Origin of the sequence: Streptomyces sp. NBC_01450, assembly GCF_036227505.1 — a bacterium.
Taxonomy (GTDB): Bacteria; Actinomycetota; Actinomycetes; order Streptomycetales; family Streptomycetaceae; genus Streptomyces.
Window position 1 is genome coordinate 1 of sequence record NZ_CP109480.1, and the last position, 229935, is coordinate 229935.

The window sequence follows — 229935 nt, forward strand, 5'->3', positions numbered from 1 at the left end:
GTACCATATCGCTACGCGATATGCAAGCGGCGCGGTTCGCGTCGCGCACCGCGCCCGGGCTTCGCCTGGCCAACTCCCTTCGCTTCGCTTCGGGAGTTGAGGGGGCCGGCCGCTTCGCGTCCGGCGAGCCGCGCTGCGCGCTGTCTGAGGTGACGGTGTGTCATGTCCCGCTACTTAGCTTTCTTGTACGGGAGTTGGGGGGTGCTGCGCACTCTTGGGCGGGTCCGCTGCGCTCCCCCGCCTGACGGTCCTTCCGGCTGCGCCTCCAGAACCTTGGGGCCCGCTGGCGCGGGCCGGGCTGGCTATGAGGGTGGGGGTTTCTCGTCCGGGTCGGGTGTCGGTGCAACGCCTGCTCTAATTTGATGCAGCATGTAGGATTGGGAGAATGAAGGGACACCCTCTGGGTATTGATGCTCGATTCCAGAGAAAACACTGAAAGCGGACTGGAGGCGTAGGTGGATGATGACAGGAATTTTGTGAATCCTCTTGGTGATGTGGAGAGATGGACGCCCGTGCACACGGCCGTGGAAATGAGTGAGTACGAGGTGCTCACCGCGCTCCTGGACGCCGGAGCAGACCCGAACGAGCTGTGCTTCGGTCATACGTTGCTCACTCACTCGATCGACGTCGAGGGAGACGGTCATCTGCAATCGGGGCACCTGTTGAACACTGCTGCCACTGCGATCCTGTTGGCCTACGGCGCTGATCCGCGCCTGCCGGCTGCCGATGGGGAGACCCCCCTGCAGATCGCTGAGCACTACAACCACGAACCAGCGATGCGGCTGCTCCAACGTTTCCTCGCACGCAGTGAGAAGTCTGAGAACTGAACCGCCCGGTAGAAACCTGGAGCTGAAATCTGTGCAGCATCTTTGTGCGGAGCCGTGCCGCCACGCACCCTGCACACGTGACATCGCGGCCTGATGAACCGTCGGGAAATAACTCGTCAGGAAGGCTGTAAATGACTGCGATTCAGCTTCGGGAACACCAGGTAGAGGCACATACACGAATCCGTAGGTGGGTGGGATGGCCGGGCGGAAGATGGGGAAAGAAATGAGCGTGATGGAACTCGTCGACAATGAGATCAGCCTAGTAGACTGGGCAAAGTTGAAGTGTGGCTGCTCCGCGAGTGCCGCCCACCTGCCGGCCAATCTCTATCGATTTTTCAGAGCTCAAACTCGCGAAGAAGCTCTGAACACGGGAATCACTGAACATGTTTTCACTCAGTATTTCCCGCATGAGCCGGCACCCTCTGTCGCTTCTGTACTAATGGCGGGACTGGCAAGCGACATACCATTGGCGGCGCGAGTCGAATCTCTCGACCTACTTCTCGGTCTCGTCGACAATGAGGATGCCGATGTCTCTGACGCATGTGTGGACATCGCCAGGGAAGGACTGTGGGGGCTTTATGCAGAAGTCGTAGCGAATCGCTCGCCCGCTCTGGTCGCATACGCCTACCAGATTCTCCAGGTGATCGATCCTGGCGAGCGACTCCATGCCCTGAAGGCTTCGGGAAAGCTCTCCCTGCCATCTCATCTCAGAGACTGAGGGTTCAAGAAACGTTACCGACCGGACCCCTTTCATCTCGACCTGCTGGGTGAATCCGGTGGGTCAGGGTAGGTAACAAGGCGAAGCCCCTCGTCGTTGGTGTGGTGATCTCATTCAACACGCCGACGATCGAGGGGCTTCGTTGGTTCTCCGTGTCCGTCGAGCGGATCCGCGAGGCCGGCAAGTCCTACTCTCGGGTGACCACGCGGGCCTCCACGGCGTCGTAAGGATTGCCGACCCTAGCCGACACCACGGTCTGGCATCCGGAGTGGGATCCGCGGCCGACGGGCACTCAGGACGCCTTGGAGGTGGCTCGCATCTACTTGACTAAGGTCCCGGTGATGGTGCCGATCTACTCGCATCGGTGTCTGCTGGCGGATCCGAACCGAACGGGCACGCCCGTGCTGTCGATGTACCAGACGGACATCATTTGCTACGGCACCGATCTGGTCGACTACTTCCACCACGAGTTCGGTCGCCCGGTGCCCACACCGGAAGACCACCAGTACGCCGCGATCCCGTTTTGGTCATGGTGTCGGAATTTCGGGGGTCACTCCACTGGTGGCCAGGCCCCGGCGGGGTGAGTGGCCGGTGGGCCTGAATCCGAGCTTCGCCCACGTGCCGAACCGGGTGATGACGTCGCCGATGGTGGGTCGAGGCCGCCGTCCATGACGGTGTGCCAGCGCGGGTGCAGCGGCCGGTAGGCGAAGCCGTCCGGGTCGATGAAGCTGCGCCGGGAGACGGTCATGCGCGACTTCTCGGGACAGGTCGAAGAGCTGTACGGCTAGACCCGGGCTCGTCCGGTGGAGTGCGGTGGGCTCATCCGACCGCTCCAGCCCGCTTAGCCCACCTGGGCCCATGTGCCGGTGCCGATCACGGGTCCGGGTGTCCTCCCGTGCTTCCATCGCGCCAGGAGGCATATGAGATGACTGATGACCGACAGCAGCACGCCGACCCCAGACCGACAGCGTCCCGGCGTTGCGTGCTGGCCACCGCCGCCCTTGCGCCCGTACTGACCGGAGCGATCGGGGCGGTTCCCCCCGCCCGTGCCGCGACCGCCGGACCGGGGGCCGAACCGGTCCACACCCCGGTCCCGCCGGTGATGACCGAACTCGCCGACTGGGCGGACGTGGGCGCGGCCCTCGGCGCACCGGGCGGGATGAAGCGGTTCATGTACCACACGCCCCTGCTGCGCCGGGACCTCCACGTGGTCTCCCGGGGCATCATGATCGACCCCGCGCTCGCCCTGGGCTCCCATGTGTCCTTCGTCCGGTACGCCGACGGCAGCTCGCTCCTGATGGGCGACGCGGTGGTCACCGAGCGCGAACTCCAGCCGTTCAGCGACGCCCTGTACGAGCACGGGATCGGGCAGACCGCGATCCACAAGCACCTGCTGGCCCAGCGGCCCGACGTCTGGTGGTGTCACCTCCACGCCCACAGCACCGACCCGGTGGCCGTCGCCCGCGGTCTGCGCGCCGCCCTGGACCGCACCGCCACCCCGTTCCCGAAGGCCCATGCCGCTTTCGCCGTGCCCCCCGGCGTGCCCCTCGCCGTACGCTTCGACCTGGACACCGCGGCCATCGACGCCGCGCTCGGGACGAAGGGCACCGCCGACAGCGGCGTCTACCAGAGCACGTTCGTCCGCCGGGAGGCCATCACCGACGGCCACCTCCTCCTTCCCCCGGGCCTCGGCTCGACCACCTCGTTCAACTTCCAGCCGCTCGGCCGCGGCCGAGCCGCGGTCAGCGGCGACTTCGCCGTGATCGCCGACGAGGTCCAGGACGTCCTCACCGGGCTCCGGCGCGGCGGTGCCGACCTCGTCGAGCTCCACCACCACAACCTCACCGACCAGCCCCGACTGTTCTTCGTCCACTACTGGGCCGTCGGCGACGCCGTGACCCTGGCGCGGCGCCTGCGCCCCGTCGTGGACGCCACCAATGTCGCGCCGATGAAGGGGACGGGTGCCTGATGAGCATGAGCACCGGCCCCTTGACTGGGGTGGTGGTGCTCTAGCCCTAGTAGCGTGTCGCTGCTTAGGTATGGGCTGTTTGATTGAGAGGCTTGCGTCTGGCAGATTCCTCTCCCGCTCTGCCGGACAGGACTGGTGCGATGGGTTCGCAGAAGAAGAGGCCGGTGGTGCTGACCGCGCAGGACCGCGAGGAGTTGGTCCGGGTGACCACGACGGGGGTTCATCCGGCCTCGGTAATCAGGCGGGCGAGGGTGCTGCTCGCACTCGACACCTCTGCAGGCGGGATCGGCTCGCAGGAGGTGATCGCGGCCCGGCTCGGCGTCTCCGGTGAGACGTTGCGGCTGGTCGCCAAGCGTTTCACCGAAACCGGTGGCGATGTTCACGCCACCATCGCGCGGAAGAAGCGCGACCTCCCGCCGGTGCCCTCACCGGTGACCGGTGAGGTCGAAGCCCGGCTGATCGCGATGGCGTGCTCACAGCCACCCCAGGGCTATACCCGGTGGTCGCTGCGGCTGCTGGAGAAGCACGTCGCACTGGTCGAGGACATCCCCGATCTGGACCATTCCACCATCGGCCGGGTCTTAAAAAAACGGAACTGCGTCCTCACCTGAAGAAGTGCTGGACCATCCCACCACGGGCGAACGCGGAGTTCGCGGCCCGGATGGAAGACGTACTGGCCGTCTATGCCCGGCCCTATGACCCGGCACGTCCGGTCGTGTGCATGGACGAGAAGCCCTACCAGCTCCTCGGCCATGTCCGCGACCCGCTCCCGGCCCGCCCAGGTCACGACGCCTGCCAGGACAGCGAGTACATCCGCTGCGGCACGTGCTCGATCTTCGTATGGGTCGAACCCCTGCGCGGGTGGCGTCGAGTTCAGGCACTGTCCCAGAGGACCCGGATCGACTGGGCCGGCCAGGTCAGGCAGCTGCTGAGCGTGGACTACCCCGATGCCGAGACGGTTGTGCTGGTGATGGACAACCTCAACACCCACGGCATCGCCTCACTGTACGAGGCATTCGAACCAGAAGAGGCCTTCGCCCTGGCTCAGCGCCTCGAGATCCACCACACGCCCAAGCACGGGTCATGGCTCAACATCGCCGAGATCGAACTCTCCGCGCTGACCAGGCAATGTCTCGACCGCCGGATCGGCGACCTCGACACCCTCAACACCGAACTCTCAGCCTGGCAGAACGCCACCAACACCGACCAACGTCAGGTGGACTGGCAGTTCACCACCCACGACGCACGCATCAAACTGCGCCACCTCTATCCCAGGAATTAGCTGCGACAGTCTACTAGTGACGTGCAACAACTCATCTTTGGGGACGTGCGAGACCACTCGGTCCCGGTTCAGCTGCTCCTCGACTACCGGGACTTGGCCGGCCGCTCATACTCCACTTCGATCACTCTGGTGCGCCGGGAAGACCGTGTGGCTGGGCGACGGCGGAGCCGCGCTGACCACCCCTCCACTCGAGTACGCGAAACCGGCGTACGGCCGCCGCGTGAGCTCGCCGTGCTCGCCGCCCCCACAACCCAACCACACCACCCCCGACGCAAGACGACGACTACCCCGTGTCCTCAGCCGCCCTCCACCCCTCGTACGCGGAATTGTGATCGCCACCAGCGGCCGGTTCACCGCCGACGCCGTGAGCTGGGCTGAGCGCCACAACTCTGAGGGCACAGCGCCCCACATCGACCTGTGGCCCGAAAGCCGCCTCGAAACCCTCCTCGCGCAACGCCCCCACATCGCCGCCGCACACGGACTCAAGTAACGGTGGCGGGGCCTGAGACCGGAACTGCCGACCCCCATACAAATACCCCGCCCTCGGCCCGGGAGCAGCGACAATCGGTCCGGCCCACCGCGTACGCAGCCGTCCCGATGCGTCGGGACGTCCGAGGACGAGGAGCTGCGGCGGGCCGTTAGGCAACTGCCCGCTGCCCCAAAACTTCTGACCACTCCCCCTGCCGACTATGTGTACGCGGATGCGAGCCGAAGGGCCGGCGAGGGCTGCTGCGTGTACACCCTGACGCGGAGGATGCTGCTGTCGTGCTCCTGCCGTGGCTCCCTTGCCGTACTGCGTCTTCCGGGGGGTCAGCGTCCCGTCCATGATGTTGTGATGACCTCACCGGGCGGAGTGCCGCTGTTCAAGGTTCGCAATGCCATCGCTGAGGCTCTGTGGAAACACGTGAAGGCCCAGGATCTGGCAGCTGTGTGCGAGTACTTGGGGCTGGCACCGCAGAAGCCGGATGAAGACCCCTACAACAGCAAGAAGTCCTATGTCAGGGCGCGGCTCCAGGACATGGACCTCCCTGCGCTCGTGACCGTAGCCCGGCGCGTGGTCAGCGAGTACAGCAACGAGGACCTGCACCGGGTTCTGGCGCCTTTGGGCCTGCACGGTGTCAGTACGGACATGAAGAACCTCATCTTTGCCGCGGACGGTCCCAAACCACGGATCGTGCTCCCGGACTCCATCGGCAACGCGATCCGTATCGTCGAGAACGAGGAGTTCTGCCTCGTGTACGACCGGCCTCTGGGCGAGCACGGGCTGAGCTGGGCGGACCTGGCCGCCTGGTGGAAGAGCCGACGGCCCGACTCTGCCGGTGACCCGGACGAGGCTCGTCGCGAACTGCGCGGCCGGCTGCGCCGCTCCCTCAGTGGCAACGGCGCCGAGGAGCTGGTCTTCGACACCTACGTCAAACTCGGGTTCGATGTCCCGGCGCTGATCCCGCAGGTGTACCTGCACTATGACCCCTACACCGTCGCCGAGCGGCAGGGCCGGCCTGCCCTCGCCCGCCAGCGGATGGACTTCCTGATGCTCATGAACCACCGGGCCCGAGCCGTGATTGAGGTGGACGGGATCCAGCACTACTCCCGCGACAATCCGCAGAAGAACGCGCCCCCGCTTGCCGATTCCGGTCGGTACGGAGCGATGATGGCGGAGGACCGACGGCTCACCCTTCAGGGGTATGAGGTGTACCGCATCGGCGGGCAGGAACTATCCGACCGCGCATCGGCTGAGAAGATGCTCACCGAGTTCTTCACCGACCTCCTTCGACGCCACGGCCATCGAGGCCCCTGACCGCCTCTGCCAAGTCCCGACAAGGCGGAGAAGGATCGCGACAGCTGGTCGATCTCCCGGGACTCGCTCGGGTCGAAGCGGACCGTCCGGGATGGCGTCTTCTGCCTTCGGGACGGGCCGCGGAGCCGTGTCGTACGTCGTCGTCATGCCCGGTCCAACGAGCCAGCCGTGCGATAGGACGTACGGCCCCATCGCCGTTTAGCCGTTCGCTCTGCGCTCGGATCGGGGCCGCTGTGAGACGGCCCCGTGTGGTCATCGCCTCCAGGAGCCCTGGGGGGCGCGTTCGGGCATGGTGCTGGGGTGGGTGAGTCGGCCGGTCGCCGCCTGGGCGAGCCAGTCGGCCCACCGGCTGATGAGCTCGTCCAGGTCCCCGATGACGAGCGGGATGAAGGGCCAGGCCACCTGATGCATCATCCCCGGGCTGACGGCGGCGCGTGATTCGTGGTGAGGGTCGAGCGCGAAGGGCTCCATGGTTCCCGTGGTGGGGCGCAGCGGGTGTCCATGAAGGCGGTCTCGAACCACTGGTACTGGTCTTCCGTCTGCGCGTCGGCGTACCAGAGGGAGTGGCTGCGGCCTTCGTACCCGTGGTAGTTGGCGGGGACCTTCAGGGAGAGGATCGCGGACGCGATGACGTCGAACGGCGCCGGCGTCGAGGTGGTGCGCCAGACCTCGGGGGCGGTCTCCCTCGGTCCGGACAGGGTCAGCTGGGCGTCGTTGATCCGGACGGCCCAGCCTCCCTGATTGCCCTTGCGGACCTCCGCACTCGGAGCGGCAGCCGTGAGGGCTGTGAGGGAGGCGTCGGCGATCAAGGAGAAGGAGGTCGTGGCGGCCTCGGCCAGGGTCTTGCGGCGGTCGGCCTCGGTGGCGTGTGCCGAAGCCCGGCGGTCAGCTTCGGCCTGGCGCGCGACCGCCCCCTGGTTGGCCTGCGCGAGCGCGGCCAGCCCGCCGGAGAGCGGGGCCGCGGGGATCTGCCCCAGCCGGGCGAGCACGTTGCCAGCCGCGGGGCGGCCCTGCGGGGCCCGGAAGAGGCACTCGGTGATCAGCGCGGCCAGGAGGGGCGGAGCAGTAGTGAGCGGTGGCGGGGTTCCGTGCAGGTGCTGCTCCTGGTAGTCGTGCTCGGCCGGTCCGGTGAAGGGCCTGGCGCCCTCCAGGAGCTCGTAGGCCAGGACGCCCAAGGCGTAGATGTCGGTCGCGCCGGTGGCCCGCTGGTACTTCCAGACCTCGGGTGCCATGTACGGCAGGCTTCCCGCGCCCTTGTAGGTGTGCTGGGCTGTGGTGGCTTCGGCGTAGCGGGCGATGCCGAAGTCGGCCAGGCACCAGTGGCCACCGAGCAGCAGGACGTTCTCCGGCTTGAGGTCGCGGTGGACGACCTCGCGGTCCTTGAGGTCGGCGAGTGCTTCGGCGACGTCGGACAGGACGGCGACCGCCTCGTTGAGGGGCAGCTGACCGTGCTCCTGGAGGTGGTCGCGCAGGGACTTCTCGGCGCGGGGCATCACCAGCACCCACTGGTCTTCGTGCTCACCGCTGTCGATGACCGGCACCACGTTGCGGACGCCGTCCAGGTCGGTGAACAGCATCTCGCGCTCGGTGCCCGGCGTCTTGGGCACGAGCTTCACCGCCGCCTTCTCGCCGGCGGGGTTCTCCGCCTCGAACACGGCACCGAAGCCGCCACCCCCGATGCGGGCGCCGACAGCCCATTCCTCATTCAGTGCCAGTCTCATGGTGCGCATTGTCTCCATCGTCAACTACTGTCCCGTGAGGGCGGTTTCGCCCGGTTCTATGGTCTCAGCCCCCACTGACATCGGTGGATCCGTGTTGTCCCGCGCGCTCCGAGCCAGGCCCCGGGTGTCTGCTTCCCGGGCCCGTGGCGTGTCCGAGACGGGGTCAGATCTCTCCGGCCGCCGTGGCGGTGAGCGCGACTGCTGGCTGAGCACGGAAAGTGGACCTCGCCGCTGTCTCATCAGCCCTAGGGTCCTTCCATGGATGCCAAACAGCTCAAACTGTCTTCGCAGAAGTGGATGACCGCGGCGCTGACGGCATTCAGCCAGGGGACCGAGTCCTTTGACTTCGCGGTGCATCATGCCGGGATCGCCGCTGAGCATCTCTTGAAGGCCTACCTCGCGACGCTGCACCCGGCGCTCATAGTCGAGGCCAGGGACTTCGACTCGCTGCTCCACGCCACTGGCCATGGCACGCATGCGTCTGCTCCGGCAAGTCAGGCAAAGACGATCGGCCTCGTTGAGGCTCACTCTCGTGTTCACAAGATCCTGCGCAAGCAGATCCCGATCGACAGGAAGGCCCTCGAGCCAGTCGCGAACGCGCGTAATGGGGTCGCGCACAGCGGCGTTCACGACGTCTCCGAAGTCCAGACCGTCTTCACAACGTGTCTTCGGCTGATCGACCCGTTGCTCACTGAGCTGCAGATCGCTCCGGAGAGCTACTGGGGCAGCTACACGTCCCTGCACGACAGGCTGATTGAGGAACGTGTCAAAGCCGCCCGCATCCAGCTAGAGAGAAAGCTCGCCAAGGCGCGGGCCGTCTTCGAGCAGCGCTACGGGCACTTGGCGCCGAAGGAGCGTCAGGTCGTGCTCGCCACCATCACACAGCAGCCCCCGGGCTACATGGAATACGACGAGGAAAGGCCGTGCCCTGCCTGCGGTTCGAGGGGCTGGCTCGTGGGCGACACCCACCTCGACGAGACGAACGAGCCCGTCGTGGTCTTCACCCCCTACATCTTCGCCTGCTCTGCATGCGGCATCGATGTCGAGAATGAGGAGTTCTGGGAGCTGGGAGACCTCGGTGACGAAGTCATCCTCGATGTCCCACCGGAAGACTTCTACGTGAACTGGGAACCGGATCCCAAGTTCCTCCCCGATGATGATCCTGACGATCCCACAATCGATGCGAACTGGGATCCAGACAGATACGATGCCGGCGGCCGATGATCTAGCGCCCGGACGACGGCGCCAAGACGAAGGCGCGTACGGGCTCTGTGACGGTCTCACAGGCCCACGTAGAGCGTTGAGGGCGGTAGAGAGGTCAAGCTCGGGGTGTTTCTGTCCAACACCAAGCAGGCGCGCCAAGTTCACTGCGGACAAACTCCAGGTACTGGCCGCCCTCGGGCTCGGCTGGGCTGGGCTGCCTGACGGATCGACAACGGCGCCTGTCCCGAGTGATGCCCGGGGCGGGCGCCGTGTTCGTTTCTGCGGCGACGGGACGGCAAAGGTGGCCCCATCCGGCTTCGGTGAGCCGGTCCAGCCGTTCCGTAGAGGGCCCGCACGAGGCGGGCGCGGTTCTGGGCGCAGCGGGCGTTCTGGGCGTGCGTCCTGGAGTCTCAGGAGGGAGCACCCTGCCGTTGACGACACGAATAGTGCTCGGGTTTATCTTCTGTATTTCGGAGGCTGGCTGGCTGACCGCAGATGTGGCAAGGCGGGATCGGCTGGCCGGAGGCGTCGATCGCGGGCAGAGCGGGCTGGGGTGTCACCTCGCGGGTCTCGAGGACGACGGTGCGACTCTCGTAACGCTTCTTGGGCTCGTTGCGAGCTTCCGTGGCTGGCCGGTCTTCCGTGCACAAGGCTCGCCTGTCGCCGCGGCGGACTGCGCTACGGTCTTCGCTCGAGGACTGCTCTTCCGGCCCGTTCGCTGACAGATATCGGTCCCACTGGTCGGAGGGGAGCCAGCCGTACATGCCATTTCGACGAAAGGGCACACGCGCTCCGCCGGCCGCTTCCACAATGAATCGGGTGAGCGTCAGTGCCGATTTACTCGTGTCGTAGGCGGCGCTGGACTGGTGCTCAGGCATGAGGATCAGATGCTGGCGACCGCAGTAAGCATCGGAAAGCGGGTTCTCCGGGTCATACGGCTTCCCTGGGCAACGGGCGATGGCTCCGCCAGGGCTGCATCGCACATCTTCGAGCACATAGTTCCCGTCTCGGACCTCGATCGGGTTCTTCTGGACACGTATGACAGACGCCGGCAGGTTAGGCGTGCGCACGTATGGGACCATGCCGAGGCCGTCGTGATCGGGATCCGCGAAATCCCAGACGGATCGGATGCCGGCGCGGCGGCGAAATCGCTCACGGAGACGCATGGTGCGGGCGGACTGAAGGCTTAGCTGGGGCTCGTAGCCCAGGACAATTCCGTTATCGCCTTTGATGCGAACGTCGAGCCGAGCACGGCCGTCCGGCGTGGCCGACTCGATGTCGGCTCGGTAGCCATGGTCTTCTGAATCTTTTGCGACCCGTTCCTTCCTGGCCAGATGCTCGTCGGACTCGTGACTGATGGGCTTCTCGCCTGGCTTCCGGTAGTGGGATGCCAGCCACACGCCGTCACGCTGGACGAGATACATGGCAACGCGCCTGCCTCGAAGGTCCCGACAGTCGGGGCAGATGAGTCCCCGCCGGTCGACGGGGACCCGTCCGCGCATGCTCACAAGCGTCGCCAGCAGTCCCGGCACTTCAGGGATCCCGAGGTCGTCCCGCTCAAGGTCCAGGTTGCGTCCCGCCGGCTCATAGCAGACGGGGTTTCGAAACAGTTCTTCATCGGTCTCGGGTTCAATATCGTCTTCGCTGTGACTGTCCAGCACGGCTCTGCTCCTTTCAGCGAGCATCGGGGCCTTGCCGTTGCGGCACAGGCGGCGCTGGGGCTAGAGCTAGGGCGGAGCGTGATTCATGCTGGTCACGAGAGTTCGGTCATGTGGTGTGTGCTGGTTCGCCCCAGTTCAGCATGACGGGTCGTCGGCCTTCCCGGTAGGTGGCCACAACGTGACCGCTGACGAGCTTTGATGCGCCGCAGCGCAGGCCATGACGGCGCGGACCGCCAGAGTCGAATACCCACGCACGACGGCGGGAGCCGCAACGTCGAACGTCGTTGGACGTTGCGCCCCCCGAGCCGGGCCCCGGGGATGTCATGACGGATCCTCCAGGGCTCGTGGCATTGCCGTAAGGGCTACTGGATCAGCGCGGCGAGGGCCTGGTCGGCCATCTGAGCGCCCATCGTGGCCGCGATGGTGGTACCGGCCTCCAGGAGCTTGTCCTTGAGCTGGGTGGCGAACTGGCGCAGGCGGCCCGGCTCAGGGTTCTCGGAGGTCGCCTCAGTGTGGAGGTCCTGGGCGACGCGCTCCAGCTCGGATCGGTCCGCGTCGGACATGCCCAGGGTGGTGCTGACCTGGCCGATGTACCCGGCGAGCTGGGCGAACAACGTCGGGTCGACGCCGTCGGTGTTGGTCTGGGTGAAGTGCTGCTGTTCGCCGATGATGACGCCCTTGGCGTTCGGCATGTAGTTGTTGTACGTGGTGCCGGGGCGGGGCTGGTTGATGTGGTCCTGCACGCTTCCTCCTGCCAGGGCGCAGCTGACGCCCTGGGGTGTGATGGCGACTGTGGCGGGGTCGGTGTCGATGAGTTCGATCAGCTTGTGCTCTACCAGGTGGGCGAGGGCCTCGTGCAGGTCGTCGCTGGAGATGGCGGACCCGGCGAAATAGGCAGCAGGCGAGGTGAGGAAGAGGGCCGGGTCGGCGGGCTGCTGGTTGCCGGCGGTGTCGAACAGCCACCGCAGGAAGGCGTCCATGGTGCAGCGGAGACGAGCGGCGCGGTCTGTCCGCAGCTTCTTCAACCGGTGGATCGCGGCGCGTCCCGCGTCGGTGAGATACACGTGGGGCATGCCCCCATAGGCGCGCAGTACTTTGACCAGGTCGTCTTTCTCCAACTCGAAGGCAAGCACCAACGGGTCCTCGCCATCCAGTTGCTGTTCCTCCACGAACCGGGCCACGTTGACGTAGCTTCCGGAACTGAGCTGGGCCTTCTCCTCCAGCCAGAGCAGGAGCCGGGACAGGACCGGAGCGCCTTCGGCGGTGTCACGGCCAGGCAACGCGCCTCCTTCTGCAGACGCCTCCGTCTGGATCGGCACGCGGATCGGGTTTCGCCGGGCCGCGCGTTCATAGCCCTTGGCGATCTCCTTGAGGTGCTTCTCGATCGCACGCTGATTGATGGAGTTGCGGGCCACGTTGCCCTCCTGTCGCAGATGACTCTGCGCCAAGGCTACGGAGGGGGACTGACAACGGGGCTGACGCGAGACGACCACGTCACTGCCACGCAGCCGCCCAGCCGCTGACACGAGAGCGAGACACCCGGCTGTCGCACTCGCGTCGGGCCCCGGGGCAAGCTGATCCTCCGGGGCCCGTGGTGGGTCCGAGGCGGGGTCAGCTCTCTCCGGCCGCCGTGGCGGCGAGCCAGTTGGGGGCTTCGGCGTCGGTCAGGAGGGAGCGCCTGCGTCTGGTGGGCGGTGCCGTCCTGGACGACGTGGACGCGGCCCGGATGCGCGCTGTGCTTCGGGGCGGGGCCGGCTATCGGGGCGAGCCGCTGCCAGGTGTTGGTGCCGACCCGCGCGAGGATCACGGTGGCGAACTGCTCGCGGGCGGCGGATCCGAGGACAGGTGCTGGCTGGCCTCGGTCTCGGCTGGGCGGCGTAGAAGCAGCTTTTGCATGGGTGGTCCGTCAGCGACTGACGGCCCGCTGCTTCGTGTGCTTCCCGCGGGGTCAGGCGAGGGTTTGGTTGATGGCGGTGAAGAGCTGCTCGAAGCGGCTGAGGGTCGTCTCGGAGAGCTTGGGCAGGAGAGTGTCCCGCTTGCGGAGCAGTGCGTCAGCGGGGCGTCCGTGTTCGTCGAATGAGGCTCCGGTCGCGCGGCCGATCCGGGCGATAATGCGGTCGTTGCCGTTGAGGTCGCTGACCTTCAGCCCGGTGCCGAACGCGGCGTTGTAGAGCTTGAGGTAGTCCCCCGGGGAGAACAGGTCCTCGATGTCGCTGCCCTTGACGCCATCGCTGAACGTGTCGGTGAGCAGGCGTTTGGGGGCGAGGAGTCCCTTGCCCGTGAGGTTCTTGAGCTTGGCGACGGCGGCGGGCGTGCTGTCGATGAGGACCGTGGCCTGCAGGTTGCTGCCGATGAGAGCGACGAAGGCGGGGATGTTCGTGGCGCCGCCGGCGGGCAGGATGCGCCACCGGTCATCGAGGTGCGTGCGGTCCTTCTCCTTGAGGAAGTCGCTGATCAGCGTGAGGTACGTGTAGTCGCTCGTTCCTTCGACCAGGAGGTTGTCAGCGCCGACGAAGAGGTTCTGCGCGATGTCGTAGCCGAGGGCGGCCTGGAGCGGGAAGAGCGAGTCGTCGGTGACGGAGAGGACTTCGTCGGTGACGACGGCGCCGGTGTCCGGTCCGCGGTCTTCGACGATGCGTACGCGGTCGAGCCGGGCGGTCTCGACCATGAACGGCGAGTGGGTCGTGTAGATGACCTGGGCGACGGGCGCGAGCCGCTCGTTGATGAAGCGCAGGAAGTCGGCCTGGGCGCGTCCGTGGAGGCTCAGTCCGGGTTCGTCCAGGAGGACGACGACGCCGTGAGGGTATTTCTCGAACTCGGAGAACGCGGCGAGGAAGCTGAAGAACCACTGGAAGCCGCTGGAGCGGGCGGAAAAGTTGTTGGTGAACCCGTGCCGGCGGTCCTTGACGCGGATGTCCAGGTGGGTGGCGACGGCCTGCTGCCCGTTCGGGGTGTTGACCGTGGTCTTGTCCAGGTCGATCTCCACGGACAGGTCCTGGTTCTGCTTCCAGTACTCGAAGACCTGCTGGGTGAGGTCGTTGCTCACCGCTTCGAGCTCGGCCTTGCGCTCCTCGAAGTCCTCGGCCGACAACGCCCCGGTCGTAGTGCTGGCAAGCTCCAGAAGGGCCCGGGCGGTCTGCTTCGGGGAGGCACCGGGCTGTTCCTCCTGACCGTTGAGGTCCGCGAGGGCGATCCGACCAGGGAGATTCTGGTAGAGGCTGAAGTAGAAGAACTTCGGCTCGCGCGTGCGAAGGATGCGCACCGCGCGCTGCCACGCGCTTGCGCTGTCAGTCAGCCGCTCGTGTGCGGCCGCGACAAAGCCGGTGACGTCCTCCGAGGTGTAGCCGCAGTCCTCCGGGACCTCCAGGCCTTCGGCCTGCTCCACGGCCGCAGCCATGCTTCGGGTTCCAAGGACGCTGCGCAGGGCGGGCGGCACGTCCTTGTCCGCGTAGAGGTTCGACAGGGCCACGCCTTCGTCGACCAGCAGGTCGGCCGTGTGTCGGCCCTCATACGGTATGGACCGGGAGTAGGAACGATCCGTCACCACACCGGGGCCGAGCACGTCGGCGATGGCTTTCAGGTCGTCGTCGTCCAGCTCGAAGGAGCAGGTGATCGGCTTCGCTTTGTCGATCTCCCCCGACCGGGTGTCCTGGACCTTCCGCCAGCGCGGATAGTCCTGGCCTCGGTTGAAGGAGTGCTCGGGATAGACCGGGTTGAAGCGGTAGACCGCCGTCAGCAGGGCCGTCTTCCCGCTCTCGTTCTTGCCGACCAGCGCCGTGACATCCGGCGCAATAGCGACGTCGCCGCTGTCAACGATGTTGCGAAAGAGGCGACTTCGCACCTGAGTGAGCTGCATCCGACCAGTCTGCTCCTACTTGACCCCACACTTCGAGACATTTGCCGGTACCGGGCAAGGCTGGCACGTCACTGACACGGGGCCAACCAGCCACTGACACGAGAGCGAGACAGCTGGCGTTCCAACTCAGTCGGTAGCCGAGGAGAGCGAGACCGGCGGCGGCCGCGCGGTGCTGGTAGGCGCGCAGTCCGGGGGCGCCGGGGGCGCGAGCTTGCGGGCGTTGCGGTGCCAGTGGACGGTGAGTGCGGCGAGGAACGCGGTGGTGGTGTCGGGGCTGCTGGCGGTGGCGGGGTGGTCGCGGAGCAGGCGGGCGATGTCTGCGGGCGCGTGTCCGGCGAGGACGAGTTGCGGCGCGAGGGAGGCGGCGTCGATACAGGCCGGGCCGGTGGTGGCGTGTGCCCAGTCCACAAAGGTCACGCCGCGGTCGTGGTCGCGGACCATGTTGTCGGCCCGCAGGTCGCCGTGGATGATCCGGTCCCCGTGAGCGAGGGCTGGCCAGGCCGCTCCAGTTCGGCGAGCTGCCGCAGTCGGTCACGGGCGACAGGGGCGAGGTCGGCCGACGGATCGGAGAGCAGTTCGTCCCAGCCGTGCCCTGGTCCTCCAGGAGCACGACGGGCTCGACTCGTTCGGCGGGCAGCCGGCGGGTGCTGACCGTTTCGGCCGGGGCGGTTGGGGTGGTGTTCGGGCCCGCGCCGAGACGGCGCCGCCTGGTGGTCATCCAGGCAGTCTGGCCGACGCAGCGCGGTCTTCGGGGCGGGGCTGGTGAACGCTCCCTGTGCGGCCCGGCCCAGGCCCTCTCCCGTGAGCCCACCCGGGATCCCATCCTTGATCGCCTGCGCTGTGAGCGTCGATCGCCGCCCCGGTGCACTCGGGCCGCAAAAGGGTCGACAGCGCTGTACAGGACGCTGAGGGCGCTGTGCGGGTACGTCACGGTGAGAGGTCGGGCAGGTCAGCATGGTCGAGGCAGAGGGCGACGGCGCGGGCACTGCCTTTGGCGAGGGCCGCGAGCGCGGCCGCCAGGTCGAGGTGGACCTGAAGAGGCATCAGGAGGGCCTGTCGTCGTCACCAGCTCGATCGCGGATCGCCCGTTTAGCCCGATGCCAAGCCTCGAAAACCTCGGGAAGCTGGTCCAAAAGGCCGCGCACTGTGAACAAGAGGACGCTCAGAGCGCCTGCCGCACCCAAGATCAACAACGTCAGGGCATCCACCGATTCGACACCTTCGTAACTGAGGTCGAACCGGCGACGGATATTGCTCAGTTCGACCATAAACGGTCAGAACTGAGTTCCGCGCCGACAGCAAAGCTCAGGTACAGCTGAGAAGGGTCAGGCGGAAGCAAGGGCGTCCGCAGGCGGCCGGTTTGGTGTAGGAGTCCGGGTCGTGGTTCACGGATCACAACAGGGATCGACGATATGCCGGCCTCGCCAGTCCCTGCGCCTACCGACCACCAGCCAACCGCACCGCACTGCTCTAAGACCGGATTGCCTCAACATCACCGCACAACCAGCCAGTCCGTGATACGAGACGGTCCGACGTTGGAGCGCACCACCGCCGGCCAGCAGCGTGCGCGCGGTGCCCACCGGCGTACCGTGCCCGCTTACATGGGATGTCCTACTGGCCCCTTGCGCTGCGGAAGTCCCCACGGCACGCCGTAGCTCCTGCGCGACCTCAAAACGGTTCAGGCACTCGGCTCGGGCGTAGCGGGCGGCGTCCTGGACTGTGGCCGCCGCCTCAAACCAGACCCGGCGCTGACGAGTGCGATCGTCGTGGCTGCTGGTCTGCACGAGACTGACCTGGGAATTCGCCACACGCGTCGCCGCCGATCGGCAGCAAGTGTCAGTGCGTCACCACGGCTCAGTAGCCGGATTCAGACGAACGACCACTGGCACTCCCGTGTAGACCATCAATCGCACTGGCGTGCGTGTAGGCCCTGGGATCTTGGGCTGCTCCCTCTTCGGGCTATGTGGCGGCCGGGAGGGGTTCTGTGGGGCGGTCCAGCTGCCTGTAGAGCGCCCGTACGAGTCGGGCGCGGTTCTGGACGCACTGGGCTGTGCCCTTGAGCGGTGCGGACAGGCGCCTGTCGGCTTCGCGGAGGATGACTTCGGCGAGGGCGCCGCGGCCGTCGCTCTTGGGCAGGGCGGCCACGTGGCGCCGGACGTCGGCGGCGACTGCGCGGGTGTGGCCGGTGAGCTGGAGGGCGATCTGCTCGTAGTCGCGGGGTTCGAGGTCCGGGTTCTTCCACGCGAGGACGGCGGTGACCAGTGCCTCGTACGGGGCGCGGTCCAGGGGGAGTTCGGCCTCGATCAGGCCCTGGGGGTCGTAGAGCACGACGTGCGTGTCGCTCATCGGGGGCCCGCCGCGTCGTCGTCCTGGTCGTGGTCGCCGGGGGCGGCGTCCGGGGCTTGGACGGCGAGGAAGCGGGCGTAGCCGCGGTCGGCGCGGGCGATCAGCGCCGGGGAGGGCCGGCCGAAGTCGGGCGGCTGGAGGCCGGGGCCGTGTGGTGCGGGGCCGGCGGGCGTGGGTGCGCTCATGGGCACCGCCTCCGTTGCTGGGTGCGTCGGTGTCGTTCGACGCTACGGAGGCCGCCGCTCCGTCCTCAACGAAAGGTGCCGGTGGGGACCTGCCCCAGGATGACAGTGGAGAACTGCTCGTGGCCTTCCGGTCCGAGGACGCTGAGGGTGGGGTCACCGTCGTAGAGCACGTTCATGCGGACCATGCCGCCGGCGAACAGGACGTCGGTCAGCGCGGTGAAGGCCGGGGACACCCTCGGGTCGCCCGGCCGGCAGACCGTCTCCCAGTGGCGGGCCAGCCTACGCAGGGTGGCGTCGGCGTTCTCGAACACGACGAACGGTTCCTCGACGACGCCTCCAACGTGCTGTTCGTCGGCCCGCCCGGGGTCGGCAAGACCATGCTGTCGGTCGCGCTGGGCCGGGCCACTGGTCTGCCCGCCACCAGCCACAGACCGTCACGCAAGATTGAGGCTAAAGCTTGCGCAGTTGCACACAGCCGCCTTGCTCTTCGTCCGAGCTACTCCCAAGGCACACGTAGAAGTGCACGTCCTTAGTTTTGCTTTCGTCGCCGTAGAAGAGTTGCGTATCCGACGCTCCGTCCGGCGCCCAGGCGAGCACGGAGGATGCGCGCGGGTTGGTGGGCACCGTCTGCTTCATTATGAGGTACGTGTACGCGTAGCCTCCAGAGATGTTGTAGACGTAGCCATTGCGGACCTTGGTGCTGAACCAGCCGTCGCCGCGGGCCGTGTACTCGTAGTCCACCTGCGCGTAACTGCCGTCCGGGCTGTTGCCCGCATACGTGACCAGAGCCGTGGGAGCTGCAGGCGTCGCCTGGGCGGGAATCGCTATGAGTCCGACGGCGAGGGCAGCGGTCGCTGCTGTGCCGAGGGCGCGTCTGAGGTTCACAGTCGTCCTTCTTCCTTCATGCAGACCCGATGGATATTGGCCAGGTAGCCACAACGAGGCAGAGGTGCTTCCCCCTAGAGCGACCTTTCGCCGCTCGCAACACCGAGTTCAGCGGCCGGCGCATTGTTTGGCAGTGCAGGTCAGGCGGCCAAACAATGGCCGGACGCGATCTTTCCGGGGCTTGTGGCGAGTCCGTAGCGTGGCTGGCCGGTCTGGTGCAAAAGCAGCTGACGGGGGTGGGGGCGTGGCGGGGCGTCGTGAGGTGCCGGTGGATCCGGGAGCCGGCCCGGTGCAGCAGTTCGCATTCGAACTGCGGAGACTGCGTGCCGAGTCGGGCGGGGTCACCTACCGGGTGCTGGCGGATCGGGCCGGTTACTCGATCACGACGCTGTCGCAGGCAGCCGGCGGTGAGCAGCTGCCCACGCTGCCAGTGGTACTGGCCTACGCGGCGGCGTGTGGGGGTGATGCGGCCGAGTGGGAGGCCCGGTGGAAGCAGGCCGTGGACGAGATCGCCGTCCTGGGCCAGGCGGATCACGAGGACAGAGCGGAACCGCCGTACAAGGGACTGGTGCGGTTCGAGACCGGGGACAGTGACCGGTTCTTCGGCCGCGACCGGCTCACCGCCGGCCTTCTGGTCCTGCTGCGCCGGCAGAGGTTCGGGGCGGTGTTCGGGCCGTCCGGCAGTGGCAAGTCCTCCCTGCTGCGTGCCGGAACACCGCTAGCCTTGCTGCTCGTTGCCTATCGGGTTTAGAACGAGGCCGGGAAGAGGATCATCGTGTCTGTCCTGATCGCGGGTGGGGCCGGGTACATCGGAAGCACCGTTGCTTCGGCCTGTCTGGACGCGGGGATCACGCCGGTGATCCTGGACAACCTCGTAAGGGGCCGCAGGGAGTTCACCAAGGGGCGGATCTTCTACGAGGGTGACATCGCGGACGGTGCCTTGGTCGACCGGATCTTCTCGGAGCACCCGGACATCTCCGCCGTGGTGCACTGTGCGGCGCTGATCGTGGTGCCGGAGTCGGTGGCGGACCCGATCGGCTACTACGAGGCGAACGTCGCCAAGAGTCTGGCGTTCGTGGGCCACCTGCACCGCAACGGCTGCGACCGCCTCATCTTCAGCAGTTCGGCCTCCATCTACCAGGCGGAGGACGGCTCGCCCGTCACCGAGGACACGCCGCTGGTGCCGCAGAGCCCCTACGCGCGGACCAAGGCGGTGTGCGAGGAGATGTTCGCCGACATCGCGGCGGCCGGGAAGATGCGGGTGCTGTCGCTGCGCTACTTCAACCCGGTCGGCTCCGACCCGTTGCTGCGCACCGGTCTGCAGCTGAAGAGGCCCAGCCATGCTCTGGGGAAGCTGATCCAGGCCCACCAGGAGGGCACGCCGTTCCCGGTCACCGGGGTGAACTACCCGACCCGCGACGGGACCGGCATCCGTGACTACGTGCACGTCTGGGACCTCGCCGCGGCCCACATCGCGGCGGTCGACGGCTTCGACTCCATCCTCACCGGGTCGAAGCCGTCGACCGCGATCAACCTGGGCACCGGATCCGGCACCACCGTCCGGGAGCTGTACACGGCATTCAACAACGTCGTGAGCACGCCCCTGGCAACCGTCGACACCGATCCGCGCCCCGGCGACGTCGCCGGCGGGTACACCGCCAGCGACCGGGCCGTGACGCTCCTGGGATGGACACCGAAGCTGTCCCTGGAGGAAAGCATCCGCTCCGCCCTGGACTGGATCCCGGTGCGCAACGCGATGCTGAAGGACTGAATCCCCCCTTCTCTCTGTCACTCCTTCGGGTGGTCCTGGCCTGGGTGCTGGAGGGCTTCGAGGGCGAGCAGATGCTGTACCGCCGGTGCGAGCCAGGCGACGTCCCACCGGTGGTCTGCGGGCGCGTTCCGGTAGGCGTGGTGGGGGATGCCGAGCGTTTCGAGGAGTTGGCGGCCGGCGGTCCAGTCGGCCTCCAGCGTGCCGACGCCCCCGAGCGCGATGCGGCAGGCTCCGCACAGGACGTGGGCGTGGCGGCGCAGGTTCTTCCGGACGTCGTACTCATCAAGCCGTGCGGTGCTGCCCGCGACGTCCACGAGCTGCGGGTGGGGTGGCCGGTCGCTGAGCAGCGAGGCGTCCCAGACGCTGGCGGCGGCGAAGAGGTCGGGGTGCCGTGTCAGCAGGTTGAGGGCGGCGAAGCCTCCCTTGCTGAACCCCAGCAGGTGAACCGGCGGCCGGGCCTGGGTGCCGAGGGCGGCGAGGACGGTCGGCACGACCACGCGGACAAGGTGGTCCTCCTGTCGGCAGTCGGCCCGGGTGGCGTGGTTGACCAGCCAGGGCGACTCGCTGAAGGTCGGCGCCGCGAAGGCGGTCGCGTCGCGCAGGGTCGCGGGGAGCCGTGCGATCTCGGTGAGGCTGCGGCCGTACTTCGTCCCGTCGCCCTTTTCGACGGGCAGGGCGAGCACGATCCTGCGGACCGGTTGTTCGGGCAGGAGCACGGTGACCTGCGTGCCGGGCTGCTGGAACGGGCTGTCCAGCAGGATCCGGGTGCCTGTACGGAGGGCGGTGGCGTCGCGGAGGCCGGCCCGGCGGTGTGGGGTGGGGCGTTCAGGCTCGGAGGGCGGTGACGGCATCGTGGTAGGTCTCCCAGTTGTCGCAGTTGAACCGGAGTTCGCCCGGCAGGAGGGGAACGGCCCTGAGCTGGTTGCCGGTGCTGATCCAGCGGCGCACCGCGTCGATGAGGTAGAGCTCGCCGCTGGGTCGGGGAGGGCAGGTGCGCAGGGCCTCGAAGACGAAGGGCCCGAGGACCCAGCGGGCGGCGCAGGCGTGAACCCAGGCTGCGCCGGTGTGGTCCAGGAGGTCGCGGCCGAAGTCGACGGCGTAGGGGGCGGGGTCTGTCCGGGGCGGGGCCGCCGCGCCCAGGAGGGTCTCTTCCGCCGGGATGCTGTCCGTGGGGAACAGCTGGGTCAGGACGGAGCAGTCCGCCGCGGCGCCGGAGGTGAGGCGCGCGAGTGGCGTCTCCTCTCCGGCGGCCGGGCGGATCAGGTTGTCTGCGAAGGCGAGGACGAACGGCTGCTGCTGTGTCCAGGCTTCGGCGTCGAGGACGGGCGCGCCGGGGCCGGCGCCGTCGTCCTGGACGCGGTAGGAGAAGTCCATTCCGTAGGCCGTGCCGCTGCCGAAGTAGGCGGGGATCTGGCTCTTGTGTGAGGAGATGACGAAGAGGACGTCGCGGATCCCGGCGTCGCCCAGTTCGTGAACGAGGTGTTCCAGGATCGGCCGCTGTCCGACGGGCAGCATCTCCTTGGAGATGATGCGGGTGATCGGCGCCATCTTCGTCCCGGCCCCGGCGGCGGCTACGACCGCCCTGGTGATCGTGTGTGTCATGGGGGTTGTCCGTCCTGTCAGGTGCGTGGCTGGTCGGCCGGTTCGGCCAGCCAGTTGAGCCAGGTGCCGTAGACGTCGCAGTGGGCCACGACGTCGGAGCGGCTCACGCCCCCGTCATAGCTGGCCATGATCATGCGAGGGGTTTCGTGGCCGAAGTGGCCGATGGAGATCTCATGGAGCGGGCGCTTGCGGCTCAGGTCGGTGAGGGTGGCGGCGAGGCGTTCCCGGCCGCCGGGTGATCCGTAGATCTGGTAGATCGACCACGAGAAGACGAGGCAGAGATGTTCGCCGGGCGGGGTCTGGGCGACGATGTCGGCGAGGTGGTCCTGGGCGCGGCCGGCCAGGATCGTCGGCGGGGTGCGCGCGGCCAGGGCCAGGGCGTTGTTCAGGGTGCGTATCCGCGTCGTCTGTTCCGGCCAGGTGAGACTGGCCAGCCACTCGGTCGCCTCGGGGTCGGTGACGTCCACCGGGCTGGGCTCGATCCCGACCGGCGGGGCGAACCGTGTGACGTCCAGGGACAGGGGCGGCATCCCGCCCTTGATCTCGCAGGTGAGGACCGTGTCCGGGTCGCTGTCGGGCAGGGTGAGCCGGTGGGCGCCGTAGTCGTAGGTGTAGTGGTCCCAGAGCAGGTTCAGCCCGGCGCTGGCGCCCACGTCCACGATCCTGACCGGGCGGCCGTCGGTGAGCTGCTGCTGGAGCGCTGCGAAGGCCGGCACGAGGACGGCGCATCGGTTGACTTCGTTGGTCTGGACGGAGCGGGTGGTGATGATCCGCCTGATCTGCCGGGTGTGTTGTCGGCAGAAGTCGGTGAGCAGGGCGTCGGCGCGGGACGGGGGCAGTTCCTCGTGGCCGGTGAAGTGGGTGGCCAGCGGGTGCTGGACGCCGCGGCGCAGGATGTGGTGGACAGCCCCGAGCAGCATGTTGGGGGCGGGCTGTCCCGGCCGGGTGGCGGCCGCGAGGTCGAGCAGCTCGGGGGTACGGGCGATGGTGCGGGCGAGGGTCTCGTACAGCGGGGACTTGCCTGCGGCCTGTTGGGCGGCGAACCGCTCGAAGGTGTCGGCGAGTCGGGCGTGGTCGGCCACGGCGTTCTCCTCAGATGATCGTGTAGCCGGAGTCGGTGAGCTGCTGGACGGCTCCGAGGCTCTGGCCGCGGCGGCCCCACCACTTCTCTGCTTCGGCGGCCTGGGCGGCCTGGGTGGTGGCGATGACGGCCGTCACCTGGTCGCGGGGGACGATGACGGTGCCGTCGTCGTCGGCGACCACGACGTCCCCGGGGGTGATGTGGACGCCGTCGATGTCGACGGGAACGTTGACCGCGCCCTGCTCCCGGCTCGCGGGGTAGTCGTAGTTGAGCGGAGTGATGCCGCGGGCGACCGTCGGGAAGGCGACGCGGCGCAGTTCGGCGACGTCGCGGACCATGCCGTCGACCAGGACGCCGGTGATGCCCCGGCTGTGCATGTGCGCGGCGGTCACGCCCCCGAAGCAGGAGCGTTCCTTGCCGCCGCCGGCCGCCACGACGACGATGTCGCCGGGCTGTGCGAGGTCGATCGCCGCGCGGCGCACGGTCACGTCCGGGCCGAGGGCCGTGACAGCGCTGCCGCACAGGATGAGGCCGGGGGTCTGTAACTTCAGGCAGTACGAGAGGGTGCCCCTCTTGCCGAGGGCGTCCACGATCGAGGCGACCGGGAGCCGGGACAGGGCGGCGATCTCGCTTCGGGCGGGGCGGGCGATCTCGGTGTGGATCTCACGTGCGGACATGCCGGGAACCTTTCGTTCAGAGGGACTGCGGGGCGTTGGAGAGTTCGCGCAGCGGCGCCAGGTCCTGCGCCATGAGGTCGACGGGCGAGGGCCCGGCGGCCAGCGTGGCGCGGGTGGTCCGGCACAGAAGGTGGGCGGCCGACTGCACCAGGGCCGCCTGCGTGAAGTCGTCGGCCGGCGGCAGGGTGAAGGCCTGGCCGGTGCCGGGCAGGGCGGGGCCGTCCCGGTGCAGGAGGAACAGCCGCGTACCCGCCGCGGCGGCGGCGCGGACGGCCTCCTGGGCTGTCCTGCCGTCCGAGTCGTAGGTCAGGAGGAAGACCACATCCTGCGGCAAGGCGCTGCTCAGCCGGTGGCGGGCGCCGTGGGCGGGGTCGGGGTGGTCGTTGTAGATCGCGCTCATGTCGGCCAGTGACGGATCGCAGACCACGAGCGGAGGCCGTACGCCTTCAACTCCGAGCGGGGCGTCCCAGCTGAGGTTGTGGGCGAAGTGCTCGCCGGCGAGGGCGAGGGGGCCGCCGTCGGGGCACAGCACATAGATGCGGCGTCTGCTGCGGACCGCGTCGGCGACGGCCTCGGTGGCCCCCTGCAGGAAGCCCGCCAGCAGGGGGACGTCGACGGCAGCCAGGGCGTGCAGGGCCCGCTCCTGACCGGTCGGCAGCGGTTCCTGGGGCGGGGCGAGTGCGCTGTCGGTCGCCCAGGTCAGCGCGGTCAGCGTGGCGTCCTCGCTGATCTGCTGGTCGGTGGTCCCTGTTGCCCAGACCATGCCGTCCACCGGCTCCATCTGGGTCCCGTCCCCGCCCACCACCGCCAGTACCGGCACGCGGGTCTCGCCGCAGAGCCGGACGGCCTCGAGGATGTTGGCCGACCGGCCGCTGACGCTCGCGACGATGACCAGGCCCGCCTGATCGATGTCCCTGGCCAGCGACTGGGCGAAGACCGTGCGGTAGTCCTGCCGCTGGGCGCCGTAGGCCATGGCCGCCGGGCTCATCATCGCGTCGTCCACCAACAGTTCGGCGTGCGCACGGAGTTGGAGAAGGGCCGAACGAACGATCGCCGAAGAGCCGCCGTTGCCGAAGGCGCGCACCCGGGCACCGCCGTCGACGGCCGACTTCAGAAGGGCGGCGGCCTCGGTGCCGCGGGTGAACATGTGCCGGACACTGGCGGCGACCTCGGTCAGGTACGCGCGGGCGAAGTCCTCGTACACAGCGGACGTCACGGTTCTTCCCTTCGGCTCAAAGCGGGTCGGGCGGGAGCCAGCCAGGGCTCCACCACGGGCGGGAATTCGGCGCTGAACAGCCGACGCCGTACCGGGCGGAGGCCTGCGGGCAGGTCCTGGCAGTCGAGACGGCAGTCGACCGGCCGGTCACCGGACGCCGCGTCCGTCTCCCCGGCGTGGATGTGGCCGGCGGACAGGCCGAACCTGCGGGCGATCAACAGGGCCGTCTGGAATTTGGCGAAGCCCTGCTCCGCGCTCCAGTGGACGACCGAGCCCCGGCACTGCCCGTGCCAGAGGGCCCCGGCGATCCGGCGGCACACCTCGGCGGCCTCGTCCGCGTGCGTCGGGTAGCGCACGCACACGTCGTCCAACTCAACCCGAGCCCCCGCGCCCACCTGGCGGGCGATCACAGTCAGGTTCGTCTCGGCGGCGAACTGCGCGGGCCCGTAGAGCACGGGCAGCCGCAGAATCACCGCGTCCGGGCAGGCGGCGCGCACAGCCCGCTCGGCAAGGAGCTTCCACCGACCGTAGGCGTTCAGCGGGTTCGGCAGGCTGTCGGGCCGATACGGGGGCGCCGTCCCGTCGAAGACGTAGTCGCTGGAGATGTGCAGCAGGCGGGCCCCGCACCGGTGAACACCCCGGGCGATCAGCCGGGCGGCGTCGACGTTCCGGCCGAGAGCCTGAGCCGGGGCACCCTCCCACACCTCGGGCCGGCGCTCGCCCACACAGTTGACGACGACGTCCGGCCGGTGCCGTCCCAGCAGCCGGTCGATGTCGTCGGCCGACGTGGCGTCGACCCTGACCAGCCCGCCGACGGCCCGGCTGAAGCCGGTGCCCGTCACGGCCGTGTCGCCGAACGCCCGCAATACGCTGCGCCCCAGCAGCCCGGAGGATCCGAAGATCACCGCTCGCATCACTCACCCCCTGCAAAGTCCTGCGAGGTGAGACAGCCAAGCCGAGCCGCACTCGTGATCGGGAGGGGCTGCTGCGGTGTACGAGGTGGATGCACCAACTCGGTGTAGACACACCGGACTCGACGTCCGGTGTACGTACACCAAGTCCCATTTGCGCTGCCCGGTTCCGGTATCCCGCGCGGTGGTAGCTTCCGGCCAGGACCCCGCCGGACTTGGAGTGCCCATGGAGCCAGCAGCGTTAGACGCCCCGCCGGCCACCGTGCTCGCCGCCCTCTTACAGCAGCTGGGGATGCGGCCGGAGCAGCTCATCGGCCGCATCAACGAGAGGCGGGCCCGCCGCGGCAGCTCTCCTCTCCACCTGAAGGCGGCCTATCCCTGGCTGCGCGAGTGCCCCGCTCATCCGCATCCTGACAACCAGGCGGATGCCCTGGCGGTGCTCACCGCCAGGGCAGGGCGGTGCATTACCGCCTCCGACATCGGCTGGGACGTTCCCCGTCTCCGGACTCGTCACCGTCATCTCGACGCGCCCGGCGACGCACCCCTGGAGGCTCTGCTCCACGAAATCAGCCAAGGAGACATGATGGACCGCCGCAACCTGCTCATGCTCACCGGGGCGGCAGCCACCGCGCCCGCTCTCTCACTCCTGCTCGGACCGATCGCGCAGGCCGCCGACGCGCCCGGCGCCACGCGCCTGAACGAGAAACTCGTCGGCTCGATCGAGAGCGCGGTCCGGGACCTGAGGGAGATGGACGATTCCACCGGGAGCGCCAGCGGCGATCTCACGTGGGGTCTCGGCATCTGGCAGAGCACGTCCCGCGTCGTCGCGCAGGCCCGCGACCACGGCTTTCTGGTCGACCGGCTCCACACCGCCTACATCGAGCTGAGCGAGCAGACCGGCTGGATGCTCTTCGACTCCGGACGACACCCCCAGGCTCAGCGCGTCTACCACACCGGGATGCGGCTGGCCCGCGAGACCGGTACATCCCTGACCGCCCGTCACGCGACGTCCAACCTCGTTGCCTCCGCCGCCTATCAGGCCGCATGGCTGGGTCACCACAACGATGCCGCCGCACTGCTCGACATCGCCGCCCGGACGCCGGATCTGCCCTCCGCGGTGGCAGCGGTCATCGCCGAAAGGAACGTCTACGCCGCAGGACGTCGGCACGACCCTGACGCAGTCCTGCGGTTTCGCGACGAAGCGCTGTTGCATCTCGCCTCTCCCGATGAGCGCCCGCCGTGGTGGGCGACCTGGCTGACGAAGGACTCCGTGGACGCCGCCACCGGGCGGGCCTGGCTCGCCTGCGACAAGCCGTCCCAGGCCGTGCCCTTCCTGAGCCGGCGCGTCGAAGCGTCCTCGCCCGACCACCAGCGCGACCACCTCCACGCTGTTCTCGACCTGGCCGACAGCGTCCACAAGTGCGGCGACAGCGACAGGGCACGGGAACTGCTCGACCAGGCCGATGGGCTGATCAGCACCGTCAGCTCCGAGCGCATGGCCCACCGCTACGAAGTACTGTCGTCGGCCGTCGCCGCGTGACAGCTCCGGCAACGGCCGACGGTCCACGCATCCTCGCCGACCTGCGCGGCAAACTCCGCGCCCACTGCCAAGTCCCCCTGGTCCGGGACTTCCTGGAACGCACCGTGTAAAGCTCCACCCGCGGGTCTACATGCCGAGGCGATCCCCACCGAGCACCACCACGAGCGCACTGTGTGGAAGTCGACGAACGTCCTGGTGTCCCGTCCTTAAATGATCTGGTTCCGCGCCGCCCTCCGGACGTGTGGCGACCAGTCAAGGTGCAGGCGCCGCAATGCCGGTCAGGAGACGCGCAGGAGCGTGGTGGCGGGGCGGATCGCGCCGGGACCGAACTTGGCGCGGATGCGGTCGCTGACCTCTTCGGCGACCAGCCGGGCCTCGCGCGCCCCGTCGAAGCTGATCTGCTCGGCAATCTGGTCGGCGGCGATCAGGTCCTCGCCCTTCAGCGTGATCCCGGTGAGGCGGCCGCGCTGCAGTCCCGCCGCATCGATCAGCCGGTAGGCCAGCGTGCGCAGGTCGTCGTCGTGGGCGGAGGCCTCCGGGAGCCGACGGGTCTTCTCCCACGTGGTGCCCCCGGCGAAGCGCAGAGTCAGTGTCAGGCCGCGGGCCGCCTGGCCCCGGCGGCGCAGCTGGAGAGCGAGGGTGACGACCAGGTCGAGCAGGGCCGCGCGGACGGCGGCGCCGTCCAGGGTGTGCCGGGGGAAGGTGCGGCTCACGCTCGCGGAGGCGGGCAGGGCGCGCGAGGTGACGGGGCGGGGGTCGATACCGCGGGCCCGGTCAGCGGCCTGGCGTCCGGCCTGGCGCATGGGCGCAGCCGGACTGTGACGGGTTCGGCATGCGTGATGCACTGCAGTGTGCCCAGGCCCCGACGTGATTCCTGCACGGTGTGGAGCAAAACCAAGCGATGCAGAACCGAAGCCCCGATGGAGGAACGACGTGGCTGACATGGGCGGGGGGTTCACTCCAGCTGACTGCACGGGTTGCCGGCGGCTTGGGGATGCGGCAGCGGAGATGCTCGTTGAGATGCAGCGGGCGGACACGAAGGCGACGACGTTGTGCGGCGTGACTGGCGGTCTGCTGGCCGTGGACGCTGCGACGCTGTCGACTGTGCCGGGGTCCAGTTGGCTCTCGGTGGCTGCGCTGGCGTGTGCTGCGACTCTTCTTGGTGCGGCACTCGTCGTTGCCCTGTCCGCGATCCGCCCTGTGCTGCCACGGCGCGGTGGATTCAGGGTGTTCGTAGGTCCTGTCCCGGAACAGGGCGGAGCCGAGGAACTCGTGTCGACGTTCTCGGCGATGGGCTCTGGCCGTCCTGCGCGGGCGGAGGCGGAGCGGCTGGCGTTGTTCGCTGGCTTGGCGCAGCGGAAGTTCCGTGCGGTGAAGTGGGCAGTCGATTTAACGGCAACTGCCATCGGCATGGCCAGAATTGGATTGTTGAGCGGATACATCACTGCTTGAGAACATCGTGGCGTGACGGGTACCACACTCGGGGGGTGTATGTATCAGCCGCATGTCTCGGTCATCGGTGGTGATCTTTGGTCGCAGTTGTGTCAGCTGGCTCCGGTCCGTGTGCGCCCGGCCAGGAGCGTGCTGTTACGGCAGGGGGATCCGGGCACCCACGTCATCCTGCTGGTCTCCGGATCAACCTTGATCACGCTCACCGGATCGCATGGCGAACGGACGCTGCTGGCGGTACGCGGCGCAGGTGAACTGCTGGGCGAGCTGGCGGTGTTGGACAACCAGCCACGCACCGCGTCGGTCATCGCCGCGGAGGACTGCCGGGTGCACATCATCCCTGCCCCTGACTTCCTGGCTTTCGTGGACCGTCACGATCTGCAGGCCGCGCTGCTGCGTCACGCCATCGCGCGGGTACGCGAAGCGGACACCGTACGTCTCGAGATGGCCACTTCGGCCGTGCCCATGCGCCTGGCCTCGGCCCTCGGACGGCTGCTCCAGGCCGCGTCGGCGGGCGGCGCCGAATGCCTCGTGCGGCTGACGCAGCTGGAGTTGTCACAGCTGATCGGCGCGTCCCGCAACGCCGTGGGAACGGCCTTGAAACCGTGGCGCGAGCAGGGATGGCTCGCCACAGAGGCCGCTGGCGGACTCATCATCCGCGACATCACATCGATCCAGTCACACGCTCACGCGCAGACGTGACCGACCGCACCGGCGCGGTGCCCAGCACTGGGCACCGCCGTCGCCCGGGCGTGTCCAGCATGAGGCAGCACACCCACTCGGATTTCCCCGACACGATGGAAAGGCTGCTGCCCATGCCCTCTCTCGTCCCGTCCGACGTCACCGATGTGCCGCCGGAGCATGCTCTGTTGACCGTCGACATGAAGGAGTACAGCAAGCTCCCCGAGGCGAAGATGGCGCCCGCGCGGGCCGATCTGGACAGCATGCTGTCGACGGTGTTCGCTCAGTGCGGGATTGGTGACGCGACGCTGCTCGGCGCCGTCAAGGACCGTGGAGACGGTGCCATCTTCGTGCTGCCGGCCCGGCACGCGGCACGGTTGATCGACCCTCTCCTCGTCCACCTCGGTCAGGCACTCGAGCGGCGCGAGCAGACCCGGCTGGCCAGCGCGCCGACGATCCGGCTGCGGGCCAGCGTGCACGTCGGGCCCCTGGCGCCGCCGGAGCACCGGGGGGACGCGGTCAACGACGCCTGCCGGCTGGTCGACAGCGACGCGGCCCGCCGGGCCATGACCGCCGCGGTGGACCACGGAGTGCTGCTGGCTGCCGTGGTGTCGGACACCGTCTTTGGCCGCACGGTCGCCGCGGGCCGCACACCAGCTCTCAAGGAGCATCACTTCCACCGGGCCACCGCCCGCGTCGAGGGCAAGCCGGGCTTTGAGCAGGTCTGCTGGCTCCTCGTCCCCGGGCTGGTCCCCTCGGTACTCGCCCCCTACCTCACACAGGACAGCGGCGCCGTACCCGACGGCCGCCCCAGCCAGGCCGCTCAGCACAGCACAAAGGCCACCACCGCGAACGAGAGCAGCGGCGGGGTACGCCAGAAGGGCAAGGCCAGCGGCAAGGCCCGGCTGATCCAGGTCGGCCGCGACTACATCCCCAGCCAGGAGCAGTCATGACCGACGCCGAGGGCACCGCAGCGGTGCAGCAGCAGATCGAAGCGTCCGGCCAGGCACAGGTGACGCAGGTCGCCGGCGACTACGAAGAGCACCACCACCAGTACGTCCGGGGCTGGCAGTACCTGCGCAGCGCCAGTCTCGACGACGGCGAACTGGACCTCGCGGAACACGCGTTCGTCGATCCCCCCGGCCAAGTGGCGCAGGCCGTCAGTATGCTCAGCCGCCCCTACGGCAAGATCCACGTCCTGGTGCTGTGCGGGGAGGCCGGCACGGGACGGCGCACCGCCGCGCTGCATGCGCTGCGCAAGGCGGGGGTGCCCAGGAAGCAGATCAACTGGCTGATCCTGGACTGGGACCAGCCGCGCACCGAGCAGATCCCCCACGCCGAGGGGCGCGCATTCGTCCTGGATCTGACGGACTACCGCGATCTGTCGGAGGACTTCTACACCGGACTTGCCGACTACCAGAAGCAGGCACAGGCCGCCGACGCCGTTCTGGTCATCCTGGCCGACCCAAACGGCTGGAACCCCAAGGCCCTCGCGACCGTGCCGACCGTGCACCTCGCGCGCCCCTCGGCCGCAAAGGTCGCCGAGGCCCATCTGCGCCACCTCGCTGCTGGCCGGGTGGACTGGCTGACGCACGATCCGCTCAACGATCTGCTCGCCCCCGAGGCGCCGGCATCCGACGGCGCCCGGCTGGCCCGGCTCATCGCCGAGGCCAAGGACGACGACCAGTCCGCAGTCGGCAAGCAGTTCACCGACTGGCAGAAGCATCTGGAAACTTGGTTCGAGCGGCACTCCGCGCCGGGAGACCTGCAGGAGCGCGCGCTCCTGATCGCGGCCGCCCTGCTGGATGGAGCTCCGGCCGCCGTCGTACTGGGGGCCGCGGACCAGCTGTTCACGCAAGTCGGTGGTGAGCTGCCGCGTGGCGGTGCGCTGTCCGGCCGTGACCTGGACAAGCGGCTGGACGCGATCGACGCCTCGTACAGGGATGACGAGGGCATCTCCCTGGAGGAGAAGCAACGTGGGCTGTCCGGGGCTGCGCTGAAGTATGTGTGGCGGCAGCGGCCGCAGCTGCGGCCCGTGCTGCTGGAGTGGGCCTCCCAGATCAGCGCACCCAACAAGATCGCCGTGCGTCATCTGCAGCGCATCGCCGACTGTCTGGTGCCGCTGGCGTTGCTGCCCGGCGGCTCGACCGTGCTGTCCGTGGCCAGGCGGTGGATCGAGACCGACCGTGTGGCGCACCGTCAGCTTGCCATCCACATCCTGGAGACCATGGCGCTCCATCCGGTCTCTGGCGTCGCTGTACGTAAGCAGCTGTACGACTGGGCCCAGCAGAAGACAACCAGCGAAGAGCTGATCGCCGCGGTCGCCGCGGTCTGCGCGGGCGAGCTGGGCCAGCGGTATCCCCGGGTCGCCCTGACCCGGCTGCGGCTGCTGGCCTCCCGCGATGACGACCAGGCCCGGGACACCGTCGCCGACGCGGTGCGTACCCTGGTGAGCACTCCCGAGCAACGCGTCCTGGTGCTGTCGGAGATCGTGGAATGGGCAGAATCCAGCGACAGCACCATTCGTAAGGCCGGAGCGGGCACGTTCCTGGCCCTGACCGACATCACCAGCGACATCCTCCTGCCGCTGTCTGCGAACCAGGAGAGCACCGGCGAGGCCGTCGACGCTCCTGATGTGCTGGCCGGTCAGCTGTTCGTCCGCGGCTGGCGCGCGGCCCTGCAGGAGCCCACGGCATCGCAGGCGGCGTACCGGCATCTGGCGGCCTGGCTGGACTCGCCCAAGCTCCAGGACGACCAGGTCCTGCCCCTGGCGGCGCAGGTGCTGCGCGGTTATCTGGGCCAGGAAGGCCCCTCCGGCCTGCTGGTGGGCTCGCGCGAAAGCTCCGAGCTGGGACGGGCCCGGCGCGCACAGCTGTTCGCCCAGCTGATCTCCGAGGTGGCCTCCCCTGCTAGCCCCAGCACCATGGCGCGGTCCGGCGGTGACTGCGCCGCCGTGACGGCGTGAGGCTGCTGCGCCGGCGCAGCACAGCAGATGCGGCAGGCGCGAGCACGGCTCATCCGCTCTTGCTGAGCGACGAGCGGATGGCCAGCCGCATCAGCAGTGTGCGCTTCACCGTCCGCATCACAGGGAGCTGGCAGTGGACGACGCACCCCGGTGACACGGGCCAGGGCGACCTGGCGATGCCGGCGCGTGCGCACCTGCGCCGGCAGGCCGCGGGAATCCTGTGCCAGCACTCCGTTCTGGATCTCGCAGCGGCCCACGACGCCATCAACTCATCCCTAGCACAATGTGGTTGCCCCATGCCCGGGCTGGAGGTCAGTGGCATGGCCGAGCTGAGCGTCGCGGCAGCGGACCGCGCCCTGGCCGAGGAACATGCCCGTCGGCAGCAGGCGGCAGACCTCGAACACGGCGAGGAGCTGCATCGCCTGGCCCAGCTGCAGCGGGTGCTCGCCGACCCGGACCTACGCCGCGTGTGGTGGATGGCCCAGTTCCCCAACCGCTTCAACGACCTCGGAGACCTTGCCCAGGCGCTGAAGGGGCTGCCTGCTCCGCAGGAAGCGCAGGACGACGACCTGCGCGGTGACATCCGACGTTTTACCGACGACCTCGTCACCACCCTGCACACCCCGCAGCAGCGGGAGGTCTTCGTCCAGGCTCTCGTCCAGACCCTCACGGCCCTCGGCCACCACGACCTGACCACCGCCGCCGCCCTCCGGCACCGCCCTCACGATCCCGGGAGCACACCGGAATGAAACTCCATACCGCACGCTGGTTCCTGGCCCCTGTGCGCCAGTTGCGCACCCGCCGGCTCATGGCCCGACACGGGCTGGCACTGGCGTATGACACCGCCTGGGCCCTGATCACCCTGCACAGCGCACCAGACGAAACCACCCTCGTGCGCGCCTGGGCCCGCGAGAACCCCGGCGCTGCCCCCGGCATCCACTACGACCACTGGCACACACTGAGCCAAGCCGAACAGCAACGCCGCCTCAGGTGGCTGCGCAGACACGGGCACTCCCCCATCCAGCTCCTCCAACTCGACGCCGGCCTCATCCACAGCACAGGCCTCCACGTCCTGGACTGGGGCCGCCCGCCGATCCCTGCCGACCAGCACCATGCGACGCCACCCCCCTGGTCACAAACCCGCGAACAGCCCTAACCTCGATCGTTCATGAGTCCTCGTCGGTTCGCTGACGGGGACTCTGTGCTTGGGTGGTGCGGATTTTCGTGGGCTGGGGCAGGTTGGTGGCCCGGCTGTCGCGTCGGGTGGGCGCCGGGGTTCCACGGCTCCGGGATGTTGCTTTGGTTCGTCGGGATGGTCGGAGTCGCTGGTCAGCCGGGGTTCGGCAGGGCTGCGAGTCGCTGGATCGCGAGGGTGATCACATCCGTCCAGGGCCATCGGGCGGTGAAGCGGAGCCAGCGGCGGCGGCCGGTGGTGACCAGCTGGGCGGCGGCAGAGAACAGGCGCAGGTGAAGCCGTTTGGGCTCCCAGCGGCGGGTTTGTGCAATCAGGGCGAGCATCGGCATCCAGGCGAGGAGGTCGAGTGCGATCTGGACGATCTCCAGCCAGATCCGGTTCTGGGCGGTGTCGTGCAGGGGCAGGTTGCGCAGTCCGGTGGCGCGGGCGTTTCGGATGCGGTCCTCGCAGCGGGCCCGGCGGCGGTGACGCAGCTCCAGGTCGGCGAGCTGGCCGCCTTTTGTGTTGGTCGCGAAACAGGTGAGTCGTAGTCCGTCGAGGTCGGTGAAGCGCAACTGGGCGCCGGGGTGCGGTCGTTCTTTGCGGACGATCAGCCGCATGCCCTTGGGCCACGTGCTCAGGTCGGGGATGTCGGTGATCTCTGCGACCCAGGCGCCGGGCCGCTCGGTGCCGTCGGCGTCGCAGGCCGGCGTCCATGCCTTCTTCGGAATCTTCAGGACGGCCTGGTGGATGGCGTCGGTGATGGTCATTCCGACGGAATACGACAGCCACCGGCCCCGGCGGGAGAGCCAGCCGAGGAAGGCGTGGGTGCCGCCTGCGGGGTCGGTCCGGATCAGTGTCTGCCGTCCCCGCCGCAGGTGTCTGGGCAGCTGGGCCAGGGCGAGTCGGGCGGTTTCGATGTGGTCGGTGGCGGTGTTGGAGCCGGCGTTGCCGGGCCGAAGCAGCGCGGCCACCGGTTCCCCGGACCCGGCCTCGCCGTGGTCGACGAACGCGACGAGCGGATGATGGCCGAAGGTCTTCTTCCAGGTCGCGGTGGCATCCTGCTTCTCGGAGTGCGCCAGGACGAGGACGCCGTCGATGTCCACGATCACGCTGCCACCGGCGGCCGAACCATCCGCACCGGCCAACTCCCAGACCCGCGACCGCACTTCGCCCCGCGCTGACCGGATCGCGGTGAGCGCCTTCGGGCCGGCTGCGGCGAGAGCGTCGACGAGACGGGAGACCGTCGGATCGGAGGCCACGGGGCCGAACACGTCGGGCTCGGCCCGCAGCATGCCGACGTCGGCCAGACAGTCCCCGCCGAGCGCGACGGCCAGGGCCACATCCAGCAGAATCTTCCCCGGATCGTGCACTGCCCGCGGCTTGCGCCACGGCGCCAGTGCCGCCGCTATCGCGGTGTCCAGCCCGGACTTGCGGACCGTCTCGACCAGCAGCACCGCCCCGGCCTGCGAGACCACCCCACGGCCGCCGCCCTCGACACGAACACGCGGATACGACCCGCTACGCTTCTTCACCTGGAGAGTGCTTCTTTCCTCGCAACTGACAGGACCCTCGACAAGTCCCATCGTTGCAGGTCAGCAGCACTCTCCACTTATTTGATCAAGACCCGGACAGGCCCACTCGCGAAAGCACGAGGTTAAGGCATCACAGGTCAGACGACTGCAGTCCGGAGTCCCCTTGGGGCGAGATTGGACATATGGCCAGGTCAGAGCGCCAGCCCCTCCATCCCCAACTCATGAGCACAGTTGGGATTCTGCAGGTCACTGCGATGGAAGTGTCCCAACTACATGGATAACTGACATCAGGCCAGTTCGACGGCCGATAAAAAAGTCGGTTGAACGTCTCCCGGCTCCCTGAACCGATGGATCATCTCCCCCCCTGCAGGGCTGCGCAAATCTTCCGCAAGTGCCGCCGACGTGATGAGAGTAATCAGCAGTCCACTGCGCCCGGGGGCTTCGATAATTGAAATAAGCGGGCCAAGTGAAGGCGGTAGTTGAGAAAGTCCCGTCGGCAAGAAATTGAAGAAGCGCGGGAATTGACCATCGAATGATATGCTATAGACGCCAGAATTTCTCCAGTCCGTAATCCTGAAGATCGGGTCCCCTGGCACACCTAGAACACGGCCGTAATCGCCAGGCCAGGATTTTCCCGTCTCGTTGATGAATGTGCGGCTCGTGCGTATATTGAGATGCAGCCTCGAAAAGTCGTCAAGGCCCTCTCTGATCTGATGCGCAAGGCCCACAGGTGTCTGCGACGAGGAACTGGATATAACCATGGGCCAGAGAGGATTGCCAATAAGTCCGGCAGGCATGCCAAGCCGGGTGCGCAGACTGACAATACTCGATATATTCACTCCGCCATCACACTGCAGCTGACGAACCGATGTCACCAGATGGGCGCACACCACATCGTTTGATGAAAGCTTTCCTTTGGCCGTTTCGCTGAACGTTCGGCGCATTCGATCTAGTTCTTCTGAGGCGAAGTGGATCTGCGTGACTCTCTTTTGTTCGTCCGGCAGCTCGCGCAGGTGGCTGTGTAGTTCGAGCTCACGCGGGGTCAGCAGCCGGTAGCCAGGCTTACTCGAATCTTCCAGCGGAAGGAATCTGTCGAAATGCGCTTCACGATCATCGACAATGAGTATCTGCGGCGGTGCATCGCCTTCAACGAATGCCGACCAGGCCTGCATGAACAATATGAAGCTGTGCAGGTCACCCGCAGTGTGATGCCAGCTGCACCCGAGAGCAAGTGCGCCATCCGCCAACCAGTAGATGCGTACCGTCAGGAGAGGGCGCAGCTCTACAGGCAGGCTCTCCAGGTCGACCGTGTCACCGAAGCTCGTGTTGGGGTTCGACATGTCTGACAGAGCTTCATTACGTGTCGCTTCGACGTCAAAGATTGACACAGGAACGCCGGCATCAGAGCAAACGATGTCTGCCCCGCCCGGTCGGAGCCGGAGTCGCCCCGCAAAGCTCGGAACAAGGGACAGAGCGCGACGAAGACCCTCCAAAAGTCGCTTCTCGTCTACTCCTTTCTCGAAGATGAATCCTACCGAGACGTAATTGCTGTGGATTATATCCAAAAGGCCGCATTTAATACTGTCGTATGTGCGGCCCGCTGTGACCGTCTCCGCTCTACGCTCGGTTATCCGCAGTTTCAAACCGTCTTCCCCCTATTGTCGTCACCGGAAAGGTAAACCCGTGTCGACACGTGTATGACCTCAGCGGTCTCAGTGGCCGGTGGCCAGTCGCTGCCCCTGGTCCGAGATAACCTCCGGCGGGTGAGCGGATCCGCCGCACCTGCTCAACAAGGACGTATTCGTCGAACCATGACAAACACGTCCTGGCCTTCAGAGCCAGTGCGTCTTTCCTCCCTCCCGATGTGAAGCGCCCCTCCGCACCGGTGTCATTTCTCGGTGACATTTTCCGACTCTGCGAATCAACACGTGCTGCTCGAATTCGGCAACAAACGGTGTCAGCTCTCGGTTACAAATCCAATGTGGACATTGCGTTCCGGGCCGAAATCCGGCCCCGGAGCCGCATGATTACAGGGCGGGTGGGCCCATGTCTCACCTCGCCGGACAGTCAGATGAGTCCCGCGCGCACCGCCCACGAGACGGCGTGTGCCCGGTTGCGCACGCTGAGCCGTTTCATGATGGCCTGGAGGACGTTTTTGATGGTCCGCTCGGAGTAGCGGAGCGCTGCGGCGATCTCCGCCGTCCTGGCGCCGTCGGAGATCATCTTCAGGATCTCGATGTCGCGGTGCGAGAGGCCGTGGAGCTGAGCACCGCATGAGTTCACGTTCTTGACGTGTTCGGCCAGCAGCCGGATCGCCGAGGTAGGCAGAACGCAGTCGCCCGGGTGGCAGACGGCCTCGACGATGCGCTCGTAGGTGCTGTCCGGGCGCAGCAGCAGGTTGGTGAGGCCCAGCTCGACTGCACGGACCAGCTCCCGCTCGCTGATGTCGTTCACCACCAGCACCACGCGTCGACTCCGGTTGCGGTTGACGGTCGCGGCGTTGCGGAGCAGCGCCAGGGTGCTCTCGGTGATGCGTGTGGTGAGGAGGAGGAGCACGTCGGCGGTCGGCAGGGCATCGATCGGACTCAGGCGCAACCCGTCGACGCGGCTGAGATAGGCGTCCGTGCCTTCTTTGACGATGGGATCGTCAGCGATGACGACGACGGTGGGCTGAGGCATTGCTCCTCCAAATCGGGCTTAGGTGCTTGCCGGCGCCTGGCGATGGTTCGTCCCTCAGGGCTCGGTACGCGGCCGGTCCGGTGTGGTGACCGGGTCCGCGCGGCGCCCCGGGGCATCATGCGTGCTTCCGCGCGGGGCGGTCGGGTGGTGCGTGCTTCGGTGTTCCGCGCTGTGGCGCGTCACAGTGCGGCTTGGCGGCGTATGCCGGGGTGTCCCCGGCTACGCGGTGGCGAAGGTGGGGCCCTTGTCTTCGGCCAGCGCGTGGTGCGCGGGGGACGGTTTCGGCGCGTGGTCCGCCGTGCCCATCGCCGTGAGTCCAAAGGCCAGCACCGCAGTGAGGATTCCGACCAGTCCGGCTCGCTTGCGTCCCATGGTGGTTGCCTTTCGCGTGGTGGTCGCTGTTGACACCGTTGATGCTGGGCGTGGCCTTTCCCGATGGGTTCCCGCCGCGTTACCGGGGACGAGTACCGGGGCGGGAACGGCATGGAGCCCGGGCGCCGGGGACTGCCGGGCGCCGGGCTCCACGCGAGGTCGTCAACGTTCAGACAGACTCCTCAAGTTCGGGCCAGACCGGGTCGAGGGCGGTGCCTGACACCGGCAGGCGTGACTGACTGAGCTCGGCTTCCGACACGGGCAGACCCATGGCCTGCCGGAACCCGGCCACCTGGATCGCCCGCGGTGGACACCCTTCGAGGTACACTCCCGCCTCGCGGTGCTCGTACGTCGCGTTGCCGACGAGGACCACCGCGCCGCGCAGTTCGGGCAGTTCGGTCCGGGGCCCGGACACGACGGTCAGTTCCCCCTCGTACGCGAGCAGTTCGCCGCGCAGTTGCCGCAACGCCGCGGCGATCCAGCGGCGGCAGTCCGGGCAGGCCGTTTCGGCATGGATGTGGATGCCCGCCCTGGGCGGGGTCAGATCCACCGGTCCGCGTTCGATTTGGAAGGACACGTCGCGAAGCTCCTCCCCGCGGACCCCGATGGACTGGAGGTCGGCCGGGCCCAACCCACGCCTCCAGGCGTCCTGGAGGTAGGCGAGTTCCGACGGGTCGATCCCGGCCATGGCTGCCGTCACCGCGTCCAGGGCCACGGCGTTGCGGGAGGCGGCCACCACGCCCACCGTCCTGCTCCGGCCGGCCATCGGGTAGTTGCCCTCGATGACCGTCGTCGCGTCGCACACCACGAGGTGCTGCGGGCGCAGCAGGTTGAGGTCGACGATGCTCTCCTCGACCCCCGCCATGTGGACAATGCGGGTGGTGAGCCCCGGCAGCAGGCCGACAAGGTTCTTCATGGCGTTGGTGAACACGACACTGGAGTGGGTACGCAACTGCGGGGCTCCAACGAAAAAGTCGCAGTCGGTGACGAGGTCGGGCACCGCGATCGGCACCCGCAGCGAGGTGGCCCCCGGGATCTGCACGATGCGCAGCGGCCGATCGTCGAAGCTGACCACTTCGGCGTACCGGTGGACGGGGCTGTCCCGCAGAATCTCCTGGAGCACCCGGGTGCGCTCCGCGACGAACACCTGTGCTCCGCGGGCCGAGGCGCGTCTGGCCAGCGCGAGCAGCACCTCGGGGCTGGTGCGGAAACCCGGCTTGCGCTGGAACATGTTGGGCTTGATCACGACCCGGTCGCCGCGTCCCAGCGCGTCCAGCGGGTCGCCGACGAGCCCCAGAGCGTCCTCGACCGCGCGGTCCACGGCCTCCGCCGTCGGCGCGCGGGTGCGAGTGAGCGAGACCGTGGCGGTATCGCCGGTGGCAGGACGTCTGGACGGTCCGGTGGCGTCGGTCCGGCCTGGGTTCACAGCGGCCAGTCCTCGAAGACCACGGCGCGCACCGGCGCCGCCTCGACCCCCGCGATCTTGATGGGCAGCGCCATGAGCTGGGCCACCGGTCCGGTGATCCGGTCGAGGTTCTGGATGTTCTCCAGGATCGGTATCCCGGCGCCGAGCAGCCGCCGATGGACCTGGCCGCTGCGGTCGTCAGGGCGCTCGGTGATGCAGTCCATGCCGACGAGCACCGCCTGGTGCTCCACGGCCCAGTCAGCGGCGGAGACCGTGAGGTACGGCGGGTTGTCCCAGTAGTCCGCGCGGCCGAGGTAGCGGTTGGGGTGGTCGGTCCTGATCAGCAGCCGGTCCCCGGGCTGCCACACGGCCTCCAGCGCCTTGTCGAGATCCTCGCCGGTGACCGGGTCCAGGTCCCCCTTGTGCGAGAGATCCGCGATGCAGACCCGGCCGACGAAGATCTCCAGGGGGACCTCGTCGATTTTCTCGCGGTCCTCGTAGAAATGGAATCCGGATTCGACGTGGGAGCCGTTGTGCGGGAAGAGGTTCAGGTCGGAAAAAGTGCGGCCGCCGTTAGCGGGGTCGGTGGCCGGCGTCATGGCCCGGCGCGTACCGAACTCCGGATACCAGGGGGCGTCATAGGACGGCATCCCCGGGTACCAACCCTGACTGATGTCAATCATCTTCATCTTCCTGCCTCCGTATGCGTCGGAATTCCAGGCCGCCCTCCTGCCGGGGCGCATCAATAGCATGGGCCAGAAACCTCGTTCTGCCTCTCGTCTCCTTGTGGACATGGCCGTATGGGGAAAGCGGGGGTGCATCGGCGGCAAAAGGTGCACACCGGTGGAACGCGGCGCCGCGTGAGGAGCGCCGTACGAGACGTCGTACCTGGTGGGAGCAGGTTTCCGGGTCGACAGGCCGGTGGGCCGGACGGCTCGGGGGCGGGGCTAGGAATAGGCCGCGCCGACGTGGCAGCATCCTTCTCATCACCGAACGGGCACGCCGGGCCCGCGGCCCCGGAATCGCCGGCCACCGTACCGGCACCCCGCAAAAAGGGTGCGACACACGTCCTTTCCGGAAAATTCCGGGCCGCCGCCGCCACGCGCGGGCCGGCCCTCTCGAGCCCGAATTCACCACGGCGCCCCGCGACTTGCGGGAATCGCCTCCGTCCGCGAAACCTCCCGCAAAGAGAGGTGCGCGGCGCACACACCTAGGGAAGGCACCAATGATCGCTGTCATGAGCGCAGACGCGACGCCGGACCAGATCGCAGACGTGCTGGCCCTGCTGAGGGAGATCGGCCTCGATCCGGTGATCGGCGAATTCGCGGGCGCCACTCTGGTGATCACCGAGGCGGCCGCGGCGCCCGAGGTGGCGTTCGCCGTCGAGACCGCCGCCGGCGTGGACCGTTTGGTCATGGTCTCGGGGGCCCAGCAGTTGACCGGGCGGGACTTCTGCCCCGCCGACTCCCGGGTCGAGGTGGGCGGCCCGGACGGGGCCGTCTTCGGCGGCGACGGGTTCGTGGTGATCGCCGGACCCTGCGCGGTGGAGAGTCAGTCCCAGATGAACGGCGTCGTCGACTCGGTCGTGGCCGCCGGCGCTGCGATGCTGCGCGGCGGCGCCTTCAAGCCCCGCACCTCGCCCTACAGCTTCCAGGGCCTCGGGGTCGCGGGCCTGGCCCTGCTGGCCGAGCAGCGCAGCCGCACCGGGCTGCCCGTCGTCACCGAGGTGGTCACCCCGCAGGACGTCGAACGGGTCGCCGAGGAGAGCGACATGCTCCAGATCGGCACGCGCAACATGCAGAACTTCGCCTTGCTCCGTGAGGCCGGGACGTCCGGCCGACCGGTGCTGCTCAAGCGGGGCATGGCGGCCACCATCGAGGAGTGGCTGCTCGCCGCCGAGTACCTGATGCACATGGGCAACGGCGACGTGGTGCTCTGCGAGCGGGGCATCCGCTCCTTCGACCGCAGCACCCGCTTCACCCTCGATCTGAGCGCAGTCGCCGAGGCCAAGCGGCTCACACATCTGCCCGTGATCGTCGACCCCAGTCACAGCACCGGCCGGCCCCACCTCGTCGGGCCCATGTCCCTGGCCGCCGCCGCGTGCGGGGCCGACGGGCTGCTGATCGACGTGCACACCGACGCGCAGGCCGCTCTCTGCGACGGTGCCCAGGCGCTCAGCGGCGCGCAGTTCACCGAACTCATGGACCGGCTCCGGCCGGTCGCGGAGGCCGTCGGCCGCACCCTGTGGCAGCCGCGCGCCCACGGCCTGACACGTGTCTGACCCCCGGAGGCGAACGATGTCCGTCGATACCCACCTGCCCCCCCGTCCGCTGCCCGGCCGGCACCTGTCCCGCCCAGGGACAGCCTGCGGTCCGGCCGCCGCGCCCGCGCTCCCCGGGGACACCGCTCCGGGCCCGCTCGGCCGCTCCTTCCACGAAGACCTCCTCGACGTGTGCCGACGGGCCGCCGCCGCCGCCCGCCGGGAGGCGCGCCCCGTGCTCGCCAGTTGTGCCACCCGGTCACCGCAACCGCGCCCCATCGACCTGTGGAGCCACGGCCGTACGCAGACGGAACGCTCCCTGCTCTGGCAGTCGGCATGGGACGGCGGCTTCCTCGTCGCCTTCGGTACCGCCCACGACGTGACCGCCCACGGTGACAGCCGTGTTGCGGTCACCCGGGAGTCCTGGCAGCGGCTGAGTTCGGGCGCGGTGCTCGGCGGACGTCCCGGCGAAGGACCCACCGGGATCGGCCCCGTGCTGGTGGGCGGCTTCTCCTTCGCCCCCGCCAGGACACCGAAGGGCTCCGCCTGGCCCGACGGGCTGATGTGGGTGCCGGCACTCCAGATACGCGGCGCCACCGCCGCCGGCACGGCGGAGGTCCGCCTGAACGCCGTCATCCACCCCGGGGACAACCCCCGCCACGTTGCCCGGTCCCTGATCCGCCTGGCGGCACGGTGTCTTGCCGCGGCGCCGCCCGCCACCTCTGCGTCCGGCGAACCAAGCGGCGCAGCCGCGGCCCTGACCGAAATTCCATCGGCCGAGGACTGGAAGCACCTGGTCCGGCGCGCTGTCGGCCGCATTGGCGCCGGCGGCTTCGAGAAGGTCGTGCTCGCCCGTGAGGTGCGGGTGACCGCCGGTGCGCCGTTCGACCTCCCGGCGGCGCTTCGGCGGCTGGAGCGGACGCACCCGCACGCCACGGTGTTCGCCGTGGGCCGCGGCACCCAGACCTTCCTCGGAGCGACCCCGGAGTATCTCGTACGGCTCACCGGCCGTGCCGTACACACCCTCGGACTCGCCGGCACCGCGCCCCGGGGAGCCACCCCCGAGCAGGACGCGGCCCTGGCGCGGGAACTCACCGACAGCGCCAAGACCAGGCACGAGCACGACGTGGTGGTACGCGCCCTGCGGGACGCCCTGCGCGCCACCTGCACGCACCTGGACGAGGAGGCACCCCGGGTGGTCAAACTCCCCCACGTGCAGCACCTGTCGACAGCCGTCGAGGGGCGACTCGCCGACACCTCCGCCGGAATCCTGGACCTCGTCGAGCGCCTCCACCCCACCCCGGCGCTCGGCGGCCACCCCCGGGCCCAGTCCCTCGACTGGCTGGCCGACAACGAAGGGATCGACCGCGGCTGGTACGCCGCCCCGGTCGGCTGGGCCGACACTGCGGGCCAGGGCGAGTTCGCGGTCGCGATCCGCAGCGGCCTGGTCGACTCCAACACCGCCTCGCTCTACGCCGGCTGCGGCATCGTCACCGGCTCGGACCCCGAGGACGAGTACGTCGAGACCTGCGCGAAGCTGCGCCCTATGCTCCACGCCCTCGGAATTGGGTGACCTGTGATGCCCACGCCCCTGCCTTCGACCCTTCCGACCGCCGATCCGGCGGCTCTCACCGCCTTGGCTGCGGCGCCCCGCCCCGCCCTTGCTGCCGAGGACGCCGAACTCGCCTCGCGCCTGGATGACCTGCACGCGCGCCTGGCCGGCCTCGACTCGCTGCTGGTGGCCTTCTCCGGAGGCGCCGACTCGACGCTGGTCGTGGCCGCGGCCGCGCGCGCCCTCGGCCCCGGCCGCGTCCTCGCCGCGACCGGCGACTCCGCCAGCCTGTCGGAGCGCGAGCGCGGCGCGGTCCGCGCGATCGCCCAGGACCTCGGGGTCCGCCACGCCTTCGTGACCACCCATGAACTGGAACGCACCGGATACCGGCGCAACGCACGGTCCCGGTGCTGGTTCTGCAAGACCGAACTCCTCGACCGGCTGCGGACGTTCGCAACGGGAGAGGGGATCGGCCAGATCGCCACGGGCACCAACGCCGACGATCTCCTCGACCCGTTCCGCCCCGGCATCAAGGCCGCGGCCGCACAGGGCGCCCTGACCCCGCTGGCCGACGCGGGCCTGACGAAGGCCCAGGTGCGGGCCGCGAGCAGCCGGTGGGGACTGGCCACTTGGAGCAAACCGGCTTCCCCGTGCCTGTCCAGCCGCATCGCGTACGGGCTGACCATCACCCGGGAACGGCTGTCCCGCGTCGAGCAGGCCGAGGAGGCGCTGCGGAACGCGCTGCGGAACGCCGGGATCACCTCCGGTGATCTGCGCGTCCGCGATCTCGGGGACCGTGCCCTGATCCAGGTCGACCGGCCCGCGGTCCCGGCGGTGCTGGGCTGCGACCCGGCCCTGGACGCCGTGCGCGCGGCCGGGTTCGGGCAGGTCGAGGTCGATCCCCTCGGATTCCGCTCGGGATCCCTCAACACCATGGCCGTCGGACGACCCCGGGAGGACGGGAATGGACGTTGACGAGGTGCGCACACTCCTGGAACGCGTCGCGTCGGGAGCGGGCACGGTCGAGGACGCGTTGCGCGCCCTGCGGGACGGACCGCTGTCGGGCGCGGGGCGCGGCGGCGTCAGGGACCTCGGCTTCGCACGGCTGGACACCCACCGGGCCTTGCGGACCGGCGACCCCGAAGTCGTCTACGCCGCGGGGAAGACCCCGCAGCAGACCGTCGCCCTGCTGCTGGCGCTGCGCGAGCAGCCGGGCTCGCGGCCGGCGCTGGCCACGCGGCTGTCCGACGAGACGCTGGCAGCCGTCGAAGCGGCCCTGCCGGACGCCCGGGTGGACGCGGTCGCCCGCTGCGCCGCGCTCGGCGAACGCCCCACGCACCGCGGCACGGTCACCGTGCTCTCCGCCGGCACCTCCGACGAGCCGGTGGCAGCCGAGGCGGCCTTCGTCGCGGCGGAGTACGGCTGCGCGGTGCGCCGCATCCGCGACGTGGGCGTGGCCGGCCTGCACCGGCTCCTGGCGGTCCTCGGCGAACTGCACGACACCGACTGCCTCATCGTGGTGGCCGGCATGGAAGGCGCGCTGCCCAGCGTGGTCGGCGGCCTGGTCGGGGTCCCCCTCATCGCGGTTCCGACGAGCGTCGGCTACGGCAGTTCACTCGGCGGTCTGACCGCCATGATGGGGATGCTGAACTCCTGCGCGCCCGGCATCACCGTCTGCAACATCGACAACGGATTCGGGGCGGCCGTCGCCGCTGCCCGGATCGCCCGCCGCGCCGCGGGGGCGCCGCACCAGGAGGTGACCTAGATGGCCGCCTCAGCGTGGTTCGACTGCTCGTCAGGGGCCAGCGGAGACATGCTCATGGGCGCGCTGCTCGACGCCGGGGCCTCGGTGGAGACCCTGCAGCGGGCGGTCGACGCGGTCGTGCCCGGAGCGATCCGCCTCCGCACCGAGCGCGTGGTACGCGGCGGGCTCGCCGCGACCAAGGCGCACGTTGACACCGAGCCGAGCCCCCCGCACCGCACCTGGCACGCCGTACGCGCCCTGCTCGCCAGGGCGTCCCTCCCCGCGCCCGTCCGCGACACCGCGCTGTCGGTGTTCTCGCGGCTGGCCCGCGCCGAGGCGGCCGTCCACGGCGTCCCCGTCGACGACGTGCACTTCCATGAGGTGGGCGCGCTCGACGCGATAGCCGACGTGACGGCCGTCTGCGCCGCGCACCACGAACTAGGGATCACCGAGGCGACCTCGACCCCCCTGGTCCTGGGCCACGGCCGGGTCGACAGCGCGCACGGATCAATCCCCGTGCCCGTCCCCGCCGTGCTGCGCCTCGCCGCCGACCACGGGGCCCCGGTCCGCTCCGGTGACCAGCCCTTCGAGATGTGCACGCCGACGGGGGCTGCCCTGCTGCTGACCCTGTGCGGCTCGTGGGGCGGTTTGCCGCTGCTGCGGGTACGGGCCACCGGAACCGGCGCCGGCACCCGCGACCTGCCGCGGACGCCCAACGTCGTCCGGGTCGTTTTGGGCCGTTCCGTCACAGCAGCAGGCGGCGAGGTCGAGGACGGCGAGGACGGCGGGGGCGGTGAGCCCCGGCTCACGGAGGCGGTGGTCGTCGACGCCAACATCGACGACCTCGACCCCCGCGTCTGGCCGTACGTCCTGTCCCGGCTGCTGGAGTCGGGCGCCGCCGATGCCTGGCTCACCCCGATCGTGATGAAGAAGGGGCGCCCCGCCCACACCTTGTCGGTCCTGTGCCCGCCGTCCCGGCTGGCCGCGCTCCGCGATGTCGTGCTGACCGAGACCTCGACCCTGGGCCTGCGCGAGTACCCGGTCGGGAAGCACGAGTTGGCGCGGCACTTCGCCACCGTGTCGCTGGACGGGCACCCGGTCCGGATCAAGTTCGCCAGCCACCGCCACCGCCTTGTCAACCGACAACCTGAGTACGAGGACGTCGCCGCCGCCGCGTCCGCGCTCGGCATCCCCCTCAAGACCGCCCTCGCCCGGGCGTCGGCAAAGGCTCAGGAACTCGCGCCGAGCGCCTCGTCGTGGAGCACCGCGACCCCGCTCCCGCCCGACGGCGAGGGCGGCGGAGGGGGGAGCTGACCCCGCGGGCAGAACGCCCGGCCCCGGCGGCAGCCCGCCGAGGCCGAACCTGTGCCCCCCGCCCGACCGCTGCCCCGACGGCGGCAAACCCCGCGCCGGCTCCCGCTGTCGCCTCGCACCCCCGCGACCCCTTGGGCGTCGCGGGGGTGCGAGGCTGAGCGCCGTCGTGGGGCCGGTTACCGACGGAGCGCGGTGGCACGGGCGGCCAGGGCTTCCGTCGCGTGCTGTCGCGAGGACGGCCAGGGCCGCGGGCCCGGACCGGGCGGGCCCAAGGGGGCGTGGCCGCGTGGGCTGGGACCGGGCGGGGCGGCCGCGTAGCCCGGGGACGGGCCGGGGCAAGGCAACGAGCCGCCCTGCGACAGCCCATGCGTCGAAGACGCGGTGCCGGAGCCCCACCCGAGCCGGAGCCGGCGACCGCGCCGGCCGGTCGTCGGCTCCGGCCCACCCGCTCCCCAGGCCGGCTGCCGCGACCCGCGGACGGCTATCGGCTGTCGGCTGTCGGCTGTCGGCTGTCGGCTGTCGGCTGTCGGCTGTCGGCTGAGGGTCTTGGCCCGTGGCGAACGCCGGCTTGTCGGATCTGCTACCTGAGCACACCCCGACGAGGACCATGCCAAAGGGGGTGGGGTCCCGGCCGGCCGGGACCCCACCCCCTCCGCGATCAGGCCGCCGGCATCACACCCGGCCGCCCGCTGCCGCAAGTTCGGCCTCCGCGCGCTCGCGGGCGCGGCCACCGGACCGCAGCCCATCGGCCACCGCAGCCGCGACGACGCCGATGTGCGCGGGTTGCAGCATGTCCTCGTGCCGGCACTCGACGCGGTGTTCGGTGATCCGCCCGTCCACGTAACGCGACCATGTGCCGGTGGCCGTGACCGACAGCGGGGTGCTCGCCGCCGCGGTGAACGCGAGGACGTCCCCTCGGAACACCCCGGGCACGTGGGTGCGCCGCGCATCGCGCGCGATCCGGTAGTCGTGGAGCATGGCGTTCAGGGTCTGCTCCGAGACGTCCCGCAGCGGATGGTCACCGGCGCGCAGCCGGCCCAGGATCCACCCGGGCGACAGGTCGCCGGTGCCGGCCGACGACGGCGGGACCCCGAGGGAGCGGGCGAGGTCGGCGAGCAGGGCGGTGTCGTCCGCCTCGCCGTCTGCGCTGTGCGGGTACGCATCCAGGAGGGCGAGCGACTCGACCCGCTCGCCCTCCCGCTGGAGCCGGACGGCGACGGCGTGGGCATTGACGCCGCCGAAGGACCAGCCGAGCAGCCGGTAAGGGCCGTGCGGCTGGATCCGGCGGATCCAGCGCGCGTAGTCCGTCGCGATCTCCTCGACCGTCTCCGGGGCCGGCTCGTTCCCGGCCACACCCCTGGCCTGGAGGCCGTAGAGGCGCTGCTCGGGCGGGAGGTGGCGCAGAAGCCGGGCGTAGGCCCAGCTGAGTCCGCCGGCCGGCGGGAGGCAGAACAGCGGCTCACCCACCCCCCGGTCCCTGATCGGCAGCACGGCCTCCAGCGCGGACGAAGCGGAAGACGAGGCGGGCGCGGCGCCCATGCGGGCTGTGAGCATGGCGACGGTGGGTGCTTCGAAGATGGCGCGGACGTCCGTCTCGGTGCCGAAGGCGGTGCGGATACGGCCGATGAGGCGGGTCGCGAGCAGCGAGTGCCCGCCGAGTTCGAAGAAGTGGTCGTCGACGCCGACGCCGGCCACGCCCAGGACCTCGGCGAACAAGCCGCACATGGCCTCCTCCTCGGCCGTGCGCGGGGCCCGCGAGGCTGCCCGCGCCGACACGTCCGGCGCGGGCAGCGCCCGCCGGTCCAGCTTGCCGTTCGCCGTCGTGGGCATGGCCGCCATCGGCACGACGACCGAGGGGACCATGTACTCGGGCAGCGTCCGCGCGGCGAAGGCCCGCAATCCCGCCGGGTCGAGGACCGCGCCGGGCTCCGGGAGCACGTAGGCGACCAGGCGCCGGTCGCCGGGCCGATCCTCGCGGACGATCACGACGGCCTGCGCGACGCCGTCGTGGCGGGCGAGCGCGGACTCGATCTCGCCCAGCTCGATCCGGAAGCCCCGGAGCTTGACCTGGTCGTCGGTGCGGCCGACGAAGTGCAGCTCCCCGTCCGCGCTCCACCGGGCCAGGTCCCCCGTGCGGTACATCCGTTCGCCCGGGGCCCCGTAGGGGCAGGCGACGAACCGCTCCGCCGTCGTCTGCGGGCGGTCGAGGTAGCCGCGGGCGAGACCGGTGCCCGCGAGGTACAGCTCACCGGTCACTCCGGCGGGCACCGGCTGCAACAGCGCGTCGAGCACGTAGGCCCGCGTGTTGGCCAGCGGCCTGCCGATGGGAAGGGCAGCGGACGGGTGCGCGGCGTCCTCGGGGCGGATCAGGTGATGCGTGGCGAGGACGGTCGCCTCGGTGGGACCGTAGAAGACCAGCATCCGGCGACCCGGCGCCCAGGGCCCGACCAGGGAGGGCGGGCACGCCTCGCCGCCGACAGTCAGGGTCTCGACACCGTCGAGGCACAGGTCGGCCCCCGCCGCGAGCAGCGTCGGCTGCAGGAAAGCGTGGGTGACCGCCTCCCCGCGGGCGGTCTCGGCCAGCCCGTGCGGCCCGAACACGGTGCGCCGGCTCACCACGAGTGCCGCACCGGACAGCAGGGCGCGGCAGATCTCCGCGGTCGCCGCGTCGAAGCTGAGCGAGGCGAAGTGCAGGACGCGGCTGCGCGGCCCGATACCCAGCAGTTCCCGCTGGGTGGTCGCGAAGCCGGCGATGCCGCGGTGGGTGACCTGGACGCCCTTGGGGCGCCCGGTGGACCCGGAGGTGTAGATGACGTAGGCGGGATGGGCCGGCAGGAGGGGGCAGCGGCGTTCGGCGTCCGTCACCTCCTGCGGCGAGGCGGCGTCGAGGGCTTCGATCGTCGCTGGATCGTCGAGCAGGAGGTGCGGCAGCGCGGTGACGCAGGGCAGCCGGTCTCCCGTCGCGGTGGTGGTCACCGCCAGCAGCGGCCGGGCGTCGGCGAGCATGAACGCGATGCGCTCAGCCGGGTAGTCGGTGTCCAGCGGCAGGTAGGCGGCGCCGGACTTGGCCACGGCCAGCAGGGCCACGATGGACTCGACGGAGCGCGGCAGCGCCAGGGCGACGATCTGCTCGGGTCCGGCCCCGCGGGTCGCCAGCAGCCGGGCGAGCCGGTTGGCCCGCGCGTCCAGCTGCCCGTAGGTGAGCCGGGAGCCCTCGCAGACGACCGCGACGGCGTCCGGGTCCGCCCGCACCTGATCCTGGAACAGGTCGGGCAGGGTGCGCACCGGCACGTCGGCGCGCGTGTCGTTCCAGCCCACCAGGAGGGTGTCGCGCTCCTGCGCGGACAGGATGTCGAGGGAGCCGATCCGGGCGTCGGGATCCGCGGCGGCCGCCTCCAGCACCCGCACCAGCCGGGCCGCCATCGCCTCGGCCGTACCGGTGTCGAACAAGTCGGTGGCGTACTGCAGGACCCCCCACACCCCGCCCGCGCCGCCGTCGGGGGCGGTGTGCTCGGTCAGGCTGAGCGACAGGTCGAACCGGGCCGCCGCGCGGGTGCCCGGCCGCTCCTGCACCGCCAGCCCGGGCAGCCGCAACTCGGCAGCGGCCGTGTTGTCCAGGGCGCACATCACCTGGAAGAGCGGGTGCCTCGACGCGGAGCGGCCGGGGTTGAGCAGCTCCACCAGCCGCTCGAACGGCACGTCCTGATGGTCGTAGGCGGCCAGGTCCGTCTCCCGGACGCGGCCGAGCAGGTCGCAGAACCGGGGGTCCCCGGACAGGTCGGTGCGCAGCACGAGCATATTGACGAACATCCCGACGATGTCGTGGAGGGAGTCGTCCCGCCGGCCGGCCACAGGGGTGCCGATAGGGATGTCGGTGCCCGCGCCCAGCCGGGAAAGCAGGACACCGAACGCCGCCTGCACCACCATGAAAAGACTCACCCGGTGCGAGCGGGCGAGCCGGACCAGCCGGTCGTGCAGCTCCGGGCCGATCTCCACCGGGGCGCTCGCCCCGGCGTAGGACGGCAGCGCCGGTCGCGGCCGGTCGGTGGGCAGCGGAAGGTCGTCCGGGAGCCCTGCCAAGTGCCGGCGCCAGTAGTCGACCGGACCGCCGCCCGGGCTTCCCGCGTCGTCCAGCGTGTCGAGGAACTCCTGCTGCCACAGCGCGTAGTCGGCGTACTGCAGTGGCAATTCGGTCCATCGGGGCTGCTCGCCCGTGCGGCGGGCGGTGTAGGCGTCCGCGAGGTCGCGCAGCAGCGGCAGCATGGACCAGCCGTCGCCGGCGATGTGGTGCAGGACCAGGACCAGGACGTGGTCGGTGGCAGAGAGAGCCAGCAGTTCGCAGTGCAGCGGGGGTTCGGTGGCGATGTCGAAGCTGCGGGCGGAGGCCTGTGCGACGGCGGCGTCCACCGCGTCGGCGGCCACGTCGCGTACCGGCAGTCCGGGGCGGGCCTGCTCGGGTGGCAGCACGAGCTGGTGGGGTTCGCCCGCCGCCTCGAGGAAGACCGTGCGCAGGCTCTCGTGCCGGCCGACCACGTCGGCCAGCGCCTCCCGCAGCGCCGCGGTGTCCAGGTCGCCCGTCAGCCGGTACGCGACCGGCATGTTGTACGTGGGGCTGGGCCCCTCCAGCTGGGCCATGAACCACAGGCGCCGCTGCGCCGATGACAGCGGCACGATCGGCGGCCTGGGCCCGCGCGCCGGGCGCGAACGCGCCGGGCCGCCCGCGGCCGCGGCCGCCACGCGGGCCAGGAGCATGGCCGGAGTGGGCGCCTCGAAGAACGTACGGACCTCGACGTCGACGCCGAGCGTGGCGCGGATACGGCTGATGAGCCGGACGGCCAGCAGGGAATGGCCGCCGAGTTCGAAGAAGTGGTCGTCGACGCCGACGCCGGCCACGCCCAGGACCTCGGCGAACAAGCCGCACATGACCTCCTCCTCGGCCGTGCGCGGGGCCCGCGAGGCTGCCCGCGCCGACACGTCCGGCGCGGGCAGCGCCCGCCGGTCCAGCTTGCCGTTCACGGTCAGCGGGAACGCGTCGACCACCACGAACGCCGCGGGAACCATGTAGTCCGGCAGCAGCGCGGCGCAGTGGGCCCGCACCTCGGCCGCCATCCGGCCGCGGTCGGCTGGCGACTGAGCGTCGGTGGCGGTGGCGGTGGCGGTGAGGTAGGCGACCAGACGCTTGTCGCCGGGCCGGTCCTCGCGGACCAGGACGGCGCCCGCGGCCACCGCGGGGTGCCCGGCGATCACCGACTCAACCTCGCCGAGCTCGATCCGGAAGCCGCGGATCTTGACCTGGTCGTCGCCGCGCCCCAGGTACTCCAGCTCCCCGCGGGCGTTCCAACGCGCCAGGTCGCCGCTGCGGTACATCCGCCGCCCGGGCGGGCCGTAGGGATCGGCGACGAACCGGCCCGCGGTCAGATCCGGGCGTCCCAGATACCCGCGCGCCAGACCGGCTCCGGACACGTACATCTCCCCGGGCACGCCGGGAGGACAGGGCAGCAGGGCGTCGTCCAGCACGTGGACCTTCAGGTCCGGGATGCTACGGCCGATCGCGCCGGGCACCGGGCCGCTGCCCGCAGGCAGGGCGCTCAGCGCCTTGTAGCTGACGTGCACGGTGGTTTCGGTGATGCCGTACATGTTCACCAGCTGCGGCGTCCGGTCGCCGTGGCGCTCGTGCCAGTCCGCAAGGCGGGTGAGGTCCAGAGCTTCCCCGCCGAACACCACGCTGCGCAGGGCCAGCGCGGCGCTCGACCGTGGATCCTGCGCGTCGGCCTGGGCCAGCTGGTAGAACGCCGACGGCGTCTGGTTCAGCACCGTCACCTGCTCACGGGCCAGCAGCGCGAGAAACTCGGCCGGTGCGCGCGCGACGTCCACCGGTACCACGACCAGGCGCCCGCCGTGGAGCAGAGCACCCCACATCTCCCACACCGAGAAGTCGAAGGCGAACGAGTGGAACCACGTCCACACGTCGTCCGGGCCGGGACCGAACCAGCCGTCCGTCGCCGTGAACAGCCGGAGCACACTCGCGTGCGGCACCAGCACACCCTTGGGGCGGCCGGTCGATCCCGAGGTGTAGATCGCGTAGGCCGGGTGCGACGGCAACAGGGCCGACGTCCGCTCCTGGTCGGTCAGATCGCCGTCCGGCAGCAGCGCCAGGCGGGCGGCGGTCCGCACGTCGTCGAGCAGCAGCGTCGGCCGTCCCCGGCCGGTCGCTGCCGTATCGCCCGACGCCACCACCACCGCCGGGTCCGCGTCCCGCAGCATGTACGCCACCCGGTCGGCCGGATAGTCCGGGTCCAGGGGCACGTACGCCGCACCGCTCTTGAGCACGGCCAGCAGCGCCACCGCCAGCTCCGCGGACCGGGGCAGCGAGACGGCGACCCGGGTCTCGGGGCCGGCGCCGCAGGCAACAAGCATCCGGGCCAGGCGGTTGGCGCGGGAGTTCAGCTCACCGTAGGTGATCCGCGTACCGTCGGCGTCCACGACCGCCGGTGCGTGCGGGCTTCCGGCGGCCTGCGCCTCGAACCGCTCGGGCAGCGTGCGGCCCGGCATCACCGCGCTGTCCGTGTCGCTGCACGGCGCCAGGACATCCCGCCACTCCTCGTCCGACAGCAGGTCGATGGAGCTGACCCGTAGGCCCGGGTCGGCCGCCACCGACGCCAGCAGCCGCACCAGCCGCGTCACCAGGGACTCGGCCGTGCCCGGATCGAACAGGTCGGTGGCGTAGAACAGGACGCCGTCGATCCCGGCCGGACGGCCCTGGCCATCCGCCCGCTCGCCGAAGTCGAAGGTCAGGTCGGTCTTTGCCACGGGCTGCCCGACCAGGTAGGGCCGGGCCTGAACCCCCGGCAGGTCCGGGGCCGCCACCTGGTTGTTCTGCAGGGCCACCAGCACCTGCGTCAGCGGGTGCCGGGCCATCGAACGGGCCGGGGACAGCTCCTCGACCAGCCGCTGGAAGGGCACGTCCTGGTGGTCCAGGGCGCCCAGGCTGCGCTCCCGCACACGGGCGAGGAGCTCACCGAAGGTGGGGGAACCCGACAGGTCGGTGCGAATGACCAGGGTGTTGACGAAGAAGCCGACCAGGTCGTCGAGCGCCTCGTCGGTGCGTCCTGCCACCGGGGTGCCGATGGGGATGTCCGTGCCCGCCCCCATCCGGGACAGCAGGGCCGCCACCGCCGCCTGAAGCACCATGAACAACGTCACGTCGTGCGCGCGGGCCATCCGCGCCAGCCGGCCGTGCAGCTCCGCGGGGATCGTCAGCGCCGCCCGCCCGCCCGCGTGGCCGGCCACCGCAGGGCGCGGTCGGTCCGCGGGAAGCGCCAGCTCCTCGGGCGCCCCTGCCAGCACCTCCCGCCAGTAGGCGAGTTGCCGGTACTGGAGACTGCCCGGGTCGTCCGCCGCGCCAAGCAGTTCCCGCTGCCAGAGCGTGTAGTCGGTGTACTGCACCGGCAGCGGCTCCCACTGCGGCTCCCGGCCGGCACTGCGCGCGGCGTACGCGACGGACAGGTCGTGCCACAGCGGCTTCAACGACCAGCCGTCACAGGCGATGTGGTGCACCACCAGGACCAGCACGTGGTCGTGCGGCGCGAGTTCCAGCAGCAGGGCCCGCAGCGGCAGGTCCGTCGACAGGTCGAAGCCGGCCCGGGCGAACTCCTCCTGCGCGAGCGCCAGCCCGTCCTGCGTCGTGCGGGCCCTGCGCAGGACCGGCCGGCCACGCGGACCGGCGACGATCTCCTGCACGGGGCCACCGTCCCGCTCGGGGAACCGGGTGCGCAGGCTGTGGTGCCGGTCGGCGACATCGCCCAGCGCGGCCTCGAGGGCGTCCGCGCTCAGCGGGCCCGTCAGCCGTACGGCCACCGGCAGGTTGTACGTGGCGCCGCCCTCGACCTGGTTGAGGAACCACAGGCGGCTCTGTGCGAATGACGGTGCGATCACGATGACTCCTTCAGTTGTGCCATGGGGCGGAGCGCGGGACGGCGTCCGGCGGTGGCGGACGCGGGTGCCGCGGCCAGCCGGGCGGCGACGCCCGCGACGGTCGGCGCCTCGAAGAACGCGCCGATGGCCAGCTCCGCGTCGAACGCCGAGCGGATCCGGTTGATGAGCCGGGCGGCCAGCAGCGAGTGCCCGCCCATGTCGAAGAAGCTGTCCTCGACACCCACCGAGGCCACCCCGAGGACCTCGGCGAACACCGCGCACAGGAGTTCCTCGCGGCGGTCGGCGGGCCCGCGGCCCTTCGCGCCGCTCGCGTACGCCGGCGCGGGTAGCGCGTTACGGTCGAGCTTGCCGTTGGGGGTCAGCGGGAACCCGTCCACCACCATGACGGTGGCCGGGACCATGTAGTCGGGGAGGACCTTCGCGACCGCGGCGCGCAGCTCGGCCGGCACCGCGCTCGCCCCCGCGGCGGGCACCACGTAGCCCACCAGCCGCTTGTCCCCGGGCCTGTCCTCGCGGACGACGACGGCGGCGCGGCGCACCTCGGGCCGCCGCGCGAGGACCGCCTCGATCTCGGCCGGCTCGATCCTGAAGCCGCGCACCTTCACCTGGTCGTCCGCGCGCCCAGCGAAGATCAGCTGCCCGTCCGCTCGCCATCGCACGAGGTCGCCCGTCCGGTACATCCGTTCGCCCGGCGGACCGAAGGGGCATGCCGTGAAGCGTTCGGCGGTCAGCCCCGGCCGGTCGAGGTAGCCCCGCGCGAGACCCACGCCGGCGATGTAGAGCTCTCCGGTCGTGCCGGGCGCGACGGGTCGCAAGCCGTCGTCGAGGACATACACCCGCATGCCGTCCAGCGGCCGGCCGATGGGGACGCCCTCGTCGAGGCGACTGTCGGGCCCCACCCGGTAGGACGTCGCGAACAGCGTGGTCTCGGTCGGCCCGTAGACGTCGACGAGCACCGTGCCCGGATACTCCGCGCGGACGCGGCGCACCGCGGCGGCCGACACCACGTCGCCGCCGGTCAGGACCTCCCGCACCTGCCCGAACAGGTCGCTGCCGTCCTCCGCCAGGCGGTTGAACACCCCGGCGGTCAGCAGGATCCCCGTCACGCCGCCGTCCACGACCGCGCGACGCAGGGCCGCAGGGTCGAACTCCCCCGGCGGCAGCACCACGACGGTGCCGCCGTTCAGCAGCGGCTGCCAGATCTCGTACGTCGAGGAGTCGAACGCGTGCGGGGCGTGCATCAGCACCCGCCGGTGGTTGCCGCCCTCCCAGCGCCGGTCGGTGGCCAGCGCGACCACGTCCCGGTGGGTGACCGCCACGCCCTTCGGCTGCCCGGTCGAGCCCGAGGTGTACATGATGTAGGCGAGTTCCCCGGGCAGCACCCGGACGGCCGGTGCGTCCTCCCGCCCACCGGCACCGGCTGCGCCGTCCAGGACCACGACGTGCGCGTCGTGGTCGAACTCCCGCCGCGCCATGGCCGGGTCGATCACGAGCACCCGCGCCCCGCAGTCGGCCATCACCCAGGAGAGGCGGTCCGCGGGATGGCCCGCGTGCAGCGGCACATACGCCCCGCCCGCCTTCGACACGGCCAGAGTCGCCACGACCAGGTCCACCGAGCGCTCCAGGAACAGCGCGACCGGTGCGCCGGGGCGTACCCCCAGTTCGACCAGCTGCAGCGCCAGCCGGTTCGCCCGGCGGTCGAGTTCCGCGTAGGACACCTCGTGGTTCCCGAGAACCACCGCGGGGGAGTCCGGCGCCTCTCTGACCCGGGCAGCGAACAGCTCCGGCAGCGAAGCGGCGGGCGGCGGCACCGCGGTGTCGTTCCACTCCACCAGGACCCGGTGCAGATCCTCCTCCGACAGCCCGTCCGGTTCGCCGTTTCCGTCCGGGCCCCCGGCCCCCGGCAGTTGTGCGCGCGGGCCGGCGCTCTCCTGGGCCAGGGCGGCCACCACGTTCTCGGTCGCCGCCGCCAGGAGTCGCCCGACCGCTTCGAGGTCGATCTCTTCGGCGGCCTGCGTCACGAAGGCGAAGCCGGTGCCGTCGTCGTCCACGGACACGGTCAGCGGGTAGTTCGTCCGCTCGCTCTCGAGCAGGCGCTCGAACCCGGCCGGCGAGGCACCCGAAGTCCCTGACTCGTGACGGTAGTTGAACAGGGAGGTGAACAGCGGCGCGGGCGCACGGACCCCCGAGGCACGCTGGGCCGCGGCCGGCGACGCGTGCTCGTGGACCAGAAGCGCGGCCAGCTGGGCATGCATGGCGCGCACGGCGTCCGACACGCCCCCCTCGCGTGCCCGCGCCCGCACCGGGAGGGTGTTGATGAACAGGCCCGGTACACGGTCGGCTCCCGCGCCACCCTGCATGCGGCCGAACAGCACGGTGCCGAAGACCACGTCGTCTCGGCCGCAGATCCCGGCAAGCACGCGTGACCACACGACGTGGAAGAGCGTGGCGGGGCTCACCCCGAACCGCCGCGCCTGGACCCGCACCTGGGCGGCGAGAGCGGCGTCCAGCGCCTGCGTGCGCTCGACGACGTCCCGGCCGTCGCCGCGGACGCCCGGCACGCCGAACGGCACGGTCGGCTCGGTGACGTCGCCGAGCAGCCCCGCGAAGTACGCGTGGTGCTCTTCGGCCGGCACGGCGAGCAGCGCCTGCGCCACATAGGCGCGGTAGGGCAGCGGTATCGGCAGGTCTGCCCCGTCCCCCCGCATGATCGCGGCCACCTCGTCCAGGATCACCTCCAAGGTGGTGTGGTCCTGGGTGACATGGTGCAGCCGCAGAGCCAGCACCCAGCCCTCGCGGTCCGATGTCGCGAAGGCGTCCATCAGCGGGGCCCGGCGCAGGTCCATCAGCCCGTCGCTGACGGACAGCAGCCGCCGCACCACGTCGCCGCCGTCGGAGGCCACCTCGACGACGGGCATCGTCGCCCGACGGTGCACCACCTGCACCGGATGCGGCAGCCCCTCCCACGCCAGGGACGTCCGCAGGATCTCGTGCCGGCCGACGACCTGCTGCCACGCGGCGAGGAAGGCGTCGAGCGCGCGGCGCGAGCCGAAGCGGAACAACTCCCGTACGACGTAGGTGTCACTGCCCTGGTCGGCCATGAGCTGGTGGTGGTAGAGCAGGCCCTCCTGCAGGGGCGCCAGCGGGTAGACGTCGGCGACGTTCGCCGCGCCCCCCTCGACCCGCGCGACCACCGCGTCCAGCTGCTCGGTGGACAGGCCGGCGAAGGGCACCATCTCGGCGGTGATGCGGCCGGGCGACGGCGGAACACGGCACGGCGGCACGTCGACCTCAGTGGGGGCCGCCGAGGCCGCGAGCCCGGCCACGGTCGGCTCGGCGAACAGCGTCCCGATGTCGACCGCCGCGCCCCGGGACCGCAGGCGCTCCATGAGCGCGATCGCGGACAGCGAGGTCCCGCCCAGATCGAAGAAACTCTCCTCGACGCCGACCTCGGGCACGCCCAGGACCTCGGCGAAGGCGGTGCACACGATCTCCTCCCGCACGGTCCGGGGGCCGCCACCGGCTACCGAGCCGTACCGCGGGAGCGGCAGCGCCCTGCGGTCGAGCTTGCCGTTGGCGGTGAGCGGCAGGGCATCCAGGGCCACTGCGGCTGCCGGGACCATGTACGCGGGCAGCCGCTCGCGCAGGTACGGGCGCAGTGCGGTGGTATCGACACTCTCGGGCACAACGTAGGCGACCAGGTGCTGACGGCCGGGGAAGTCCTCCCGGACCACGACCGCCGTCTGGGCCACGTCGCGGTGGGACAGCAGGGCCGCCTCGATCTCGCCGGGTTCGATGCGGAAGCCGCGGAGCTTGACCTGGGCGTCGGCGCGCCCGACAAACTCCAGGACGCCGTCGGCGGTCTGGCGGACCAGGTCGCCGGTGCGGTACATCCGCTCCCCCGTACCGAAGGGGCTGGCGACGAAGCGCTCACTGGTCAGTCCGGGCCGGCCGAGGTAGCCGCGGGCCAGGCCGGCGCCGGACGCGTAGAGCTCGCCCGTGGCCCCGACGGGCACCGGCCGCAACCGCGCGTCCAGGACGTGGACGCGAGTGTCGGCGATGGGTCGGCCGATCGGGACGCTCGCCCCAGCCCTGGTCCCGGTCACCTCGTGGGTGGTGGTGAACGTGGTGTTCTCGGTCGGGCCGTAGCCGTTGACCAGCCGGGTGCCGGGGAGCCGGTCGAGCACGCTCCGGCAGCGCGCGGGCGACAGCACGTCACCGCCGGCCAGCAGGCACCGCACCCCGGAGAGCACCTCGACATCGGCGTCGACGACCTGGTGGAACAGCCCCGCGGTCAGCCACAGCACGCTCACCCGGCGCGCGCGCAGGAACGCACCGAGAGCGGACACGGACAGCGGGCCGGGCGGCGCGATCGCCAGCGTGGCTCCGTTGAGCAGGGCGCCCCACAGCTCGAACGTCGCCGCGTCGAACGACACGGACGCCAGCAGGGCCACGACGTCGTCACCGAAGACAGGCGCGTACGAAGCCTCGTGCACCAGCCGGTCCACCGCGGAGTGGGGCACGACCACAGCTTTCGGCGCCCCCGTCGACCCTGAGGTGTAGACCGCGTAGACCGGGTGGTCCGGACGCACGGCCGCCCCGACGGCCGGCAGGGCCCCACCGGCCTCGATCAGCGCGTCGTCGACCACGAGTGCCTTGTCGGCCAGGAGTTCGCCGGGCCGTGCGTGCGGGGGCGTGCACAGCACGAGCGCCGGGTCGCAGTCGCCGATCATCGCGGTGATCCGCTCGGCCGGGTACCCGGGGTCGACCGGCACATAGGCGCCGCCGGCCTTCACGATCCCGAGCAGGGTGACCACGAGTTCCACGGACCGGTCCATGGCCACTGCGACGAACGACTCCGGCCCCACCCCGCGGTCGGCCAGCACCCGCGCCAGCCGGTCCGCGCGCGCGTCGAGCTCCGCGTACGTCAATGCCGTGTCCCCGTAGGTCACGGCGATCGCGTCGGGTGCGCGGGCCACCTGCCGTGCGAAGAGCTCGGAGACGGTCGCCGGAGCGATCCCGCGAGAGGTGTCGTTCCACGCGTCCGCGGCGGGAACGCCGTGCGCAGCCAGGCGCGGGGGCCGGGACACAGGGGCTGGGTCCAGCGGCGGGGGTGCGGCGTGGCAGGACGGGTCACTCACGTGGTGCCTCCTCGTGACAGGGCGAGTGGTGAGGGGTCAGGTGTGAAGGGGTTGGACGGGCAAGGGTGGGGCGGCCCTTCCTCGCACGGCGCTGCGGTGTCGGCCGTCCGGACGGTGGCTCGGCCGCTCGCGTGTGCGCCGGCGGGGGCGCGCTGGTGGGTGTGTGCCGGCGGGGCGTCCGCCGATGGGTGTGCCGGAACATGCGGGACTGTGGGACATGTTTGTGTGGGGGTGTGCGTATGCGGGGAACGCGGATTCAGGGCATGCGGATCGGCGGTGCGTCGACTGCGTCTGCGGGCCTGTGATCACCGATGTCCCGGGCGTGCCACGGGACAAGCGGGTGAGCTTCCGCCCATGAGGCACGGGACCGTTCGGTGGCCGGTCCGCTCCCCGGGGCACCGACCCGTCCCGTGACGGCTTGGATGCTGCCACGCCGTCCACGGGCATTCATAGCCCCGCTCGCCGGGCGGCCCGCCGCCGGTGACGCGTGGCCGCAGGACCGCGTCTCACCAGGCAACTCGGCTGCGACAACACCCCGCGCGTGGGGCTGCCCAGTACCGAACTTGCGGCATTTCGGTATGACATGTCCGCCGCGCTCTGCAACCGGCCATGTCCGTAAAGGGACATCGCGCCGTGTCGGCCTGCCGCGGACGCACTCCGGCGCTCGCGCGAGACGGCAAGGCGCGGCGGGGAGAGGCCGGTTGATGAGGGGGGCCAGGGGTTGAGGTGCGGTGAGCCCGCTGCCAGCCTGGAACACGTGACCACCGCGGCCGCGGTGCGACGTGCCGGGACCGTTGCGCGCAACGCGGGTACGCCGCAGGGCCCGACGGCTCCTCAGGAGGCGATCATGAATGCGGGGCCTCTCGCCACTCGGGCGTCCGGCGGTTGCATTCCGCAATCCGGCACGTTCCCCGTGGCCGACTGCCGCGGAACCCGTCCTACGGACGGGCAGCCGCGGATCCGGACCGCCCGGTGCGGGGCGTGGCCGACAGGCGGCTTCCCCACGCACGCCGCCGGCACTGCGCCGGCCGGTCCCGACGCCGCACATACACAGGCGGCGGTCGGTGCCGGGCCGTGACCGACTACGAAGGGCATCGATGTGAACATCCAGTATCCGCATCCGGACGCCGACCGGTTCTTCCGCGACATCGCACTGTGCGTCACGACGTACCGGGGCCGCGGGCCGGCGATGGTCTGGCCGGCCGGCGCCGCCACCGTCGTGGGTGCGTGCGACAGCCGCTCACCGGATCCGGACGCTGGACGGGCGCTGGACGGGCGCGCGGCGCCGCCGGCCCTGCGCGCCGCGGAGCCGCCCATGCGGGAGATGGCGGACCACCTCAGCGGATTCGTACGCCGGCCGGTGCACGCTCGGTACTGGAGCCTGGGGGCGGGCCAGCGGACCGCGCCGCACACGCTGGAGCACGACGCCGTCCTGCTCCAGCTCGCGGGGTCCTGCGAGTGTCGGGTAGCAGGAGCGGGGCCGGGGCCCGGCGGGGACAGCGGGCCGGCCGGGCCCCGCGTCCGGGTACGGCTCCGCGCGGGAGAGGCGCTGTATGTCGCGCGACGCGGAAGCTACGCGCTCGCCGAGGTGCACAGCCACTGCACACTCGTCCAGTTCCAACTGGGGGCGTGACCCGGGGCGGACGGGGACGGTCGGTCCGGCCGGTCAGGAAGGCACGGTGGCACGGTCAGTCCGTCAGGACCGGGCCACCGTCATCGGCCAGCAGACCGCTCGAGGCCATCAGCACGCCCGCCTGGAAGCGACTGCCGGCCCCGAGGGACTGCATGATGTCGGCGATGTGCCGGCGCGCCGTGCGCAGCGAGATGCCCAGCCGCCGCGCGATCGTCTCATCCTTGAGCCCCGCGGCGAGCATCTTGACGATCTTCCCGTCGATCTCGCGGGAGATCATCTCCAGTCCGTCGGCCGCCGCGTTGGAGAACGGCTGGGCCAGGGTCCAGACCTGCTCGAACACCTCGCACAGGAAGTGCACGATGTTCGGCTCCCGGATGACGACGGCGCCCCAGGCGCCAGAGGTGTCCGGGATGAACGCCACCTCGCGGTCGAAGACGATGAGCCGGCCGAAGAGTTCGTGCGCCGTCCGGTACTCGGCACCGAGTGCCGACGCCTGGGCGACGTAGGACTGGCTCGGCGCGTTGAACCGGGCGGTGTGGTGGTAGAGCGTGCGCATCCGCACACCGCGGGCCAGCGCCTCCGTGTCACGGGTAAGGGCGTCCTTGAGTGCCTCGGGGTCGCGGTTGCCGCCGGGCTGGCTCGTCATGATCTCCGAACGGCAGCGCGCCGAGGCCCGGTTGAGCGCGACGCGCACCTCGTCGAGCCGGGGAATGAGCTCGGCCCCCGGGGTCCTGCCGCGCATGCCCTCCACGTAGTGCTGCCGCAGCCCGGCGACGTGGTCGCGCAGGACGCGCAGACCCGCCTGGTGCCGCTTGATCGTCTCCTCGAACGGCGTGATCACGACCTCGGCGGCCAGGTCGGGGTCCACCACCTGCAGCCGCGGCGGGTCGCCGGGCAGGACGTGCAGCAGTCCCCGCTCGGTCAGGGCGGCCAGGGAGCCGTCGAGGCGCTCCGGGTCCATACCCAGGTCCCGCGCCGCGGCGCGCATGTCGAACTGTTCGTGGACCGCCGCCCATCCGTAGAGCGCGACCTCGTCGTCGGCCAGCCATGTGGGCAGGTCGAACCGAGGCGGCAGGTCGTGTACGTCGTGGGTGCCGCCGAACTGCATGCCAGCCTCCGTGCCTTGTGGTCCTGGCAGGGTGAAGACCCTCACCACGCGGGTGATCCCGGGTCGCAGCCGCTGTCCGGGTGCCGTACGGGGTCACGGAAAAGGTAGCCAGGCGGAACATCCGCCCCGAAGCGATGTGCACGAAAGGCTCGGGAAAGCAGGCCCTCCGGCCCATGGGCCCCGGCGCGGTCCTGCGTCCGGGCGGACCTGGGGCGTGTTGCGAAAGTCCCGTCCGGCCCGCGGCGCCTGGCACGGCGCCTCGCCGCGTTGTCGGGATCGTCCGCGTACGCCCAGCACGCGGACGACCCTCCGCCTGCGATGCTCCCCCACTGCCCGAAAGGCGTGGGAGGTACCCCCGGCACCAGACGCCGCGGGCCCCGCCCTCCGGGCGGACGACGCCACTTTCGAAACACGCCCCGGCGCACGCGCGGGTGGGGCACGGCTGCACAGCGCGCCTGCGGTCACGGCTGCTCAACGCCGCCGGGCCGGCCGCTCAACCTGGACGCATCGGCCGCCCCGGCGTATCGGGCGTTCGCCGCAGGCAGTTCGGCTGCTTGCCCCGGGGGCGCTGCGGCCGGGCAGGACAGGACACCCGCTCGATCGGCACCTTGGTGAAGGGCCCGGGGGCTGGAACCGCGCCCGGCCGGGCTGGCAGCCTGAATGCGGCAGGAAAAGCGCCGGCCGAGCGCAACATTCCCCCGCGGCGTCACATCGACATTCCACCTTGCCCGAGATCGGGAGTCCCCCATGCCTTTCTCCACCTCCGGTGTCCGCGAGATCACACGAGTTTCTGCACTGCCCTCCCGGGGCCGTGGCGCGAATTTTCCTAGCGGCCCGGTGTCCGTCGGCGGGGACACGTCCTGGGGCGGCTGACCGGCCCGGAATTCCGCTCGTTCCCGCCGCCGGCCGCGTCGTCCGTGCGCGCATGCCGACTCCACCGTCCCACTACTGACAGGAGGTCAGTCGTGACCAATCCTTTCGACAATCCCGAGGCGCAGTATCGGGTGCTGATGAACGACGAGCACCAGTACTCGCTGTGGCCCGCCTTCGCAGACGTCCCGGCCGGCTGGACGGTCGCCCAAGACCTGAACAGCCGAGCGGACAGCATCGCGTTCGTCGAGGCGAACTGGACGGACATGCGGCCCCGCAGCCTCGCCGACCAGATGGCGCGGGACTGAACTCCGCCCACCTTTCCGGCCGTGTGAACCCCGACGGCCTTTTTCGATCGCGCATCCACGGAATCCCCTTCCGGATCAGCACCCTTTGCGAGAAATGGAAAAGAGGACACGCCATGACGTATACGAACCCCTCCGAGGACCTGCACGTCAGCCACACCGAGATGTACGTCTCCGATGTCACCGCCACTGCGGAGCAGTTCGTGGACGGCTACGGCTTCCACGTCTACGCGGAGGCGGCGCGCACCGACCATGGCGGCCGTAGCCGATCGCTGGCCCTGCGCCAGGGCGGCATCGTGCTCGTCCTCACCCAGCCCCTCGACGCGGCGCACGCCGCTGCTGGGTACCTCGACCGGCACGGTGACGGCGTCGTCGACATCGCCCTGCTCACCTCCGACGCCCGGTCCGCCTTCGAGCGCGCCCTGTCCCGCTCGGCCCTGCCGCACACCTCTCCGGCCGATGAAGACGGCTGGGTCACCGCGACCCTCCACTCCGGTTTCGACGACGTGCGGCACACCCTCGTCCAGCCCCCCGCCGGTGGCGCGCAGCCCGGCCCGCTCCCCGGGTTCACCCCGGTCGCGACCGGAGGCGACGCCCCCGGCGGGACCCCCGGCCTGACCCTCCTCGACCACGTCGCGGTGAGCGTGCCCGTCGGACAGCTCACGCCGAGTACCGAGTGGTACGAGCGCGTCTTCGGCTTCGAGAGCGTCTACCAAGAGCTGATGGTGCAGGACAAGGAGGCCATGGACTCCAAGGCGGTCCGCAGCCCGTCGGGGGAGCTCACCTTCACCGTCCTCGCCCCCAGCCCGGACCACGACCCGGGCCACATCGGCGACTTCCTCGACCGGCACGGCAGCGGCGGCGTGCACCACCTGGCCTTCGCCACCGACGACATCGTTGAGGCGACGGCGAGGATGCGCGAGGGCGGCGTTGCCTTCCTCAGCACCCCGGACACCTACTACGACCGTCTGCCCGACCGGCTCGACCACACCCAGCACCCGGTACGGGCGCTGCGCGACGCCGGCATCCTCGCCGACGAGGATCACGCGGGCCAGCTGTACCAGATCTTCACGCGGACCACGCACCCGCGCCGGACGCTGTTCTTCGAGGTCGTCGAGCGGATCGGCGCCGAGACCTTTGGCAACGGCAACGTCCGGGCCCTGTACGAGGCCGTCCAGGCCGAGCGCGACGCATCGCTGCAGAGCGTGCTGTGATCAACACAGCCCCCACCGACCTGCTCGCACCGGCCGACGCCCAAGGTCCGGCGTCGGCCGCGCTGCCCCCGATGATCGAACGGTTCGTCAACGGAGCCGCCGGCGCGGGTCTGACCCTGCGGGCCAACCGTGCGGCGCTCGACCGGATTTGCGTCGTCCCCCGAGTGCTCAGGGACGTCTCGGCGACCGGCACCGCCACCAATCTGTTGGGCACGCCGTGCGCCATCCCCGCAGCCGTAGCGCCGATGGCCTACCAGCACGCCGTCCACCCCGACGGCGAGTTGGCGGTCGCCCGGGCCGCACGCGATGCCGGCGTACCCTTCACCGTCAGTACCTTCAGCAGCGTGCCGGTCGAGGAGATCACCGCCGTCGGCGGGACGACATGGTTCCAGCTGTACTGGCTGCGGGACCGGGGCATGACGGCCGAGCTGCTGTCCCGGGCGGAGTCCGCCGGCTGCACCGCCCTGGTCCTCACCGTGGACACGCCGCGGATGGGCCGTCGCCAGGCTGATCTGCGCGGCTCCTTCCGGCTGCCCGAGGGCGTGCGGGCCGCGCACTTCGACCGGCGTGCAGACGGCATACCGGCCGCCGCGCGGACCGGCGTCAGCGCGATCGCCACCCAGACCTCCGACCTCGTGGACCCCTCCTTGTCGTGGCGCGACCTGGAATGGCTGCGGGAGCACACCAGGTTGCCCCTGGTGCTCAAGGGGGTCCTCGACGCGCAGGACGCCGCGACGGCCGCGCGCCTCGGCGTGGACGGGGTCGTGGTGTCCAACCACGGCGGCCGCCAGCTCGACGGCGCGCCACCCGCCGTCTCGGCCCTGCCGACGGTCGCCGACGCCGTCGCGGGTCGGTGTGAGGTGCTGTTCGACAGCGGGGTCCGCAGCGGCACGGACATCCTCAAAGCACTCGCGCTCGGCGCCGGCGCGGTACTCCTCGGCCGGCCCGTCCTGTGGGGGCTCGCCGTGGGCGGACAGGCCGGGGCCCACCGCGTCCTCGACCTGTTCCGGACCGAACTGCACAGCGCCATGGCGCTGGCGGGCTGTCCGGATCTCGAGGCGGTGACCGGGCTGGCCACCGCGGACGGGCCGGTCCCCGGCACAGCCGAGGGCGGCAGCCGATGACCGCGCCTGTGCGCCCGCCGATCACCGGACGCGTACTGCCGCCGGCGGGCGCGCATGCCCAGGGGCCGCCCGCCATGGCCGCCGGGGCCGAGCTGGATCTGTCGGACCTCCACGGCTCCCTCGCCGATCCGCTGCTGTCCGCCATGAACTTCCTCAACGAGGTCGCCGGCCGCTACCCCGAGGCGCTGTCACTGGCCGCGGGGACGCCGTACGAAGGCTTCTACGACGTCGAGGACGTGCACCGCGCGCTCCGCGCATACTGTGCGCATCTGCGGGACAAGCGGGGTTTCGACGAACGGCGTGTGCGGCGCCGCCTGCTGCAGTACGGCCGGACCAAGGGCATCATCCACGACCTGATCGCCCAGTACCTGAGCGTGGACGAAGGCATCGACGTCGACCCGGAGTCGATCGTGCTGACCACCGGGTGCCAGGAAGCGCTCCTGCTGACCATGAGGGCGCTGCGGCGCGACGAGCGGGACGTGCTGCTGGCAGTGAACCCCGTCTACGTCGGCGTCACCGGGGCCGCGCGGCTACTGGACATGCCGGTGCACCCGGTGGACGGAGGCGCCGACGGGATCGACCTCGCAGACCTGCGGCGCCGTATCCACCGGGCGCGCGCCGCGGGTCTGCGGCCGCGCGCCTGCTACCTCGTGCCGGACTTCGCCAACCCCACGGGCCTGCGGCTGTCCCTGGCCTCGCGGCACGCCCTGCTGGAACTGGCCGATCGGGAGGACATCCTGCTGCTGGAGGACAACCCGTACGGTCTGTTCCCGCTCGGCGAGGGGCGGCTGCCCACGCTCAAGTCGCTGGACGCCGGCCGGCGCGTCGTCCATCTCGGCTCGCTGTCCAAGTCCGTCTTCCCCGGCGTCCGGATCGGCTTCGCCGTGGCCGACCAGCAGGTCCTGCAGGCGGACGGCGACCGGTTCCTGCTCGCGGACGTGCTGGCCAAAGCCAAGAGCATGGTCACGGTCAATACCGCGCCGCTGAGCCAGGCGGTAGCGGGCGGCTGGCTGGTGGAGCACGGCTGCAGCCTCGTGCGGGCGACGCACGACGTGCGGAAGGTGTACCAGCGGAACCTGCGACGGCTCGTCGACGGGCTCGCCGTGCGCTTCCCGGCTCCCTCGCACGTCACCTGGAACACACCGGAGGGCGGCTTCTTCGTGGTGGTCGACGTGCCCTTCGAAGCGACCGACGCCGCCCTCGAGTACTCCGCCGCGACGCACGGCGTGCTGTGGACGCCGCTGCACCACTTCTACGACGGCCGTCCCGCGCTGCGCTCGCTGCGGCTGTCGATCAGCGGCCTGGAGGCCGACGAGGTCGACGACGCCCTCGACCGCTTCGCCGCCTTCGTCCACGCCTACCGGCGATCGTCCGCCGCCTGAACGGATGTCGCGTGCCGACCGCCGGGCCCCGCGACCACCACACCTCACGCGAACCACCCCGTACCTCGGCGGCCGACACACCGCACGCGAGCAACACACACGCTTCGAACCCCGTGACAACGGGCAGCAGCCCTGTTTCGCACGGAACGCGCAACGGTCCCCATCCGCCCGGGGGGAACCTGCCGGGAACGTTTCGGGAAAGAACCAGAACCGTTCCGAAGGAGGCTCGTTCCTCTGCGTACCACTCGCCTACGAGAAAGATCACCCGATGACCACCACCCCGGACCAGCCCCGCGCCCTCACGGGTCTGAACGCTGCCCTCAGCGAGATGAAGGACGCCGAACGCTTAGCCGAATACATCGAGGTCATGCGGAGCTCGGGCTCCTACGTCACGCATGACGTCCCGGACGGACCGGTGTTCAGCATCGAGACCCGCAGCGCCAACGGCATGCACCACATCGTGGGCATCGAACCCCGGCAACTGTCCGACCAGCAGGAGGTGTTGCCGCCGCCCGGCGAGGCGGACAGCGCCGTGCTGCGCTCCGCCGTGCGCGGCCTGCTGGACCTCACGGGATACGAGTCGGGTACCGCCCGGGTCGAGGTCGTGCTGCTGCCGCAGGGCCCCCGCATCAACGCGATCTGGCTGGACGCCGCCCACTGGGGGGCGGAGTGAGCAGAAGCCGGGTCCCGCACCCAGGGCCGCACCCTCGGCGGCGCCTGGCAGCGCCGAACGGCCCCGCCCTCCCGCCCCGTCGGGCGAGGGGAGCGCGGCCGTTCCGCTCTTACCGGCGGCGCCGGCCGGCCGGCACGCCCATGTCGGCGAACATCTCCTCGCCGACCTCGCGGTGCCTGGCCGCCGTCGCGTCATCGCCGAGGGCGTCACAGACCTGCGCGAGGCCGAGGCGGGCGTACGCCTCTTCAGGGCGGTAACCCAGCTCCGCCGCCCCTTCCCACGCCCGCTCGTGCAGGGCCCTGGCCTCCACGTGCTCCCCGCGTCGGTGGAACAGCCGGCCGACCATGTTCTCGACCTTGACGCGGCGCAGGGGTGACGCGCTCGCGCCGACGTACTCCAGTGCGGTGCGTGCGTACTGAGCGGCCTGGTCGGTGTGCCCGAGCCGCTGGGCGATGTCCGCCGACAGGGCCATCGCCATGGCCACCATGCCGGGCTCCCGGGTGTCGTCGCACATCGCGCGGGCCCGCTTCATCAGACCCTCGGCCTGCGCGTACTCGCCGAGGCCGACCTGGGCGATGGCCAGGTCGATGGTGGCCACGAACTCGTTCTCGGGCTGGCCGAGTTCCCGGCACAGGTCCAGCGCACGCCGGGCGGCGGAAGCAGCCTCGGCGTACCGTCCCCACTGCTCGTAGAGCGTGCTGAGCACCGTCTGGGACTCCGCCTCCGCCCTGCGTAGACCGAGTTCACGCTCGCCGTCGACGGCCGCCAGCAGATGCTCCAGGGCTTCCGGAAAGCGCCCCAGCAGGCTCTTGTAGAGGCCGAGCGTGCTGTCGCTGTGCGCCTGCGTGGCGCGGTCGCCCATACGGGCCGCGACGCTCCACCCCTGCTCGGCCACCTTGATGCCCTCGGTGAACCTGCCGAGTTCCCAGTAGGCGACGCCGAGGTTGGCCAGGCTCACCCCCAAGAGCAGGTCGTCACCCAGGAGCCGCGCGGTGTCCACGGCGCTGCGGCATACGCTCTCGAAGTCGTCGAGCAGTCCGTGGGCGTTGAGGTAGAAGGCGAGGTTGCGCGCAAGGCAGACGGCGTACCTGTCGTCTCCGTACTGCACGGCGAGCCCGATCAGCGATATCAGGGTGTTCTGTTCGCGCGCGAACCACGCGCGGGCCGGATCGGTGTCCCGGACGTCGGGCACATCGACGTCGGAGGCCTTGATGCCAGTGGCGATCTCGCGGCGTCCCGGAAACAGCGTTGCGCAGGCGCGTTCGGTGACCGTGAAGTAGTAACCCAGCAGACGCTCCACGGCGGCCGCGGCGCCGTCCCCGGGGATACCCCCGAGCAGCCTGCGCGCAAAGGCGCCGACCAGGTCGTGGTAGGCGTACAGGCCGATCTCCGGCTGCTGGACGAGGTGCACGTCCAGCAGCAGTTCCAGTACGTCCTCGCCGTCCCGCGCCGACCCGCCCAGCAGCGCTCCGGCGGCGTACGCGTCGATGCTGCCCCCGGGGTGCAGGGCCAGTAGCCGGAACGCGGCGCGGGTCTCCTCGTCGAGCGCCTGGTAGGACAGCCGGAGCGTAGCGGCCACGCTCCGTTCCCCCACGCTGAGTTCGTCCAGCCGGCGGGTCTCGTCGCGCAGCCTGTCGGCCATGTACCGCACGGTCCACCGCGGGCGGTTGCCGAGCCGGGCGACGGCGATGCGCAGGGCGAGCGGAAGATGACCGCACAGCCTTGCCAGTTCGGCCGCCGCCTCGGGTTCGCCCGCGACGCGCTCCGCGCCGAGGGTCTCGGCGATGATGTCGGCGCTCTCCTCAGGCGCCATCACGCCGAGCGAGATCCACTCGGCGCCGTCGAGGTCGAACAGGCGCCTGCGGGCGGTGACCAGCACCAGGCAGCCGGATGTTCCCACCGGGATGAGCGAACGCACGTCGTCGGCTCGTGACGCGTTGTCCACGAAGATCAGCAGGCGTTTGCCGGAAACCGTTCGCCGCCACAAATCCGCCCGTCCCGCGGCCTTGTCGGGTACTCGCTCCTCGGGCACTCCGAGGGCACGCAGCATGACGCCCATCGCGTTGACCGGGACCACGGGATCCCCCTCGGGAGCGTAACCGCGCAGGTCCACATAAAGCTGCCCTTCCGGGTAGTCGCCGGAAAGCAGATGCGCGGCTTTTATCGCGAGTGAGGTCTTTCCGCTGCCGCCCATACCGTCGATGGCAATGATGCGGGTTCCGCTGCGCTGCGCGAGGTCAAGGATTTTCCGCAGTTCCCTTTTGCGGCCGGTGAATCCGGGCATGTCGTACGGCAGCGTGCACGGGGGGTCGACGACGGGGGAGGGAGGTGAGGCGGGAGCAGGGACCGCTGGCCGGGGACCGGCGAGTTCGGGGCTCTCGCGGAGGATCCCCTCGTGCAGGGCGGCGAGTTTTCCACCGGGGCTGACGCCGAGCTCCTCGACCAGCAGTTCGCGGACCTTGGCGAACTCCTCCAGGGCCTCGGCCTGCCTCCCCGACTGGTACAGCGCGATCATCAACTGGCCGCGCAGGGTCTCGCGCAGGGGGTGCAGGGCGACGACCTCGCGCAGGTCGACGACCAGGTCCGCGGCCTCACCGAGGGCCAGTCGCAGCTCGAAGAGGCGCTCTTGCGCCGCCAGCCGGCGTTCCTCTATAGCGGTCGCGGCGGCCTCGATGACCGGGCCGCCCTCTCCCGACAGCACCGAACCACGCCACAGGGCGAGAGCCTCGTGCAGCGCGCCGACCGCCTCACTCGTGCGACCGGACGCCGCCGCGTCCTTCGCGACGCCGGTGAGGACATTGAACTCGATGAGGTCGAGTTGGCCGTCGGTCAGCACCGCCCGGTACCCCGGGCCGTCGGTGACCAGCACCTGGTCGCCCTGGGGAATGCGCTGACGCAGGATCGCGACGGCCTTGCGCACCTGATGGGACGAGGTAGCAGGCGGATCGTCGCTCCAGACGGAGGTCACCAGCCGGGAGACCGGCAGCACCCTTCCCGGTTCCAGCAGCAGTGTGGTCAGCACCCGTTCCTGGACGGCGCCTCCGAGTCGCAACCGCTGGTCGCCGAACCAGCCTTCCAGCGGGCCCAGGATATTGAAGCGAAGTTGCCCGGCAGGTCGCGTCAGCATACTCGGCTTCAACCGTCACCCCTCGCCCGAAAAAACTGCATATCTACGATGAAGAGGTCTCCAGCAAGGGGTGGCCAAATCGCCCGGCCATTGCCACCCGCTCCTAGGTCCAGCCGACATCAGGATAGCTTCGGGAATGCGGCAACTCGAGGGTGCTGCTGGGTAATCTTTGAACATTCTTTGCGATCACGCTCGGTAGTAAATTGCGTTCTTTTCGTGACCGATTCTTCCCCCGGTTGGTCGGGCTAAATTTACCCGCCACGGATGCGCCGTCAAACCTTCGGTTTCCCGTCGGCCGTATGGTCCTGCCGTACCCGTCGCGATGAAAGGGCACGCAGCGGGCCACGCGGGATCGAACTCGAGCCCCCGGAGGCGAGCATGCGCCACCCACGAACCGTCAGGCCGCGCCACACGCACCGGCACAACCGACTGCTCCAACGTGAGCGCATAACCGTCCGGGTTCGCGTAGGTCGTGGAGTACTCCGCACGCTCGTCGAGCACCTCCACCCACTCCCCCGACGCAGCGGCCTTGCGCAGCGCGGCCGCAGCGCCCGTCCCGTCCGACAAAAGGGCCTCGGCCACTGCCCCGGACACCCCCAGCACGGACAGAGCCGCCACCAGCGCGGTCACCGCGGCGACCGAGACGAAACGTTCCCTCAGCCGGGCCCGTCCGCCACCCGGGCAGCGCGAAACGTCCCGACCCATGCCCCCAACCCCAGACTTCTCACCTGATTTCCACAACGTGTACCCGAAGATCACACAGCAGGTATCCAGCCCGGTCAAACAAAGAACCCTTTCCAACCTGGCTGTGGCGTCGGGGTGTTGGTGGGCATGGGTTGTACGGAACGACGAAGCTCCTGGTAGACGGGTTCTCGACCAAGATCACCCGTGTCCGCCAGGAGCTTCGCGTGCTTGTCTACCCGTCGTCGATCGATCTGTCCAGCCGCCCGCTGTGGCACCTGACGAGGCAACTGGCCGCTCACCGGCGGGAGATAGGTACGCGATGGCGGCGTCTGCCCGTCGGCCGTCAGGCCCTGCTCGCCCTGGCCCACCTGCGATGCGGCGACACGTACGCCCAGCTCGCCGCAGGGTTCGAGATCGGCATCGCGACCGTCTACCGCTACATACGCGAGGCCGTCGAAGTGCTGGCCGCCCAGGCGCAGACCCTGGCCGAGGCAATGACGACCGTCCGGACGAAGGCGTACGTGATCCTGGACGGCACCCTCCTGCCCATCGACCGGATCGCCGCCGACACCCCGTACTACTCCGGAAAACACCAGCGCCACGGCATGAACGTCCAGGTCATCACGGATCCCTTCGGCCGACTGCTGTGGGCTTCCGCGGCCCTGCCCGGCTCCACCCACGACCTGACCGCCGCGCGCGAACACGGCATCATCGACGCGCTCGCAACGGCAGGGCTGAAGTGCTGGGTGGACAAGGCGTACCAAGGGGCCGGCCGCCATGTCCGCGTACCTTTCCGGGGCCGCCGGCTCAAGCGCTGGAAGCGACGGCACAACAGCACCCACGCCAAAATCCGGTGCCTCGGCGAGCAGGCCATGGCCGTCCTGAAGGGCTGGCGCCTGCTACGCAAGCTCCGCTGCAGCACCAACCGGATCAACAACATCGTGAAGGCCGTCGTCGTCCTTCACCACGCCTCAACCTGAGGTTGGAAAGGGCTCGGTGTGGAAGGCATCTCCGCATGACGTGGTCCTTGCCCGAGCCGATGCTGACCGTGGCCGTGGACAGCCCCGCTCTGCCCGCCGGGTGGGCAGGGGAGGCGAAGTGGGACGGCTACCGCGCCCAACTCGCCATGCACGCGAGCGGACGGGTGCTGCTGCGCTCCCGGCACGGCACGGACATGACGGCCTCGTTCCCCGAGATCCGGGCGGCCGCCCTCACACAGCTGCCGGCGGACACCGGGCTGGACGGCGTTATGTGACCAGTACGGGTGTCTCAGACCCAGGGTGTCTCACGCGGCGCGCCTCCGTAGACGAGACGCGTTCGCTGCCGATGGTTCGGGGAGCCGAAGAAGGAATAGGGCCGCACGGTCGTCGGCGCGGCACGGATAACCTGCGCGAATGAAGCGGATTCAGCGGGCCGCTGGCGCGGTCGTCGGCTCAGCGGTGGGTGACGCTCTGGGCGGCCCCTTCGAGTTCGGTCCCCGGGGAGCGTTCTCCGCGCGGTTTCCCGCGCCTGGTGCCGGTGGCGAGATGTGCGGAGGCGGGGGCTGGGACCCCGGCGAGGCCACTGACGACACGCAGATGGCCGTCCTGGTCGCGGAGTCGCTGCTGGAGCGGGGCGGGCTGGATCTGCCGGACGTCTTCGCCCGCTTCCAGCGGTGGGCCGCATCAGAACCGAAGGACATCGGCTTGCAGACCGAAGACGTCCTGACCAACGGCATGCCCTGGGACCTCGCCGCCGCGATCCATTTCCAGGTCAATCAACGAGCGGCGGGAAACGGCTCGTTGATGCGGGCATCGACCTCCGCGGTCCACTTCGCGGCCGCCGGCCAGGAAGCCACCATGGACGCGGCCCGCCGCATCGCTGCCCTCACCCACGGTGACCGCGCGGCCTGGGAAGGCACCGCGATCTTCCACGAACTCATCCGCGTCACGTTCGAGGACGCCGACCCTCTCACCGCGCTCCCGGACATCCTGGCTCTTGTCCACCCCGACCATCGCGGCCGTTATGCCACAGTCCTCGCGCCCGACTGGCACCCCGATCAGGCGACCGAGTTCAACGGTGCCGTCTGGCCCTGTCTGGGCTCCGCCGTCTGGGCCCTGCGCACCACCACCGGCTTCGAAGACGCGATACGCGCGGCGATCGATCTCGGCGGTGACACGGACACCGTCGCCGCGGTGACCGGGGGCCTCGCGGGGGCGTACTACGGGCTGGATGCGATCCCCGCCCACTGGACCCAGCCGCTCCATGTCCCCCTGCCAGGATTCAACGGACGGGTGCTGCGCCTGGCAGAGCTGTTCCACCTTGCACACAGCCTCGGAGGCTGAACCGGGTCCTGCTCATCAACCGGCCGTCAGACGAACGCACGGCCGTCTGCGCCGATCCCCTCCGCGGTGCTCTTGCGCCGTCTTCCGGTCGCCACTCGGAGGCTGACCCTCCTCGCAGGCCGGCCCTGGCGCCAGAGCACCACGGCTGATGCTGCCTCCAGCCTTCCGATGGTCAGTCGCTCCTGGCCGTTCCGATCATCCTCGGGCCTTTTGGGTTGCTCAGGGGACATCAGTTGGCGGGCTTGCCGAACCAGCGGGAGAGGTGGTCGTCCAGGTCCTGCTGATCGTCGCCGATCCAGGCGACGTGGCCGTCGGGGCGTAGCAGGACGCACGGAACATCCAGTGCCGCAGTGGGATCCGAGAGGTGATCGACCCGGTCTGACCAGCCGCCGACGGTCAGGCGTTCGGTGCGGTCCAGCAGCAGGCCGCGGCCGCGATGCAGCAGACCGTAGAGGTGACCCTGTTTCACGTCGATGTCGCGCAGGCGGCGGCCGAGCAGGGCGGGGCCTTCGCCGAAGTCGTAGCGGATGCCGATCGCGGTGATCTTCTCGATCAGAAAGCGGTTCACCTCGTCGAAGTCCATCAGTTCGGTGAGCAGCCTGCGCATGGCCTGCGGGCCCGGTTCGGTGGACAGCAGTTCCATCTGGGCGCGGGTGTTGTCCAGCACGTACTCGGCGACCGGGTGACGTTCGGCCTGGTAGGTGTCCAGCAGTGTTCCCGGCGCCCAGCCGCGGATCTGTGCGGCCAGTTTCCAGCCGAGGTTGAATGCGTCCTGAACGCCAAGGTTGAGGCCCTGTCCGCCGGTGGGTGGATGGATGTGTGCCGCATCGCCGGCCAGCAGCACCCGCCCGACCCGATAACGTTCGGCCAGCCGGGTGGCATCCCCGAAGCGGGACAACCAGCGCGGGGAGTGCACGCCGAAATCGGTTCCGGCGATGGCGCGCAGCTGTTGTTCGAAATCCTCGAGGGTGGGCGGTTCCGCGCGATCGCTGGCTTCCGCGACGGGGACGACGACGCGGTAGACCCCTTCGCCGAAGGGCCTGAGACTGAATCGCTTGTCGGTCTCGTGGATTTCGGTCACCTTGGCGGCGATCTCCTCCTGCGGCACGCCCACTTCCATCTCGCCCATCAGCGTCTCGGTCCGCGAGGGCTCGCCGGGGAAGCCGACGCCGAGGAGTTTGCGTACCGTACTGTGCCCGCCGTCACAGCCGACGAGGTAGCGCGAGCGCAGTTGTTCGCCGTCGGCCAGCTCGACGGTCACGCCCTCGTCGTCCTGCTCGAAGTCGGCCACCGCACAACCGCGCCGGACCTGCGCACCCAGTTGGATCGCATGTTCTTCGAGCAGGTGGACGATGACCGGCTGTGGGATGCCCAGCAGATAGGCGTGCGCGGAATCCAGGCCCTTGGGTGCGGGTTTGGTGATGGCGGCGAAGAATCCGCCGGCCGGACGCTGTCTTCCGTGTTCGAGCATGCGATCCAGCAGTCCGCGCATTGCCATCAGCTCGAGACTGCGAATATGCAGACCGACGATGCGGGCGAACGGCACGGGCTCGGTTTCCTTCTCCAGAACGAGTACCCGCACATCGTGCAGCCTCAGTTCGGCGGCCAGCATCGCGCCAGTCGGCCCGCACCCGGCAATGATCACGTCGAACATGAGGGGCGCGCGATCAGCGCCGGAGGCCGGCGACCGGAGGCCGGGGAGGTCGCCCACGGTGGAGTCGCGCTCGACCGTATCGTTCGACGACGGCTCGGTGGTGAACTGTGGAGAGTCCATAGGTGTTGCCTTTCGGGAGTGCCTTGTTGGCGAGGCGCTCCCGGCGACACCTACGTCAATCGCCGGCCGTGACGGGAAGGGGGAGCACCCATATCGATACAGCGTTCATGGGTCTCACCTCCTCGGGCGGTGTCGCGGTCCAGTGCAAGCTACAAGCCCAGCGTCACACCGTCCAATCCTTATCCCAGCCACGTGAGACGACTCCGAACGGGCCCGTGGGGTCGCAGGGCGAATCCGGCGTGGCGGGCCGGCTGGTCCCGGTCATGGTCGGCGGTCTGATCCCGGCCGCCCCGAGGCGGACCGGATCTCGGAAGGCGCTTTCCTGATGAGGTTCGCTCGTGGCCACTGCGCGAACTGGTGGTAGGCGAGCTGGCGAGCTTGCCGGCCAGCACGATGACGACGCACAGCAAGACGACCCGAATGAATCGGCTTCCGCGTTCGAGAGCGCAGTGGACGCCAAGTCGGGCACCGGTGAGGCTGCATGCGGCCATACCGCACGCCGGAGCGATCGGGGTCCGTGGCATCGGGTGGGCAGGCTGATCTCCAGGCTTGGCTGGCCGGACGCAAGAGCCGTCAGTGTCGGCGCAGTTCCGCGGACCAGTCCCGGAGCTGGTCGGCGAGGGCGAGGTTGTCCCCACGGCTCACGGTCTGCAGCAGCTGGGCGCCCACGGTCGCTTCGGCGGCGAGGCCGGCCGGGCTGTCCAGGACGGGGAAGGCGTCGCGGGCGTGGGTGGCGACGTCATGGTGGAGCAGCGAGTAGGCGTAGAGCGTGGCGGCGTCGGACTCCTCCGGGGCCTGACCCCAGCCCTCCCAGTCCAGAAGCCTCAGCGGCGCGGTGACGTCAGCCCCGTGCGGATCCACATGGGCTGTTGTCCAGCGGGTCACGGCCGGGGCCGGGATGCCCACGAGCTCGGGGATCGCCCGTCACCGCCCGGCTTCCGTGCAGCCGACCGCCTTGATCAATTTGAGGCGCGCGACCGAGTGGTGTGGGGTGCGGTTCGGCATGTCGCAGGCCGGGGCGGCCGACGTGCCGCTGTTCACCACGGCGTCGGTCGACGCGCTGGGGGACGTACGATCAGGCTCCCTTCGCCCTGGAAGGTGGTCTGTCCATGCCCGTGCCGAGCCTGCTCGCGGTCTTCGCGCACCCCGACGACGAGTCATTGTCGGCCGGCGGAGTGCTCGCCCGTCACGCAGCCGCGGGCGCGCGTACCGCAGTTGTCACGGCGACCTGGGCCGCGGACACCCCGCGGGCCGCGGAGTTGGCCGAGGCGCTGCGGATCCTCGACGCCGGCAAGCCGCGAATGCTCGGCTACGCCGATGCGCGTGTACCGCAGTCGGCCCCGGGCTGTGTGCGGTTCTGCGATGCGCCGCTCGACGAGGCGGTGCGGCGGCTGGTGGCGCACATCCGGGAGCTGCGCCCGGACATCATGGTCACCCATGACGCCTACGGCGGGCTGCCCGGTCACCCAGATCACGTGCACACCCATCGGGTGACCATGCTCGCTGCCAAGGCAGCCGGCCTTGAGCTGCTCTACCCGGATGCCGGTGCCCCCTGGCAGCCGCGTGCCCTCTACCTGGCCACGCACCCGCACTCGGCCGTGCCGGCGCTGAGAGACGTGATCGGTGCGCGCAAGGCGGTGTACAGCGTTCCGGACGAACAGGTCACCGCGACTGTCGATGTCGGCCCCTGGATGGAGCAGAAGATCGCCGCCGTACTGGCGCATCGCTCCGAGGTCGAGCGGGGAGCCCTGCCGGGAGTGATCGCCAACCTTCCGCCGGATGCACGGGAACGGCTGTTCGCCACCGAGTGGTACATCCGCCACATCCCCTTTACCGCGACATCGGCCCAGACGGAACTGACCGCCTGACCTGCGGTCAGTCCATGAGGCAGACTGCCGCGACTCCCCAACTCGCCGACATTGGTCAAGCGAAGAGCCGCCGGGGTGGCTTCCGAAGCCGTCGATACTGGTCTCGGCTTGGCAGGGTGATGTCGGGGTGTCCAGGGGCAGGCCGGTTCCGGCTATGAACCCGTCGAGGACGTCTCCAGGCGATACAGCGGCGGATTGCCGAACGCGAGTGGCTGACGGTGTTCCTGCTGCCGGCCTGCTCGCCACAGCTCACCCCGGTCGAGGGGCCCGGGCCTCCGGCAAGAGCCGCACCGTCCAGGCCCGCTGCGTCCGCGACAACCGCCTGGCCGACGCGCTCCAGACCAGTGCCTTCGGCGCTCTGAGGGTCTCGTCTGGAGCCCGCCGCCACTACGACAGGCAACGAGCCCGAAGCAGGAAGTTCAGCAAGCATCACCCTGCCGAACCGAGATCAGTAACTCCCGTGGTCCCACGCGTGGTCCCGTTCCCCGGTGTGCGGTGGTAGGACGGGGCTGTAGTCGGCGCTGCGGACAGCAGCAAGAGTGCGGGCCGAACGACGGGGCCGCGAGAGGGAGTTGGGCATGGCGGCAGAGAACATCGACGATGTCGTGGACAGGCTTGCCGGGATCGTACGGGAGGCCGGCCGCGCCGGTGACCGGGTCGGGTACTTCGCGGCGCTGTACCGACAGGTGACCGTTGAGGTCCGCACGGCCATTCACGGGGGGCTGTTCGACGACGGCGTCCGAATGGACCGTTTCGACACGTTCTTCGGCAACCGCTACTTCGACGCGTATGACGCCTGGCGTCGTGACCGGAGCGGGCCGCGCTGTTGGCGCGAGGCGTTCGGGCTGCTCGACGACGCCGACACCATCATCGTCCAGCACCTGATACTCGGCGTGAACGCGCACATCAACCTCGACCTGGCCATCGCCGCCGCGCGGACCAGCCCGGGCAAGGCCATCCACGCGTTACGGCGCGACTTTCTGCTGATCAACGACATCCTTGGGCGGGTGGTGCTGGCGGTGCAGGACTCGGTCGGCGCCCTGTCGCCATTGCTGTCGCTGCTGGATCAGGTCGGAGCCCGCACCGACGAGCGGATCCTCGACTTCAGTGTCCGTCAGTCCCGCGAGGAGGCGTGGCACAACGCCGTCCTGCTCGCCGGCCAGAACGAAGAGGAGCGCGAGGCCGCCATCGAGCGGCTCGACATCCGGGCCGCCGTGCTCGCACGGTTGATAGCGCGACCGGGTGGCCTCGTCCGGCCGGCCCTGCAGCTGATCCGGAGCACCGAGAGTGATGACGTGCCGGCTGTCATCACCCATCTGGACAACGCCATGGAACGACCCTCCGCCCGGCAGTCAACGGGGTGAGGCCCCGGCAGCGGGCCGGGCCGCCGGCGCGTGGCGCTGCGCCCGCCAGAAGGGAGGCCGGGCCCCGCCGCCGGGTGCTTGGAGCGCCGGCATATCAACTCAAGCCTCAAAGCGGCATCCGAGCGTCTGCTTCGCGAAGAGCCCACCCGTAGTGACGGTTCCCTCACCGTCGCCTCCCTCGCCGTTGAAGCCGCCGTCAGCAGAGCCGGCGTCTACCGCTACCCCCGTGTTCTGGCGGAGTTCCGAAACCTCGGACCCGAACGAGAAGACGCAGCCGCACCCTCAGCGTCCCTCCGGCAGGAGGTCCAGTCTCTGAAGGCGGCCGAGCGCGGGCTTCGCCAGGAGCACACGCGCGAGGTGCGAGAACTCCGGTCCTGCACCAACGTCCTCGCACAGCAGGTTCAGTTCCTCACCCTCCAGCGCCGCAGCGGGCCGCATCAGACCCCGGCGCCAACGCGAGGGTCACGCAGAGCACATGTTGTAAAGGAATCTTTCTAAAGATACCTTTACAACATGTCGAACAGTCAGAGGGACGAGCCATCAGGAGCCCCTGCCCGCACAGCCCGGCTCACCGACCCCCGCGCTCTGCGCGCCTACGCCCATCCCACCCGTATGCGCCTCGTCGGCCTGCTCCGTACCGAAGGCCCCTTCACCGCGACCCGCGCGGCCGAGCTCACCGGCGAATCCGTCGCCAGTTGCTCGTACCACCTGCGGATGCTCGCCAAGTACCAACTGGTCGAGGTCGCACCGGGCGGCCAAGGCCGCGAGAAACCCTGGCGCGCCACCGCACGCTTCACTCAATGGCCCAACTACTCCGAGGACCCTGCCGTCGCAGAGGCCAGCAGGGCACTGGAAACCGCGGTCGCCGAACGCTACTTCGAGCTGATCACCCGCGCCGTCGAAGAGCGCCGCGATCTGCCGCGCGAGTGGCAGGAAGCCGAGCACATCGGCGACCAGGTGCTCTACCTGACGGCGGAGGAGCTCGCTGACCTCGGCGAAAAACTCGACCGTCTGCTGCGCCCCTACGAGGACCGGCAGGGCGACCCGGCCGCCCGCCCCCAGGGCGCACGGCTCGTCCAGATCGTCCGGGCCGCCTTTCCCTTGCCCCGGCAGCCCGCCGGCAACGAGGAGACTTCCATCGCTCCGGACGGCACGGGCAGCCCGCGATGACGGCCTCGGGCCGCTTATCCGCAGCCGTTCCCGACCTCCTGCGCAAGCGATCCTTCCGCCGTTACTGGACCGGCCAGAGCATCTCCCTCGCCGGCGACCAGATATCCCAGATCGGCCTCCCACTCGTCGGCGTCCTCGCCCTCCACGCCGACGCCGCCCAGATGGGCTGGCTCGCCACGGCCCAGCTCATGCCCGCCCTGCTGCTCTCTCTTCCCGCAGGCGCCTGGGCCGACAGCAGAGCGCACCGCCGCCGCGTCATGATCGCCACGGACCTCGCGCGGGCCCTGCTCATCGCGTCGGTTCCCCTCGCGTACGCCCTCGACGCACTCACCTTCACGCAGCTCTACGCGGTCGCTTCGGGGATCGGCGCGCTGACCGTCCTCTTCGACGTCTGCAACACCATCCTGTTCGTCTCGCTCATCCCCACCGAGCGCTATATCGAGGGCAACTCCCTCGTCAACGGCAGCCGCGCCATGTCCTTCGTCGCGGGCCCCAGCGCCGGAGGTCTCCTCGTCCAGCTGTTCACCGCGCCGCTGGCACTCCTCGCCGACACGGTGACCTATCTGGCCTCCGCCTACTGCCTGGCGCGCATAACCCCCGCCGAACCGTCGGCCGTGCCACCCGCGAAAGGACACTTCACCGCAGGCCTGCGGTGGATCCTCCACTCGCGCGTCATGCGCGCCACGTTCGCCGCATCCGCCACGATTCAGTTCTTCAATTTCATTTTTCACACGCTCTTCGTGCTCTACGCCACCACCGAACTCGGCCTGAGCGCAGGCGTGCTGGGGTCGGTCCTCGGCATCGGTGCGATCGGCGGGCTGATCGGTGCGTCCCTCACCGGCCGTCTCGTGCGCCGCCTCGGCATAGGACCCGCCGTCGTCGTCGGCTTCACGGCCTTCCCGGTTCCGCTGCTGCTCGTACCCCTCGCGGACGGCCCCGACCCCCTCGTCCTCAGCCTCCTCTTCCTCGCCGAATTCGGCTCGTGCGCGGGCGCGATGATCGTCGACATCTCGCTGGGCTCACTTCAGACGGCCCTCATCCCCCACGCCCTGCGTGCCCGCGTCAACGGGGCCTACCGCACCCTCACCCACGGGATGCGCCCGCTGGGCGCGCTCGCGGGAGGAGCGCTCGGCACGGCCATCGGGCTACGCCCGACACTGTGAATCGCAACAGCCGGGACCGTGATGTGCCTGGTCTGGGTGCTGCCTTCGCCGGTCCCACGTATCCGCGAATTGCCCGACTCCCCGCCAGAGCCGGCACACGGCGCACCATCGGCATCGGCGCCCGCCTCCTCACCCTCGCCCGGCTACTGAACTTGAATGGGTGTTGCCGGGACAGGAGGGTGCACGGGCACGCTCGGCGGAGGCCCGTGCGGATGCTCGTGCAGCTCACGCGCCAAGACGTGCGAGTGACTGAGAGCGAAGTAGGTCTGCTGACATTGCTTCGTACGTTTGATGACCCGGAGTGGCTGGAGTGGCCGCAGCACTGCAACCGCACCGAAACCGTCACCCTGTTCGGCCGCCTGACAGCCCGGATGGAGGCCCGATTCTCTGAGAGGAGCAGGCCAGACACTGCGGCCCGGTGAGGTTCCAGGCGATGTATCCGCCGATCCTCCAGCCGGGGGCCGTGGACAGGTCGTAGATGTACTGCGGGCCTTCGTCGTCCTTTGGCCCCTCCCATGCGTCGATACGGGCCTGCAAGGAGGGGGCAAGGGCCTCGAGGTAGGGGTGCTCGACCATTTCCTCGGGGCGCAGCACGCAGGGGGCCGGTACGAGTTCTTCGCGGCCGACGGCCTCGGGGACCGGCTGCTCGGTCAGCGGCGTGCCGATGTCCTCGGAGTGGCGCCGGAGGAGTCGTACGTGGAGGTTGTGGCGGGTGTCGGCGAGGTGCGGGGCGTGCCGGCCGCGTCTGAAGCCGTCGATGATCTCGATCTCTCCGGCGGTCGGTCCGGATCGCGAGTCGCGCCACCGGGCCTGCTCCAGGATGTCCCGCTTACGCATTACCTCGGCGTAGTGGAAGCCGCTGGATCGCTTGTGGGGGATGGCGCACATCGGCCAGGGCTCGTCGGCGGGCCACAGCATCGGTCCGCCGACCGAACTGTCGCGTGCCGTGGGGGTGCCGCGGCGCGGGTGCAGGGGTGTCGAGCCAGCCGGTCAGCTCGAATCCCTTGTCGCCGTGGGCGGAGTACTCGAGGCGGACGGGGACGGAGTTGGCTCCCCTGTAGATCGGAGTGATGTCGTACCGGATGGCCTCGTCCCTGTCGTCCACGGCCCGGTAGATCTTGTCCTCGATGAGGCCGCGCTGGTAGGGGGAGTTGGTGGGGTTGCTCGTCTGGGTCACGAGGTGGTGTTTGGCCGCGTGACCCACACCTGCGCCGCCGAGGCACCGCACCCCTGCTCCCGCTCCCGCCACCGCTCGAATCCGACCGACTCGTCCCTCTCGACGTCCGCAGACACGACCGCCTCGGCGGCATCCCCGCGAGTACCAACATGCCGCGTAACCAGCACGGACGTGGCTCTCGGCACCTGCAAGGTCTGTGGGGGCGGACTCGAAGTACATGCGGTCGACGCAGCCGCAGGAGCAGCCGTCAGCCGTACCGCACCTGCCGACGCCCTTGTCGCCGTCGGACATCCAGAACTTGTCGCCGTCGGAGAACAGCTTCGTGCGCTCCGAGACGCCCAGTCCGACCGACGGGTCGATGTGGACAGGGCAGGCGGTGTCCTTCCCGTTGGAGAACCCGGCGGCCAGGTGCCGGCGGTGCACGGAGAGGCTCCGCGGGAGCGTCGCCTTCGGGAACTCGACGCACAGGCGCGCGCGGAAGTCTCGCGGTACGTCGCGGAACTCGTGGCGGACACCACCGATGGGCACCCTCTTGCCGCTGAGGGCGGCGCCTGCGGCCCGGGCGTCGGTGCCGGGGGCGGGCGGTGCGACAAGGGCGAAGGTGGCGCGTCGGCCGCGGGAGAGCCGGGCGGTGATGTTGGACGACATCCCCGATGCGCAGGTCGCGGCGCAGGCGGCGCCTGATCCCGGCGGCTCCCAGCGCGAGCCTGGCGTCGGCGCCCCGGGTCCCGGATGCCCGTTCCTGCAGGTCAGACCCGGCGCCCGCCGCCTCGGCCGCCGTCACGCCACGCGTGTCAGTCACCCCATCCGACGTGCTGTGATGAGCCTCACCGCAAACATGAGGGCCCCCTCGAGTACGCTGGGCGACGTCGAACATGAGGGACCCCTCCGGATGATCCTCACCGTTCGGCACCCGGCCGATCCGGATCCCCCGGATCACGGACAGGACAGCCGCCCGGTCAACGGAATCGCGGCACATCACATGGAGATGACCATGAACAAGTGGATCAAGCGCGTCTCGACCGCTGTCGCTTCTACGGCACTGGCAGGCGGAGCCCTTCTCGGAGTCAGCGGCACGGCGTCAGCGGCGACGGCCTCGGCGCCCGGGGAGCACACGCAGTCCGCGATCACCGCCTTCACCACCAGCGGCGACCGCGCGGACGGATACCAGAGCGCTCACCACCAGGCACAGGACGACAGCTGGGGCACCCCCCGCGGCTGGTACACGAACGACGACCGCCAGGGCCACTACGGGGAAGAGCGCTGGAACGGCAGCCACGCGTACGTCTGGAACGGGTACCGCTGGGACGAGGCGACGACGTGGTACCGCGTCAGCGCCGAGCGCTGGCACCTCGACCAGGTCGCGTGGTACGCGGACCAGCGCTGATGTGGCCGCAGGCCGACACGGTCGGTTTGACCGGCCGCAACGACGTGGCTTTGGGTTGTGCCGTTGCGACTCGTCAAACCGACCGCTCGCCGAGCCGACATCGAGCGCGAGCCGGTGAAATCGCCGCCCGGCCGAACGGGAACAGCACGCGGGAGCCGTGTGTGCGACTCCCGTCCTCCGGCGCTACTGGTCGCTCCCGTGGCACTGCCACGCCCCGCGTCTCGAAGCACATGGGGAGCGATCGCAGTGCCGGGCGAGCGGGGACGTGGAAGTGAGGAACAGTGGGATCGGTCAGAACCGTGGCACATGAGCTGCCCGTGCGGCTTGTCGTGTCGCACGACCTGTCGGTGCCGATACGCGCAGCACTGCGGTACGACGCGGATGATCCCTATGCCGTGCATGCCGTCTTCCACACCCTGGACCAGAGCGGAACGGTCGAGTGGTTCCTCAGCCGCGACACGCTGGCTCAGGCTCTGAGCGAGCACACCGGGCACGGAGACGTGCACATGTGGCCGACCGGCGGCTCGGGACGCGATGCGGTGCGCATGGCTCTTCGTTCGCCTGCCGGGTCGGCCCTGCTCGAGTTCCCCGCGCAGGACGTGGAATCCTTCCTGCGCGAAACGTGGTCCGCGGTGCCGCCGGGGGCCGAATCCAGCCGGCTCGACCTGGACGCCGAGCTGGCACAGCTGCTGGCGGAAAACTGAACGCCATCCCCTGGATGGTGACGCCCCTCGCAGGACCGAGGGCCCGGATGCCGACCGCGGCACCGGGCCCGCCGCATGTCCCGCCGTACGCCGTATTGCCCGACGTGGTGGCCCTGTTGCCCGACGCCGTCAGCCGCGGCTCAGGCCTCCTCGCCGCACTCGCGGCACTCCTCTTCGGGGCACTCGAGAGTGGTGAGGGTCCGCTCGACCTGCTGCGGGGTCAGCGGGGGTTCGGGCAGCTCGTGGGCGCACTCGGCGCGGAAGGCGTCGAGCAGCAGGTGCAGGTGGCGGCGCCAGACGTTGGGGGCGACGGCACGGGTGGCCTGGATGATCCCCACTTGGGACCAGATCACGAAAGCGATGTCCTCTGGAGTGACATCGTCACGCAGGACGCCCTGCTCCTGGGCGTTGCGGAAGATCTGAGCAAGCCGTTCCTTCGTGCGCTCGAACATTCCCCTGCCGAGCGCATGGACCGGCAGCCGAGCCGAGACCAGGTCATTGAAGGCGCGGTCACAGGCCTGCAGTTCACAGAGCTTTTCCAGGTAGAAGCAGAACCCCTCCCAGGCGTCGTCCATGGCCGCGGCCTCTTCGGCTGCGGCGAGCAGATCCGTGAACTTCGCGGTGAAGAGCTCTTCGACCAGGTCGAGCCGGCGGGGGAAGTGACGGTAGACCGTGCCGATCGCGACACCCGCCTCGCGGGCAACACCCTCCAGGGAAGCGTCCAGCCCCTGCTCGGCGAAGGCCTTGCGGGCAGCGGCCACGATCGCGTCCCTGTTGCGCTGCGCGTCGCGGCGCAACGGCTTGGCCGGCGCCTGGGGCGCGGGCGGGACGTGCTGGTGACTCATGCATCCAGACTAACATGAGGGACCCCTCGAATTAGGTTGTGATCCTACTCACGGTGCGGACGGAACGTGGTCCAGGGGCACGCACTCAGGGTGCGCCGAAGACGACGAGCCTCCGGCTCAGGCCGCTAGGACCAGCTGGGTGATGGCCCGTCGGGTTCTCCGTATGGCACCGGTCGGCCGGTGAAGGTGTCCAGGAGCATGCGGTCGCCGAGCGGCTTCCCCAGTTCCGCCTTCACGCTCTGTTCGGTCATGACGGCGGGGCAGGGGCCGCTCCGCTCCCCCGCGACGGAGGCGTACAGCACCACGCTCTCGTCCGTCTCCAGCGCCTTGACGACGGGGCCGTCGTCGCAGGATCCGTGTGTGGCCCTCAGCGTGACGCAGCGGCCGTCCGCCGCTGTCTCGGCCAGCCGGGCGACGACAGGCGTGAGACTGCCGGCAGAGCCTTGCCGAGCTGGTCCGATCGGCGACTTCGACAGCGAGAACGGCCACCACATCGACGACCCGTCCGAGGACGCCCTGTTCGACCTGATCAGCGAACTCAACGACGCGGACAGCACCTTCACCGTCATCCAGCAGTACCGGAAAAGGGCCGGCGGCCTCACTGAATTCCTTGCCTGAGTACTTCGCGCACGCGGGCGTGAAGTTGCAGTTGAGCACCTCCACGTCCGTCTTCCCCGCGTGCTGAAGACGGCCGCCTCATGATCGGTACTTCGACCGGGAAGGTGTGGCGCCCCTCAACCGCGTCGGCCCGGCGTGGAGCTGCGGAATCGTTGAAGCAGTTCAAGGGCCGGAGGACTGTCCGGATCAAAGCCGTGGATCCCATCCAACTCGGCGGGCACGTCCGGCCCCCACAGGCGGGCGCCATGGCACTGAAAGCAGAAGGCGATCTGGAAGAGCAGGTCGGTGGCGCTATGAGCACGGATGCCCCAGCCCGGGATGAAACAGCGGTGCAGCTCACTATCCGGAGCAGAGCTGATCAACGTCAGGGCGTTGCTGACCTGAGCCGCCTCCCAGATCGCGACATCGTCACCCACCAGGTTCGCGGCGCTGAGATGCCTCATTGGGTCGGTGATGCGGACGACCTCGATCAACTCGGTCTTCTCCTGAGCGGGCGGAAGCATCATGCGCACACACTCACTGATCAAGGCGCCGCGCACCAGGGGCAAGCAGACCTGGCGACAGCCAAGGTCCGCTTACAGGTTGTCCCGGTTGGTGTGCAGCTCACATTCCACGCTCGGGCCCGTAGGCCTCCTGGGTGCGTTGGCCCGGTCCTGTCGGCGGGTACTCGAGCTGAACGGGGCCCGGGTAGAACGCCGCGCTGTCCCAGCCGGCCATCTCCTCGCCGATCAGGTAGCGGTACAGCCACTCACAGCCACTCGGAGAAGCCCATCGCGTGTCCGACCCAGTCGCCTTCTGCCCCCTGTACCACCACGTCATCTGAGGACCCGTAGACCCGCGGCGCTCCGAAGACCGCGGCCCCCTGATCCGTGGCGGCGAGGGGGATGAGGCCCTCGGCGGTACCGAAGCTGAGCTGTGGGAGGTTGCAGAAGACGCGGGGATCGTCGTCTGGCCCCGTCCTGCCGGCATCCGCCCGCGACCGCAGGAACGTGGGCGAGTGGATCCGGCGGGCCGAACTGCGACCTGAGGCCGGTCCGCTCCTTCGCCGGCTTCCTCCGCCAGGACATCGATGCCGTCACCGCCGCACTCACCCTGTCCTGCAGCTCCGGCGCGGTCGAGGGCCACGTCTGCAGAATCAGGCTCCTCAAACGGGGCATGTACGGCCGCGCGTCCTTCGCACTCCTCCGAGCGCGGATTCTCACCCCACCGTGATGCCGGCCCCCGTGCCGAAACTCAGCTCGGGTTGCGAGGAGATGCGTTGCGCAGCCTCCAGATTTCCTTCCACTGTCGGGCGTGATCGGCCGCCAACAGCGGGTCGGGCGCGTCGGCCCGCCGCACCGCGAGGCTGACCCCGCATTCCCTGCACAGCTGATGGATCCGGTAGACGCCGTCGTGCCAGGCGCTGGTGTTGTCCCGGTTTCCGCATACACGGCACGTCAGCGCAGGAGCTTCACCGGGCGGGACCGACGATCGGAGCACCCGCTCGACGACCACTGGCAGCGGCTCGTCGGGATGGATTGTCGGCTCGGGGCAGTAGGCGATGTTCCCCCACCCACGCTGCCAGCCGCGCCAGGACTCGTCTGCCTTCACCTGCCGAAAGCCACGTGCTTTGTCCGCTCGGCGACTGTCGGCATAGGCACGTTCGTCGGCGAGCCAGAGCTGTCGGGCGTGGTGCAGCTCCTCGACGGCGCGTATCAGCGAGTTCGGATCCTTCTCCAGATTCTTGGGAATCCCCGCGCTGAGGCAGAGGTGGTGATAGGTGGCTCGGAAGCCATAGGGCGCGAAGTGGACGAGGCAACACCGCAGATTCGTATGCCGGACACGCGCGGGCAGGCCCTCGTCGTAGACCCGTCTCCGGTGCGTGTTGAAACTGCTCATCCCAGGACGCTACGGCCTGCGGAACACGGATCGCACTTCACTTTGACGGCCCAAGGTCTCGCCCCGGCAGTACCCCTCCCGAAACTGCTGCCAGAACCAATTTCGGGCACCCCCATCAGCGGCCACAAGGTTGCACACCGCACGTTCCCAGGCTGGTCCAGTACCCAAGCCCGAACAGCCGGCCGTCGGAGCGCGTACAAAAAACTCCTGTGCACCAGCTCGCACACCTCTGCGATCATCCCCGAATGGCGCTCAGTCTCGAATCGCTGGTCATCCGGCACACCCACCGCCTTGCCTCCCCCAAGGGCTCCGCCGGGGAAGGAGCCGCCGCCGCACGGCAGTTCGACGCGGCGCTGACGTCCGTGGGCTTCAAGCTCTCGGCGGAGCTGCTGGAGCGGCTGTCGGGGCTGTCCGAGGCCGCGGTCGTGCACACCGCCGGGCGAACGCTGCGCACCGTGAGCGAGATGGTGGGCGACCACGCTCAGCACAACGCGTACTTCATCGACTTTCCAGCGAACGTGCCGGACACCGAAGAGTTCTGGATGCGGTGTGTGACGAAGGCGCTCGGCGACGACAAGTCGCGCGAGAACGTGCTGACGCAGCTGGCGCACGGGGTGCTGGACCTGCTCAGCCTCCCCACGTACGGCCGCTACCAGCACACCTACGAGGAGATGCTCGCGGCGCAGGACGAGCTGATCGCCTCGGCGGGCGACCGGGTGACCGTCCTGCACCTCGGGCGGGACCTGGACGACGAACTCACGGACCTGTACCTGGCCTTGGCAGGCAGCACGACGCCACTGGGCGAGGACCACCTGCGCGACCTCAAGACCCTCGCCGAGCGGTGCGCGCCCGGCCCCCAGCCGGAGTCGATCCCGGTCCGGGAGAACCGGGCGGTCGTCAACGAGGCCCGTCTCGCTGTCGGCGCGAACCTCCTTCTGGACACCGTCACTGATGTGCTGCGGCTGGCCTGCGCGCTGTCGGGCGGCGACGTGACGCTGCAGGAGCCGACCCGGTTTCGGGCACTCTCGCGGCCGGCCCGCCGTGCGCTGCTGGCGGGCCTCGACGCCGTGGTCGCGGCGAACCCCGCCAAGCTGGCCGATGTGCACGCGCACCGCGAGCCTTTCAAGCGGCTCGGTGAGCGTCTGCACCCGCACGAGTACCCGCGCTGGCCGCACGCCGCCGATGTGTTCGCCGTAGCGCGCGGCGAGAAGGAGGCCCGGTCCTTCGACAGCCGTGTCGAGAAGCTGCTCGACGAGTTCGACGTCCTCGGTGCGGTGAAGCTGCTGGAGTCCGCTCCCGGCAAGCTGTTCCGCGCCTTGGACCTCCTGCTGCGTATCGCCGCCGGCCAGGAGGAGCGGGACGCGGTGGTGGCCGCCGCGGTACGGGTCGCCCCCGAGGTCTCCGGCCGGGTCGTGCTCTCGGTCCGCGAGCACTTCCACAACCGGGAGCGGGAGACCGACGAACCCCGCATCTTCGTCAACCGCCGGGGCCGCGCCTGGGTGACCCCCGACTACCGGCCGCCCGGCCCGGCCGCCGACCGCGATCGTCTGATCGCCGCCCTCGACGCCGAGCTGCGCCGCAGGCTCCCGGCGCCGGGCCGGCTGCTGCTCGGACCCGACGTCCTCGACGTGGCGCTCCCGCTCAGCGGCAGGGCGACCGCGGCCGGACTCGGCGTACTGCCGCGGGGTTCGGTCTCGGCGGTCGACGGCGAGCAGCTGCGCTTCTTCGTGTACTGGAAGGAGACCGAGAACCGGACCGACTACGACCTCTCGGCGCTGCTTCTCCACACCGACTACAGCACCGACTCCTGGCTCTCCTACACCTCCCTCAAGGCCGTCGGGGGCGAGCACTCGGGCGATGTCACCGAGGCGCCCGACGGGGCCTCGGAATTCATCAACCTGTCCCTGGACCGGGTACGCAGCACATTCATCGTTCCGCAGGTCAACATCTACGCCGGCGAGGGCTTCGAGGAGGTCGAGGAGTCGTTCTTCGGTTTCATGCTGCGCGACGGTGAGCAGAAGGGCCGGCCGTTCGAGCCGCGCACGGTGCGGATGAAGTCGGAGCTTCGCGGGGTGGGCCGAGTGGCGCTGCCGCTGGTGTTCCGGCGCGAGGACGACGGCCGGTGGCACGCGAAGTGGCTGCACCTGTATCTGAAGGCCATCTCGTCGGCCAACCGGGTCGAGGAGAACCAGGTGTCGGCGTCCAAGGTGGTGCGCGCCATCGTGGAGCGTGAGTACCTGACGGTGCGGTACCTGATCGGCCTGATGTCCGGCGGCGCCACGACCGTGGATCTGTGGGACGGCGGCCCGGTCCCGGACGAGCCCGTGATGTACATCGGTCTCGAACGTCCCGAGGGGCTGCACCCGGACTCCCGAGTCATCACCCTCGAAAATCTACGCGACTTGATCCCGGGCTGAGTGCTAGCGTTGCCCACGGCGAGGCCATGAAGGGGCTTCCTTCTCAATTCCTTTTCTGAAAACAAGTTCTTTCGCTTTCCTCGCCGTCGGCTTCGACTGGGAGGCGCCCGCGCGGCGCCTCCCAGTTTTCGTGTGCGCCGACGGCCATCACCCCGGAAAACGCACACGACTTGGTCCCGAGCCGACTGATAGCATTGCCTGAGGCGAGGCCATGAAAGGGCTTCCTTCTCCTCCGCCGTGAAAGCGGCTTAAATGCAAAGAGTCCCTTCGCTTTCCTCGCCCTTGACGTCGCTCCGGACGGTACCCGCGCTCACCGCTCGACTCCTCCGCCGCTCCAACCAGTACAAGGACGGCCACACCAACCAGGAGATCGCTGCCCAGCTGTTCCTCAGCCCACGCACGGTGGAATCGCATCGCACCTCGGCAACGTTACGCCCAGGAGGTCCTGATCGGCCTGGACGAGGCCGGGCTGCTGGAGCCCGACGTGCTCACCGAGGTGTGCGAACGGGTTCTGCTGAGACCGGAGAAGAAGCTGGTCCGCGCCCAGCTCACCCGGCTCGACCGCGCGGCCCGGCGGGAGACCGCGCGCGCCGCCCGGACCGTGCTCGATGCGGCGACGGCCCTCGACCACCGGGACGTCGACCTGCAGGAGCGCGCCCTCGACGTGATCGCCCGGCACCTCAGGGCCGCGGGCGACCGCGTACTGCCCGAGCTGCGCACGGCCGCCGCACGGATCAACCCCGCTCTCGCGGCACGAGCCGCCGATCTGCTTGGCATCGCCCCGGACCGGCTCACCGGCCAACTCACGGGCCAGTACGCCGACTTGCTGCCCGCCGTGTCCGAACCCCGCCCGGTGCCGGCGCCCATCGAGACGGGCGTCGAGGTCGCCGAGGAGCTCGCGGCGGTCGTCGCGAACGACAAGGACGTGGTGACGTTCGAACGTGTCCTAAACGGGCTGGTCCGGCACGCCCATCTCGACCGGGTCGCGCTGGCCCGGGCGTTGAAGCCGGTCATGCGCAAGGAACCCCGTGAGGCCGTCGGCTTCACCCAGTCCGACGTGTACGACGTGGCCGCGGCGCTGCGGGGCGACAAGCCGAGGGAGCGCGACTTCACCGCCCGCCTCAAATTCAACGCCTTCTCCCCGGCCGGGGAGCTGCTGAGGGCGCGCCTGGCCGAGGCGGTCGACATCATCAAGGCCGACGCGCAGCCGTTCCTGCTGGCCGTGCCGACCGACGCCACCGGTGCGCTGGACGCCGCCGAACTCGTGAGGCGTCTGTCGGTGCTCGACGGGCTGGGCATCACGCCCGCGCCGGTCGACCTGGCCCAGGCACTGCTGCGCGTCACCCCGACCGCGGACGAGAAGGTGCTGGGCGCGGCCGGGCGGCTGGAGTCCGACGCCGGGCAGCGGCTGGCGCGGTGGCTGCGCGAGGGCGGTCTGCCGCACTGGGAATCCGGTCCCGCGAACTGGCCCGACGCCCACTCGGGTGTGCACCTGGCGGACTGGGTGAGCCACATTCGCCCCGAGCCGGCCCCCGGTCCCCCGCTGCTCCCGGCCGCCGAGGCCCTGATCTGGCCGTACCGGAAGAGCGGTCTCTGCGACCCGATGGTCCCCTTCTGGCTCGCCCAGCTGCCACACCACCGCGAACTCGTGGTGGCACGGGCAGGGCGATCGAGGCGAACCGGGTGACCGCCTCCCTGCGTACGGCGGCCGAGACGGGCGCGTACGCCACCGTCTGGTCCGTGCTCGAAGTGGCCCTGCCCCGCCTGCTGCGCGACCCCGTGGTCCGGGGCACCGGAGCGCTGCTCGCCCTGGGCGTCGACTGCGCCTCGCGCTGCGCGGCGAAGGGCCGGATACCCGAGGTCACGACGGCCGCCGTGCGCACCGGGTCGAGCCAGGTGGTGAAGAACGCGCGGCTGCTGCGTGACGTACTGGGCTGAGCGGCCCTACCTCGCTGTCTCCGCAGTGATCTGGCCCCGAGTCGGATTCCTGACCTGCGGCGACCGGTTCAGCTGAGATGTGGAGGTGCAGGGAATCTCAGGTGACGTGGTCCCGGGCGGGTGAATGCCGGATGTGGTCTCAGCCGCTCTGGTCCGGCTCCGCCGTTTCGAACTGGGAACCCGCGAGCTTCCGTTTTTGAGTCGTGGCGGACATCCGAGGTGGGTCATGTCCCCAGCGTGACGCCGTACCGTCGGGTGTGGGTGTCTGTCGCCGAAAGGACCGGCGCGGCCTTCAACGATGTCTCGTAAAGGCGCCGTTCAGGGCATCGCATCGAGTGTTCTCACTACCTTGCGGGCATCGGCCGCGCCCGCTTTGTCACCGGCGGCCTTCATCAGCTCGGCGCGCCAGGAGCTACAAGCGTGCGCGACCGAGCGGGTTTCCAGGTCGATCACGGCGAACGGGATCAGCGCGGCCACAGTACCGGCCATCCAGGAGGAGAGGTCGAGCGTGAGCTCACGCAGGCCGTGACGCGCGCAGATCTGGGAGCAGATGAGGAGGACATACGCCCAGGACGGGCCGTGCTCGCCCATGTTGTGGCGCAGTTCGGGCGACTGCCGTTCGGACTGGTGCGCGTAGAGAACGTGGGCTTCCAGCCCCAGCCGCAGGCTCGCGGCCGGTTCGCGATCCCATGTCGCCGTTGCGGCGGCGGCGAACATGCCGGCGACCATGGGGGCGTCGTCGCTCGTGCACCGCAGGGACGACGTGACAAGAGAGCAGTCGGTGGCCGGGGCGGTCACCGCACGGGCGAATTCCCGGCTCAACTCGCCCGCCCGTTCATCACCTGCCGGTGTGACCTGCTTCAGCGCCCGGGCCAGTGTCATGTCGGCCAGCAGCGGCACGGGGGCCTCGATGCTGACGGACGGCACGCTGGGGCCGGCATCCTGGACCAGGCCTCGGGCGCTCGCTGCGATGCTGGACCGGCCGAACCGTTGGTGGATGTCAGCGGCGATCAGTCCGGCCTTCATGAAGGCGGGTACATACCTCGTGCGTGCGGCGGCAGTTCCATTGATCTCGTCACGCCGGTTGAGGAAGGTGCGGATCGCCAGGTCCGCGGCACCCACCGCGAGGTCGGGATCGCCCCAGCGGTGCAGCACCTCAGCGTGCTGTGAGAGTGCCCTCGCCATGTCCACCGTGAACGGGTCATTGTCCTCGAAACGCTCCAGCCAGGCCTGAAGCCCGTTCTCGGCACTCACCAGAGCCGACGCGCCCTGCCCGCCGCGCAGCTTCTCGACAGCATCGTCGAGCTGCCGCTCGGGATAGCCCGTTTCGACGTGACTCACGTTGCCCCGCCCCGCTGCCGACGCCAACTCCCGCCATAAATATAGGATGTTGACCCTTGCCTGAGGGAGTGCGGTGCCTCGACGAGATCGGGCCGGGCGGTGTGTGCGGCTGCCGTGGCCGCCGCCCGGGCGGGGTCACGTCGTGTGGACGCCGGGGGCGGGTTCAGCGTCGTAGACCGCAGGGCGTCGGGCCGCCTCACGATGCCTTTGCCGTCGGCCGGGAGCACCAGCAGCGTGTTGGCGGTGCACGGCGCGGGGATGCGGGCCCGGCAGAAGGCACCGATATCCACCGCGGCCTGGACGGCCAGCCGGGTCCTCGACCTGCCGTTTGCCGATCACCGGCCCGCAGCGGCGCATGAGCGCCGTCGGCGCGGTGTCGAACGAAGAACACGCCGGCTCCAGGACCGCGTCAGGCGAAGTCCCGGCGGCGGCCCACCGGGACCGCGAGCAGGTACAGCGGCGGCAGGAGCGCGGCTGCGCACACCGTCCACAGGGCCGCGTGCGTCCCCGCGTACGTGGCGAGCAGGCCGGCGGTGAGGGCGCCGACCGGCTGGGCGCCCCAGGAGATGAAGCGGACGGTGGCCATGACACGGGAGAGGAGCTCGGGCGGGGACTCGGTCTGGCGATGGGTGCGGGTGGTGATCGACCCGATGACGACGCCGAAGGCGAAGCCGGCGTTGCCCAGGGCGAACCAGTATGCGTCGGCTGCGGACGTGGTCAGCGGGGCCAGCAGGGCGGCAGCTCCGCCGGCCAGCGCGGTCCCGACGAGCCCCCTGGCGGTGCCGAACCGACGGGTCAGCCGGACCGCCAGGGCGGATCCGGCGAGCGCGCCGACTCCGTCCATGGCGAGCACCATGCCGAGTTGTACGGGCGTCAGTCCGGCCTCACGGACCAGGTAGAGGGGTGTGAGGGCGACCAGGGCGGCGCAGACGAAGTTGGTGGCGGTGGCCCAGAGCATGCAGGGCAGCATCACTGGGTGCCGCGTCACGTACGTCCAGCCCTCGCGGATCAGCCGGAGGGTGCCGTCGCCGGTGCGGGCGGCGGGACGGCGCTCGGGGAGGGTGCGCAGCAGCACGGCGGAGAGCAGGTAGCTGGCTGTGTCCACGAGGAGCGCGCCGACCGGGCCTGCGGCGTGCACGAGGAGGCCGCCCCCGGAGGGCCCTCCGGTCTCGGTGACGGCGTGCGTGCCGGACATCAGGCTGTTGCGGTCGGCGAGTTGCCGGGCCGGGACGATGGCGGGCAGAAAGGTCGAGTTGCCGATGTCGAAGAGTACGGTCGCGGCGCCGGTGACCAGCGCGGCGAGCAACAGGTGCGGGTAGCTGAGCCGGTCGAGCCACCAGGCGAGCGGGAGGGATCCGACGGCGACGAACCGTACGAGATCGAGGGTGACTTGGAGGCGGCGGAGCGGGACGCGCTGGGCGATCACTCCGGCCGGGAGGCTGAGCAGCAGCCAGGAGATCTGTCCGGCGGCGGCGAGCAGGGCGGCCTGGAGCGCGGTGGCGTCGAGGACTGTGAGGGCGACCAGGGGCAGAGCCAGGGCGGTGACGGCGGTGCCCGCGTCGCTGACGGTGGCAGCGGCCCAGTAGCGCCAGAAGACGGCCGGGGGCGAGGTCGTGTGGTGGGTGCTGCGGCGATCGCGCTCCGGGACCGTCGGTGTCTCGCTCATACTGCGCCCATCCCCCGTGAGTCTCTTATGGGAACTTACATGCTGCGATTGAGTTCCTATCCGGAACTGACCTCATGGCGCAAGATGGCTTCAAAGACCGGACGTTGTATCCGCAAGACAGGAGACCCATGGTCAGGTCGGTGCCCGAGCGGGACGCCGCCTGTGCGATCGCGCAGGCGGCGGCGGTGGTCGGCGACTGGTGGAGCCTGCTCCTGGTTCGGGAGACCGCACGCGGGCACCACCGGTTCGACGCGCTTCAGGAGGAGTTGGGGATCTCCCGGAAGGTGCTGACCGAGCGTCTTGCGCACCTGGTGGAGGCGGAGGTCCTGGAGAAGGTGCCGTACCAGAGTGGCCCGGTGCGCTACGAGTACCGGCTGACGGAGAGCGGGCGGGGGCTGCTGCCCGTGCTGCTCTCGATGCAGGACTGGGCGGACCGCTGGCTGCTCGGCGACGGCTCGCTGAGCGGCACGGCCGACGAGGAGAGTGCGGAGGCGCTGCGGGTGGCGGGCCTGGTGGGCGAGCGGCTGCCGCGCCTCGAACTGCCGGGGCACCGGGACGGTGAGCCGCTGGACCCGGTGGCCGAGGCCGCGGCCACCGTCCTGTTCTGCTACCCGGCGACCGGTCGCCCCGGCCCGCTGCCGGACGGCTGGGCCGACATCCCGGGCGCCATCGGCTGCACACTGGAAAACCGGCTGTTCAGGGACGCGTACGACGACTTCCGCGCGGCGGGCGCCGAGGTGCGCGGCGTGAGCACTCAACGTCCTGACGAGCAGCGGGTGTTCGCGGTCGAGGAGGGCATCCCCTTCACCCTGCTCTCAGACGTCGACCTGCGCCTCGCCGCCGCTCTGCGGCTACCAGTGTTCCGTGCCGGGCAGGCACTGCGGCTGAAGCGGGCGGTGCTGGTGGTGGACCGCGAACGCGTGGTGCGCCAGGCGCGCTTCCCGGTGACGGACATCCCGGGGGCAGTGCGCGAGGCGCTGGCGGTGGTACGGCGGGTGGCGGCGGGGCGCTGAAGAGGGGCGGGCGCGGGGACAGCCCCGGGCATGCCCGCCGAGTCCGTCACGGCGACAGCCGCTCCCACCCCGCCAGCCGTCCCCCGGAGTTGCTCCGCACCTGACGGGGCCTGCCGTGCCGTGCACCTGATCCCCGCAGTCCCCGCAGTCCCCGCAGTCCCCGCAAAGGAGCCACACCCAGGGATCTTCTTGGTGATCTTCTCGGCGTCGGTGAGCAGGGCGTCGATCGCGGCTCCGCGGATGGCGCGGGAGGGGGGAACCGACCGGCGTCGGTTACTCGCCCGCCAGGCCGCTGCAGCACTTCGCTCGTGGCGTGCCGCTCCAGCACGGCTGGACGGTCCAAGAGCTGTGGTGGCAGGTCCCGGATGACTTCCCACAGTTCACCGTGGACGACCGGATCGCGTGGGTGGAGCGGCAAGTCACCCAGGCCATCGACGCCGGGGCAGGAGCCTGCCGCCTCCTCGTCGGCAAGTCCCTGGGCTCACTCGCCTGCGGCGTCGCAGCCGATCGGGACATCGCGGCAGCCTGGCTCACTCCTGTCCTGACCACCGACCATGTGGCCCGTGCTCTCCCGCGAGCCAAAGCGCCGACTCTCCTCATCGGCGGTAGCGCCGACAACCTGCGGGATTCACGGATCGCCGAGTCCCTACGGCACGACGTCCTGGAGGCTCCCTCAGCGGATCACGCCCTGGAGCTCGCGGACGACGCCGCGGGATCCGTTGACGTATCGCAGCAAGCCGTCTCACGACTGGACCGCTTCATCGGCTCTCTCGGTTGTGAGAAATCACTGGACAAGATCGCCCGGACAGACGGGGAACTGGGATGCCGGTGGCCTTGACCGCCTTGACCGCCTTGGCGAACTCGGCGTCGACCCGCTCCTGCCGAGCGCGCGGCCGGGTTCGCCGGTCCGCGTGCGCGACGATTTCAGCCACGGGCGCGAGGTCAGCGTTCCCCCTCGGCGTCACTGCTCGCCGTGCCGGTCAGGATCGCGCTTGCGACGACGTCGAAGAGGTGATCGGCACGTGGCGCGAGCGAGCGTTGATCGCCGAGCCAAGCGAGCGCCTCTACCAGCGCGAACAGATCGACGCCGTCGATGTCGGCCCGCGCCATGCCCGCGGCCTGGGCGCGGGTGAGGAGCCGCGCACCGGCCGCGCGCAGAGTGACGCACGAAGCGTGGAGTGCGGACTCGGTGTCCTCGATGGCGGCTGCCATCAGCACGACCGCGCCCCGATACTCGGTTGTCCACGCGACGCAGTCGCGTAGCCACGTGACGAGGGCATCGCCGGGCGAGCTGGACGTTTCGAGGGCGCCTGCCTTAGCGGTCAGCTCGTCGAAGCTCGTATGGAGCAGGGCATCGAGCAGCGCCTCACGCGTCGGGAAGTGACGCAGCAGCGTCGCGAGTCCGACATCGGCCCTGCGCGCGATGTCGCGCAGTGACACGTCGACGCCCTGCTCGGCGATGGCGGTGCCCGCTACTGCGAGCAGGTGATCGCGGTTCTTCCTGGCGTCGGCCCGCATCTGTCCCCCTTGACTATTCGGATCAGTGGTCCATATATTCGGATCAGTGGTCCGGGTATATGGACCACCGATCCGAATAAGCCTATCCCGCGCCGCGGGCGGCGGACGAGTCCCCCTCCGGCCGTCACCGCCGTCCGCCGCAGCAGCCGGGTGCGGCGAGGCACTCCGGCTGCGACCACTACCTGTCGAACCGGTGACGCATTGGGCGTAATCCATCGACGTCAAGAAACAAGGACACCCCCCATGAATCTGAAGCTCGAAATGATCGTGCTGCCCGTCTCCGACATCGACCGGGCCAAGGCCTTCTACGAGAAGGTCGGATTCCGCCTGGACGTCGACCACACGGCCAGCGAGGACATCCGGGTGGTGCACTTCACGCCGCCCGGCTCCGAGTGCTCGATCATCTTCGGCGAGGGGATGACACCCATCGCACCCGGCTCGTTCCAGGGCCTGTACCTCATCGTCTCCGACATCGAGGAGGCCCGCGCGGAGCTCGCCGGCCGCGGCATCGAGGTCAGCGAGATCTTTCACGACGCAGGCGGCCTCTTCCACGGCCACGAGGACGGGGACGTCACCCACCGCGGCCCCGGCCAGGAGCGGCGGGCCGGCCTGCACCCCGAGCGCGCCTCCTACGGCTCCTTCCTCACCTTCAGCGACCCGGACGGCAACGGCTGGGTGCTCCAGGAAATCTCGCAGCGCCTCCCCGGCCGCTGACAACCCCGCAAGCCACCGTCCAAGCGCTGCAACGGGCCGTGTCCGGCCGGATGGCAGCCGGTCCGGCCCAGCGGTTCCCGCGGTCCGGGCCGAAGGCCGGCACCACACCGCAGGGCGAGGGCAAGCCTGCTCTCCGCCGCCCGGCGGCCCGGCGGACACGGGCCCGCGCCGGCCGAACGGGCGCCGCGGGCGCCGCGGGCGCCGCGGGCGCCGAGAGATGGCTTGGCCGCCGGGGCCGTCCGGCGGCGGGGAACGGCAAGCGCGGTCGGCAATGGGCCGCGGCCGCCGGAGTGTCCGACCGAGTCACGGAAGCAATAAGGAACGAAACAGTGAGGAACGCAGCAGTGAGGAACGCAGCAGTGAGGAACGAGACACCCCGCACCTACGACGTGATCGTCATCGGCGGGGGTCCGGTCGGCGAGAACGTGGCCGAACGCGCCCGCGCCGCAGGGCTCAGCACCGTGATCGTGGAGCGCGAACTCCTCGGCGGCGAGTGCTCGTTCTGGGCCTGCGACCCGAGCAAGGCGCTGCTGCGGCCGGTGGTGGCACGTGCCGACGCGAGCCGCGTACCCGGACTCAGCCCGGCGGTGGCCGGTCCGCTGGACGTCGAGGCGGTCCTCGCACACCGCGACAAGATGTCCTCGTACTGGAAGGACGAGGACCAGGTCGACTGGCTGAACTCGGTCTCCGTCGACCTCATACGCGGCCACGGCCGCCTCACCGGCCCCAAGCAGGTGGCCGTGCAGACCCCCGAGGGCGACACCATCGCCCTGACCGCCCGGCACGCCGTCGCCGTCTCCACCGGCACCCGCGCCGCCCTGCCCCCCATCCCCGGATTCGACACCGTGCGCCCCTGGACCAGCCGCGAGGCCACCAGCGCCGACAAGGTGCCCGGCCGCCTCGCCGTCGTCGGCGGTGGTGTGGTGGCCGTCGAGATGGCCACCGCCTGGCAGGCCCTCGGCTCCCAGGTGACCATGCTGGTCCTCGAGAACGGGCTCCTCGAGCGGATGGAGCCGTTCGCCGGCGAACTGGTCGCCGACGGACTGCGCGAAGCGGGCGTCGACATCCGCTTCAGCACCACCGTCACCTCCATGGCCCGCGAGGGCGGCGGGGACGGCGAGGTGCGGATCACGCTCTCCCACGGCGGACAGCTGGCCGCGGACGAGATCCTGCTGGCGACCGGCCGCGCCCCGCAGACCCGCGACGTCGGCCTGGAGACCGTCGGTCTCACCCCCGGCGACTGGCTGACCGTCGACGACACCTTCCGTGTCATCGGCGTCGACGGCGGCTGGCTCTACGCTGTCGGCGACGTCAACCGCCGCGCCCTGATGACGCATCAGGGCAAGTACCAGGCCCGGATCGCCGGCACCGTCATCGGCGCCCGCGCCAAGGGAGAGCCCATCGACGACGCCCCCTGGGGCGCGCATGTCGCCACCGCCGACCACGCGGCCGTCCCCCAGGTCGTCTTCACCACCCCCGAGGTCGCCTCCGTCGGCCTGACCAGCCGCGAGGCCGAGCAGAGCGGGCGCCGCATCGAGGTCGTCGACTACGACCTCGCCCGCGTCGCCGGCGCCCACCAGTACGGCGAGGACTACCGCGGCCGGGCCCGCATGCTCATCGACACCGACCGCAACACCGTGGTGGGCGTCACCTTCGCCGGCCCCGGCGTCGGGGAACTGGTGCACTCAGCCACCATCGCGGTCGCCGGCGAGGTACCCCTCGACCGGCTCTGGCATGCCGTCCCCGCCTTCCCCACCCTCGGCGAAGTCTGGCTGCGGCTGCTGGAGACCTACCGCGGCTGAGCATTTACGGCCCGCCCGCGCCCCCCTGCCGCAGGCGCGCCAATCGAACGATTCCGCACTCAGCGCCCCTTCAGGACATCGCCCTCCTATTCCTCAACATTCAGGTGATTTCATTCACCACACTAGTTCATTGTTCAACTACATGTCGATGCGTAGCTTTGACAGCGCCTAAAGAACGGCAGGTCCGCCATCGCAACCATGAGCGGCGGACACTGCAAGGAGGAAAGACCATGAAGAAGCTCATGCGGCGTATCGCGACCGCGAGCGTTTCCGCGGTATTCGTCGGAGGCACACTCCTCGCCACCGGCGGCTCCGCGGCGGCGGCCACTCTTCCCGATGGCGGGCTCACTCCCGCCCGGGTCGTCGTGACCGCGGACACGAAGACCACCAGCCTGGACAGCGGCCAGGTCGCACAGCACCGCCTCGACCCCTGGGTACAGGGCCAGCTGCTGGCGTTCAACCCCTGGATCCAAGATCAGCTGGCGCTGTTCGCCCACTACGGCGACCTCGGTCATCGGTAATGCGCGATCGACTCTCACGGGAGGGCGTGCACGTGGCGATACGACCACGGGCTGCGGTCCCGAACCCGCGCGAGGAAGGGCGACAATCCGCTTCGAACCGGTGAGCAGGGACCACCCTGACGGGGCCCTGGCCCTGAACGACCTCAGCTTCGAGGCCGGGTCAGGACGGATCCGGTCCTGATGGGGCCCTCCGGATACGGCAAGACCACGTCGCCGCGCATGAGCAACCGCATGATCGAACCCGACTCGGGCCGGATCCCGCCGAACGGTCGGGACACCGCCACCATCGCCGCACATGGGGGTCCGGCCCTGGTGGCCGGACCCTCACTCGTCTCACCGGTTGCCGTTGTAGTACAGGATGTCCCAGTGGGAACCTTCCCTGGCGTAGACGTTGCCTGCCGGGGACTTGTACATCTTCGCGTTGTCACCACCCCGCCGTCCCGCGTAGCGGAAGTTGCCGATGATGTAGTTGTCCGCGCACTGGTTCGGGCTGACGTCCACCTTGTAGCCGTTCCAGTGGCTGTAGGTGCCCGGCGAATGTCCCTTCTCCGTACCACCGGTGATGTTCACCGTGCACCTACTGGCCTTCTTGAACGCGATCACACCCGCGATGGTGGCTTTGTTGATCTGCGTGAAGGAGGTACAGGTGCTCCTGTTCCGGTCACTGCAGCGACCGGACGAGGACCAGGTGATGCCCGCTTGCCTGAGCTGCTGCGCGGCGGCTTCGTGCGTAGGGTACTTCGCCGGATCAGCGCTGACAGAGGGCACTGCCGCTGCGAGCATCCCAGCAGCCAGCAGGGACGCGCACGCCGTCAGAGTGGCATGGTGCTTCATCAACAGGGCTTCCTTCCGGATCGGGGTTTTGACCCCTGCACCCTGTCCGCACCTTCTGCCCAACGAACTTCTCACTCAGGGGCGCGATATGGCATCAGGCGCACTGCCCTGCCGCTCGCGCGCCGTAACTCCGCATCAACACTCCGATCATCCGATCGAACCCGCACGGAACGCCCGAGTGACAGCGGCTCACCGCTGTGCGATCAAGCAGTACTTCAAGGAAACGCGGGCAACGAGCAATGCTCAGGACCTGCGGATCGGGGCTCGGGGCTCGGGGCTCGGGGCTCGGGGCTCGGGGCTCGGGGAGCACGCGAAGGGCGTACCTTCCCGAGTGATCGAGCCGAAGTCGACGCGAACACAGCCGAGTTGGCCGACCAGCGCCACAAGGACGGCCGCCGTCTGATGGTGCGCAACAGCCACCACCAGCCGCGGGAGGTGACCACCGCCGCCGGGACAACCGAGGTGAAGGCCCCGCGCGTGAACGACAAGCGCGTCGACGAGGCCACGCGTGAGCACAAGCGGTTCTCCTCGGCGATCCTGCCGCCCTGGTGCCGCAAGTCCCCATAGATCAGCGAGATGCTGCCGCCGGCGACTTTGCGCCCGCGCTCGAGCAGTGCCTCGGCAGCTCGGCCGGGCTCACGCCCGCCACGGTCACTCGGTTGACCGGCCATTGGCAGGCCGACCACAGGGCCTTCGGCGAACGTGACCTGACGGGCAGCGACTACGTCTACGTCCGGGCCGACGGCATCCACCTGCGCATCCGCCTGGCCGAGTCCTGCGTCCTGGTCGTCGTGGGCGTGCGCGCGGACGGCACCAAGGATCTGCTTCTGCAAGGCCCTCGCGGAGGTGTTCCCCGAAACCCGCCACCAGCGGTGCTGGGTTCACAAAACGGCCGATGTCCTCAATGCTTTGCCTGCGTCGGCCCAGGCCGTCGCCGCGTTCGAGAGACGTACGGCGCGAAGTGGCCCAAGGCCGCCCGGGAGATCACCGACGACGTTGACGAACTGCCGGCGTTCTACGACTTCCCGGCCGAGCACTGGGTTCACCTGCGCACGATGAATCCGCCGAACGCCCCGAGACCCTCGCGGCATGACCGACCTCAACCACCCTCACGGTATTGACAATTCCCTACTTGAAGGCCCGCGCCTACCTGAGTGTGGAGTCGGGTCGCTCACCTGTTCCTACAGGTCGGCAATGACAAGGCGGTAGCCGACGTCGAGTGTTTCGCGGTCGAGGAGGTCGGCATGACGTTCGTGCCACAGGCCGGAAGACAGGTCGTCGGACAGCCGGGCCAAACCCGGACGGAGGACCTTCTCGCCAGTCTGGGCGAGCATCGAAATGCCGGCTCGCACTTCCGGATCAAGGTAGGCCTCAGGTCGGCGCCAGAAGGCGGCGCCGAATCCGTCGGTGCAGTCATGCGGGACTGGAACCGTCTCGATGCGGGCGCCTCCCAGCAGTGCAGCCAGCCGGTCGACCGCGACGGCCCGCGTGTCGTCGAACGCGGCTACCTCCGGCAGGTACTCGTCCACCAGCCAGAACCTGCGGAATGTGATCTGGTCCCAGGTGAAGATGACGATGCGCCGCCGGGCGATCCGAAGCAGTTCCCCGATACCGGCTTCCAGGTCGGTCCAGTGGTGCACGGTCAGGAGGGCCATCACCGCGTCGGCCGAGTCGTCGGCGAGAGGGATCGACTCCGCGGATGCCTGCAGGGTCCGCGCGGATCCGGCCGGACGCTGGGCGATCATCACTGAACTGGGTTCAACTGCCAGCACCGTTTGCGGCGGTTCGTAGGAGCCGGTGCCGGCACCTACGTTGATCACCGTCGCAGCACTGCCGAGCGCCGTGTGGATCTTGACAGCGACCCGGGGATCCGGTCGTCGGGTTTGACTGTAGGTCGCACCAATGCCGTCATAAGTCGTCACGACGACAGTATGCCGCTTCGCCCATGACCATCTGCCGCTGCCGGTGAACCATCCACAGGTATTGGCAATTTCTCACGGGCAACAGCGTCGGAGTTCCTCGGGCCAGTTCCGGAACGGGTCGGCGAGGGTGAGGTTATGCCGGACTGCCCAGGACCGGGAAGACGGTGCGGACACGGGCCGCCGTGGACGGCTGCAGCAGCGAGTAGGCGTAGAGCATCGCAACGTTCGAAGCCCTGCGGAGCCTGGCCCCAGCCCTCCCAGTCCAGGATCCGCAGGGGCGCAGTGAGGTTCGCCCAGTGGCGGTCCGTGGCAAGGGCCTGGGGCCGGCGAGGCCGAATGCAGTGGTGCTGCATGCGTGCTCACTCTTGGTACCCGACGTTGCCGCTCGTGTCTTCGAAACGTTCGCCGCTGTGCTCGACACCCCGCCCGGCCCGTCAGACCCAGTTGTTCGCCGCGGCGGAACTGCTGGTGACGGTCGGACAGGGTGATCATCCCGATCTTGAAGGCCCGTTGCGTCAGCAGGGCGACCGCGGCTCGCGGCAGGCGGCATCGGCTGACGGCCAGAGCCTGTCCCACCGATCGTCTGGACAGACTCAATCGCCCCGTACATGGGCGTGCAGGTGCATGTCGTGTCGGCCGTCGTCGTGCACAGCGGCGCTGCGCTTGGTGCCCTCCAGGCGATAGCCGGCTCTTGTGGCGACCCGGCATGAGGCTTGGTTTCGGGTCGAGTGGTCCAGTTCCAGGCGGTGAAAGCCGACTTCATCCACGGCCCAGGTAGTGAGCGCCGCAAGGGCGAGCGTGGCTACGCCGGAACCGCGGGCGGCCGGAAGTGTCCAGTACGCGACACCGGCAGTGCCGTCGTCGAAGTCCATGCCACGCAGTGCGATCCGGCCGAGCACGTCGCCGCCGTCACGGGTGACAGCCCAGTGGCCCCCCTTCTCGTGTTCCCAGTCCTGGCGGTAGGCCTCGAACCACTCCCGCACCTGGACCTCGGATGCGGGGCGGCGCGTGTGCCAGCGCCGGATCTCCTCGTCCTGGTACGCGGCGAGGAATGCTGGCGTGTCGGCCCCTCTCCACGGCCGTAGCAGCAGGCCTCGGGCAGCCGTAAGCACGGGCTGCGGAGAGGCGGCGAGGAAGCCTGGGGTGATGACGGACGGCGTCGAGAGGGCGCGAGTCATAAGCCATGGTCACCCGGCGGTTGCCCCACTCGTCAAGGTCCGGCATGACAGCGATGATCGGCCGGACACGCCCTAACGGACGGGCTGCGGACGGCGCCTATTGGGGATCGGCCGGACCGTGTCTCCGGGCTGGCTCTGCTCTCGCAGCTGCTGGTTCTCGACTTCAAGGACGTAAATCGTTGCAAGGAACAGCCGCTCCAGCAAGGCGTCGTCGATGGCCGGCGCGAAGCAACTGGCCACGAACTGCCGGGCCGGACCCGGACGGCAAGGCCTCGCAGCCGTGGGAAACGAGACCGCGGGTCAGGTAGTGGGCGATGAAGGCCCGCGGATGACGATCGGTTCTACGGCGCGGGCGCGGGCGCGGGCCGTAGCGAGCTCGACCTCGTCGCGGGTGACTTCCTTGTAGAAGGGTTCCCCGTGGGCGTCGGTGATGTCGATGACGATGCTGGTCCACTCCTCGGCGGGCTCCTCGGGTACATGCCCGAGCTGGTATTCGGCATCCCGGAGCAGTTCCTCCGTCACCCGAACCCCGGTCAGACGTTCGGCGAGGGCGAAGACCGCCGCTTTGGTGTCGACGCGCCCGTTCGTCTCGCCCTCGTCGTCCGACAGTTCGAAACCGACGTCACGCATCGCCGAGTTGAGGGCATCGGGCGTGCTGCCGCCCCTGTCTGTGGGCCACTCGAAGGTGGTCCGGAGTTCGCCGTCCTCATACCAGTGGAAGAAGTGCATGGGCTTGCCTCCATTGCTGGAGTGCACCGCGGCGCACCCGCCGGCCGACAGGGCCTCCAGGAAGCGCGGCTGCATCCCCATGCCCCCGTCTCCTACGTGCAGGACGAGCGTCCAGTCGCCACCTTCGCCCGGGACGGTGAACGCGCCCGCGATGAAGGACTCGTCCCAGTAGTCCGTCGGGGCGAGCAGTTCATCCTGCCGCCCGATCAGCGCGTCCGCTCCTGTGCATGTGCCCTGCGGCTCCGCCTCCATCACCCGCAGCACCTCCCTCGGGGCGACGCCCCGCACCAGGGTCAGGGTGTACCCGGTCTCAAGTGCGTAGCGAAACAGCGGAGAGGAACGTATCCAGGCATAGTCATGTGCGGTCACCGATGTCATGCACCGCAGTCTGCCTGCTGCCACTGACAAGACCGCCCCGCCTCGTACGTCCTCGGCCGTCACGGCAACGGATCTGAGTACGCCGTACAGGAACGCTCCCCATCGCCTGATCTTCGCAGGGAATCCCGGCCTTCAGACCGGGCGGGAATGCGATCCTTGATCCGGAGGCGCGAAGCGCCGGAGTTCTCTGCGTCTTCGGGGATGACGGTCAGACTGGCCGCTTCTGGTTCTCGATGTAGTCCTTGACGATGCTCAGCGGTGCGCCGCCGCAGGACCCCGCGAAGTACGACGGGGACCAGAACACGGACCCCGTGCCGATCCGGTTGATCCGGCCGGTGTACTCCGCCCGCAGGTATCGGGAGCTGACGCCCTTGAGGGAGTTGACGAGCTTGGACAGGGCGATTTTCGGCGGGTAGTGCACGAGCAGGTGGACGTGATCGCCTTCGCCGTTGAACTCGTGCAGCTGGGCGCCGAAGCTCTCACACACGTCCCGCATGATCGCCTCGCAGCGCGTCAGCATCTCGTCGTTGAAGACCTCTCGCCGGTACTTCGTGACAAACACCAAGTGGGCATGCAGGTTGTAGATGACATGGTTTCCCCGTCGGATATCGGGATCTGGTTCCCAGCGTGGTGACATACGCCAAGTGTAGTAGGATCAAGCGAACCTGGCCGGAGGGGGTGGGCTGGATGATCCGTGCGTACAAGTTCCTCCTGCGGCCCACCGTCCGCCAGGGGCAGGCGCTGGGCGAGATGCTGCGGGATCACTGCTCCCTCTACAACGGGGCCTTGCAGGAACGCCGCGACGCCTACCGGCACGTGTCGAAGACGAGCGTCAAGTACGGGCAGCAGTCCGCTCAGTTGAAGGAGATCCGGGCGTTCGACCCGGAACGTCAGGGCCGCTGGTCGTTCTCCTCGCAGCAGGCGACACTGCGCCGACTGGACAAGGCGTTCGCCGCGTTCTTCCGCCGGGTCAAGTCCGGCGACACGCCCGGCTACCCGCGCTTTCGTGGGGTGAACTGGTTCGACGCGGTCGAGTTCCCCAAGGACGGCGACGGCTGCCGGTGGGACTCCACCCCGCACGACCCCGTCACCCGCGTCCGTCTCCAGGGCGTTGGCCACGTCAAGGTCAACCAGCATCGCGCCGTGGTCGGCAAGGTCAAGACGGTGTCCGTGAAACGCGAGGGCCGTAAGTGGTTCGTCGTGGTCACTGCCGAGCAGGGCCAGCCCGAACCGCTGCCCGCGACCGGCTCCGCGGCCGGCATCGATCTGGGCATCGCGAGCTTCCTCGCCGACTCGAACGGCGGGTTCGTGCCCAACCCGCGCCACGGCCGCCGTGCGGCCGCCAAGCTCGAAGCAGCGCAGCAGGCTCTGTCCCGGTTCCCGCGCTGCAAGGCGAAGGACCGCACGGCCAACCACCGGCGCGCGGTGGAGAAGGTCGCCCAGCTGCACGGCAAGGTGCGTCGCCAGCGGCTCGACCACGCGCACAAGACCGCGCTCGGCCTGGTCCGCGCACACGACTTCATCGCGCACGAAGACCTCAAGATCCGCAACATGAGCAAGGCCCCCGCACCGAAACCCGACCCCGGCCGGCCGGGCACCTTCCTGCCCAACGGGGCCGCCGCGAAGGCCGGACTCAACAAGTCGATCAACGATGCCGGATGGGGGGTGTTCCTGACGATCCTGCACGCCAAGGCTGAAAGCGCCGGACGGGAAGTGATCGCCGTCGACCCCCGCAACACCTCCCGCACCTGCCCCGCATGCAGGCACACCGCCAAGGAGAACCGGCCCACACAGGAAAAATTCCACTGCGTCGCCTGCGGCCACCACGCGCACGCCGACACGGTGGGAGCACTCAACGTTCTACGGGCCGGGCTGGTCCGTCGCGACGCCAACCCGGCGTAACGAGAAGCCCCCGGCTTCAGCCGGGGGAGGAGTCACCTCGACAAGGAACAGACGGGCGGCGAGCCGGCGCTCCCGGCCCGGTTGCCGCCGCCCGCATCACCTCACCACGCCCCGCTGCCGATGCCCCGCCGACACGTACGCGCGTTCGGGTGAGCCCGCGTCCGGAGCGGGTCGCGACGCCGCCCGCCAGTCTCACAAAGCGGCTTCGGGCGCTGAAGTGAAGAGGCCGCCGAGCCGGGACTCAGCCTGCTCCACGGCTCCGCCGCCCGCGCCGAGGATGCGGTGACCAATTCGGCCAACTAGCCTCCTTCTAAGGCCAGTTGGGCCATTCTTGTCTGCTCGCGGGTCGACACGCTTCGGTGGGCGGCTGATACGTTGAACCGTGGCCCAACACGACGGACGCAAAGCCGATCCACAAGGGCCGGAGCCCACCCCGCTGTGGCGGAACCGGGACTACAACATCTGGTGGTCCGGGGTGGCGGTGTCGAGGCTGGGCACCAGTGTTTCCACCTTGGCGTTCCCGTTGCTGGTGCTGGCTTCCACCGGGTCCGCCGCCGCTGCCGGGGGTGTCGGTACCTGCGGCAGTGTGGGTCTGGTGGCCGGTCTGCTGCCCGCGGGGGTGGCCGCCGACCGCTATCCGAGACGTGCTCTGCTGATCGGGTCCTCACTGGTCCAACTGGCCGCCATGGGTGTCGTCTTCGGGATCGTGGCCGCCGGGCGCCTGTGGCTGCCGCTGATCGCGGTTGTGGCGCTGGTGCAGGGTCTGGCGTCGGCGGCGTTCGCCGGCGCGGCGGCACCGCTGGTGAAACGCATCGTCCCCGCGTCACAGGTCAGGACCGCCTTCGCCCGGGTCGAGGCACGTGACTACGGTGCCCAGCTGGCCGGAGCACCGCTCGGCGGGGCGCTGTTCTCATGGGCGCGCTGGGCGCCGTTCCTCGTGGACGCCCTGTCTTTCGGGGCCGTCGCCCTCGCCTGCCTGTTCCTGCGCACCCCCCTGGGACCCGACGCCACCGAGCGGTCCGCCGGCCGCCCTGCGCTGCGCCGCGACCTGGGCGCGGGGCTGGCGTTCATCCGGGGCAGCGCGTTCCTGCGGTACGCACTGCTGTGGATGGCGTTGATGAACCTGTTCTTCACCGGAATCGGTTTCATGTTCGTCGTCACGTTGCGGCACCACGGCGCGTCGCCCTCGCAGATCGGCGCGGCCGAGTCGATCGCCACCGCGTGCGGTCTCGGCGGCGCGCTCGCCGCTGGATGGGTCGTGCGACGCCTGTCCGGCTACCGGATCATCCTGATCGTCTCCTGGATGGTCGCCGCGGGCGTCGGCGGGATCGTGCTGCTGGCGTCCCGGCCGTGGCTGGCGGCCCTGTGTCTGGGTGCGAGCATCCTCTTCGTGACTCCGCTGAACGTCGTGTTCGCCAGTGGCATGGTGGCGATGGTTCCGGACGCGATGACCGCACGCGTCATGACATCGGCGAACATGGCCTCGCAGTCGTGCGGCTGGCTCGCCCCGGTGGTGTGCGGCGCGCTGGCGGACGGTCTCGGAGTCCAGGTCCCTCTGATCGCCATCGCCGTCGGCCTGGCGCTGCTGGCGGTCGCCAACCATGTCGTGCCGGTCGTGCGCCAGTTGGGCCAGCCGCCGGAGGGCGGCGGGGAATCGGAGTCCCGCGCCGACCCGGACGGGCAGAGCGTCGTGTGAGACGGGCCGCCGGGCCGGGGCTCGGCGGCGTCACCCGGCGGCGGACGCTCCCACGACCAGGCAGGTGTAGTCGACGCCGATCTCGCCGCCTTTCTCGGCGTCGAGGAAGGCGGCGACCTCGCTCAGCAGCCGCCGCCGCAGCGCCTCGGGCAGGGCGAGGTGGCGGCTCTCGGTGGCCAGCAGTTCGCAGAACTGCCGGGAGGTGAGGCGGGTCTGCCAGGGCACGGCGGTCTGGGTCACGTGCCTGAATCCGTGGGATCGCAGTTCCTCGGCGTAGCCGTCGAGGTCGGACTCCGACAGGGAGACCCGGCCGCCCGGCCCGGCCGGCAGGCCGCCGGGGAGGACAGCGGCATAGACCTCGTTGAGACGGGGCGCGTCGCGCAGCGCGTAGGAGCCGAAGTTCCAGGCGAGCAGGATCCGGCCACTCGCGCCGAGGCACCGTGCTGCCTTCTGTGTCCGTTGTCCGGGGCGCAGCCAGTGCCAGGCCTGGCCGCATGCCACCAGGTCGAACCGCCTGCCGTCCGGCTCCCATGTCTCGAACGCGCCGACCTCGACCGCCAGCCCGCCTGCCGAGGCGACCTCCGCCATCCGTGGGTCCGGCTCGACCCCGGTGACCTCGTGGCCGAGCGTCGTCAGCGCGGCCGCGAGCTTGCCGGTTCCGCATCCGATGTCGAGTGCGGTACCCGGCGGGCCGGCGCCCAGGGCGGCCAGGGTCTCGGTGAGGGCTTCGAGGGGGTAGCCGGGGCGCAGTCGGTCGTAGTCGTGCGCGCGGGCGCCGAAGCTGGTGGGTGCCCAGGCCGCTTGGTCCGTCACGTCAGTCCTCCGATCAGGGTCACGAACGTGTGCTGCGGAAGGAAGAGCACATAGGTGCCCACCGAGGCGAGGCTGAAGGGTACGAGGCGTTTGGGCAGCAGTGCGGTGAAGGCGGCGTGTGTGAGCAGGCCGAGAAGTGCGCCCGCCGGCCAGGTGGCCGGGAAGATCAGCAGGAGAGGGAGCGCGGCCTCCACGGCGATCGTCGCCAGTGAGGGCAGGAGCCAGCGGCGGGCGGCGAGCGCGGGGTCGGCGGTGGCGACACGGCGCGTGAACCAGTCGGGGAAATAGTATTCGCGCCGTCCCGGGGGCAGTTCGTCGCGCAGAGCGGCCAGTTGCTCGAACATCTTCTGCAGAGTGTCCCCGCTGGTGAACTGGCGGGAGGCGGCCTTGAACCAGGCGCTGCTCCAGTACACCTGGAACATCAGCACGACGGCGGCGGCCTGCGGCCAGGAGGGTCCTGTTGGCGCGGGTGCCCGCGCGGGGTCGAAGAACGCGGCCGGGGAGGGGGCGTCCAGCAGCGACTGCAGGCTCAGATAGGCGTCGGCCCCGGAGGCGAAGACGAAGGGGACGCACATCATGCCCAGGAAGAGGGTGTTGAACTTGCGGTCGAAGGTGAACTCGAACATGCACCAGGCGGCCACGACTGCCGCGGCGAGCGGGGTGAGCACCCCTGCCAGCAGACACAGCATCGCCACGGCCCGGGCGGTGTAGAAGACCTTGAACGCCGTGGGGCTCAGCAGCACCTTGACGGCCATGTCGTCCTGCTCGTAGCGCCAGCGCACCAGTGACTTGGGGTGGAGGTCGAAGAACCGTGCCATGCCGTAGACGTGGTCGGCGGTGATCTTCCACAGCAGGGCGGCTGCCAGGATCAGGCGGAAGCAGCACAGCGCCGGTCCGGCCGCCGTGCCGTGGACCGGGAAAGCGGTCGCCACCAGGTCATGCACGCACGATCCTGCCGTTTCTGACCGCGATCCTGATGTGGCCGAAAGGCACCAGGAGTACGCCGTCCCCGACCACACGCAGGCCGTGTTCCTCATCGAGGTAGCGCACCAGCGAGGCGAGCGCGTCCGCGGAGCCGAAGTGGTCCTGGCGCAGTTCGTACTCCCAGGGGCAGACGGGCCGCCCGTCGCGTACGTCGTGCAGCCGGGCGCGGTAGCCGCCGATGTGGGAGAACATCGCCCAGGAGCCGAAGGACCCCGGTGCGGTGAAGAACCCGCGCCACACCAGCCAGGCCACGGCCCCGCAGGCGAGGACCGCGGCCGCGACGTCATTGACCATGCCGGCTCCTTCGGGTGGTCGGGTCAGGAGGTGGGGGCACCGGTCACAGGACCATGGACGGGACGGGCCACCGGTCGATGAGGCAGGGAGCCCACCAGTCGAGGCCGCCGAAGTCCAGCACGAGGTGCTCGGCGCGCAGCGCCACGAGGACATCGGGATCGACGCCGCTCATCTGCTGCTGCTCCAGCAGGGTCACCGCTTGTACGTATGCGGGCTGGAGCAGGTTGAAGCGTTGCAGTACTCCGTCCCGCCGGTCGCGGATCTGTACGAAGCCGGGGCCTCGGCGCCAGACGCAGCGGCCGATGTAGAACCGGTTGCGCCACTCGGTGAGACGTTCGGCCGGGCGGGCGCCGTCGAGGGAGGCCGGGGGCTGAAGGTGTGTCAGGTCGCGTGCGGTCAGGGCCGGATCGGCGCGCCGGCCTGCCCGCAGTTGCCAGCGCACCAGCAGGCCGCGGGCGGTGGCGACCCGGACGAAGTCGAGGGCGCGCAGATCGCGGGGGGTGGGCGAGCTCAGGTTGACGGGCTCGTGGAGTTCGGCGTAGCGCACGCCGCGCGCGTACAGGTCGTGCACTTGACGCGTGGGGAGCGAGCCGTCCGCGGTGGTGGACGGCGGGGTCAGGAGATCGTCACGCATGTGGGCTCCTCGGCGAGTTCCAGGGCCAGCTCGGGTCCGCCGCTCTGCGAGTCGCGCCGGATGCGGCACAGCAACTGGTTCTCGTCCTCGGTGGCGAGGTGGACGGCACGGTCGGCCTCGACGAAGATCAGCCCCTGTCGTCGCCAGTCGCCCAGCAGGGCCTCGACGCGGCTCTCGTCCCAGGCGCGGCCGGCCTGGGCCGTGCGGCGTACCAGTTGAGCGACGGACCTGGGGTCGTGCAGGGCGCGGAACAGTTCGGCCTCGACGGGGTCCTCCAGGGTCATGGACCGCCAGGAGAAGCCCGGCCGGGAGTTGGTGAGCGTGATGCGGTCACCGAGGTCGGCGTAGGACAGGCTGCTGCGGATGTAGTTGTCGGCCCACTCCTGAAGGGCTTCGGCGAGCCGTTCGGCGAGCTTGCGGTCAATGCCCTGGGCGGGGGTGTCGAACAGGTAGGCGAGATCGGTCAGTTCGGCCTCCGGGAGGTCATAGGTGATCTGGTACTGCGGGTTCGGGCGCCGGTCGGCGAAGCCCAGCTCGGGGCGGTCGAAGTAGGGGCTGAAACGCTCCAGCGCGATCCTGTTCGCTCCGGTGCTGGGGTGGAGGTGGTACAGGGCCGGGAACTGCTCGATGAGGGGCAGGTAGTCGTCCTGGGTCTCACCCGGGAACCCGTACAGGTAGTTCCACGCCACCGACAGCCCGTGGGTCTCGGCGTCCCGGAGGAACCGGATGTTGTGGGTGCCGCTCACGCCCTTGTCCATGATCTTCAGCACGCGGCTGCTGAGGCTCTCGATGCCCGGCTGGACGCTGACCACACCCGCCGCGCGCATCTGGGCGATCTGCGGCAGCTTCATGTTCGACTTGACCTCGTACTGGATGCGCAGGTCGAAGGGGGCCTCGGCGAGCTTGTCCAGGACGGAGTCGAGGTAGGACATCTCCAGGATGTTGTCCACGGCGTAGAAGTCCAGCACATGGTGGCGCCCGGCGAGCGTGAGGATCTCCTCCAGATAGGTGTGCGGGCTCTTGCTGCGGAAGGTCATCGCCGAACCGTTGAGTCCGCAGAACGTGCAGTGGTGCTTCTCGCCCCACCAGCAGCCGCGCGCGCCCTCGACCACGAGCACCGGCTCGTACCAGGACTGCACGCGCGAGCGCCTGAGGCGCTCGAAGTAGGCGTCGAAGTCGGGCGCGGGGATCTCGGACGGCGCCAGGAGCCGCTCGGTGGAGGGGTTGCTCACGCTGGCGCTGCCGTCACGCCGGCACAGGCCGGGGATGTGCGAGGTGTCCGGCTCGCCGTCGGTGCGAAGGGCCTCGACAAGTTGGGGGAACGTCCGCTCCGCCTCGCCGCGTACGACGTAGTCGAGGAAGTCGAAGTTGCGGTGCAGCGCCTCCCCTTGCGGGCCGTCGCAGTTGGCTCCGCCCATGACGGTCGTCGTGCCGGGGGCCAGTTCCTTGATCCGGCGCAGCAGTGCGAGTGACGCCACGTTCTGCTGGAACGTCGAGGTCGCGCCCACGAGATCGGGGCCGTCGGCGACGATCTGCTGTGCGGTGGCTTCAATGAAATCGGGAACGATCCGGTGCAGTCGCAGACATGTCTCCAACTGGTTGTCCGTGATCTTTCCCTTCAATCCGGCGGTGAACTCGTCGACCCGCCACGAAGGGTCCTTGTAGAGGGCGGAAGAGAACACCCAGTCGCCGCATCCCAGAAAATAGCTGTGCAGGGAGAAAAAGCTGAACTCCGGGGCGCCGAGTCCTCCTTGCTGGTCCATCCAGTCGGCGAACTCGATGTTGGCGTATACGGTCTTCGTCTCGATTTCCGGGAAGGTGTCCGCGATCCTTCGCGAAAGGATCCCGAGTGCGAGCGAAGGGGTTGCTGTCGTGGCCCACGGCATGCAGACCAGCGTGATCTTCATATGCCCTCCGGCGTGAGCCCGTGTCTCCCGGGCGGAAGCACGGAGCAAGGCTTGGAAGCGAGGCCGCGCTGGTCAGAAGCTGACTACCACCATCACCGATATCACTGTCGAATCGACGTCTTTACGGTTTTCCATCTGCGGATTGTTGTGCACAACGGTCTTCTCCATGGCGCTCCTCCCCCGGCCGCTCGATGGTGACAGGGCGGGCACGGCATTCGGCTCGCCCCGACGAGGTGGCCCTGCCATGCCGATGTTCTTTGAACGCTTCCGGTGCGACCGGATCTTCGGGTTGCACCGGAAGCGTCTGATGGACCCCCCGGGAATGCGGTCGGGTCCTTCCGGACAGCGTCAGAAACTGACGCTGACTCCCACTGTGACCAGGGCAGAATCCGGATCGTCGATCTGCGGGTCGTTCTCCACGACGGTCTTCTCCATGATGTTCCCTCCCCTCCGCCGCTCGATGGAACCGGCACTCGAAAGGTGCGAAAACAGCGCCAGCACGTCGTAACTCTCCGAGAGTGTGGCGGGCGTGGAACGGCCTGTCGTGCCCTGTTCCACTCAGCGGAACCGCAGGCCCGAAACGGCCGGTCCGCTGCCCGGGCCTACTGGGGCAGGACCGGGATGTGGCCGGAGGGCCTGCCGGAGGTGGCCGCGGAGCTCAGGCGGTCGAGGATTTCGGCGCGCAGGAAGTCGTCGTCGGGCAGGCCGAGTTCGCCGGTGAGGGACAGGGCCCGGGTCCAGGCGCCGCGGGCCGCGTCGGGCTGGTGGGCGCTGCGATGTGTGTCGCCGAGGCAGAGCAGACAGGCGGCCTCGCTGCGGCGCTCGCCGGTGGCGCGGAACAGCTCCGCCGCCTGCCGGTAGCAGTCGACCGCCAGCCGGTACCGGCCCAGGTGATGATGGATGTAGCCCAGACTGTCCAGGATGTGGGCCTGCCCGTCCACGTCCCCGGCCTCGTGCGCGAGCTCAAGGGCCTGCTCGCAGTGTGCCAGCGCGCCGAGGTGGTCGCCGAGGTTGGCCTGCCGCCAGCCGATGTGGTTCAACGCCGCGGCCTGTCCCGCCCGGTCGCCCGCCCTCCGGTAGTGCTCCAGGCTCCGGTACGCGTGCTCGAGCGCCTGCTGGGGGCGGCCCTGTGCCCCCGACATCCGCGAGAGATGCTGATGTGTACGGGCCTGCCCCGCGTCGCTGCCCAGTGTGCCGAACAGCTCCAGTGCCCGCAGGTAGTGCTCCCGGGCCGGCCCCGGGCGCTTCAGCCGGTCCAGCGCCAGCCCCAGACCGCGGTAGGAACCTGCCTGTCCGGCGAGGTCGCCCTCGCGTCGGGCCGCCGCCAGCGCGCTGCGCCCGGCCGCCAGCAAGGCCTGCCAGTACCCGTGCCGGTCCAGAAAGCTGGTCAGCACCGTGACCAGCCGCCACACATGGCCGTCGAAGTCCGGCGGCGGCTGCCGCACGATCTCCAGCAGTACCGCGTGCTCGGCGACGAGCCAGGCCCGCGCCTGCCCGTAGTCGGCGGGCTCCCCCACGTTGGACCCCGGCGCGGCCGGCCCCGTCGCCACCGGATTGGGCTGCGGGGTCACCAGGACATCGGCCGCCCTCGCGGTGTGCAGGTAGTGATCCATCATCCGGTGCAGCGCCGACCGCCGTACCCGCTCACCGTCGTAGGCGGCCGCCAGCTCCCCGGCGTACACCCGCAGGAGGTCGTGGAACGTGTAGCGTCCTGGTACGTGCTCGGCCAGCAGGTGCCCGCCGGTCAGTTCGCTCAGCAGTCCCCGGGCCCGTTCCGGCGACACCCCCGCCAGCGCGGCCGCCGCCGCCCCTCCCACGTCCGGCCCCGGATGCAGCGCCAGCAGCCGGAACATCCGGGCCGCACCGATGCTGAGCGCGCTGTAGGACCAGGAGAACACCGCCCGCACCTGGCTGGCCTCCTCTCCCCCGTCCAGTGCGTCCAGCGGGCCGCCCGCCTGCCGCAGTTCATCCGCCAGCGCTCTGAGCGGCCTGCGCGGCTGTACGGCCGCACGGGCCGCCACCACCGCCAGCGCCAGCGGCAGTCCCGCGCACGAGGCGACGATGTCCGCCACGGCCTCCAGCTCGGCCGCCACCCGTCCCGCTCCGAGCCGCTCCGCCAGCACGTCCCGCGCCGCGTCCGGACTCAGCGAGTCGACCGCCAGCAGATGCGCACCCTCCGTCACCGCCAGCCCGGTCAACCGGTTCCGGCTGGTCACCAGCGCCATGCAGCCGACCGCGCCCGGCAGCAGCGGACGGACCTGTTCCTCGTCCCGCGCGTTGTCCAGCACCACGATGATCCGGCGCCCCGCCAACAGGCTCCGGTACAGGCTTACTTGGGCTTCCAGCCCCGGCGGCACCCGCTCGGGCGGCACCCCGAAGGCGTCCAGAAACCCCCGTACCGCCTCCGTCAGAGGCACCGCCGCCCCCTGCGGATCGAATCCCCGCAGGTTCACATACAGCTGCCCGTCGGGGAACGCGCCTGCCACCCGGCGCGCCCAGTGCACCGCCAGCGCCGTCTTCCCGACCCCCGCCATGCCCGACACCGCCGAGATCACCACCGCCGCGGATTCTCCCTCCGCCGAGGCGAGGATCGCCGCGAGGTGGGCCAGTTCCTCGTCACGTCCGGTGAACCCGCGTACGGCCATGGGCAGTTGGGCGGGACGGTCGCCCGGTCGCGCCGCCGCGGACGGCGGCTGCATCGGGGGCTTGGGCCGCGAAGCGGACTCGGACTGGTGGCCCCGCAGGATCGCCTGGTGCAGTTGCCGCAGCGCCACTCCCGGATCCGTGCCCAGCTCCTCCGCCAGCCGCTCACGGACGGCGGCGTAGCAGTCCAGTGCCTCCGCGCTGCGCCCGGTGTCGTGCAGCGCTCGCATCAGTGCTTCTGCCAGGGGTTCCGCCAGTGGATACTCACCGAGCAGGCCAGTCAGCGGGCCGATGACGGACGCGGGATCACCCAGGCGCAGCTCCGCGCGGGCCCACCCGACGGCGGCGTCCTGGCGCTGACGCCGCCAGGCCTCGCGCATCCGCGCCGCCCACTGTCCTTGCAGACCGGACAGGGGGTCTCCGCGCCACAGGCCGAGTGCGTCGCCCAGCAGCCGCGCCGCCCGCGCCGGGTCGCTCCGCTCCACCGCCCGTGCCTGGTCGATCAGTTGCCGGAACCGGTACACGTCCACCTGGTCCAGGCGGGCTTCCAGCAGGTACCCGCCTGAGCGCCGCACCAGGCGTAAGGGCTCTCTCGCCGTTTCGGCGGCCTGTTCGCACATCCGCCGGATCCGGGCGACATGGGCGTGCACCGCGGCCCGCGCCCCGTTCGGCGCACGCGTGCCCCAGACCCGCTCGATGACCACGTCGACGGCGACGGGCCGGCCGACGTCGACCGCCAGGGCGGCCATCACCGTACGGCGTTGCGGCGGGCCCACCTCCACCACGTGGCCCCCCACCGACAGTTCCACAGGACCGAGCAACTGCACGTCCACCATGTCGTCTGCCTCCCCTCCGGGAAGCGTCTCCCCTGGGCGACAAGCATTCGACAAGGTTTCAAGCCACACTCCAGTGCCAGTCTGCTGGGGTGCGGTCGAACGGACGGGCCATGACCGCGCCCCGTCCGAGCACGGCGGCAGGGGCCGTCGCCTGCCGGCCGCGCAACGGGCAGACGGGGGAGGCGGGAGCGTGACCGGACGTGGAGTGATCGCACCGGGGATGCTGGTGGCGGTGCAGCGGTCGGAGGTCATGCCGGAGGTCATGCCGGGAAATCTTCCGTCGCCACCGCCGCCACCACCGGCACCGGCACCGGCATCCGAGTCCGCAGGTGTGGCCGCAGGCGCGGCTGGTGCGACTGCCACGGCTGGTGCGCCTTCGGCGGCGGGCGTTGGCGGACGGAGCGTGCTGGAAGGTGCTTTCGCGTTGCTGGAAGCGGTGGAACGGGCCGTGGAGGCCGGGCCGACCAGGCTGGCGTCCGAATGCGGGCTGCCCAAGACGACCGCGTACCGGCTGCTGGAACAGCTGGCGGACCTGGGTGCGGTGGAGCGGTGCCGCGGGAGTTACCGGGTGGGCCTGCGGATGTTCCGCCTCGGGCGCGAGTGGCAGCCGCATCCCCGGTTGAGGTCCGCCGCGAGGGAACCGGTGCGGCGTCTGGTGGAGATCACGGGGATGACGGTGGGGATCGCCGTGCTGTGGAGGGGCGAGACCCTGATGGTGGAGTGGAGTCCCGGCGAGGCCGAGCAGCCGGTCCCGCTGCGGACCGGTACGACCTGGCCGTGGTTCACCGCGGCGGGCAAGGTGCTGGTGGCCGGGGCCCATCCCCATCCCCTGCTGGGGCCGCTTCCCGCGTCCTGGCTCCAGGAGGCCGCCGCGATCCGGGACCGGGGTGCCGCATTCGACCAGGAGGAAGTGATGAGCGGGGTGTGCTGCACGGCGGTACCGCTGCTTGGAGCGGACGGCGCCCCGGTGGCGGCCCTCTGCGTCCTGACCGATCCCGCGCACCGCCTGGAACGGCTGGCGGAAGCCGCCCGGCAGGCCGGCCGCGTGATCAGCGTGGGCCTGCGCGGCCGGTGAACCGGAAACTGACGGACCGGCGGACCTCTGCTCCGCGGCTATCGGGTTCGCATCCCACACATGCCTCATGCGTGCGCGATGAGTTCGGGCTGGGGATCGGGTCTGCCCCGGCATGACTCGCGTCATCGCTGACATCTCGGTCTCCCTCGACGGCTTCGTCACCGGGCCAGGCCCCGGCCCGGACAACGGTCTGGGCACCGGCGGCGAGGCCCCGCACACCTGGGCGTTCTCCGACGACCGCGACGACCGCTGGGTCCTGCGCGAGGGCACCGCACGCTCGGGCGCCGTCGTCCTCGGCCGCCGTCTCCTCGACGTGGTCGACGGACCGAACGGCTGGGACGACACGACCGGCTACGGCGCCGACGAGGTCGGCGAGCCCGCGTTCGTCGTCGTGACGAGCTCGCCGCCGAAGCCGGTGCGGCTCACCGACCTCGGCTGGACGTTCGTCACCACCGGTCTGCCCGACGCCGTCACCGCCGCCCGCGAGCGCTCCGAGGCGGCGTCGTCGGACAGCGGCAAGGAACTCGACGTCGTCCTCATGGGCGGCGGCGCCACGATCGCTCGGCACTCGACGCCGGGCTGGTCGACACACTGTCTCTGCACATCCCCCGCTGCGCAGGAGTTCGGGTTCTGGCTCAAGTTCTGTGGACCCGTTGCGGAGCGTTACTGGTGACGCCCCAGGTGGCGTCCACCTGTGAGTGATGGTGCAGGCTGGTTGCATGGTCAGTCGCGTAGAGAAGTACCTCGCCCATCTTGATCGGCTTTCGGGGGCAAGGGAGCCTCGGTTCTTCCCTGTCGAGTCGACCAAACAGGGCATGCGTGGCGTGACAGAGATCGTGTACGACGACCTGCCGGATGGACTTCTCACGACGCTCACCTACGGCTTGTCGCTGGCGGAACATCCGGACTGGCAGCACGGCTCGCCGGAACTCTGTCTCAGCGTGAACTCGACCAACGTGATCTGGGCGCACGCGGTGGGCTTCCTTGCCGAGCAGCTCCGTGGCACCTGTCCCTTCAGCTACGGCAGCACCATCAACTTCGGCGAGCGGATCGTGCCAGAGTCGGAGATGACGGCGTTCTGCGTCTTCGCGCCGATGGTCCTCGACAGAGATGACTACCTGGGCATTGACGTTGGCGTTCCGGGACACGAGGGTCACGACGTGATCAACATCCAAGGGATGTACCCCATCCACGAGATTGAGCGGCAGTTCATCAACGAGCACGGGCTCGAAGCCTTCTGGAAGAGCGATTGGGAGCCCACGGACGTGCTGCGCCGCCCCGCGGTCTGACCTCAGTGGTACACCAGCCTTGATCTGGATGACTCATTCGCCGGGAATGCCAGGCGGGCAGGACCCGCTTGGAACAGCAACTCCTCCAGCCGGAGCAAGACCTCTTTCACAGCCCCGAACTGTCGGCCCAGTTACTCTTCCCACTGCTCGTCTTGACGACGGGATTCGGCTGGTGCCAGAACCGCTTCGCTGACCGTCATCCCGACGGCAGCCCGATCTATCGTGCCCTTCGGATGATCCAGGGGCGTCAGAATAATGCGATGGACCATCACTTCGTTGGCATCCCGGAGTTGACCGGCGTTCCCCGTGTTGCAGTCGTCATCGACGTCATGCGCGCCTTCACCGTGGCTGCCTGGGCCTTCTCGCGTGGAGTCGAGAGGATCATCCTGGCCTCGACGGAGAGTGAGGCACTTGCCTTGAAGGAGAGCCGCTCGGGTTGGCTGGCTTTGAAGGACGGAGCTCCAGCAGAGGGCTTCGACGCGGTGAACTCACCTGGCTTGCTCAGGTCATGCGATTTCGCTGGCCGCACGCTGGTGCAGAAGACGACGGCAGGAACCGTGGGCGCGCTGGCCGTCGCGAACGCGCCGCTGGTCTTGTGCGCGAGCTTCGTAGTGGCCGGCCCGACCGCGCGGTTCCTGCAGGCCAAGGATTCCGGTCCGGTGACGTTCGTTGTCACCGGTGAGGGAGGCCAGGCCGACGAGGACCTGGCCTGCGCTGAATACATTGGTCAATGTATGGCCGGAGGCGAAGTTGAGGCGGCCCCGTATCTCCACCGCGCGAGGACTTCTCGTGCCGCGGCAGACCTCGCCGGCGGGCTGCGGAGCGGATACCACCCAGACGATGTCGATCTCTGCTTGGAAATCGACAAGTTCTCCTTTGCGATGATGGCTCGTCAGGAAGACTCTCTCACGGTGCTCCGTCCCGTTGCGGTGCCTGACATCCCGTCCAGTCTCCGCTGACCTGCTGGAACTTTGGACTCTCAGGCGGCAGATCTCACCCGGTCCGGGCGGGCTCTGCCGCCCGCGCCAGTCGCCAGGATCCAATGCCGGTGCCGGTGTCGATGATGCTGCCCTGGCAATAGCCCCAGCGCGTCCCAACCCATCGCCCCCGCCCGTGGATCGGGGGTGAGTCCTGAATCCATCGCCGCACTCGCAGACAGTTCATTCACAGCTTCTGAACCGTCTGAGTGCGTCCCGGACGCCTCACGTAACGCGTCACCCCAGGTCAGCATCGATGCCGCCAGTCGCCCGTCCGGCTCTCGTCGGGCTGAGCCCTGGCTGATGCGTGAAGCGGCTCTTTCGACCGGGGGGACCACTGTTCTCAGATGTCGGCTTCGCGGAAGGTGTTGATGACGATCTGGACAGGGCCGGCGCTCAAGCGCCCCTCGCGCAGCATCTGATCGGCGCGGTCTTGCCATTGATGTCACGGTCGAGCATGTCCGGGGTGTAGCCGTTCAGCCGGAGCCGGCCGGCGGCTCCAGGGCGTGCGGCACATTCCGCCCAGAGCTCGTCCTCAATGGCGCGCGCGGCGAGGCGCTGTCGTTACGGCGAAGCCCAACTGACCTGGTCACTCATTACCCTCATGAGCAGGCGCCTCACCCGCAAAGGCCCCTGCACGGACCACCCCGCGAGGCCCAGCGGGACTGATCGTTCTCAAGGCGTTCGTCACTACTTCGGACCGGTACCACCCGAAGCCAGGCAGACGTGCCTCGCGAACCGGTCTCTTGCTGCCTCGTACTGCTCCCGAACATATCCGAGGCGGCCATCCCGAACACCAACCCGAGGATAGGACCCGCGATCACAAGCGCGACTCCCACACCGACAATGGCGCCGCTGAACAAGACCGCGACTCCCGCTCCAAGCGGTGCCAAGACCGCCCCTGGCCAACGCCCGCCAGCGCGCCTGCCGTCGTCCGGTACCCGTGACGCTGTACACGGTGAAGGTCAGCTCCTTGCCGCACGCCCGGCAGCGCACCGATCGCCGGGCCGCCGAGAGCCCGTCGTCGGGCTGCACGATCTCCCACGGCATGCCCCCGTAGTCCCATGCCACGGTGGACGGGCCTGCCGGGTGGTCCCCAGAAGTTCATCCGGTGGGAAACCGTCCCCTGCTGTTTCTGTGCGACCTTCGTCGGCATGCCAGAACTCCCGTGGTAACTCGCACAAACGGTGAGCTGATCGTGTGGGAGGAGGGTCAACTCGCCTCCGGACGGTCGCAGAACCGGCTGCGCGCTGTGCCCAGGCGGTCGTCGGTGCGGTCACCGGCCCTGTGGCCGCTCCTCGCAGTCTGCTGCTCGGCAGGTACGACGACGATGGGGGCCCCAGTACACCGCGGCCGTACCACCGATCCCACCCGGACGGCCAGAAGCACGTTCGTCGGCCTGCTCGCTCGGGCCGGGCGCGGCCATCCCTGGACGGGCTGGGCGTTCTCCACAGGGTGGGGCACCAGGAAGACGTTGAACGTCGCGCTGGTGCGGCCCGAGCGCGACAGCCCCGGCCGACGCGCAGCCGGCTGAGCGCGGCCCCGATCCCCGGCCGCGACCCGCGCCGCCCATCCCGCCCTCCCTCTCCATCAACTCCAGCAGGGAGGGACGAAAGCAGCAGCATCGGTTCAGTGGCGTGCCGGGCGAGAGTTTCGGCGAACGGCACGTCCAGGTAGTAGCCGTGGGTCGGGCCACGGTGGTCGGCGCGCGATTGGGCGAGCATGTCGCCGTAGCGGTCGGCGTAGAGGGTGCCTTCGACGACGACGTCGTGGTACCCGGCGTTCATGCTCTGAACTACCGCATGATCTAACGCTGATCATGCGAGGGGTTGGGGATTTCGACGTAGGTGCTGGTGCCATGGGCGTCTGTGACGTCGACGATGACACGGGTCCAGTCTTCGGTGGGCACCTCGACGATGCCCGTGGAGTATGTGCCGTTTTCGAGCATGCCCGGGGTCACGTGGACCCCGGTGAGCTCTTCGGCGAGTGCAACGTACTCCTCGAGGCCACATCCGCCGTCTTCGAAGTCGAAGCCCACTTGGTGCATGAGGTCGACGAGCTCGTCGGGAGTGGTGCCGTCGCGGTGGAGAGGACCTTCGAACCGGGTGCGCAGTTCGCCGTCCTCCCACCAGGAGAACAGGGTCATGGCGTTAGGGCTGCGGAAGTGGGAGACGCCCCGGGTGCCACGGGTAGCGTTCTTCATGCCGTCGGTCTGGATCTCGATGCCGCCGTTGATTTCCAAGGCGAGGACCCAGTCAGCGTCTTTGCCCCGGACGTGGGTGGCGCCAACGAACATGAAGTCGCCCCAGTCCGTCTGATCCCCCTGGAACTCACGATCCCGGGCGGCAAACGCTTTGAAACCGGTGAAGTCTCCTGTCGGGTCAGCGCCGATGCGGTCGAGGAACTCTTGCGGGGAAAGCCCGCGGACCAGCGTCAGGGTGTATCCCTCGAGCAGGTAACCACCGTGGAAGTCTCGAAGCCAGGAGCGATCGGACGACTCAATGTTCATGAGCGGCCATGCTGCCAGGGGCCTGTGGCAGAGCACACCTCAGGGCCGCGGCCGATGGGCGGGTGCCCGGAAGCTCGGTAGTGCGGCCGGCGATAGCGCGGAACTCGGGGATACCGAGGTGGACGGTGCTCGCTCGCCGGGCCATCTCGCCGAGCTGGGCGAGCTTCTCCTTCGCGCCCGCAAGGCTGACCTTGAGCCCTTCGACCTGACCGGTCCGTCCTTCGCGTTCCGCTGCGGCGATCCGGGCGGGCAGGTTGTCACGGATCTGGAGGGTGCGGGCCCGCTGGGTCGGTGAGGGGTGGAGCAGGGGGCAGCGAAGACAGTTGTGCTCATGAATGCACGGGGCCGAATAGGATCTGCCACAGTCGCCGAGGGCAACCCGCCGCCGTTCGAAGTGGCTCAGGAATTCTCGTCTTCGCCGGCACCCGCGACCTGATCCACCCCCGACAGCCGCCGCCTTGCAGAGCGGGCCGACGTGTCCGGCCTGGCCGTCGACCCACGAGGCCGACGGCCAGCCGCACGTCCATCCGCTCCTGCCGACCCCCGAGGGACACACAGCCCGCCCCGACCCCGGGCCGCGGTACTTTCCGCCGGCCCTCACGCCGCCGCGTCGTACGCGGCCCGCAACCGGAGGCCGCCGCCGGTCCGGGGCCGCGGGGCGCGCTCCGCGAACACCGTCAGACGCAGCACGAGATAGCGGCCGATCCCGACGAGCGCGGTGGCCGACAGGTACACCGTCTGCTGCAGGACGAGTCCGGCGCCGGGGCGGAGCGCGGCCAGCGAGCCGACCGCGGCGGACGTGAGCAGCCAGCCGAGGGCCATGGTGGCCGCGCTCTTCAGGTGGCCGGCCAGACCGGGCCGTCCGTGGCCGAACGAGACGCGGGCGTGCAGCTCGGTGGCGACCACGGTGGAGGCGAGGGTGGTGAGTGCGTTCGCCGCCATCCACGGGATCCACTGCGACAGCAGGACCAGGGTCGCCGAGGCAGCCAGGGTGATCCCGCTGCCCAGCCCGGCGAAGCGCCCGAAGGCCGCCGCGTGCCGACGGATCAGTCGCAGGCCGTTCATGGTGATCCCCTCCCGGTCCGCTGCCCCTGGCGGGGTCGTCGTCGTCATGCCGCGGAGCGTGGCCGACCCCCCATTCAGCGCGGTTTCAGAGCGTTCTCAGGGGTGCCGGCGGTGGTGAAACCGGTGCGGCGATACGCCGCCGCCGGCATCGACCGTGATCAGCTGCTCAACGGACTGGAGTCGGGGGCACGCCCCGAGCCGGCCGTGCCCGCCGGCTGGACCACCGTCACCGTCAAGGCCGCCCCTGCTGAGATGCCTGCTTCCAGAGTTCTCATGGGAGGGGGCGGTTTCCAGGTCAGGTCTGACGTTCAGCGAGAGCCGGCCCGCGCCGGTGAACCTCGCCGCGTGCCGCCCAAGTCCGGTCGAGCGGGTGCGGTGGAGCGTCGCCCTACGTGTGCTGGACGCCCCACTGCCGTCAGGGACGTTCCACATCACGGACTCGCGGCTTGATGACGCAATCCGGTTCTTTCAGCGGCCTACGCCCGAGGAATGCGCCCTGTTCGACCCACTCCCCGCGCCTTCCACGAGCGGATGACCACCCCAGCCACCGCCCACCGCCCGCCGGCCGCGGGCGGAAGGAAACCGTTCGCTGTCCGGGGTGACCGCTTCTAGCCTGCCTCAGGTGATGACAGCTGACGACGTGTTGTTCGTCCTGGCCCTGTTGAGACGGGCAGAGGTGGATGTCTGGATCGGTGGAGGGTGGGGGATCGACGCTCTGGTCGGCGAGCAGACCCGAGACCATCGCGACCTGGATCTGATGCACCGGCAGGACCAGGAGGACACTGCGGTGGCGGCCCTCTCCGACGCGAATTTCGTGGAGAGCCTTGACTGGAGGCCGATCCGATTCGTCATGACGGCGCCGGATGGGCGCGAGATCGACCTCCATCCGCTGGCCTTCGCCCATGACGGCTCGGCGGTGCAGGCGTCGCCCGAAGCGGAGCGTCCTTTCATCTATCCCTCCTCATGCTTCGTGACAGGCACCATCAAGAGGACGGCTGTCCCGTGTCTGTCCGCCGAGCAGCAGGTCTACTTCCATCAGGGATACGCGCCCACGGACCGCGATCGGCACGACATGGCTCGACTCCGCCGAGTCTTCGGGATCCCACCCACTTCTGAGGAGCAAGGCCAAGCCGCCGTGCCGCTTCGGCGGGCAGGTGGCTGTGCTCTCCGGTACGACGGGAAGTCCCGGACCGGAGCAACGGCCTCGAAAGCACCTCCACCGCGTACCCCAACGGCTTCCGTATCTCGTGGGGCACGCTCCAGCCAGGCCAGATCGAAACCCGAGACCTCCGGCGGAGCCCCACCCCGCAGGATTGGTGCCCCACCCGTGGCTCGACCATCACGGATGCCGGGAGACAAGCCACATGGAGCGGGACGCGAGTCACCCCAGTGGGTGACCGCCCCCTCGACAACAGCCCTCGGACATGAGATTCGAGGCTCCCCCGCTCAGGTCAGTGAGACTCATCCAAGCTCAGCGAGAAGGGACCCGGGCAGATGTACCCGCGGGCTCTTCGGGAAGGCTCACCAGCCGGTGCGCTCCGGGATGCCGGTGCCGCAGAACGCCCTCATCGCCATGCCGCCCACTCCTTCACCGCGAACCGGTCGCCGACGCGTCGTACTTCGGCTGCGCCCGGCCCGGGGAAATGCGCGGGAAGCAGCAGGGCGCCCCGGTCCGCGGCCTCCCCCAGCACCCGGCGCCGGCTGTCCCGTGCGCGGGGCTCGTCCTCGTCGAAGCTGGGGCAGTCGTCCGGCTCCGAGATCTGCAGTGGGCTGTGCAGCAGGTCCCCGGCGAACACCGCCCGGTCCGTACCCGACCGCAGCCATACCGCGGAGGAGCCGGGCGTATGGCCGGGGGCGGGCTCGATACGGAGTTGGGCGTCGATGTCGTAGTGGTCGCCCTCCCACAGCACGGTCTGTCCGGCCCGGTGCACGGGGGCGACGCTGTCCTCGAAGACGTTGGCCATCCGGGGGCCGGAGCGGGTCCGGTGTCCGTTGGCCGGGTTCCAGGAGTCGAAGCCGGCGCGCGGGATGACGTACTGGGCGTCGGGGAAGGTCGGCCGCCACTCTCCGTCGTCCGTCAGGCGGCTGTTCCAGCCGACGTGGTCGCCGTGGATATGGGCGCGGATCACCGTGTCCACGTCCTGCGGGCAAACGCCTGCCCGGGCGGAGCCCGCATCCTCATCGAGGTCGGCGACGGCAGCACCAGGCCCTGCTCTGCCTCGCCAGGCGTCGGGCCGACGGCCTCTTCGTCATGCTCCGCGACGGCACCTTCTACGAACCCCAGCCGCCCACCGCAGTCACCTGACCGGCGGCTCAGCGAGGAGCACGACGCGATCGGTCTCGACATCGAAGCCAAGCACCGGATGCCCGTAGTCGCCCTCCGGATCCATCAGCACCGGCTTGCCCAACCGCCGCCCGATCCTGCGAAGGAAGTCGCAGAACACATCAAGTCGCTCCTGGCCCTGCAACTCCCGCAGGTCGACGTCGAAGTCGACTTCATCGTCGGCACCGAAACGAAAGATCGCCAACACATCGGCAGTCGGCCAGACCCGCAACTCCGGGCACTCGGCATCCGCCGGGCGGCCCAGCACAGCCTCTGCTCGGGGCACTGCAAGCACCGTCTCTCCTTCGGAGTACTGGCACTTCCAGCCCCGCTCCACGACAAGATCGAGGATCGCCTGCCAGTCCTCCACCGAGGCATTCGGGACACGCACGTCCGGCAGCGACCCCATCAAGTCCGGGTCGAAGAAACAGCTCACGTCATCCCACAGCAGATCAGCCACCCCACCATGCTCCCCGGCTCCCCGGCCCAACGCACTCCCGTTTCCCTTGGCCAAAGACATAGGGGCCCCCCGAGCCAGGACGCTGCCGTCCCGGGCGCCTTGGCGGTGGTGGTTCAGTTGGGTGGTGTGCGGATGGTGGCCCGGTCCCAGACGGGTGTCCTGACGGGTGTTCGGGCAGCGCGGTGTTGTCTTGTCACGGTCATCTGCCAGATCGCGAGGAGCAGCAGCGTGCCGGTCTCGGTGAGGAGGCTGAGGAGTGCTTGTGGGGCGGGCTGCAGGCCGTGTTCGGTGAATCCGAAGACGCCCACGGTGCGTGAGGCGGTGAAGCCGGCGAGGGCGCCGAGCGCAATGCCGGCTGCGGCGGCTCTCAGCAGCAGGGGTGGCGTCCCCATCAGCAGCAGGGCGGCGAGGGCGAAGGAGGCGCTGGCCTGGAGCAGGAACAGGGGGCCGATGATGTGGATGAAGCGGTACTCGTCGACGTAGAGCTGGGCGTGTATGTATCCGCCGGCGGCGAGGGTGGCGGCGCTCGCCGATCGCAGGGTGGGGGCGAGGAGTCTGTGGGTGTTCATGCCAGCCTCCGATCCTTGATGGCCAGTTCGCGGTCGCCCTGGCGGTAGCCGACGGTGCGGATGCCGAGTGCGTCCTTGAGCTGACGGGCGGGGACGACCTGCGGAGTGGGGGCGGGGCCATGGCCCGGCTTGGGCAGGGGGTAGGCGGTGGTGGTGGCGGAGTGGAAGGTGATGTTGCCCTCTGTCTTGGTGAACAGCTGGTGGACGTGCCCGTTGAGACAGGTGACGGAGGAGAAGCGGCGCAGGAGGGCGATCACCTTGAGGGCGTCATCGGTGCTCCAGCCCCACTGCGGGTACATGGCGAACAGCGGGATGTGGCTGAAGACCACGATGGGGGTGTCCGACGACAGTCCGGCGATGTCCTTGCGGACGAAGTCGATCTGGTCGTTGCCGAGATGGCCGAGCTTCTCCAGGCTCATCGTGTTGACCAGGGCGATGAAGTGCACGCCGTGGGTGTCGAAGCTGTACCAGCCATCACCGAGCGTGCCCCTGCCGAAGGTCTGCCGGTAGGCGCGGCCTGCATCGCCGATGGAGTCGTGCTCGCCCGGTACGGTGAAGACGCGGTCTGTCTGTATACCAGTCATCAGCTGCTTGACCTGGTCGAACTGCCCGGCCGTGGACAGGTGGGTCAGGTCGCCGCTGTGCATGACGAAGTCGGGTCTGAATCCGAGCGAGTTGACCTGGTGGATCGCTTCGGTGAATGAGCCGGTCACGTCCATGTTCGCCGGGCCCTGGAACCCGATATGGCTGTCGGAGACCTGTACGAACCGCAGCGAGCCGTTCGCCGCTGCGGCGGCGCCGGCGGCGGCCACGGAGTTGGTCTCCCGGGAGTCGGCGATGTGGCTGATCACCTCTCCGCTGGCCACGGTCAGCACCACGGCGCCGCCGAACCAGCCCGCGTGGCGGAGGAGTTGGCGCCGGGTCATACCGTGTTCCGTGGCGGGCTGCTCGGCATCGCCGGCCGGTGCGCTGTCGTGGTTGTCGTGGCTGTCGTAGTAGCTGGTCATCAGGTCACCTCCACGGTGGCGGTCATGAACGGATGGATGGTGCAGAGGTAGGAGTAGGTGCCGGGCTTGGTGAACGTGTAGCTGTACGTCGCGTGGGTGTTCAGGGCTGTCGAATGCAACGGGCCGCCGGATCCCGCGCTGGTGACGGTGTGGGCATCGGTGTCCTGATTGGTCCAGGTCACCGTCGTGCCCACTTTGACCTTGAGCGCGGCCGGGGAGAATGCGAAGTTCTTGATCGCCACGGCGTCCCCGGTCACCGGCGCGGCCGACGTGCCCGTGCTCGGGGGGCTCATGGGCATGCTCATGCCGGGCATCGGCGAGGCGCCGGGAGCGGAGCCCGCCGCATTCCCCGGTCCGGTGGCACCGGGCATCCCGGCCGTCTGGTGCTGACCTGGACCGGGTTTGATGGCACCGGTTCCGGTGGACGAGGAATGCGACGACTGGCCGCATGCGCCAAGGAGCCCCAACGCGCCGGCGGTGGCGACGGCCAGCCCGGCCGCGGCGCGTGATCGCCGGCCTGGCATACGAAAGTTCAGGTACATGGTGTTCGTTCCTCACTGATCAGGCAGAGATGGGGAATGCGCCGGCTGAGCACACGCAACCGCAGTGATGCGTGGTGGATGCCGTGTCACGGCCGCGTACCCCTGGCGGCCCCTGCGAACGAGCGCTGGTGCTGTCCTTGTGCCGGCCGGTGGCCTCGACAGGCCCCGCGCTGCGCATCGGCCCTTGCATGCCGCGAAGTCGCAGGCGACATGCGGCAGTTCCCCGTCCGGGGCCGCGAGTGACGTATCGCCGTGCGGCGGTGCCTGTGCAGGTGCTGCGCTCACTGGGCGGGTGGAGTTCCGCCCTGGTGGTTGCGCAGCCCTCGATCGCTGTCTCGCCGTACGCGTCGAGCGCTCCGCAGGGCCGTCGCCGTGGTGTGCGCGGGGCCCGGCACGGGGCTGCCCGGTGGTGCCGAGCCCGGTGCGCCGGGGCGGCGCGGGCGTGGCCGACACCGTGAGCGCGTGCGCCGCGTTGCCTATCTCGGTCACCTCTGATCCATCCTTGTCGCGCGGGGAACAGCGGAATAGCGGAGGAATGCCGCGTAAGCCGGCTCTTGTCTGACTCCACGGGCGGCGAGGGGCGACCGGTTCGGAAGATATGCACTTTTTGTGATTCTTCTTGGCGGTCGCCGCGGCCCAGCCGGCCCCCGGCGCTCCGCCCGGCTTGGCCCTGGCGGTGCCGTCAGGCCCGGCAGGGGCGTGCGCCCGCGGTGCTCGCAGAGCGTCACCTGCACCACGCCGTACGTTGCACGACAAAGCAATACATATGAGCGATGATCGACTTATGTCCTGGAGTTCCCGAAAGCGTGGTCCAAGGACCGATCCGGATCGCTCCGCGCACCGTGTCTCCGGTAAAGGGACCCTTTCGACCGCAGACGAGGAACTGCTGCGCACTCTGTACGCGGAGCACGCAGGAGCCCTGTTCCACTACGTGCTGCGACTGACCTCAGGAGACTGGCAGTGGGCGGAGGATGTCGTGCAGGAGACGCTGCTGCGAGCGTGGCAGCATCCCGCCGCGTTCGACCCGGCACGCGGCCCGGCGCGGGCATGGCTGTGCACGGTCGCCCGGCACCTGGTCATCGACGCCCACCGGGCCCGGCAGGCCAGACCGGCCGAGGCCGGCGGCGAGGCGCTGGAGCGAGCCGCCGAGCAGGCACCGGGCGAGGACGAGATCGAGCAGGCACTGCAAAGCTGGGCGGTGGCCGATGCCATCCGGACGCTGTCCCCGGACCACCGCGCGGTCCTGCTGGAGACCTACTACCAGGGCCGGACCATGGCGGAGGCCGCCCGGGTGCTGGGCATCCCGCTGGGCACCGTGAAGTCGCGGACGTACTACGCCCTGCACGCCCTGCGGCTGGTGCTGCAGGAACGGGGCATCGAGCCATGACCGCGGCATGCAGGAGGTGGCGACCATGAGCGCGGAGCACGACGCCCTCCGGGTGGCGCTGGGAGGATACGTCCTGGGCACGCTGCCCCCGGCGGAAATGGAACACGTGCGCGCCCACCTCGCGGGATGCGCCGAGTGCCGGGCAGAACACGCCCAGCTGGCGGGGCTGCCCGCACTGCTCGCGACGGTGACCGCAGCAGAAGCCGCAGGTCAGACGGTGCCGGCCGTCGGCGGGGACCTGGCCGATCGACTGGTGGCGCGGGCAGCCGAGAGCGCTCAGGGCTCCCCGCCCGCACGGCCTGCGGTGCCGCAGGCGCCCGAGTCGGGTGTGCTGGAGGGGCTGCTCCAGCGAGCCGCGGCCCGGCGCCGCAGGACCTGGCGTCTGCAACTGGCCGGCGCCGCCGCCTCCCTGATGTTCATCGCAGCAGCGGCCGGCGGCACATGGCTGGCGGTCGTCGGATCCGTGGGCCCTCAGGCGACGCGGCCCGCACCGACCGCACCGGCCGCAACGCGCACCTTCTCCGGAAGCGATCCCGCCACTGGCGTCACCGCCTCGGTGAAGGTCTCACCCTCTGCCTGGGGCAGTGTCCTGCAGGTCTCCGCCAAGGGGGCACCCGCCGGCATCACCTGCCGGCTGCAGGCGGTCGGGCCCGGCGGGGCCCGGGCGGACGCCGCTACCTGGCGGGCGGGCGAGTACCCTCCCGGCACCACGATCCCCGGGGCGGTTGCCATGTCTCCGGCAGCCATCGAGCACTTCGAGATCTACGCGGACAACGGTCAGAAGCTGGTCACGATCCGGGCATGAGGTGCCGGGAGCCGGCCCGACGCCGCGGCGGGCCGGCTTCCGGCGTGTCCGACCGTCCTCAAAGCCGGTGGATCACGTTGGTGAGCACGCACGGGGCGTCCGGCCGATGGTCATCGAGGCGGCCAGTGCTCGTCGCATCGGCCGCAAAGACGCGCCCGTGGTCACCGTCGCCGACCGACCCCACCACGCCGTACGGCTCCGGAATCGGCGAGATCAAGATCGTCCGACAAGGGCGCCCGGCGGATGCCCGCGGTGGCCCCCGCGGCCGAGCCGCAGGACTGCCCCTGGTGCCGACACAGTCCCCTGACGACAGCTGTACAGGCGAAGCAGCTGCAGCACCTCACCGGCCCTGGGGACGTGCGGCACCACAGCGGCAGGATCGCCCGGACAGTTGCTTGCGCCCATCCCTCGGCCCGCCTCTCCCTCTCTTCCAAAGTCCGTGCAGCCCGGAGCGGAGAAGGGGATCCAGGGCATCTGCACGCCGAGGGCCGCCAAGAAGACCACGGACGTGGGGGGAGCCGAACTGCGCCGCCCGGCTCGCCGGGTACGGCATCGAGCTCTGCCAGAGGCGAGTGAGCCCAGCCCTGCCATCGGCATTGACCTGACCCGCAAGAAGTTGAACAAAAGCCGCGCATAACTCGAACCGTTCGGCAGGCGCCGCCCGTGGAATTGAATGAGCGCTCCCATGCAGGATCCGGCATACCGACCACCCCTCGAAATCGTTGGCGGTCTCCCCCGTTCCGGTCTCCGCACATCCACAGAATGGCCAGAAGACCATGTTTGTGACCGATTCCCCCCGCCCGAGCTCGCTGCTCTCCCGGCACTGCAGCCACCAGGCGCTGCTCACCCTGCCTGCGCAGGAGGCGCACGTCTCCGCCGCCCGTCACTTCGCGGCCGATCTGCTGGAGACATGGAGTGTCCCCGCGAGCGAACGGGACTCCGCCGTTCTCATCGTCGACGAACTCGCCGCCAACGCAGCCCAGTACGGCCGCGAGCACATGACCCTGCAGCTCGTCCTCGACCACGGCACTTTGCACATAGTGGTCAGTGACTCCGGAATGGCCGTGGAGCACCCTCGCCCCGACATCGCCCCGGACGAACACGGCCGCGGCACCGGCATCGTCCAGTACCTCGCACAGTCGACCGAGGTCCACCAGACACGCAGCGGCCGCGAAGTCCGCGCCTGCCTGAGGTGCTCGGCATGACCAGCCCCGGCGTTCCGTACGAGCTGCGGCCCCTCGCCAGGCCCGGCACCACAGCACGGCGACCGGCCACCGGGGGCGGCTGCGGCGCCGGATCACCCGACGACCCCACCGAGTGGGCCTTCGCGACCCACAAGCCGTGCCCCATCGACGTCTGCCCGGGCCCGGCGCAGGTGCGCGTGCCCTCCCCGGCGAACCCGTCGGCCCTCAACCACGGCGACCCCGGCCCCGGCCCCGACACGGTGCTCTGCAAACGCTGCGGCGCCGGCCCCGGCGTACCGGTGGAGGTGTGAGCGTGGGGCTCACCCCGAACACCGCCGAGGTCATCGACGCGCCGCCTCCGCACGAGGCGTACGCGAACGCCCCCGACCTGCGCCGCGAGATGCACCGGGTGCTCGCCCTCGGGGCCGAACGCGCCTGGCTGCTGCGCAGGGTCGCTCTCATGGCCCGGATGGCCCTGCACGACCCCGGCCCCGGCCCCGGCCCGGTCGGCGCCGCCGCACAAACCGCCGGACAACGCGTACTGCACGACCGCCGCCATCCCGAGCGGGTGGCGCTCGAGCGGAGGAACGGCGGGCGCCGGCTCGCGTTCGGCTGGTGGTCATGCCTGCGAGCGAACGTCTCGCCGGTGCCCAGGACGCGAACCCGCCCACGCTCCGGGGATGCGACGTCGTCGTGCCCGAGGCCGTCGAGGAGATGCTGGACGCCCAACCGCGGCTGCGCCGCTTGCTGATGTACAAGTTCGGCTTCAGCAAGCACAACGCCGAGGACGTCCTGTCCGGCGTTCGTGAGCGCTGGATGCCTCTGCCGCGGGAACGTTCCACGGCGCCGAAGTCCCCCGCGCAGCTCCCTGTCCACCCTCACCCGCAACGCCGCCGTCGACCAGAGGCCAGGGACCTGCTCGTCTCCCGACTCCCGACTCCCGAACCGGAACCGGAACCGCGAAGCGGTGCCCGCCCGTAGGGGCCGAGGGGAGACGAGAATCTGACCGGCGTGCTCGAAGCAACAGTGCGTGGCCCCTCGACAGCCCCCGCACCAGACTGACCTACGGGCTCAACATCCCAGGAGACGACCGGAGTCGGGCAAGCATCACAGCGCCGGTACGGGGGCGGTGGTCTCACTCGTCCGGACGACACGCCCCGCCGGCTCCGCGCGCGGCGCGCCACGTCACCCGAGCGCGTCCGGGCTTCGTGCTTAAGGTGACGCCCGGAGGTGGAGAATGCGAGTGGGGTTGCACGCGCTCGGTATCGGTGACGGTGCCCGTCCCGAGGTGATCCGTGCGGTGGCCGCAGCCGCGGAGACGCACGGCTTCGCGAGGCTCTGGTGCGGCGAGCACGTGGTACTCGTGGATGAACCGGCCTCCCGCTACCCCTACTCCGTGGACGGCCGGATCGCCGTGCCCGCGGACGCGGACTGGCTGGACCCGCTGCTTGCCCTGGCCTTCGCGGCGGCGGTCACCAGCCGCATCGAGCTCGCCACCGGCGTACTCCTGCTGCCTGAGCACAACCCCGTCCTGGCCGCCAAACAGGCCGCCACACTCGATGTGCTCTGCGCCGGGCGGTTCAGCCTCGGGGTCGGAGTCGGCTGGTCGGCCGAGGAATTCGCAGCGCTCGGGGTCCCCTTCGCCAGGCGCGGGCAGCGCACCGAAGAGTACCTCGCCGCGATGCGCACCCTCTGGGCCGAGGACCCGGCCTCCTTCTCAGGGGAGTTCACCCGCTTCGACGCGATCCGGGTCAACCCGAAGCCGCTGCGCGGCGGCCGGCTCCCGGTCGTGGTCGGCGGCAACAGCGACGCCGCCTTGCGCCGCGCGGTCACGCTCGCCGATGGCTGGTACGGCTTCAACGTCCCGGCGGCCGACGTCCCGGCGCGCATCGCCGTTCTCGCCGACGAGTGCGCCCGCCACGGTCGCGCTTTTGACGAGCTCACAGTCGCCGTCGCGCTGAGCGACGGGACACCGGAGCACCTCCCCGCACTCGGTGCGGCAGGCGTCACCGAACTGGTCGTCGTCGGCGCACCCCCACCCGCTCCGGAGGCGGCGGCCACCTGGGTCGCGGAAATCGCCCGAACCTGGATTGGCCCGGAGCAACAGCCAGGGCCGGCCGGGGCCCCGGCCGATGGGTTCACGCCCGCAAGGCGTCCTCAAAGGAAAGATGACTGACCTGCGCTCCTGAGGTACTCAGAGCAGGTAATTTGCCTGCGCGGACCAGGCGCCGAAGCTCTGCGCGGAAGTCCGCGATCGGACCTACCGCTGGTACGGCCAACTCCCGACCCCTTCGGTGCGGTTCGGCAGATGTCTCCGAAGGGTACGTCTTCACCGCCGTATACGTGGGCGTCGTACTCCCCGCCGTCCGGGTCTCGACGCCGCGGGACACGCTCCTCGCGGTTACACCCGGCCCCGTCTCGTCGCCCGCCAGTGCCGCATCGGGCAACGTTCGCCCTCAAGTCCGCTTGGCCTGGAACCGTGTCAGTCATTTTCCAGAGACCTTCCCGGTTCATGTCGCCGCGCGAACCTGGCACAAGCAGCGCCGTGGGCGCTGCGCAGAAGCTGCACCACCGTGTCCGTTGTCCTCTCACCAGGATTGACGACAGAGACCCAGCCGAGTACCCCGTACACCGGGTGCGGCATCACGCTGTCGACGGCTGCGTAGTCGCGAGGCCGGGTGAGGCTGCGCGACTCCTCCCCCGTGAGCGCCCGGAACGTCGCACGGTCGGCGTGGATGTTCACGCGCCAGCGGCCCGGAGGGTCAAGGTCGGAGGCGGCGTCGTCGGGGTAGTTCTTGATGACGATCGTCCCGTAAGGCTGGACGTTCTGGGGCATCCGACCGTCGGGGGCGTAGTAGAAGAACGCATCCCCCCACGCGAGCTCGGGGAAGTCGCCGCCCGGCCCCGGGACGACCACGAGCGCGCCGGCGAAGCCTCGCACGGTCGCGATGATCTGTTCCATACTCATGGTTCAAGCATCACCTTCAAGTGCTTATGTGGGGTTGGCTGATGGGCGAGCTGGTGAGCGGTTCGCAACGGGTACCGCTCCGAACCACCGACGTCGCCATGGAGTCGGGGTACTCGGTGCAACAGGTTCGCGACCTGGAGCGGCTGGGAGTCATTCCCCCAGCCGCTCGATCGAGCAACGGTTACCGCTCCTACACACCGCTGCACGTCCACGCCCTTCGCGCCTACCGGGGACTCGCAGGTGCTGTTGGCCCTGTCACAGCCCGGCAGATGCTCGCGGAACTGCGGACAGAAACCCTCGCGGAGGCAGCCTCGGCGATCAACACGGTCCATGTTCGACTCGCGCGGGAACGAGAGGAGGCCCTGCACGCTCAACAAGCGTTGCGTGCGATCCAGGCCGAAGCGAACGCACCCGAGTTCGAGCAGGACAGTGACGCGATGACGATCACAGAGCTCGCCGGAGCGCTCAATGTACGTCCCTCCACCCTGCGGTTCTGGGAGCAGGAAGGGCTCGTCACCCCCGAGCGAGTGACGTCACTGCAAGCACGCCGCTACGGTCTTTCAGCCTCCAGAGCGGCCCGAATCGTTGCGGCCCTCCGCAACACCGGTTACGGCATTCCCGCAGTGCGCGAGATCATGGGCTCCCTGCACCGACTCGACGGCCTGGGAGAGACCCAACGCATCCTGCAACAGCGTCTTGACCAGATCGCCACACGGACCGTGGCACTGCTCCGAGCGGGCGCAGACCTGACAGCCGTCGTTACGGCCGCCCGGGAACCGACGGCCACCCAGTCCGTATCAGGCAACGTTTGCCCTGGCGACCTCGGCTCGTAGGCGCCGGTCGTCAGCGTGGCGGTTTCGCCAGATGAGGTAGAGGCGGATCATGCTGCCGTGCTCTTTGCGGCTGGCGTGATCGGTGTTGTCGAGGGTGAAGTGGCGCAGCGCGGTGAACTGGGCCTCGATGCGGTTCAACCATGAGGAGTTGGTCGGGGTGCAGGCGGCGAGCAGGCGCCGGATGTCGTACGGTCGGGTGCAGGTCGCGCGCCGCCGTGGCCTGGGTTCACGGTCGGGATCCTTGCCTTTGCCGCCGCGCTCGGCCCACTGCCGACCCGGACGCGACTGGAGGTTGAGCGGACGGAACTCGTCCAGGCGAAACACCACTTCTGGCTCGTCTTCGTCGGGTACAACCTCGCAGTCAGCGATCGCGCACAGGTGCTCGACCCGCGCCTTCTTGGCCGCGTAGTCCGGAACCCGTGCTCACCCCTACGCATGTCTTCCCAGACGGGGCGGCCCTACGTGTCCGGGACGCGCGCACCGGCTTTCTGCGCCACGAGCACACCTGCTCCGGCGAGGGCGAGGCCCGTTGTCCGCGTACGGTACGTGACCGTCACGGCCGCGCTCTGACGGCCCATCTGCTGGGCGACACGCTGATCCTGCACACCCCCTCGGCACCCGAGTCACGTGTGCGCTTGCCGCTCCCCGTCGGGGCCGGCCTCCTCGTGGCACGCGATACGTCGATGTATGTAGCTGGGGCAGGCGGTTTCCTGTCTCTGACATTGACATCCTCCCCCTCTTAAAAGAGGGGGATTCCAACCCGGGTGGGTTGCGGTTCACGGACACTCGACCGCTGTCTGGGCGGTGTTGTCCCTCCGGCACGGGCTTGGCACCCGGGGCGGCTATCGCCGTCCTGTCCTGCCGCGACGTTGGTTGCTGCATTGGTGTCCGCGTTGCAGGTGAAGCCGCAGGAGGAGCAGACGAACTCGGCTTGGCTCTTGCGCGAGTTCTTGTCGATCCATCCGCAGGCACTGCACCGCAGGCTGGTGTAGGGGGCGGGTACGTCCTCGACCCGACCGGGGGCCTTGTGCTCGGTGCGCCGGCGCAGCAGGCCCCAGCCCTGCGCGAGGATCGCCCGGTTCAGCCCTGCTTTCTGCGCGACCCGCTTGCCCGGCTCCTTGTTGGTCCCCTTCGCCGAGCGTGTCATGTTCTTGATGTTCAGCTTCTCGAACCGCACCAGGTCGTACGACCTGGCCAGCATGGTCGAGGTCTTCTCGCACCAGTCCTTGCGCCGGTCGGCTTCGCGGGCCTTGAGCTCGGCGACCTTCGCGTACTCGGTCGTCTTCTGCGAGCTGTTCTTGGGCGCGCGGGCGCCGCGCCGCTGATGTTTGCGGATCTGTGCCCGCTCACGGGTGGTGAGCTGGGGACAGTTCAGCATCCGGCCGTCCGACAGGGCCGCGGTGATCGTGACGCCCCGGTCGATGCCGATGACCTCGCCGGTGCCCGGCGCCGTGACCGGGGCGGGGATGACGGCGAAGGCGATGTGCCACTGCCCGTTCTTCCAAGTGACCCGGAACGTCTTCGCCTGCGGCAGCCCGGTCCGGGTGAGGCGGAAGCGGACCCAGCCGCAGCCCGGCACCATCACCTGCGCCCATCGCCGGTTCAGCCTCTGGACCACCACCGAGCGGCCCATGACCTGCCTGCCGGTCTTCGCGTTCAGCTTCGGGCCGCCGTCGGTGTCGAACTCCGGGACGCGGTCGGTGCCGATGACGCGAAAGCCCTCGTGCCGGTGCTTCCTGCGCCAGGTCGGCTCGCCGAACCCGGAGGTGAACCTCGCCTGCCTGGCCCTTCCGAAGTCCTTCAACGCCTGCTGCTGCACATCCGCGTTGCCCTCACGCAGCCACTCACTGGCGGTGCGGGCCTCGGTGAGCTGGCGGCACTGCTCGGCGAAACCGGGCGCGGCCTTCCTGCCCCTGTACCAGTACGAATGCTGCTCGACGGCCAGATTCCACACGTACCGGGCGTGCGCGCAGTGCAGCAGCATCTGCTGCTCCTGCTCGCCCGTGGGGTACATCCGAAACCTTGCCATAGGACCAATCTAGCTCAATCATGGTCCCATGAAGCATGTAAACCTGAGACTCCCCGACGACCTGCACGAACAGGCCCGAGCCGCCGCCGAGGCCGACGACCGCTCCCTGAACTCCTGGCTGATCGCCGCCGTGCGACGCGCCGTCACCCCGGGCAAGACGCCGAATCGCCCTGAAGGCGATTCGGCCACCCCTGCCCCGCTCCGCGGGAGCGAGCATTCACCCCGACCCTGAAGGACCGGGCACCCTGCCCGAAAACGAGGTGGATGAGCCGTTTTCATAGGGCGCAATCCGCTGCATGGGGCCCTTTCGTGTGCCCGTGTCTGTAGAGGGGCAGCTGAGCAAGATGTCTGTTCGCCTACTGGTGACCGGAGTCGCGGGCCGCGCTCACGATGAGATCCGTGACCGCCTGGGGGTGTGAGACCAGGGACACGTGCGAGGAGTTGATCTCCACCGTCTTGCGCGCGTGTGCGCGCTTGGCCTCGTACCGCTCAAGGCTTGGGTCGATGGCCCGGTCCTGCCTGCCGACGAGCACGTAGACCGGCTTGTCGCGCCAGGCCGCTGCGGTGAGCTTGTCGGTGAACGCCGACTGCGCGATCGGGCGCTGCGTCGACGCCATGACGGACGTCTGCTGCTGCGGGAGGTCCTGGGCGAAGGTCGCGTGGAACTTGGCGGCCTGGATGTACATGTCCGTGCCCGTGGTGCCGTCGCCGTTGCGGAAGGGCACTTGCTGGAGCGCCTTGGTGAGCGGGGCGGCCGGGAACTTGCCGGAGAGGCTGGCGAACGACTCACCCTTGTCCGGCATGATCGCGTTGACGTACACCAGCGCCTTGACGTTGTCGAGCCCGGCGGCCGCCTGCGAGATCACCTCGCCGCCGTAGGAGTGTCCGACGAGGACGATCGGCCCCTTGATGGTTTTCAGGAGGCTGTTCAGGTACGTCGAGTCCTGGGGTATGCCGCGCAGCGTGTTGGGCGGGGCGATGACCTGGTAGCCGTCCCGCTGCAGGCGCTGCACCACTGCGTTCCAGCTGGACCCGTCGGCGAATGCTCCGTGTACGAGCACCACGGTCGGCTTCTGGCCCCCCGGGGCCCTGCCGAGGTCGTCTGCGGCGTGAGCCGGCACCACGGTCAGGACGGAGAGCACCGCCGCTCCGAGGGCCAGTCCACCCTTGCCTGATTTCAAGATCCCAGAGGCGGTCACGCGCTTCCCCTTCCTCGGCGTACCAGGTGAACTCGGCTTCTTCGGCGACTGAGCACAGTAAGAATCGTGCGGCGCGGAACGCGGAGAGCCGACGGTGGGTACTTGGTGGCGGCCGCGGTCACCGCTGCCGCCGCTTCGGATATCACAATGTTCGCGTGTCTGCGTTTTCCGCGCATCCGGTGCCCTGCTGGGTGATCGGCAGCGGAAGGTACGGCTCCCGATGGCGAGCGCGCCGCTTCGCAGGTCAGGAGGGGTGCACATGGGTGAATTGCAGGTCTTATCGGCCGGTCTTAGCGTGGATTCATGGCTATGGCAACGACGAGTCCGGTGACCGGTGAGGTCCTCAGGAGGTTCGCCGAGCTGACCCTGCAGTCAGGCATGGCCTTCATCAACGGCAACACGGCCAGCTACCCCGAGATCCCCTTCGGGGGCGTCAAACGCAGCGGCTACGGACGCGAGCTGTCCGACCTCGGCATGCGGGAGTTCATGAACGCCAAGACCGTCTGGATCGGCCAGGACGCCTGAACCCCCCGATAGCGGGCGGCAGTCGACACCGCCCGTGCCGCCGGCCTGCGCCTGGGCATCGCGGAAGTCGTACGCGAACGCCTCCACCTCGCGGCCGACGGCGGACTGGGCCGCGCGGATGTCGCCGCGACCTACCGAATGTCCCGCCGGGCCGCATCCTGACCGGGCCGTCCCGTTCGAGAGAGGCGAGGGAGGAACGATGACCCGTGCCGGCATCGCCGCCGCGCGTTCGAGCACGGCGCAACTGGCGGAGATCATTCCCCAGGTGGACGACGAGCAATGGGACCTGCCGTCCGCATGCGACGGCTGGCGCGTGATCGACGTGCTGGCCCACCTCGCGGCCCTCGCCTCCGAGGCGGTGGACCCGCCACCGCCCGACCCCTCACTGCCGAAGAACCGCGAGCGCTACCACGACCTGCGCGTCGACGAACGCCGTGGCTGGAGCCATGCGGAAGTCCTCGACGAGTGGCGGCGCAGCACACCTCGCCAGCTGGACCTCCTGGAAGCGGCCCAGGAGGTACCCGGGGCCGACGAGGCCGTCCAGGTGGCCGGGCTCGGGACGTATCCGCGCCACCTCCTGGCGAACACCATGGCTTTCAACGTCTTCTGTCACCTCCGCAACGACATGCTCGCCCCGGACGGCCCGCTCCCGTTCACCCTGCCGGAACCGACCGACGACCAGGTCGCCCTCGCCGTCGACTTCATGCGCGCCAGCCTCCCCCAGATGCAGGGGCCCGAACTCACCGCCACCGTCCGCAGGCCTCTCGTCCTCGACCTGACCGGGCCGGGCGCCACCACCGTCACCCTCCTCCCCGCGACCGAGCCGGACGGGCAGCTGACCGTGGCACCCGGTGCGGACGCCACCACCCGGGTCCACAGCACGGCACTCGCCTTCATCGCCTGGGCCACCACCCGCAAACCCTGGCGCGACCACTGCCGCATCACGGGGGACACATCCGCCGCGACACCGTTCCTCGACCGCCTCAACATCATTTAGACGATGTCCTGTGCGGTGAGACGAACTCGGGCTGGGTGCCCGTCCGGGCGGCGGGCGTGCAGCGTGCCGGCCCCGATACGCTGCCCGCATGATTCGCGCTGTGACCTCGACCTCGTGATGACGCTCGCACCAGCCCCACGCGCACGGATTCCCTTCATGACACCGGAGTTCGGGTGCCCGTCTTACGGACGGGCCTGCGTGCGGTCCCGCACGATGATCTTGCCGGTGTTCTCGCCGCGCAGCATTCCCAGGAACGCGTCCACGATGTGCTCGAAACCGTCGACCACCGTCTCGTCCAGAGCGAGCCGGCCGCTCTGCAGATGCGGTACCGCGAACTCGTACAACTCCTCCTGCACGGCGCGGTAGTTGCTGACCAGGAAGCCCTCCATGCGGAGGCTCTTCTCCACGATGTCCGCGTAGTTGAAGCGCGGCGACGGCGCGTCGGGGGTGTTGTACTGGCTGATCGTGCCGACGCGGACGATGCGCCCGAACTCGCGCAGCGCTCCCACCGCCGCGGCCAGTTGCTCGCCGCCGACGTTGTCGACGAACACGTCGATGCCGCCCGGCGCGGCCTTGCCGAGCAGGTCGGCGGCGGGCCCGTCGTGGTAGTCGAAGACGGCGTCATAGCCCACCTCCCGTATGAGGTGGCCGGCCTTCGCCGCCGAGCCGGCGCTGCCCACGAGCCGTCCGGCGCCGAGCAGTCCGGCGAACCGCCCGGTCGCCGTGCCGACCCCGCCCGCGGCGGCCGACACGAACAGGTCCTCCCCCTCCTGGAGCCGGGCGATCCGGGTCAGGCCCACATAGGCGGTCAGGCCGGTGCCGCCGAGGGTGCTCAGGTACGCGGTCAGGGGCACCCCGTCGAACCGGGGCAGTCGCCGGATCTCCTCGGGCGTGACCACCGCGTGCGTGCGCCAGCCCTGCCGGTGGAACACGATCTCGCCCTCGGTCAGCCGAGGCGTGCGCGAGGCGATCACCCGCCCGATGGCGCGGCCCTCCAGCGGTGCGCCGAGTGCGAAGCCGCCGGGCACGTCGTCCATCATCTCGCGGTGGTAGGGGTCGACGGACCAGTAGAGGTTCTCCACGAGCGCGCTGCCGGCCGCGGGGTCGGGAAGCGTGGATTCGACGCAGGCGAAGTGCTCGGCGGTGGGAAAGCCGTGGGGGCGGGCGGTCTGGTGCACGGTGAGCGCGGTCTCGTTCATGCCCGGACCGTAAGGCGGGAATGCGCCGCCCGGGCAGCCGGTTGGGCTCATGCGACACACCGTTCCATGAGCAGTTCTCATACGTTGAGGTGAGCGCCCCGTGGCCCGCACGACCGACTCCGATCTCGCCCCGCAGGAACTGCGCGTCCTGGTGGCGGTCGCGGACACGGGCGGTTTCTCGGCCGCGGCCGGCGTACTCGGTCTGACCCAGTCCGCGGTCTCCCACTCGGTTCGCGGCAGCGAGCGCAGAATCGGTGCCGTCCTCTTCGAACGCGGCCGCACCGGCGCCCGCCCCACCCCCGCCGGAGACAAGGCCGTCGCGCACGCCCGCCGCATCCTGCGCCTGCTGGACGTCCTGACCGCCGAGGCGCGCGGCGCGGCCCGGTCCGATGCCGCGGAGGGGCCGCTGCGGATCGCGGCTTTCCGCAGCGCGGCTCTCCATTTGCTGCCGGCCGTCCTGCAGCGGCTGCGCGCCCGACACCCCGGGATCGAGCCGCGGGTGCGGATCGTACGCGAGGTGGGGCGCGGCACAGCGGGCGAAGTGGCCGACGGGAAAGCCGACATAGCCATCGCCACACTGGGCGGCTCCGTGCTGCTTCCACCAGGTCTGGTCGCGAACGGACTCCTTGAAGAGCCGTATGCCCTGGTGCACGCGACGGGTCACGCCGCCCCGCGCTCGCTGCCGCTGGTCGACTGGGCCGAGAACTGCGGCTCGTACACCCGCGACTGGTGGGCTGCGCAGGACTGGATCCCGAAGGCAACCGTCGAGGCCGAGGACGACGGAGCGGTGCTCTCCTTGGTGAGCGCAGGTCACGGAATGGCGATCATGCCGGCGCTCTCCTTGGTCGGAGCACCGGACTCGGTCGGGATCACTGATCTCGGCCCCGAGCGCCCGACACGCCAGGTCGGCTATGTCACCACGTCCGAACTGGCCGGATCCGCTGTCGTGCGCGCCTTGGTGAGGGAACTGCGGGCGACGCTCCCGCAGGATGTCAGCCTTCTCAGCCGCGAGGCTTGACCAGGTCGATTCGGCGAGTTGCCTGACGTGGGCAGCCGTGGTGTGCCACGGCCGTCTTGTGAGCCGCCTCGCTCGGGTTCTTCCACGCACGGAAGCGGTCCGCGACCTGTACGGCATCCGGCGCGCCGGCCCGGACGCCCGGCCGCCACTCCTTCTCCGCCTTCAGCAACCGGGCGTTCTCCGCCCGCAACCGGGCCAGCTCCCCAGCCGGACTCCCGCCGGCCTCGCGGCGCTCGGGCAGTGCCTGGAACTCGTTCTCCTTGCGGCCCCACGTCCGCAGCGGCTCGGCGGTGATGCCGAGGTCCGCCGCCACCGCCGCGTATGTGCGCGCGCTTGCCGCCCGCGGCGCGACAGAGCGCGACCGCGTCCTTCCTGAACTCCTCCGGATACGAAGACCTGCGTCCCACCTGGACATCCCTCCCCGGACATCCCTCCCTGGACCATCAGGATCCATCGTCAGGGTGCCCACTCCAAAGGATCAGTCTCAGCCGTCACAAGGGAGGTGACTTGCCGGTCAACTAGTTGCCGGGAATCACCGCTCTGGACGACCTCCGCCATGTCCGACACCACAAGGAGAACTGAGATGACCACCACCGCCACCCCCCTCGCACCGCAGGACGACCAGCTGGCCGCCGACTTCTACCTCTACGAGGCTCTGCTGTCGGACGAGGAGCGCAAGATACTGCTCAAGGCCCGCACCTTCCTGCGCGAAGAGGTCAAGCCGCTGGTCAACGAGTACTGGAGCAAGGGCGAGTTCCCCAAGGAGCTGATCGAGAAATTCCGCGGCAGCGGGCTGGCCGCCCTGTCCTACGAGGGCTACGGCGAGCACCTGCCGGCCATCAGCCACCTGCTCGACGGCATGCTCGCCATGGAGATGAGCCGCGTCGACGCCTCGTGCGCCACCTTCTTCGGCGTCCACAACGGGCTCGGCTTCTACTCCATCTACTACGGCGGCGACCAAGAGCAGCGCGACCGGTGGCTGCCCGCCATGGCCTCGATGGAGAAGATCGGCGCCTTCGCCCTGACCGAGCCGCTCGGCGGCTCCGACGTCTCCGGCGGCATGCGCACCACCGCCAGGCGCGAGGGCGACACCTGGGTCCTCAACGGCGCCAAGAAGTGGATCGGCAACGCCACCTTCGCCGACTACGTCGTGGTGTGGGCGCGGGACGTCGACGACAACCAGGTCAAGGGCTTCGTCGTGGAGAAGGGCGCTCCCGGCTTCGAGCCGGTGAAGATCGAGGGCAAGATCGCGCTGCGGATCGTGGAGAACGCCGAGATCACCCTGACCGACGTACGCGTGGCGGAGGCGAATCGCCTCCAGAAGATCAACTCCTTCCGGGACGTCGCGGAGATCCTGCGCTTCACCCGCAGCGGAGTCGCCTGGCAGGCCCTGGGCGTCATGATCGGCGCCTATGAACTCGCGCTCGACTACGCCAAGGAGCGCCGGCAGTTCGGCCGTCCGATCGCGGGGTTCCAGATGGTGCAGGACCTGTTGGTGAAGAGCCTGGGCAACATCACCGCCTCCTGGGGCATGCTGGTACAGCTCGCCCGGCTGCAGGACCAGGGCATCTTCCGCGACGAGCACTCGTCGCTGGCCAAGGCGTTCGTCACCTCCCGTATGCGGGAGGTCGTCGCCTTCAGCCGCGAGATCTTCGGTGGCAACGGCATCCTCCTCGACTACGACGTCGCCCGGTTCTTCGCCGACGCGGAAGCCCTCTACTCCTACGAGGGCACCCGCGAGATGCAGACCCTCATCGTCGGCAAGTCCATCACCGGCCACAGCGCCTTCGTGTAAGCCGTCCGGCAGCCTCCGGGGAAGCGTGTGCCGCTCGCGCGATGACAGCACGGACGGCACATGCCCTGCCGCGACATGGCGCCGGTGCCGCGCTCGGCATCGCGCTCACGCTGGGACCGGATCCGCTCGGCTTCAGCTCGATCCGCGAGGCGGCTGTTTGACAAACAACTCAAGCGGCTGCTTGAGTTCATGCTGTGATACAGGCGAAAAAGACGGACCTGCGCCGAGAGGCTGGTCAGCGCACGCGGGACGGCCTGCAGACGGCCGCCCTGGAGTTGCTCGCGCAACGAGGCCAGGAGGGCGTGACACTCCGCGAGATCACAGACCGCGCCGGAGCCAACGTCGCCGCGGTGAGTTACCACTTCGGATCACTGAAGGCGCTGTGCGACTCGGCGATCGAGCACGCGCTGGAACGGTATCTGGACGCGCAGATCCAGGCACTCGATCCCCTTGACTCCACTTCGACACTCCAGGAGGTGGCGGCAGCCTTCGCCCGGCCGATGGTGCGCGCACTGGCGGCCGGCGGACAAGACCTGGCCGTGATGCGGACCGTGGCGCGCGTCGGCATCGAGCCGCCCCAGGGGTGGGAGCGGCTGGCCGGCAAGTTCGACCGGAGTCGCCGGGAGGCTCTCCGGGTGCTGACAGCGAACCTTCCCGGAATCGACGAGCAGGAACTGATCTTCCGTACGCGATGCGCGGCCGGCCTGCTGAACTGGCTCGCGCTGGCACCCATCGGCGCCGAGCTGGCCACCCTGTCAGCCGAGCAGATCGAGCGGCGACTGGTCCCCGTGGTGGCTGGGGCGTTCCGCGGGGACACCGCAGCCGGCCACTGACCCCGGGGGCTCTGTACCGGGGAAGTCGTCTCGTCCCTGCCGAGGAGCGCTTCAGCAGCGGTCCTGCTGAGGATCTGACCGCTCTGGAGCACCAGTTCCCCACCGCCAGCACAACTGCACATGATCAGGAAGAGCGCGCCGCAGCGCGTACCGCCCGGCGTCTGCGCACCCTCAATGCCGCCTTGTCCGCCCTGCTCGTCCTCCCCCTCACCGCCGCCCTGGTCGCCTGGCAGCAGAGCCGGGCCGGCGAACAGCAGCGACAGGCTGCCGATTCCGCCTGGAAGGTCGCCCTGCCCCGGCAGTTCGCCGCGCAGTCCAACGCCCTCATCGGCACCGACTCCGATCTCGCCGTGCTCCTGGCCGTGCCCTTGCGTCATCGTCTCGTCGGCCACCGCGGTTCCGTGCTCTCGGTGGCGTTCCGGTCCGACGGCCGCATGGTGAGTGCCGCCGACGACGGCACGGTACGTCTGCGGGACCCCCGTACCGGCCGGCTCCGTGAGACCTTCCCGGACAGCGCCTACGGTGCGACGGTGCTCACCCCGGACGGCCGCACCCTCGCCACCAGCAGCCTCGGCCGCGGGGTGGAACTGTGGGACACGGCCTAATGCGGGAAGCTGCGGGGTGGGCGAGTGACTGTGGATTCGCGGAACTCGGCAATCCGCGAGTGGACTTGGCGCATCAGGTGGGTGTCCTCGATCCGGTCCAGGTAGAGGCAGCGGGCTGCCAGGCCCGGGAGGTCGAAGGCGAAGTACAGGGACATCAGCGGGTTCACGAACAACTCGCTGCCCCGGGTGCGGTCAGTGAACCGGACATCGCCGAACGAGCCGCGCACGGCTGCCGCGATTGAACCGTTCACGATGCTGGGGTGCTCCGGGGTGTGGTGCTGAGCGTGCGTCACCGCGTCAAGGTAGAGGGCGCCCTCACGAGTGGCGCGCGGTATCGAGAACGCGCCGAGGTACGCGCCGTCGCGCTCCAGTGCGGCGATGTTCTCCAATACCTGCACGTGGTTCACGCCGTGGTACGCGTCTACGCCGAAGCCGACCGACACGACGAGCCGGGTCGGTATGCCCTCCAGCGCGGCCAGCGCCGCCACGCTCGTCAGGTCCTCCTCCGGAGTGCCGAGCCCGGCTTCATCACCGCGCATCAGAATGTCCGTACCGCCGTCGACCAGCACCACAGCGTCGACGCTGTGCAGCTCGATCAGTGCTTCGTAGGCGGCGCGCAGCGGGCGCACCCCGGTCTGGGGGAAGGCGTACACGGTGGACGGGTAGCCGTGTTGGCGCAGCCACTGAGCGAGGGTCCGCTCCGGGAAGTAGATCTGGTGCAAAGCGGAGTCGGGAGTGACGGCGGCCAGGTCGGGGGCGACCCAGTCATCGATCGGGAGACCGTCGAGTGCGCTGAAGGAGAGGTTCGCGAGATATACCTGCTTGCCTTGATGCAGGAGGGAGAGAGCCAACGGCAGGCCGGAGTAGATGTCGAAGCCGCCACCCGCGCCCGCGACGAGGATCCGTTCGGCATCGGCGAGCCGGGTGAAGAGTGGGTTGGAGTGGAGGGACGTCATGACGATCATTGTCCGGGGACCCGGCCCCGGGCGCTCCCGAGTTCTCGACGCGACGACGGAGCCACGGAGCCACCGGAATCAAGACCTCCGACCCTCGACCGCCCGGAGTCAACCTGTTGCGGTGAGGGCCCTGGCCGGCGCCCGCTCACGAGACGTCTGTGGCAGTTCGCATAAATGTTGTCGCCTGGACACCTCGCGCCCCGTCAGCCCGGGAGGACGGCCAAGTGGCCTCTCGGACGGGGCTGTTGCGGAGGTGGCTGTGCGGGTCCCGCATCAGCGGCGCGAGCACGGCCTGACCTGGGAGGCGTTCGCCCCGCCGCACGCGATCCCGCAGGAATCTCGTCACCTCCTTGACCGGCGACGAACTGGGGCGCGCACGCCTCCGTTTCGGCACCGGGGTCACCACGGCCGCACCGGGTTCGGTGCAGGGTCTGCACCTCATCGTCTCGGACATCCTGGCGGCCCACGCCGAACTGACCGACCGCGGCGTCCCGATGGGCGAGATCTTCCACGACGCGGGCGGGGTGTTCCACCGCGGCACGGAAGAGGGGCGGGTCGGCGGCCCGCACCCGCAGCGCACCAGCTACGGCTCGTTCGCCGCCTTCAGCGACCCGGACGGCAACGGGTGGGTGCTGCGGGAGGTGACGACCCGGCTTCCTGGCCGGTGAGGAGGAGTCGTAGCCCTGTGCTTCCTTGCGTTCGTGCCAGTCCCACTGGATACGGCGGCAGGGCCGGTGCGCTGGCCGACGGGCAGCTGCGGTGGGCTGGGTCGGACGGCGTTGTTCAGCCACAGTGGACGTTGTAGATGGGGGTGTCGTAGCGACGCATGGGGGCCGGCTTCCTGCCGGCCACCGCGGCTTCGTAGATGCGCTTCAGATCGCCGTCGAAGTACGACGAGTACGACGTGTCCGCGGAATGCCCGCCGGTCATCCAGCCGCCGGTCACACCGACGACCTGCGGGTTCTCGCTGCCCGCGGTGATGAACGGGCCGCCGGAGGTACCGGACACGTAGCCGTCACAGTCGAGTTCCCTGCCGTCCGACCGGGGCTCGGTCTTCAGGATCGCGAAGTCCAGATCGGTGAAGTCCTTGTCACCACCCCTGCGCATGTAGCGCGGGTCCGCATAGATCTGCCCCTTTGCGATGGGAAAAATTCCGTGCGGCTGGGGCTTGTTCTTGCTGTGCTGCGGAACGAACACCATGTTTTGCTGCCGATCGGCACTATCGAAGCAGTGCGCTGCGGTCAACACCAGGTTCTTCCCCGGCGACGGCACTACCGTGCCGGCGCAGAAGCGGTAATACAGTTCGCCGTCGGCATTCCGGTCGGCCCAGTAGAAGGTACCGACTTCCTTGATGCCCTCGAACGGATGCGCCGGGGAACGGAGCAGTCCCTTGCGGACGGATTCCGGTATTTGCGCTTCCCTTGCCTGCTGTTCCTCGACCGGCTGGGCTTTCGCCATGCGTTCCGGGGTCCAGAACTTCTCCAACTCACCTGCCGGGGCGCTGCTTTCATCGACGCTCGGCGTAGCCGTGGGCGTGGGCGCCGGTCCGGTGGGTGAGGGGGCGGCACTCTGAGTCGTCGGTGGTGACGGGCTCGGAGACAGGGAGTTCGTGACATCCGGAGACGGATTCTCGGTTTCCCAGGGTCTTTCGGATTGGCCGGTCGACGGTGTACCGGCCCCCGGAACGCCGGATTCCGGGGACGGTCTCCCGAGCTCCGAGCCGGCACTTGCTTCCGTGGGCGTGGGATCAGCCCACGCCGGCGCTTGGACAACAAGCGTGGACACAGCCACGGCTATGGAAAGAAGGCCATTCTTCAACCACAATTTTTCCCCCACTGAAGATGCGATCCGCGGACCGTGGTCAGGCGGCCCGCAGTGGCAGATCATGGACCATACATGGCCTTCGATCCAAGGCGTGAGGGAAATAAAACAAGTTCGGTCACCGGGGCAACCACCGGACGACAAGCCCCCTCTAACCAGGCGCGCCGGAGTCGAATGGAGACCAGACAGTGAATCAGCGATCGGGACACCATCACCCTCATCGCCTAGGCGTGCTCTTGGCCTCCCTCACTCTGACCTGCCTGACCGCGGCGGCTTGCGGCACCACGAACCCGCCCACCGGGCACTCGGAGTCCTCGTCCTCGCCCGCCGAACACAGCACAGCCGCGCCCGACTTCAAGGTGGCCTACGCCGCGGGGTACAAAGCGGGCAAGGACATCTACGACGCGGGCGGCAAGGGTGCCGCTGTGCGTGAGGTCGTCGGAGGAGGATGCGCCCACCGGGCCCTGGAAGCCGACGATGCCGGCGATATGGACCGCGGGGCGTGGGTGCAGGGCTGCCATGACGGTGTCAGCAACAGCCCGAAGCGGCCCCCGGCGCACGCCGTCTCCAGGCGGGAGGCGAACGGTCGGCTCCTCGCCGACTTCAAGGCATGGGCCCGCGACGGTGGCGAGGCGAATGCGGCCCGCCACGTCACCAAGGTTTCCACCGTCGACCTCGTGGATCCCGACTACGACGTCGAGTTGCGGACCGACTCGAACAAGGCGGGCGCGGAAGCGCTGGCCGCCGCCTTCGCGGACTGGTGGGACGGGGACGACGGCGATGGAGCGGCAAGGAACCTCATAGTCCTCGACGCCCATGACCAACGACTCGCCGTCAAGCGACTCTGACGCATGCGTCTTGTGCCGATAGGACAGTTCTGCGCCGATAGAACAGGTGGATCGGGTTGGGCCTGCCGGATCGATCAAACTCCTTTCCGTCGTCTCGCGGGCCGGGCCGTCGGAGTGGCGCGTTCCGTCGAGCGGCAACCGCTACGGGCAACTGCGCGCAATCCCCAAGGCCGGCGCTTCACTCACAGTGAGCACTACAGCGGAAGCGTCACGCCGCGTTCCTGCTGGGCGCGTGGCGGGACCGGCGTGGGAGCGGGGATGCTTGGAGCGGGCAGGTGCCCGGTGCGCTCGAGTTCCTGGGCCGGGACAGTTCCCGCAACGGGTGGAAGCCGGTCGACCGCGGACGCCGTCTCCGCTCCGGACAGACGCGGAACCTCCTGCCACGCGCCCCAGCTCAAGCAACCGCGCCACCAGCACCGGCACCCATCCCTGACACGCCGTCACTGTCATGACTCCACTGACACCACTGACACCAAACCGAGAGATCGCACGCGGCCCTCCCCACCGCACCGCCGCGCCACTACCCCGCGGTGAATCCGCCGTCGACGGTGAGGGTGGCGCCGTGAACCCGGGACGCCTCGTCGCTCGCGTTCTGCCTGCGCTCGCCGCGGACGAAGGGCCGTCGGCCGGGACGGCCCGCGCGTGGGCGGCGGACCTGGGTCTGCATCCCGTCGATCCGCACGGAGACGTCCTCGGCCGCGGCATGTCTGTCCCCACACTCACCGGCCAAGATCGATCGCGGGTCGGCCCATTAGGGTCGGAGGCATGACGACACCTCTTGCCGGCAGTGCCTTCGACTCGCTCCGCCTCGACGCCGTGCCCGACCAGGAGGCGTTGCGCCGGGTCTACGAACTCCCCGGCGCCGCGGCCGTGCGCAAGCAGATGACCGAACTCACCGAGCAGACCCGGCGGTTGATCGGCTGCTCATCGCTGGTCCTGGTCGCCAGCGCGGATGCCGAGGGCAACTGTGACGTCTCCCCGCGCGGCGGCCCCGCCGGGTTCGTCGCCGTCCTGGACACACGGACGGTGGCGATACCGGACGCGACCGGCAACAAGCGTCTGGACACCCTGCAGAACGTCATCGCCACCGGACGGGCCGGGCTGCTGTTCGTCATTCCGGGGCGCACCACGACGCTCAGGGTGAACGGCCGGGCCTGCGTCTCCACCCGCCCGGAGCTGCTGTCGCAGCTGACCGCCGTGGGCAAGCCGCCGGCCAGTGCGCTGGTGCTGGGGATCGAGGAGGTCTACCCGCACTGCCCCAAGTCGCTGCTGCGCAGCGGGGCCTGGAAGCCGGAGGAGTGGCTGCCGGCGGACGCCCAGCCGGCCTCGGCCGAGGTGACCCTGGCCCAACTGCGGATGCCGGAGCTGACGATCGCCGACATCGAGCAGGCGGAGGCGGACTCGCTGAAGTACCGGTACGAGTAACGGGCCGACCTGCGATTGCTGAACCACCAGCCGGCCGAACCTCAAGGCCGGCACGCCCCAAGATCAATCGCGGGGCAGCCCGTTGGGCGTCCTGCATCGCGCTGGGCTGGTCACCCGGGCCCGACACGGACACACAGTCTTGTACCTGCGCAGTTGGCTGAGCACTTCTCGTCCGCCTCAGAACGGGTGGCGGACGTAACCGTCCTGATGTGCGCGGCTTCCTGGCCGGGTGGCTCTCACACGAGTGACGCTGAGAAGCACTCAGCCATTGTTGGAGACCATTTCCGACCAGAATTCCCAGATCCCCGCAACTCCACGGCCCGTGGCCCGCAGAGTCTTCATCGGAGTCCGGGCCGTGTCCATCGCGAACTCCCGCCCTCCCTTGCCGCCCAGAACGCCGGCGAGGACCCCGACAACGCACGCGAACACGATGCAGGCGACGGCAAGCAGGAAGCCGCTCGCGGCGAGCAAGCACGTCATGAAGAGGCACAGAAGCCCACCGATGACCGCAATCAGAAATCGAACAAGTAGTTCCACGAGTCCCCCTGGGTGCATCGAAACGCAGGCACTCTAGCGACGGATTACCCGTCTTGTCCGAAACTCACACGAATAGTGACGTCTCAAAACAGATACGGGAACGACCTGATACCAGCCTCCTGACCAGAGCATCAATTACTGCAGGAACAGAGGTTGACTGAGCTCCCCTTGGTCGCGCGCGGTCAACCGGCGCACGGCGAGGAGTGACCAGCCCCGACATGCACCGGACGCGACCTCGGCCGTATCGAGGACACGGAGCACGTGTGCGATCTGCTGCTGCACCAGTTCTGGTTGGGTGGCCTGACCGGCATGGATCAGGGGCGGGTGGTTGAGGCTTTTCGTCTTGAGTCGGGGCACCTCGCGCGTTCCTGCTGACGCGCGTGGTCGAGGTCGCCGTGCACGGTCTGGACCTGGCCGACGCTCTGGGGCGCGAGCCGGTCACCAGGGAGGAAGCCTTGGACGTCAGCCGCCCCGACATCCGATGGCTCACGCTGGGTTGAGAACGTCGCCACCGCCGACTTTCGCGGTGTGGTGGCGCGTCGATGGTCCAAGTCCACATTCCGAAGGACGCGACAGACAGCGGGCCGGACGGCCGGCAGGGCCCAAAGGCGTACATCCCCGGACTGACACGCCGCCCGGAAATCCGCCGGAGGCTCGATGCCACCCGTCGGTTCACCCTGAAGGGTGGCAGCCATGGGTGAACCCAGAGCACTGACGAAGCATCAAAGATATTCTCTGTCAGGCCGGTTGGCGGCCGTCGCGGCCGCCCTCTGTCTCACCTCGGCCACCGTGGCCCTGCTGCCCGCGCCCTCGTCCGCCGCGACGGGGCCGGGCGGCGAGACGGTGGCCGCGGGCGGGCACACGGCCCGAATCAGCCGGACCGAGTACGGCATCCCGCACATCCTGGCCCGTGACTTCGACGGGCTCGGATACGGCTACGGCTACGCGTTCGCGCAGGACAACGTGTGCGAACTCGCCGACCAGGTGGTGACATTACGGGGCGAGCGGTCCCGGTTCTTCGGGCCCGACGGGGAGTCCGGCGAGGGCTCCAACCTCGCGAGCGACACGTACTACAAGGGGCAACGGCGCGCGGGCACCGTCCAGCGGCTGCTCGACCGTAAGGCACCGCTGGGACCGACGGCGGAGCTGCGCCGGATGGTCGAGGGGTACGCCGCCGGGTACAACCGCTATCTGCGGGACACGGACGTCGGCAAGCTGCCGGACCCGCGCTGCAAGGGCAAGCCCTGGGTGCGGCCGATCACCCCGCTCGACCTGTGGAGCGTCGTGTACGACGTCAACAAGGTGACCGCGGAGGTGCCGCTGGCGCCGGACATCGGCGACGCGAAGCCCCCGACGGCGGACGCGGGCGGCACGGAGGCCCCCAACACCCCGGACAGCAAGGGCGAGGCGCCCTCCGAGACCTCCGGCGCGACGGCCGCGACGCCCATCGCCCCGGGCGCCCCGGACGCGCAGGGCCTCGCCACGGCCGACGTCGGCAGCAACGGCTGGGCGCTCGGCCGGGACGCCACCCGCACCGGCAACGCGATGGTCCTCACCAACCCGCACCTTCCCTGGACCGTCGGCAACTTCCGCTTCTACCAGGTGCAGTTGACGATCCCCGGCACCCTGGACGTGTCCGGCGCCGGCCTGTACGGCACTCCCCTGGTCGAGATCGGCCACAACCAGAACCTCGCCTGGACGCACACCGCGAGCGACGCCCAGCACGCCTCCTTCTACGCCCTGAAACTCGTGCCCGGCGACCCGACCAGCTACGTGGTCGACGGGAAGGCCGAGCGGATGAAACGCCGCACGGTCCCGGTCAGCGTCCGCGATGAGAACGGCAAGCTGTCGACCGTCGACCGCACCCTGTACACCTCACGCTTCGGCCCGGTCCTCTCCTCCGCCTGGACCACGAAGACCGCCTACGCCATCCGCGACGCCAACGCCGACAACCTGCGCTCCATGAACGCCTGGCTGGCCATGGGCAAGGCCCACAACCTCGCCCAGCTGCGCACCGCCCAGAACACCTACCAGGGCATCCCCTGGACCTACACCCTCGCGGCCGACACCAGCGGCGGCACGTACTTCACCGACTCCTCGGCCGTCCCGCACCTCACCGACGCACAGCTGGGACGCTGCACCCTTCCGGCCGGCGAGGAGACGCCCGCCGCCCTGGACGGTTCGACGTCGTCCTGCGCCTGGGGCAGCGACCCCGACGCGCTCGTGCCGGGCGTCTACGGCCCCTCCCACCAGCCGAAGCTGAGCCGCACCGACTACGTCGCCAACTCCAACAACGGGCCCCAGTACACCAACCCCGAGGCGCCCCTCACCGGCCTCCCCGGCGTGTACGACATCGATCCCCGTCTCGACCAGCGGCCCCAGCTCGGACTCCGCATGATCGCCCAACGCCGGGACGGCACGGACGGACTCGGCGCCCCGGGCTTCACCGAGGACACCCTGCGCGCGTCGATGCTCGGCAACCGTGTCCTGTCGGCCGAGACGGGCCGCGACGACGTGGTCGACATGTGCCGCGCCCACCCGAGCCTGACGGCCGCGGACGGCAAGGAGGTCGACGTACGGCAGGCCTGCACGACCCTCGCCCGCTGGGACACCCGCGCCGACGCCACCAGCCGGGGCGCCGCGCTCTGGATCACCTTCTACGCCCACCTCCTGGGCGAAGGCCCGCCCGACACCTGGCACCGCGTCCCCTACGACCCCGCCCAGCCCCTCACCACGCCGCGCGGCATCAACGGCGACGACATGCGCGTCCAGCGCGCCCTGGCCTCCGCCGTCCAGGACTTCGCCGCCCGTGACCTCCCGGTCGACACCGAACTCGGCGCCGTACAGAAGTGGGCGGGCATCCCGCTGCCCGGCTGCGACGTGGGCTGCTTCGACGTCGTGGAGGCAGGCCCCGACTCGGGCACCGGCACCCCGCCCGCCGGCGCCTTCGGCACCAGCTTCCTGATGGCCGTCGAACTGACCGCCGACGGTCCCCGCGCCCACACCCTCCTCACCTACGGCGAGTCGGCCAACCCGGCCTCACCCCACTATGCGGACCAGACCCGCCTCTTCTCCCGCAAGCAGTGGGTCACCGAACGCTTCACACAAGCGGAGATCGCCGGCGACCCGGCCCTGAAGGTGACGACCTTGCACAGCTGACCCAGCGACGTGAAGCGGGCCGGTTCGGGTGCGGTGACCACCAGCACCCGAACCGGCCCGAGCGCAAGCGTTCGCGAACCCAACTCCCGCCGGGCCTGCTGGTGTCGGCCTTCCGGAACACCCCTCCGCCTGCTGCATCACGGGGCCTACCGCGGATCGGCATCCGTCGGCATCTCTGCACGACGGATACCGATCCGCGTCCCCCGTCACCCGTCCCCCGTCCCCCCATCCCCCGTCCCCCTGAACCGAGCCACGTGACCGCCCGGCAGTCCGTCGTGCCGGACGGGGTCCTCGTCGGCTCGTCACACCGAGTTCAGCGGCCAGCGCATTGTTCGGCAGGGCTGTTCCGGCGACCAAACAATGGCAGTCGGCGCGGAGCATGATGCACGCGAGCTGGGTGCGGGAGTCGGCGCGGGCCCGTTCGGCGAATCCTCTCGTCCCCAGCGAGGAGAACATCTCGTACGCGGTGCGCAGTTGTTCACGCGCCTCCCGGCGTCCGCGCCGGCGCCGCAGCCACTCGCCGTACAGCTGATGGGTCCGGGCCACCTGCGGCACGGCGCGGGTCTGGGGCAGATGGCCGAGAGCGGACACGTACAGATCTTCCGCGAGGGCGTCGTCGGCCACCAGGGCGCGGGTTCTGGCATCGACTCCGAGGCCGAGGGGCGTGCCGCTCGCCTGCGTCGACAAAGACAGCTGGTCCGCCGCGCGGCATGCAAGTTCCGGCTCGTCGGCCCGGGCCGCCGCCTCTGCCGGACGGGCAGCACGCGGGTGGAGACGAAGAAGCAGGGGGTGGTGAGAGCGAACCGCAGATGCCTCACCGCCTCCGCGGGCCGCCCGTAGCCGATCTCCAGGATGCCCAGGCTGTGCGACGCCACGTCCGCCGGCGTGCCAGGAACTCCCCGCGTACGAAGGCGACCTCGCTCACTCAGGGGGCGGCCTCGTTGCGCGCGCAGGGTCGCCTCGAGCGCCGCCGTCTGCACAGGCGCCGGCAGCAGTCCGGCGTGCGTCGACGCCCTGGCTGGACGAGCGACCCGGCCGCCCTCGTCCGCGCAGACATCATGACCCGCACGGACGGACCGGGAAATCACAGTGCTGGGTCCCGAGGGCGGCCCCGCCCTCTCACCGCCGCGAGACGTGTCATGCGCTGAAGCGGTCGGGATCGGCGGCCTTCCAGTGCGCTGCCCAGGACTCGGGCGGCTCGATCAGCAACTGCCCGGGAGCCAGCCAGTCGTAGAGTTCCGCGTAGGACTGGACGGTGACCGGGTCCACACGCCGGCGCAGCATGTGCGGGCGCAGTTCGGCGGGTTCGCTCACGCCCAGCGAGGCGATGATCTGCTGTGCGCTTTTCACCGTGGCGGACTGGAAGCGGTGGACCCGGGCCGACTTGTCGTCGACGTGCAAGGCGCGTGCGCGGCGCGGATCCTGTGTGGCGACGCCGACGGGGCAGGCGTTGGTGTGGCAGCTCTGCGCCTGGATGCATCCGATGGCGAACATCATGGCGCGTGCCGAATTGGTGAAGTCGGCGCCTTGCACGATGCGCTTGACGATGTCGGCTCCCGTGGCCACCTTGCCGCTGGCACCGATCTTGATCCGGTCCCGCAGGCCGACGCCGACCAGGGCATTGTGGACGGTGATGAGTCCCTCGGTGAGTGGGCTGCCGAGGTGGTCGGCGAACTCCAGCGGGGCCGCTCCGGTGCCGCCCTCCGCTCCGTCCACGATGATGAAGTCCGGCGCGGTGCCCTCTTCGACCATGGCCTTGCACACCGCCAGGAACTCGCGCCGGGAGCCCACACACAGTTTGAAGCCGACCGGCTTGCCCCCGGACAGCTCGCGCATTTCGGCGATGAACCGGATCAGCTCCCGGGGCGTGCCGAAGACCTGGTGGTAGGGGGGCGAGATGACGGTCTTCCCCTCGGGAACCTCGCGCACCCGGGCGATCTCGGCGGTGACCTTCTCTCCGGGCAGCACTCCCCCGATGCCGGGCTTGGCTCCCTGGGACAGCTTGAGTGACACGCATTTCACGTTGTCGTGAGCGGCCTTTTCGGCGAACCGCGCGCGGTCGAAGCCTCCGTCCGCGGTGCGGCAGCCGAAGTACGCGGTGCCGACCTCCCACACCAGGTCACCGCCGTGGCGCAGGTGGTAGTCCGACAGGCCGCCTTCGCCGGTGTCGTGGGCGAAGCCTCCGAGGGCGGCCCCCCGGTTCAGGGCGAGGATGGCGTTGGCGGACAGCGAACCGAAGCTCATCGCCGAGACGTTGAGCAAGGACATGTCGTAGGGCTTGGTGCAGTCCGGGCCGCCGATGCGGACCCGGGGCTCCTCCACCCCCACCGCGAGTGGCCTGATCGACGATTCGAAGTATTCGTAGCCCTCGGCGTAGACGTTCCGCTCGGTTCCGAACGGAAGCTCCGCTTCGTCTCCCTTGGCGCGCTGGTAGACGAGACTGCGCACATCCCGGTCGAACGGACGGCCGTCGTAATTGCGCTCAATGAAATACTGCTGCAACTCCGGCCGGATCGACTCCAGCATGAAGCGGATATGTCCCAGCACCGGATAGTTGCGCAGGATTGAATGGCGTCTTTGAAGCAGATCATGAGTGCCGACTCCGGCTATCGCCGCGCACAATACGGCGACCGGCCACCACCAGGGTGAGACGGTCAACGCCGTGACACCAAAGGCGATTGCGACGACCCCGATGAATCCGATCACTGCAATTCTGATCATGCATGGAACATACATCCTTCCCGGGATGCACAACAATGCCCAACTGATGCGATATCCGGCACATTTGGCGGACGCAATCTCTGCCGGATCGACGTGCGCGGATTGCACGAAGGGTGGAGCGGGCCGAGATCCGGGCCGCGGGGAGGGGGTAGAGGGCTGGGCGGCTGCCGCCACCCGCGGGTGCGCGGCCCCTGACCCGAGGCCGGCCGGTTGACGATCTCGGGCTCCGGTGGTCCGTGGCCCGAGCGCCGCAAGGCCGCCCGCTCCCGGACCGCGTCACCGCCTGCCGCGGTCGACGCCCTCACTAAGGGCCGGCTCCGACCGGCATCCGTCCCGAACGGCGCGCATTCCCCATCCGCCCAGAGTGCGCCGGATGGCCGCTGAGGCGCATCGCATAATCTAGTGATTGACCTGGCCCCACCAGCATTGCGCCCTTTGCCTCGGTGCTAACGGTGGCGGCACGGCCGGCAGATCAGCCGGAAGGCCTCGCCCGGCTCGTCACAGCACATCACGGCGATCGACCAGCGGCGCCATCCCGACCGCCCACTCGCCCGCACACAGGACACGGCCTTATTCGAGGTCCTCTCTCCCCAGGTATTCACTTATACACCTGGAAAAATCGCACCCCTCACCGATCACTTCACCCTGGGCGTCAAGCACGAGAGCGTAGTCTTCGGTACGCGACGAAATTGCGCGAGGGAGACGCTGGACCTCTTATGGTTGAGTGTCCTGTGGATTCTCGGTGACATGGCGAACTGCGAAGCAGAGGAACTGGGCGCTGACACCCAGCAGGTACACGGCGGTCGTGGTCGTCCCGACGAGCCCCCACAGGAGGGGACCTGAGCAACACCGTGTCAGCAACAGGGTGACCAGCGCGGCGCAAGCCGCCATGGGCAGATGGAAGGCCGCCCAGATCCGCGTACCGGCCGGGGCGGATCTGTCCGTCATCATGGGGGCGCCGCCGTGTGCGACGGCGGCCAGCGCGACGAAGGTGAGCGTCGCACCGGCAAGGAGCGCCAGGACTTCGGCTGCCCTGGGGGCGCCCCGTTCGGACGACGTCACCGCGGTGGCGGTCCACAGCGCCAGGGTGTATCCGTGCGGGGCCGCGCTCGCGGTCACAGCGGCCCGGAGTCGGCCGCGGTATCCGCGCTCCGGGCCCGTACGGGCATCGGGCCCGACCGCCCTGGGCTGCGGTTGACCGTCCTTCCGCGACATGGATGACGACCTTGTCACGCCGGTGCTCCTTCTCGGGCGCCTTGTACGCGGCGCGGGTTGTGCGAGGGGGACGATCAACTCGCTGGTGGAGTCGAGTGCGCCGGGGCCGGGCGGAGCGACGCCACGACGCCGGACGCCTCGTGTGCGGGAATGACGGCTGACCACTCACGCCCGGATCCGTCGAGGCTGTCGGTCCAGGTGGGTCCGGTGCCTCCGTATCGGTGGGCGCGTGCCGCGCGCATCGTGTTCATGAGGCGTCACTTCCTGATGAATGACGGTGCCGTGGCGGAGGCCACGCCGTGGCATCCAGCATCACGGGTGGTGCCCAAGCCGGGCGTCACCCATTCAAGGGATCCCTGCCACCGTGTCCTGCGGTCGGTGCACCGCTCAGTCGGCTCCGTCGACGCTGATGCCCCGCTCGATCGCCAGCCGGGTCAGCTCGACCCGCGAGTTGATGCCGAGTTTGGTGAAGATGTGCTTCATATGCGTGTTGACGGTGTGCACGGACACGTAGAGCCGGTCGGCGATGGCCCGGTTGGTGATGCCCTCAAGGACGAGCGGGATCACCTTCCGCTCGGATTCGGTCAGGTTCCCCCACTCCTGGGGGCCGGCCGTGTGGTTGCGCACGGGGGCGGTGCGTACGCCGAGCTGGCGCAGGCGCCCCCTGATCCGTTCTTGATCGCGCCCGGCTCCTGAGGCCGACGCCAGGTGACCCGATTCTTCGAAGTACGGGATCGCCGACGTCGTATCGCCCGATGCGGTCATGAGCTCGCCGAGGTCCTCGCAGGCCGCCGCCAGGGCCAACGGCCTGCCGGTGCTGCGGTAGCCGGTGATGGCGGTCTCCAGTGCACGGGGGTCGCGGTGGAGCAGGCCGTCGATGTGGGCGCGGACGGCCTCGATGATCTGCCGGCTCTCGTCCTGTGCGGTCAGGCCGCGCAGTGCGCCGGACACGGCCTGCGCGACCGAGGGGTCTTCGCCGCGGAGCGCGATGCGTACGATCCCGGGCCAGTGGGACGGAGGTATCGCGAGCAGCCGCGTCGGCTCACGGCTTGTGAAGCTTGCCGTGAGTGCCACCGCCGCTTCGCCGTCTTCGCCCTCCGCGTCCGCCAGAGCGGCGTGCGCGAGAGACACCCACGGGCCGTAGCGCTGTGTGTGCGTGCCGGGAGCGGTTTCGGCGGCGCGGAGGTGGTCCCTGGCCTTGGTGAGGTCACCGCGTCTGATCTCCACCATCGCCAGCACGGAGCGGGCCTGCGGATTCGGCAGAGTGATCTCGAGTTCGTCCGCCACCATCAGACTGGACTCGGCCTCCACGGCCGCGTCGTCCAGCGCTCCTTGTTCGAGTAGTGCGCAGGCACGGGCGGCATGCCAGTGAGGCAGTGACCAGCCCAGGCCCATCGCCTCCGCTTCGCGCTGTCCCTCCCGCAGGATGCGCTCGGTGTCCGCGAGCCGGTCGGTGGCGGTCAGCACGGTGGCCAGCCACAGCGCCGGGATCCGCGGGGGCCGCAGGTACAGTGCGGCGGACTGGGTGCCGGCGCGTCGGGTGGCCTCCTCGGCGAGCTCGAGGGCGCGGGGCAGGCGCCCACGGTAGAAGGACGTCTGCGACTGGAACACCATGGCGCTGACGACGACGGCCGGATCGTCGCTGCGGTAGGAGGCCTCGACCAGCCAGGGGCCGGTCTGTTCGGCAGCGGTGATGTCCCCGAGGTAGACGTGGCCCGTCGCCTTGGTCTTCAGCAGCCGCACGCGCAGGTCGGCCGGCAGTGCGGGGAGGTCCAGTGCCTGCTGGAGGTGTGTCATCGCGGCGGCGTCGTCGCCCGCGGCCTGGTGGATCTCGGCGGCCACCAGGCGCAGGCATGCCTCCTGCAATGGCTCGAGTCCTTCCGGCAAAGTGGCGTCGACCAGGTCGAGTGCCTCGTGGACCCGGCGGGTCCGGCCGAGGTACTCGGCGGCATCGGTCAGCAGGGGGATGCGACGCCGGTCGTGTGGGGGCAGCAGTCCGGCGACCCGCTGGGCCAGGTCCGCGGCCGCGTCGGGGGCCGACGACGACAGTTCCCGTACGGCGGTGGTCAGCGTGGTCACGGCCTCGTCGTCGACCGGGCCTCCTGACATGACGACGTGCCAGGCCACCTCGGCCGATCGTGCCCCGATGCCCCGCAGACTGTCGGCCGCCTCCCGGTGCAGGGCGGTCCGGATGGCCAGGGGCAGGTTCTCGTGGAAGGCCTGCCGTATGAGGTCGTGACGGAAGGCGAGTCGCGGGCCGTCGGCCGAGAGCAGGCCGGCGTTCAGGGCGGCCTCGGCGCCCGACAGCAGGCTGCCGACCGGCCTGCCGAGCATCCGGGCGGCTGTGCCGAAGTCGAATTCGCGGCCGAGGACGGATCCGACCTGCAGCAGGCGCACGGCATCTTCCGGGAGCCGTTCCAGGCGCGCGGTGATACTCCGCCGGAAACTGGCGGGGATGCCGTCGTGCAGGAGGCTCGCCTCGCCCGCCTCCATGGCGGCGTCCGTGTCGGCGAAAGCGCGTACCAGTTCGATCGCCAGGAAGGGATTGCCGCCGACGCCCCGCAGGAGTCTGACCAGACCGGGTGACGGCCTCACCCCGAGGACGTCGGTCGCGATGTGCTGCAGTTCCTGCTGTGGCAGGGGGCCGAGGGTCAGCCATCGGGCTCCGAGGTGCTCGAGGTCCTCCCGCACCCTGGCCACGGTCGGCCGCTCGGTGTCCGACCGTACCGCCAGCACCCACAGGATCCGCGAGGCGGCCAGCCGTCCGGGCAGGGTGCGCAGCACGAAGAGCGTGGCCGGATCCGCCCACTGCGCGTCGTCCACGAGCACGGCCACCGGGGCGCGCTGAGCCCGGTCCTCCAGAGCGTCCGTGATGCTGTCCAGCAGCCAGAGCCGCTGGTCGTCGACGGCTGCGGCGGCCCGGTCGGAACCGTCAAAGGACTGCGGGGCGGATTGCAGGGCGGACTGCAGGGCGGCTCCCGCCGCGTACTGGTCGAGCTCATCGGCCCGTACCGACACCACATCGAAGCCGGACCGCCGCGCCATCTCGTCCAGCTCCGCGAGCAGCCGGCTCTTGCCGACGCCGGGCGTGCCTTCCACGACGACACAGGCACCCCGTCCGCCACGTACCGCGTCCAGCGCGTCACGCACAGCCGCGATCTCGCGGTCCCGCCCCCGCAGGCGCAGCCCGGCCGTGGCCTGGTGCCCACGCCCGCCTGCCTGGCCGTCAGCGGGGTCTGTGCTGCTCATGGGGCAAGCATGACCCACGGCCACATCTGCCCTCAATGCGGATTCCCCGGTGATCGCCGCTTTCACCCGGGTGATTGCCCCTTGCGCGCCGTCCTCTCACCCTGCCGCGACGGATGCTCCGTGCCATCCGGATCTGTTGCCCCTGGAGAGGAGCACGACGTGCGTACAGGCAAGGAATACCTGGCGGCACTGAACGACGGCCGCAAGGTGTGGGTGGGTGACGAACTCGTCGACAACGTGGCCACGCACCCGAAGACCCGGGCGTATGCCAGGAGCATCGCGGCGTTCTACGACCTTCACCACCGCCCGGACCTCCAGGACGTCATGACGTTCGTGGACGAGGACGGCGTCCGACGGTCCATGACGTGGTTCCAGCACCGCTCCAAGGAGGAGCTGCTGCGCAAGCGGACCTACCTGGAGACGGTGCAGCGGGAACTCGGCGGCGGATCCATCCCGCGCACGCCGGATGTCAACAACTACGTCCTGCTGACCTACGTCGACGACCCGGAGCCCTGGAGCAGCCAGTCCGTCGGGACCGACGGGAGGGACCTGACCGAGGGGATCCTCGACTTCTGGAACGTGGTGCGGGACGGTGACCTCAACGCGACGCCGGCCTTCGTCGACCCGCAGGCGAACCGCTCGCGCGATTCCGCGCAGGCCGAGTCCCCTGCCCTGCAGGTGGTCGGCACCTCGGACGAGGGCATCACCGTGCGGGGTGTGAAGGCGATCAGCACCGGCGCGGCCTTCGGGGACTGGATCCACATCGGCGTCTTCTACCGCCCCGGCATCATCGCGGAACAGATCATCTACGGGGCGGTGAAGCCCGACACCCCCGGCGTCACCATCATCTGCCGGGAGAGCAACGTCCGGGACGGCGAGGAGGTGGAGCACCCGCTCGCCTCGCAGGGTGACGAGCTGGACAGCGTCATCGTGTTCGAGGACGTGCTCATCCCCTGGAACCGGGTCTTCCACATCGGTAACCCCCAGCACGCGTCGCTGTACCCGCAGCGCGTCTTCGACTGGCTGCACTACCACTCGGCGATGCGTGCGATGGTGAAGGCCGAGCTGATGCTCGGTCTGGCCCTGCTCATCACCGAGCACATCGGCACCTACCAGCTGCCGCCGGTCCAGGCCCGGGTCGCCCGGTTCGCCGGCTTCCACCAGACGCTCAAGGCGCATCTGATCGCTTCGGAGGACCAGGGGTTCTTCACCCCCGGTGGCATCTACAAGCCGAACGTCCTGATGTTCGACTTCGGGCGGGCGTACTACCTCGAGCACATCGCCGAGATGGCCCACGAGCTCATCGACCTGTCCGGTCGTGCCGCGCTCATCTTCCCCACCGAGGGTCAGTGGCAGCAGCCCGAACTGCGGCCGTGGCTGGAGGCGTTGCAGACCGGACCGGTCGGCAGGCCCTACGAGCGGCTGAAGATCAGCCGGGTGATCCGCGACATGTTCCTGTCCGACTGGGGCGACCGCATCACCACCTTCGAGAACTTCAACGGCACGCCCCTGCTGGCCATCCGTACCCTCACCATGAAGCGCGCCGAGATGTCCCCGAGCGGCAGCATGGCAGACCTCGCGCGCAAGGTCTGCGGCATCGAGAACGTGGGCGACGACGGGGAGACCGCGTACAAGACTCAGGCGGACTACGCCCGGCGCCAGGACGCCAATTGACTTGCTCCTCGGGCTGAAGCCCGAGGATTCTGGCCTTCTCGCCCGAACCCTGTGCCGCTACGCGGCACGGTGTTCGGGCGAGAATCCGTGGCTTCCTGCTTCGTCGCGCTGTGCCAGGAGGAGTCCGGGTCTTACCTGCGCTCCACAGGCTGCGACCGCCAGTCCGGCGGCCGTTTTCACGTTCTTCGCGGCATTGTGGTCCCGGTCATGGACCGTGCCGCACGCGGGGCAGGTCCACTCCCTGATGTGGAGAGGCTTGGGACCGTCCTTGACGCCGCAGGCGGAACAGGTCTGGGAGGTCGGCTCGAACCTGCCGATCTTCACCAGGGTGCGCCCGTACCTGACCGCCTTGTACTCCAGCATGGCCACGAACTGCGCCCAGCCCGCGTCATGCACGCTCTTGGCCAGCCTGGTGCGCGCCAGCCCCTTGACCGCCAGGTCCTCCACACCGATCGCTTGGTTCTCGCGGATCAGCCTGGTGGAGAGCTGGTGGTGGAACTCGCGGCGCACACGGCCGTCCGAGAGGACCGCGAAATGCGTCAGGCCCAGGTCGATGCCGACCGTCTGGTCACTGTCGGGCATCCGGTGGGCGCCGGCGGCCGGGTCCGTGTCGATGACGAAGGACGCGAAATACCGTCCGACCGCGTCCTTGATCACGGTGACCGAGGAGGGCTGCGCGGGCAGGGTGCGTGACCACTTCACCTTCACCGCACCGATCTTCGGCAGGTTCAGCCTCCCGGAACCGGTGATCGACCAGCGGGCGTTGGCGGTGAACCGGACCGACTGACGGTTGTCCTTGCGGGACTTGAACCGGGGCACACCAGCTCTGGGGCCCTTGCGGGCCCCCTTGAGGGAGGCGAAGAAGTTGCGGTAAGCGGCCTCGGCGTCGCGCAGAGCCTGCTGGAGCACCACAACGGAGACCTCTGCCAGCCAGCACCGCTCCACCGTCCGCTTCGCCTCGGTGATCAGCTTCCTGGACAGCTCACCGGCCGCCGGGAACGCCGCGCCCGCCTTCCGGGCTTCCTCACGGGCGCGCACCGTGTCGTTGAACACGACGCGGGCGCACCCGAACGCCTGGGCCAGGGCGATGCGCTGGGCCGTGTCCGGGTACAGGCGGAAGCTGTACCGAAGCTGCAGGGCGACCACGATACGTACCTGGGTTGGTGCGAGATGCAGAAGATCAGAACTGGCCGGCACTACGCTTTCGTGATGCATGTGCACGTGGTCTTCGTGACCAAGTTCCGGCACAAGGTGTTCACGGACACTCACCTGACGTGCATGGACGAGATCATGCGGTCGGTATGCGCGGACTTCGCGTGCGAACCGGTGGAGTTCAACGGCAAGGACAACCACGTCCACCTCCTGGTGAACTTCCCGCCCAAGGTCGCCGTCACCAAGCTCGTCAACTCCCGCAAGGGCGTCTCCTCCCGCGGTTGCTACTTCGCAGGAACCCTCGGCGGCGCTCCACTCTCCGTGGTCGAGCAGTACATCCAGCAACAGAACCGGCCGGTGTGAGCATCACCCGGCTCCGCCAGGACCAGCCATCACGACGCTTTGCACCACGGGTGGTGAACACGGGCCATCCGGCTCCGCCGCCCCGGAATCCGCGACGCTCCGCGTCGCCACGACAAGACTCGCTTCACCACCGGGCTGATGCCCGATCCGCTGCGAATGAATCCCGGTAGCAGGATGCCAGGGCCCGGGTCAGAGCACGCCGCACTCCCGGGCCCTGGCGACCGCCTCGCTCCTGTCGTGCGCGTCGAGTTTGCGGAAGATCGCGCGTACCTGTGTCTTGACGGTGTTGTGGGACACATAGAGCTCGGAGGCGATCTCACGCAGTGTCAGCGGACCGCACAGGGCGCGCAGCACTCGGCGCTCCCCCAGCGACAGGTCCTGGGGGCGGGGGGCGGCAGACGGCACCACGGTGTCCTCGCCGGTCCGGCCGAGCAGGTCCGTCAGCACCCCGGGTGACTCGCACCGGGCCGCTGTCCGCTCGGCTGCCTCGCGGGCCTTTCGCGCCGCGTCCGGGTTGCGGCGCGCACTCTCAAGTCGCGACCGTGTGAAGTGGCACAAGGCCCGTATGTGGGGTTCGCCTCCGGTCCGGGAGGAGCCCGCCAGCACCGCTTCCGCGGCGGCCAGAGCCCCTTCGGCCTCCTTCGCCTGTCCCTCTTCGAGGAGCAGGCCGGCCCGGCTGATGTAGGCGGGCACGGAGACGAAGTGCCCGCCCAGGCCGGCCGTCGCGACCGCGTCGAGGGCCTCGTCGCTCAGGATGCGCGCCAGTTCGTGCCGTCCGGCCAGCAGCGCGCACACCGCCCGCGAGCCCAGCGCGCGTACGAGCACCAGGCCATGCCCGGCGGCATGCGCGTCGCGGGTCGCCTCGCCGAGCAGCGCCTCCGCCTCCTCGTAGCGGCCTGCCCACAGCAGAGCCGCACCGCGGGCCGTGCAGGCCAGGGCACGCCAGGACGTCAGCGGCGGGGTGCCGGCAACGGCGGATTCGCCCAGCCGGCCGGCGGTCAGGACCTCCCCCTTCAGACAGCAGGCCATGGCCTGCGCGGCGGCTGCCGCATCGGACACCGTGCTGCCTTCGCCGACCGTCTCCGCTCCCGTCTGCCTGAGCTGGGCCACATCCAGCCAGCGCCGGGCCGTTTCCGGTGCGCCTCCTGAGAGAGCCGCCATCGCCGCCACGACGCACAATCGCGCGTCGACGGCGACGGTGCGGGACGGCAGGAGGTCCAGCCAGTGCGCGACCTGCGCGCTACGGCCCGCCGAGATCGCCTTCTCCCAGCCGTCGAGAACCGACGCGACGGCCGCGGACTCGTCGCCGCCCAGCGTCCAGTGCCGTACGGCCGCGGTCGTCTCGCCCTGCCGGGAGTACCACCGGGCCGCCGCCCGGTGCAGGGACACGACGGTGTCCGACCCTTCGGACCTGAGGATGCCGGACAGCACCGAAGACAGTGCCCGGTGATGCCGGTACGCCGACGGATCGGCGGCGACGGGCACGAGCAGCTGTACGGTCCGTGCGAGCTCGCGCAGCAGTACACCCGCCCGCTCCCCGGCGAGGGCCTGGCACGGCCCGGTGCTCAGCTCGTCGAGCACACTGGTACGCAGCAGGAACTCGCGCTGTTCGGTGGTGAGCCGATAGAGCACCTCGGTGGCCAGATACTCGGTGACCGCCTGCCTGCCGCGGGCCAGGTTCCCTTCCGTGTCGGCCTCGTTCGCCGAGCGGGCGAGGGTGCGCCCCATGATGCACAGCGCCGCCGCCCATCCCTCCGTGGCCTCGTACAGCGCGCTCGAAGTGTCCGCGCTCGGAGCTGACCCGAGCAGATCGGTGAGTACTGTCTGTGCTTCCTCAGGGGTGAAGGCCAGGTCGTGCTGGTCGAGTTCGGCGGTCAGACCCCGGGCGCGCAGGGTCGGAAGGGGGCTTCCGGGAATGTGCCGGGTCGACAGGACGACGCGGAAGCCGGCGGGAAGCCTTGTCAGGAAGTCCGCCAGGCTGCGCACCGCGTCGGTGTCCGTGATGGATTCCAGTCCGTCGAGGATCAGCGTGAGCGGTCTTTCTCCGCCCAGTCCGGCCACCAGACTCGGCAGGATGTCCTCGAGCCATGCGTCGAGCGTCCACCCGTCGCTGTCGAGGCGGGCGGGCAGATCCGGTCGTGCGTGGTGCACCGCTCGCAGGATGCAGGTCCAGAGCCGGCCCGGGGCGTTGTCGTACGCGTCCAGGCTGAGCCAGGCGCACTCTCCACGAGCCGCCAGGCCTTGCGACCACTCGGTCAGGAGCACCGTTTTCCCGGCGCCGGCCGGCGCGGAGACCACCACCACGGGCTCGGTCGCCGCGTCGAGCCGACGCAGCAGCCGCGGGCGGGTCAGCAGATGCGGAGGCTGGGCCGGAGGGTGGAGCTTGAATGTCGCAACGGAGCTGGTCATGGCACTTTCCGTCGAGTCGTCGGGACGGGCGGAGCCCCCGACACCCATGGCTCGCCTCGCGGGAGCCGGACGTCGGGGGCGGTAGCGGCCCGGTCACGAGCGCCGTAGCGGCCTCCGCCGGACCGCTGCCACCAGGACTAGTGCGAAGCCCTGAGCGCGCCGAAGCCGCCCGCGAAGTGGAGCAGTGGCCGGGAGTCCGCCTTGTGTTCGCAGTAGCGGACCTCACCCACGAAGATGGTGTGATCGCCGCCGGGGAGCGCCTCGGCGACGTCACACACGACAGCCGCGATGGCGTCCTTCAGCACCGGCACGCCGTGGTCGTCGATGGTCTCGACGCCCGCGAACTTGTCCGCCTTCGAGGCGGCGAAGTGCCGTGCCAGGTGCTCGCTGTCCTCGCCGAGGACGTTCACGGCGAATCGGCCGTGTTCCGCGATCGCGGTCCGTGTGTACAGGTGGTTGCTGATACACACGAGCAGCTGGAGCGGGTCCAGGGAGAGGGCGGACACGGCGCTCGCCGTCATGCCGATGGGCGTGCTTCCGGAGCGCGTAGTGATCACGCTGACGCCCGTGGCGAGCCGGCTCATCGTGGCTCGGAAATCGACTGGCGTGTGAAGGGTTTCAGCCATCGGAGGACCTCCGTGAAAGTCGGGGAGAACTTCGGCCTGTTGCGCAGGACACCGGGTGAACTCACCGTGCCGCTGGGTGCGTTGGCGGGCATGTCGTTCGAGCTGGGCAGGAAGGCGGGGCGGCTGCCCCATGACGTACGCGAGGTCATCGCCCGCGTGGCGGACGGATCGCGCTTCGCCGCGTCCGAGGCGGGGTTGCACGCCGGCCCCGTATCCGGGGCCCGGCCGCACCAGTGCCGTGCTGGGCCCCTGGTGCCTGTGCTGAAGCGTGCAACGCCGCCTGTTGATGCCGGAGGAATCGCGTCCTACGCCGGACCGACTGCGCGTACGGCGCCAGTCACCCTCATTGCGCGGGGAGGGACTCGAGGACGAAGGTGTGGCGCAGCAGGGTGTAGGGCACGTCGGTCAGTCCGCGGCAGGGCCCTGCGTCGGCCTCGTAGGTGTCATAGGACTCGACCAGCGACTCCTTGACCCCGAACACCGGGTCGGAATCCAGGTACGGGTCGTCCGAAGGGAACAGCATGCTGGTCACGCGCTGGAATCCCGGGGCGTCGATCAGCAGGTGCACATGGGCGGGACGCATGGGCGACCTGCTGGTCGCGGTCAGGAGTTCGCCGACCGGGCCGTCACCGGGGATCGGGTAGCTGGAGGGGCGAATGGAGCGGAAGCTGAAGTGTCCCCTCTCGTCGGTCCTGAACAGCGCGCGCATGGCCGGGTCGACCTGGCCGGGCACATCCACGTCGTAATGGCCCTCCGCGTCACTGTGCCAGACATCGACCCCGGCGCCGGTCACCGGTGCTCCCTCACTGTTCACGACCCGTCCCTCGAAGAACAGCGGGGTGCCGGGCAGACCTTCGGAGATGTCGGCGGCGTCGGCGTGCTGCGGCCTGTCCTCCCTGAAGAAGGGGCCCAGGACGCTGTTCTGTGTGGCATTGGCGGGGCGTCGGTTGTTCAGGGCGTCGACCAGCATGGTGACGCCCAGCACGTCGGACAGCAGGATGAACTCCTGGCGCGTCGGCGTGCACGTCTGCCCGGTGCGTGTCAGGAAGTCCACTCCCTGCGCCCATTCCTCCTCCGTCAGTTCGACATCGCGGACGAAGGCGTGGAGGTGCCGTACCAGTGATTCCAGGATCTCCGCGACACGGGCATCCTTGGTGTCCCGCATGGTCGAGATCACGGCATCGGTGATGGTGTCGCTGGTCAGATCACGCATGGCGCGCTCCCTTGGTCATTGAGTGTTCGATGACGGAGTCGGTCCGGGTGTGTTCGTCGCCCGGTGACGTTCACGGTGTCTCGCCGGCCCAGGCGCGGGTCAGGAGGGCGTGGATTGCTGTCCGGTCCACTGGACGCGGATTCCAGTAGCCGTCCCGCACGATGAGTTCGGCCGCCTGCCCGATCCCCGACTCGGGCATGCCGAGGTCCCGTAGTGCCCTGGGGGCGCCGAGCCCGCCGGCGAAGTCGAAGAGACCGCTCGCGGCGTCGTCCCCCGGCAGCGCCTGCGCGATGCGTGCCATGGCTTCGGGGGCGGCCGGCCCGTTGTAGGCGACCACGTGCGGCAGGACGACCGTGTGGGTCTCGGCGTGCGGCAGCCCGAAGGTGCCGCCCAGTACGTGGCACACCTTGTGATGCAGGGCCATGCCCACCGTGCCCAGGCAGGTGCCCGCCAGCCACGCCCCGTACAACGCGTCCGCGCGCGCCTCACCGTCGTCCGGACGTCGCGCGATGACCGGAAGGGACCGGGTGAGGGAATCGAGCGCTTCACCGGCCATCAGGAAGGCGACCGGGTCCCGGTCCTGGGCGTAGAGGGCCTCCACGGCGTGCGCCATCGCGTTGATGCCGCTGACCACCGATGTCGCCGCCGGGAGGGTGAGCGTCAGGTCGACGTCGTACACCACCGTCTTGAGCAGCACTTCCGGCAGCCGCCGGGTCGTCTTCCTGTGGCCTTCGGTCTCGCCGAGGATCGGCGTCATCTCCGAGCCGGCATAGGTGGTGGGCAGCGCCAGCTGCGGAAGGCCGGTCCGCGCGGCGATCGCCTTGCCAAGGCCGATGGTCGATCCACCGCCGATGGCGAGCACGGAGTCCGCTCCCACGGATCCGGCGTACGCGACCGCCTTCTCCGTGACCTCGACAGGGGTGTGCGGGGCCGCTTCCGCGAAAGTCCCCACGGCTGCCGCACCCAGCAGGTCGCGCGTCTGCGCTGTCTGGTCCGCCTGATGAGGTGTGCACAGGAGGAGCACCCGACGGCATCCGAGAGCATCGGCCTCTTCGGGGATGCGGCTGCGCGTACCGCTGCCGAAGACCACCTTGGTGATCTGTCCCCGATGCACGAATGTCTTCATGAGAATTTCCCCGGTCCTGCCGTTTCTCCGCTGTTGGAACGAAGCCTCGATACTCGGATGATGCGCGTCAACGGAATCCGTGAGTGATAACGAGGATCGGCGCGGGAATACCTTGTTCGCACGACGCACACCGACAGAGCGGCATAGAGATCGCCTGCGATATCACTCATCTGCGGGATGCCGGCGGATGCCGGGGCGTTGGACTGTGGACCCAGGTGTCAACCAGGTGAGACACGACGAGACGGACGTGTCTGCGGCGGAGCCACTCCCGCAACACGCGTAGCACCCACAACACGCACAACGCCCGCACCACGCGTAACGCCCATAAAACATTAAAGAACTCGCCGAATTCTTGACATTGCGTTACGGAAACAGCGTCCGATGGATCCACGTTGGCGAGAGGCAGAGTAAATAAAGATGGATAAAGTGGTCGCCACGGCCTTGGACGCGGTGTCGGACGTGCCGGAGGGTGCGTCGTTGGCGGTGGGCGGGTTCGGGCTGAGCGGTGTGCCGAACGTGCTGATCCAGGCGTTGTTCGAGCGGGGGGTCTCGGGGCTGTCGGTCGTCTCGAACAACTGCGGGGCGATGGAGTCGGGTCTGGCGGTGCTGCTGGCGGCGGGCCGGATCGGGCGGGTGACCGGCTCCTACATCGGGGCGAACAAGGAGTTCGCGCGGCAGTACCTGGCCGGTGAGCTGGAGGTGGAGCTGATCCCGCAGGGCACGCTCGCGGAGCGGTTGCGGGCGGGCGGCGCGGGGATCCCGGCGTTCTACACCCCGGCGGGGGTGGGCACCCAGGTCGCGGACGGCGGGCTGCCCTGGCGCTACGACGGCTCCGGCGGGGTCGCGCTCGCGTCACCGCCGAAGGAGGTACGCGACTTCGACGGCACCGAGTACGTGCTGGAGCGCGGGATCCGCACCGACTTCGCGCTGGTGCGGGCCGCGAAGGGCGACCGGCACGGCAACCTCGTCTTCAACAAGTCGGCCCGGAACTTCAACCCCCTCGCCGCGATGGCCGGGCGGGTGACGATCGCCGAGGTGGAGGAGCTGGTCGAGCCCGGCGCGATCGATCCGGACGCGGTGCATCTGCCGGGCATCTTCGTACAGCGGGTGGTGGCTCTCACGCCGGAACAGGCAGCAGACAAGAAGATCGAGCAGCGCACGGTGTCCGTGCCTGCGGCACGAGGGTCGGTGAACGGCTGATGGCCTGGAGTCGTGAGGAGATGGCCGCCCGGGCCGCGCGGGAGCTGGAGAACGGCCAGTACGTCAATCTCGGCATCGGGCTGCCGACGCTGATCCCCAACCATCTGTCCGAGGGCGTGGAGGTGGTCCTGGAGTCGGAGAACGGGATCCTGGGCACCGGCCCGTATCCCACCGAGGAGCAGGTCGATCCGGACCTCATCAACGCCGGCAAGGAGACCGTGACGGTCCTGCCGGGCGCCTCCTTCTTCGACTCGGCACTGTCGTTCTCGATGATCCGCGGCGGCCACATCGACGTGGCGGTGCTCGGCGCCATGCAGGTCTCCGCGCGGGGGGACCTGGCGAACTGGGCGATCCCGGGGAAGATGATCACGGGAATCGGCGGTGCGATGGACCTCGTGCACGGCGCCCGCACCGTCATCGTCGTGATGGCGCACACCGCCAAGGACGGCTCACCGAAAATCCTCACCGAGTGCGTGCTGCCGCTGACCGGGAAGCGTTGCGTGAACCGGATCATCACCGACCTCGGTGTCCTCGACATCACCGACGAGGGCCTGGTGCTGGTCGAGTGCGCACCGGGCGTCGGCGTCGGGGAGATCATCGCCAAGACCGATGCCAAGCTGACCGTCGCGGAGGGCCTGAAGTGAAGAACGTCTATATCGTCGACGCCGTGCGCACGCCGATCGGGCGTCACAACGGCGCTCTGGCCTCGGTACGCCCGGACGACCTGGCCGCACACGCCATCCGCGAACTCCTCGCCCGAAGCCCCCGGTTGGATCCCGCGCGCATCGCGGACGTGTACTTCGGCAACGCCAACGGCGCCGGCGAGGAGAACCGCAACGTCGGCCGCATGGCGGCCCTGCTCGCGGGCCTGCCCACGTCGGTGCCGGGCGTGACGGTCAACCGGCTGTGCGCCTCCGGACTCGAAGCCGTCATCCAGGCCGCCCGCGCCATCGCGGTCGGCGACGCCTCCATCGCCGTCGCCGGCGGCGTGGAGTCGATGACCCGCGCGCCGTACGTGCTGCCCAAGAACGACCGGCCCTTCCCGGCCGGGCACGCCGAGCTGTACTCGACCACCCTCGGCTGGCGCATGGTCAACCCGAAGATGGACCCCCAGTGGACCATCCCGCTCGGCGAGTCCGCCGAACTCATCGCCGACAAGCACAAGATCAGCCGCGAACAGCAGGACGAGTTCGCCCTCAGCAGCCACCAAAAGGCCGCGAAGGCACACAACGACGGCCTGTTCGAGCCCGAGCTCGCCCCCGTGCCCATCCCGCAGCGCAAGGGCGACCCGGTCCTCTTCGCCGCCGACGAGTCCGTCCGCCCGGACGCCTCTCTGGCCGCGATGGCCAGGCTGAAGCCGTCCTTCCGCACCGAGAACGGCACCGTGACCGCAGGCAACGCGTCACCGTTGAACGACGGCGCCGCCGCGCTCCTCCTCACCGACGAGGAAGGCCTCAAGGCCACCGGCCGCGAGCCGCTGGCCCGCGTCTCGGCCACCGGTGTCTCCGCGATCGACCCGCAGTACTTCGGCCTCGCCCCCGTGGAGGCCGTCAACCGGGCCCTCGCCAAGGCGGGCAAGAGTTTCGACGACCTGTCCGTCCTGGAGCTGAACGAGGCCTTCGCCGCGCAGGTCCTCGGGTGTGTGGCCGAGTGGCCCGAGTTCGACCCCGCGATCCTCAACCCGCAGGGCGGCGCGATCGCCCTCGGCCACCCCCTGGGCGCCTCCGGCGCCCGCCTCGCCGGCACCGTCGCCCACCAACTCGCCCGCAAGGGCGGCGGAGTCGGCATCGCCACCCTCTGCATCGGCGTCGGCCAGAGCCTCGCCCTCATCCTCGAACGCTGACACGGATTCGCCCGCATCGGCGGCGTCGATCCCGGCTGCGACAGCTCTGCCCATGCCTCCAGACCAGCGAACTGTTCGACGGGAGTGACATCAAGCCCGCCGTCCGCTGCGAGGCGACCGTGCTGGTCGCAGTCCTCGACGAGTGGCTGCAAAACCAGCACGGCCCCAGCATGTCCTAGCCCTTGATGTTGAGCGCGGTTCCGTACAGCCGGTCCACCTTCAGCCGGATGACCACCCGACGCTCTGCAACCAACTGCTCCAGGAACGCCTCTTCATCCTCGGGCTTCGCGGCCTTCGGAATCATCCCGAGCAGTTCCCGCCCCACCGCGTCACCACGAACCGTCGTGATCCCGGAGACCTCGGCCTCACCTTCGGCGACGGCGAACGACCACACGTCGCCGCCCTGTACGTGCAGCGCCGCCTGCGGGTTGCGCCGCAGATGCCGGACCTTGATCCGGTCGGCTGTCGTCGAGAACCGCACGATGCGAGCTTCGGCGTCCCAGCTGTACAGCATGGTGGTCAGGTGGGGGTGGCCACTGCGCTTGACCGTGGCGAGCGTACCGAACTGCTGCTTGCCAAGCAGGTCGGAGAGAGTTTCGTCGTCCAGTGGACGCGGCGCTGGTCCTTGAGTCATGACGTGATCAACGCGCTTGGCTGCCCAGCAATTTCTTGAACGCCGCAAGTTCAACGCCCACTTCCGGCCCTCGTCATGGACGTGCGCTGCCCCGACCGCGAGTTGCGGGGCTACCCCGCGCTCCCGCCACTGTGCCGGCAACGCCCCCGCCGGCAGGTCTGAACCCGGCTGGTGTCGAGGGCGTAAGACCACCGGGAGCGCTGCTCCCGGAGGCAGCCTGAGCCAGGAATCCCCGCTCAGCCCTGAAGGAAGGAATCCCCTCCCTTCAGGGAGGGGAGCAGTCAAAGACTCGCGAGGAGGCCCTCCAGCGGGCCCGGTACCTGTCCGGGAGCGAGGGTCTCCACCAGGAGACGGCCGTAACGGATCTTGCGGCCCTTCTTCGTGCCGAGGAAGCGCCGCAACTGCTGCTGCCGGGGCCGGCCCTGCTGCGCGGGCTGACTCAGGAAGGTCTGCCAGGCCCGCAGGTCGCCCCCGGCCCCGATGGCCTCCTCCACGCGCGCCGTGCCCAGCGCGCGGATGAGCTCGTCCTCCAGGTCCGCCACGCACACGAAGAAGCCCTCGTGCGGCACCCCGGCCCGCTTCAGGCCGCGGTCGTAGAAACGCTGCTCGCCCACGTCGCACAGTCCCCTCAGGCGCAGGCCAAGACCGGGCGGCCCGAGGAGACCGGCGTAGCGGCCGATACTCATCGCCCCGCCCATCGCCACGACGCACACCCCTTCGGCGGCCAGGTCCCGGCCACGCCGTGCGGCGAGCGCCTCGACGGCCGCGAGGTCACTCAGGCCTTCCACCAGCACCGCCGTCCGCAGCCCCAGCCGCACCGCCAGATCACTCGCCGGTTCACCGGGGCCGCCGGCCGCCCAGCGGCTGACCGTGTCCCGGAATACGTGCATGTCCGCCATGGAGCGAGTCTGTACTCCCGCCGACCGGCACGACACTGAATATTTCGACGGACCCACTCGGCACGCCCGCCCCCCTCGTGCTCACCTGAGCCTGACCACCCACCCGGGGTCATGGCGCTTGAGCAGACAGGGCTCAGCTCTCTGGCCAACGCAATGGCCGGCTCGCCAACTAGCGCCGCGGCAGGCGACGTTCGTGCGTCGGCGCGCCGAGGCCGACGACCGTGCCGCACGCGCAGGTCGGCGGGTGCAGTGCGGTCATCAGCTCCAGACCGGTGACGGCGATGGGGCCGCGCGGCGTCATCACCCGCGACGCGAACGTGCCCAGGAGCCGGGCGAGTTCGGCCGGCGGGAGCTGCCTGATGACCTAGTGCCCCTCGGGGAGCCGCCCGGCGAGCCGCTCTTTCTCGGTGAGGGTGAGCGGCAGGCCGTAGCGCTCGCACGCGGCCTCGGTGCGTACGAGCAGCGGGTCGGCGTCCTTGCCCGGCCCGGACGGCTTCGGCTGCCCCGGCTTCGCCTCCTTCAGCGTCCAGTCGGCCAGCGCCGGGATCGACCTGGCGGGCACGTCAAGGACCAGACCGTCGACGCAGTACGCGACGACGTTGCCGTCTTCGACGTCGAGGCCCTGGTGGAGGTTCTGACCACCGACAGCCAAGAGCCCGCTTCGGCCGTCCCGACAGGGTTTGGGGAGTGTCAGAGCTGCACCGTCTCTGCCGCCTGACGCGACGGGTCGGGCGGTGGTGCTGCGGCTGTCAGCCATTGCAGGCGGGGCGGTCCGCCCCGGCCGTCGAATTCGAGGAAGGCGGCCTGCCGGTACTGGAAAAGGGTCAGGAAACCGTCGAGCTTGCGGTAGTCACCCGCACGGTCGCAGGCCCGTACGGTGCCCTGCTTCGCTTCTACGACAAGCAGGTTGCGGCTGAGGTCGCCCGTTCCGTCGTGGACGATCAGGTCGGGACGAACCTGCAGGTCCTGGCCGTCGTCGCCCCATCCCTCGAGATACTTGGTCCGCAGAATCTCAAGGCCCTCGCGGTCGCGGTCGTGCCAGCGGTTGTACTCCGAGTCGACGCGGAAACCCTCGCCGAGGGCTGCATCGATACGAGGCTGCAAAGCGCCTTCGACCTTCGCCATCACGGACTGCTCCTGCGTCCGCTCACGGACCACCTCCGGAAAGCGCAGCCACACATGGCGCAGCGCGGCGCGTAAGGCCTCCCGTACGAGACTGTCGGTCTTCGCGACTTCCTGCCATGTCGTCATGCACGGCAGTATGACGCCGGCCACCGACAACGAGGGCGTCAGGATGTTCGCCGAGAGAGTCAGGGAGTTCCGGTGCCGTCGAAGCGCGCGTGAACCGGGTGGAGACGCCCGGCGAGCCGTGTACGCCGGGCTGGGGTGGCCGCACAGGTGCGACCACCCTCCACCTCGCGCGACATCTCCGCCCTCGCGCCCGGCCGGCTGCCCGCGCTCACGCCGTCCCTGTCGGACCCCGCTCACCCGGCCCGGACAGGCACATACCGTCACTTCCCTGCGGCCTGCCCCGCACGGCAGGTCCTCACCGTCCCGTCGCCGGCCGCCCGGCGGGTCAGTCGTCGTTCTCCTTGCGCTGGTGTGCCGCGACCAGGACCTCGATCATGTCGACGGTGCTGCCCTCGTGGTCGCTGCCGGCCGTTCCGCTGCCCTGCTGGATGTTCGCGGTCCGGTCCACCTCGAGGATCGAGTCGGCGTGCGAGTTGTCGAGCACGGTGATCAGGCTGTCGCCCGCGGCCGCCGGTGCTGCCGCGGCGCCCAGCAGGGCCGCCGCCAGGACGGCGGCCCTACCCAGCCGCCGTGGTGGGACGGGCCCCGGTGTCACGCGCTCACGCCCTGGGGTTCCGGCCGCAGACGCGCGATGTTGCGCTCCAGAAGCTGGGTGGCGGTCTTGACGCCGACGCCGTCCGCCGCGTCCACCACGGGCAGCCGGCCGTCCGCCGCCCTGAGGTCGGCGAGCGCGGAGTGCATCGCCCGGTGGGCGGCGAACAGACACGGCGTGCTGTAGATGGCGACGTCCACGCCGAGTTCGGACAGCTCGGTCAGGGAGAGCCTGGGTGACTTGCCGCCCGCGATCTGGTTGAACAGCAGGGGCTTGTCGCCGACCACCTCGCGGATCCGCCGGATCCACTCCACGCTGCGCACCCCGTCGACCAGCACCACGTCCGCGTCGGTCGCGGCCAGCTTCTCGGCCCGGTGCAGGATGTCGTGCTCGTCGGTGGCGTCCGTACGGGCCACCACCACCATGTCCTGCCGGGTCGCCAGCACCATCTCCAGCTTGGCGAGGTACTCGGACAGCGGCAGCACCTGCTTGCCGTCGGCGTGCCCGCACCGGCGCGGCCGCTTCTGGTCCTCCAGGATCACTCCCGACGCCCCGATCCGCTCCAGCCCCTCCACCACATGGCAGGTGACCTCGGGATCGACGTATCCGTCGTCGATGTCCACCAGCAGGTGGTGCCGGGGGAACGCGCCCCGCAGCCGCTGGACGAACGCCACCATGTCCGGCCAGGCGATGAAGCCGATGTCCGGCAGCCCGTAGTACGAGGCCGCGAAGCCGAAGCCGGAGACGAACATCCCGTCGTAGTGCTCGGCCGCGATCGACGCCGAGTACATGTCGTACACGCCGATCAGCGGAGTGGCCTGCGGCTCGGCGATCTGCTCCCTCAGCTTCTTCCCGTAAGTCAATGTCCGGCTCCTCCCTTGGGGTTCAACACGTCACACGGAAAGGACTGTCACGACACGACCGTCCTTTGCCAGGACAAGAGGATCCCTATATCGATCCTGGACCCTCCCCTTGGAATGGCTTTACTCACCTCAATGGCGCAAGCGGTTCACCGGAGAAACGTCACTCGTCGCCCGTCCGCGCCCTGTTGATCCCGCCGGGCTAGACCGCGGGGGGCTCACCCCATGCCGCCACCGGCGTACGGTGGTTCGCCGGCGGAGCCGAGCACCCGCACCGTGCCCCCAGGAGGCCGGCGCAAGAGCCGTGCCACTCGGAACACACGGCAGTACGCGGCAGGCGGGCAGCGGCCATGAAAAAAGCAGCCCCGCCTCCGGGATACCGGAGGCGGGGCTGTGCGGAGCGCCGGGCAGGCCTTGCACCTGCATCTCCCCGCAGGAAGCGGGACGTCTTTCCTTGGACCACCAACGCCAGGCCGACCGCCACATGTTCGGGCGGCCTGCTCAAGATCAATGATAGCGCAGCCGCGGCGTCCCGACGTCCCGGGGCGTTCAGAGCAGCGGAATGGTGACTTCGTCCTCGACCGGCGGCTCGAGTTCCTGCGCGCGGTTTCCGGTGGCCGCGAAGCAGCGCAGCCGGACCGCCTCCGCAGTGACGTCCAGGCGCAGGAAGCACTTGAAGAACGGCGGGCTGTAGGTCGCCGAGCTCGGCGAGAAGAGCTGGGTGTAGATCTTCCGCACGGGCAGGCGGAAGCGCGAGGTGCGGTCGGGTCGGCCGCCCGCGCCCAGCAGGCTCGCGATCAGACGGGTGCGCCGGGTGACGGGGGCGGGCGGGCCCTGGGTGCGGGTCGGCGGGATGCCGAGCCGCTCGGCGACAACGGCCGTCGCCTCGGCCTCGGTGAGGGTGAACAGGCGGCGCAGACGGAGCCTGCGTCCGTACAGCCTGCTGTAGAAGGCGAGGGAGTCGCCGCGCAGCGGGTAGCAGCGGAACTCCTGCTCGGTGACGTTCGCGACGCGGACGCGGGGGATGGTGTGCGTGGCGTGCATGAAGGCTCCGCCGCCGCCCGACACCACGTACTGGATGGTGCGGCCGTCCACCTGCACCGGGTAGCGCTGGTAGTTGTGGATGTCGCCGCCTATGGCCGCGACATAGCGGTGGTCCGGGTCGCGGACGAGGTCGTCGACGGTGCCGCCGCCCTCGATGGCGCAAGGGTGGTGTTCGCCGTCCACGTACAGGGGCGAGCCGGTGACGAGGATCTTGGGGAGAGGTCCCTTGGACACCTCGCGCAGCCATGCGCCCTGCTCGGCGTCGAGGGTCCCCAGCAGTCCCGTGTCGATGCCTATGATCCGCACCGGCCCGGCGTCGATCGCCCAGTACGGGCCCGGCTGGACGGCCTGTTGGGCCGGCGCGGAGCGCAACTTCCGTGCTTCGGTGAGGCGTTGTCCGCCGGACGGGTGCGGCCGGTGCCACAGCAGCGACCGCAGCCAGGCCCGCGAGAGGGGGCGCGGCGCGGGCTCAGGGGCCAGTGGCGGGGCGTCGTCGCAGAAGACGCGCATGAAGCCGCCGAGGTCTTCGTACCAGTCGTGGTTGCCGGGTATCGCGTATATGGGGGGCGTTACCCCTTGACCGTGGACACCCTGATCATTGGATCGTGAAGATCCGAAGGACAGGAGTTCCCGTTGGGGACGTCGAAGTACTCGCCTGAGTTCCGGGCCGATGCCGTCGCGTTGTACCGCTCCAGCCCGGGCCGGACGTACGCGTCGGTGGCCAAGGATCTTGGGGTGAACCACGAGACGCTCCGCACCTGGGTGCGGGATGCCGAGCAGGCCGCCGTGCCCGGCGCGGTGGAGGCCAGCGAGTTGGAGAAGGAGAACAAGCGGCTGCGGGCCCAGGTGAAGGAGCTCGAGCTGGAACGCGAGATCCTGCGGAGGGCCGCGAAGTATTTTGCGGGCGAGACCAGCTGGTGAGCCGTTTCCAGTTCGTTGCCGACCACCATGACGCCTTCGGCGTGAAGCGGCTGTGCCGGATCCTGGGGCTCTCCCGTTCCGGGTTTTACCGGCACCTGGCCGGCTTGGATGCGCGGGCCGGGCGGGCGCGTGCGGACGCCGAACTTGCCGGGCGGATCACGTCGATCCACACCGAGTCCGACGGCACCTACGGGGCTCCGCGCGTCACCGCCGAGCTCCAGGGCGCCGGGCTGCGGATCAATCACAAGCGGGTGGAACGCGTCATGCGGAAGTTCGGCATCGTCGGGCTGCACCTGCGCAAGAAGGTCCGCACCACGGTCCCCGCAGCCGACGCCATCCCGGTGCCGGACCTGATCCAGCGGGACTTCACCGCCTCTGGGCCGAACAAGAAGTACGTCGGCGACATAACCTACCTCCCGGTCGGCGACGGCCAATTTCTTTATCTGGCAACGGTGTTGGACCTGCACTCCAAGCGTCTGGTGGGCTGGTCGATCGCCGACCACATGCGGACCGAACTGGTCACCGACGCCCTCAAGGCCGCCGCCGGCGCGCGGGGAGGGAACCTGCGCGGAGCGATCTTCCACAGCGACAACGGAGCCCAGTACGCCTCCAAGGAGTTCGCCCAGGTCTGCAAGGACCTCGGCGTGATCCGATCACGCGGGGCCGTCGGCACCAGCGCGGACAACGCCGCCGCGGAGTCGTTCAACGCCAGCATGAAAAGGGAGACTCTCAAGGGCGCGAAACGCTGGCCCGGAGCTCGCGCCGCCCGCCTTGCGGTCTTCCGCTGGGTCACCCGCTACAACACCTGGCGACGGCACTCAGCCCTCGGTCAGCAGAGCCCGATCAACTACGAACAGCGATCAACTACGCTGACCACCGCCGCATAACAACCGGTGTCCACGATCAAGGGTGAAGGCCCGGGTGCCTGGTAGTTCTGGTACGGGCGGAAGAACTTCGTGCCGTAGTCGTCCGCACTGCCGACGGGGTAGATCACGTCGCTGGCGATGACGGCGAATTGTGTTCCCTGACTGACTTTCAGGAAGCCGGGGACGACGGCGTATTGGGGATCGTCGCCCTCGCCGGTGTCTCCGATGACCATGAAGGAGAACTCGTCCGGGTCCTCGCGCCGGATCACCTTGGTGGCGGGTGCTCCGGCGGCCGTCCGCTGTGCCGCCCAGCGGCTGCGGGTGTGGCCTGTGGGATCTCCGAACCAGGAGGCCAGCACGCCGTTGCGTGCGGCCCACAGGGTCTTCGGGTTGAGCCACGAGAGTTTCTCGACCTGGTGCGGCATGAGGTGCTGGTACTCGCCGTGTTCCAGGGTGCCCCAGCCGGCGCCTTCGGCGGTATCGCGTGAAGAGTCAGACACCGGTGAACCGTAGCAACGATCTAGGGTGTGCTTCGAAAGTGCTGGTCACAACCACTCATTGATGGCTGCGGCCAGCACGGTCGCCTCGTAGCGGACGGCGAGCTTGATGCCCCTGCGGATGTCAAGCCATGGCACAGGGTCGGGCGGTGCCGCCGCACAGGAGGTCCCTGTGCGCGGGCACGCCGGGGGCGTGCGCGTCAGTCGCAGGAGCCCACCGTGCGGATGGCGTCGACGAGGACCTTATAGAGACATAGAGGCGCCGGGCATTCATGCCGGTCACCAGGCCTGGCTGGTGACCGGCAACTCCGAACGCCCGGCTGTTCAGCCGATTCAGGCGGTGGCCCGCTGACGGTCGGCGAGCCGCTTGGCCGCGGTGCGGCGGCTCTTCCCGAAGATGTCCTCAGGGGTGCCCGCGCCCTGTCCCGGCTTGTCGTCCCAGCCGTTGAACTTCCCAGCCACCTTCTTCAGCGTGGCGCTTCCGGGCGGAACGTCGATCTGGAAGTGCCCCTGCTTGGGCGATCTCCTGTCGTCGCCGCCCCAGCGCACCACACCTTCACACTCGGTCAGGATGTCCCGTACGACCGCGACCTCCTGGGGGAAGAGACGGTCCTCGGCACCGACCGGGTACATCTCCGGCCGGATCGAGATCGCCGTGCCGGACAGGTAGTTGGACTCGTAGTCCGCGGCGACTGATGTCTGCGTGGTGTGACCGTGGACGTCGTCCCTTCCGAGTGAGTCGACCTCGTAGTGGAAGCGTCGGGCCACGTACAGCAGCACGGCGGCGACATCGCCGTCGAGTGCCGTCAGCGACGCGGGGCTGCCCTCGATGCGGTGCTCGGCAGCTGACGGGACGACGGGCCAGCCGTTGGCACTCTTCCTCCCGGTCCAGTGGCGGACGTCGGCCGAGGGGGCGGCACTCGCACTCGGGACGCCGACGCCCCACAGAGTGAGCCCGCCCGCGAGGCCGAGGCCTGCGTTCAGGACAGTGCGGCGAGCCGGCCGGGTGCTGGGTTCCGTCATGATCGATTCTCCAAGGGGTGCGGTGGTCGTGGGGACTTCGCGTGGAGCGGCACGGCACGCCGGCGCCGGACAGTCGCGGTCACGGCCGCCCCCGCGCAGGCCAACGTCACACCCAGGAGGAGAACGACGGACGGATTGACGAAGAAAGGCACCATGTCGTACGACGCGTTGCATTTCTGCGTCAGTGGAAAAAATTGCTCTTTCGCGTGGGCGTACTTCGCGTCGTAACGCTGGTGGAGGATGACAGTGCATTCCTCTTCCTTGTCCAGCGAGAACATGTGCGAGGCGCCGTATCCGTACATCAGGACCATCAAGACGAATGAAATGCTTGCCGCGATGGCCCATCTCCGGGGCTTCATCGTGCCCTCCGTACTGCCCGTTACAGGCTCTTCAGTCCGTTCTTGGCCATGTAGGCGCGCATCTTGGCATTCTCGTTCCCCACAATACGCTGGATGGTGTCGGCGTATCCGTTGAGGTACGGGTTGAGCTTGTCGTCGGGCATATAGCCGGGAAGCATGGTGGCCACGCCCGCGAGTTTGCGGATGGCTGCCGTGCGGATGGCGTCCAGGACGTCGTCGCCGCCGACGTCGATGAGCATGGTGCGCGCAGTGTCCGCCACGTTCGCGACGCTGCCGCCGTGCCGCTTGGTGTAGTAGTCCTTGAAGCGGCTGAGGTGGCCGGTACCCCCCGATGAGAGCGCGGATCACCTCGTTGATTCTCGCTCCGTCCCGCACCGCCATGCCGACGAGGTAGCCGTCGACGTCCTCGATCAGGTCGTTGAAGGAGAAGGTCGAGTCGACATTGATCTTCGCGAGACGTTCGGTGCAGAACTCGTAACCGGACGCGTACTCGTCGGCGTTGTTGCGCCACTCCGCGTAGAACGTGGTCAGGTCGCCGCCCCAGCCCGCGAAGTCGCCGCGATTGGCGCCGGTGCCCGATCCCGCACCCTTGAGGTAGTAGCCGTTGGCGGTCGCTCCGAAGTGGTCGACGCCATACCTGGTGCCGTACGACGGGTCCTTGAAGGTGGTCACCCGCTTGGGGCCGTTCGCGGTCGCGTAGTCGATCCAGTCGCGGTCGACGTCGCCGATGAGTGTCTGCCAACCGGAGTAGAGATCCACGTAGTTGGGGTACCGCAGGAACTCCATGACACGCAGGCTCGGATTGCCCTTGTTGTACTGGACCGCGCAGGCGTACAGGTCGTCGATGTACTGGAGGTAGGCATCCGTCGGGGATTCGGTGCCGCCGACGCCGTCGGCGCCCACCCCCGGATCGGTCTTCGGATGGAGCACGTCGTTGTCGAGCGGGAAGCTGTCGCCGCCCGCCGCGAACGTGAACTCCTTGATCTGGGTGAAGGACCAGTTGCTCGGCATGGGGAATCCGAGATTTCCGGAGAAGCCCCAGGACATTCCCGAGACGAACGAAAACCGCGCATACGCCTCGTCGGTGACCCGGGAGCACACGTTGCGGGATCCGTAGACACCCGCGATGTACCGCTTCCCCTTGCTGGCGAGACCGGACTGCACGCCATTGAAATAGGGGACAATGTTGCTGGTGATTTCGGGGTCGGTCGCATCGTAGTCGACGGCGAAGTAAATCACCGTGCCTTTGTTGAAGCCGTTCGCGACGGCCTTCTCGTGGGCGAGCAGTCCGTGCTGGAAGCCCACGGTGTACTTGAAGTCACCGAGGGTCCTGGCACCGTACTGCCAGATCGGGAAGACCCTGAGGCCACCGGAGAATATGGCGTCCAGCTCGCCGGGGGCGATGGGCTTCTCCGTGTTGTACTGCGGCTCCTCGGCGAGGTACCGGCCGATGACACGGTATCCGGCGTCGTACAGGCTCTTCGACCGCGACGCCGAGATCCGTCTGCTGGTGTCGCACGCGCTGGCCGGCCGGTCCGGGTCGCCGGTCGACACCAGCAGCTGCGCCCAGGTCTGGTAGTCACCCGGGAAGACGCAGGCCGCGGAGAAGAGCTGCACGAAGACGCTGCTGGATCCCTGGGAGACGGGGTGGTCGCGCAAGCCCTGCTGGGTGGCGGGGCCGAAGTTGCCGGTGGCCGATCCCTCCGGGATGCCGAACTCGTACTGCAGGGCCTTCATCAGACCCGTCTGCACATCGCGGGTGCAGTGGCCGTCGGCGGGCATGACGAAGAACGTCGACTTGTTGATGTAGCGGCCGTTCAGCCACCGCTGGATCGAACGGACCTCTTCGGTGCCACCGGCCAGCAGGACGTACGCGTCCATGGTCAGCAGGGCTTTGAAGACCTTGGGCTGGATCGACCCGTTGTAACCACTCAGGCCGGCGTCGCTCATCAGCCCGGCGATCGAGACGCCCAGCGTGGAGTCGAAGTCACCGTCGATGCCCCCACCGTCGTAACCCTTGCAGTAGCAGGCGCACTGGGCGATTTTGATGATGTTCTTGTTGGTCTCGTTGGCGGGGACACCGCCGTGTGCGGTCAGCGCAGCCAGCGTACCGGCGCCAAAGCTGTCCGAGAGCGCCGTGATCCCCAGCTCGTGTTGCAGCGCCGGGTCAGCGAGTACATGGTCAGCCAGCCGGTCTTCCCGTCCTCGGGAGCACTGTTGTACCCGGCTACGCCGCTGTACGTCGCGTTGACCCATTTCTGGGCCTCAAGCACCATGGCATCCAATGCGGAATCCTTCTCTTTTGGGTGGCTTCCCGGATGCCGCCGGCGGGTCGCCGGCAGCAGGTGTCAAAGATGGGCCGGAGGGCGTCCTGCGAAGACATGGAAGTCAGTGAGGCGGCGGGTTTCGCCGCAGTGCGGGTGACTTCGGGCACGACGACCGTCCGGTGGTCATGACCGACCGCGCCTGCGGCTTCGTCGTGCGCGGAGTAGGCGCCATCGCGGGAAACTCCTGACTCCAGCACGTCGGTCCGCACTTGGACCAGGGTGTTGTAACCGAGGGGCGCGTGAATCGGATGAAGGCATGCGCAGGGGCCGACTCGGATGTCGTAGGGTGATCCACACACCCACCCGGAAGGCGTCACCGACAGCCATGAGTACGGGTCAGTGCACCCTGACACCGCCCTTGGAGGCCGCCACCGGCGTCATGTCTTTCTCCCCATGTCCGCGTCGGAGCATCCCCGGCGGCACCGGGGCGAACGGCATACAGACCGGCCCCGCGTACGCGCTGCCCCCTGGCCGACTCAGCAACGGGAACTGGTGACTCTGTCCTCACACAACTGCGTTTTCATCCGCTTGTTGGAGCGCCAGTGTCGCTATCGAGGATGGCGCAGGTCGAGTTGTCCGGCCCCGAGCCGCCGTCGCTGTAGATGGGAAAGGCGCCCTGACGACGGGTATCCGTCAACAGACGCACCGCGTTGCGGAGATGAGGCCCACACCGGCCGGCACAGCACACCGGGGGCGGTGGACTCGGCAGCGTACGCCGACGGCGCGTCAAGGAGCAACGCGGCACGGCTGAACACGGCCGGATCGGCATGGATCGCGACTTTGACGACGGCAGGCAAGTTTCCCCCACTTACGTGATCTGGTGTTCAAGAACGCCGGCGGGCACGCCGAGCCGATCAGCCGATTCCCGTGGCCATGTCCGCATGCCCATGATCAACACGGAGGAACGTACGTGACGGTGCGTTCGCGTGAGAAGGGTGTAGACCACGTGAGCCCGGTCATCGTCCGATTCTCATTGGCCGGTGGCCGACTCCACTCTCACAGGTGGCTGGGAGTGCCGAGTCCCATGACTGGATTCGCCCCGTGCCGGAACAGGGCGTGCTGGTCCGGTTCGACGACCTCGACCGACGCGGTCACAGCATGTGAGGCATCCATGGCCTGGGCGATTCCCCGGATCTCGTCAACTGGGAACCGTATGGTGACCAAGCAGTTCAGGGGCTCCCCCGAGGAAGCGGACTTCAGGCGCGCGGACTCTTTGGCGCGGGAGATCTTCTCGGACGTCGCCAACAACTGGGCGTTCCTGATCATCGAGTCCCTCGGCGAACGCACCCTGCGCTTCAGCGAGCTGCGGGACGAGATCGAGGGCATCAGTCACAAGATGCTCACCCAGAACCTGCGCATGCTGGAGCGCAACGGCCTGGTCGAGCGGAAGGTGCACCCCGTCGTGCCACCGCGGGTCGAGTACACCCTCACCAGGCCGGGCCAAGCCCTGCGAGCGACCGTCGACGGAATGTGCGCCTGGACCCACCAGTACCTCGGTCACATCGAGGCCTCCCGCCGCCGCTTCGGCGCCTGACGGGTGGAGCACTCGCGCGCGACGCCATCGGCCGGGCCTCACCCGGCGGTTCGTCGGACCGCTCCAGGCGCGGAAGCCGGGACCTGGCGGGCGAAAGGACGGGGGCGAGGCAAAGCGGGGCGGGGCGTCGGCCTTGGCCGCGCGGATGTGCTGCCCCGGCGGCGCGTACCGGGTCGTCCGGCTGGTGCCCGTGGTGGCCTCGTGCCGGGGCCCCTGCGGTCTCGGTGTGGTCCGGAGCCTGCCTGTCGAACAGCGCCGGGTCCGCCCCGGGAGTAGTACGTTGCCTCTCATGTACGCCACGCGAGTTTCGCGACGCGTGAAGGCAGCCCCGGCGGCCGTCTATCAGGCGTTGACCGACCCGGACGCGGTGGCAGCCTGGCGGGTGCCCGCCGGCATGACCAGCCGCGTCCACGAATGACCCTCGCGAAGGCGGCGCCTTCCGCATCTCGCTCAGCTACCAGGACACGGCCGTTTCAGGGAAGTCGGCCGCTCACACGGACACCTACCACGGCCGCTTCGCACGACTGGTTCCCGGCGAACTGGTGGTTGAGGTCTTCGAGTTCGAGACGTCCGAGGACGCGTTGCGCGGCACGATGACGATGACCACGTCGCTCACCCGGGTGGGCGACGCGACCGACGTCGTGATCGTGCATGAGGGCATTCCCGATGACGTACCCCGTGAGGACAACGAGTTGGGTACCCGTATGGCCCTGGACAACCTCGCCCGGCTGGTCGAGGGCAAGCGCTAGACCAGCGTGGCAGCCGCCGGTGGCTCAGGCTCCGGGCGCCGGCGGGCCGTTCATGCGGGGCTGCCCAGGTCGCGTACGAGGTCGAGCGCCCGCCCCAGTGTGGTGAGCCGGGCGTCGAGCGTCTCGCCCGCGGGGTAGAGGCGGACCGTGTCGACACCGGCGGCCTGCCAGACACGAAGGCGGTCACGCACCATGTCCTCGGTGCCGATCAGTGTCGTGGCGAGCACCATCTCGTCGGTGACCAGACCTGCCGCGCCGTCCCGGTCGCCGGCCTGCCAGCGCTCGTGCACCTCCGCGGCGGTCTCCGCCCAGCCCTGCCTGCTGTAGGCGTTGTTGTAGAAATTGGTCGTGGCGGACCCCATCCCGCCCAGGCTGAAGGCGAGTTCCTTCTTCCGGCCGGCCACCATCGTGCGCAGCGCGTCCTCGTCCTCGGCGAAGGCCACTTCGGCGCCCTGGCAGACGTCGAGGTCCGCGCGTGTGCGTCCGGCCGCCGCGAGCCCGGTGTCCAGGTGGTCGAAGTACGCCTCCTTGGCGCCCTCCGGCACAAAGCTCGTGCCCAGCCAGCCGTCCGCCACCTCCCCCGTGAGCCTGAGCATCTTCGGGGAGAGGGTGGCCAGATAGATGGGCAGGTCGTACTCGGCCCGTATCGACATCCGCATGGGTCTCGCGCCGGTGCCCGGCAGCGGAATGGTGAACTCCCGCCCCTCGTAGGCGATCTTCTCGCCCGCGACGGCCTGCCGGACGATCTCCACGGTCTCCCGCATCCGGGACAGCGGCCGCGCGAACGGCACGCCGTGCAGTCCCTCGATCACCTGAGGTCCGGACGGTCCCAGGCCGAGGAGGAAGCGCCCTTCGGAGATGTGGGAGAGGGTGAGGGCGGCACGGGCGATGGCGGCCGGGGTGCGTGTCGCGAGCTGGATGATCCCGGAGCCGAGCAGTATCCGCTCGGTCCGTGCCGCCAGGTAGCCCAGCGGAGAGGGCGCTTCGGCCCCCCAGGCCTCGGCCACCCAGCAGATGTCCATCCCGAGCTTTTCGGCTTCCACCACGAAGTCGACGCTCTCCCGCCAGTTCCCCGCCGACGCCTCGATCGTCGTCGATGTACGCATCACGCACCGGCCCCTTCCGCGCCTTCGGCCATCTTCCTGATCGCGTCGACCGTGCCGGCCATGCTCCGCTCGAACTCCCGCAGCCGTACGAACACGATCTTCTGCTCCTTCTCCGGCATCCGGTCGATCGCGAAGGAGAGCCCTGAGCGGCCGGGGCCCATCTGCATCCACTGGGTCAGCTCCGTGCCGCCGTCCGCCGCCTCCAGGCTGAACCGCCAGACGGAGCTGGGGTGTTCGGGATCGGCGACCGCCCAGGCGAACACCCGGTACGGCTCCCACTCGACGATGTAGGAGGTGGTTTCCCACTCCCCCAGCGCCTCGTGCCTGCTGCTGCCGACGAAACGGGCGCCGAGTGCGGGGCCGGCCGCCCCGTCGAGCCACTGGACCGACTGCAGCTCCACGCTCAGTGCCGGCATCAGCCGGATGTCCGAGACCAGCCTCCACACCTGCCGGGGCGGAGCGTCGATCCGTGTCCGCACCTCGACCGTCGGCTTGTCCGCATAGCGTGCGCCCGTCCACTCCATGGCTTCGCTCGGCCTCCCTCTGCATCCCTACCGGAAAACACCTTCAAGTGGGCCCTGACCTTGAGAGTTGCGTAGATAGACTCACCTGTCAAGGGAGATCCCCAAGCGCACGCCCGAGAGACGAGAGGACGAGGACGAGAGCCCGGGGGCCGGGGCGGGGGCGGGGGCGAGCCGTGCTCAGGCGGTGAAGCGCCGCCGGATGTCCGGCCGCTCGGCGAGATGCGCGGGATAGCCGGGCCCGAGGCGCGGGTGGGTGTCCTCCGCCGTCATGGGCTCCCCGCAGCCGGCGCAGACCACCTCGGCGGCGCTCTCGTGGCCGCAGCGGTCATGGTGAAAGACGACCGGCGGTCCCTGCTCACCGCTGAGCCAGCGGTTGCCCCAGGCGTTCATGGCGGCCAGTACGCCGAAGAAGTCGCGGCCCTTCTCGGTCAGCACGTAGTCGTAGCGCACCGGATCGCGCTGGTAGGCCCTCTTCTCCATGAGGCCCTCGTCGACCAGGCGCCGGAGCCGGTCGGTCAGGGTGTTGCGGGCGATCTTGAGCTCCTGCTGGAACTCGTCGAACCGTTTGATCCCGTAGAACGCCTCCCGCAGGACCAGCGGCGTCCACCAGTCGCCGAGCAGATCCATCGTGCGCGCGATGGAGCAGGGCCAGTTCGCAAAGGAAGTCCGCCTCATACCCTCAGCATACGAGGGTCTTACGACAGGACTCAGCAGTCCGGGGCGGACCTGCTCACCCACCAGCCCAAGGACGCCGTGGCCCTGGTCCGCGACGCCTCGGCCGCCGCCATCGGCGTCGCCCGGACCGCCCGCCCACTGCGCGCCCGGGATGCCCCGTGAAAAACCGCGGGGCCGCGCACGATCGCCCTCAGCCGGGCGAAGCGCCCGGCACCGCGTCCTTGGCCAGGCGGCGCGGAGCGCCGCAGCACATGGCGTCCGCGCGGGCGGTCAGCGGCGTCGCAGTGACGTATCGAGCAGGGAGGGCGGGGTGTCGTGCTTTTCGTGTGCGGCCAGGTCGGTGCCGGGGGCGACGATGGCGTCGATCGCGTCGAGTACGTCGGCGGAGAGCACGGTGTCCGCGGCGGCGAGCTGCGCGTGCAGGTGGTCCGTCGTGCGGGGGCCGATGATCGCGCTGGTCACGGCGGGGTGCGCGGTCACGAATCCGAGCGCGAGCTGGATCATGGTCAGGCCGGCCCCGTCGGCGACCTCGGCCAGTTGCTCGACGGCGTCGAGCCTGGCCCGGTTGGAGGGGATGGTGGTGTCGAAGCGCTGCGGCATGAACGTCGAGCGGCTGGTGGTGATGTCCCGGCCCTCGCGGATCGCGCCCGACAGCCAGCCCGAGGCCAGCGGGCTCCACACCAGCACACCGAGCCCGTACTCCTCGGTCACGGGCAGGATGTGGGTCTCGATCCCCCGCTGCAGGATCGAGTAGCTGGGCTGTTCGGTGGCGTAACGGCTCAGGTGATGCTCGCGGGCGGCCCACTGCGCCTGCACGAGGCGGTACGCGGGGAAGGTCGAGGAGCCGAAGTAGCGGATCTTTCCCGCGCGCTGCAGGTCGGTCAGAGCCGACAGCGTCTCCTCGTCGCTGGTGTTCGGGTCCCACCGGTGGATCTGGTAGAGATCGACGTGGTCGACGCCCAGGCGGCGCAGGCTGTTGTCCAGCTCGGTGACCAGCCAGCGGCGCGAGGCGCCCCGGTGGTTGCGCCCGTCCCCCATCGGCATGCCCGCCTTGGTGGCCAGCACGATGTCGTCGCGGCGGCCGGCGATGGCCTTGCCGACCATCTCTTCCGACTCGCCGCCGCTGTACATGTCGGCGGTGTCGATGACGTTGATCCCCGCCTCGAGGGCGGCGTCGACGACGGCGGTGACCTCGTCCTGGGTGGTGCGCCCGATCGCGCCGAAGTTCATCGCGCCGAGCGCGAGGGAGCTGACCTGCACACCGGTGCGGCCCAAGGTGCGGTACTGCATGAGCGTGTTCCTCCATTGCGGGTGAAGCGTGGCGGCAGGGCGCTGCGCGGCTTGGCTGCCGGCTCCCTGCTCTGACATCATGAGCAAACGGAACCTTGTTCCGGAAAGAACATACGGAACGTCGTTCCGTTTGACAAGCCCGACAGCGGAGAGGACGGCGCGGTGAACGACGGCAACGGGAGCGGGGGCGGCGACGGGGGCGCGGGGCAGGCAGCCCGGCCCCGGCGGGCGGACGCCCGGCGCAACAAGGAGACCCTGCTCGACGCGGCCGCCGCGGTCTTCGTCACATCGGGCGTGGAGGCGCCGGTACGCGACATCGCGGCCAGGGCCGGCGTCGGGACGGGCACGATCTACCGGCACTTCCCCACGCGAGCGGATCTCATCATCGCCGTCTACCGGCACCAGGTCGAGGCCTGCGCCGAGGCCGGCCCCGCCCTGCTGGCGACCTGCCCAACTCCCCATGCCGCACTGGGGCGGTGGATCAACCTCTTCGTCGATTTCCTGGTCACCAAGCACGGACTGGCTGCCGTGCTGCGGTCCGACGACGCCGGCTTCGACGCGCTGCACGCCTACTTCCTCGACCGGCTCGTGCCCGTGTGCGCCCAGCTGCTCGGCGCCGCAGCCGCCGCCGGCGAGATCCGCTCCGACGCGGACGCCTACGAGCTCATGCGCGGCGTCGGCAACCTCTGCATCGGCGCGGACAGCGATCCCCGCTACGACGCACGCCGGCTGGTCGAACTCCTCATCGCGGGACTGCGCCTGACGCGCTAGCCACCGCACGTACCGGAACGCCGTCCGGGGCGCCCATCGCGCTCATCCGGAACCATGTTCCGGGAGCCGGCCGGGTCGACAACTCCCCCCGCCGACGGCTCGGCGTACGCGGCCGGACACGCCGGTCCGGGCGTGGCGGGCCGCCAGACCGACGAGTTCGACACCCGCGGATCACCCCCGTACGGCAACCGGCCGCCGCCGCGGCCACTCTGACCGCGGCGGCGGCCGGATGGACCGTCACCGCCCCTATGGCGGCGCCCCCGTGAGCGCGACCGGCCCCAGCGGCTGCTACCACGAGGCCCTCGTCGGTCAGTTCCTTCTTGACCGTCGTGCTGGTGGTGGTGGTCGTGCTGTTCCTGGACAGCCCCGTGATCTCGCCGGCCTGATGGCCCTGATGGCCTGCCACGACCGTGGCCACGGTCCCGGTGTGCGGTGTCGCCGGGGTGGCGGCGAAAGCGCCGGAGGGTATCAACGCGCCTCCTGCCGCCAGAGCGGTCGAGGCGGCGAGCATCACAAGGCGCTGGGTGCGGGAAGTACGGGTCATGGGAATTCTCCTCCGTGAGAAATGATCAGGGTTTCCGAACAGTTCTGCCGATTCGCAGCCATTCGGTATTTCGGTGACGAGATGCATGTCCGGTAATTCGCACTGCGCGAGCAGTTCCGGAATGTGTGAGGGCCAGTTGCTGTTGAACGGGCCCGCATCTCTATCAGGCACCGGCAGACGAAGGAGTCATGCCCCTTAAACGCGTGGCAGGGAAACTCGGGACTTGACGGACCGCGGCAGCTGCGACGCGGATGTGCTCACCCGCCGAAAACCGGCGCGCAACCGTCTGTGACCAGGCGCCACGGCGGTGTCTCGGCCGCCGTCCGGCGGCGGTGGGCCGGGTATTAGCCTGGCAGTTCTGGGCTGGATCATCACCGGACATCTGACCGCCCGACGCCGGCGGAACACCCCCGCCACTGTCCGTCCGGGACAGACGAGAACGGAGCAGCCGACGTGAGCGACACCCGACCCAGTACCCGGAAAGGGGCCGCGGTACCGGCGGCCGATCTGCCCGAGCCGATACGCGGGCACCGGCGTCGCACGCTGAAGCTGCTCACCGTCTGCGCCGCCGGTCTCGTCCCGTGGACGGTCCTGCTGGCGGCGACGCTGCCGTCCGTGTACGAGGTCCGCCAATGGCGCGTGACGTGGGTCGGATTCGACGCCCTGCTCATGGTCGCGATGGCGTCCACGGCGCTTCTCGGCTGGCTGCGGCACCGCGCTGTCATCGTGGCGGGGACCACGACGGCGGTGCTGCTGATCTGCGACGCGTGGTTCGACGTGTCGCTCGCTTTCGGCACCTCGGGGGTGTGGCTGTCGGCGGTGCTCGCGGCGTGTGTCGAGCTGCCGCTGGCCTTCTACCTCATCCGCCGGGTGGCGGGGATGATCTCGTTGGCGCAGTGGCCCTCCGCCGGGGCCCCGGCCGGCAGCGGCACGCAGCCTGCCGCCCCGGACGCCTGACCGGCGCCGCGCGCCGGAACTGTCTGGTCAGACGTCCCCGGCCGGCAGCGCGTACAGCTGCGGAAGGTTGACCACGATCGCCTCCTGGGTGCTGCGGGCGATGACGACCACGGCCTCTTCGGCGGGGTCCGGGTTCTCCTCGCGGTGCGGCACGAACGGGGGGACGAAGATGTAGTCACCCGGAGAGGTGCGCAGGCGCACCTCCTGCGGCCGCGGTCCGCCGGCGTCGAGGAACACGAACTCGGGGTGTCCGCTCACCACGTAGATGGCGGTCTCGGATTCACCATGGTGATGGTCGGAGGAGGAGGTGGAGGGCGCGACGTGGGTCTGGCCCATCCACAGCTTTTCGGAGCCCACCGCCTTGCCGCTGACGGCGGCGAACCTGCGCATGCCTCCGGTCTGCGCGGTGTCGCCGTCGAGCGCGTCGGCGCGGATGTGATGCAGGCGGGTGCGCAGGGGGGTGGCCGAGTGCCCTGCGGCGTCGTGGAGATGGGGGTGGAAACCTTCGCCGGGGGTCGTCAGCGGCTCGCTCATGAATGGGGACGCTAAAGCGGTCCATAAAAGGATGTCAAGAGGTGTCCATTGGCCTTCACCTGCGGCAATGTTCCCGCAATGCAGGAGGGGAACCGGTGGAATCCCTCGCGCCGGGCAGCCGGCCGGACAGGCATGCGCGCATGCATATCTCCGCGAAGGCGGACTACGCCACGCGGACCCCGTTGGAGCTCGCCCGCGAACCTGCCCGTCCGCTCACCTGCGAGGCCATCACTTCCTCGCAGCAGATCCCGTTCCGGTTCGTCACCCACCCGTCACTGAAGCGACGGGCTCAAGAATTCGCTGAACTGCTGGGGACGCTTCGCGCATGTCCGCTCGACCACCCACTGTCAGACACCCGAACCGCTGCCGGACCCCGGCCTCGCAGAGGAACAGCATGCGGCGATCGGCGCGGTGACCTGCGAAGTCGGTCCTGAAGCCCGCAAGTTGATTCTCCGCAGACCCTTATCGGAGTTAACGTAAAAGAGTGGAGATGTTCCATTTGCGGTATTTCATTGCGGTTGCGGAGGAGCTGAACTTCTCGGCGGCGGCCCGCCGGCTGCATATGGCCACGTCGCCGCTGAGCCAGCGGATCAGGGACCTCGAGCGGGAGCTCGACCACCGGCTGTTCGAGCGCGACACACGCCGTGTCACGCTCACACCGGCAGGCGAGGCGCTGCTGCCGATAGCGCGAGACGTGCTGGAGCAGATCAATTCCATTCCGTGGCGGTTGCGCGAGGTGAGCCGGCCCGGGCGCATCACCGTGTTCGTGGGCATTCCCCCTGGAGTGCACCCCCGGCTGAGCGGCCTCGTCGACACGCTGGCCGAGCACGTCAGCAAGCGGTGCGAGCTCCTGCGCTGGCCCGGCAGTTCCAGGGCTCTGGTCATCGGCGTGCGCGAGGACAGGCTTCCGCTCGCGCTGGCCCGGCTGCCGATCAGCGACCCCGCTCTGGACCAGTTGCCCGTCATGTCGGAACGGCTGGCAGCGGTGGTCCCGGCCGACCAGTTCGCCGGGCGGGACTCCGTGGCACTGGCCGACCTGGCCGACCTCTCCCTCATCGTCGCACCCAAGGAAATCAGTGCCGCTCATGTCGACCAGCTCGACCGGGAAATGTTCGAGCTGGGGATCAAGAAACGTATCAAGCTGACGGATACCGGATACGCGGGAATCGCTCAAATAGTTTCCAGCGGAATGGCTTTCTACTTTTCCATACTCGACCCGGACAGCCCCATGCACCGCTACGCGATGGAGAATACGAAGGTCCTGCCTTTCACGGATTTCGAGCCCCGGCTGGAGACTGTCCTGATCTGGCGCCGCGACCGCGCCTGCGGCGGTGACCTCGATGAACTCATCGAAGCGGCCCGCGAGGTCTTCGCCGACCCGGTTCACGTCTGAGCCGAGCAGGCCGGACCGGCAGGCGCCCTGCTCACGCTCGACGTCCTGAAGCAGCACGACGCCATGGGTACACGGTCTTTCGCGATTGCCACGAATTCGGCCCTCTTCGCTGTCCACCGGCACCCGAACATCGGCGGACAGTGCCGAGACCGCTCCAGTGGTGCCGGTTTCAGTAATGCGACATGACTGTGACCGCTGCGGTCACACTGACGTTAGCAATACGATAATTCCCTTGCCCGAAATTCACCATTAGCGTTCTTCGGCATAGCCCAACAAGGGCATGAAAGGACGCGAAAATGGCAGACACACACGCCCCCGGGCCGCTCGACGGCGTGCGGGTCATCGACCTCTCGACCGTGGTCATGGGCCCGTACGCGGCCCAGATCCTCGGAGATCTGGGCGCCGATGTCATCAAGATCGAATCCCCCGCGGACACCATCCGGGTGGGCGAATACCGCAACACGCCGGGCATGACCCCGCTGTATCTCAACGTCAACCGCAACAAGCGCAGCGTGGCCCTCAACCTCAAGGACGAGGCCGAGCACGCCCAGGCCCTGGAGCTCATCCACACCGCCGATGTGCTGATCACCAACATGCGTCCCCGCGCGCTCGCCCGGCTGGGCCTGGCCTACGACGACCTCGGCGCCGCCAATCCGGGCCTCGTCTACGCGCACGGCGCCGGCTTCCGCGGCGACTCCGACCGGGCTGACGCCGCCGCCTACGACGAGACCGTGCAGGCCGCCTCCGGGCTGGTCGACATCGCCAACCGCACCCTGGGCACACCGCTCTACCTGCCGACCATCCTCGCCGACAAGGTCTCCGCGCTGACCATCGCCTACAGCGTGCTCGCCGCCCTGGTCCACCGGAACAGGACCGGGCACGGCCAGCAGATCGAGATCCCCATGGCCGACACGCTGATCACGTTCAACCTGGTCGAGCATCTCGCGGGGCACACTTTCGAGCCGGCGACGGGCCCCACCGGGTACCCGCGGTCACTGTCGCAGCACCACAAGGCCCGGCGCACCAAGGACGGCCTGGCCGCCGTGATCCCGTACAACCCGCAGAACTACCGCGACTTCTTCGCCGCCGCCGGCCGTCCCGAGCTGACCGCGGACCCGCGCGTCAACGGCCCCGCCCTCAACCCGGCCGACGCGGACGGTCTGTCCGACCTGGTCGACGAGTGCACCCCTGCGCTGACCACGGCCGAATGGGCCGAGGTGTGCGCCAAGCACAGCATCCCGATGGGACCGGTGCTGGAGCTGGACCACTCGCACGAGGACCCCTACGTCCGTGAGGGCCACCTCCTCGACACGGTCGTGCACCCGACCGAGGGCCCGGTCCACACGATCGGGATCCCGGTGAGGTTCTCCGCCACGCCCGGCTCGATCCGCCGCCTGGCCCCGGTTCCCGGCCAGGACACCGCGGAGGTCCTCGCCGAGCTGGCGGCCACTCGCTGAGCCGCAGACAGTTTGAGGAGCAAGTACAGCCATGAACAGCAGCGAAGTGCGCGTCCAGCGGGTCTGCTCGACCCTGCTGATCACGATCGACCGCCCGCACGCACGCAACGCGGTGAACGCCGCGGCCGCCGCCGGCCTGGCCGCCGCGCTGGACGAGCTGGAGGCCGACACCGCGCTGCGCTCCGGTGTCCTGACCGGAGCGAACGGCACCTTCAGCGCCGGCATGGACCTCAAGGCCGCCCTGCGGGGTGAGTCGCCCGTGATCCCGGGCCGCGGCTTCGGCGGCCTGACCGAAGCAGCGCTGACGAAGCCCCTGATCGCCGCCGTGGAGGGCTTCGCCCTGGGCGGCGGATTCGAACTCGCCCTGGGATGTGACCTGATCGTCGCCGCGGAGAACGCGAAATTCGGCCTGCCCGAAGTCAAGCGCGGTCTGATCGCGGGAGGCGGCGGCGTGCTCCGGCTGCCCAAGCGCATCCCGTACCACCTGGCGATGGAGTTGCTGCTGACCGGTGAGCCGGTGAGCGGTGGCCGCGCGGCGGAGCTGGGACTGGCCAACCGGCTCACCGCGCCCGGCGAGGCGGTGGCCGTCGCCGTCGAGCTGGCCGGGCGGCTCGCGCACAACGCCCCGCTCGCGCTGGCCGCGGTGAAGAACCTCACGCGGGCCGCCGACGGCGTCCCGCAGGCCGAGGCGTTCGCTGTGCAGCGCAAGGAGATGGGCGCTCTGACGGCCTCGGCCGACGCACGCGAGGGCATGACCGCCTTCGCCGAGCGCCGTGCCCCGCGGTGGACGGGGAAGTGACATGCGGACGCGTTCGGCACGTACGACGCCGAAGAGCAGATCACCGGTGCCGGCCTTCCCGCTCAAGGCCATCCCCGGCTACGACTGCGCCCCGCGCGTCCTGGAGCCGGTCCGTCGAGACCACCGGCGTGGTCAGGGCACGGGTCACTCACACGGACGGTCGGGCCGTGGCCGGCGAACGCACTACCGAACAAGCCGTCGGCTTCTGCACCGCCGTGGGCCGCCCCTGTCGTCGAACGCCGGGAAATCCCGGCTTCGTGGGCAACCGGCTCCAGAACGCGCTCAGCCGCCAGGCCATCCACCTCGTCCAGCAGGGCGTCGTGACCCCCGAGGACCTGGACACCGTCGTCACCCACTCGCCGAAGCCCGCGACCGCAAGCAACCCGCCGCCCTGTCCGCCCTGGAAGACACCCGCCGCAACCAGCACCCCAAGGAGAACTGAGATGACCGCCACCACCACCCCCCTCGCAAAGCTGGACGACCAGCTGACCGCCGACTTCTACCTCTACGAGGCACTGCTGTCGGACGAGGAGCGCAAGATACTGCTCAAGGCCCGCACCTTCCTGCACGATGAGATCAAGCCCCTGGTCAACGACTCCTGGGGCAAGGGCGAGTTGCCCAAGGAGATGATCGACAGGTTCCGCGGCAGCGGACTGGCCGCCCTGGCCTACGAGGGCTACGGCGAGCACCTGCCGGCCATCAGCCACCTGCTCGACGGCATGCTCGCCGCGGAGCTGGGCCGCGTCGACGCCTCGTGCGCCACCTTCTTCGGCGTCCACAACGGGCTCGGCTTCTACTCCATCTACTACGGCGGCGACCAGGAACAGCGCGACCGGTGGCTGCCCGCCATGGCCTCGATGGAGAAGATCGGCGCCTTCGCCCTGACCGAGCCGCTCGGCGGCTCCGACGTCTCCGGCGGCATGCGCACCACCGCCAGGCGCGAGGGCGACACCTGGGTCCTCAACGGCGCCAAGAAGTGGATCGGCAACGCTACCTTCGCCGACTACGTCGTGGTCTTCGCCCGGGACGCCGACGACAACCAGGTCAAGGGCTTCGTCGTGGAGAAGGGCGCCCCCGGCTTCGAGCCGGTGAAGATCGAAGGCAAGATCGCGCTGCGGATCGTGCAGAACGCCGAGATCACCCTGACCGACGTACGCGTACCGGAGGCGAACCGGCTGCAGAACATGAACGGCTTCCGGGACGTCGCCGAGGTCCTGCGCCAGACGCGCAGCGGGGTCGCCTGGCAGGCCCTGGGCGTCATGATCGGCGCCTATGAACTCGCGCTCGACTACGCCAAGGAGCGCCGGCAGTTCGGCCGTCCGATCGCGGGGTTCCAGATGGTGCAGGACCTGTTGGTGAAGAGCCTGGGCAACATCACCGCCTCCTGGGGCATGCTGGTCCAGCTCGCCCGGCTGCAGGACCAGGGCATCTTCCGCGACGAGCACTCCGCGCTGGCCAAGGAGTACGTCGCGGCCCGGATGCGCGAAGTCGTCGCCTTCAGCCGCGAGATCTTCGGCGGCAACGGCATCCTCCTCGACTACGACATCGCCCGGTTCTTCGCCGACGCCGAAGCCCTCTACTCCTACGAGGGCACCCACCAGATGCAGACCCTCATCGTCGGCAAGTCCATCACCGGCCACAGCGCCTTCGTGTGAGACACGGCCGCCCTCCCCAGGGCCAGGGGCCACTCGCGCACAGGGCACACGGGCCCCGCCAGGAACACACAGGCTTGATTCCACCAAGGTCCGGCCCCGACATGGGGCCGGCACAACCCCCAGGAGCGCACCATGCCCACCCTTGACCGCCAGGACAACGTCTTCGTGCTCGATCTCGGAGACGGTGAGAACCGCTTCCACCCCGACTGGATCACCTCCGTCAACGCCGCCCTCGGCGAGGTGGAGAAGGCCGAAGGACCACGCGCCCTGGTGACCACCGCGACCGGCAAGTTCTACTCCAACGGCCTGGACCTGGAGTGGCTGTCCGCTCACGCCGACCAGCAGCAGAGCTACCGCAGCTCCGTCCACGAACTCTTCGCCCGCATGCTGTCCCTGCCGGTGATCACCGTGGCCGCCCTGCAGGGGCACACGTTCGCCGCCGGTGCGATGTTCTCCCTCGCGCACGACTTCCGTGTCATGCGCGCCGACCGCGGCTTCTGGTGCCTGCCCGAGGCCGACATCAACATCCCCTTCACGCCCGGCATGTGCGCCCTGATCCAGTCCCGGTTGGCGCCGCAGACCGCGCACGAGGCCATGGTCACCGCCCGCCGCTACGGCGGATCGGACGCGGCGGCCGCCGGCATCGTCGACCGTGCGACGGACGAGGACGCCGTGCGCCCCACGGCCGTGGAGATCGCCCAGGCGAACCTGAGCAAGGCCGGCGACACCCTCGCCACCATCAAGGCACGCATGTACGCCCCGGCCCTGGCCGTCCTGCGCGGTGCGGCCGGCCCGCTCGGCTGACACCACCGCGCGGACAAGGAACACCACCCGGCCCGGAGCGGTCACGGGACACCGACGGCGGCGCCGCCACGAGGTGACAGCCCAACCGGTCCAACCTCCCGATGGCGGCTCCGGGGAAAGACCACGGGGCACACGCCTCATGGGCACCACCACCGCCACCACCTCGCTCCTGCAGGCCGCCCCGCCGCGGCGGCCACGGCGCAAACCCGGCCCCGGGGCCTGCTGGGCCAGCAGGCCCCGGCCCGCCGCCGCCCAGGCGGACACGGCCCAGCCGACCGGGCCATCACCGCGCGGGCGGGTATGCCTCCGTGACGAGTTGCCCGGTGGCCGTGGGCTGGGACTGGACACCTCTGTGCGCACGCTTCGCGCGGCGGCCCGAGCACATGAGCGAGCCGCCGTGGCCGCCTGGGACGTCTTTCGTGCCTTCCCGCTGGCCGACGGGTGGCCGATGCGGGGTTGAATGTGTTCGCCCCGCGCGATCCATCCCTTGTTCTTCGCAGGGAATCCCGGCCTTCAGGCCGGGCGGGAATGTGATCCTCGGCCTGGAGGCGCGAAGCGCCGGAGTTCTCTGCGTCTGGGGGGTGCCGGTCAGGTCGGCCGCTTCTGGTTGTCGATGTAGTCCTTGACGATGCTCAGCGGTGCGCCGCCGCAGGACCCCGCGAAGTACGACGGGGACCAGAACACGGACCCCGTCCCGGTCCGGTTGATCCGGCCGGTGTACTCCGCCCGCAGGTACCGGGAGCTGACGCCCTTGAGGGAGTTGACGAGCTTGGACAGGGCAACCTTCGGCGGGTAGCGCACGAGCAGATGGACGTGATCGCCTTCGCCGTTGAACTCGTGCAGCTGGACGCCGAAGCTCTCGCACACGTCCCGCATGATCGTCTCGCAGCGCGTCAGCATGTCGTCGTTGAAGACCTCACGCCGGTACTTCGTGACAAACACCAAGTGGGCATGAAGGTGGTGGATGACGTGATTTTCCCGTCGGATATCGGGGTTTTGTTCCCATCGTGGTGACATACGCCAAGTGTAGTAAGATCAAGCGAACTCAACCGGAGGGGTTGGGCTTGGGATGATCCGTGCGTACAAGTTCCTCCTGCGGCCCACCGTCCGTCAGGAGCAGGCGCTCGGCGAGATGCTGCGGGATCACTGCTCCCTCTACAACGCGGCGATACAGGAACGCCGCGACGCCTGGCGGCACGTCTCGAAGACCACCGTCACGTACGGGACGCAGTCCTCGCAGCTCAAGGACATCCGGGCGTTCGACCCGGAGCGTCAGGGCCGCTGGTCGTTCAGTTCGCCGCAGGCCACCCTGCGCCGTCTCGACAAGGCGTTTGCCGCGTTTTTCCGCCGGGTCAAGTCCGGCGACAGTCCCGGCTACCCGCGCTTTCGCGGGGTGAACTGGTTCGACACGGTGGACTTCCCGAAGGACGGGGACGGCTGCCGCTGGGACTCCACCCCGCACGACCCCGTCACGCGTGTCCGCTTCCAGGGGGCCGGCCACGTCAGGGTCAACCAGCACCGCCCGGTGGCCAGCCGGGTCAAAACCGTGTCGGTGAAGCGTGAGGGCCGTAAGTGGTTCGTCGTGCTCACCGCCGAGCAGGAACAGCCCGAACCGCTGCCCGCGACCGGCTCCGTGGCCGGCATCGCCCTGGGCATCGCCAACTTCCTCGCCGACTCGGGCGGCGGGTTCGTGCCCAACCCGCGCCACGGGCGTAAGGCCGCCGAGAAGCTCCAGGCGGCGCAGCAGGCCCTGTCCCGGTTCCCGCGCCGCAAGGCCAAGGACCGCACCGCCAACCACCGGCGCGCGGTAGAGAAGGTCGCCCAGCTGCACGGCAAGGTGCGCCGCCAGCGACTCGACCACGCACACAAGACCGCGCTCGGCCTGGTCCGCGCGCATGACTTCATCGCGCACGAAGACCTCAAGATCCGCAACATGAGCAAGGCCCCCGCGCCTAAGCCCGACCCCGGCCGGCCGGGCACCTTCCTGCCCAACGGGGCCGCCGCCAAGGCCGGGCTCAACAAGTCGATCAGCGATGCCGGATGGGGGGTGTTCCTGACGATCCTGCACGCCAAGGCTGAAAGCGCCGGACGGGACGTGATCGCCGTGGACCCCCGCAACACCTCCCGCACCTGCCCCGCATGCGCGCACACCGCCAAGGAGAACCGGCCCACACAGGAAAAATTCCACTGCGTCGCCTGCGGCTACCACGCGCACGCCGACACAGTGGGCGCACTCAACGTTCTGCGGGCCGGGCTGGTCCGTCGCTACGCCAACCCGGCGTAACGAGAAGCCCCGTCCTTCAGGACGAGGAGGAGTCACGAAGCGAGGATGCGCAGACGGTCGTGGCTGGGGGTGCCGTGCCCGGCGGTCAGGGTGATACTGCTGGTCGGGATCGGCGGTGCAGGTGAGGAAGGACCAGTCCAGGGTGAGCCGGCCGACGACCGGATGGTGCAGGACCTTCGTGCCCGTGCCCTGAACCGCGACGCGATGGGTGCCCCACCACCGCCGGAAGTCGGGGTCCTGAAGTGACAGCTCGCCCACCAGTTCCGCCAGCCGTGGATCCTTCGGGTCCCGGGCGGCCTCCATGCGCAGCTGCGCCAGGCTCGTCTGTGCCACCCAGTCCCAGTCCGGGTACAGCGCTCTGACGGCCGGGTCGCAGAAGACCAGCCGTACGAAGTTGCGTTTCTTTTCCGGGATCCGCGCGAAGTCGGTGAACAGGGCGGCCGCCATGGGGTTCCACGCGAGGATGTCCGTGCGCCGGCCCAGGACGACGGCCGGCGTGGTGGACAGGTCGTCCAGCAGACGCCGCAGCTGCGGCTGGACCTTCTGCGTGGTGCGCCGGCGGGGCCGGGCGGCGTCCCGGCCGGACAGCTCGAACATGTAGGCACGCTCGCCGTCGTCGAGCCGCAGCACACGCGCAAGGGTGTCCAGCACCGGTTCGGAAGCCTGGCGGCGGCCCTGCTCCAGGCGCGTGTAGTAGTCGGGGCTGATCGACGCCAGCAAGGCCACTTCCTCCCGGCGCAGCCCCTTGACCCTGCGCCTGCCGGCCGAGTCGGGCAGCCCGACCTGGGCCGGACTCAGCTCCGTGCGCCGTGCCGTGAGGAAGGCGCCCAGTTCGCTGTGGTGCGCGTTGCTGCTGGCGAACGGAGACGACCAGCGCTCTGCGGGTATACCAAAAAGAGCCGCAGCGAGCATTGAATTGGCGCACAGAGAAGCGGTGAAACTTCGACCCGCGGTCCGCCGCCCAGCAGAATGTGACACGCCAGAATAACGCTCAGCAGATCACCGGCCTATTCTGCATGTATTCAGACTGGGAATAATAATTCGATTCCAATTCCGATGTCTGCCGAATTACTGCCGGGATCGACTCAAAGAGTGGCGTTCCCGGACCGGACCGGCGCGCTGCCCGGCATCGCGCCGAACCAGCCTTGTATCCCTTGAGCGTTACGCGAGGCGAGGGAAGGCTGGAAACGATGATCGAGCGAAGAAAATTCCTCATGGCCGGCGGCCTGGGCGCTGCGGCCATGCTTCCACAGGGCGGTCCGGGAACGCCGGTGTATGCGGCGCCGGCTCACCCGCCGGCAGGGTGTGAGGACCCCGCGGGGACGCCGAACACCCCCCGGCTGAAGAAGTTCGTCGACCCGCTGCCCCGGCCGAAGACAGCCATCCCGGATCCTTCCGTCTACCCGGGCGCCGACTACTACGAGCTCACGATGCGGCAGGGCTGGTGGCGCTTCCACCGGGATCTCAGACCGTCACCCGTATGGGGTTACTGGGCCACGGACCCGCGCCGTCGTCACAAGCCGATCGGCATGGGCTATCTCGGGCCGACCCTCAGCGTGACCAGGGACCATCCGACGGTCGTCAAGTGGCGCAACGAGCTGCCGACCACCCACATCTACCAGTCCGTGATCGACATGATCCGCGACGGGAACCCCCTCGTCGCCCCGGTCCCTCCGCCTCCCTACAAGGCTGAACACCAGTTCCCCGATGACATCAACGTGTGGAACGTCGTACACCAGCACGGCGGTTACACAGCACCACAGTCCGACGGCCTGCCGGAGCAGTCGTTCAGCCCGAAGGGCTTCCACGCCGAGGGCTACACCACCCTGGACCCGAGCCGGGCCAAACCCAACGAAGCGATCTACGGCTACACCAACCACGACCATTCGTGCATGCTCTGGTACCACGATCACGCCATGGGGATGAGCGCTCTCAACGTCCATGCGGGCCTTGCCGGCCTCTACCTCATTCATGACCCCGCCGACGAGCGGCTCGGGCTGCCGCAAGGCGAATTCGAGGTCCCCCTCATCCTGCAGGACCGAACCTTCCACAAGAACGGCTCGCTCGCCTACACCATGGTCGACAGGGAAGGCGAGGACACCCCGGTCGTCAACGGGAAGGCATACCCTTTCCTGGCCGTCGAGCCGCGACGCTACCGGCTGCGCATTCTCAACGCTTCGAACGAGCGTTTCTGGCGGCTGAGGTTCGACGTTCCCAGAGACGTGCTTCTTCAGCCCCAGCTGCCGTTCTGGCTGATCGGCACAGACGGCGGCCTCCGCGCTCCGCTGCGCATGCTGGACTTCCTGATCAGTCCGGCCGAGCGGTACGACCTGATCGTCGACTTCAGTCAGGTGGCGGGCACGAACGTCACACTGACGAACTACCCGGGGACGCAGGTCCACTTCCCCGGCATCCCCGGCTGCGGACCGGAAATCGCAGAAATCATGCAATTCCGGGTCGCCAAGCGACTGTCCGGAGGCGGGGACAAGAGCACGCCGCCCGAGAAACTCAGCCTGCCGGCGGTCGCACCCATCGAGGTGAAACCGCAGACCCGCCGACGGGAATGGGTCGTGTACCAGCACCAGCTCTTCAGGACGATGACGTTCAACGCGGTGCCCTACATGGAGCCGTCCCAGGACTTCATCAAGGAGGGCTCGACCGAGATCTGGGAGTACATCAACCCCAACCACGACGCCCACCCGATGCATGTCCACCTCGTCAACTTCCAGGTGCTGAACAGGCAGCCGATCGACGCGGCCGCCTACCAGACGGATTACGAAAAGTGGATTTCCGGTGGCCGCAAACCGCAGGACCACCCGGTGCTGGCCAACTACTTCACCGGCCCGCCGATTCCGCCGGACCCGGACGAAGTGCTGTCCCGCAAGGACACGGTCAAGGCGCCCGCGCAGATGGTCACCAGAATCATCATCGAGGAATTCGTCCCGCCGACGGATGAGATCGCGTCGATTCCCCACAGCGGCGCCACGCTCCCGGCGACGTACATCCACCACTGCCACCTCCTCGAACACGAAGACGACGACCTGATGCGCCCCTGGACGATCGTCAGCCCCGGTGACGACAGCCGCAGCAGCAGCAACGGCGGCCACGGCCGCTGACGGGATCGACCGACCCGTGTGTGCCGGCCCGCGCCCAGACGGCCCGGACCGGCACACACCACCGTGCCCCGGCCCTCCCCCACCCCAGCCACACCGTCCAGACCCAGACCCAGACCCAGGCCCTGCGCCGGCACCGTCGGACTGCCGGAAGATCCCTCCCGGCGCCACGCGTCCGCACCCCGGACACCTCGAAGGAACATGACTGCGAGCGCCGCGATGAACAGTGCGGTGAAGGCTCCGGCGATGAGGGCCGCCGCGACGGGAGTTGAGAAATAGCCCACGATCACACTGGCCACGACCACGATTCCCAGACCGAAGTGCGCGGCGGGCGGGTCGGCCCGGATCACCTCCCGCAGCGCCTTGCGCGTTGCCCAGGGGAAGAGAATCCACTCGTGCCGCAGGTCAGGCCGCGAAGCCGATGGCGGTGACGTATGCGTACCGGCCCCGCTGGGAGCCGAGGTCCACGACGGCTTCGTTGATCCAGGCGTCGTTGATCCAGGCGTCGTCGAGGGCCTGGCCGTCGTCGTCGGCCCCGGCCGCCTTCGCGGTTGAGACGGGCGAGCAGGTACCGCGCGACGTTGTGCCGGCGTACCTGCAGGTAGGCGATCTCAGTGTTCCGCAGGTGCTTCGCGGACGGGCTGCGGCTGGGCGGTGCGCAAGCGGTTCGTTCAAGACCGGGTTGCGTCGTGCGATCGACACTGGCCGTATGACCGAGCGGACCTTCACCCCTGCGATGGGCCGCTATAAACCCTTCCCCCCGGGGCAACGTCAAGTCGTACCAGGTAGAACCCGCGGACAGCCCCGCACTTCGCTGAAGGAGACGTCAGCGGAAGGGCGCCTTGGGCCGCTGCCTCTGCGCGAGGCGTTCGTCGGCGGCGGAACGACACGGCGCGGGCCCGCGTCCGTCCAGACGTTCGCAAGGATCATGAGCGCTGACAGAGGATCACGCCCCATGACTGGAACAGCTGCCCGCTGCCTCTGCCTCACGCGGCACGGTGAGGCTTCCCCGGACGAAAGCAGCCTGACGGACAACGGCCGCCGGCAAGCCTGCTCACGCCCTCGACGCCCCGAAGTGGCGCTGGACGGGCCTCAACCACGCCGACGCCGCGCTCACCGTCATCCGCTGCGCACCCGGCCGGCCCGCTTCCGTGCTCTTCATACAGCGACCCTGGGGCGCCTCCCCACAGAACTTCGCTGGACCGGCTTCCCGCCCGGCCTCCTCGTCTGAGGGCAGCGGATGGTGTGTCGGGGCCTGTTCGAAGGGGTGGCTGCGCCGAGGACAATCGTCGCCATGAGTGAGGGTACGGGTGATGCCGAGAGCCGCCTGGCGAGGATCGAGCGGCTGCTGGAGAGCGGTGAGCGTGAGGTGGCGCCCGCGTGGCGGCGGGCGACGCAGGGTGAGCCGCGCTGGGCGGTGACCGCGGTGATCCTGGTGGCGGTCGCTCTGCAGTGGATGCTGCCGCACCGGCTCGCCTTCCAGCCGTACTGGGCTCTGCCGGTCCTGGAGTTGGTGCTGCTGGCCGGCCTGATCGCGGCGAATCCCCGGCGGGTCGAACCGAGCACCCGGTGGCTGCGGGGGTGGGGGCTGGCTCTGACCGGTGCGATCAGTGTGGCCAACGGCTGGTCGGCGGTCCGGCTGGTGACGGGTCTGGTGAACGGCACCGAGGGGACGGAGGCCGGGCCGCTGCTGCTGACCGGCGGCGGTATCTGGCTGACGAACGTCATCGTGTTCGCCCTGTGGTACTGGGAGTGGGACCGCGGCGGGCCGATGGCGCGGGTCCGCGGCCAGGTTCAGTACGCCGACTTCCTCTTCGTGCAGATGCAGAGCCCGCAGACCGCGCCGCCGGACTGGGAGCCGGCGTTCCTGGACTACCTGTATCTGTCGTTCACCAACTCCACCGCCTTCAGCCCGACCGATGTGATGCCGCTGTCGCGCTGGGCCAAGATGCTGATGATGCTGCAGTCCTCGGTCTCGTTGGTGACGGTGGTGCTGGTGGTCGCCCGGGCCGTCAACATCCTGCAGTGACACGGCGCGACGCCGACCGTCAGCGGCAGCAGCATCACCGGTACCGGTACCGGTTTCAGGACACGGCCCGGCGGCGACGGCGGTACGCCACCCCTGCGGCCGCGGCCGCCACGGCGGCCAGCACCGCCGGGATCAGCACCGCGGGCCGCGCGACCGCCCGGTACGGCGGAGCCGGTGACGCCTCCAGCGGGATGCGGGCGGTGTCGTTGCCGGGCGTGCGGTCGTAGGGGTTGTACGTGCGGATGGTGCCGTGGGCGCCGGGCACCTGCCGGTCGATACGGAAGCGGAAGCCCACGCTGGTCGTCCCGTCGGCCCCCGGCCACAACACGTCGCTGTTGAGATCGCAGACGAAGGCCCCGCCCGGCTTCTCGGGCCGCGCGCACGCCCACTTCCCGTCCATGTCCTCGAAGGTGTAGGGGATGGAGGTGACCGTGGTGCCCTCCGGCGGGACCACCTCGAAGCGGCCCCTCTCCTCCGTCGGCCTGCCGGGGCCCAGGCCGCGCACCCCGAGCGTCACGCCCACCGTGTCGCCGACCCGGCCCCGCACGGTCCCGGCGGCCGCCGCGTAGTCGGCCTGCACGGTGGTCTCCACGGCGGTGACCGCGCCGGTGCCGTCGTGGACGGCCCCTTCGGGCGTCCTGGTCAGCGTGAGCGGGGCGCCCGTACCGCGCATGGTGAGCTCGGCGGGCCGCTGCGGGTCGGACGACCAGGAGTACTCCAGCGTGCCGGTCAGTTCCTCGGGGGCGGAGGTGAAGGTGAAGGGCGAGCTCGTGCGGTACGCGGTGCGCGGGGCGGCCTTCGCCGGGAACGTGCACCAGGCGTCGGTGAACGCCGGGTTGTAGGAGCAGTTGCGGGGGCGAGCCGTCAGCACCAGGCCGCCCTGCGCGGTGATCCGCAGGGCGATGCCGCGCCGCGTGGAGAACCGGCTGGGGTTGGAGAACCTCGGTGTCAGCGACGCGGGCTTCCCCGGCTTTACCCCGGTCATCTTCCCCGGCTCCTCGGGCCCGTACAGCGTGGGCCCCCCGACGGTCATGCGGGTGGTGCCGGTGACGGAGGGCGCGTTGTCCGCGCTCGCGGTGTACGTGATGGTCCCGCTGTCGCCCGGCTTCGCCCCGTCCACGCCGCGGAGGGTGAAGGGCGGCATGCTCTCCCCGTCGTTGCGCAGGGTGCCGTACCGGCACGTCCACACCCGGCCCCCGCCGGTGCAGTTGTTGCCGCTGCCCTTCTCCACACGGGCCACCCCCGCCAGCCCCGACGCGTCCACCACGACCTTGATGTTCCGGGCCGGTTCGGTGTTCCCGGGCACGACGGCGACCGGCAGGACGAACCCGCTGTTCGTGGCCTTCGCGCCCACGTCGGCGTTGTACATGACGAACGTCTTGGGAGCCTCGAACCGCAGCTCGACCGCGCCGGACCCGCCGGATCTGCCGGACCCGTCGGACTCGTCGGCGAGGGCGGGCGCGGCGGCCGTGAGCAGAAGTGTGACAAGGAGTGCGACGAGGGCTCCTTGCCCTCTGCCCTTCTGCGGGCGTGCGGTCCGTATCGGCATGCGGGGCACTATGCCATCCGCCTGCGGTGTCCCCTCAACGCGGCCTGGGCCGGGCGGACTTGGCGAACCGACGGGGCGAACCGGCTTGGTGGCGGAGCGGGTGGGCGGAGCGGGTGAGGACGAAGGTGCTGGGCCGGCGCAGCCGGTGCTGCGGGCGGGGCCGCGTCCGGCCTCGTGGTCCAGGGGCTTGTCGCTGCCTTGGTCACCTGGTCTTCTGTACGCCGGGTGATCCGTGACGCGTGTTCGCCCGGCGGCTGCGGGCGGACCCGGGCACGGGGACGGAAGTGAGGATGGGCGGCGTGGAATCAGTGGCGGGGCTTGGCGTGCGGGGCGCGGTGCCCGAGGGTCTCGGCGTGGCGATACGGGATACGGCCGAGGAGATCGCCGCGCTGCTGCGCGCGGGCGCCGGCATGGAACTTCGGGTGCCGGACTCGCAGTGGAGCGTCGGGGAGGCGGCGGCGCATCTGGCGCTGGCCAACGAGCTGATGGCGGACATCGCGGCGGGCCGTGCGCGCGGGTACGGGGACGGCACGCCGCAGAGTCTTGCCGCGGCCAACGAGCAGGGGCTCGCCGCGTTCGGTGAGCGGGGGGCCGAGCCGCTGGCCGGGATGATCGTGGAGCAGGCCGGTGCGTGTCTGAGGGCGCTGGAGGAGCGGGGCGCGGAGGGGACGGTGGTCACTCCGCTGGGTCCGATGGGACCGGATGTGCTGGGGTCGTATCTGCTCACGCACATGCTGGGACACGGTTACGACCTCGCCCGTGCGCTGGGGCGTGCGCACATGATCGACCGCGGGCGGGTGCGGCTGACGCTGCCGTTCTTGACGACGGTGATGCCACGGGTGACCGACACGGCCCGCACGGCCGGGCTGAGCGCCTGCTATGCGATCCGCCTGTGGGGTGGCGGCCGGTTCGGTGTGCGGGTGGCCGGGGGTGCGGTGTCGGTCGATGAGCGGCTGCCGGAACGTGCGGACTGCACCATCCTCATCGAGCCGGTCACTTTTCTCCTGATGGCGCTCGGGCGCCGTGGCCAGTGGGGCGCCCTCGCTCAGGGCCGCATCCTGGTCGGGGGGCGCAAGCCCTGGCTCGCTCCGCGTTTCCCGGCTCTCTTCAAGGCGCCCTGAGCACCACGGGCCGCGGCGGCCGGACCGGGGGCGGCGCTCTGAAGCCGTACGGGATCGGCGCTCTGGCGCCGTAGGGGATCGGCGTTCGCCCGGGACTCACCCGGGTTCGGGGGCGCTGACGGCCGGGGCGGCGCCGAGGAGGCCGAGGAGGGTCTCGCGGTGGAGGCCCGCGATCGGGCCGAGGAAGTCCGGGTGGCGCAGCAGGGGGGCCGCGCGGTGGTCGCGCGGGCTGGGGATGGTCAGCCGGCGTGCGTCGCCCACGCTGTCGGGGCCGTGGTGGGTGGCGGCCAGGCAGGCGGCGGCCAGGGCGGCGAGGTCGGCGTCGGCCAGCAGGCAGGCCGCCCAGCTGACGACGGTCTCGTCGACCTGGGTGCGCCAGGTGTGGGTGGCGTCGGTCAGCGGGGGTGCGTCGGCGCCGGTGACGAAGTCCAGCCGGCCCGAGCCTCCGGGGCCGAGCAGGTCCAGCAGTTCGGCGTCCAGCGCGGTGGGGTAGCGCAGAGCGGCGGCGATGGTGGCCGCGTGCGCTGCCTGCGCTTCGGCCAGGGCCTGGTTCAGCGGGCCGGCGGCCGGGGGGAAGGCCGACAGCAGCCAGCGCGTGGAGGCCGTGATGACGGGCGAGAGATCAGCGGGCATGGTGGACCGTCCTGTGCGTGTGCCCGCCTGTCCTGGGTGTGCCGGTGGGGGTGATCCGGTCGCGGGCACTGCGCGCCCGGGCGGGGATGGGCGTGGCGGACAACGGTACGGCGGCCTTCCGCGGGGGCGACAGGAGCTGCGTCACAGCCGGGTGCGGTGTCGCGGCGCGGCCGGGGCGGTGCGCTGGGGGCGGGTGGTGCTGCTCGCGGCGGCCCGGCAGGTGCGCGGGGGCGGGGGCGGGGCACGTCGTCGTGGGGCTTTGCCGCGGGGTGAGTGCGGCGGGGAGACGCGCGTCACAGTCCTCGATGTCACATCCTGCCGGGCCGGCCCCGTCATGGAGGTGTATCCGCACACAACGGCAAGGAGTGCACTCATGGAAGCCCGACTGGACCTTCTCGGCAGCCCGCTCGTCACCAAGTCCTTGCGGCACCTCGTCTCGGCGGGCAGGGTGACGGCGGACTCGGCGCTGCCGGCCGCGACGCAGGAGCTGGTGAGGCTCCGCGCCAGTCAGATCAACGGCTGCGGTTTCTGCACCGACATGCACACCAAGGACGCCGCGCACGCCGGGGAGACCTCGGTGCGCCTCAACCTGGTCGCGGCCTGGCGGGAGGCCACGGTCTTCACCGACGCCGAGCGCGCGGCCCTGGAGCTGACCGAACAGGGCACCCGCATCGCGGATGCGGCCGGCGGGGTCACGGACGAGGCCTGGGCGAACGCCGCCAAGTACTACGACGAGGAGCAGCTCGCCGCGCTGGTGTCGGTCATCGCCCTCATCAACGCCTTCAACCGGCTGAACGTCATCGTGCGGCAGCCCGCCGGTGACTACCAGCCCGGCCAGTTCGGATGACCCGGATGACCCGGATGACAAGGGGCGGCCGGCGTGTGCGCGGCGAGGAGGATTTATGAGGCATGCGCCCTGGTGACTGGTTCGCTCGCGCCTAGCCGAGCATGCGGTCGAGGTTGAAGGCGGCGCTGATCAGGGCGAGGTGGGTGAAGGCCTGGGGGAAGTTTCCGCGCTGTTCGCCGGTGTGGCCGATCTCCTCGGCGTAGAGGCCGAGGTGGTTGGCGTAGGTGAGCATCTTCTCGAAGGCGAGGCGGGCCTCGTCCAGGCGGCCCGCGCGGGTGAGTGCCTCGACGTACCAGAAGGAGCAGATCGAGAAGGTGCCTTCCTCGCCCTGGAGGCCGTCGGGGCTGGCCTGGGGGTCGTAGCGGTAGACCAGGGAGTCGGACACCAGGTCCTCGCCGAGGGCGTCGAGGGTGGCGAGCCATTTGGGGTCGGTCGGGGAGATGAACTTGGCCAGCGGCATCATCAGCAGGGAGGCGTCGAGGATGTCGCTGTCCTCGTACTGGGTGAAGGCGCGGCGTTCGGCGGACCAGCCGTGGCTCATGATCCGCCGGTAGATCGTGTCGCGGGCGGCGCCCCAGCGGACCATGTCGGCGGGCAGGCCGCGGTGCCGGGCCAGCCGCATGGCGCGTTCGATCGCCACCCAGCACATGAGGCGGGAGTAGAGGAAGGTCTTGCGGCCGCCGCGGGTCTCCCAGACTCCCTCGTCGGGCTGGTCCCAGTGGGTGCACACCCAGTCGACGAGTGCGCTGATGTTGTCCCAGTGGGCGCTGGAGATGGGCTTGCCCCACTTGTCGTAGAGGTAGAGGGAGTCGACGAGTGCCCCGTAGATGTCGAGCTGGAGCTGGTCGACGGCCGCGTTGCCGATGCGTACGGGGGCTGAGCCGCGGTAGCCCTCGAGGTGGGGCAGTTCGCGTTCGGGCAGGTCACGGCATCCGTCGATGCCGTACATGATCTGCAGGGGGCCGGTGGGCCCGGGCGGCCCGGACCCGGTGCACTGCACATGTTCCGAGAGGAAGCCCATGAAGGCCTCGGCCTCGTCGGTGAAGCCGAGCCTGAGCAGCGCGTACACGCAGAACGCGGCGTCGCGGATCCACACGTAGCGGTAGTCCCAGTTGCGTTCGCCGCCGATCTGTTCGGGCAGGCTGGTGGTCGGCGCGGCGATGATGGCGCCGGTGGGGGCGTAGGTGAGGAGTTTCAGGGTGAGGGCGGAGCGGTGGACCATTTCCCGCCAGCGGCCGCGGTAGCGGGACTGGGACAGCCAGCGGCGCCAGTAGCGCACGGTCGCGTTGAATTCTCTTTCCGCCTCGGCGACGGCGCAGAAGCGGGGTGCCACGTCACCGCCGATCTGGTCGATGGTGAAGACGGCCGTCTCGCCCTCGTGCAGTTTGAACAGGGCCCACACGTCCGGGCCGGCGACCTCGATGGGCACGGTGGAGGTCAGGGCCAGGCGCAGCGAGGCGGAGGCGAAGACGGCCTGGCCGTCCTCGGCGTGCACGGTGTGGGGTGCGGTGCCGTATTCGAAGCGGGGGGCGACGAGGGTGCGGAACGGGAGTGCTCCGCGCACGCACACCACGCGGCGGATGAGGCGGTGGCGGTCGGCCTCGCGTGAGTCGTCGACGACGGGCATGAAGTCCTGGATCTCGCCGACTCCGTCGTCCGCGAAGAAGCGGGTGATCAGGACGTTGGTGTCGGGGAAGTAGAACTGTTTGGTGCGGGTGGGGACGTCGGGGGCGAGTTCGAAACAGCCGCCCCGTTCGGCGTCGAGGATCGAGGCGAAGACGCTGGGTGCGTCGAAGCGGGAGCAGCAGTACCAGTCGATGGTGCCGTTCGTGCCGACGAGGGCGGCGCTGCGCAGGTCGCCGATCAGGCCGTGTTCGGCGATCGGCAGGTAGCGGTGGGCGCCGGTGCCGAAAAAGCTGCCGGGGCCGGTGTGTGCCGTGTTCTTCGCTCCGGCCTCAGGAGTCGCTTGAGCCACGTCAGCCTCCTTGGGCTTCGCCCGAGCCGCCCCCTGGTGTCCAGGCTAGCGAGTTGTCGCCCTCATGGGCCTGCGGAGCGGCTGCAGCGGGGGCTGCGACGGCACGCCCGGGGGTTCAGGGGCGGGGGCGGGCGGGGGTCTGCGGGGAGAGGTGGCGGGCCAGCACGCCGAGGGCGGCGGTGACTTCTGCGAGCTGCTCGGGGGTGCTGTCGCCGAGGGCGGCGGCGAGGGCGTCGTCGATGGTGGTGGCCCGGACTTCGGCGACGCGGCCGGAGAGGTGGGGGGCCTGGCGGACGAGGAGGCGGCGCCGGTCGGCGGGGTCCGGGGCGGTGATGACGGCGCCCGCTTCTTTGAGGCGGGCGACGGCGGTGGAGACCTGGCTCTGGGGCAGGCCGGTGCGGGCGGCGATCTCACCGACGGCGCTGTCGGGGTGGGTGGCGAGGTCGCTGGCGACGATGAGGACGGACCGGGTGCTGCCGCCGTGACGGGCGGCGCCGCCTTCGGGTTCCGGCATCGCGGTTTCGCCGATTTTCATCAGGGTGCGGCCGAGGAGGAACAGGTCGACTCCGTTCATGACCCCAGATTACATCAAGAGAGATGCATCTATCTTGATGCATCTAAATAGATGGGTTACTGTCCTGGCAGGCCCCCGGGCACCGCCGGGGCGGAGAAGAAGGAGCACCGACCGTGCGGACGTGGCGAGCAAACCCGTGGGCCGTCCTGGTGACCCTCTCGCTCGGGTTCTTCATGACCCTGCTGGACCTGACGATCGTGAACATCGCGGTCCCGGACATGATGAGCAGCCTGGACGCCTCGCTCGACCGGACGCTCTGGGTGGTCAGCGGTTACGCCCTGGCCCTCTCGGTCCTGATCATCACGGCGAGCCGGCTCGGCGACCTGCACGGGCCGCGGACCCTGTTCGCGGCCGGGCTCGCGGTCTTCACCCTCGCCAGCGTCGCCTGCGGGCTCGCCCCCACCGCGAGCGCCCTCATCGCCGCCCGGGCCGTCCAGGGCCTGGGCGCGGCCCTGCTCACCCCGCAGACGACGACTCTCGTCGTCGCCGTCTTCCCCGCCGAACGGCGCGGCAGGGCCATGGGCGTGTGGGGCATGGTCGCCGGGCTGGCCACCCTCTGCGGGCCCACCCTGGGCGGTTTCCTGGTCTTTGCCGCGAACTGGCGCTGGATCTTCCTGGTCAACGTGCCGGTCGGGGCGGCCGCGCTCGTCTTGACCTTCCTGGTGGTCCCCGACATCCGGCCCGCCCGCGCGCACCGGTTCGACCTGACCGGCCTCCTGCTGTCCGCCGCCGCCCTGTTCTGCCTCGCCTTCGGCCTGCAGGAGGGCGAGAACTACCGGTGGGGCGCGGGCATCCGGGCGCTGCTCGCCGCCGGGAGCGCGCTGGGCGCCGCCTTCGTGCTGCACCAGCGCCGCCGCCAGGACCGCGAACCGCTCATCCCCTTCGCGCTGCTGCGTGACCGCAATTTCACCGCGATGACCGCCCTGGTCGGTCTCGTCTCCGTCGCCATGCTCGGCCTGGTCCTGCCCTTCAACCTCTATCTGCAGTCCGTGCTGCACCTCAGCGCCGTCAAGGCCGGCCTGGTGCTCGCCCCCTCGTCCCTGGTGTCCATGACGGTCGGCCCCTTCGCCGGCCGCCTGGCTGACCGCATCGGCGGCAGGTACCTCCTGCTCACCGGGCTCGGCTGCTACGGCGCCGGCATCCTCGCCATCACCCTGACCGCCTCGCCCGCCACCGCCTGGTACGCCTTCGTCCCGGCCACCCTGCTCACCGGGCTCGGAGTGGGCTGCATCATCGCCCCCATGTCCGCCGAGGCGATGCGCACCATCCCCTCCCATCTCGCCGGCGCCGCCTCCGGCGTCAACAACACCGTCCGCCAGATCGGCTCCGTGGCGGGCGCCGCCGCCGTCGGCGCCCTGCTGCAGGGCCGCCTCGCCGCCGGGCTCGCCGCCGGGCAGACCTACGCCGCCGCCTTCACCGCCGCCCTGCACACCACCGCCGTCCTGCCGCTGGCCGTACTGGCCGCCGGGGCGCTGGTCTGCCTGCCGCTGCGCCGCCGCACCCCGGCCGCCGCACCGGCCTGCGCCGCCCGGCCCGCCGCCCGCCACTGACCACAGCCCGCAGACCACAGACCACAGACCACAGACCACTGACCGCTGACCGCAGACCGCAGACCGCAGGCCCGTACGGTGCGCGTTCCGACGGCCGCAGACCCGCACCGCGTGCGCCCGTCCCCCGCGTGCCGGCTGCGCCTCGCGCGGGGGCGGTCAGCGGGCCGCGGGCTGGGCGGGCAGGCTGAAGACGTGGCCCGGGGAGACGATCTTCGTGATCGCCTCGCCGAAGAGGGTGCTGGGCTCCGCGCCGTTGTGGTCGATGTCGGTGTTCAGCAGGACCACGAGGGTCGCCCGCGCCGCGGGGAGGTAGACGGTCAGGGATTCGTAGCCGGGCAGGGAGCCGTTGTGCCCGATCCAGCCCTGGACGTCGAAGATGCCCAGGCCGTATCCGGCGCCCGGGATCGTGGTGGGGGGTGTGGTCAGCCGCTGCTTCTGCGTGGCCGGGCTGATCAGGGTGGTGCCGTCGGGCAGGACGCCGGTGGCCACCGTGCGCGCCCACACGCGCAGGTCGTCCAGGTCGGAGATCATCGCGCCGGCCGTCCAGGCCCAGGACGGGTTCCAGCCGGCCGTGTCCTCGACCTTCCCGGTCGCGGTCTGGTCGCTGTAGCCCTGCGCGTGCGGGCGAGGGAAGGCGGCGCCGGTCGGGAAGAGGGTGTGGCGCAGGCCCGCCGGGGCGAGGACGTTGTCGTGGATGTAGTCCTGGACCGGCTTCCCGCCGGCCTTCTCGACGGCCAGGCCGAGCAGGATGAGGTTGGTGTTGCAGTAGGAGAACTTCTGGCCCGGCGGGAACAGCACGGGGTGCTTGAAGGCGTAGGCGAGCAGCTGCCGCGGGGTGAAGGGGCGCTGCGGATCGGAGGTGAAGGCCTTGAAGAAGCCCGGGTCCTCGGTGTAGTTGAACAGGCCGCTGCGCATCCCGGCGAGCTCGCGCAGGGTGATCCCGTCTCCGCCCGGCACCCCGGCGACGTACCTGCTGATCGGGTCGTCCAGGCCCACCTTGCCCTCATCGACGAGTTTCAGCAGGGCCGTCACGGTGAACGTCTTGGTCTCGCTGCCGATCCGCGTGTACAGATCCGGCGACATGGGCCGGCCGTCGCTCTTGTCGGCGACCCCGAACGACCGTATGTAGGTGCCCTGGCCGGGTGTCCACAGGCCCACACTCACCCCGGGCACGTTCGCCTCGCGCATGACCTGCCGCACGGCCCCATCGAGCTGCCGGGTCACGGCGGGGGTGAGTGTGCGGACCTCGCCCGCCGGCGAGGGCGGCTGCGGGGCGGTGGACGGGAGCGGCTGCGGGGCGGTGGACGCGGTGCGCACGGACACCGGCGCCCCGGACGCGGCCGGGCCCGTGACCGGCACCGTCAGCATCCCCACCGCCGTGGCCGTTACGGCCCCCCTGCGCAGTCGTCCGCACGCGTGCGTCATGGCCCCACTCCCAGCAGCCGGGGACGGAGCCCGTGAGCGTGGCGGCCGAGAGCGCCGGACAGCTGCGCGGCGCACCGCAGGTCACACAGCCGCGCCGTGGACACCACACGCAAACTCCTGCCTCACCAGCATAGGAGCGTGGCCCCTCCCCCGCCCCTCGGGCGGCCGACACGGTCCGGGCGGCCGGCACGGTCCGGACGGCCGGGCCGTTCGGTCAACTCGGCTGCGGGCACACATTTCTGACTGTATGTCAGCCATGTTGCCGCGGGCCGGCCGGGGCGGCCGGTGCCGCTTGCCGGCGGCCGGACCCGCCCCGTGCAACCGCCCGCCCTCCCTTGATGTCCCCGCCCCCGGGGAAGCGCGGCGGGGGGATCGTGTGGCGCGAGGTCACCTGCGAGGTCACATACGTCTTGAGGACGAGAGCCGGGAGGAGAGGAAGTGAGTCTCCTGCTCTGTCCGCCGGCCGTCCTGGCCGCGATCGTCTGCGGCCCGGTGTTCCCGGGCCGGTGAGCAGCGGCGCTACGGCGCGGCGCGGCGGTCACATCGCAGTCCCGGCGGCGCGGGGGACGTGGCGGTCACAGCCCCGGGGGCGCGGGGGCGTGGTGGTCACAGGCCCAGGGAGATGGCCAGCCGGGTGAGTTCGGCCGTGCTGTTGATGTTGAGCTTGGCCCGGATACGGCGGAGATAGGCGTCGACGGTGTGCTTGGAGAGCCCCATGTGGCGGGCCGTCTGCAGGTAGGTGCGCCCTGCGGCGATATGCCGCAGCGTCTCCTGCTCGCGCGGGGCCAGGGCCGGGACGGGGGCTTCGGCGTGCGGCGTGGCGAGTGTGAGGCTCATGGGATTTCCTCCGACGTGTCGGCTCGGTCGTCACCGCTCACACCCTTGAAAGCAGGGGACATATGACCGAATAAGGCGTTTTGTCCGCTTTACATAAAGGCTGGCCGGGGGACTTCATGACGCTGTCCGCCGCCTGTCACAGGCCTGTCACAGCGGGACCCTCGCGGGTTTGCCGCGGCGCGGTCACGGACGGACCGGCGGGCCGCGCCCCGGCGGCAGCGCCGGGCTGGTGCTCCACGGTCCCCGGGATCATGCTTGTCAGGAGAGCCCCGGCCGTGCAGGTTCCCGAAGGACGAGATGAGCGGCGATGGAGCGACTTCCCACCCATCCTGGTGAGCGGCCACACGAGTCGGACGCCTCCCCCGGTCCGGCCCGCACGGCCACCGCCACGGCCACGGCCACGGCGACCGTCGACGCGCGGGGCATCGTGACGGGGTGGAGCGAAGGCGCCCGGCAGCTGCTGGGCTATCTGCCCTCGGAGATCCTGGGACAGCCCGCCGCCCGCCTGCTCGCCGCCGGTGCCGGCGTCGGCACCGGCGCGGCGGCGCTGCGGGACGCGGCCGGACAGGAGCGGTGGAGCGGCACCGTGGCACTGCGGCACCGCGACGGACGCCGGCTCCGGCAAGAACTGCTGGCGCACCGCCGTACGAAGGACGGCCCCGGCACCGAGTGGCTCGTGGTGTCCGCCGTGAGCGCCGCACCCGAGGGGCAGGCGTCTGCCCCTACGCCCGGAGGAAGGACACCCGAAGGAACAGCGCCTGGCGCACCAGCAGCCGGGGGCGGGACGTCCGGGAGCGAGGCGTACGGGGGCGAGGCGTACGGGGGCGAGGCGTACGGGGGCGGGCCGCCCGGGAGCGGTCAGCTGGGGGAATGGGTGTTCCGTCAGGCGCCCTGCGTCCTGGCCGTCTTCGACGCGGACCTGCGGCTGGTGCGGGCCAATGCCGGTATGGAGCAGGCGCTGTCCCTCACCGAGGACCAGATGCGCGGGCTGCGGCTGCCGGAGATCGCGCCGCATCCCGTGAGCGACGAGGCCGAGGCGAAGATGCGCCGGGTGCTGGAGGGCGCCGGCCCGCAGCACCTGCGCCCCGGCGCCGGCCCCGCGGGCACCGGGGCGGAACACGGCTGGTCGACCTCCCTCGTCCCGCTGAAGGACCCCGCCGGCCGGGTGCGCGCGGTGTGCCTGGCGGCGCACCCGCGGCGCCAGGAGCACCTCGCCCGGCAGCGGATGCTCCTGCTGAGCGAGGCCTCGGCCCGCATCGGCACCACCGCGGACAGCGGGCGCACCGCGCAGGAACTCGCCGACATCGCCGTCCCCCGGCTCGCGGACTTCGCCGCCGTCGACCTGCTGGACGCCCCCCGGCACGGCGGCGAGCCCTCCCCCGCCGCCCCGGCCAGGCCCCTGTCCATGACCCGCGCCGCGGTGCGCTCGGTCCTCGAGGACCGCCCCGCCCCCGCGGCGGGCGGGAAAACCCTCTACCCGGCCCTGTCACCGGTGGCCCGCTGCCTGGCCCAGGGCCACGGCGCCCTGTACGACGCCACCGACCCCGGCCTCGTCCGGTGGGCGCGGCAGGACCCGGGGGCCGCCCGGCTCCTGGGCAACGGAACGCACTCGGTGATGGTGGTGCCGATGCGGGCCCACGGCGCCACGCTCGGCGTGGCCCTCTTCGGCCGCAGCCGGCGCCCGGAGCCCTTCGAGGCGGACGACCTGTGGCTGGCCGAGGAACTCACCGCCAAGGCGGCCGTCGGCATCCACACCGCCCGCCGCGACAGCCGGGAGCACACCAGCACCATGACCCTGCAGCGCAGTCTGCTCCCGCAGACGCTGCCCGACCAGCAAGCCCTGGACATCGCCACCCGCTACCTGCCCGCCGGCACCCGGGCCGGCGTGGGCGGCGACTGGTTCGACGTCATCCCGCTGTCCGGCGCGCGGGTGGCCCTCGTCGTGGGCGACGTGGTCGGCCACGGCATCCGCGCCTCCGCCACCATGGGCCGGCTGCGCACCGCGGTGCGCACCCTGGCCGACGTCGACCTGCCGCCCGACGAGCTGCTCACCCACCTCGACGACCTCGTCCTGCACCTGTCCGCCGACGAGGCCGGCACGGACGGCGCCGCCGAGAGCGCCGGAGGCATCGGCACCACCTGTCTGTACGCGGTCTACGACCCGGTCTCCCGCCGCTGCGCCTTCGCCCGGGCCGGCCACCCGCCGCCCGCCGCGGTCACCCCGGACGGCGCCGTCCGCTTCCTCGACGTCCCGGCCGGCCCGCCGCTGGGCCTGGGCGGCCTGCCGTTCGAGACCTTCGAGACCGACCTGCCCGAGGGCAGCCTCCTGGCCCTCTACACCGACGGTCTGCTCGCCGCCCGCGACCACGACATCGACGAGGCGCTGGACAAGATGTTCGCCGCGCTCGCCCGCCCCGCGCGGACCCTCGACACGGTCTGCGACAGGGTCCTCACCGCCATGCTCACCCACCGCCCCGACGACGACATCGCCCTGCTCGTCGCCCGCACCCGGGCCCTGCACGCCGACCGGGTCGCCGCCTGGGACCTGGCCTTCGACCCGGCCATCGTCGCCCGGGCGCGCCGGCACGCCACCGACCAGCTGACCGCCTGGGGACTGGACGACGCCGCCTTCATCACCGAACTGACGGTCAGCGAACTGGTCACCAACGCCATCCGCTACGGCCGGCCGCCCATCCAGCTGCGGCTGATCCATGAGGAATCCACCCTGACCTGCGAGGTCTTCGACTCCAGCAGCACCGCCCCGCACATGCGGCGCGCCCGTACCTTCGACGAAGGCGGCCGGGGCCTGCTGCTGGTCGGCCAGCTCGCCCGGCGCTGGGGCACCCGCCACGCCCTCACCGGCAAGACCGTCTGGGCCGAACAGTCCCTCTCCCCCGGCTGACCGCCCGCCCGGCCGACCGACCCCGGAAAACGACCGCCCCCGCCCCCGCCCCCGCCCCCGGTGCCGGAGCCGGTGCCGCCCCCGGTGCCGGTGCCGGTGCCGCCCCCGGTGCCGGTGCCGGTGCCGCCCCCGGTGCCGGTGCCGGTGAGTTCGGCGGGGAGAACACGTCAAAGCCGTACGACGACCAGGGCGACGTCGTCCCGTCCGCCGCTGCTGACACCGAGGCGGGCGAGCAGCATGTCAGCCAGGCGTTCGGGAGCAAGACGGGTGTGGCGGGCGAGGGCGTCGGTGAGCCGGCGCAGGCCGGTGTCGATGTCCTCCCCCCGGCGTTCGACAAGCCCGTCGGTGTAGAGCACGAGGGTGTCTCCCGGGGTGTAGGGCAGCGCGGCCTGGGGACGGGGCATGTGGCGGGGGCGGGCTCCCAGCGGGGGGTCGGTGGCCTGGTCGAGCAGGCCGAAGGAGCCGTCGGGGTGCACCAGAACGGGCGGGAGATGGCCGGCACTGCTGTAGCGGATGCGGTGGCCCCGGTTGTCGATGACGGCCAGGGCCGCGGTGGTGGCCAGCGCCCCCTCCACCGAGCGGGCATACAGGCCCAGTACCTCCAGCGCTCTGGCCGGCTCGCGCAGGGCGCGGACCGCCGCGGACAGGGCGCTGCGGAGCATGCCCATCGCCGCGGCGGCCTCCAGGCCGTGCCCGACGACGTCACCGACGGCCACGGCGAAGCCGTCGGGCAGATCGACCACGTCGTACCAGTCGCCGCACACGTTCAGGGACCCGGCGGCGGGCATGTAACGCACCGCGATGTCCTGGTGGCCCGCCAGGTCGGGCGAGCGCAGCATGGCCTCCTGCAGGGTGACGGCGACCTGGCGTTCCCGGGCGTGCGCCTTGCGCAGCTCCTCGTTCAGCTGCTGCAGTTCACGCGCCCGCGCATACAGCTCGGCCTCCATCGCCTCCCGCTCGCCCAGCACGCTGATCCTCGGCGCGCGCAGGGAGCGGGAGAGGACGAACTCGGTCACGTCCTCCACCCGGTGGATGATCCACTCCACCTGCCCGTCCGCCCCCAGCACCGGGGTGTTGATCGGCGACCACCACCGCTCCTCGAACACGCCCGGACGGCCGGTGACGGGGATGTCGTACTTCTGCACCGCCATCGTGTCCGGTTCCTTCGAACGCAGCACCCAGTGCAGGGAGGCATTGAGGTTGCGCACCCCGTCGGCACCCGGGTCCGCGGGATTGTCGGGGAAGGCGTCGAACAGATACCGCCCGACCAGTTCCGCCCGCGTGCGGTTGGTCGCCACGAGGTAGGCCCGGTTGACATCCACGATCACCAGGTCGCGGCCCAGCACCAGATACGGGCTGGGCGTGGCGGCGAACAGCCCCCGGTAGTCGATCCGCTCCCTCACCACACGCTCTCCCTACCGCCCGGCCGCCCCGACGGCACGGTCCTCACCCCGCCCACGAACCCACTCGACCACGACACGGGGCCGGCCGCGCTGCGGGAGCCGGCCGGTGAGGCCGGCGGACACCCGCGGCGCCGCCCTGGACGGGATCAGCTCCACCAGCCGCAGGCCGGTGCGCGGCCGCAGGGCGCCGGCGGCCGCGCGCGGTCTTCCCGGGCCGGCCGATCCGCCCGGCCCGGGTCCGCCGCCGGCTGGACCGCGTCGCCCGCTATCCGCGGATGCGCATCCTGGCCTCGCACCGGGGAGGGGCACTGCCGCTGCTGCCGCGCCGGCTCGACGACCACCTGGCCTTCGAGTCCCCCGGGACACCCGAGCGGCCCTCGGCCGCCGTCCGCCGCCTCTGGTACGACACGGTCAGCCATGCGCATCCGCCGGCGCCGGCCGCCGCCGCGGCGTCCTTGGGAGCGGACCGCCTCGTCCTCGGCACGGATTTCCCCTACGAGGACGGGAAGGTGTTCCTGCGGGCCGTGGACCACATCACCGACTCGGGGCTCACCCCGCAGGAAGCCACGATGATCCTCGACACCACGCGGCGGACCTGCTCGGCCTGTCCGCGCCGTGACCCGCGCCATGACCCCGCAAACGCCGCCCCTCCCACCGCTTCAGGGGCAGGAGAGACGTCAGCCGCTGCCGCCGGTGCCGCCGCGGCCGCCCATGCCGCCGCTCTCACAGCCGAGCCCGAGACAGATCCCGCCGGTGCCGCCCTTGCCGCCGCGGCCGCCGTCGCCGGTGCCCACCGCGGCCCCGCCCGTCCCGCCGGTACCGCCGTTGGCGCTGCCGCCGCAGATCCCGGCGCAGATCCCGCCCTGCCCGCCGACACCGCCCTCACGGCCCGGCGCGCCGGCCGTACCCGTACCGCCGTTGGCGCTGCCGCTGCACAGCCCGGCGCAGATCCCGCCCTGCCCGCCGTTGCTCCCGTTGACGGTCCCGTTGCAGTTGCCCGCACACACCCGGTCACCGATCCGCACACTCCCGTCGCCCACCTTGACAGTGCCCAACGACCCACCGTCGAACGACCCACTGCCGAACAGCCCGCTGCCGAACTGGCCGCCGCCGCCCGGCTGAGTGCCGCCGACCGTCTGAGTGCTGCCGCCCGGCTGGGCGCTGCCGGCGGGAAGCTGCCGGGCGGCGGCCACCGCGGTCGTATGGCTCTGCGGTACCGGCGCCGCCATCGCGGCCGGCGCCAGCGCGCCGACCGCCACACCGGCACTCAGGGCGGTCGAGACCGTGAGACCGAGACGGACCTTCCAAGAACGCATACGCATGGCATTCCTCTTTCCAGTCTTTCCAGAGAATAATTTTCCGTACCGCGGTTTCCGCTGTATCGAATAAACCCGGCCGAAGGCCCCGCCGTCACGGCCCGTGAATTCGGGGCTTGACAGGAACGCCCCGGCCCGCACCGGGCCGGGGCGTTCAAAAATTTCCTCAGGAACCGAAGAGGGAATTCAGGCCCATCAGCGCGGCCCAGTCCCCGTCACGGACCTGCTTGTCCCAGGTGTCGAACTCCTTCTCCGAGATCTTGTACTTCTTGACGACGTCGTCCTTCTCCGCCTGGCCCGACTCCACGGTCAGCACGATCCGTATCTTGTCCACGCCCGTGAGTTCCGACTTGGGCTTGTCGGGCAGGTCGTCGAACGTGAAGCAGCCGAGCCCGCCGAGTCCGCCGGGCTTGCCGGGCTCTCCCGGCCGGCCGGGCTCACCGCCCTTGCCTCCTTCCCCGCCCTTCCCGCCTTCCCCGCCCTTCCCGCAGTGGGACAAGTCGGCCGGGGCCATCTGGCTGGTGCCTGTGACGGCACCCGGCGCCGCCTGGGCGGCGCACGCGGTGCCGGTGGCCAGGGCCACCGAGGCCACCGCCAGGACGAGCGGACGCTGCCAGCGAGTTCTGGACATGGGGGTTCTCCGTTTTCCTTGAAGCAAGGCTGTGGTTCTGCGGGCGCCGCGCCGGCCGTCCGGCTCCGCGCACTGGTCAATGGGGGTACGGGAGTGAGGGGTGAGGGGTGGGGGTGGGGGTGGGGGTGGGGGTGGGGTTCCTGGAGGGGTGAGTGGGGGCGGAGGCCGTGCGGACCTCCGCCCCACCAGGGGGGCGGGACGGTCAGAAGATGCTGCCGCCGCCGGCGCCACCGGCGCCGCCCAGGCCGCCGAAGAGGACACCGAGCCCGCCCGCGCCGCCCTTGCCGCCGTTGCCGCCCTCGAAGACACCGAAGCCGCCGTTGCCGCCCTTGCCTCCGTTGCCGCCGATGACACCGTCGCCGCCGGAGCCGCCCGAGCCGGCGCCGCCGCCGAACAGGCCGGTGCCGCCGTCGCCGCCCCTGCCTCCGTCACCGCCGATGACACCGTCGCCGCCGCCGCCACCGCCGCCGCCACCACCGCCGGACAGGATGCCGTCGCCGCCGTCGCCGCCCCTGCCTCCGTCACCGCCGACGCCCAGGACGCTGCCGCCGCCGGAGCCGCCGGAGCCCCCGCCGCCGCCGATGAAGCCACCGCCTCCGTCACCGCCGTCACCGCCGGCGCCGCCACCGTGGACGAAGCTCACGACATGCGCGGCGGGCATCGGGGCGGCCATCGCGGCGGACGCCGGAAGGACGATGCCCCCGGTGATCACCGCTGCCGAGGCGGCGAGTGTCGCAAGGCGGAAGCCCCGGCGCTTGGGACGGACATCGCTCTGGGTGTGAAAAATACGGGTCATGGGTTTTCTCCTACCGATACAGGGGGCTCTTCTGCCCGCCCCGGGAATTCGGGACGGCGATCGGCGGACCGCTTTACCGGGACCGCCACACCGGGACAAATTGCGGTTTCGGTGAAAGAGACAACCCTCCGCGAGGATTTCCGTCCTACCGTCCTGCCTCATTTCTTTTCCGGATTTCCATTCCGGTGAGGCCCGCACTTCAAGTAGGCCCCACAGGCATCGCACGGTCACGTTCCGAGGAGTCGTGACTTGACCAAGCGGAATCAATCGGGTAAAGCGTGCAAAAAAGACGCCGCACGGTGGTCCTGGGACACCGTGCGGCGTATGCGCGCCGCCCCCCGACAGCCCCCCGCCTCACCGCACTTCACGGGCCCCTCGGGCCCGGGCGGCGACCGGCGCTGCTAGGACCCCTCCGGGCCGGGCGGTTGCTGTTCCTGCTGCTGGTCCTCCTGCGGTTCCTGCTGCTGTTCCTGCCCTGTATCGGCGGGCGCGGGTCCGGAATTCTCAGGCGCCGTGTTCTGGGGCGCGGACGTCTTCGGCCCGGGTTCTAAGGAGGACGGGGCGGAGGACGGCTCCTGCGGCTTCGAGGACTCCCCGGACGACGGCGCCGACTGCTGCGACGACGGTGGTGACGACGGCTCGGAGGAACCTGGCGAGGACGGCCCGGACGACGGAGAGGACGGCTTGCCCGACTCCGACGAGGACTTGTCCTTCGACGGCGACGACTCCTTGTCGGACGCCGACGGTGACGACGGCTTCGACGACTCGGACGACTTGGACGGCTTGCCCGACTCGGACGACTTGGACGGCGTACCCGACTCGGACGGCTCAGAAGACTTGCCCGACTCGGACGACGACGGCTTACCCGACTCTGAGGACTTGCCCGACTCGGACGACTTCGACGGCTTACCCGACTCAGACGACTTGGACGGCTTACCCGACTCGGAAGACTTGGACGGCGTACCCGGTCCCGGCGAGGTTTTGCCGTTCGAGGGTGTCCGTTCCTTGCCCGGCGTGGACGGCCCTGTCGGAGGCGGGGGCGGGGGCGGTGTCGTCTTCCTGTCGTGCTCGCCGCGGTGGTCGCCCTGGTCGCGGGTGAACCAGTCGCCCTTCTCCGGGCCTGCCACGACGAACTTCTTCACCGGGCGGGGCGCGGGCACGACGACGACGACGTGCGAGGGCCGGTAGCCCGACCACGACTCGCCCACCGGCTTGGGGTCGGTCTGCTGCGCGGCCGGCGGTGTCATCGGGTTCCCGCAGGCGCAGCGCACCCGCGGTACTCCGCGGTCGTCGACCAGGACGGCGGTGCCCGCCTGCAGCACGGCCTGGTAGCTGGTGGCGGAGCCGTTGCGGTAGCCGTGGTTGGTGACCCGGGTGTCCGCCCGGAGCTGTACGGGGGTGAGGGTGCGCAGATAGCCGGGGACGGCGGAGGGCTGGATGCCCAGCACCGAGGCGAAGGCCGCGTTCTTCGACGGGGCCGCCCTGAGGGCGGTGATCTGCTTCTCCACGTCGCAGCTGGCGACGTTGCGTGTCCCGCCGTAGAGGCCGGGGGCGTCGCCGTTCACGCTCTGTGCCGCGTTGCCCGTAGCTGTGGAGGGCAGCGAGGGCGTCGCCGTCGGTGCGGCGCTCTCCTTCGCGGTCGACTCCGTGAACGGATCCGCGCCCGTGCTCCCGGCGGACTGCAGGAAGACCTCGCCCCGCTGCTGGTCCGAGGTGCCGTCGGAACGGGTGAACACGAGGATCAGGGCCACCGCCGCCACGATGGCGGTGGCGACCACGGCCACCCGGGGCGCGGACTTCCACCACGGATGGTGCGGGCCCCCGCCGCCGCCCGGGCCCCCGCCGCCGGGCGGCGGGGGCGGCGGTCCCGACCGCCCGCCGCCGCCGGGGCGGGTTTCGGCGTCCGGGGGTGCGGGCCGGTTCGGCTGGGAGGGACCCGCCAGCGGCCCCGACGGAGGACCTTTGGGACGGTCGGACGACGGTCCGGACGGCGACGGTAGGACGCTCACGAGCTCCACTCCCGGCATCGGGGTCTGCGGCACACAGGCCGACGGCACAGCCTCAGGAAACCCGCAACACAACCTCCAGCCGTCGGCCCCGCGCCCTCCCCCTCGCCCTCCGCCTCACCGGTTCCTCTTCACCCCATTGTGTGCGGCCCTCCCGCACACCTCGCAAGCCGACGGCCCCGCACACCGGCAGGAGCGGACACGGCCGGCCCAGGCGGACGGCGCACGGCCGGACGGGGGTACGGCGCGCGGCCAACCGGGGGTACGGCGCGCGGCTAACCGGGGGTACGGCCGAAGACCGGCCGGGCCCACCGGGGCGGATCCGGCACCGGGCCGGGCGCCGGAGCGGGTGCCGGGCCAGGTGCCGGAGCGGGTGCCGGGCCAGGTGCCGGAGCGGGTGCCGGGCCGGGCGCCGGAGCGGGTGCCGGGCCGGGCGCCGGAGCGGGTGCCGGGCCGGGCGCCGGAGCGGGTGCCGGGGCGGCTTCGGCGACCATGGGCACCACCTGGGTCGGCGCGTGCACGTCCTTGCCGCGAGCGATGCCGGTGCCGGCGCCGCTCGCGGCGGCCCGCAGTGCCGCCACGAACTCCAGGCAGGAGTCGTAACGGTCCTCGGGGACCTTCGCCAGAGCCTTGGCCAGTACGCCGTCCAGCGCCGGCGCGATGCCCTGCCGTTGCTCGCTCAGGGGCGGGGGCTGGTCGTACTGGTGCGCCCACAGCAGCGCCATGTCGTCGTCCCGCTGGAAGGGCGGGCCGCCCGCGAGGGTCTCGTAGACGACGCAGGCGAAGCCGTACAGGTCGCACCGGCCGTCCACCGGGCGGCCGGAGATCTGCTCCGGGGCCACGTAGTCGAGCGTGCCCACGAACTCGCCGACGGTCGTGAACCCGGTCAGCGACAGCGACTTCTTCGTCAGCCCGAAGTCCGTGAGGTAGACGTACTCGGGGTGATCGCTGTCCGTGCCCCGGGCCACCAGAATGTTGCCGGGCTTGACGTCCCGGTGCACCAGGTCGTGTTCATGGGCCGCGTCCAGCGCCGACGCCACCTGCCCGGCGATCCGCAGCGCGGTCGGCACCGGCAGCGGGCCGTCCCGGTCGAGCAGGGCCCGCAGATCCAGCCCCGAGACGTACCGCATGGCGATGTACAGGACCCCGTCCGTCTCACCGGCCTCGAAGACCGGCACGATGTGCGGGTGGTCGATCGCGGCGGCCACCCGCGACTCGTGCGTGAAACGGCGCCGGAAGGTGTCGTTGCGGGCCAGTTCCGGGGCGAGCAGCTTCAGCGCGACCGTACGGTCCAGACGCAGGTCCCTGGCGCAGTACACGACGGCCATGCCCCCGCGGCCGATCTCGCGCTCCACCCGGTAGCCCGCGATCTGCGCCCCGATCAGGCCCGAGGCCCGGCCGGAGTACAGCTCCATCCCCCCCGACGCCGCACCCATCACACACCGCCCCCGGCCCACCGTGCGAGCACCCCGGGACAAACCCCCGCGCCACCGGAACCGGCTCCCGGCGCGAATCCCGGCGCAGCCGCGTGGACGGGCCGCTCACCCATGCCCGAATTCTATCCAGCGCTCCCCCGGGCCGCTTGATCACAGCCGGTGCGCAGGCAGGCATCCCGAACGTGGCGCCGGCCCCGGCGCGGGACGCGAACCGGCCCACGCCGGGGCCGGCCGCCGCACGCACGGCCCGGGGCCCCCGGGCCGTGGCCCGACCGCCGCCCGGCCCCGGCCCCGGCCCAGCGGTTCACGGCCGGCCGGCATGAGGTGACACAGGCCTCGCAGACCTCATCGGCCAGGGCGTGCCGCAGACTGCCGCCCCCGGCCCTCCACGCCCTGCCCTCCACGCCCTGCTCCTCCGCGGCCTGCTCCTCCGCGGCCCGCACGCCGCAGAGGGCGTGAGCGGGTCAGGGCCGGGAGAGCCAGTCGGTGTAGCGGGTGGGGGCGAGGTGGGCGTTCTTGTCGGTGAGGACGTCACCCTTGACGGCGGCGAACATGCCGGCGGTGGGGTCGGTGACGACGGTGCGGCTGTCGCCCTTGCGGGACAGGGTGATCCGGCCCAGCTCGTCCAGGGGGAAGATCTCGGGGCCGGCGATGTTGCGGATGCCGTTCAGCGGGGCGCCCACGGCGACCTCCGCCACCGCGCCGGCCACGTCCTTGGAGGCGATCGGCTGGATCGGCGTGGCGGGCAGCCGGACGGTGTCGCCGTCGGCGGTCCAGGACAGGACGGCGTCCATGAAGTCCATGAACTGCGTCGCCCGCACGATCGAGTAGGGGACGGGCCCGGCCGCGAGGATGCTCTCCTGGAGCGCCTTGGCCCGGTAGTAGTCCAGCTCCGGCACCTGGTCCGTGCCGACGATCGAGAGGATGACGAAGTGGCCGACGCCGCCCTTGCGGGCCGCGGCCAGGAGGTTGTCCATCGAGGTCTGGAAGAAGGCCGGGGAGGCCTCGTCGAAGGTCGGGGAGTTCGTCAGGTTGACGACGACGTCGGCCCCCGCCACCGCCTCGTCCAGTCCCTGGCCGCTGATGATGTCGACTCCGGTGGACTGCGAGTGCGGTACCGCCTCGTGCCCGGCGGCCTTCAGATCCTTGACGACCTGTGACCCGATCAGTCCGGTACCGCCGATGA

193 protein-coding genes and 19 pseudogenes (1 of these 212 only partly in view) are annotated in these 229935 nt (G+C 69.9%); 104 read left to right on the forward strand and 108 right to left on the reverse strand.

Annotated features, from left to right (window positions below; translation table 11 throughout):
* Positions 1-455: 455 nt before the first annotated feature.
* The 7 genes from OG568_RS00005 to OG568_RS00035 all read left to right on the forward strand — a co-directional run bounded on the left by OG568_RS00005 (position 456) and on the right by OG568_RS00035 (position 6594).
* Positions 456-827: an ankyrin repeat domain-containing protein gene (locus tag OG568_RS00005; protein WP_329529694.1), complete on the forward strand. Its 372-nt coding sequence runs from the start codon at positions 456-458 to the stop codon at positions 825-827.
* A gap of 196 nt (positions 828-1023) precedes the next feature.
* Complete coding sequence (locus OG568_RS00010; RefSeq protein WP_329529695.1) at positions 1024-1545, forward strand: hypothetical protein; 522 nt, start codon at positions 1024-1026, stop codon at positions 1543-1545.
* 341 nt (positions 1546-1886) lie between these two features.
* Positions 1887-2129: a hypothetical protein gene (locus OG568_RS00015; RefSeq protein WP_329529696.1), complete on the forward strand. Its 243-nt coding sequence runs from the start codon at positions 1887-1889 to the stop codon at positions 2127-2129.
* Positions 2130-2470: 341 nt separating this feature from the next.
* Positions 2471-3514 carry a DUF1259 domain-containing protein gene (locus tag OG568_RS00020; protein ID WP_329529697.1) on the forward strand — a complete coding sequence of 348 codons (1044 nt, stop codon included), beginning with the start codon at positions 2471-2473 and terminating at the stop codon, positions 3512-3514.
* Between the two features lie 140 nt (positions 3515-3654).
* Positions 3655-4125 carry a helix-turn-helix domain-containing protein gene (locus OG568_RS00025; protein WP_266624875.1) on the forward strand — a complete coding sequence of 157 codons (471 nt, stop codon included), beginning with the start codon at positions 3655-3657 and terminating at the stop codon, positions 4123-4125.
* Positions 4014-4796 (forward strand): IS630 family transposase, encoded by a 783-nt coding sequence (locus OG568_RS00030; protein ID WP_266624874.1) that lies wholly within the window; start codon positions 4014-4016, stop codon positions 4794-4796. The genes OG568_RS00025 and OG568_RS00030 overlap by 112 nt, the downstream gene beginning before the upstream one ends.
* Before the next feature lie 835 nt (positions 4797-5631).
* The gene (locus OG568_RS00035; RefSeq protein ID WP_329529698.1) at positions 5632-6594 is read left to right on the forward strand and encodes a hypothetical protein; all 963 of its coding nucleotides are present in this window, start codon (positions 5632-5634) and stop codon (positions 6592-6594) included.
* Positions 6595-6846: 252 nt separating this feature from the next.
* On the opposite strand, the gene OG568_RS00040 is transcribed toward OG568_RS00035, so the two are convergent.
* Entirely contained in the window at positions 6847-6996 is a 150-nt protein-coding gene (locus OG568_RS00040) for a hypothetical protein (protein ID WP_329529699.1), read from the reverse strand.
* Positions 6997-7004: 8 nt separating this feature from the next.
* Entirely contained in the window at positions 7005-8315 is a 1311-nt protein-coding gene (locus OG568_RS00045; RefSeq protein WP_329529700.1) for a serine/threonine-protein kinase, read from the reverse strand.
* A gap of 258 nt (positions 8316-8573) precedes the next feature.
* Between OG568_RS00045 and OG568_RS00050 the strand changes: the two genes are divergently transcribed.
* Positions 8574-9539 carry a hypothetical protein gene (locus tag OG568_RS00050; protein ID WP_329529701.1) on the forward strand — a complete coding sequence of 322 codons (966 nt, stop codon included), beginning with the start codon at positions 8574-8576 and terminating at the stop codon, positions 9537-9539.
* A 389-nt stretch (positions 9540-9928) separates the two neighbouring features.
* Here the strand turns inward: OG568_RS00050 and OG568_RS00055 are convergent, their stop codons facing one another.
* The 8 genes from OG568_RS00055 to OG568_RS00090 form a co-directional block, all read right to left on the reverse strand.
* The gene (locus OG568_RS00055; protein ID WP_329529702.1) at positions 9929-11179 is read right to left on the reverse strand and encodes a hypothetical protein; all 1251 of its coding nucleotides are present in this window, start codon (positions 11177-11179) and stop codon (positions 9929-9931) included.
* A gap of 362 nt (positions 11180-11541) precedes the next feature.
* The gene (locus OG568_RS00060; RefSeq protein ID WP_329529703.1) at positions 11542-12594 is read right to left on the reverse strand and encodes a hypothetical protein; all 1053 of its coding nucleotides are present in this window, start codon (positions 12592-12594) and stop codon (positions 11542-11544) included.
* Positions 12595-13127: 533 nt separating this feature from the next.
* On the reverse strand, positions 13128-15035 hold the full coding sequence (locus tag OG568_RS00065; RefSeq protein ID WP_329529704.1) for an AAA family ATPase: 1908 nt from the start codon (positions 15033-15035) through the stop codon (positions 13128-13130).
* A 126-nt stretch (positions 15036-15161) separates the two neighbouring features.
* Positions 15162-15506, reverse strand: coding sequence for a phosphotransferase (locus OG568_RS00070; RefSeq protein ID WP_329536222.1), 345 nt, complete (start codon positions 15504-15506; stop codon positions 15162-15164).
* 572 nt (positions 15507-16078) lie between these two features.
* A complete protein-coding gene (locus tag OG568_RS00075; RefSeq protein WP_329529705.1) occupies positions 16079-16303 on the reverse strand; it encodes a hypothetical protein in 225 nt (74 codons plus the stop codon).
* Positions 16304-16994: 691 nt separating this feature from the next.
* On the reverse strand, positions 16995-17381 hold the full coding sequence (locus OG568_RS00080) for a DUF6415 family natural product biosynthesis protein (RefSeq protein WP_329529706.1): 387 nt from the start codon (positions 17379-17381) through the stop codon (positions 16995-16997).
* The gene (locus OG568_RS00085; protein ID WP_329529707.1) at positions 17378-17566 is read right to left on the reverse strand and encodes a hypothetical protein; all 189 of its coding nucleotides are present in this window, start codon (positions 17564-17566) and stop codon (positions 17378-17380) included. The genes OG568_RS00080 and OG568_RS00085 overlap by 4 nt, the downstream gene beginning before the upstream one ends.
* Before the next feature lie 65 nt (positions 17567-17631).
* Positions 17632-17877 (reverse strand): hypothetical protein, encoded by a 246-nt coding sequence (locus OG568_RS00090; RefSeq protein ID WP_329536652.1) that lies wholly within the window; start codon positions 17875-17877, stop codon positions 17632-17634.
* Here OG568_RS00090 and OG568_RS00095 point away from each other — a divergent pair.
* Positions 17833-18099, forward strand: a complete 267-nt coding sequence (locus OG568_RS00095) for an ATP-binding protein (protein ID WP_329529708.1) — start codon at positions 17833-17835, stop codon at positions 18097-18099. The two genes, OG568_RS00090 and OG568_RS00095, sit on opposite strands and share 45 nt — an antisense overlap.
* Here the strand turns inward: OG568_RS00095 and OG568_RS00100 are convergent.
* Complete coding sequence (locus tag OG568_RS00100; protein WP_329536653.1) at positions 18017-18451, reverse strand: hypothetical protein; 435 nt, start codon at positions 18449-18451, stop codon at positions 18017-18019. The genes OG568_RS00095 and OG568_RS00100 overlap by 83 nt on opposite strands.
* A gap of 244 nt (positions 18452-18695) precedes the next feature.
* Between OG568_RS00100 and OG568_RS00105 the strand changes: the two are divergent.
* Together OG568_RS00105 and galE are read left to right on the forward strand one after the other, a co-directional pair.
* Positions 18696-19178, forward strand: a pseudogene (locus OG568_RS00105) (nSTAND1 domain-containing NTPase); the annotation flags it as partial.
* A gap of 48 nt (positions 19179-19226) precedes the next feature.
* Positions 19227-20222 carry a UDP-glucose 4-epimerase GalE gene (gene galE / locus OG568_RS00110; RefSeq protein WP_329529709.1) on the forward strand — a complete coding sequence of 332 codons (996 nt, stop codon included), beginning with the start codon at positions 19227-19229 and terminating at the stop codon, positions 20220-20222.
* A gap of 17 nt (positions 20223-20239) precedes the next feature.
* On the opposite strand, the gene OG568_RS00115 is transcribed toward galE, so the two are convergent.
* From OG568_RS00115 to OG568_RS00140, 6 genes are read right to left on the reverse strand one after another with little or no spacing between them, the layout of a single operon-like run.
* Entirely contained in the window at positions 20240-21073 is an 834-nt protein-coding gene (locus OG568_RS00115) for an alpha/beta hydrolase-fold protein (protein ID WP_329529710.1), read from the reverse strand.
* Positions 21048-21824, reverse strand: a complete 777-nt coding sequence (locus OG568_RS00120; RefSeq protein WP_329529711.1) for a sugar phosphate nucleotidyltransferase — start codon at positions 21822-21824, stop codon at positions 21048-21050. The genes OG568_RS00115 and OG568_RS00120 overlap by 26 nt, the downstream gene beginning before the upstream one ends.
* 17 nt (positions 21825-21841) lie before the next feature.
* Positions 21842-22906, reverse strand: coding sequence for a DUF2332 domain-containing protein (locus OG568_RS00125; protein WP_329529712.1), 1065 nt, complete (start codon positions 22904-22906; stop codon positions 21842-21844).
* Between the two features lie 10 nt (positions 22907-22916).
* Positions 22917-23582: an RraA family protein gene (locus tag OG568_RS00130; protein ID WP_329529713.1), complete on the reverse strand. Its 666-nt coding sequence runs from the start codon at positions 23580-23582 to the stop codon at positions 22917-22919.
* Between the two features lie 16 nt (positions 23583-23598).
* A complete protein-coding gene (locus OG568_RS00135; RefSeq protein ID WP_329529714.1) occupies positions 23599-24798 on the reverse strand; it encodes an SIS domain-containing protein in 1200 nt (399 codons plus the stop codon).
* Positions 24795-25712 carry a dTDP-4-dehydrorhamnose reductase family protein gene (locus OG568_RS00140; protein ID WP_329529715.1) on the reverse strand — a complete coding sequence of 306 codons (918 nt, stop codon included), beginning with the start codon at positions 25710-25712 and terminating at the stop codon, positions 24795-24797. The genes OG568_RS00135 and OG568_RS00140 overlap by 4 nt, the downstream gene beginning before the upstream one ends.
* Before the next feature lie 223 nt (positions 25713-25935).
* Between OG568_RS00140 and OG568_RS00145 the strand changes: the two genes are divergently transcribed.
* Positions 25936-27249 carry an XRE family transcriptional regulator gene (locus OG568_RS00145; RefSeq protein WP_329529716.1) on the forward strand — a complete coding sequence of 438 codons (1314 nt, stop codon included), beginning with the start codon at positions 25936-25938 and terminating at the stop codon, positions 27247-27249.
* Positions 27250-27527: 278 nt separating this feature from the next.
* On the opposite strand, the gene OG568_RS00150 is transcribed toward OG568_RS00145, so the two are convergent.
* Positions 27528-28052, reverse strand: a complete 525-nt coding sequence (locus tag OG568_RS00150; RefSeq protein WP_329529717.1) for a DinB/UmuC family translesion DNA polymerase — start codon at positions 28050-28052, stop codon at positions 27528-27530.
* Positions 28053-28257: 205 nt separating this feature from the next.
* Here OG568_RS00150 and OG568_RS00155 point away from each other — a divergent pair, with 205 nt between their 5' ends.
* From OG568_RS00155 to OG568_RS00180, 6 genes are all read left to right on the forward strand, one after another.
* Positions 28258-28701, forward strand: coding sequence for a Pycsar system effector family protein (locus OG568_RS00155; RefSeq protein ID WP_329529718.1), 444 nt, complete (start codon positions 28258-28260; stop codon positions 28699-28701).
* Positions 28702-28830: 129 nt separating this feature from the next.
* Positions 28831-29400 carry a Crp/Fnr family transcriptional regulator gene (locus OG568_RS00160; protein ID WP_329529719.1) on the forward strand — a complete coding sequence of 190 codons (570 nt, stop codon included), beginning with the start codon at positions 28831-28833 and terminating at the stop codon, positions 29398-29400.
* 59 nt (positions 29401-29459) lie between these two features.
* Positions 29460-30332 carry a hypothetical protein gene (locus OG568_RS00165; protein ID WP_329529720.1) on the forward strand — a complete coding sequence of 291 codons (873 nt, stop codon included), beginning with the start codon at positions 29460-29462 and terminating at the stop codon, positions 30330-30332.
* Complete coding sequence (locus OG568_RS00170; protein WP_329529721.1) at positions 30329-32344, forward strand: hypothetical protein; 2016 nt, start codon at positions 30329-30331, stop codon at positions 32342-32344. The genes OG568_RS00165 and OG568_RS00170 overlap by 4 nt, the downstream gene beginning before the upstream one ends.
* A 77-nt stretch (positions 32345-32421) precedes the next feature.
* Complete coding sequence (locus tag OG568_RS00175; RefSeq protein ID WP_329529722.1) at positions 32422-33093, forward strand: hypothetical protein; 672 nt, start codon at positions 32422-32424, stop codon at positions 33091-33093.
* On the forward strand, positions 33090-33500 hold the full coding sequence (locus OG568_RS00180; RefSeq protein ID WP_329529723.1) for a hypothetical protein: 411 nt from the start codon (positions 33090-33092) through the stop codon (positions 33498-33500). The genes OG568_RS00175 and OG568_RS00180 overlap by 4 nt, the downstream gene beginning before the upstream one ends.
* Before the next feature lie 173 nt (positions 33501-33673).
* Here OG568_RS00180 and OG568_RS00185 read toward each other — a convergent pair whose 3' ends face one another.
* From OG568_RS00185 to OG568_RS00210, 6 genes are all read right to left on the reverse strand, one after another.
* Positions 33674-35053 carry an IS1380 family transposase gene (locus tag OG568_RS00185; RefSeq protein ID WP_329529724.1) on the reverse strand — a complete coding sequence of 460 codons (1380 nt, stop codon included), beginning with the start codon at positions 35051-35053 and terminating at the stop codon, positions 33674-33676.
* Positions 35054-35340: 287 nt separating this feature from the next.
* Positions 35341-36696, reverse strand: coding sequence for an acyltransferase (locus tag OG568_RS00190; protein WP_329529725.1), 1356 nt, complete (start codon positions 36694-36696; stop codon positions 35341-35343).
* A gap of 424 nt (positions 36697-37120) precedes the next feature.
* On the reverse strand, positions 37121-37732 hold the full coding sequence (locus tag OG568_RS00195; protein WP_329529726.1) for a helix-turn-helix transcriptional regulator: 612 nt from the start codon (positions 37730-37732) through the stop codon (positions 37121-37123).
* A 219-nt stretch (positions 37733-37951) separates the two neighbouring features.
* Positions 37952-38104: a hypothetical protein gene (locus tag OG568_RS00200; RefSeq protein ID WP_329529727.1), complete on the reverse strand. Its 153-nt coding sequence runs from the start codon at positions 38102-38104 to the stop codon at positions 37952-37954.
* A gap of 169 nt (positions 38105-38273) precedes the next feature.
* Positions 38274-39530 carry a DUF362 domain-containing protein gene (locus OG568_RS00205; protein ID WP_329529728.1) on the reverse strand — a complete coding sequence of 419 codons (1257 nt, stop codon included), beginning with the start codon at positions 39528-39530 and terminating at the stop codon, positions 38274-38276.
* Entirely contained in the window at positions 39527-40198 is a 672-nt protein-coding gene (locus OG568_RS00210) for a cyclase family protein (protein WP_329529729.1), read from the reverse strand. The genes OG568_RS00205 and OG568_RS00210 overlap by 4 nt, the downstream gene beginning before the upstream one ends.
* Before the next feature lie 548 nt (positions 40199-40746).
* Here OG568_RS00210 and aroF point away from each other — a divergent pair.
* The 5 genes from aroF to larC are packed head-to-tail and all read left to right on the forward strand — an operon-like array spanning position 40747 to position 46379.
* On the forward strand, positions 40747-41790 hold the full coding sequence (gene aroF, locus OG568_RS00215) for a 3-deoxy-7-phosphoheptulonate synthase (protein ID WP_329529730.1): 1044 nt from the start codon (positions 40747-40749) through the stop codon (positions 41788-41790).
* A 16-nt stretch (positions 41791-41806) separates the two neighbouring features.
* Positions 41807-43342, forward strand: a complete 1536-nt coding sequence (locus OG568_RS00220; protein ID WP_329529731.1) for an isochorismate synthase — start codon at positions 41807-41809, stop codon at positions 43340-43342.
* A gap of 6 nt (positions 43343-43348) precedes the next feature.
* Positions 43349-44296: an ATP-dependent sacrificial sulfur transferase LarE gene (gene larE / locus OG568_RS00225; protein ID WP_329529732.1), complete on the forward strand. Its 948-nt coding sequence runs from the start codon at positions 43349-43351 to the stop codon at positions 44294-44296.
* Positions 44286-45086: a nickel pincer cofactor biosynthesis protein LarB gene (gene larB / locus OG568_RS00230; RefSeq protein WP_329529733.1), complete on the forward strand. Its 801-nt coding sequence runs from the start codon at positions 44286-44288 to the stop codon at positions 45084-45086. Before larE ends, larB begins: the two co-directional genes overlap by 11 nt.
* The gene (gene larC, locus OG568_RS00235; RefSeq protein ID WP_329529734.1) at positions 45087-46379 is read left to right on the forward strand and encodes a nickel pincer cofactor biosynthesis protein LarC; all 1293 of its coding nucleotides are present in this window, start codon (positions 45087-45089) and stop codon (positions 46377-46379) included.
* A 672-nt stretch (positions 46380-47051) separates the two neighbouring features.
* Here the strand turns inward: larC and OG568_RS00240 are convergent.
* On the reverse strand, positions 47052-54314 hold the full coding sequence (locus tag OG568_RS00240; protein WP_329529735.1) for a non-ribosomal peptide synthetase: 7263 nt from the start codon (positions 54312-54314) through the stop codon (positions 47052-47054).
* A complete protein-coding gene (locus OG568_RS00245; RefSeq protein WP_329529736.1) occupies positions 54311-59455 on the reverse strand; it encodes a non-ribosomal peptide synthetase in 5145 nt (1714 codons plus the stop codon). Before OG568_RS00245 ends, OG568_RS00240 begins: the two co-directional genes overlap by 4 nt.
* Before the next feature lie 1099 nt (positions 59456-60554).
* On the opposite strand from OG568_RS00245, the gene OG568_RS00250 reads away from it, so the two are divergent.
* Positions 60555-61088 (forward strand): hypothetical protein, encoded by a 534-nt coding sequence (locus OG568_RS00250; protein ID WP_329529737.1) that lies wholly within the window; start codon positions 60555-60557, stop codon positions 61086-61088.
* A gap of 55 nt (positions 61089-61143) precedes the next feature.
* Here the strand turns inward: OG568_RS00250 and OG568_RS00255 are convergent, their stop codons facing one another.
* Positions 61144-62196 (reverse strand): helix-turn-helix transcriptional regulator, encoded by a 1053-nt coding sequence (locus OG568_RS00255; protein ID WP_329529738.1) that lies wholly within the window; start codon positions 62194-62196, stop codon positions 61144-61146.
* A gap of 965 nt (positions 62197-63161) precedes the next feature.
* Between OG568_RS00255 and OG568_RS00260 the strand changes: the two genes are divergently transcribed.
* The 5 genes from OG568_RS00260 (at position 63162) to OG568_RS00280 (ending at position 67764) form a co-directional block, all read left to right on the forward strand.
* Positions 63162-63374: an MbtH family protein gene (locus OG568_RS00260; RefSeq protein WP_329529739.1), complete on the forward strand. Its 213-nt coding sequence runs from the start codon at positions 63162-63164 to the stop codon at positions 63372-63374.
* A gap of 113 nt (positions 63375-63487) precedes the next feature.
* Positions 63488-64585, forward strand: coding sequence for a 4-hydroxyphenylpyruvate dioxygenase (hppD, locus tag OG568_RS00265; RefSeq protein WP_329529740.1), 1098 nt, complete (start codon positions 63488-63490; stop codon positions 64583-64585).
* Complete coding sequence (locus OG568_RS00270) at positions 64582-65709, forward strand: alpha-hydroxy acid oxidase (RefSeq protein WP_329529741.1); 1128 nt, start codon at positions 64582-64584, stop codon at positions 65707-65709. Before hppD ends, OG568_RS00270 begins: the two co-directional genes overlap by 4 nt.
* Positions 65706-67091 carry an aminotransferase-like domain-containing protein gene (locus OG568_RS00275; RefSeq protein WP_329529742.1) on the forward strand — a complete coding sequence of 462 codons (1386 nt, stop codon included), beginning with the start codon at positions 65706-65708 and terminating at the stop codon, positions 67089-67091. The genes OG568_RS00270 and OG568_RS00275 overlap by 4 nt, the downstream gene beginning before the upstream one ends.
* Positions 67092-67359: 268 nt before the next feature.
* Positions 67360-67764 carry a hypothetical protein gene (locus OG568_RS00280; protein WP_329529743.1) on the forward strand — a complete coding sequence of 135 codons (405 nt, stop codon included), beginning with the start codon at positions 67360-67362 and terminating at the stop codon, positions 67762-67764.
* Between the two features lie 109 nt (positions 67765-67873).
* On the opposite strand, the gene OG568_RS00285 is transcribed toward OG568_RS00280, so the two are convergent.
* Together OG568_RS00285 and OG568_RS00290 are read right to left on the reverse strand one after the other, a co-directional pair.
* Positions 67874-70891, reverse strand: coding sequence for an AfsR/SARP family transcriptional regulator (locus OG568_RS00285; protein ID WP_329529744.1), 3018 nt, complete (start codon positions 70889-70891; stop codon positions 67874-67876).
* A 186-nt stretch (positions 70892-71077) separates the two neighbouring features.
* Positions 71078-71521, reverse strand: coding sequence for a hypothetical protein (locus OG568_RS00290; RefSeq protein ID WP_329529745.1), 444 nt, complete (start codon positions 71519-71521; stop codon positions 71078-71080).
* 278 nt (positions 71522-71799) lie between these two features.
* Here OG568_RS00290 and OG568_RS00295 point away from each other — a divergent pair, with 278 nt between their 5' ends.
* The 3 genes from OG568_RS00295 to OG568_RS00305 all read left to right on the forward strand — a co-directional run bounded on the left by OG568_RS00295 (position 71800) and on the right by OG568_RS00305 (position 73899).
* Entirely contained in the window at positions 71800-72555 is a 756-nt protein-coding gene (locus tag OG568_RS00295; protein WP_329529746.1) for a transposase family protein, read from the forward strand.
* 35 nt (positions 72556-72590) lie between these two features.
* Positions 72591-72830 carry an ATP-dependent DNA ligase gene (locus OG568_RS00300; protein WP_329529747.1) on the forward strand — a complete coding sequence of 80 codons (240 nt, stop codon included), beginning with the start codon at positions 72591-72593 and terminating at the stop codon, positions 72828-72830.
* A gap of 139 nt (positions 72831-72969) precedes the next feature.
* Positions 72970-73899: an ADP-ribosylglycohydrolase family protein gene (locus OG568_RS00305; protein WP_329529748.1), complete on the forward strand. Its 930-nt coding sequence runs from the start codon at positions 72970-72972 to the stop codon at positions 73897-73899.
* A 229-nt stretch (positions 73900-74128) separates the two neighbouring features.
* Here OG568_RS00305 and rox read toward each other — a convergent pair whose 3' ends face one another.
* Together rox and OG568_RS00315 are read right to left on the reverse strand one after the other, a co-directional pair.
* Complete coding sequence (gene rox / locus OG568_RS00310) at positions 74129-75673, reverse strand: rifampin monooxygenase (RefSeq protein ID WP_329529749.1); 1545 nt, start codon at positions 75671-75673, stop codon at positions 74129-74131.
* A 573-nt stretch (positions 75674-76246) separates the two neighbouring features.
* A complete protein-coding gene (locus OG568_RS00315; RefSeq protein WP_329529750.1) occupies positions 76247-76579 on the reverse strand; it encodes a hypothetical protein in 333 nt (110 codons plus the stop codon).
* A gap of 203 nt (positions 76580-76782) precedes the next feature.
* On the opposite strand from OG568_RS00315, the gene OG568_RS00320 reads away from it, so the two are divergent.
* From OG568_RS00320 to OG568_RS00335, 4 genes are all read left to right on the forward strand, one after another.
* Entirely contained in the window at positions 76783-77541 is a 759-nt protein-coding gene (locus tag OG568_RS00320) for a PIG-L family deacetylase (RefSeq protein WP_329529751.1), read from the forward strand.
* A gap of 578 nt (positions 77542-78119) precedes the next feature.
* On the forward strand, positions 78120-78905 hold the full coding sequence (locus tag OG568_RS00325) for a DUF5995 family protein (RefSeq protein WP_329529752.1): 786 nt from the start codon (positions 78120-78122) through the stop codon (positions 78903-78905).
* A gap of 513 nt (positions 78906-79418) precedes the next feature.
* Complete coding sequence (locus tag OG568_RS00330) at positions 79419-80075, forward strand: winged helix-turn-helix domain-containing protein (RefSeq protein ID WP_329529753.1); 657 nt, start codon at positions 79419-79421, stop codon at positions 80073-80075.
* The gene (locus OG568_RS00335; protein ID WP_329529754.1) at positions 80072-81238 is read left to right on the forward strand and encodes an MFS transporter; all 1167 of its coding nucleotides are present in this window, start codon (positions 80072-80074) and stop codon (positions 81236-81238) included. Before OG568_RS00330 ends, OG568_RS00335 begins: the two co-directional genes overlap by 4 nt.
* Before the next feature lie 342 nt (positions 81239-81580).
* Here OG568_RS00335 and OG568_RS00340 read toward each other — a convergent pair whose 3' ends face one another.
* On the reverse strand, positions 81581-82075 hold the full coding sequence (locus OG568_RS00340; RefSeq protein WP_329529755.1) for a hypothetical protein: 495 nt from the start codon (positions 82073-82075) through the stop codon (positions 81581-81583).
* Entirely contained in the window at positions 82068-83063 is a 996-nt protein-coding gene (locus tag OG568_RS00345) for a hypothetical protein (protein ID WP_329529756.1), read from the reverse strand. The genes OG568_RS00340 and OG568_RS00345 overlap by 8 nt, the downstream gene beginning before the upstream one ends.
* 244 nt (positions 83064-83307) lie before the next feature.
* On the opposite strand from OG568_RS00345, the gene OG568_RS00350 reads away from it, so the two are divergent.
* Together OG568_RS00350 and OG568_RS00355 are read left to right on the forward strand one after the other, a co-directional pair.
* Complete coding sequence (locus tag OG568_RS00350; protein ID WP_329529757.1) at positions 83308-83802, forward strand: hypothetical protein; 495 nt, start codon at positions 83308-83310, stop codon at positions 83800-83802.
* 281 nt (positions 83803-84083) lie between these two features.
* Entirely contained in the window at positions 84084-84506 is a 423-nt protein-coding gene (locus tag OG568_RS00355) for an SsgA family sporulation/cell division regulator (RefSeq protein WP_329529758.1), read from the forward strand.
* Positions 84507-84646: 140 nt separating this feature from the next.
* On the opposite strand, the gene OG568_RS00360 is transcribed toward OG568_RS00355, so the two are convergent.
* On the reverse strand, positions 84647-85351 hold the full coding sequence (locus OG568_RS00360; RefSeq protein WP_329529759.1) for a TetR/AcrR family transcriptional regulator: 705 nt from the start codon (positions 85349-85351) through the stop codon (positions 84647-84649).
* 198 nt (positions 85352-85549) lie between these two features.
* Here OG568_RS00360 and OG568_RS00365 point away from each other — a divergent pair, with 198 nt between their 5' ends.
* Positions 85550-85969, forward strand: a complete 420-nt coding sequence (locus tag OG568_RS00365) for a hypothetical protein (protein WP_329536654.1) — start codon at positions 85550-85552, stop codon at positions 85967-85969.
* Positions 85970-86085: 116 nt separating this feature from the next.
* Here the strand turns inward: OG568_RS00365 and OG568_RS00370 are convergent, their stop codons facing one another.
* Together OG568_RS00370 and OG568_RS00380 are read right to left on the reverse strand one after the other, a co-directional pair.
* Positions 86086-86442, reverse strand: coding sequence for a hypothetical protein (locus OG568_RS00370; RefSeq protein ID WP_329529760.1), 357 nt, complete (start codon positions 86440-86442; stop codon positions 86086-86088).
* A gap of 760 nt (positions 86443-87202) precedes the next feature.
* Positions 87203-87847, reverse strand: coding sequence for a hypothetical protein (locus OG568_RS00380; protein WP_329529761.1), 645 nt, complete (start codon positions 87845-87847; stop codon positions 87203-87205).
* Between the two features lie 245 nt (positions 87848-88092).
* On the opposite strand from OG568_RS00380, the gene OG568_RS00385 reads away from it, so the two are divergent.
* The 4 genes and pseudogenes from OG568_RS00385 (at position 88093) to OG568_RS00395 (ending at position 92202) form a co-directional block, all read left to right on the forward strand.
* Entirely contained in the window at positions 88093-90264 is a 2172-nt protein-coding gene (locus OG568_RS00385; RefSeq protein ID WP_329529762.1) for a TerD family protein, read from the forward strand.
* Between the two features lie 252 nt (positions 90265-90516).
* Positions 90517-90678, forward strand: a pseudogene (locus OG568_RS61175) (LuxR C-terminal-related transcriptional regulator); the annotation flags it as partial.
* Positions 90679-90748: 70 nt separating this feature from the next.
* Positions 90749-91951 carry a DUF6493 family protein gene (locus tag OG568_RS00390; protein WP_329529763.1) on the forward strand — a complete coding sequence of 401 codons (1203 nt, stop codon included), beginning with the start codon at positions 90749-90751 and terminating at the stop codon, positions 91949-91951.
* The gene (locus OG568_RS00395; RefSeq protein WP_329529764.1) at positions 91948-92202 is read left to right on the forward strand and encodes a hypothetical protein; all 255 of its coding nucleotides are present in this window, start codon (positions 91948-91950) and stop codon (positions 92200-92202) included. The genes OG568_RS00390 and OG568_RS00395 overlap by 4 nt, the downstream gene beginning before the upstream one ends.
* A 318-nt stretch (positions 92203-92520) precedes the next feature.
* Here the strand turns inward: OG568_RS00395 and OG568_RS00400 are convergent, their stop codons facing one another.
* Complete coding sequence (locus OG568_RS00400) at positions 92521-93543, reverse strand: hypothetical protein (protein ID WP_329529765.1); 1023 nt, start codon at positions 93541-93543, stop codon at positions 92521-92523.
* 409 nt (positions 93544-93952) lie between these two features.
* Positions 93953-95209 (reverse strand): MFS transporter, encoded by a 1257-nt coding sequence (locus OG568_RS00405; protein WP_329529766.1) that lies wholly within the window; start codon positions 95207-95209, stop codon positions 93953-93955.
* A gap of 128 nt (positions 95210-95337) precedes the next feature.
* On the opposite strand from OG568_RS00405, the gene OG568_RS00410 reads away from it, so the two are divergent.
* Both OG568_RS00410 and OG568_RS00415 read left to right on the forward strand, forming a co-directional pair.
* Positions 95338-96222: a winged helix-turn-helix transcriptional regulator gene (locus OG568_RS00410; protein ID WP_329529767.1), complete on the forward strand. Its 885-nt coding sequence runs from the start codon at positions 95338-95340 to the stop codon at positions 96220-96222.
* A gap of 313 nt (positions 96223-96535) precedes the next feature.
* Complete coding sequence (locus OG568_RS00415) at positions 96536-97060, forward strand: alpha/beta hydrolase (protein ID WP_329529768.1); 525 nt, start codon at positions 96536-96538, stop codon at positions 97058-97060.
* A gap of 104 nt (positions 97061-97164) precedes the next feature.
* On the opposite strand, the gene OG568_RS00420 is transcribed toward OG568_RS00415, so the two are convergent.
* Positions 97165-97740 carry a TetR/AcrR family transcriptional regulator gene (locus OG568_RS00420; protein ID WP_329529769.1) on the reverse strand — a complete coding sequence of 192 codons (576 nt, stop codon included), beginning with the start codon at positions 97738-97740 and terminating at the stop codon, positions 97165-97167.
* Between the two features lie 243 nt (positions 97741-97983).
* On the opposite strand from OG568_RS00420, the gene OG568_RS00425 reads away from it, so the two are divergent.
* From OG568_RS00425 to OG568_RS00435, 3 genes are all read left to right on the forward strand, one after another.
* On the forward strand, positions 97984-98454 hold the full coding sequence (locus OG568_RS00425) for a VOC family protein (protein ID WP_329529770.1): 471 nt from the start codon (positions 97984-97986) through the stop codon (positions 98452-98454).
* Between the two features lie 359 nt (positions 98455-98813).
* The gene (locus OG568_RS00430) at positions 98814-100256 is read left to right on the forward strand and encodes a dihydrolipoyl dehydrogenase family protein (protein ID WP_329529771.1); all 1443 of its coding nucleotides are present in this window, start codon (positions 98814-98816) and stop codon (positions 100254-100256) included.
* Positions 100257-100486: 230 nt separating this feature from the next.
* On the forward strand, positions 100487-100777 hold the full coding sequence (locus tag OG568_RS00435) for a hypothetical protein (protein ID WP_266638831.1): 291 nt from the start codon (positions 100487-100489) through the stop codon (positions 100775-100777).
* A gap of 333 nt (positions 100778-101110) precedes the next feature.
* Here the strand turns inward: OG568_RS00435 and OG568_RS00440 are convergent, their stop codons facing one another.
* Positions 101111-101611: a hypothetical protein gene (locus tag OG568_RS00440; protein WP_443077499.1), complete on the reverse strand. Its 501-nt coding sequence runs from the start codon at positions 101609-101611 to the stop codon at positions 101111-101113.
* Positions 101612-101947: 336 nt separating this feature from the next.
* Between OG568_RS00440 and OG568_RS00445 the strand changes: the two are divergent.
* Positions 101948-102672: pseudogene (locus tag OG568_RS00445) on the forward strand (transposase); the annotation flags it as partial.
* A gap of 120 nt (positions 102673-102792) precedes the next feature.
* On the opposite strand, the gene OG568_RS00450 reads toward OG568_RS00445, so the two are convergent.
* From OG568_RS00450 to tnpA (OG568_RS00465), 4 genes are all read right to left on the reverse strand, one after another.
* A complete protein-coding gene (locus OG568_RS00450) occupies positions 102793-103533 on the reverse strand; it encodes a class I SAM-dependent methyltransferase (protein WP_329529773.1) in 741 nt (246 codons plus the stop codon).
* A gap of 593 nt (positions 103534-104126) precedes the next feature.
* The gene (locus OG568_RS00455) at positions 104127-104711 is read right to left on the reverse strand and encodes a GNAT family N-acetyltransferase (RefSeq protein ID WP_329529774.1); all 585 of its coding nucleotides are present in this window, start codon (positions 104709-104711) and stop codon (positions 104127-104129) included.
* Positions 104712-105011: 300 nt separating this feature from the next.
* The gene (locus OG568_RS00460) at positions 105012-105818 is read right to left on the reverse strand and encodes a DUF6461 domain-containing protein (protein ID WP_329529775.1); all 807 of its coding nucleotides are present in this window, start codon (positions 105816-105818) and stop codon (positions 105012-105014) included.
* A 208-nt stretch (positions 105819-106026) separates the two neighbouring features.
* A complete protein-coding gene (gene tnpA / locus OG568_RS00465; protein ID WP_329529776.1) occupies positions 106027-106455 on the reverse strand; it encodes an IS200/IS605 family transposase in 429 nt (142 codons plus the stop codon).
* Positions 106456-106505: 50 nt separating this feature from the next.
* Between tnpA (OG568_RS00465) and OG568_RS00470 the strand changes: the two genes are divergently transcribed.
* Together OG568_RS00470 and OG568_RS00475 are read left to right on the forward strand one after the other, a co-directional pair.
* Positions 106506-107720, forward strand: a complete 1215-nt coding sequence (locus OG568_RS00470; protein ID WP_329529777.1) for an RNA-guided endonuclease InsQ/TnpB family protein — start codon at positions 106506-106508, stop codon at positions 107718-107720.
* Between the two features lie 382 nt (positions 107721-108102).
* On the forward strand, positions 108103-109416 hold the full coding sequence (locus tag OG568_RS00475) for an MFS transporter (RefSeq protein ID WP_329529778.1): 1314 nt from the start codon (positions 108103-108105) through the stop codon (positions 109414-109416).
* Between the two features lie 30 nt (positions 109417-109446).
* Here OG568_RS00475 and OG568_RS00480 read toward each other — a convergent pair whose 3' ends face one another.
* From OG568_RS00480 to OG568_RS00510, 7 genes are all read right to left on the reverse strand, one after another.
* Positions 109447-110229 (reverse strand): class I SAM-dependent methyltransferase, encoded by a 783-nt coding sequence (locus OG568_RS00480; protein ID WP_329529779.1) that lies wholly within the window; start codon positions 110227-110229, stop codon positions 109447-109449.
* On the reverse strand, positions 110226-111173 hold the full coding sequence (locus OG568_RS00485) for a hypothetical protein (protein ID WP_329529780.1): 948 nt from the start codon (positions 111171-111173) through the stop codon (positions 110226-110228). Before OG568_RS00485 ends, OG568_RS00480 begins: the two co-directional genes overlap by 4 nt.
* Positions 111166-111507, reverse strand: a complete 342-nt coding sequence (locus OG568_RS00490) for a hypothetical protein (RefSeq protein WP_329529781.1) — start codon at positions 111505-111507, stop codon at positions 111166-111168. Before OG568_RS00490 ends, OG568_RS00485 begins: the two co-directional genes overlap by 8 nt.
* Before the next feature lie 43 nt (positions 111508-111550).
* Positions 111551-112141, reverse strand: a complete 591-nt coding sequence (locus OG568_RS00495) for a DUF5825 family protein (protein WP_329529782.1) — start codon at positions 112139-112141, stop codon at positions 111551-111553.
* The gene (locus tag OG568_RS00500) at positions 112123-114048 is read right to left on the reverse strand and encodes a RiPP maturation radical SAM C-methyltransferase (RefSeq protein ID WP_329529783.1); all 1926 of its coding nucleotides are present in this window, start codon (positions 114046-114048) and stop codon (positions 112123-112125) included. Before OG568_RS00500 ends, OG568_RS00495 begins: the two co-directional genes overlap by 19 nt.
* A 348-nt stretch (positions 114049-114396) precedes the next feature.
* Complete coding sequence (locus OG568_RS00505) at positions 114397-114606, reverse strand: hypothetical protein (RefSeq protein WP_329529784.1); 210 nt, start codon at positions 114604-114606, stop codon at positions 114397-114399.
* A 44-nt stretch (positions 114607-114650) separates the two neighbouring features.
* Positions 114651-117527 (reverse strand): AfsR/SARP family transcriptional regulator, encoded by a 2877-nt coding sequence (locus tag OG568_RS00510; RefSeq protein ID WP_329529785.1) that lies wholly within the window; start codon positions 117525-117527, stop codon positions 114651-114653.
* A gap of 403 nt (positions 117528-117930) precedes the next feature.
* On the opposite strand from OG568_RS00510, the gene OG568_RS00515 reads away from it, so the two are divergent.
* The 6 genes and pseudogenes from OG568_RS00515 (at position 117931) to OG568_RS00540 (ending at position 122402) form a co-directional block, all read left to right on the forward strand.
* Positions 117931-118602 (forward strand): IclR family transcriptional regulator, encoded by a 672-nt coding sequence (locus tag OG568_RS00515; RefSeq protein WP_266594405.1) that lies wholly within the window; start codon positions 117931-117933, stop codon positions 118600-118602.
* Between the two features lie 112 nt (positions 118603-118714).
* Positions 118715-119208, forward strand: a pseudogene (locus OG568_RS00520) (dihydrofolate reductase family protein); the annotation flags it as partial.
* A gap of 209 nt (positions 119209-119417) precedes the next feature.
* The gene (locus tag OG568_RS00525) at positions 119418-119891 is read left to right on the forward strand and encodes a suppressor of fused domain protein (protein ID WP_266594453.1); all 474 of its coding nucleotides are present in this window, start codon (positions 119418-119420) and stop codon (positions 119889-119891) included.
* Between the two features lie 260 nt (positions 119892-120151).
* Positions 120152-120850, forward strand: coding sequence for a 2-phosphosulfolactate phosphatase (locus tag OG568_RS00530; RefSeq protein WP_329536223.1), 699 nt, complete (start codon positions 120152-120154; stop codon positions 120848-120850).
* A 904-nt stretch (positions 120851-121754) separates the two neighbouring features.
* The gene (locus OG568_RS00535) at positions 121755-121928 is read left to right on the forward strand and encodes a hypothetical protein (RefSeq protein ID WP_329529786.1); all 174 of its coding nucleotides are present in this window, start codon (positions 121755-121757) and stop codon (positions 121926-121928) included.
* Between the two features lie 270 nt (positions 121929-122198).
* Positions 122199-122402 (forward strand): hypothetical protein, encoded by a 204-nt coding sequence (locus OG568_RS00540; protein ID WP_329529787.1) that lies wholly within the window; start codon positions 122199-122201, stop codon positions 122400-122402.
* 88 nt (positions 122403-122490) lie between these two features.
* Here the strand turns inward: OG568_RS00540 and OG568_RS00545 are convergent.
* Together OG568_RS00545 and OG568_RS00550 are read right to left on the reverse strand one after the other, a co-directional pair.
* Positions 122491-122652: pseudogene (locus OG568_RS00545) on the reverse strand (kinase); the annotation flags it as partial.
* A gap of 23 nt (positions 122653-122675) precedes the next feature.
* On the reverse strand, positions 122676-123377 hold the full coding sequence (locus OG568_RS00550) for a DUF6461 domain-containing protein (RefSeq protein WP_329529788.1): 702 nt from the start codon (positions 123375-123377) through the stop codon (positions 122676-122678).
* A 118-nt stretch (positions 123378-123495) separates the two neighbouring features.
* Here OG568_RS00550 and OG568_RS00555 point away from each other — a divergent pair, with 118 nt between their 5' ends.
* Positions 123496-123672: a hypothetical protein gene (locus OG568_RS00555; protein WP_266594409.1), complete on the forward strand. Its 177-nt coding sequence runs from the start codon at positions 123496-123498 to the stop codon at positions 123670-123672.
* A 302-nt stretch (positions 123673-123974) separates the two neighbouring features.
* Here the strand turns inward: OG568_RS00555 and OG568_RS00560 are convergent, their stop codons facing one another.
* The gene (locus OG568_RS00560) at positions 123975-124490 is read right to left on the reverse strand and encodes a hypothetical protein (RefSeq protein ID WP_329529789.1); all 516 of its coding nucleotides are present in this window, start codon (positions 124488-124490) and stop codon (positions 123975-123977) included.
* 577 nt (positions 124491-125067) lie between these two features.
* Between OG568_RS00560 and OG568_RS00565 the strand changes: the two are divergent.
* Positions 125068-125558: pseudogene (locus tag OG568_RS00565) on the forward strand (nucleotidyltransferase domain-containing protein).
* 449 nt (positions 125559-126007) lie between these two features.
* Here the strand turns inward: OG568_RS00565 and OG568_RS00570 are convergent.
* From OG568_RS00570 to OG568_RS00590, 5 genes and pseudogenes are all read right to left on the reverse strand, one after another.
* A pseudogene (locus OG568_RS00570) lies at positions 126008-126598 on the reverse strand (MBL fold metallo-hydrolase); the annotation flags it as partial.
* A gap of 141 nt (positions 126599-126739) precedes the next feature.
* On the reverse strand, positions 126740-127225 hold the full coding sequence (locus OG568_RS00575; RefSeq protein ID WP_329529790.1) for a hypothetical protein: 486 nt from the start codon (positions 127223-127225) through the stop codon (positions 126740-126742).
* 113 nt (positions 127226-127338) lie between these two features.
* On the reverse strand, positions 127339-127794 hold the full coding sequence (locus OG568_RS00580) for a hypothetical protein (protein ID WP_329529791.1): 456 nt from the start codon (positions 127792-127794) through the stop codon (positions 127339-127341).
* A complete protein-coding gene (locus OG568_RS00585; protein ID WP_329529792.1) occupies positions 127791-128801 on the reverse strand; it encodes a metallophosphoesterase family protein in 1011 nt (336 codons plus the stop codon). Before OG568_RS00585 ends, OG568_RS00580 begins: the two co-directional genes overlap by 4 nt.
* A complete protein-coding gene (locus OG568_RS00590) occupies positions 128801-129094 on the reverse strand; it encodes a plastocyanin/azurin family copper-binding protein (protein ID WP_329529793.1) in 294 nt (97 codons plus the stop codon). The genes OG568_RS00585 and OG568_RS00590 overlap by 1 nt, the downstream gene beginning before the upstream one ends.
* 1033 nt (positions 129095-130127) lie before the next feature.
* Between OG568_RS00590 and OG568_RS00595 the strand changes: the two genes are divergently transcribed.
* The 6 genes from OG568_RS00595 to OG568_RS00620 all read left to right on the forward strand — a co-directional run bounded on the left by OG568_RS00595 (position 130128) and on the right by OG568_RS00620 (position 134895).
* Positions 130128-130730, forward strand: coding sequence for a sigma-70 family RNA polymerase sigma factor (locus OG568_RS00595; RefSeq protein ID WP_329529794.1), 603 nt, complete (start codon positions 130128-130130; stop codon positions 130728-130730).
* Between the two features lie 25 nt (positions 130731-130755).
* Entirely contained in the window at positions 130756-131535 is a 780-nt protein-coding gene (locus OG568_RS00600) for an anti-sigma factor (RefSeq protein WP_329529795.1), read from the forward strand.
* Between the two features lie 776 nt (positions 131536-132311).
* Positions 132312-132740 carry an ATP-binding protein gene (locus OG568_RS00605; RefSeq protein ID WP_329529796.1) on the forward strand — a complete coding sequence of 143 codons (429 nt, stop codon included), beginning with the start codon at positions 132312-132314 and terminating at the stop codon, positions 132738-132740.
* A complete protein-coding gene (locus tag OG568_RS00610) occupies positions 132737-133030 on the forward strand; it encodes a hypothetical protein (RefSeq protein WP_329529797.1) in 294 nt (97 codons plus the stop codon). The genes OG568_RS00605 and OG568_RS00610 overlap by 4 nt, the downstream gene beginning before the upstream one ends.
* 2 nt (positions 133031-133032) lie before the next feature.
* Positions 133033-133470, forward strand: coding sequence for a hypothetical protein (locus tag OG568_RS00615; protein ID WP_329529798.1), 438 nt, complete (start codon positions 133033-133035; stop codon positions 133468-133470).
* 486 nt (positions 133471-133956) lie between these two features.
* Entirely contained in the window at positions 133957-134895 is a 939-nt protein-coding gene (locus tag OG568_RS00620) for an LLM class F420-dependent oxidoreductase (protein ID WP_329529799.1), read from the forward strand.
* Between the two features lie 306 nt (positions 134896-135201).
* Here OG568_RS00620 and OG568_RS00625 read toward each other — a convergent pair whose 3' ends face one another.
* Entirely contained in the window at positions 135202-135681 is a 480-nt protein-coding gene (locus OG568_RS00625) for a DUF6194 family protein (protein WP_329536224.1), read from the reverse strand.
* Positions 135682-135728: 47 nt separating this feature from the next.
* On the opposite strand from OG568_RS00625, the gene OG568_RS00630 reads away from it, so the two are divergent.
* Entirely contained in the window at positions 135729-136520 is a 792-nt protein-coding gene (locus OG568_RS00630) for a MerR family transcriptional regulator (protein ID WP_329529800.1), read from the forward strand.
* Here the strand turns inward: OG568_RS00630 and OG568_RS00635 are convergent.
* From OG568_RS00635 to OG568_RS00645, 3 genes and pseudogenes are all read right to left on the reverse strand, one after another.
* Positions 136485-136940, reverse strand: a pseudogene (locus OG568_RS00635) (IS630 family transposase); the annotation flags it as partial. The gene OG568_RS00630 and the pseudogene OG568_RS00635 sit on opposite strands and share 36 nt — an antisense overlap.
* A gap of 38 nt (positions 136941-136978) precedes the next feature.
* A complete protein-coding gene (locus tag OG568_RS00640) occupies positions 136979-137125 on the reverse strand; it encodes a hypothetical protein (protein WP_266658162.1) in 147 nt (48 codons plus the stop codon).
* Between the two features lie 134 nt (positions 137126-137259).
* Positions 137260-138549, reverse strand: coding sequence for an RNA-guided endonuclease InsQ/TnpB family protein (locus tag OG568_RS00645; protein WP_329529801.1), 1290 nt, complete (start codon positions 138547-138549; stop codon positions 137260-137262).
* Positions 138550-138577: 28 nt separating this feature from the next.
* Here OG568_RS00645 and OG568_RS00650 point away from each other — a divergent pair, with 28 nt between their 5' ends.
* Positions 138578-138781 carry a YlcI/YnfO family protein gene (locus tag OG568_RS00650; RefSeq protein ID WP_266658166.1) on the forward strand — a complete coding sequence of 68 codons (204 nt, stop codon included), beginning with the start codon at positions 138578-138580 and terminating at the stop codon, positions 138779-138781.
* A 124-nt stretch (positions 138782-138905) separates the two neighbouring features.
* Here OG568_RS00650 and OG568_RS00655 read toward each other — a convergent pair whose 3' ends face one another.
* Positions 138906-139748 carry an alpha/beta fold hydrolase gene (locus OG568_RS00655; RefSeq protein ID WP_329529802.1) on the reverse strand — a complete coding sequence of 281 codons (843 nt, stop codon included), beginning with the start codon at positions 139746-139748 and terminating at the stop codon, positions 138906-138908.
* Positions 139749-140093: 345 nt separating this feature from the next.
* On the opposite strand from OG568_RS00655, the pseudogene OG568_RS00660 reads away from it, so the two are divergent.
* A pseudogene (locus OG568_RS00660) lies at positions 140094-140273 on the forward strand (aldehyde dehydrogenase family protein); the annotation flags it as partial.
* A 199-nt stretch (positions 140274-140472) separates the two neighbouring features.
* The gene (locus tag OG568_RS00665; protein WP_329529803.1) at positions 140473-141270 is read left to right on the forward strand and encodes a maleylpyruvate isomerase family mycothiol-dependent enzyme; all 798 of its coding nucleotides are present in this window, start codon (positions 140473-140475) and stop codon (positions 141268-141270) included.
* Between the two features lie 182 nt (positions 141271-141452).
* Here the strand turns inward: OG568_RS00665 and OG568_RS00670 are convergent, their stop codons facing one another.
* Positions 141453-142469: an NADP-dependent oxidoreductase gene (locus OG568_RS00670; RefSeq protein ID WP_329529804.1), complete on the reverse strand. Its 1017-nt coding sequence runs from the start codon at positions 142467-142469 to the stop codon at positions 141453-141455.
* Positions 142470-142569: 100 nt separating this feature from the next.
* Between OG568_RS00670 and OG568_RS00675 the strand changes: the two genes are divergently transcribed.
* Complete coding sequence (locus OG568_RS00675; RefSeq protein WP_329529805.1) at positions 142570-143487, forward strand: LysR family transcriptional regulator; 918 nt, start codon at positions 142570-142572, stop codon at positions 143485-143487.
* Positions 143488-143605: 118 nt separating this feature from the next.
* Here OG568_RS00675 and OG568_RS00680 read toward each other — a convergent pair.
* A pseudogene (locus tag OG568_RS00680) lies at positions 143606-143894 on the reverse strand (transposase); the annotation flags it as partial.
* Between the two features lie 176 nt (positions 143895-144070).
* On the opposite strand from OG568_RS00680, the gene OG568_RS00685 reads away from it, so the two are divergent.
* The 3 genes from OG568_RS00685 (at position 144071) to OG568_RS00695 (ending at position 146720) form a co-directional block, all read left to right on the forward strand.
* Positions 144071-145282, forward strand: a complete 1212-nt coding sequence (locus OG568_RS00685; protein ID WP_329529806.1) for an acyl-CoA dehydrogenase family protein — start codon at positions 144071-144073, stop codon at positions 145280-145282.
* A 194-nt stretch (positions 145283-145476) separates the two neighbouring features.
* Positions 145477-146115, forward strand: coding sequence for a TetR/AcrR family transcriptional regulator (locus tag OG568_RS00690; RefSeq protein WP_329529807.1), 639 nt, complete (start codon positions 145477-145479; stop codon positions 146113-146115).
* Between the two features lie 182 nt (positions 146116-146297).
* Positions 146298-146720, forward strand: a complete 423-nt coding sequence (locus OG568_RS00695; protein WP_329529808.1) for a WD40 repeat domain-containing protein — start codon at positions 146298-146300, stop codon at positions 146718-146720.
* On the opposite strand, the gene OG568_RS00700 is transcribed toward OG568_RS00695, so the two are convergent.
* A complete protein-coding gene (locus OG568_RS00700) occupies positions 146717-147676 on the reverse strand; it encodes a DUF1152 domain-containing protein (protein WP_329529809.1) in 960 nt (319 codons plus the stop codon). The two genes, OG568_RS00695 and OG568_RS00700, sit on opposite strands and share 4 nt — an antisense overlap.
* A gap of 350 nt (positions 147677-148026) precedes the next feature.
* On the opposite strand from OG568_RS00700, the gene OG568_RS00705 reads away from it, so the two are divergent.
* Positions 148027-148344 carry a hypothetical protein gene (locus tag OG568_RS00705; protein ID WP_329529810.1) on the forward strand — a complete coding sequence of 106 codons (318 nt, stop codon included), beginning with the start codon at positions 148027-148029 and terminating at the stop codon, positions 148342-148344.
* 115 nt (positions 148345-148459) lie between these two features.
* On the opposite strand, the gene OG568_RS00710 is transcribed toward OG568_RS00705, so the two are convergent.
* Entirely contained in the window at positions 148460-149161 is a 702-nt protein-coding gene (locus OG568_RS00710; RefSeq protein WP_329529811.1) for a trypsin-like serine peptidase, read from the reverse strand.
* A 566-nt stretch (positions 149162-149727) separates the two neighbouring features.
* Here OG568_RS00710 and OG568_RS00715 point away from each other — a divergent pair.
* Entirely contained in the window at positions 149728-150345 is a 618-nt protein-coding gene (locus tag OG568_RS00715; RefSeq protein ID WP_329529812.1) for a hypothetical protein, read from the forward strand.
* A 520-nt stretch (positions 150346-150865) separates the two neighbouring features.
* Here the strand turns inward: OG568_RS00715 and OG568_RS00720 are convergent.
* A complete protein-coding gene (locus tag OG568_RS00720) occupies positions 150866-151027 on the reverse strand; it encodes a hypothetical protein (protein WP_329529813.1) in 162 nt (53 codons plus the stop codon).
* A gap of 83 nt (positions 151028-151110) precedes the next feature.
* Here OG568_RS00720 and OG568_RS00725 point away from each other — a divergent pair, with 83 nt between their 5' ends.
* Positions 151111-151770 carry an MSMEG_1061 family FMN-dependent PPOX-type flavoprotein gene (locus OG568_RS00725; RefSeq protein WP_266594434.1) on the forward strand — a complete coding sequence of 220 codons (660 nt, stop codon included), beginning with the start codon at positions 151111-151113 and terminating at the stop codon, positions 151768-151770.
* A gap of 261 nt (positions 151771-152031) precedes the next feature.
* On the opposite strand, the gene OG568_RS00730 is transcribed toward OG568_RS00725, so the two are convergent.
* Positions 152032-152307 carry a hypothetical protein gene (locus OG568_RS00730; protein ID WP_266438586.1) on the reverse strand — a complete coding sequence of 92 codons (276 nt, stop codon included), beginning with the start codon at positions 152305-152307 and terminating at the stop codon, positions 152032-152034.
* Positions 152308-153000: 693 nt separating this feature from the next.
* On the opposite strand from OG568_RS00730, the gene OG568_RS00735 reads away from it, so the two are divergent.
* Entirely contained in the window at positions 153001-155466 is a 2466-nt protein-coding gene (locus OG568_RS00735) for a penicillin acylase family protein (RefSeq protein ID WP_329529814.1), read from the forward strand.
* A 474-nt stretch (positions 155467-155940) separates the two neighbouring features.
* Positions 155941-156306, forward strand: coding sequence for a hypothetical protein (locus OG568_RS00740; protein WP_329529815.1), 366 nt, complete (start codon positions 155941-155943; stop codon positions 156304-156306).
* A 297-nt stretch (positions 156307-156603) separates the two neighbouring features.
* Here OG568_RS00740 and OG568_RS00745 read toward each other — a convergent pair whose 3' ends face one another.
* From OG568_RS00745 to OG568_RS00755, 3 genes are all read right to left on the reverse strand, one after another.
* Positions 156604-158187, reverse strand: coding sequence for an FMN-binding glutamate synthase family protein (locus tag OG568_RS00745; protein WP_329529816.1), 1584 nt, complete (start codon positions 158185-158187; stop codon positions 156604-156606).
* A gap of 714 nt (positions 158188-158901) precedes the next feature.
* Complete coding sequence (locus OG568_RS00750) at positions 158902-159420, reverse strand: hypothetical protein (RefSeq protein ID WP_329529817.1); 519 nt, start codon at positions 159418-159420, stop codon at positions 158902-158904.
* Positions 159421-159789: 369 nt separating this feature from the next.
* Positions 159790-162651 (reverse strand): helix-turn-helix transcriptional regulator, encoded by a 2862-nt coding sequence (locus OG568_RS00755; protein WP_329529818.1) that lies wholly within the window; start codon positions 162649-162651, stop codon positions 159790-159792.
* A gap of 159 nt (positions 162652-162810) precedes the next feature.
* Here OG568_RS00755 and OG568_RS00760 point away from each other — a divergent pair, with 159 nt between their 5' ends.
* Positions 162811-164325 carry a 4-hydroxyphenylacetate 3-hydroxylase family protein gene (locus OG568_RS00760; RefSeq protein ID WP_329529819.1) on the forward strand — a complete coding sequence of 505 codons (1515 nt, stop codon included), beginning with the start codon at positions 162811-162813 and terminating at the stop codon, positions 164323-164325.
* Positions 164326-164382: 57 nt separating this feature from the next.
* Here OG568_RS00760 and OG568_RS00765 read toward each other — a convergent pair whose 3' ends face one another.
* The gene (locus tag OG568_RS00765; protein ID WP_329536225.1) at positions 164383-165462 is read right to left on the reverse strand and encodes an RNA-guided endonuclease InsQ/TnpB family protein; all 1080 of its coding nucleotides are present in this window, start codon (positions 165460-165462) and stop codon (positions 164383-164385) included.
* A gap of 33 nt (positions 165463-165495) precedes the next feature.
* On the opposite strand from OG568_RS00765, the gene tnpA (OG568_RS00770) reads away from it, so the two are divergent.
* Complete coding sequence (gene tnpA / locus OG568_RS00770; RefSeq protein ID WP_329529820.1) at positions 165496-165840, forward strand: IS200/IS605 family transposase; 345 nt, start codon at positions 165496-165498, stop codon at positions 165838-165840.
* A 189-nt stretch (positions 165841-166029) separates the two neighbouring features.
* Here tnpA (OG568_RS00770) and OG568_RS00775 read toward each other — a convergent pair whose 3' ends face one another.
* The 4 genes from OG568_RS00775 to OG568_RS00790 form a co-directional block, all read right to left on the reverse strand.
* Positions 166030-168249, reverse strand: a complete 2220-nt coding sequence (locus tag OG568_RS00775; protein ID WP_329529821.1) for a LuxR C-terminal-related transcriptional regulator — start codon at positions 168247-168249, stop codon at positions 166030-166032.
* 137 nt (positions 168250-168386) lie between these two features.
* Positions 168387-168875 carry a flavin reductase family protein gene (locus OG568_RS00780; protein ID WP_329529822.1) on the reverse strand — a complete coding sequence of 163 codons (489 nt, stop codon included), beginning with the start codon at positions 168873-168875 and terminating at the stop codon, positions 168387-168389.
* A gap of 343 nt (positions 168876-169218) precedes the next feature.
* Positions 169219-170088, reverse strand: coding sequence for a dioxygenase family protein (locus OG568_RS00785; RefSeq protein WP_266658192.1), 870 nt, complete (start codon positions 170086-170088; stop codon positions 169219-169221).
* Between the two features lie 70 nt (positions 170089-170158).
* Positions 170159-171214, reverse strand: coding sequence for a maleylacetate reductase (locus OG568_RS00790; protein WP_329529823.1), 1056 nt, complete (start codon positions 171212-171214; stop codon positions 170159-170161).
* Positions 171215-171631: 417 nt separating this feature from the next.
* Here OG568_RS00790 and OG568_RS00795 point away from each other — a divergent pair, with 417 nt between their 5' ends.
* Genes OG568_RS00795 through OG568_RS00805 form a run of 3 tightly spaced genes read left to right on the forward strand, consistent with a single transcriptional unit; the run spans position 171632 to position 174257 of the window.
* Positions 171632-172414 carry a CoA transferase subunit A gene (locus OG568_RS00795; RefSeq protein ID WP_329529824.1) on the forward strand — a complete coding sequence of 261 codons (783 nt, stop codon included), beginning with the start codon at positions 171632-171634 and terminating at the stop codon, positions 172412-172414.
* On the forward strand, positions 172414-173058 hold the full coding sequence (locus tag OG568_RS00800) for a CoA transferase subunit B (RefSeq protein WP_329529825.1): 645 nt from the start codon (positions 172414-172416) through the stop codon (positions 173056-173058). The genes OG568_RS00795 and OG568_RS00800 overlap by 1 nt, the downstream gene beginning before the upstream one ends.
* Entirely contained in the window at positions 173055-174257 is a 1203-nt protein-coding gene (locus tag OG568_RS00805; protein WP_329529826.1) for a thiolase family protein, read from the forward strand. The genes OG568_RS00800 and OG568_RS00805 overlap by 4 nt, the downstream gene beginning before the upstream one ends.
* A 175-nt stretch (positions 174258-174432) precedes the next feature.
* Here the strand turns inward: OG568_RS00805 and OG568_RS00810 are convergent, their stop codons facing one another.
* The 6 genes and pseudogenes from OG568_RS00810 to OG568_RS00840 form a co-directional block, all read right to left on the reverse strand.
* A complete protein-coding gene (locus OG568_RS00810) occupies positions 174433-174891 on the reverse strand; it encodes a PPOX class F420-dependent oxidoreductase (RefSeq protein ID WP_329529827.1) in 459 nt (152 codons plus the stop codon).
* 281 nt (positions 174892-175172) lie between these two features.
* Entirely contained in the window at positions 175173-175790 is a 618-nt protein-coding gene (locus tag OG568_RS00815; RefSeq protein WP_266438639.1) for a TOPRIM nucleotidyl transferase/hydrolase domain-containing protein, read from the reverse strand.
* Positions 175791-176019: 229 nt separating this feature from the next.
* Positions 176020-176613: pseudogene (locus OG568_RS00820) on the reverse strand (telomere-associated protein Tap); the annotation flags it as partial.
* Positions 176614-177366: 753 nt separating this feature from the next.
* Entirely contained in the window at positions 177367-177636 is a 270-nt protein-coding gene (locus OG568_RS00830) for a hypothetical protein (RefSeq protein ID WP_329529829.1), read from the reverse strand.
* A complete protein-coding gene (locus tag OG568_RS00835) occupies positions 177633-178496 on the reverse strand; it encodes an isocitrate lyase/PEP mutase family protein (protein WP_329529830.1) in 864 nt (287 codons plus the stop codon). Before OG568_RS00835 ends, OG568_RS00830 begins: the two co-directional genes overlap by 4 nt.
* Positions 178497-179042: 546 nt before the next feature.
* A pseudogene (locus OG568_RS00840) lies at positions 179043-180116 on the reverse strand (metallophosphoesterase family protein); the annotation flags it as partial.
* Between the two features lie 54 nt (positions 180117-180170).
* Here OG568_RS00840 and OG568_RS00845 point away from each other — a divergent pair.
* Positions 180171-181345 (forward strand): IS3 family transposase gene (locus OG568_RS00845; RefSeq protein ID WP_266421100.1). Its coding sequence is split into 2 segments (ribosomal slippage): positions 180171-180438 and positions 180438-181345, totalling 1176 coding nucleotides; the frame shifts between segments, so codons are not numbered across the junction.
* Positions 181346-181377: 32 nt separating this feature from the next.
* Here OG568_RS00845 and OG568_RS00850 read toward each other — a convergent pair.
* The 3 genes and pseudogenes from OG568_RS00850 to OG568_RS00860 form a co-directional block, all read right to left on the reverse strand.
* Positions 181378-181824, reverse strand: a pseudogene (locus OG568_RS00850) (metallophosphoesterase); the annotation flags it as partial.
* 330 nt (positions 181825-182154) lie between these two features.
* Positions 182155-182844: a hypothetical protein gene (locus OG568_RS00855; protein WP_329529831.1), complete on the reverse strand. Its 690-nt coding sequence runs from the start codon at positions 182842-182844 to the stop codon at positions 182155-182157.
* Positions 182841-185459 carry a glycoside hydrolase domain-containing protein gene (locus OG568_RS00860; protein WP_329529832.1) on the reverse strand — a complete coding sequence of 873 codons (2619 nt, stop codon included), beginning with the start codon at positions 185457-185459 and terminating at the stop codon, positions 182841-182843. The genes OG568_RS00855 and OG568_RS00860 overlap by 4 nt, the downstream gene beginning before the upstream one ends.
* A gap of 1224 nt (positions 185460-186683) precedes the next feature.
* On the opposite strand from OG568_RS00860, the gene OG568_RS00865 reads away from it, so the two are divergent.
* The gene (locus tag OG568_RS00865) at positions 186684-187064 is read left to right on the forward strand and encodes a winged helix-turn-helix transcriptional regulator (protein WP_329529833.1); all 381 of its coding nucleotides are present in this window, start codon (positions 186684-186686) and stop codon (positions 187062-187064) included.
* A 289-nt stretch (positions 187065-187353) separates the two neighbouring features.
* Positions 187354-187813, forward strand: a pseudogene (locus OG568_RS00870) (SRPBCC domain-containing protein).
* Between the two features lie 50 nt (positions 187814-187863).
* Here OG568_RS00870 and OG568_RS00875 read toward each other — a convergent pair.
* The 4 genes from OG568_RS00875 to OG568_RS00890 all read right to left on the reverse strand — a co-directional run bounded on the left by OG568_RS00875 (position 187864) and on the right by OG568_RS00890 (position 191408).
* Positions 187864-188919: an LLM class flavin-dependent oxidoreductase gene (locus tag OG568_RS00875; protein ID WP_266438650.1), complete on the reverse strand. Its 1056-nt coding sequence runs from the start codon at positions 188917-188919 to the stop codon at positions 187864-187866.
* Positions 188919-189443 (reverse strand): SRPBCC family protein, encoded by a 525-nt coding sequence (locus OG568_RS00880; protein ID WP_329529834.1) that lies wholly within the window; start codon positions 189441-189443, stop codon positions 188919-188921. The genes OG568_RS00875 and OG568_RS00880 overlap by 1 nt, the downstream gene beginning before the upstream one ends.
* A 177-nt stretch (positions 189444-189620) precedes the next feature.
* Complete coding sequence (locus tag OG568_RS00885) at positions 189621-190118, reverse strand: winged helix-turn-helix transcriptional regulator (protein WP_266438656.1); 498 nt, start codon at positions 190116-190118, stop codon at positions 189621-189623.
* A gap of 270 nt (positions 190119-190388) precedes the next feature.
* The gene (locus OG568_RS00890) at positions 190389-191408 is read right to left on the reverse strand and encodes an aldo/keto reductase (protein ID WP_329529835.1); all 1020 of its coding nucleotides are present in this window, start codon (positions 191406-191408) and stop codon (positions 190389-190391) included.
* A 162-nt stretch (positions 191409-191570) separates the two neighbouring features.
* Between OG568_RS00890 and OG568_RS00895 the strand changes: the two genes are divergently transcribed.
* The 3 genes from OG568_RS00895 (at position 191571) to OG568_RS00905 (ending at position 193680) form a co-directional block, all read left to right on the forward strand.
* Entirely contained in the window at positions 191571-192179 is a 609-nt protein-coding gene (locus OG568_RS00895; RefSeq protein ID WP_329529836.1) for a TetR/AcrR family transcriptional regulator, read from the forward strand.
* A gap of 54 nt (positions 192180-192233) precedes the next feature.
* Positions 192234-192392 (forward strand): hypothetical protein, encoded by a 159-nt coding sequence (locus OG568_RS00900; RefSeq protein ID WP_329529837.1) that lies wholly within the window; start codon positions 192234-192236, stop codon positions 192390-192392.
* 784 nt (positions 192393-193176) lie between these two features.
* Positions 193177-193680, forward strand: coding sequence for a hypothetical protein (locus tag OG568_RS00905; protein ID WP_329529838.1), 504 nt, complete (start codon positions 193177-193179; stop codon positions 193678-193680).
* Positions 193681-193707: 27 nt separating this feature from the next.
* Here OG568_RS00905 and OG568_RS00910 read toward each other — a convergent pair whose 3' ends face one another.
* Complete coding sequence (locus tag OG568_RS00910; protein WP_329529839.1) at positions 193708-194214, reverse strand: cupin domain-containing protein; 507 nt, start codon at positions 194212-194214, stop codon at positions 193708-193710.
* Positions 194215-194354: 140 nt separating this feature from the next.
* Between OG568_RS00910 and OG568_RS00915 the strand changes: the two are divergent.
* The 7 genes and pseudogenes from OG568_RS00915 to OG568_RS00945 all read left to right on the forward strand — a co-directional run.
* Positions 194355-194477, forward strand: a pseudogene (locus OG568_RS00915) (transcriptional regulator); the annotation flags it as partial.
* 227 nt (positions 194478-194704) lie between these two features.
* On the forward strand, positions 194705-195607 hold the full coding sequence (locus OG568_RS00920; RefSeq protein WP_329536226.1) for a LysR family transcriptional regulator: 903 nt from the start codon (positions 194705-194707) through the stop codon (positions 195605-195607).
* A gap of 296 nt (positions 195608-195903) precedes the next feature.
* On the forward strand, positions 195904-197064 hold the full coding sequence (locus OG568_RS00925) for a CaiB/BaiF CoA transferase family protein (protein WP_329529840.1): 1161 nt from the start codon (positions 195904-195906) through the stop codon (positions 197062-197064).
* 31 nt (positions 197065-197095) lie between these two features.
* Positions 197096-197863: a crotonase/enoyl-CoA hydratase family protein gene (locus OG568_RS00930; protein ID WP_329529841.1), complete on the forward strand. Its 768-nt coding sequence runs from the start codon at positions 197096-197098 to the stop codon at positions 197861-197863.
* 167 nt (positions 197864-198030) lie between these two features.
* Positions 198031-199518 (forward strand): acyl-CoA dehydrogenase family protein, encoded by a 1488-nt coding sequence (locus tag OG568_RS00935; RefSeq protein ID WP_329529842.1) that lies wholly within the window; start codon positions 198031-198033, stop codon positions 199516-199518.
* Positions 199519-199650: 132 nt separating this feature from the next.
* Complete coding sequence (locus OG568_RS00940) at positions 199651-200322, forward strand: enoyl-CoA hydratase-related protein (RefSeq protein ID WP_329529843.1); 672 nt, start codon at positions 199651-199653, stop codon at positions 200320-200322.
* Positions 200323-200632: 310 nt separating this feature from the next.
* A pseudogene (locus OG568_RS00945) lies at positions 200633-200844 on the forward strand (methyltransferase type 11); the annotation flags it as partial.
* Positions 200845-200910: 66 nt separating this feature from the next.
* Here the strand turns inward: OG568_RS00945 and tnpA (OG568_RS00950) are convergent.
* Complete coding sequence (tnpA, locus tag OG568_RS00950) at positions 200911-201339, reverse strand: IS200/IS605 family transposase (RefSeq protein ID WP_329529844.1); 429 nt, start codon at positions 201337-201339, stop codon at positions 200911-200913.
* A 52-nt stretch (positions 201340-201391) separates the two neighbouring features.
* On the opposite strand from tnpA (OG568_RS00950), the gene OG568_RS00955 reads away from it, so the two are divergent.
* Positions 201392-202606 (forward strand): RNA-guided endonuclease InsQ/TnpB family protein, encoded by a 1215-nt coding sequence (locus OG568_RS00955; protein WP_329529845.1) that lies wholly within the window; start codon positions 201392-201394, stop codon positions 202604-202606.
* A 32-nt stretch (positions 202607-202638) separates the two neighbouring features.
* Here OG568_RS00955 and OG568_RS00960 read toward each other — a convergent pair.
* A pseudogene (locus OG568_RS00960) lies at positions 202639-203518 on the reverse strand (helix-turn-helix domain-containing protein).
* Between the two features lie 278 nt (positions 203519-203796).
* Between OG568_RS00960 and OG568_RS00965 the strand changes: the two are divergent.
* Positions 203797-205722 (forward strand): multicopper oxidase family protein, encoded by a 1926-nt coding sequence (locus tag OG568_RS00965; RefSeq protein ID WP_329529846.1) that lies wholly within the window; start codon positions 203797-203799, stop codon positions 205720-205722.
* Positions 205723-206124: 402 nt separating this feature from the next.
* Here OG568_RS00965 and OG568_RS00970 read toward each other — a convergent pair whose 3' ends face one another.
* Positions 206125-206394 carry a hypothetical protein gene (locus OG568_RS00970; protein ID WP_443077502.1) on the reverse strand — a complete coding sequence of 90 codons (270 nt, stop codon included), beginning with the start codon at positions 206392-206394 and terminating at the stop codon, positions 206125-206127.
* Between the two features lie 383 nt (positions 206395-206777).
* Between OG568_RS00970 and OG568_RS00975 the strand changes: the two are divergent.
* Together OG568_RS00975 and OG568_RS00980 are read left to right on the forward strand one after the other, a co-directional pair.
* Positions 206778-206950 (forward strand): annotated as a pseudogene (locus tag OG568_RS00975) (histidine phosphatase family protein); the annotation flags it as partial.
* A 63-nt stretch (positions 206951-207013) separates the two neighbouring features.
* On the forward strand, positions 207014-207748 hold the full coding sequence (locus tag OG568_RS00980) for a hypothetical protein (protein WP_266578636.1): 735 nt from the start codon (positions 207014-207016) through the stop codon (positions 207746-207748).
* 55 nt (positions 207749-207803) lie between these two features.
* Here OG568_RS00980 and OG568_RS00985 read toward each other — a convergent pair whose 3' ends face one another.
* Complete coding sequence (locus OG568_RS00985) at positions 207804-209297, reverse strand: hypothetical protein (protein WP_329529847.1); 1494 nt, start codon at positions 209295-209297, stop codon at positions 207804-207806.
* A gap of 290 nt (positions 209298-209587) precedes the next feature.
* Here OG568_RS00985 and OG568_RS00990 point away from each other — a divergent pair, with 290 nt between their 5' ends.
* Positions 209588-210418 (forward strand): maleylpyruvate isomerase family mycothiol-dependent enzyme, encoded by an 831-nt coding sequence (locus tag OG568_RS00990; RefSeq protein WP_329529848.1) that lies wholly within the window; start codon positions 209588-209590, stop codon positions 210416-210418.
* Between the two features lie 96 nt (positions 210419-210514).
* Here the strand turns inward: OG568_RS00990 and OG568_RS00995 are convergent, their stop codons facing one another.
* Complete coding sequence (locus tag OG568_RS00995; protein ID WP_266578639.1) at positions 210515-211051, reverse strand: hypothetical protein; 537 nt, start codon at positions 211049-211051, stop codon at positions 210515-210517.
* Positions 211052-211424: 373 nt separating this feature from the next.
* Between OG568_RS00995 and OG568_RS01000 the strand changes: the two genes are divergently transcribed.
* Positions 211425-211898, forward strand: a complete 474-nt coding sequence (locus OG568_RS01000) for a carboxymuconolactone decarboxylase family protein (RefSeq protein ID WP_266638909.1) — start codon at positions 211425-211427, stop codon at positions 211896-211898.
* Positions 211899-211989: 91 nt separating this feature from the next.
* Here OG568_RS01000 and OG568_RS01005 read toward each other — a convergent pair whose 3' ends face one another.
* Entirely contained in the window at positions 211990-213786 is a 1797-nt protein-coding gene (locus tag OG568_RS01005; RefSeq protein ID WP_329536227.1) for a glycoside hydrolase family 15 protein, read from the reverse strand.
* A gap of 202 nt (positions 213787-213988) precedes the next feature.
* A complete protein-coding gene (locus OG568_RS01010) occupies positions 213989-214447 on the reverse strand; it encodes a MarR family winged helix-turn-helix transcriptional regulator (protein ID WP_266658240.1) in 459 nt (152 codons plus the stop codon).
* A gap of 113 nt (positions 214448-214560) precedes the next feature.
* On the opposite strand from OG568_RS01010, the gene OG568_RS01015 reads away from it, so the two are divergent.
* A complete protein-coding gene (locus OG568_RS01015) occupies positions 214561-215997 on the forward strand; it encodes a DHA2 family efflux MFS transporter permease subunit (RefSeq protein WP_329529849.1) in 1437 nt (478 codons plus the stop codon).
* 156 nt (positions 215998-216153) lie between these two features.
* Here the strand turns inward: OG568_RS01015 and OG568_RS01020 are convergent, their stop codons facing one another.
* Positions 216154-217422 (reverse strand): serine hydrolase domain-containing protein, encoded by a 1269-nt coding sequence (locus OG568_RS01020; RefSeq protein WP_329529850.1) that lies wholly within the window; start codon positions 217420-217422, stop codon positions 216154-216156.
* Positions 217423-218028: 606 nt separating this feature from the next.
* A complete protein-coding gene (locus tag OG568_RS01025) occupies positions 218029-218259 on the reverse strand; it encodes a response regulator transcription factor (RefSeq protein WP_060900198.1) in 231 nt (76 codons plus the stop codon).
* A 307-nt stretch (positions 218260-218566) separates the two neighbouring features.
* Between OG568_RS01025 and OG568_RS01030 the strand changes: the two genes are divergently transcribed.
* Positions 218567-221161 (forward strand): SpoIIE family protein phosphatase, encoded by a 2595-nt coding sequence (locus tag OG568_RS01030; RefSeq protein WP_329529851.1) that lies wholly within the window; start codon positions 218567-218569, stop codon positions 221159-221161.
* Positions 221162-221328: 167 nt separating this feature from the next.
* Here OG568_RS01030 and OG568_RS01035 read toward each other — a convergent pair whose 3' ends face one another.
* The 7 genes and pseudogenes from OG568_RS01035 to OG568_RS01065 form a co-directional block, all read right to left on the reverse strand.
* The gene (locus tag OG568_RS01035; protein WP_266578643.1) at positions 221329-222564 is read right to left on the reverse strand and encodes a PP2C family protein-serine/threonine phosphatase; all 1236 of its coding nucleotides are present in this window, start codon (positions 222562-222564) and stop codon (positions 221329-221331) included.
* A 677-nt stretch (positions 222565-223241) separates the two neighbouring features.
* Positions 223242-223886 (reverse strand): hypothetical protein, encoded by a 645-nt coding sequence (locus OG568_RS01040; RefSeq protein ID WP_329529852.1) that lies wholly within the window; start codon positions 223884-223886, stop codon positions 223242-223244.
* A gap of 160 nt (positions 223887-224046) precedes the next feature.
* Complete coding sequence (locus OG568_RS01045; protein WP_329529853.1) at positions 224047-224511, reverse strand: DUF1153 domain-containing protein; 465 nt, start codon at positions 224509-224511, stop codon at positions 224047-224049.
* Between the two features lie 202 nt (positions 224512-224713).
* Positions 224714-225307 (reverse strand): hypothetical protein, encoded by a 594-nt coding sequence (locus tag OG568_RS01050; protein ID WP_329529854.1) that lies wholly within the window; start codon positions 225305-225307, stop codon positions 224714-224716.
* A 743-nt stretch (positions 225308-226050) separates the two neighbouring features.
* Positions 226051-227334, reverse strand: a pseudogene (locus OG568_RS01055) (DUF6777 domain-containing protein); the annotation flags it as partial.
* 254 nt (positions 227335-227588) lie between these two features.
* The gene (locus OG568_RS01060) at positions 227589-228749 is read right to left on the reverse strand and encodes a serine/threonine-protein kinase (protein ID WP_443077503.1); all 1161 of its coding nucleotides are present in this window, start codon (positions 228747-228749) and stop codon (positions 227589-227591) included.
* A gap of 464 nt (positions 228750-229213) precedes the next feature.
* Positions 229214-229935, reverse strand: the 3' portion of a protein-coding gene (locus tag OG568_RS01065; RefSeq protein ID WP_329529856.1) for an SDR family oxidoreductase. The gene runs 13 nt beyond the window's last position; only the last 722 of its 735 coding nucleotides appear in the window; the start codon falls outside the window, past its right edge; the stop codon is at positions 229214-229216.

Bases quoted from the DNA above. Each gene is read 5' to 3' on its own strand.
- OG568_RS00940 (WP_329529843.1), top strand. From the start codon at position 199,651: ATGCCCACCCTTGACCGCCAGGACAACGTCTTCGTGCTCGATCTCGGA.
- tnpA (WP_329529844.1), bottom strand. From the start codon at position 201,339: ATGTCACCACGATGGGAACAAAACCCCGATATCCGACGGGAAAATCAC.
- OG568_RS00525 (WP_266594453.1), top strand. From the start codon at position 119,418: ATGCGTGGCGTGACAGAGATCGTGTACGACGACCTGCCGGATGGACTT.
- OG568_RS00860 (WP_329529832.1), bottom strand. From the start codon at position 185,459: ATGGGTCAACGCGACGTACAGCGGCGTAGCCGGGTACAACAGTGCTCC.
- OG568_RS00385 (WP_329529762.1), top strand. From the start codon at position 88,093: ATGGCGCTCAGTCTCGAATCGCTGGTCATCCGGCACACCCACCGCCTT.
- OG568_RS00440 (WP_443077499.1), bottom strand. From the start codon at position 101,611: ATGAAGCACCATGCCACTCTGACGGCGTGCGCGTCCCTGCTGGCTGCT.
- OG568_RS00725 (WP_266594434.1), top strand. From the start codon at position 151,111: ATGACGACACCTCTTGCCGGCAGTGCCTTCGACTCGCTCCGCCTCGAC.
- OG568_RS00015 (WP_329529696.1), top strand. From the start codon at position 1,887: ATGGTGCCGATCTACTCGCATCGGTGTCTGCTGGCGGATCCGAACCGA.
- OG568_RS00605 (WP_329529796.1), top strand. From the start codon at position 132,312: ATGTTTGTGACCGATTCCCCCCGCCCGAGCTCGCTGCTCTCCCGGCAC.
- tnpA (WP_329529776.1), bottom strand. From the start codon at position 106,455: ATGTCACCACGCTGGGAACCAGATCCCGATATCCGACGGGGAAACCAT.
- OG568_RS00365 (WP_329536654.1), top strand. From the start codon at position 85,550: ATGCGGTCGCCGAGCGGCTTCCCCAGTTCCGCCTTCACGCTCTGTTCG.
- OG568_RS00900 (WP_329529837.1), top strand. From the start codon at position 192,234: ATGTTCCGGGAGCCGGCCGGGTCGACAACTCCCCCCGCCGACGGCTCG.
- OG568_RS00890 (WP_329529835.1), bottom strand. From the start codon at position 191,408: ATGCAGTACCGCACCTTGGGCCGCACCGGTGTGCAGGTCAGCTCCCTC.
- larB (WP_329529733.1), top strand. From the start codon at position 44,286: ATGGACGTTGACGAGGTGCGCACACTCCTGGAACGCGTCGCGTCGGGA.
- OG568_RS00300 (WP_329529747.1), top strand. From the start codon at position 72,591: ATGACGTGGTCCTTGCCCGAGCCGATGCTGACCGTGGCCGTGGACAGC.
- OG568_RS00335 (WP_329529754.1), top strand. From the start codon at position 80,072: ATGACGGCCTCGGGCCGCTTATCCGCAGCCGTTCCCGACCTCCTGCGC.
- OG568_RS00855 (WP_329529831.1), bottom strand. From the start codon at position 182,844: ATGACGGAACCCAGCACCCGGCCGGCTCGCCGCACTGTCCTGAACGCA.
- OG568_RS00495 (WP_329529782.1), bottom strand. From the start codon at position 112,141: ATGCGTGACGATCTCCTGACCCCGCCGTCCACCACCGCGGACGGCTCG.
- OG568_RS00735 (WP_329529814.1), top strand. From the start codon at position 153,001: ATGGGTGAACCCAGAGCACTGACGAAGCATCAAAGATATTCTCTGTCA.
- OG568_RS00670 (WP_329529804.1), bottom strand. From the start codon at position 142,469: ATGAACGAGACCGCGCTCACCGTGCACCAGACCGCCCGCCCCCACGGC.
- OG568_RS00785 (WP_266658192.1), bottom strand. From the start codon at position 170,088: ATGCGTGATCTGACCAGCGACACCATCACCGATGCCGTGATCTCGACC.
- OG568_RS00700 (WP_329529809.1), bottom strand. From the start codon at position 147,676: ATGACGTCCCTCCACTCCAACCCACTCTTCACCCGGCTCGCCGATGCC.
- OG568_RS00930 (WP_329529841.1), top strand. From the start codon at position 197,096: ATGAACAGCAGCGAAGTGCGCGTCCAGCGGGTCTGCTCGACCCTGCTG.
- OG568_RS00155 (WP_329529718.1), top strand. From the start codon at position 28,258: ATGCTCGTTGAGATGCAGCGGGCGGACACGAAGGCGACGACGTTGTGC.
- OG568_RS00180 (WP_329529723.1), top strand. From the start codon at position 33,090: ATGAAACTCCATACCGCACGCTGGTTCCTGGCCCCTGTGCGCCAGTTG.
- OG568_RS00150 (WP_329529717.1), bottom strand. From the start codon at position 28,052: ATGCGCCAGGCCGGACGCCAGGCCGCTGACCGGGCCCGCGGTATCGAC.
- OG568_RS00620 (WP_329529799.1), top strand. From the start codon at position 133,957: ATGCGAGTGGGGTTGCACGCGCTCGGTATCGGTGACGGTGCCCGTCCC.
- OG568_RS00745 (WP_329529816.1), bottom strand. From the start codon at position 158,187: ATGATCAGAATTGCAGTGATCGGATTCATCGGGGTCGTCGCAATCGCC.
- OG568_RS00985 (WP_329529847.1), bottom strand. From the start codon at position 209,297: ATGCCGATACGGACCGCACGCCCGCAGAAGGGCAGAGGGCAAGGAGCC.
- OG568_RS00305 (WP_329529748.1), top strand. From the start codon at position 72,970: ATGAAGCGGATTCAGCGGGCCGCTGGCGCGGTCGTCGGCTCAGCGGTG.
- OG568_RS00600 (WP_329529795.1), top strand. From the start codon at position 130,756: ATGAGCGCGGAGCACGACGCCCTCCGGGTGGCGCTGGGAGGATACGTC.
- OG568_RS00780 (WP_329529822.1), bottom strand. From the start codon at position 168,875: ATGGCTGAAACCCTTCACACGCCAGTCGATTTCCGAGCCACGATGAGC.
- OG568_RS00530 (WP_329536223.1), top strand. From the start codon at position 120,152: ATGGACCATCACTTCGTTGGCATCCCGGAGTTGACCGGCGTTCCCCGT.
- OG568_RS00405 (WP_329529766.1), bottom strand. From the start codon at position 95,209: ATGAGCGAGACACCGACGGTCCCGGAGCGCGATCGCCGCAGCACCCAC.
- OG568_RS00885 (WP_266438656.1), bottom strand. From the start codon at position 190,118: ATGAGGCGGACTTCCTTTGCGAACTGGCCCTGCTCCATCGCGCGCACG.
- OG568_RS01060 (WP_443077503.1), bottom strand. From the start codon at position 228,749: ATGGGTGCGGCGTCGGGGGGGATGGAGCTGTACTCCGGCCGGGCCTCG.
- OG568_RS00540 (WP_329529787.1), top strand. From the start codon at position 122,199: ATGGGGGCCCCAGTACACCGCGGCCGTACCACCGATCCCACCCGGACG.
- OG568_RS00165 (WP_329529720.1), top strand. From the start codon at position 29,460: ATGAGGCAGCACACCCACTCGGATTTCCCCGACACGATGGAAAGGCTG.
- OG568_RS00995 (WP_266578639.1), bottom strand. From the start codon at position 211,051: ATGCCCGCTGATCTCTCGCCCGTCATCACGGCCTCCACGCGCTGGCTG.
- OG568_RS00590 (WP_329529793.1), bottom strand. From the start codon at position 129,094: ATGAGCCCCCCGAGCACGGGCACGTCGGCCGCGCCGGTGACCGGGGAC.
- OG568_RS00120 (WP_329529711.1), bottom strand. From the start codon at position 21,824: ATGACACACACGATCACCAGGGCGGTCGTAGCCGCCGCCGGGGCCGGG.
- OG568_RS00625 (WP_329536224.1), bottom strand. From the start codon at position 135,681: ATGGAACAGATCATCGCGACCGTGCGAGGCTTCGCCGGCGCGCTCGTG.
- OG568_RS00210 (WP_329529729.1), bottom strand. From the start codon at position 40,198: ATGAAGATGATTGACATCAGTCAGGGTTGGTACCCGGGGATGCCGTCC.
- OG568_RS00875 (WP_266438650.1), bottom strand. From the start codon at position 188,919: ATGCGTACATCGACGACGATCGAGGCGTCGGCGGGGAACTGGCGGGAG.
- OG568_RS00420 (WP_329529769.1), bottom strand. From the start codon at position 97,740: ATGCGGGCCGACGCCAGGAAGAACCGCGATCACCTGCTCGCAGTAGCG.
- larE (WP_329529732.1), top strand. From the start codon at position 43,349: ATGCCCACGCCCCTGCCTTCGACCCTTCCGACCGCCGATCCGGCGGCT.
- OG568_RS00460 (WP_329529775.1), bottom strand. From the start codon at position 105,818: ATGACATCGGTGACCGCACATGACTATGCCTGGATACGTTCCTCTCCG.
- OG568_RS00345 (WP_329529756.1), bottom strand. From the start codon at position 83,063: ATGTCGTCCAACATCACCGCCCGGCTCTCCCGCGGCCGACGCGCCACC.
- OG568_RS00280 (WP_329529743.1), top strand. From the start codon at position 67,360: ATGACCACCACCCCGGACCAGCCCCGCGCCCTCACGGGTCTGAACGCT.
- OG568_RS00085 (WP_329529707.1), bottom strand. From the start codon at position 17,566: ATGAGCGCACCCACGCCCGCCGGCCCCGCACCACACGGCCCCGGCCTC.
- OG568_RS00410 (WP_329529767.1), top strand. From the start codon at position 95,338: ATGGTCAGGTCGGTGCCCGAGCGGGACGCCGCCTGTGCGATCGCGCAG.
- OG568_RS00550 (WP_329529788.1), bottom strand. From the start codon at position 123,377: ATGAACATTGAGTCGTCCGATCGCTCCTGGCTTCGAGACTTCCACGGT.
- OG568_RS00610 (WP_329529797.1), top strand. From the start codon at position 132,737: ATGACCAGCCCCGGCGTTCCGTACGAGCTGCGGCCCCTCGCCAGGCCC.
- aroF (WP_329529730.1), top strand. From the start codon at position 40,747: ATGAGCGCAGACGCGACGCCGGACCAGATCGCAGACGTGCTGGCCCTG.
- OG568_RS00925 (WP_329529840.1), top strand. From the start codon at position 195,904: ATGGCAGACACACACGCCCCCGGGCCGCTCGACGGCGTGCGGGTCATC.
- OG568_RS00880 (WP_329529834.1), bottom strand. From the start codon at position 189,443: ATGGAGTGGACGGGCGCACGCTATGCGGACAAGCCGACGGTCGAGGTG.
- OG568_RS00755 (WP_329529818.1), bottom strand. From the start codon at position 162,651: ATGAGCAGCACAGACCCCGCTGACGGCCAGGCAGGCGGGCGTGGGCAC.
- OG568_RS00170 (WP_329529721.1), top strand. From the start codon at position 30,329: ATGACCGACGCCGAGGGCACCGCAGCGGTGCAGCAGCAGATCGAAGCG.
- OG568_RS01000 (WP_266638909.1), top strand. From the start codon at position 211,425: ATGGAAGCCCGACTGGACCTTCTCGGCAGCCCGCTCGTCACCAAGTCC.
- OG568_RS01010 (WP_266658240.1), bottom strand. From the start codon at position 214,447: ATGAACGGAGTCGACCTGTTCCTCCTCGGCCGCACCCTGATGAAAATC.
- OG568_RS00080 (WP_329529706.1), bottom strand. From the start codon at position 17,381: ATGAGCGACACGCACGTCGTGCTCTACGACCCCCAGGGCCTGATCGAG.
- OG568_RS00455 (WP_329529774.1), bottom strand. From the start codon at position 104,711: ATGACTCGCGCCCTCTCGACGCCGTCCGTCATCACCCCAGGCTTCCTC.
- OG568_RS00195 (WP_329529726.1), bottom strand. From the start codon at position 37,732: ATGCCTCAGCCCACCGTCGTCGTCATCGCTGACGATCCCATCGTCAAA.
- OG568_RS00775 (WP_329529821.1), bottom strand. From the start codon at position 168,249: ATGACCAGCTCCGTTGCGACATTCAAGCTCCACCCTCCGGCCCAGCCT.
- OG568_RS00630 (WP_329529800.1), top strand. From the start codon at position 135,729: ATGGGCGAGCTGGTGAGCGGTTCGCAACGGGTACCGCTCCGAACCACC.
- OG568_RS00330 (WP_329529753.1), top strand. From the start codon at position 79,419: ATGTCGAACAGTCAGAGGGACGAGCCATCAGGAGCCCCTGCCCGCACA.
- OG568_RS00050 (WP_329529701.1), top strand. From the start codon at position 8,574: ATGGATGCCAAACAGCTCAAACTGTCTTCGCAGAAGTGGATGACCGCG.
- OG568_RS00580 (WP_329529791.1), bottom strand. From the start codon at position 127,794: ATGAACACCCACAGACTCCTCGCCCCCACCCTGCGATCGGCGAGCGCC.
- OG568_RS00560 (WP_329529789.1), bottom strand. From the start codon at position 124,490: ATGACGACGACGACCCCGCCAGGGGCAGCGGACCGGGAGGGGATCACC.
- OG568_RS00020 (WP_329529697.1), top strand. From the start codon at position 2,471: ATGACTGATGACCGACAGCAGCACGCCGACCCCAGACCGACAGCGTCC.
- OG568_RS00130 (WP_329529713.1), bottom strand. From the start codon at position 23,582: ATGTCCGCACGTGAGATCCACACCGAGATCGCCCGCCCCGCCCGAAGC.
- OG568_RS00045 (WP_329529700.1), bottom strand. From the start codon at position 8,315: ATGAGACTGGCACTGAATGAGGAATGGGCTGTCGGCGCCCGCATCGGG.
- OG568_RS00380 (WP_329529761.1), bottom strand. From the start codon at position 87,847: ATGAGCAGTTTCAACACGCACCGGAGACGGGTCTACGACGAGGGCCTG.
- OG568_RS00665 (WP_329529803.1), top strand. From the start codon at position 140,473: ATGACCCGTGCCGGCATCGCCGCCGCGCGTTCGAGCACGGCGCAACTG.
- OG568_RS00790 (WP_329529823.1), bottom strand. From the start codon at position 171,214: ATGAAGACATTCGTGCATCGGGGACAGATCACCAAGGTGGTCTTCGGC.
- OG568_RS00955 (WP_329529845.1), top strand. From the start codon at position 201,392: ATGATCCGTGCGTACAAGTTCCTCCTGCGGCCCACCGTCCGTCAGGAG.
- OG568_RS00325 (WP_329529752.1), top strand. From the start codon at position 78,120: ATGGCGGCAGAGAACATCGACGATGTCGTGGACAGGCTTGCCGGGATC.
- OG568_RS00025 (WP_266624875.1), top strand. From the start codon at position 3,655: ATGGGTTCGCAGAAGAAGAGGCCGGTGGTGCTGACCGCGCAGGACCGC.
- OG568_RS00175 (WP_329529722.1), top strand. From the start codon at position 32,422: ATGGCCAGCCGCATCAGCAGTGTGCGCTTCACCGTCCGCATCACAGGG.
- OG568_RS00645 (WP_329529801.1), bottom strand. From the start codon at position 138,549: ATGGCAAGGTTTCGGATGTACCCCACGGGCGAGCAGGAGCAGCAGATG.
- OG568_RS00275 (WP_329529742.1), top strand. From the start codon at position 65,706: ATGACCGCGCCTGTGCGCCCGCCGATCACCGGACGCGTACTGCCGCCG.
- OG568_RS00585 (WP_329529792.1), bottom strand. From the start codon at position 128,801: ATGACCAGCTACTACGACAGCCACGACAACCACGACAGCGCACCGGCC.
- OG568_RS00800 (WP_329529825.1), top strand. From the start codon at position 172,414: ATGGCCTGGAGTCGTGAGGAGATGGCCGCCCGGGCCGCGCGGGAGCTG.
- OG568_RS00035 (WP_329529698.1), top strand. From the start codon at position 5,632: ATGACCTCACCGGGCGGAGTGCCGCTGTTCAAGGTTCGCAATGCCATC.
- rox (WP_329529749.1), bottom strand. From the start codon at position 75,673: ATGGACTCTCCACAGTTCACCACCGAGCCGTCGTCGAACGATACGGTC.
- OG568_RS00145 (WP_329529716.1), top strand. From the start codon at position 25,936: ATGGAGCCAGCAGCGTTAGACGCCCCGCCGGCCACCGTGCTCGCCGCC.
- OG568_RS00435 (WP_266638831.1), top strand. From the start codon at position 100,487: ATGAAGAAGCTCATGCGGCGTATCGCGACCGCGAGCGTTTCCGCGGTA.
- OG568_RS00350 (WP_329529757.1), top strand. From the start codon at position 83,308: ATGATCCTCACCGTTCGGCACCCGGCCGATCCGGATCCCCCGGATCAC.
- hppD (WP_329529740.1), top strand. From the start codon at position 63,488: ATGACGTATACGAACCCCTCCGAGGACCTGCACGTCAGCCACACCGAG.
- OG568_RS00965 (WP_329529846.1), top strand. From the start codon at position 203,797: ATGATCGAGCGAAGAAAATTCCTCATGGCCGGCGGCCTGGGCGCTGCG.
- OG568_RS00255 (WP_329529738.1), bottom strand. From the start codon at position 62,196: ATGCAGTTCGGCGGCACCCACGACGTACACGACCTGCCGCCTCGGTTC.
- OG568_RS00500 (WP_329529783.1), bottom strand. From the start codon at position 114,048: ATGAAGATCACGCTGGTCTGCATGCCGTGGGCCACGACAGCAACCCCT.
- OG568_RS00320 (WP_329529751.1), top strand. From the start codon at position 76,783: ATGCCCGTGCCGAGCCTGCTCGCGGTCTTCGCGCACCCCGACGACGAG.
- OG568_RS00650 (WP_266658166.1), top strand. From the start codon at position 138,578: ATGAAGCATGTAAACCTGAGACTCCCCGACGACCTGCACGAACAGGCC.
- OG568_RS00200 (WP_329529727.1), bottom strand. From the start codon at position 38,104: ATGGGACGCAAGCGAGCCGGACTGGTCGGAATCCTCACTGCGGTGCTG.
- OG568_RS00470 (WP_329529777.1), top strand. From the start codon at position 106,506: ATGATCCGTGCGTACAAGTTCCTCCTGCGGCCCACCGTCCGCCAGGGG.
- OG568_RS00425 (WP_329529770.1), top strand. From the start codon at position 97,984: ATGAATCTGAAGCTCGAAATGATCGTGCTGCCCGTCTCCGACATCGAC.
- tnpA (WP_329529820.1), top strand. From the start codon at position 165,496: ATGCAGAAGATCAGAACTGGCCGGCACTACGCTTTCGTGATGCATGTG.
- OG568_RS00360 (WP_329529759.1), bottom strand. From the start codon at position 85,351: ATGAGTCACCAGCACGTCCCGCCCGCGCCCCAGGCGCCGGCCAAGCCG.
- OG568_RS00920 (WP_329536226.1), top strand. From the start codon at position 194,705: ATGTTCCATTTGCGGTATTTCATTGCGGTTGCGGAGGAGCTGAACTTC.
- OG568_RS00980 (WP_266578636.1), top strand. From the start codon at position 207,014: ATGAGTGAGGGTACGGGTGATGCCGAGAGCCGCCTGGCGAGGATCGAG.
- OG568_RS00115 (WP_329529710.1), bottom strand. From the start codon at position 21,073: ATGCCGTCACCGCCCTCCGAGCCTGAACGCCCCACCCCACACCGCCGG.
- OG568_RS01040 (WP_329529852.1), bottom strand. From the start codon at position 223,886: ATGCGTATGCGTTCTTGGAAGGTCCGTCTCGGTCTCACGGTCTCGACC.
- OG568_RS00075 (WP_329529705.1), bottom strand. From the start codon at position 16,303: ATGGTCGAACTGAGCAATATCCGTCGCCGGTTCGACCTCAGTTACGAA.
- OG568_RS00140 (WP_329529715.1), bottom strand. From the start codon at position 25,712: ATGCGAGCGGTGATCTTCGGATCCTCCGGGCTGCTGGGGCGCAGCGTA.
- OG568_RS00810 (WP_329529827.1), bottom strand. From the start codon at position 174,891: ATGACTCAAGGACCAGCGCCGCGTCCACTGGACGACGAAACTCTCTCC.
- larC (WP_329529734.1), top strand. From the start codon at position 45,087: ATGGCCGCCTCAGCGTGGTTCGACTGCTCGTCAGGGGCCAGCGGAGAC.
- OG568_RS00795 (WP_329529824.1), top strand. From the start codon at position 171,632: ATGGATAAAGTGGTCGCCACGGCCTTGGACGCGGTGTCGGACGTGCCG.
- OG568_RS00865 (WP_329529833.1), top strand. From the start codon at position 186,684: ATGGTGACCAAGCAGTTCAGGGGCTCCCCCGAGGAAGCGGACTTCAGG.
- OG568_RS00220 (WP_329529731.1), top strand. From the start codon at position 41,807: ATGTCCGTCGATACCCACCTGCCCCCCCGTCCGCTGCCCGGCCGGCAC.
- OG568_RS00990 (WP_329529848.1), top strand. From the start codon at position 209,588: ATGGGCGGCGTGGAATCAGTGGCGGGGCTTGGCGTGCGGGGCGCGGTG.
- OG568_RS01045 (WP_329529853.1), bottom strand. From the start codon at position 224,511: ATGTCCAGAACTCGCTGGCAGCGTCCGCTCGTCCTGGCGGTGGCCTCG.
- OG568_RS01025 (WP_060900198.1), bottom strand. From the start codon at position 218,259: ATGAGCCTCACACTCGCCACGCCGCACGCCGAAGCCCCCGTCCCGGCC.
- OG568_RS00685 (WP_329529806.1), top strand. From the start codon at position 144,071: ATGACCACCACCGCCACCCCCCTCGCACCGCAGGACGACCAGCTGGCC.
- OG568_RS00595 (WP_329529794.1), top strand. From the start codon at position 130,128: ATGTCCTGGAGTTCCCGAAAGCGTGGTCCAAGGACCGATCCGGATCGC.
- OG568_RS00065 (WP_329529704.1), bottom strand. From the start codon at position 15,035: ATGCAGCTCACTCAGGTGCGAAGTCGCCTCTTTCGCAACATCGTTGAC.
- OG568_RS01050 (WP_329529854.1), bottom strand. From the start codon at position 225,307: ATGACCCGTATTTTTCACACCCAGAGCGATGTCCGTCCCAAGCGCCGG.
- OG568_RS01030 (WP_329529851.1), top strand. From the start codon at position 218,567: ATGGAGCGACTTCCCACCCATCCTGGTGAGCGGCCACACGAGTCGGAC.
- OG568_RS00340 (WP_329529755.1), bottom strand. From the start codon at position 82,075: ATGCGTAAGCGGGACATCCTGGAGCAGGCCCGGTGGCGCGACTCGCGA.
- OG568_RS00910 (WP_329529839.1), bottom strand. From the start codon at position 194,214: ATGAGCGAGCCGCTGACGACCCCCGGCGAAGGTTTCCACCCCCATCTC.
- OG568_RS00010 (WP_329529695.1), top strand. From the start codon at position 1,024: ATGGCCGGGCGGAAGATGGGGAAAGAAATGAGCGTGATGGAACTCGTC.
- OG568_RS00490 (WP_329529781.1), bottom strand. From the start codon at position 111,507: ATGGTCAATGACGTCGCGGCCGCGGTCCTCGCCTGCGGGGCCGTGGCC.
- OG568_RS01020 (WP_329529850.1), bottom strand. From the start codon at position 217,422: ATGACGCACGCGTGCGGACGACTGCGCAGGGGGGCCGTAACGGCCACG.
- OG568_RS00285 (WP_329529744.1), bottom strand. From the start codon at position 70,891: ATGCTGACGCGACCTGCCGGGCAACTTCGCTTCAATATCCTGGGCCCG.
- OG568_RS00815 (WP_266438639.1), bottom strand. From the start codon at position 175,790: ATGGCGGACATGCACGTATTCCGGGACACGGTCAGCCGCTGGGCGGCC.
- OG568_RS00510 (WP_329529785.1), bottom strand. From the start codon at position 117,527: ATGGTGGACGTGCAGTTGCTCGGTCCTGTGGAACTGTCGGTGGGGGGC.